The following is a 168,845-nucleotide window of genomic DNA, read 5'->3' on the forward strand; positions in this document are numbered from 1 at the left end:
TTTAACTTCGAAAACAACTTTTTCGAAGAACAGGTCCAAAATCTCTTCAGTGGTGTATTCCAGCGCACGCAGAATAATCGAAGCTGGCAGCTTACGACGACGATCGATACGAACGTATACGATATCCTTAGGATCGAATTCGAAATCCAACCATGAACCACGGTATGGGATCACGCGTGCGTTATATAGCACTTTTCCTGAGGAATGGGTTTTACCCTTATCGCTGTCGAAAAAGACGCCCGGACTACGGTGCAGCTGGGATACGATAACCCTCTCAGTACCATTGATGACAAAGGTACCATTTTCAGTCATGAGCGGAATTTCGCCCATATAGACTTCTTGTTCTTTGATGTCTTTAACGGTACCAGCCGGGGCATCCTTATCAAACATCACCAAGCGCAGTTTGACGCGTAGTGGGGCCGAATAGGTTACGCCGCGAATTTGGCATTCTTTGACATCGAAAACTGGCTCACCGAGACGATAGCTAACGTATTGCAGCTCGGAATTGCCGTTGTAGCTCTGAATTGGAAAGACAGAGCGAAAGGCAGCTTCAAGACCGTATTGCCCTTCTGGATCCTGCTCGATAAAGTTCTTAAAAGATTCAAGCTGGATCGACAGCAAGTATGGCACGTCCAGAACTTGCGGACGCTTACCAAAATCCTTACGGATACGCTTTTTCTCGGTATAAGAGTAAACCATAGGGTTCCTCAGCTCGCTGATAAGTGACCCAAACTGTCCAGTACAAGGGACAGTGACTAAACAACCACCGTTTAGTGTAGGAAAATCAAAGCGCTTGCTTTGATTTTTTTTGCATGGTCAGCAGTGATAAAACGGGGTGAAAATTTCACTACTGCCCTACAGCGCAAAAAGGCCGGTGGCTTTTTAGCCACCAGCCAATGCCTTTTCAGGCTAGGAAATTAAGTATAAATTACTTAACTTCAACAGAAGCACCAGCTTCTTCTAGCTGCGCTTTAAGCGCGTCAGCTTCTTCTTTCTCAACACCTTCTTTCAGAGGTGCTGGTGCGCCGTCAACAAGCGCTTTCGCTTCTTTCAGGCCTAGACCCGTTGCGCCACGTACCGCTTTGATAACGGCTACTTTGTTCGCACCCGCTTCAGTTAGGATAACGTCAAATTCGGTTTGCTCTTCAACCGCTGCGCCTTCAGCCGCACCGCCAGCAACAACGGCTGCTGCCGCTGATACGCCGAATTTTTCTTCCATAGCTTCGATAAGCTCAACAACTTGCATTACAGACATGTCTGCAATTGCGTCTAGGATTTGCTCGTTAGTGATAGACATAACAATTCTCTTTAAAGTCAACAATAAAAGGATTAAGCAACCAAATTAAACGGGCGATTAGGCCGCGTCTTTTTGATCGCGAACAGCGGCGATAGTACGAACCAGCTTGCCGGCAGAAGCTTCTTTCAAGCCCATCATTAGGCGTGCAATTGCTTCGTCGTACGTTGGCAGTGTCGCCAGTACCTCTGGGTCAGTGATCGCGCCTTCGTATGCAGCAGATTTAACCTCAAACTCTTTGTTTTCTTTTGCGAAGTCTTTGAAAAGACGCGCAGCGGCACCTGGGTGCTCGTTAGAAAACGCAATCAGAGTTGGGCCAACAAAAGTGTCTTGCAGACACTCATACTCAGTGCCTTCAACTGCACGGCGAGCCAGAGTGTTACGCACGACTTTCATGTAAACGCCCGCTTCGCGCGCTTGTTTACGTAGAGAAGTCATTGCGTCCACCGCGACACCGCGAGAATCAGCAACTACTGCAGACAGGGCTCCACTGGCAGCTTCGTTGACTTCAGCAACAATTGCTTTTTTGTCTTGAAGGTTTAAAGCCATTTGGATTTGCTCCTGGATTGTTTAACACCACTCTCTACAGCTTTGCAGAGAGAGCTTGTACGGTGCAGATCCAAGAAAGACGAGAAATCTATCATGTTCTGGCACCGTCTACGTAGGAAGATTAAGTTCGTAATGAACGCCTACGGTCTTGGACGAAGTTTGCCGAAGCAAACTCAGCCATAAAATTGTCAAGCGAGAGAGTATAAACGACTCTCTCGCTAGTCGCAATTAGTTAACGCTTGCTTCCAAAGAGTTTTGGTCGAGAGACACGCCAGCACCCATGGTTGTTGAAAGGCTAACTTTCTTGATGTAAGTACCTTTAGCTGAAGTTGGCTTCGCCTTCTTCAGTGCCACCAACAGCGCTTCCAGGTTTTCTTTCAGGCTGTTCGCGTCAAAGTCTACTTTACCGATAGTGGTATGAATGATGCCATTCTTGTCGTTACGATAACGAACCTGACCTGCTTTCGCGTTTTTAACCGCTTCAGCAACGTTAGGGGTTACCGTACCCACTTTCGGGTTTGGCATCAGACCACGTGGGCCTAGGATGGTACCTAGCTGACCAACAACGCGCATTGCGTCTGGTGAAGCGACGACGACGTCAAAGTTCATTTCGCCTTTCTTCACTTGTTCAGCAAGATCTTCCATACCGACGATATCCGCACCGGCTTCTTTCGCCGCGTCAGCGTTCGCACCTTGTGTGAACACAGCAACACGGATGTCACGGCCTGTACCGTTAGGCAGTACGGTCGCGCCACGAACGTTTTGGTCTGATTTACGAGCATCGATGCCAAGGTTGACAGAAACGTCAACACTTTCAACGAAATTTGCAGTCGCCAGTTCCTTCAGTAGAGCAACGGCTTCGTTGATGTCGTACTCTTTGGTCACATCAACTTTTTCGCGGATTACGCGCATGCGCTTAGTCATTTTAGCCATTGTCTTAACCCTCTACGTTCAGGCCCATTGAACGGGCAGTACCCGCAATGGAGCGTTTCATCGCTTCGATGTCCGCACCGGTCATGTCTGCCGCTTTGGTTTCTGCGATCTCTTGGATCTGCGCGTCAGTCACGGTACCCACTTTTTCAGTGTTCGGACGACCTGAACCAGATTTCACGCCTGCCGCTTTCTTAAGAAGAATCGCCGCTGGTGGAGTCTTGGTTACGAAGGTGAAAGAACGGTCACTGTATACAGTGATAACAACAGGAGTTGGTAGACCTTTCTCGATAGATTCGGTCTTCGCGTTAAACGCTTTACAGAACTCCATGATGTTCACACCGTGTTGACCCAGAGCAGGACCAACCGGTGGCGATGGGTTAGCTGCACCCGCTGCAACTTGCAGCTTGATGTAAGCTTCTACTTTCTTTGCCATTATTCAATTACCTTATTTTGGGTACTGACGTCTATCTTGCGATAAACTCCCCGTTTAACAAAAGGGCGCGAAATTATAGTCAAATTTCGCGCCCTTGCCAACCGTTGATGATGCTTTTTTGATCAGGTTTTTTCTACCTGGCCAAACTCAAGCTCAACTGGGGTTGCACGGCCAAAGATTGAGACAGACACCTTAAGGCGGTTCTTGTCATAGTCCACTTGCTCGACAACACCGTTAAAGTCTGCAAACGGTCCTTCTGTGACACGCACCACTTCGCCGGCTTCAAACACGGTTTTGTGAACCGGAGACTCACTCGCTTTTTCGAGGCGATTGAGAATAGAGTCTGCTTCTTTATCAGAAATAGGTGCTGGGCGATCTGAGGTGCCACCAATGAAACCCATCACACGTGGCACACCGCGTACCAAGTGCCAAGATTCATCGTTCATCACCATTTGGACGAGCACATAACCTGGGAAGAATTTACGCTCGCTCTTGCGACGTTGCCCCTGGCGCATTTCAACCACTTCTTCGGTTGGCACCAAGACTTCCCCGAAATAGTCTTCCATTTCGTGCATTTTGATATGTTCGCGCAATGACTGCGCTACACGGCTTTCAAAACCAGAGAAAGCCTGGACCACATACCAACGTTTTTTGGGAGCTTCGCTCATGTACTTTTACCTCACACGCCAGTGATTAGGCGGACTAGACGGACCATGATTCCGTCAACGCCCCACAAGATGAGCGCCATAACGACAGTAACAGCCAGAACGATGAGAGATGTCTGTAAAGTCTCTTGGCGGGTCGGCCAAATCACTTTACGCACTTCCATACGCGATTCGCGTGCAAACGTGATCGCAGCTTTTCCTTTCATCGTGAGTGCAGCAACACCACCGGCAGCGGCAACCAATACCACCACAGCAGCAGCTCGCACTACCACAGACACGTCACTGTACAGGCTATTCCCTATCACGGCTGCGGCCAATAGGACAAAAACAACACCCCATTTAAGGATGTCCATCGAACCGGATTGGGTCTCAGCGTTCGCTTTCATACATTCTACCTGTAACAAGTCTACATAGACGGCAGTGCCTTTCAGCCATCCACAATCAGTGTTTGGCAAAGGCACATGGTGATCATAACGCCTCAATAAAGCTCGATACGATCACTAAACTCTGCGCTTGCTAACAACTACTGGCTAAATTCACACCAGCAGGAGCGTCAAACGCAGAAAAAGGGCATCAAATGATGCCCTTTTTACTAGTGTTTCGTCAAATCATTATTCAATGATGTTAGCAACAACACCAGCGCCTACAGTACGGCCACCTTCACGGATAGCGAAACGTAGACCTTCGTCCATCGCGATAGGTGCGATGAGCGTTACAACCATCTTGATGTTGTCACCAGGCATTACCATCTCAACGCCTTCTGGCAGCTCGATAGTACCGGTTACGTCAGTAGTACGGAAGTAGAACTGTGGACGATAGCCTTTGAAGAACGGCGTATGACGGCCACCTTCGTCTTTGCCCAGCACGTAAACTTCTGACTCGAACTTGGTGTGCGGCGTGATTGAACCCGGCTTCGCCAGTACTTGGCCACGCTCAACTTCGTCACGCTTAGTACCACGCAGAAGAACACCAACGTTCTCACCCGCACGGCCTTCGTCTAGAAGCTTACGGAACATCTCAACACCAGTACAGGTGGTCTTCGCGGTGTCTTTCATGCCCACGATTTCAACGTCGTCACCTACAGTGATGATGCCTTGCTCAACACGACCGGTTACAACCGTACCACGGCCTTGGATTGAGAAGACGTCTTCGATTGGCAGGATGAACGGCTTGTCGATCGCACGCTCTGGCTCTGGGATGTAAGAATCTAGCGCTTCTGCTAGCTCAACAATCTTCTGCTCCCACTGCTCTTCACCGTTCAATGCACCCAGTGCAGAACCTTGAATAACAGGGCAGTCGTCACCTGGGAAGTCATACTCTGAAAGTAGCTCACGAACTTCCATTTCAACCAGCTCAAGCAGCTCTTCGTCATCAACCATGTCACATTTGTTCATGAACACGATGATGTTTGGAATACCAACCTGACGGCCAAGTAGGATGTGCTCACGCGTCTGTGGCATTGGGCCATCAGTTGCCGCAACAACCAGGATACCACCGTCCATCTGCGCCGCACCGGTGATCATGTTTTTCACATAGTCAGCGTGTCCTGGGCAGTCAACGTGTGCGTAGTGGCGAGTCGGTGTATCGTACTCAACGTGAGACGTTGCGATGGTGATACCACGATCACGCTCTTCTGGTGCGTTATCGATTGACGCGAAATCACGCGCTGCACCGCCGTGTACTTTTGCAAGTACCGTACAGATAGCTGCGGTCAGCGTCGTTTTACCATGGTCAACGTGGCCAATAGTACCAACGTTAACGTGCGTTTTCGTACGTTCAAATTTTTCTTTAGACATGACAGTCCCTCTAAGCACGGTATTTCGGTGGCATTACGACCACACAACCAACAATCAGGTTTGTTGAGTATATATCAAACGGCTTGAAGTTACCTTGGAGAGGATGGTGCTGATAGGCAGATTTGAACTGCCGACCTCACCCTTACCAAGGGTGCGCTCTACCGACTGAGCTATATCAGCACTCTAAAAAGAGTGGAGCGGGCAGCGGGAATCGAACCCGCATCATCAGCTTGGAAGGCTGAGGTAATAGCCATTATACGATGCCCGCAATCGTTACTCGTAGAGCTATTCAAACAATTTGAAAATGGTGGTGGAAGAAGGATTCGAACCTTCGAAGGCTGAGCCGTCAGATTTACAGTCTGATCCCTTTGACCGCTCGGGAATTCCACCTAAATTTTGGTGCCGGCTGCCGGAATCGAACTGGCGACCTACTGATTACAAGTCAGTTGCTCTACCAACTGAGCTAAGCCGGCGACAAGTGCTGCGCATTCTATGCCATGGATTTGAGGGGTGCAATAGGGAATTTTAAAAAAATGGGTGATTTTTTCGTCTTTTGCGTATTTTCTCGCGTGATTGTTGCGAAAATAACCAACCGGTTCACTTAACGCCGATCGTCGGCGCTTTTCCTTCCCTGTCGTTTGCGGTATCGTCACCCTCTTTACTGGCTTAAGGCACATGGATCATGAATGCAACGCTAACGCCTTATTTGTCGTTCGAGCGTCAACAATGGGCTGAACTGAGGGATGCAGTGCCCATGACGCTCACAGAAGATGACATTGACCGCTTGCGCGGCCTTAACGAGCATTTGTCGATGGATGAGGTGCGCGATATTTATCTTCCTTTATCCCGGCTGCTTAATCTCTATGTAAAAGCGCGCAAAAGCCGGACGGAAGTGCTAGACGAGTTTTTATCCCAACCGGTATCAAATCATGTGCCTTATGTTATTGGCATCGCGGGCAGCGTCGCCGTGGGGAAAAGTACCACCGCACGCCTTTTAAAAGCCTTGCTGACACGATGGCCTGACCATCCCAAAGTGGCGCTGGTCACTACGGATGGCTTTTTGTATCCAAACGCCGAACTTGAGTCGCGTGGCATCATGCATAAGAAAGGGTTTCCGCAATCTTATGACATGCGCAAACTGGTTGAGTTTGTGGCTGACGTCAAATCAGGAAAAGACTGTGTCACCGCGCCGATTTATTCTCACCTGGTTTACGACATCACCTCTGACGTGCAAAACGTAGAGAAACCCGACATCTTGATCCTCGAAGGGCTCAATGTGCTGCAAAGTGGTATGGATTACCCGCACGACCCCCATCATGTGTTTATTTCCGACTTTCTCGACTTTTCTATCTATGTCGACGCCGAACCAGACTTGCTAAAGCATTGGTATATCGAGCGCTTTATGAAATTCCGCCGAGGTGCCTTTCTCGACCCACAAGCCTACTTTCATCACTACACGCGGTTATCGGTGGACGAAGCCACTCAAAAAGCCGCGACCATCTGGGATGAGATTAACGGGAAAAACTTATCGGAGAACATTCTACCGACCCGTGAGCGCGCCAGCTTAATCTTAGAAAAAGGTGCCAACCACTCCGTTCAACATATCCGTGTGCGCAAATAGTGCTTGCGAGAGCAGGATTAGTCATCGCGTCTTAGAGAGATCTCTCCACCCAAATAAGGCGTGATGTCACCCTCAACGTCAAGCAATAAGGCACCGTGTTCATCGATACCGCGCTCAATACCACGGACTTCTCGATCGCCCATCAGTAGTTTAACAGGGCGGTCGATAAAGTTATCCAACTTAGGCCAGTCGGCCATGATGCTCGATAGCCCATGTTGCTCATAGTCAATCAGTGCGTCTTTTAAACGCGCAATCAAGGTTGCCGCCAATGTATTACGTGATGGCATGGGATGGCAGGCCTCCGCTAAACGCGCCCAAGGCTGGTCAATGTTTTGATTCAAATGTGCCCCCATGCCAATATTTAACCCCATGCCAATCACAAGGTGAGCCGCATCGCCCGTTTGCCCCGTCATTTCCACTAAGATGCCAGCGAGCTTTTTATCCTGAAAATACAGATCGTTGGGCCATTTCACCTTCACACCTGGCGCGCCTAGTTCATGGAGCGCTTTGGTGATCGCCACGCCGACCACCAGGCTCAGCCCCATCGCCGCCGCAGGGCCGGCATCTAAACGCCAATACATCGACAAATACAAGTTACTGCCAAAAGGCGACTCCCACGCGCGACCACGGCGACCCCTTCCTTGCTGCTGATATTCAGCCAGGCAAACGCTGCCTGACGCAAGTTGTCCCACACGTTCCATCAAGTACTGATTGGTCGAATCAATGACCGGGATCGCGGATAAAGCGGGCACGTCGGTATGCTCACGGAGCCAGACGTCATCCAGCAGTTCTATCGGTTGTGATAAGCAATAGCCTTTGCCCTGCACCCGGTAAATATCCAGCCCCCACGATTGCAACACTTTAATGTGTTTGCTGATAGCGGCTCGGCTCATGCCTAGCGCATCGCCTAGCATCTCGCCAGAGTGGAATTCACCATCAGATAAACGGTCTATAAGAGTCAGTCTAGCGTTATGTGCACTGCTCATTGTGCCTCCAAGCTGGTTTCACCCGTGGCACCCATAAAGCGCACCTCATGGTGCAAGGTCACACCAAACCGCGACTTGACGTCGTCGACCACCTGCTTGGCTAATTGAATGACGTCTTGGCTGCTTGCCTGATTAGCGTTCGTCAGCACCAGGGCTTGTTTAGGATGCACACGCGCTCCTCCCACTTGCTTGCCTTTTAAACCACATTGGTCAATCAGCCAGCCTGCGGCGAGCTTCTTTTTTCCCTCTCCGGCAGCGTACATGGGCATCTCGGGATAACGGGCTTGCAAGGCTTGCGCCTGGTGTGCATCAAGCACCGGGTTTTTGAAAAAGCTGCCCGCATTGCCACACTCTCGGGGATCCGGGAGCTTGGCTTGGCGGATCGCACAGACCGCCTCAAAAATGGTTTGCGCTGATACCTGCTCTGGATCGAGATCCGCTAACGCACCATACTTGAGCACGGGCTGCCACGCTTTCGCTAATCGAAACCCCACTTGTGTGATCACCCACCCTGTCATCACGTCGGTTTTAAATATCGAATCGCGATAACCAAATTGACAGGCATCTCGGGTCAGACGACGGGTTTGCTGAGTCAATGGATTGACGATATCGACATACGCGCAGCGCTCGCAAAACTCGACACCATAAGCACCAATGTTTTGAATCGGTGCGGCGCCGACACAGCCAGGAATAAGCGCGAGGTTTTCCAGCCCGGGCAAACCATTATCAATGCTCCAAGCGACTAAGTTATGCCAGGATTCTCCAGCCCCCACGTGCAATATCCAGTGGTCGCTCTCGTCATCGACTGACACACCGTTCAGGCGATTAAGCACCACCACGCCCTGAAAGTCTTGGCAAAAGAGCAGGTTGCTACCTTCTCCCACCACTAACTTAGGAAGCGCTAGGTCGTCAGCGTGCTGCCAAATAGCATATAAATCCTCCACCGTGTGCGCTTCCACGATCGCATGAGCGTGGGCGGGGAGACCAAAGGTGTGATGGGGTGTCAAAGACACATCAGATAACCACTTCATCAATGCATTACGCTGTCAGAAAAAATCATGGATAGGTATACTACCTGTCCTGCTCGTATTGCGCATCTATTAGGCTATGGATCATTACCACATTCACCCACTCGAGCCGTTACGGTTTCCTCTCGTGGCGCGATTTTATAAAACCTACTATCCACCGGGTAAACCGAAAAAGGATGAACATATCTGGGTGGTGGATGGATCCTGCGGTTTATGTGGCGCGGTGCGCTTTCAGCCGCGTCAAGACTACCAACTGCTCACTGGCATGCTGCTGCATCCGCACTTGCGCGGGACCGGGTTAAGCCATCAACTGCTCGACGCCGTCCAGCCCGTATTGGCGCAGCGTCCAAGCTTTTGCTTGGCATTTCGACCATTGACCGCCTTATACGCGCAACACGGTTTCAGCAGTGTGGACACACAAGCCCTGCCAGAGGAATTGGCGGCGCGATACCAGAGCTACTGTCATAGCGGTAAAGACTTAGTCGCGATGAAATACACACCTAAAGCGTGATATTTACAACAAAGCCACGCGCAGTGATCCATGACTTGATCTAATTTCTGGTATAATTCAGGGTTTAGCATCAAACCGCTCGACTCTGGCCGTCGAACAACAAGAGGTAACAATGGATTCAGCGAACGCAAACCGGCAGCTTATCGACCGCCTGCCCACCATTGCGCACCAGCCAGACAATCTCGAAACCTTATTAGATGCCGTCTCGTTTAGAGAGCGCTTGCTCTGTGAAATAAAAAAGGCGAAATCCAGGATTTACCTCGTCGCCTTGTATCTGCAGGATGATGAGGCTGGACGTAGCGTGCTTGATGCGCTTTATGAAGCGAAGCAGGCCAATCCTGATCTTGATATCAAGGTATTAGTCGACTGGCATCGTGCACAACGAGGGCTGATCGGTGCTGAGCAGTCTGATGGCAATGCAGGATTATATCGCGCCTATGCCGAGCGTTACCCGCATAAAATAGAGGTACTCGGCGTACCAGTCAGAAACCGAGAGGTGTTTGGCGTCCTACACCTAAAAGGCTTTGTGTTTGATGATACAGTGCTTTACAGCGGCGCTAGCTTAAACGATGTTTATTTAGCGCAACATAATAGATATCGATACGACCGCTATCATGTGCTCAACAATAAAGCGCTCGCCGACACCATGGCAGACTTTATTGTTAATACCCTGACAGCAGATAGTGCGGTCAACTGCCTCACCTCGCCAGACCGACCCAATAGCAAAGCACTTAAGCCTAGCATTCGTGAGTTTCGCACCCAGCTACAGCGTGCGAGCTATCGCTACGATGATGAGCCTCTCCGCGAGGATCAAGTCGGGCTAACCCCTATGGTCGGACTGGGTAAGCGTAAGAACAAGCTCAACCGCTATATCTGCCACCTAATTGCGAGCGCGCAAAAAGAGTTGGTGATTTGCACTCCTTATTTTAATCCGCCACGCAGTGTCGTCAGAGAAATTCGTCGTGCACTACGCCGAGGCGTGACGGTGAGCATCATTGTTGGCGATAAAACCGCCAATGACTTTTACTCGCCGCCAGAGGCACCGTTTAAGACCATTTCGGCACTCCCCTATCTGTATGAAGTCAACCTGCGCCACTTTGCACGTCGTAACGAAGCGGCGATTGCCAAACGCCAGTTAAACATCCATATTTGGAAACATGATGACAACAGTTTTCACTTAAAGGGAATTTGGGTCGATCGCCAATACATGTTGCTGACAGGTAATAACCTGAATCCACGCGCATGGAAGCTAGACTTAGAAAACGCCATCTTGATTCATGATAAGCATCAGCAACTCGAAGCGCAGAAACAGAAAGAAGTCGACAAGATTCTGGCACACACTCAGTTGGTCGGCAGCTATAAACAGATAGAAAAAATGGAAGACTATCCCGCCCCGGTCAAGCGTCTGCTCAAGCGGATAAAACGGGTTAAGGCCGATCATTTACTCAATCAGATACTCTAGGTGATGATGCAATGAAACAAGCCAAAATTGCCGCGATTGATGTGGATGCGCAATGCACCTTCACGCCGCTTTGTCCTGATGAATTGCCTGTGCCAGAGGGCGACACCATCGGGCCGGCTCTGAACCAGCAGGCGGCGTTGGCTGATTTACGCATACTGACCAAAGATGCACATCCTACTAATGCGGTCTGGGTCGTCGACGACCCCGCGGACATGTTTCAATCGTTGCCACACAAAAACGCTGACCTTACTTGGGTCAAGCATGCTGTGCCCGGCACCAAAGGATTTGAAACTCTCGACGGCTTGCCTCCCGTTACCGATTACGACTATGTGGTTTGGAAAGGCATCGAGCCTGACCTTCACCCCTACGGTGCGTGCTTTCATGATATTGAAGAGAAGCTCAGCACGGGCTTGATTGAATGGCTACACAGCCAAGCCGTAGAAACCGTCATTGTCGGTGGCTTGGCAACCGATTACTGCGTCAAAACCACGGCTATCCAATTGAAAAAGCGCGGCCGTTTTGACGTCATTGTTAACCTCGCAGCATGTCGCGGCATTGACCCCAGCACGGTATCATCTGCTTGTGACGAAATGGTCGCTGTCGGCATTCGGCTCGTGGATAGCCAAATCGCGTTAAGCTGCTTACTTCCGCGTTAATTCGTATCGCAGTGAATCAACGATTTCTACTGCGATCTTACTCGCTATTCTAGCGAAACCTACTGCCTACATACATCAATAAATATGAGTCTTTAGACATAAAAACACTTTGACTCACAAGATTGCTAGGCTTATTGAGCGCTATCCTCTAATGTCCTGTTAACTATTTTCACAGTAAAAAATAAGTTTGGAGGATAGCATGCTCAAACCTACCGCACTGGGTCTCCTGATCGGCGCGTCATTATGTAGCACCGCTTGGGCGATACCTGCTTCGCAGCTTGATGCACTCGGAAACGGGCTCGATGTCCAATACCAAGTGCTTGATAATAAGCAAGATGACTGGCGTTCATTTACTGGTAACGTGGCGTTTACTAACCAAAGTACTCAGACGCTACCTAAAACGGGCTGGACGATTTATTTCAGTCACATCCGCATGATCAACTCGATCGACACCGATCAACTTAAAGTCTCACACGTCAACGGCGATCTCTTCAAACTCGAGCCTACTGACAGCTTTGTTCCGCTCGCCCCCGGTGATCAATTAGTCGTCGGCTTTAATGCCTCTGACTGGCAAGTGGCTAAATCCGATATTATGCCGAATTGGTATTTAGCCTCCGACGATGAAACTGGCACGCATACCGCGTTGATTACCAGCACCAGTAACCACAAAAATGGCCAAGTGCCCACCAAGCCGGATGATGAACTCACCTTTGTCGGTGACTTTGACACGCCCGTAAAGTGGAAGCGCTACGGCGGCGCATTGACTGACCACTATGACCCGTTCACGGCCGAACAGCGTTATGCGCGCAATGCCGATCTTTCCTTGGTCGATACCCAAGGACACGTGCTACCCACGCCGGCCAGTCGCATTGAGAAAAATGGCCATGTCACTCTCGATAGCGAGTGGACCGTGGTCTACGACAACGGCTATCAAGCACAAGCACAATGGCTTGCCGATCAGCTTGGCATTTCAGCCACCGACTGGGCACCCACTAAGCAAAAAGTCATTCATGTGGGATGGGGAAAAGTCACCCTTAATGGAAGCGACCAGTGGCATGAAGCTTATCGCTTAGATGTGCAACCTGAGCCGCAACGTATTGAGATTGACGCCCCTGATGAAGCGGGAGCCCTATACGCCGCGCAAAGCTTGCTGCAACTTAAAACCGGCGACACACTCAAGGCGGTATCGCTAACTGATGCACCCCGCTTTGCTTACCGAGGCCTGTCTGTCGATGCCGCACGAAACTTCCGTAGTAAAGAAGCCATCTTTAAATTACTCGATCAGATGGCCGCACTGAAACTCAACAAACTGCATCTACGCCTCAGTGATGATGAAGCATGGCGCATTGAGATCCCAGCCCTTCCTGAACTGGCGGACGTCGGTAGCAAACGCTGTCATGACTTGTCAGAGACCAACTGCGTGCTGCCCTTCTTAGGCGCAGGGCCTGACGGCACAGAAGCATCAAATGGGTACTACACCACGGACGATTATCAAGCGATCTTGCGTAAGGCAGAGGCACTCAATATCACCGTCATTCCAGAAGTGGATATGCCAGGTCACGCGCACGCGGCCATTAAAGCGATGGAAGCGCGTTATCACAAGTTCATGGCACAAGGCGATGAAGCCAAAGCGAAGGAATATTTGCTCACGGACTTTGAAGACGACACCCAATACCTCTCTGTGCAAATGTTCACCGACAATGCGATGAATGTTTGCATGGAATCCAGTTATCGCTTTGTCGATACGGTGGTTGCCGCGCTCGTCGATGCGCATCGAGACATACAGCCACTCGATACATTCCACTTTGGCGGTGATGAAATTGCCGGTGCTTGGAAAGCGTCGCCCGTCTGTCAGTCCTTTATTGCAGACAACGATGCAGGTGTGAACAGTGTCGACGATCTGAGTCAGTACTTTGTCGAGCGTATTTCGCACATTACCCAACGTCATCAGCTCGATCTCGGTGGTTGGGAAGATGGCCTCATGCACAACAACAACGTCTATCCACGTGCACAACTTGCCAATGAACACGTCTATGGCAACGCGTGGCAAAATATCTGGGAGTGGGGCGTTGCCGATCGCGCCTATAACCTCGCTAACAATGGTTATGGCGTTATCTATAACCAAGCCACACACCTCTATTTTGACCATCCCTATGAGCCAGATCCAAGTGAACGTGGCTATTATTGGGCACCCCGTTTTACCGACACCCGTAAGACGTTTAGCTTTATGCCCGATGACCTCTACGCTAACGCAGATGAAAAACGTAATGGTGCACCTATTACCAAACAAGAGGTATTAGACGCTGCAACCGTGAAAACTCTGACGCGTCCAGAAAATGTGCTCGGTTTACAGGCATCTATTTGGAGTGAAACCATTCGCTCTGATGGCCAATTTGAATCAATGACCTTCCCTCGTCTCTTTGCCATGGCTGAGCGAGCTTGGCACCGTGCCGAGTGGGAAGCAAGCACTCAAACCGGGCAAGAGGCGGATCAAACCAAACGCAAACTGGATTACAACCTCTTTGCTAATCAGCTAGCGAACTACTGGTTCCCCCAACTTGAGCAACAGGGTGTTGGCTTCCGCTTACCGGTTCCGGGTGGGGTGATAGAAAGTGGTACATTGAAAGCGAACTCGCCATTCCCTGGGCTCACCATTGAGTATTCAACCGATAATGGTGCAAGCTGGCAGGCCTATGATGCGGATAACGCCCCTCATGTCAGTGCCCCAGTACAGCTACGTACCATTTCAGGAGAGCGTGTGAGCCGAATCAGTCAAATTCAATAATCGAGCGGTTACACAGCTAAAAAGACAACGCCCCGTCGACAAGACGGGGCTTTTTATTGGATCTTGGGTAGGTAGAAAATGAAATGATATCTACTTGGCAGGCAGTTTAAAGCAAAGCATAAAGGGCCTATTAGCCTTCCAAAGACAAAAAGCCCCGACCATAAGGTCAGGGCTTGGTGTTTTTTATCAAAGTCTTACGCATATCCGCTTTGATAATTAAATTGTTACTAACTAAAGCCTAATACTAAGCTCTAATTAGATTATCTTGTTTGATGCGATGAGGATGTTGAATCGAGACGCGTGATATCTTGGTATAAATAAAAAAAAGCCCCGACCGTCAGGTCAGGGCTTGGTATTTTCTTATCAAAGTCTTACGCATATCTGCTTTGATGATTAAATTGTTACTAACTAAAGCCTAACAGTAAGCTCTAATTAGATAATCAAAGCCTGGCGATGTCCTACTCTCACATGGGGAGACCCCACACTACCATCGGCGCTGCTTCGTTTCACTACTGAGTTCGGCATGGAGTCAGGTGGGTCCAAAGCGCTATGGTCGCCAAGCAAAATTTGGTGTGTCTTCACTTTTCAGTCAAAACACGAATCTAGAAAGCTGTTCGTTCTCGCCACAATCAACTGGCTTATTTTAAGTCCAACCCAAAACCTCTTGGGTGTTGTATGGTTAAGCCTCACGGGCCATTAGTACAGGTTAGCTCAACGCCTCACAGCGCTTACACACCCTGCCTATCAACGTTCTCGTCTAGAACAACCCTTTAGAGAGCTCGAGGCTCTAGGGATGACTCATCTCGGGGCCAGCTTCGCGCTTAGATGCTTTCAGCGCTTATCTGTGCCGAACTTAGCTACCGGGCAATGCGTCTGGCGACACAACCCGAACACCAGCGGTTCGTCCACTCCGGTCCTCTCGTACTAGGAGCAGCTCCCCTCAATCATCCAACGCCCACGGCAGATAGGGACCGAACTGTCTCACGACGTTCTAAACCCAGCTCGCGTACCACTTTAAATGGCGAACAGCCATACCCTTGGGACCGACTTCAGCCCCAGGATGTGATGAGCCGACATCGAGGTGCCAAACACCGCCGTCGATATGAACTCTTGGGCGGTATCAGCCTGTTATCCCCGGAGTACCTTTTATCCGTTGAGCGATGGCCCTTCCATTCAGAACCACCGGATCACTATGACCTACTTTCGTACCTGCTCGAGCCGTCACTCTCGCAGTTAAGCGGGCTTATGCCATTGCACTAACCTCACGATGTCCGACCGTGATTAGCCCACCTTCGTGCTCCTCCGTTACACTTTGGGAGGAGACCGCCCCAGTCAAACTACCCACCAGGCACTGTCCTCACCCCAGATAATGGGGCTAAGTTAGAACATCAAACATACAAGGGTGGTATTTCAAGGATGGCTCCACAGCAACTGGCGTCGCCGCTTCAAAGCCTCCCACCTATCCTACACATGTAGGCTCAATGTTCAGTGCCAAGCTGTAGTAAAGGTTCACGGGGTCTTTCCGTCTAGCCGCGGGTACACAGCATCTTCACTGCGATTTCAATTTCACTGAGTCTCGGGTGGAGACAGCGTGGCCATCATTACGCCATTCGTGCAGGTCGGAACTTACCCGACAAGGAATTTCGCTACCTTAGGACCGTTATAGTTACGGCCGCCGTTTACCGGGGCTTCAATCAATGGCTTCTCTTGCGATAACCACATCAATTAACCTTCCGGCACCGGGCAGGCGTCACACCGTATACGTCATCTTTCGATTTTGCACAGTGCTGTGTTTTTAATAAACAGTTGCAGCCACCTGGTATCTGCGACTGCCCATAGCTCCATCCGCAAGGGACTTCACCGCGGGCAGCGTACCTTCTCCCGAAGTTACGGTACCATTTTGCCTAGTTCCTTCACCCGAGTTCTCTCAAGCGCCTTGGTATTCTCTACCCGACCACCTGTGTCGGTTTGGAGTACGGTTCCTACTTACCTGAAGCTTAGAGGCTTTTCCCGGAAGCATGGCATCAATGACTTCACCACCTTGGTGGCTCGACATCGTGTCTCGGCCTCGATTTCCCGGATTTGCCTAAGAAATCAGCCTACGCACTTGAACCTGGACAACCATCGCCAGGCCCACCTAGCCTTCTCCGTCCCCCCATCGCAGTAAGCAGCAGTACGGGAATATTAACCCGTTTCCCATCGACTACGCCTTTCGGCCTCGCCTTAGGGGCCGACTTACCCTGCCCCGATTAACGTTGGACAGGAACCCTTGGTCTTCCGGCGAGGAGGTTTTTCACCCCCTTTATCGTTACTCATGTCAGCATTCGCACTTGTGATACCTCCAGCATGCCTCTCAGCACACCTTCAACAGCTTACACAACGCTCCCCTACCCAATAGCTGCATCCTTAAAGCCACTATCTTTATTCGCCTCAACCATTGTTGGACGCTTTGACGTTATTAACCACGCGCTTCGCGCATAACGTCAATCCAATAGCTTTAAGTGATGCAGCCATTGCCGCAGCTTCGGTGTATCGCTTAGCCCCGTTACATCTTCCGCGCAGGCCGACTCGACCAGTGAGCTATTACGCTTTCTTTAAATGATGGCTGCTTCTAAGCCAACATCCTGGCTGTCTGAGCCTTCCCACATCGTTTCCCACTTAGCGATAACTTGGGGACCTTAGCTGGCGGTCTGGGTTGTTTCCCTCTCCACGACGGACGTTAGCACCCGCCGTGTGTCTCCCGGATAGCACTTACTGGTATTCGGAGTTTGCAAAGGGTTGGTAAGTCGGGATGACCCCCTAGCCTTAACAGTGCTCTACCCCCAGTAGTGTTCGTCCGAGGCGCTACCTAAATAGCTTTCGGGGAGAACCAGCTATCTCCGAGTTTGATTGGCCTTTCACCCCTAGCCACAGGTCATCTCCTAACTTTTCAACGTTAGTGAGTTCGGTCCTCCAGTTGATGTTACTCAACCTTCAACCTGCCCATGGCTAGATCACTCGGTTTCGGGTCTAATGCAAGCAACTGTCGCCCAGTTAAGACTCGGTTTCCCTACGGCTCCCCTATGCGGTTAACCTAGCTACTTACATTAAGTCGCTGACCCATTATACAAAAGGTACGCGGTCACCCCATCACTAAGTCACCTCTGCTGGATTGGGTGGTTGACCCACGCTTCGCGTGGTTAACCCAATCAACAAAGTGATAGCGTCTCACTAAGATGAAGTGTCTTAGTGATGGGGCTCCCACTGCTTGTACGTAGACGGTTTCAGGTTCTATTTCACTCCCCTCACAGGGGTTCTTTTCGCCTTTCCCTCACGGTACTGGTTCACTATCGGTCAGTCAGGAGTATTTAGCCTTGGAGGATGGTCCCCCCATGTTCAGACAAGATATCACGTGTCCCGTCTTACTCGTTTTCACGCCTAAGGCGCCGTCGGTTACGGGGCTATCACCCTTTATTGCCAGGTTTTCCAACCTGTTCACCTAACGCCTAAGCCGCTTAAGGGCTGCTCCGGGGTCGCTCGCCGCTACTGCCGGAATCTCAATTGATTTCTTTTCCTTCGGGTACTTAGATGTTTCAGTTCCCCGAGTTCGCCTCTTAGCGCTATGTATTCACGCTAAGATACCTGCTTATGCAGGTGGGTTTCCCCATTCGGACATCGATGGCTCAAATGCTTCTTACCAGCTCACCATCGCTTTTCGCAGGTTAGTACGTCCTTCATCGCCTCTGACTGCCAAGGCATCCACCGTCTACGCTTAATCACTTAACCATACAACCCCAAGAGGTTTTATTTACGTCGAGACTGTCTTAAAAAGAAATCTGCGTCGCAAAACCACTGAGTGTTGAATCATCAACCAATTAAGGTTTTGTTTTTGCCGGACTCAAAATAGAGACTTTGCTTATCAAATAAGACAAAGCCCAAGCACACTTGATTGTGTGAGTGACATTATATGTCACTGATTGAGAACTTTACTGTCATTCTTTAAGAATGACTTGTCAGCTTTCCAGATTGTTAAAGAGCATCTCTTTTCAGAGTAACGCCTAAAAGCGTTAACCAATGGCTTACCATTAGTTAGCGCTTTTCAATATGACCGTGCAATCTGTGTGAACACTCGCAACAATAGCGTCAGTAAGGAGGTGATCCAGCCCCAGGTTCCCCTAGGGCTACCTTGTTACGACTTCACCCCAGTCATGAACCACACCGTGGTAAACGCCCTCCCGAAGGTTAAGCTATCTACTTCTGGTGCAGCCCACTCCCATGGTGTGACGGGCGGTGTGTACAAGGCCCGGGAACGTATTCACCGTGGCATTCTGATCCACGATTACTAGCGATTCCGACTTCATGGAGTCGAGTTGCAGACTCCAATCCGGACTACGACAGACTTTAAGGGATTCGCTCTACTTCGCAGCGTCGCTGCCCTCTGTATCTGCCATTGTAGCACGTGTGTAGCCCTACTCGTAAGGGCCATGATGACTTGACGTCGTCCCCACCTTCCTCCGGTTTATCACCGGCAGTCTCCCTGGAGTTCCCACCATTATGTGCTGGCAAACAAGGATAAGGGTTGCGCTCGTTGCGGGACTTAACCCAACATTTCACAACACGAGCTGACGACAGCCATGCAGCACCTGTCTCAGCGCTCCCGAAGGCACTCCTCTATCTCTAAAGGATTCGCTGGATGTCAAGAGTAGGTAAGGTTCTTCGCGTTGCATCGAATTAAACCACATGCTCCACCGCTTGTGCGGGCCCCCGTCAATTCATTTGAGTTTTAACCTTGCGGCCGTACTCCCCAGGCGGTCTACTTAATGCGTTAGCGCCGAAAGCCAAAGTCTTAAACCTCAACCTCCAAGTAGACAGCGTTTACGGCGTGGACTACCAGGGTATCTAATCCTGTTTGCTACCCACGCTTTCGCATCTGAGCGTCAGTCTTTGTCCAGGGGGCCGCCTTCGCCACTGGTATTCCTTCAGATCTCTACGCATTTCACCGCTACACCTGAAATTCTACCCCCCTCTACAAGACTCTAGCCTGCCAGTTTCAAATGCGGTTCCGAGGTTGAGCCCCGGGCTTTCACATCTGACTTAACAAACCGCCTGCATGCGCTTTACGCCCAGTAATTCCGATTAACGCTCGCACCCTCCGTATTACCGCGGCTGCTGGCACGGAGTTAGCCGGTGCTTCTTCTGCAGCTAACGTCAAGCCATGCACTTATTAAGTACACCACCTTCCTCACTGCTGAAAGTGCTTTACAACCCGAAGGCCTTCTTCACACACGCGGCATGGCTGCATCAGGGTCTCCCCCATTGTGCAATATTCCCCACTGCTGCCTCCCGTAGGAGTCTGGGCCGTGTCTCAGTCCCAGTGTGGCTGATCATCCTCTCAAACCAGCTAAGGATCGTCGCCTTGGTAAGCCATTACCTTACCAACTAGCTAATCCTAACTGGGCCCATCCCAACGCGATAGCTTACATGTAGAGGCCACCTTTGGTCCCAGCTCGTAATGAACTAAGACATTATGCGGTATTAGCCGTCGTTTCCAACGGTTATCCCCCGCGTCAGGGCAGGTTCCCAGCCGTTACTCACCCGTCCGCCGCTCGACGTCCAGCAAATCCACCGAAGCTTCAATGCTGCCGTTTCCGCTCGACTTGCATGTGTTAGGCCTGCCGCCAGCGTTCAATCTGAGCCATGATCAAACTCTTCAATTTAAGTTTGGTGTTTCCGTAGAAACTGCTCAATGAATACTGATTACTGTTTATCTCCGAAGAGACAAACGAATTGACTGTGCCGAACAACTATAAAAGTTGTCGTTTGGTCACTCAGTTCATTGAATAAATCTTTTTGTCTATTCTTAACGAGTGCCCACACAGATTGCATAGGTCAAATTGTTAAAGAGCGTTGACTGTGCGAAGCGGCGCTTCGCTCGGTCAGGGCTGCGTATCTTACGCGCCTTACCGTTAAAGTCAAGAAGAAATTTTATCTTTTATTTTCAACCCAACCGGGTGAAACAAAACCTCTTTTTGACCTCCCTAACGCTTAGCGTTAAGTGGACGGCTATCTTAATCTTTTAAAAACTCACGTCAAGCGTTTATTTTTATTTGATTTTTTGCTTCGACATGCTTGCTGAACGCTTGCCCTGCGTGCCGTGTCGATGTGGGGCGTAGTATAGCGACACGGATCACACTGACAAGGGATTTTTACGTTTTTTATTTCGACTGAGCAATAATCCACCTAAAATGATGAATAACCAGCGTTTTGAAACATTCTTGATACGAGACCTTTACCGCAAGGTAACGCTGGCTTGTTTTCTTGGTCTTTTTCACGACATGCATTGCCGGACTGTTGTCATGTCATCACTTTAATTGTTCTATTTAATGACGCTTATGAAATCACCAGTTAATTTTGCTTTAGTCATCTGCATCGCTGTCCTTGGCGCGATTATCGTCAGCCTCATGGACGTCAACTCACCCGCTCTTTCGTTTGCTGTGGGTGCAATACTTAGTGGTCTAGCTTGCCTATATCTTCCTTTACCCAATTTTATTCAGCCAGAGCAAAGGCCATCTACATCAACACCATCAAGCGAAAAAGAAGAAGAGTCTCCGCAAAGCAAAACGCTATACGTCGGAAACTTACCTTATCGTGCGAATGAAAATGATGTGCGCACGCTGTTTAGCGAACATGGAGAAGTGTTTGCCGTTCGTCTTATGAAAGACAAGCGAACCGGCAAGCGACGAGGATTTGGTTTTGTGGTGATGGCCGCCGGGCATGCCGACGACGCTATCAACGCACTCAATAACAATGTTTATGGCGAGCGGACACTTAAAGTCCGTGAAGCGAATGAGCCAAAAAAGCAGGCGAATAGCTGACATCCGTAAAACCTATCGATCGGATAAAGTCCGCCAAAGCATCGGCTTTAATAGGGGTTGCCGTCGCATAAGCATAATGCTTTGACGTCGCAACGGTAGCCCTTTCGTCGCTATATAGACTGACCAGCGAAACCACGCGACGCGCAATCGCATCTCCCGAATCAATTAAACGGACTGAGTCACCCACTACTGATTGGATTTCATCACGCAGTAAAGGAAAGTGAGTGCAACCCAGTACGAGGGTATCGACGGTTCCTTTAAACGGTCGCAATATAGCCGCGAGATCTTGCTGATTCACCGCCTCCCCCCGGAGTTTGCGTTCTGCCATATGCACGAGCGCCGTGGTACCGACTGAGACTACCTGGCAATCTTTGGCAAAGTCCGCCACTAATTGTTCGGTATAAGGGCGGGCGACGGTGGCTGGCGTAGCGAGCAAGCCAATGATTTTTTTCTGACTGATCGCTGCTGCAGGCTTGATCGCAGGCACAACCCCCACGACCGGAAGCGCTAACTGCTGACGGAGCGTCGGTAATACCAACGTCGATGCGGTATTGCATGCAATGACCACGATATCAATATCATGATGCGCACACACAGCGCGCACTTGAGCCGCCACCCGTGTGACCAAGCGCGTGTCCTCTAACTCACCGTATGGAAAAGCTTCGTTATCGAACAAATAGGTGTAGTTAGCGTCAGGTAGCTGCTCTCGCACTGACTGATAAATCGATAAACCACCCACACCAGAGTCAAAGATCAGAATGTTAGGCTGCGCCATGAGTCACCCATACAATAAAAACGCCCTTATCATAACGACAAGGGCGTGAAGAAAGCTAGTATCGCAGAGAAGCTATCACTAGTACTGATAGTCCAACGTCATAAAGTAGGCGCGTTCAGGCGCAGGATAACCACCCGCGGTTTCGTAGTCTTTATCAAATACATTATCGACTTTACCTTTTACGGTCAGATTATCGGTCGCCTGATAGGATGCAGTGACCACCCAAAGACTATAACTACCTAAGCGGTCATTCCAATCAGTTCGCTCGCTTTGATATTGCCACTGTGTGCCCAGCAATACGCGTTCCCATTGGTACGATGTATCCCATTTCGCCACCCGTTTGGCGCGACGCTGGAGCTGCTCACCCGTTTTCTCATTTTCAGGATCTTTGTATTCTAAAGATATGCGGTTGTGTAAAGCGTGCACATCAAAGTTGGCAATAAACTCAACGCCTTCGATCTTAGCCTTGTCCACGTTTTGATTCTGGCCATTGGGGTAACTGCCTGCATACTGAATGAGATTATCAATGCGATTGATATAGCCTGTAAGTGACCAATCAACGTCAGCCGTCACGCCACGAAGAGCAAGCTCGGTGTTGGATGATTCCTCCGGCTTGAGCGTTGCATTACCGCCCCATCCGTAAAGTTCAGTCAGACTTGGGGCCTTAAAAGCGGTGCCGTAGCTGGCGACCAATTGATATCCATCCGCTATCGCAAGGCCCGCGCTTGTCTGCCACGTCGTATGTTGTCCGTATTGTTCGTTATCATCCGAGCGTGCGCTTGCCTCAATAGATAGTGGCTCTACTGGGCTAAATTGCGTTAAAAGGTAAGTGCCAAGGTTATCACGCGGGTTGATTGCAATATCATCGGGGTTGGTAATCAAGCTTCCTTCATTAAAGGTATCTTGTCGATAATCCACACCACCACCAAGCAGCCAATCCTCCGTAGCTTGATACTGGAGTCCCAACGAGGTAGAGACTTGCTCAACATCTGAAGTTTTATTGTTTTTACGGTCACTGCCAGGGCTGTAGTCATAGTTTTCTTGTTGGGAGATTTCTGCGCTGAGTGTTGCACTCCAGACCCCTGAGCGATAATTCAGATTGCCAGCCAGTGCTTGGCTTTCTAACCAGCCATGTTTCAAGCTCCCTGAATAATCGTAATCGTATTCATTCTGGTACCAGCGTCCGGTGATATCGGCCGACCAAGATGCATTCCAACGATGGCTGTATCCAAGTTGTGCATTGCGGCCAGTAAAACCATGCTGATCACCCCGGTTACTTGCCATCGGATGAACATTGTATCCATCATTGGACTCATACCCAGCCATGCCAGAAAAGTGACCCTTATCGCCCAATTTTGTTGCCCAAGCGCCGTTAATCGCATTATGATCCAAACTGCCCATGGTTACGGAAACATTGGCTATCTCTTTATCGGTTTTGGTGATGATATTGATCACACCACCAATCGCACTCGACCCATACAGTGTGGCGCGTGCGCCGCGAATGATCTCAATCCGCTCGATACTGTTTACTGGGATCTGATTAAAATCCACCGAGCCTGTGATGGACGAGGCCATACGCACCCCATCAATCAAGACTAAAGAGTGGTCTGATTCTGTGCCGCGCATAAAAATAGAGGCAATTTGTCCACGGCCTCCGCTTTGAGCAATCTCGATGCTCGGTACCGTGCGCAATACATCGACAAGGCTTCGCGCCTGCAAACGCGCAATGTCTTGACGCGTCAAAATGGTTGCTGATTGCAATACCGAGGCATCGGACTGCGCAAACCGACTGGCGGTCACCACCACCGTTTCGGTGTTTGGCTCGGCCCACGTGCTCACAGGGAAAAATGACGCTGCCACCAGGCTCGCCACTATCTGTTTGTTCATTGGTTGTTCCTTCCTATCGCGAGAATGTGCAGCGACGTGCTGCGTCTGTGGGCTGTATTCGGACTTAAGAGCATGGCTTTCGCCGCCTACTGCTAACGACTTCCCATCGCATACTATTTATCAGCATTGGCGACAGTGTCTGACCTTGGGTCGGGTTAGGGTCGTTCTCTTACACCGCTGCGCGTCAGTTGCGGACTCTCACCGCATTCCTGTGATCCGTCCTATTGGGTATAGACAGAGCACTGACCCACGCAGGGATAGTAGCCGTCTAGATGGATATTGTCCATTGATAACCTTATTGAATAAGGGAGAATCGTGAGCAAGGGTGGACATAGCTGGGGATTTGTCTAAAATCTGCGCTCATTTTCCAATCGCTGAGGCAGCCATCATGACCAAGGCTCACACCGCCGTTGACTACGACACACAGCTTGCTGAGAAAGTCCAACGACTCAATGCACAACTCGCGCCGTTTCACGCACCTGAGCTAGAAGTTTTTCGCTCACCGGAAACCCACTATCGGATGCGCGCAGAGTTTCGGGTATGGCATGAAGGCGACGACCTGTATTACATCATGTTTGATCCTGCGACCAAGCAAAAATATCGCGTCGATACCTTTCCTGCCGCGAGCCGCTTGATCAATGACCTCATGCCTCTATTAATGGAGGCCATCAAGCCCAACGACGCCTTGCGACGTAAACTGTTCCAGGTTGATTTCCTCTCCACCTTAAGCGGTGAGATCTTGGTGTCGTTACTCTATCATCGCCAGCTAGACGAAGAGTGGGACAGCGCCGCGCAAGCGCTTAAACAACGTTTGAACGATGAGGGTTTTAATCTCAACCTGATTGGCCGTGCGCGCAAGCAAAAGAAAGTGCTAGACCGCGACTACGTTTTGGAAAAGCTCAATGCCGATGGTCAGACATTGATCTACCAGCAAATTGAAAACAGCTTTACCCAACCTAACGGGCCGGTGGCGGAAAAAATGCTGGAATGGGCCATTGATTGCACCCGCGATAGCCAAGGCGATTTGCTGGAGCTGTATTGCGGGAACGGCAACTTTTCCCTCGCCTTGGCGAAAAACTTTCGCCGCGTCCTCGCCACCGAGCTGGCGAAACCCTCAGTGCAATCGGCGCAGTACAATATTGCCGCCAACAATATCGACAATGTGCAGATTATTCGCATGTCTGCCGAAGAATTCACCCAAGCAATCAATGGCGAGCGCGAGTTCCGCCGCTTAAAAGATCAAGGGGTGACGCTGAGCGACTATCAGTGCAATACCATTTTTGTCGATCCCCCTCGTGCGGGCATGGATGATGAAACCTGCAAAATGGTGCAAGGTTACGATCGGATTTTATATATCTCCTGTAACCCTGAGACTTTGGCCGAAAACCTAGAACGCCTCAGCCAAACACACCGCATTAGTCGCTGTGCGCTGTTTGATCAATTCCCGTTCACCCACCATACCGAAGCCGGGGTGTGGTTAGAGCGCAAATAGTCACGGCAAGCAAGCGCGGATAAACGTAAAAAGGCGTCTTCTCGACGCCTTTTTTGCGTTTCGCCAACGGCTGTCTTAAAAGCAATTAGACGTCAGAGGCGGTATCGTTTTTCGCTTTGCGGCTGAAAAAGCCCAGTTTATGGCCGACCCAGAACGCCAGTGCCATGGCAACCAAAATCGAGAAGAAGTTGCCGCCCAGCTCTGGCATTTGCATACGGATAAACGCTGAATAGCCAAATGCTCCCACTAAGAAGCAGGCAAACGCAATCAGCGGCGTGCCTTCAGTCAGCGGCTGGCGTTCGTGAAGTTGGTAGCAAGCGTGCACGGCCAGTACAAACGCGAGAATGGGAAAAATAGAAAATGCCACACCACTGACGAACAGTGTCGCGAGAGTTGCACTTCCACAAATGCCGGTAACCAGTGCCAGCAGCAAAAATTTACGTTCTGATTTCACTTGCTCGTGTTCCATGTCTTCACCTGTTTTATGACAGTTTTTCCTGTAAGGCTCGCCGCTCCCGGTCTTTGCGGTACCAGTAAGCTCCCTTGGCTATCATGCGTAATTGTAACACCATGCGCTCGGACAATTCTGCGCGGGCGTGAGGATCGAGATCAAGCGCTTCCGCGCCCATATTAAAGACCAAGATCACACATGCTTCCGACTGATTGTACGCTTCTTCATAGGTGAGCTGCGTGCGAGATTGTAAATACTCGGTCAACTCAGCAACAAAATGTTGGATTTCTCGAGCCACGGCAGCACGGAATGCCGAAGAGGTGCCTGATCGCTCGCGCAAAAGTAGCCGAAACACATTGGGGCTGCTTTCGATAAATTCCATAAAGGTTTCTACCGAGGTGCGTACCACACTGCCTTCCGCGGCGATCCGCTGACGCGCCTGACGCATCAGTTGTCGGAGCAATAGTCCGCCCTCGTCGACCATGGTCAACCCCAGCTCATCCATATCTTTGAAGTGACGATAGAAAGAAGTAGGGGCGATTCCCGCCTCGCGCGCCACTTCGCGTAGACTGAGGCTAGAAAAACTGCGTTCAGCACTGAGCTGGCTGAACGCCGCATCAATGACAGAACGGCGCGTTTTTTCTTTTTGTTGTGCTCGAATACCCATCGCACTCTACTCATGGTCACCATGGTGTCACTATACGCAATTTTAGCGTTTAAATCAGCCAATCTAGGCGGCGCTCCCCATCGCTATCGCGCGGATTGGAACACAGATTTGGCTGCGAAAGTTAACCTTACGGATAATAAGCGTTAAACTGGTCATAAACAGATGTTGCAATAATGAAAATAAGGTCTGAACCCTATGAGCAAGTCAAGCCCTCGCCCGCAAGATCATTTTGACGCTATCGTAATAGGCAGCGGCCCCGGCGGAGAAGGGGCCGCTATGGGCTTATCCAAAGCCGGTAAGCGAGTCGCAGTGATTGAGCGAGAAAGCACCGTTGGCGGTGGTTGTACCCATTGGGGCACCATCCCGTCTAAAGCACTACGCCACACTGTCAGCCGGATCATTGAATTCAATCAAAGCCCTATCTACACCCAAAACAGTAAGAGTATCCACAGTACCTTTTCTCAAATACTCAGCCATGCCGAGTCTGTGATTGGTAAACAAACCCGCATGCGCCAAGGGTTCTATGACCGCAACCAGTGCACCCTGCTCCATGGCAACGCCGAGTTTGTCGATGCGCATACCTTAACCGTGCATCATAGTGATGGCAGCGCTGATACTTACACCGCCGATCACTTTGTGATTGCCACCGGCTCTCGCCCTTATCAGCCTGCCGATGTGGATTTTTCTCACCCACGCATCTACGACAGTGACTCCATTTTGTCGTTAGCCCATGATCCGCGCCATGTGATGATTTATGGGGCAGGCGTGATTGGCAGTGAATATGCGTCTATCTTCCGCGGACTCGGGGTCAAAGTGGATTTAATCAATACCCGTGACCGCTTGCTGTCATTTTTGGACAATGAAATCTCTGATGCTTTGTCTTATCACTTTGGCAGTAGCGGTGTCATGATCCGCAATGATGAGACCTATGAGCGCATTGAGGGCACGGATGATGGCGTGATTGTGCACCTTGAGTCAGGCAAAAAAATGAAAGCAGATTGTCTGCTCTATGCCAATGGCCGCGCAGGCAATACCGATAAACTCAATTTGTCCTCGGTCGGCCTTACACCTAACTCGCGTGGGCAGCTCGACGTTGATAGCGAAAGCTACGCAACAGAAGTGGGGCATATCTATGCCGTCGGTGATGTGATTGGTTATCCTAGCCTTGCCAGTGCCGCTTATGATCAAGGGCGTGTGGTGGCGGAAGCCATTTGCCAAGGCAACGCCAACGTGCGCTTGATTGAACACATCCCCACGGGGATCTATACCATTCCAGAAATCAGCTCAGTGGGTAAAACCGAGCAAGAGCTCACCGCAGAAAAAGTCCCGTATGAAGTTGGCCGATCGCTATTCAAGCACTTAGCACGCGCGCAAATCGCGGGGATGGATGTCGGCAGTTTAAAAATCCTTTTCCACCGCGATACCCGCGAGATATTAGGCATTCACTGCTTTGGTGAACGCGCCTCGGAAATCATTCATATCGGCCAAGCGATTTTTGAGCAAAAAGGCGAAGGGAATACCATCGACTATTTTGTGAATACCACCTTCAACTACCCGACCATGGCCGAAGCTTACCGGGTGGCGGCGCTTAATGGCTTGAATCGCTTGTTCTGAACGGTAATCAAGAAAACGGCACCTGACGGTGCCGTCAATCATTACGATGCCCGCAGTATCGACGACCACGCGAGCGACTCATCCCCTAACACAATAAAGTTAGGGTTCTGTAATGAGTCCCGTTCGTTGTATGACAAGGCCCCTAGCTCGGTGCTCAGAATACGTCCACCCGCTTGCTCGACAATGCACTGTGTCGCCGCCGTGTCCCACTCCCCTGTGGGGCCCAAGCGCAAATAACAATCGACTGCGCCTTCTGCGACCAAGCAGGCTTTGAGTGCCGCCGAACCTAACGGCACCAAATCATAATTAATTTCAGGTGCCAGCTTTTCGGTGACCGCATGAATATCTTGGCGACGGCTAATAGCGATTGAGATTGATGTGAGCGTCTCTTCTCGCTTCATTGTCGAGATGCGATGCATTTCGCCATCTGGGGTTATTTTCCAGGCCCCTTTGTCTTGGCAAGCATAATAGGTCACCCCGGAGACGGGCGCATACACCACGCCCATCACGGGATGGTTGTCCTCCACCAGCGCGATAATAGTGGCAAAGTCACCGCTGCCCGCAATGAACTCTTGGGTACCGTCTAGCGGGTCAATCAACCAATAGCGCTGCCATTGCTGACGGTCGCTTAATGGCACACCACAGTCTTCTTCCGATAACACGGGGATGTCTGGCGTCAACGCGGTGAGCTTTTCCGTGATCAGCTTATGTGCCGCTAAATCAGCACTGGTCACTGGGGTTTGGTCACTTTTGGTGATCGCTTCAAAATCACCGTCTTGGTAAATATCTAAAATAACCTGACCCGCAGAGCGAGCAATCTCAATTACCTCGGGCAACAACTCAGGCAGTGCCATGCCTCACCTCTCAGATTGTAAGTACTTCAGCGCCATCATTAATGCGGTGATACTGCGCGCTTCACAGAAATCACCGTGGGTGAGTAACTCTTCCGCTTGGGCAAGTGGCCAACGAATGATCTCAAGCGGTTCAGGCTCATCCCCTTCTAGGCTTTCTGGATACAAATCACGTGCCAACATAAGCGTCATGCGGCTGGAAAAGTACGACGGTGCCAGAACAACCTCTTTCAGTGGCACTAGCTCACGGGCACCTTGGCCGATTTCCTCTTTCAGTTCCCGCACTGCGGCTTGCTCGGGCGCTTCACCCGGGTCAATCAGTCCTTTGGGAAAGCCCAGCTCATACTGCTCTGTCCCTGCGGCATATTCGCGTACCAGTAAGAGATCGCCCGATTCGGTCACCGGCACCATCATCACGGCATTACGCCCCGACGGTTTCATCCGCTCATAGGTACGCTCGACGCCATTGCTAAAAATCAGCTCTAGCGACTCCACTTTAAACAAGCGAGAAGCGGCGACCACCTGCTTAGACTGAATGTGAGGAAATTTACGCTGCGTCATATCGTGATTTGCCACCCTTTTTGATAAGCCTATCAGGCCTTGTTAGCCGCGAAAAGAAAAGCGATAGCGTCCTTGATTATCCGGTGCGCCTAACCAAGAGAGAGGTGCTTTCATTGGCTCAGGATAGGCTGGCCCCGGCTTCAGCCATCCTGACACAGAGTATCGCCCAGACGGTGTAATTGACAATGAAAACTTATTACTCAACGACGGGGAATCACCTTGCCCCCGCGCCGCGACACCTTGGCCGTCACAGGCGAGAGAAGCACGCAATGGGATATCATTGAGCCGTCCCGAGGGCAGGGTTAGCCCGGCCTGCTGCCACTGAATCCGTCCCGCTAACTGCTGACACCCTGACTCTGCCAACACCGCCTCGCGGACAATCACATCCAGTCGGCCATCAATCGACACACTCGGCGGCAGGGCCACCGAACGAGTCAGCAGGTGCGCCGGGGCAGAGAGCAAGGTTTGAGAAAGCGTTAGCTCGGTGCCATTAAAACCCACCACGCCTTTTCCGCTGAGACCTTGCGGGCCTTTAACCTTGATGGCCGTTTCCAGTGTGGCGCGGGTCAATAACCGATGCCAATGGAGATCCCATTGTACTGGGCCGACAGCCTGGTCTTGCCAACGAACTTGCCTGATTTGGCCCTGCCAGACAGTGCCATGGATACCGCTAAGCTGTAGCTCGGCCGGCAAAGGCGCTAAGCGCAGTAAGGTTGCTGGGGCGTGCACTATCGCACTCACAATAAAAACCAACAGACATCCTACTCCTATCAGTACTTTTTTCCCCATGGTTAGCGCTCCAGCTGCAGTCGGTTGACTTTCACCACACCGGCCGTATCGGTCGCTTCAGTGCTTAAGCGAACGACTTGAATCCCGTGTCGCTGCGCCAGTTGCTCTAGCCACCGTAGTAATTGATTAAACGGTAGAGGTTCGAGACCCAATTGCACACTGTCTTCCCCAGGCTGTAACCGTGTAATGGTCAGATTGAACTCACCCGCACTGGCCGCGATCACTTGGTTAAGCGGTTGGTTTCGACTGGCCACCACTTGGCGACTGTGTCCAGACTGTGAACGCAATTGCATAATATGATTGCGTTTTTGTTGCAGCTCACGGTAAATCTTTCGCTCACTGATCACGGCAGTCCGTGCCTGATCAGCTTGTGTCTGTATCGGCACCACAATACCCCAATAAAGCACACTTAACAGCAACACACCGCCGGCAACCAACAAAAGCCGCTGCTCGCGCACGCTGATCGACTGCCACTGTGCCTGAATACGTGCGATCATGATTGGCTCCTTAAGGTAAATTCACCGCTGACCGTCTCACCACTGCGATTAAGCTGCCCCAAGTCTGTCGCATAATGCTCACTCAAGGCAGCACGTAAGCGTTCAAATTGGGCGAAATCATTGCCGGTTGCCCTCAGTATCAAGGCGTCGCGATTGGCTTGATAACGCAGTGCCTGAAGCTCGATACCGGGCACCTCTGTGAGTAGGGGAGCTAACTGCGCCAACCAAGGTAAAAGCGCCGCATCATGTTGTTGGTTTTCCAACCGCGCGATCTCTGCATCCATTTGCCGCACCATGTATGAGCGCGTCGGGATCCGCTCATACTGCGGCAAGGTTTGACGAAACAGGGCTTCGCTTTGCGTCCGTAGGGCCTGCGCTTGCTGTTGGGTATCACGAATCGACAGCCATTGCTCGACACCAAGCAAACCAGCGATAGCGACCAATAGACACGCGGCAGGTAAAAAGGGTTTCAGTGTCTGCTTGGTTTGACTTTGCGGTCGATAATCTCCGGTTAGTATATTGGCCGTCACCGAGTGGCTGTGCATGGCCAACACGTGCAGCGCCGCCTCTGTATGCCACTCAGATTGAAACGGTAAGGCATGAAAGGGATTGGACGTTTGCCGATCACTTTCACCGTAAGCGTCAATGCTAAGAGTACGAGTCTGCTCAGGCGTGTTACTGTCCGCCTGCGCTTGCTGCTGTCGCCACCAAGTCTGTCCCCAAAAGGTGAGCCAGTCCGCCGAGCCTACCACGCCTTGATTGGCCCCCAAACGGCACAACCACTGTTCACCCAATGCCAACAGTGATAATGACTCGGGTTGCCAAGGTATACACAGCACATCGGGGATCCACTGCCGTGCACTTATCCCGGCTTCGTCCAACGCTTGTTGCCAAGCTTGCATTTGCTGATGCGCCACCACGGCCACCTGTGCCGTGTCTGCCTGGGTGTCAACAATACTCACGTGTACCGCTTCCACCTCTTCCGCCAAGGCTTCCTCGAGTAAGTAAGGCACCACCTTGTCGCGCTGGCGCCGAGATCCAGGGGGCAATGTCACCGAGGTTAATGTTAACCAAGTGCTGTCCACCAACACCACCACGGGTCGTGTTTGTGCTTGCTCGGTTAACGCTGACAGTTGCTGACAACAGCCGCTATCCACCACCTGGTTATCACTGGTACGAACCTGCGCCCAATAAACGGGCTGGCTGGCATCACTGATCCTTATTATCAGTCGCTCGCTCACGCATTCCTCCGAACTGACGGCGTACAATGGAAACCTCGCCCTCGTCTTGATAGTGCAATAGTGCCTGGATGTGACGTTGGGCAGAGGCCACCTGCACATCGGCTTGTAATAAAAAGAACTCGCTGGTCACGCTGAGATAGGACACGACTCGCTCTCGCTCGGCGTCATCAAACTCGGGGAGACTCAAGGTGTCGATAAACGCGGCGACACTTTTCCACCCTGCTTCAGGCCGCTGCGCAATCACCTGCTGCGCTTGTTCCACCGGTAACGCGGAGGTAAATAGTGCAGAAAGCAAAGGCGCTTGTTTCTCGGTTAAGGTATTCACATTGACCTTAAGCTCAGCGCTAGGCAACGCGCAAAGCTGGGGCGAGGCACGCCGAAACACGTCACCATTCACCCCACGCACCGCACGCCACTCACTCACATCGGCCAGCAACGCATCCGCCGTCACATACGCAGGCTGGACGCTTTCATAGTGCGCGTCTTCTGCCCCGAGCGACTGATCCAGCTGATTGTTTTCATCAATAAAATCACGGCTTGCTTGCGCGATGACATCCGCTTGATAACTATCTTCCACATACTGTCCCACCAACGCCCGCAACACAGTGACCTCATAGGGTGTCGCCCCACCCACTTTGACGCCGCGCAACTGTAAACTATTAAGGTTAAAACAGGCGCTCGCATCTTGTAAGTGCCCACTTACTTTCCCGCCATCGAGCGGAAAGGTTCGAGCCGGCTCTGCCCAGGCCTGACTTAAATTCACCGTCTCACTGCCTGCTAAGCTCTCACGCAATACCGATGCCGCCAACCCCTCAACCGCATTGCCAAACCAGTAGGCTTGCTGAAAATGCAGCTGGTTTTCAGCGCGATGATAGTTGGTGTACAACCGCGACGCCATGTTCCCGGCAATCGCGGTCATCAGCGCCATGATCATCATCACCACTAAAAGGGCCGCGCCTCGCTGCCGACTCATTGCGCCTCCCGCTGCAAGGGAGCCGGCAAGGTTTGCCCAGCCACGAGATAAGTGCGTACTAACTGGCCATAGCGTGGATGGGTAAAGCGCACTTGAACCGCTTTCGGTAATGCGTGTTTGGTATCGAAACCGTCCTGCCAACCCTGTTTGACGTAGAAGCGAAAGCTCAAATCATCAATATCACTGAGCAGCGTCGCCACCGCGGGCTCATCGCTCGCCGCTTGGTCAGGGTAACGCCAGCGCAAGCGCTCAAGCTTGCCCTCGCGCTGACGGTACCCGACCGCCACCACTTCACCACGCGGAAAGCGCATTTGTGGATTAATCCAGCCGGTGCGGGTAAAGCGCACGCCCATTGCGTCACTTTGCAACACGTCAGAACCAGCGATTAGCAGCTGCTCTGTTGGCGCTTGTCCTTCGACCCGCTGACGTCTTGCCGCCATTTGCCGAAAGTCACTGTCCATGATCACCAACGCGCGCTGCAGTTGCTGTAAGGTCTCCCCCACCTGCTGAGACTGCTCATCACTGCGCTGCACGGTTTGCAGGACTTGGTAGGCGGTCAAACTAATGCTGGCGAATACCACCAACGCCAACAGCACTTCCAATAAGGTAAATCCTCGTTCAACGCGTGGCGACATAGGTCCTCACGGTCACTAACGGGTTATCGGTCTCTGCGGCGGCAGCCACTGACATATCAACCGCACGCAACTGGCCGGTTTCTGTGGCGACTGGCGCCAACTGCCATTGCCATTGTTGCCCCGCCATCTCAGTCGTGCCTTGCGTGGCTTTATCTGGCACCTTAGCGCTGAGCACCACCTCGGCCAGCTGGTTATCCGCCACCATAGCGGCTAAGGTTTTTTGTTCTAAGCGACTCAGTGAGCGGGTGTGTTGCCCCGTGGCTTTCATCACACTCAGCGCCGCCACGGCAAAGATCGCTACCGCGACTAAGACCTCAAGCAAAGTCATTCCCTGTTGTGAGTTAGCGCGCACTAACATCATCGCCCTCTCCTGCACGCTGCCAGGTAAACTGCGCCAGTTCATTGGCTTTGAGCTGCCAGACCGCACGGCCATCTGTTTCAATCATCAGGGTAAACGGCGTCAGCTCACCATTGGGCAGTAGCCAGATTTGCGGTGGCGCCACCGTCTGCTCATCGTCCTCGTCAAACAAATCCTCAAACAGCGGCTTATCCTCGAACAACCTGTCTTGTTGCTGCCAACCAAAGCCGTCCATGGTTAAGACAAAGCGGCTTTGCTCGGGCAAGCGCCCTTGGGTCGCCCAGCGGTCACTGCTGACTGGTTGCCATTGTTCTTGTCCCAACACTAAAAGTTGATAGCGCTGTTGCTCGATACGCACGCCATAGGTACGCCCTTCCAACCAGCTTTGCTCTGCCCACAGCTTCATCCGCTGATACAGTGCTTGACCTGCTTCTTGGGTACGGGTGTCGGCCGGTTCAGGCCACACCATGATCACGCCCGAGGCGCTCACCGCAACGATGACCACCACCAGCAAGATCTCGAGTAACGTAAAGCCGGCTGCTTGACGCATGTTTATTGCAGCTCGTTGAGGTTCCAGTTACCAATGTCTTGGTTAACCCCTTCCCCGCCTTCTTGACCATCAGCGCCTAGAGAAAAGATATCGACCACCCCGTGCTCGCCTGGGCTGACATAGCGATAATCGTTATTCCATGGGTCTTGCGGTAAACGCTTGATGTAGCCTTGTGCCGGATAATTACGGGGCACCGGCTCACTTTGCGGCTGGGTCACTAGCGCGTCTAAGCCTTGGTCGGTAGTGGGATACTGGTTGTTATCCAGTTTGTACATATCCAGCGCATTTTCGAGCGCGCTGACATCCGCCACCGCTTTTTTCACCGCGGCTTTGTCTTTGTTGCCCAGTAAGTTAGGGGCAACAAAACTGGCGAGTAACCCAATAATCACCACCACCACCATGATCTCGAGCAGGGTGAAACCTTGTTGACGACGCATCGCTTTCTCCTTGTTTAAATTATTCAAATCACAAACCCACCATGTCGTTCATGGCAATGATTGGCATCAAGGTGGCCACCACAATAAAAAGCACTAATCCGGCCATCAGTACAATCATTAACGGGCCAAATATCCCTAAGGCAACATTCACTTGCGCCTCAAAATCTTTGTCTTGGTTGTCAGCTGCGCGTGAGAGCATGGGTTCCAATTCTCCACTGCGCTCGCCGCTAGCAATCATATGCAGCATCATCGGCGGAAACAGCCCAGATTGGTCAAGCGCAACACGCAAGCTGGCCCCCTCACGCACTTTGTCGGCGGCCTCTAATACCCGTTTGCGCACATACTGGTTAGTGATCACTTGCGCGGCAACCTTCATTCCGTCCAACAAGGGGATCGCACTGGCGGTGCAAATCGCTAAGGTACGAGCAAAACGCGATGTATTGAGGCCGCGAGCAACACGGCCAAGAATGGGCAGAGAAAGCTTTTGCTTATCCCAAGCCAAGCGCCTTTGCGTGTCTTTCAATAACCAACGAATACCCATACTGACAAGGGCTAGCCCACTGACTACCCACACGCCCCACTGGGTAATAAAGTCACTGGCGTTTAAGAGAAACTGAGTTGATGCGGGCAGTGATTGCCCGGTTTGGACAAATTGACCGACGATATCAGGCACCACGGTGGCCAACAGGAAGGCGACAATCAACACCGAAAAAAAGGTCAAAATCGCCGGATACAGCATGGCTTGCAGCAAGGTCGCTTGAATGCGTTGACGGTTTTCCACATAGTCAGCCAGCCGCTCAAGCACAGTGCCCAAATGGCCCGCTTTTTCACCCGCCGAAATCATCGCCCGGTAGAGTTCATCGAACACCTGCGGGTAGTCCGCCAAGGCATCGGCGAGTGTATACCCTTCCATCACTCGCGCGCGCACACTGGTCATCATGCTGCCAATTCGCGGTTTCTCGGCCTGCTCTGCCACCGCTTTTAAGCACTCCTCCAGTGGCATCGCCGCCTCAATCAAGGTCGCCAACTGACGGGTGATTAGCGATAGCTCCTGGGTGCTAATACCGCGTCCGCGCTGACGAAAAAGTGGTTGAGAGGCCGTGCTTTTTTGTGTTGCACGCTGACGGGTCGTGGCCTGGACCTCGAGAGGAGTAAAGCCCTTGTCGCGCAATTGCTGTCGCGCTTGACGTGCCGTATCGGCTTCAATCACGCCCTTGCGTTTACGTCCTCGCGCGTCCAGTGCTTGGTAGTCAAAGGCAGCCATTAACTCTCCTTGGTCACTCGCATCACTTCTTCCAGGGTGGTTTCCCCGTTCAGCACCTTGGCCAAGCCGTCATAGCGAATGCTGGGGCTTTGCGCTCGCACGGCTTCCTCGATGGCATGCTCACCGGCATCATGATGAATCAGCGCTTGTACCTTCTCATCCACGGTCAACAGTTCATGGATCCCGGTGCGGCCGCGATAGCCTTTTTGGTGGCAATGCTCACAACCACTGGGTTTATACAAGGTGATGGGATCGCCTTGATCAGCAAGCCCCACATCCACAAACAATTGTTGCTGCGTGTCGTCGGCTTGATAGGGCACACGGCAGTGTTCACACAGCGTACGAACCAAGCGCTGTGCTAATACCCCGAGTAACGATGATGAAAGCAAGAAAGGCTCAATCCCCATATCGCGCAAGCGGGTCACCGCCCCTATCGCGGTGTTGGTATGTAATGTGGACATCACCAAATGGCCGGTCAGGGAGGCTTGAACTGCAATTTGAGCGGTTTCTAAGTCGCGAATTTCCCCCACCATCACCACGTCAGGATCTTGGCGCAACATCGCACGCAGCCCTCTCGCGAAGGTCATATCGACTTTGGGGTTTACCTGAGTTTGCCCGATCCCGGCCAGATCGAACTCGATCGGATCTTCAACGGTGAGAATATTACGATCCTCACTGTTAATGGTTTGTAACCCGGCATATAGGGTGGTGGATTTCCCCGACCCGGTCGGCCCAGTAACCAACAAAATACCATGAGGCTTGCGAATAAGCGCTCGGAACCCTTGGTGAAGGTCAGGCGCCATACCTAGCTGGGCTAAGTCAAGCTGGACCGCATGCTTATCGAGTAAACGCATGACCACTCGCTCGCCATGGGAGGAGGGCATGGTCGACACCCTGACATCCACCGCACGACCACCAATACGGACTGAAATACGGCCATCTTGCGGTACGCGTTTTTCGGCAATATCCAGCTTGGCCATCACTTTCACTCGAGAGACTAACAGCGGTGCCAGTTTGCGACTCGGCGAGAGCACTTCTCGTAACACCCCATCGACGCGGAAGCGAATCGATAACGCATGCTCAAAGGTTTCAATATGGATATCAGACGCGCTTTCTTTGATCGCTTCTCCCATCATTGCGTTGATGAGCTTGATGATCGGCGCATCATCTTCCGATTCCAGCAGGTCTTCGCTTTGTGGCAATTCCTCCGCGAGAGAGAAAAAATCATCACTGTCTGCATCAGCGCCAATATCCGCCATTAACTGTTGGGCATCGGCGCTATCACGTTGATACAAACGGGTGAGGTGTTGGTCAAAGTCACTGTCCGAGACGATTTCAGGTGCTAAGTTACCCCCTAACACCCGTTGTACTTCTGCTAAGGTCTCTGGCGTTACGGAGGACAAGCACAGCAAGCGCGTGCGCTCGCTACCCTCAGTGTCATTGAGTAATATCACCCCATGACGACGGGCAAAGCCAAACGGTAATTGCCAAGCAGCGTTTGGATCTCGGCTGAGCTCTGCCGCGCGATCACTCATCCTGCTAGCTCCGCTTTTAGCACGCGTACCTCGGCTGGCATCACCGCCTCACTATTGTAGTCCGGCAGCACCGGTTTCTCAGCGTCGGGCATCAGCTTCACGCCCTCTTGGGCGCGCTGTAATTGCTCGGCGCGGATATAATTGTATTTACGCTGCGTCACACCATCCGCGGTCAAACCAGTACGAATAATGGTCGGTTTAATAAACAGCATCAGGTTCTTCTTTTCAGTCTGAGTCGAGGTCGACTTAAACAAGTGCCCTAACACGGGAATATCCCCCAGCACAGGCACCTTGGACTCACTCTCTACCGTGCGCTCATCAATCAAACCACTTAGCACAATCATCTGTTGGTCACCCACCATCACAGAGGTGGTCAACTGGCGCTTACCAAAACGCACATCCACTGCGCCACTGGCACCCAATACATTGGACACTTCCTGCTCAATATCCAATAGCACCGCCGAGCCTTCATTGATTTGCGGGGTCACTTTCAGTTTGATGCCCACATCTTTACGCTCAACGGTTTGGAACGGGTTATCGTTATTCGAGCCCGTTTGCGAACCAGTGATGACGGGCACTTCTTCCCCTACCACAAACGAGGCTTCTTGGTTATCCAGCACCGTCAGATTAGGCGAAGACAGAATATTGGATTCATTATTCGACGCCACGGCCGTCACCAAAGCGGTCCAATCGCCCATGACCACGCCAGCCGCCAAGCCATTTAAGCCACCTAAGACTTCATTAAGCGCCGAGTAGTCGCCTGATTCGGTGATAGGAACATTGTACGGTGTGCCATCATCTCGATAGCGCACTTCAGTGCGCGTTGTATCTTCTGCTGCTTTTTGTCCCGTGAGATAGCTTGTTACGCCCACCCCTGCGTTATTAAACTGAATGCCGCCGTTTTCCAGCGAGCCCCACTGTACGCCGAGGTTCGCGCCATCGGATTCCGACATTTCCACAATCAGCGCTTCAATCAACACTTGTGCGCGGCGAATATCGAGCTGGGAAATCACGCTTTCAAGGGTTTTTAAAATATCAGGCGGGGCGGTAATTACCAGCGAGTTGGTCCCTTGATGCGAGGAGATTTGTACTGCTTGATCATTCACGCTCGGCTTGGCGTTTTTCTCTTTTTCTTTCAAAAGATTATCCGAAACGCCCTGTAATACATCTACCACGTCTTCCGCTTTGGCGTAGCGAAGATAAATCACGCGACTATTGCCCGTGGTCGCCATTTCTTGGTCGAGTTGTTTGATAAGTTCAATCACCCGTTCACGGACTTTGGGCTCACCAGAAACCAACACCGCATTCAGGCGCTCATCGGCGACAATGCGTGGTTCTAATAGCTCAGGGCGGGTGTTAGCGTTATCACGCTTATTGAGGGTGTCGACAATCCGCACCATTTCCGCGGCTGACGCGTGATCAAGACGCACGACTTCGACTTTTTTATCACCAGCCTGATCGACGCGCTGAATAATATCGGTTAAGCGATTCACCACCGCGGCACGTCCGGTAATCATGATCACATTGGCCGGATCGTAGTGCACCACATTTCCCGCCCCGGCATTATTGATAAGCTGACGTAACAGCGGCGACAACTCACGCACCGAGACGTTTTTTACCGCCACTACTCGCGTGACCACCTCATCGCCCACCACGTTGTCAGCTTCACCGACCACTGGCACGGGCGAGGTTTTGGCATCTTTGTCACGTACCACCTTGACGACGCCGTTATCCATTTCCACCACCGCAAAGCCATACACTTCTAGGACATTGAGGAAAAACTGATAGTACTGCTCCTCGGTCAGGGTGTTGTAGCTGCGGACGTTGACCGTGCCTCTCACGGAGGGATCGACAATGATGGTCTTTTCTAGGTTACGGCCCACAATTTCAATAAATTCCTGAATGTCAGTGCCTTTAAATGATGCACTGAATTCCGCCGCGCTCGCCGACAGCCCAGAGAAAAGAAAAGTCACAGCGATGAAATAGGGGATCAGTCGTTGCCTTAAATTCACGTCACGCTCCTACTGCCGCGCGCAGCGGTGGTTGTAATTTATAATTGAATCGAGATGTCATGTTGCTGTCCTTGCCGCTCGACCACCAGATCAAGCGTGCCCTGTTGTTGAATGCGACTGAGAATGTCAGGCAGTGCCACCGAACGACTGAGCTTGAGGCCATTAATCGCAATCGCGATGTCTCCTGGTTGCAACCCAGATTGTTCAAACAACACCGGGTTTTTCCCAGGGGTGAGACGAAAGCCTTTCAGCGCCTTGGCATCACCCACTTGCGCGAGCTGCACATAATCAAATAGACGCTGAGGATTTTGATTGAGCTGCTGCGCAAGATTGACCGGCCAGTCAGTGCTGGCTCCCTCATGGGGCGTGGGCTTTGGGGGCGCTACCTCCCCTTTTGACGGTGAAAAGACGGTTTGCGGCGTGCTATCCGCCTCTACGCCTGGCATCAACAATGCCTCTCGCCGTGTTCCCTGGCGTAAGATCACCCGATCTGACAACACCTGGTCAATACTGACTTGGGTGCCGTTTACCTGCTCACCCACCCCATAGGTGGCCTGCTGGCCGCGATTGGCGATCACCGCCAACGCGCGGGATGGTTGGTCACTGGCCACCACCCCTACCAAGGTTAATTGCAAGCGTGTTTCCGGCACCTCGCTCACTGCTTGTCGACGCTGCGCCTTCGAGGCTTGATAACGCCCGAAAAGCTGGGCATTGATCACAGGTGCAAGAGACAGCCTGTTCCCGGGTGATTGAGAGGTGGACGCTTCGTGCACCACAGGCGACTGCGTAGGAGGCGCAGGCTGATAAAAAGCCCACACCAGACGACCTGCCAACCATGCGAGCACGCAGACTAGGCCAATATTGAGCCAAGGGGCAGCGCGACGCAGTGTTTGTGGCGACAAAGAGAAGCGATTATGTTGGCGTCCTGCCTGAGAGATCATGCCTTTTAAACCAATTTGGGTCACCGTTTATCCATTGATGGCTTTTTTTGCCAGCAAGTTCCATCATTAGATTACGAAAAGCTGGGCATGCTAGCAAAAACGCATTGTGATAGTGAGACTTTTTCAGTCATAGACCGGTATTTTATCGAAGTCATCGACTGGACGGGCAGCGAAACCGCGATGCTGTGATACTGCTCTAAAGTAAATTTTGTGCTAATGTCGCCGATCCAGATTGCGCAGGAGTTGGATGATGAAAAACCACACATCAACGCCTTTGACGGCGGTCAGGTTGGACAAGTGGCTGTGGGCCGCCCGCTTTTACAAAACGCGCTCCGTTGCGCGCAACATGATAGATGGCGGCAAAGTGCAGTACAATGGCCAGCGTGCTAAGCCGAGTAAAATGGTAGAGGTTGGGGCAGAAATCCGCCTTCGCCAAGGCCATGATGAAAAAACCGTCACGGTTATGGCACTTTCAGAGCAGCGACAGGGAGCGCCGATCGCGCAAACCCTGTACCAAGAAACCGAGAGCAGCCTCGCCAAGCGCGAGCGCGAGTCAGAAATGCGCCGCTTGAACGCACACAATCCGCGTCCCGATGGGCGACCGGATAAAAAGCAACGCCGAGATATTCGTAAGTTTAAACAAGGCATAGACTAAGGCCGCGAGCGCGCCATTGCCGGAGAGAAATTGCATGTCAAACGATCAACTACACCGTTACCTATTTGAAGATGTGTCTGTGCGTGGTGAGCTGGTTAAGCTCGATGACACCTATCAGCGCATACTGGAAAACCAAGATTTCCCGGCACCGGTCAATGCCTTGCTGGGAGAGATGCTTGCCGCGACTAGCTTATTGACCGCGACACTCAAGTTTAACGGCTCAATCACAGTGCAACTGCAAGGCGATGGCCCTGTCTCTCTCGCGGTGATTAATGGGGATCATCACCAACAGCTGCGTGGTACCGCGCGCGTCAAAGGCGACATCAAAGACGATGCGACCTTGCCGGAGATGATGGGGAAAGGCCAACTCATCATCACCATCGAGCCTGTCGAAGGTGAACGCTATCAAGGTATCGTCGGTCTGGAATCTGACAGCTTACAAGCCTGTCTTGAAGATTACTTCGCCCGTTCAGAGCAACTGATGACCCGCCTTTGGTTGCGTACGGGTGAGCATGAAGGTAAACCGCATGCGGCGGGGATGATGCTACAGGTGCTCCCCGACGGCAAAGGCGACGAGGGCGATTTTGAACACCTTGCTCAGCTTACCGACACCATCAAAAACGAAGAGCTATTTAGCTTGCCTGCTAAAGATGTGCTGCATCGTTTGTACCACCAGGAAAAAGTCACGCTGTATCCCGCACAAGAGGTGGTATTCAAATGCAGCTGCTCACGTGAGCGCAGTGCCAGCGCCATCGCCGCCATTGAGCGCAGCGAAGTGGATAAAATGGTGGCAGAAATGGGAACCATTCATTTGCATTGCGATTATTGTGGTACAGACTACGCTTTCGATAGTGTTGATGTGGCAGCCATTTTCGAGCAAAACGCGGACTCTTCCTCACAAATGCAATAACAGCGTGCTACATATTTAGCGCTCCGAAGCAAATCCAGCTGACGGAGTTCAAAAGCCAGCATTATGCTGGCTTTTTTCTTATACCTACCCGACTTAACTCACATTTTTTCTCGCATTATTTTTGTACAAACAATAATAGGTCTTTGGGTAGCGCAAACGATTAACTAAGCGTTACCATGTCTATGACATGGCACCTGGTGGTCCGTACCCTACAATCAAAATAACCCCAGTGTGCCGTCTTGTATGGAGTCAGTCCCTGAAGTCACATTTTCAGGTTGCTAGCACAAAGACAGTTAACAACATCTTACCCCAAGGAGCACCTATGACTGTCCTGAACGTCGAACCCGAGGTCGCTGACATCGATCTTTCCTGTCATGGTCTGGAAAATGTCAAAGAAGTCATCCGTAACCCCTCTTATGAGCAACTGTTCGAGGAAGAAACCAAACCTGGGCTGGAAGGCTATGAAAAAGGCGTGGTGACCGAGCTCGGCGCGGTGGCGGTAGATACTGGTATTTTTACCGGCCGCTCACCAAAAGATAAATATATCGTCCGCGACGATACCACGCGCGATACCGTCTGGTGGTCTGATCAAGGCAAAAACGACAACAAGCCGATTGACCAAGCAGTATGGAAGGATCTTAAAGCTCTCGTCACTGATCAGTTATCAGGCAAACGCCTGTTTGTGATTGATGGCTATTGCGGTGCCAACCCGAACACTCGTCTGCGTATTCGCGTGATCACCGAGGTAGCCTGGCAAGCGCACTTCGTCAAAAACATGTTTATCCGCCCAACCGAGGAAGAGCTGAAAGACTTTGAGCCCGACTTCGTGGTGATGAACGGTGCCAAATGCGTCAATACCAAATGGCGCGAGCAGGGTCTGAACTCGGAAAACTTTACCGTTTTCAACCTCACCGAACGCATGCAGCTCATCGGCGGCACCTGGTACGGCGGCGAGATGAAAAAAGGCATGTTCGCGATGATGAATTACTTCTTGCCACTGCAAGATATCGCGTCGATGCACTGCTCGGCCAACATGGGTAAAGACGGCGACGTCGCCATCTTCTTTGGTTTATCCGGCACCGGGAAAACCACCCTCTCTACGGATCCCAAACGCCAGCTGATTGGTGATGATGAACACGGCTGGGACGACCATGGTGTGTTTAACTTCGAAGGCGGGTGCTACGCGAAAACCATCAAGCTATCGAAAGAGGCAGAGCCTGATATTTACAACGCCATTCGCCGGGATGCGTTGCTGGAAAACGTCACCGTTCGCGGCAATGGCGCCATCGACTTTGACGATAACACCAAAACAGAAAATACCCGTGTCTCGTATCCGATTTATCACATCGACAATATCGTTAAGCCGGTGTCGAAAGGCGGCCATGCAAACAAGGTGATTTTCTTGTCGGCGGATGCGTTTGGTGTGCTGCCCCCCGTGTCTAAGCTGACCCCAGAGCAAACCAAGTACCACTTCTTGTCGGGGTTTACGGCGAAGCTTGCAGGCACGGAGCGTGGCATTACCGAGCCGACACCTGCGTTTTCTGCCGCCTTTGGTGCCGCCTTCTTGACCTTACATCCCACCAAGTATGCCGAGGTGTTGGTCAAACGTATGGAAGCCGCCGGCGCGGAAGCCTATTTGGTCAACACGGGCTGGAACGGCTCAGGCAAGCGGATCTCCATCAAAGATACGCGGGCGATCATTGACGCGATTTTAGATGGCTCCATCGAAAAAGCGGAGACCAAGTCAATTCCAATCTTTAATTTGGAAGTGCCCACCTCACTCGACGAAGTGAGCGACGGCATTCTTGACCCGCGTGATACCTATGTTGATCCCCTTCAGTGGGAGAGCAAAGCCAACGATCTGGCACAGCGCTTTATCGATAACTTTGAAAAATATACCGATACCCCCGAAGGGGCCGCACTGGTCTCAGCGGGTCCCAAGCTAGACTAACCCCCTGCCCCGTATCGTGCGTGCGATACGGGGCCACCTCCCCCACGGTTATACTGGCTAATAGTTGAAGTTACGGCACTTTTGCGCCAGTCTTATTGCTACTGATTGCCTTGATAGGGTTGGTTCATGCGCATCCTGGCCAAACTGTTCGCCAGCTTTTTCATTCTCTGTGTCACCGCATTATTGGTGTTAGCAGTTCTCTTTCACACGCGTTATAGCACCGCGCTGTTTCATCATGTTGTCTCGCCTTGGCTGCCAGGCGATCTCTCCGCCAAACAGGTGGTCTATCATTGGCGTCAACCACTGAGTTTGACCCTCACCAAGCCTAGCTATCGCGTCGGTCCCCAACATTGGCAAGCCGACCGCCTGCGCGTGCAGCTCGATGCCACGCGATTGCCACGCATTCATTGGCTGCGTATTGATGGTCTGGCTATCGATCTGACTGAGAGCACGCCACCGCCTAGCCTAGAGATGTTGCCTGCGTCTGTGCAAATCGGCCGTGTCTTGTTCAACGACTTAGATCTCATTGGGCAAGGTTGGCAAGCGCGCCACGTGAGTGCCCAGCTTGATGAATGGCAAAAGGGCGACTCACCATGGGGGTCGGTCCGTGGTCGCGCACAATGGGAAGCCAAACATATCGATTGGCACGGCCTCACGCTCTCTCATGCGCTCCTGGATGCCACTCCCTCCCCTAAAGGGTGGCAACTGAATGGGCTCTCATTTCAATGGCAACGTGCGGCCTTTAGCGCCCAAGGGCAATGGCAACCTGGTGTACTCGCCTTGAGCCAATTGACCATTAGCAATGCCATCGTAGACAGTGAGCAAACACAACAGCAGCTTCGCGAGGCCTTGTCACATTGGCCGTCCGACACCCAACTCACCATCGATCGTGCCGACGTTCGTCAACTCAGTGCCGAAACAGATCGGCTATCGGTTAATGCACTGACCTTATCAGCGGAACAATTAATGTTTTCGCCTCAGTCGCCTTGGTGGCATCAGCCTCAGCTACGCGCTTCGTTTAATGCCGACTATATCCGTTGGCAAGGACACACGTGGGAGCAGCCTCTAGGGGAGCTGGAACGTCGCGGTGACAATTGGATAGTCAACCAACTCACTAGCCAGTGGCACGAAGGGTTTATCGCGATTTCCGGCCAATTTTCTCCCCAGGCTTGGCAAATCGATAGACTACGCGCGAATGGCCTCACTCTCAGCCGCGAACGGCTTAGCCCGCTGATAAGCGCATTGCCAGATTGGCCGCACCATATCGTCGTGACCGATCTGTCGCTCAAACACAATGAGTGGTTGGCGTTATCGCCGCAGTTTCCCGTCAAAGTGGATGGCATTGATATTGACGGTCGCGACCTGCGTGTCAGTCGCGACCAACAGTGGCAACTGCGTGATGGCACGCTCACCGCAAGCGCCAGCTATGCCAGCATCAACCAACAATGGCTAGCAGAGCCTTATTTGCGGTTAGAAGCGAACGACGGTCACGTCAACTTACGTCAATTACTATTGGGCTTTCCTGACGGGCAATTGGCGGCCTCTGGCCAGTGGAACTACAACACACCGAGCCTACCGTGGTCATTCCAGGTTGACGGCCTCAACGTCCCCTTATCCCTTTATCAATCATGGTTCAACTGGCCGCTGCCTTTAAGCGGATTTCACGATCTTCAAGGGCAATGGTCTGGGCTAGCGTCTGATACTGAAAGTTTCAACGTAGGCTTAAGTGGCACACTCGCTGCCACCCTATTAGATGGCCACGCGGATGTCATGCCAGATAAAGGCTGGCCAGCGCGAATTTCTGAGTGGTTTCAAAAAACGCCGGCCAAACAGCGTCAGTCGCAGTCGTTCCCATTTGCTCAACTTTCTCTAAAAGCCGATCGTGGCGATATCACGGGCATTCTTCAGGGGGAGACATCCGTATCGATTGATTGGCCGATTTATCAAACCGCCACCCCAAGGGTGCGTTAACGCAGTAGTGCCAACTGAGGCGCAGGCTGTGCGGTGGCGCCATCGTCTGATGGCAGCAATACGTAGGTGCCGGTAAACACGCCGGCCTTATCGTCGCCACTAAAAAACTCTACGTCGAGCGTGACACGCGCGCGGCGACCATTTTCCAGCCTATCCAGCTCACCGCTCAAGTTATCCAGCGAGACACTCGCCCTTGGCCGTTCTGCCACTGGGCTGCGGTAGCGAATATGGCTGTCTGCGAGGACGATATCCGCGCTGAGTTGGCGCTCTTTCATCAACAGCCATACCATCCCCCACCCCGCGAGCGTAGCAAGACTAAAAATACTGCCCGCAAACATGGTATGACGTGGATTCAGGTTGGCATTTAAATTGGCACACACTTCAAAGTGATAGCCGGTGAATTGGCTGATCTGTACCCCCATTTTATCACTGATGGGGATTTGCTCTTGCCAGCGCTGCTGTAGTTCGGTACACCACTCAGGATGACGCACCACATCAGACAAAGGGTCTAAAGGTTTCACCATCTGTTGATGACGGATCGGCCCGCGTTCATCACTGAGATCTCCCTGACGCACAAAGTCGTGTTGTGCATAAAAGCTCACCGCCTCTTCTCGGGCACTACACACAAGACGCTTAGCTCCCTCTTGCCGCGCCAACGACTCCAGCGCCATTAATATGAGCGCCCCGAGGCCACGATTACGAAAATCGGGAGAGACCGCCATATAGCGGATCTGTCCATCATTGTCTGGGGTTAAGTAAAGACGCCCGATGGCGACGGGATCATCGTCACTGTCGACAATCATTCGATGACAGGCATTGCCATCATAGGCATCGCGCTCTGAGCCGCGCGGCGCATGCCAAGGCTCTCGCAACATGCGATAGCGAAAGTCATAATAACGCTCAAGCTCTTGCTCTGTGCGTGGCGTGACGATTTTAAACATGCCTATCTCTCCCTGTTAGGCGCACATTATACCTGAAGCCAGAAAGTCACCGGCCCATCATTGACCAAGCTGACTTTCATATCCGCGGCAAACTGACCGGTTTGCGTCTTCACGCCGGCCTGCTGACAATCGTGACAAAACACCTCATACAGGCGTTCAGCGTCGGCGGGTGATGCGCCTGAAAAACTTGGACGCATTCCTTTTTTCGTGTCAGCCGCGAGGGTGAACTGAGAGACCACCAGTAACTCGCCTCCCGCCTGTGACACATTGAGGTTCATTTTTCCTTCGTCGTCTTCAAAGACACGATAACCGCGCACTTTATGCGCCAGTTTGGCTGCCTGAGTCTCGGTGTCGCCTTTTTCGACCCCTAGCAGCACCACCAAGCCTTTTCCTATACAGCCCAGCGTCGTACCTTCTACGGTCACACTGGCTTCACTCACGCGTTGAATGAGGGCGATCATGGGTTTCCTCTTTTTCCATGGTTAAAGGAACAGATGACGCATCTTGAGCGCGCGACCACCAGCGTTCAGATTCTCTCAGCGTCGCCGTCACTTGGGCACCAAACAATACGATACACCAACTAAAATACACCCAGACAAAGAGAATCGGGATCACTGCCAACGCGCCATAAATCAGTTGATACGACGGAAAATGGGTGACATACAAGGCGAAGACTTTCTTGCTTAATTCAAACAGGATACTCGCCACCGCCGCTCCAACAAAGGCATGACGCAGACGCACGCGCGTATTGGGGACCAAGGTATAAAGCCCCATGAAGGTCAATGTGGTCAGGATAAAGGGCAAAATGCGTAGTAAGGTGGTAAATAAATCGTTGGCAATCCCACTTTGTAATAACGACAGCGAGGTGAGATAGGAGCTCAACGCAATACTGGTGCCAATAAGAATCGGCCCTAAGGTCAGCACCATCCAATAGATGGAAAAGGCGATCATTGTGGGTCGCTTGGTCTGAATCTTAAAGGTGTGGTTCAAGCTCTTATCGATCGCCGAAATAAGCATAATGGCCACCACAAACAAAAAGCTCACCCCCACTGCCGTCATTTTACCGGCATTGGCCACAAACTCATTAAGGTAGCGTGCAACCACCTCGCCAGCCGCCGGCACAAAGTTGTTGATCACAAACTGCTGTAAAGTGTCTCCCACCTCGGAAAAGCCAGGGAAACTCGAAAAGGCGGATAACACCACCGTCACTAACGGCACAAGGGATAGCAGCGTGACATACGCCATATGGCCCGCACTCACCGTGAGCCGATCTTCGCCCATACGCCGCCATAAATGGGCCAGCATCGCCATCAACCAATCACGGTGATGACACCACGTCTTCTCATCCAGGATCCCAATTTTGCGCATCCTTCCACCTTAACCTTGTGTTAGCCTTAAGCGTAATGAGTGTACATGATTTATGATTAAGGAGTTGCCTGTGCGGGTTATCTTTCTGTTTGCTATCGGCTTAACCCTACTCACCGGCTGTCAGTCTGCCTATTACTCAGCCATGGAGCAAGTGGGCATCCATAAACGCGATATCATGGTCGACAGAGTCGAAGACGCGTCTGATGCGCAGCAAGCGGCGCAATCTCAGTTTAAAAATGCACGGCAAGCTTTGAGCCAGCTCACCCAGTTTGACGGTGGGGAGCTACAAGCCGCCTACGACGCAGTGGATAGCCAGTATCAAACAAGCCATGAAGCCGTCACCCGCGTGCGTGAACGCATCGATGCCCTTGAGTCTGTCTCTGAAGCGCTGTTTGATGAGTGGGAAGACGAATTAGACTTGTACACCAATCAACGCCTGCAGCGTGATAGTGAGCAGCGCTTACGCCAGACTCGTGAGGAATACGAGCGACTGCGTGATGCCATGCGTCGTGCCGAACAAACCATGACACCGGTACTGAACACGCTGCAAGATAACCGGCTTTATCTCAAACACAACCTCAATGCCCGCGCAATTGGTGCGTTACAAGGTGAGCTGGATGCCCTTTCGGGCGAGATAGACCGCGCAGTCGCTGACATGCAACGCGCCATCCAAGCGTCAAATCGCTTTATCCAAACCCTCAATTAAACGCTAGCCAATAAAAAAGGCACCCGAGGATGCCCTTTGTCCATATCGCGCGGTGATGCCCGCGTGATTAACCTTTACGACCTGCGCGCTTACGCTCGGTTTCGGTCAATAGCTTCTTACGGATACGAATGCTCTCCGGCGTCGCTTCAACCAGTTCATCATCATCGATAAACTCAAGCGCCTGCTCCAAGGTGTACTTGATCGCTGGGCTTAATACCTGCGCGTCATCGGTCCCTGAGGCACGAACGTTGGTCAGCTGCTTACCTTTCAAGCAGTTAACTGTCAGGTCGTTGGCACGATTATGAATACCAATCACCTGACCTTCGTATACTTCGTCACCGTGCTCGGCAAACAAGCGTCCGCGGTCTTGCAAGTTAAATAGGGCGTAAGTCAGTGCTTTACCCGCTGCGTTTGAGATCAACACACCATTAATGCGCTGGCCTATATCTCCACCTTTGTACTTACCGTAGTGGTCAAAGGTATGATAAATCAGGCCTGAGCCCGAGGTCAGCGTTAAGAACTCTGTTTGGAAACCAATCAGGCCACGAGATGGCATCACAAAGTCCATGCGCACACGGCCTTTGCCGTCTGGTAGCATGTTCGTCAGCTCACCTTTACGCAGGCCGATGCTTTCCATCACGCCACCTTGATGCTCTTCCAGTACGTCAATGGTCACCGTCTCAAACGGTTCGAGTTTCTCGCCGTTTTCTTCTTTGATGATCACTTCTGGGCGCGATACCGCCAGCTCAAAGCCTTCACGGCGCATGTTCTCGATCAAAATCGACAAGTGCAATTCACCACGGCCAGAGACACGGAATTTATCCGGGTTATCTGTCTCTTCCACGCGCAGTGCCACGTTGTGAACCAACTCTTTTTGCAGACGCTCAAGAATGTTACGTGAAGTGACGTATTTACCTTCCAGCCCTGCAAACGGTGAGGTATTGACCTGGAAAGTCATGGTCACAGTGGGCTCATCCACAGTCAGTGCGGGCAGCGCTTCGACATTGCTTGGATCGCAAATCGTGTCTGAGATTTTCAGCTCACCCAAACCGGTAATCGCAATAATGTCGCCGGCAGAGGCTTCATCAACGTCATGACGCTCAAGGCCCATGTAGCCTAAAACACTGCCCACTTTGCCATTACGCTTGCTGCCATCGGCGCTTACAATCGTCACTTGCTGATTCGGCTTAACCGAACCTCGGGTGATACGACCCACGCCAATAACCCCCACATAGGAGTTGTAGTCCAGCTGAGACACCTGCATTTGTAGTGGCGTGGTGATATCAACGTCAGGCGCGTCAACGTTATCAACGATCGCGTTGAACAACGGCTCCATATCCTCGCCTTCTGTGGTTTCTTCTAGACTCGCCCAGCCGTTAAGGGCTGACGCATAAACCACTTGGAAATCCAATTGCTCATCGGATGCACCTAATGTGTCAAACAAATCAAACACTTGATCCATCACCCAATCCGGGCGCGCACCTGGGCGGTCAATCTTGTTGATAACCACAATCGGCTTTAGGCCATGAGAGAAGGCTTTTTGGGTCACAAAACGGGTTTGCGGCATTGGACCGTCTACTGCGTCCACCACCAGCAATACCGAATCAACCATCGACATGATGCGCTCAACTTCACCACCAAAGTCGGCGTGTCCCGGCGTATCAACGATGTTAATGCGGTAGTCATTCCAGTTAATGGCCGTGTTCTTGGCCAAGATGGTAATGCCACGCTCTTTCTCAATGTCGTTTGAGTCCATGACACGCTCTTCCACCTCACCGCGGGAAGCCAGCGTACCGGATTGCTGCAGCAGCTTATCCACTAGCGTGGTTTTACCGTGGTCAACGTGGGCAATAATGGCGATATTTCTTAATTTATCTGTCTGTATGTTGGTCATGGACTCTCTTTTTCACTCGATAGACGGGGCGCGCGCCGAAGTTGGCAAGCTATGCTAACACGACGGCACCGCCACCTGATTAAAAAAACGGCCGTAATGTACCAGATTTTGTCGCAAAACCCACCTTATTATGTGAATTGGCTCACCGTCCCCCGGGTTTCACCCGGGCACAACTGGTTATTTATTGTGCAAATACAAGGATTCATCGTGATTGGGGAAAAAATGAATTTTTAAAGACCGCCCACACTCTTGTCATGTAATGTCTGCTACAAAGAGGGGGGCGACGCATGCACGCATCTCGTGCAAAGCGACGCACCGTCTTTGCCCCTTGCACCAGATGCGATCAAAGGCGCACCATGATGGTGCAAATTGCACGCTTTTGAACAAGGCTGCACACGATTTTATCGCGTTAAACGCCGTTTGGCGCGGCTTAAAATTGTTGGCACGGTTTTCGCTTTGTCATGCAGCAAGGAGCCAACGCGCTATTTACTCAATTTGACACCGGAGGTTATTTCACATGTCAGTAGAAAACGTGCTCGCACTGATCCAAGAAAACGAGGTGAAATTCATCGACCTGCGCTTTACCGATACCAAAGGTAAAGAGCAACATGTTTCTATCCCCTCGCATCAAATTGATGATGACTTCTTTGAAGAAGGCAAAATGTTTGATGGCTCATCGGTCGCGGGCTGGAAAGGCATTAATGAATCAGACATGGTGATGATGCCAGACGCCAGTTCGGCCGTGCTTGACCCCTTTACCGAGGAAAGCACCCTGAATATCCGTTGTGACATTCTCGAGCCCTCAACCATGCAAGGCTACGACCGTGATCCTCGCTCGATTGCTAAACGTGCAGAAGATTACATGCGCGCATCTGGCATCGCCGACACCGTATTGATCGGTCCTGAACCAGAGTTCTTCTTATTCGATGACGTTAAATTTGCCACCGATATGGCCGGCTCGTTCTATAAAATTGACGACGTCGAGGCAAGCTGGAACTCAGGTACCGCCCTCGAAGGGGGAAACAAAGGTCACCGTCCAGGCGTAAAAGGCGGCTACTTCCCGGTTGCCCCCGTTGACTCATCACAAGACATCCGCTCTGCCATGTCATTAGTGATGGAAGAAATGGGCCTAGTAGTTGAAGCGCACCACCACGAGGTGGCGACAGCAGGTCAGAATGAAATTGCTACCCGTTTCAACACCTTGACCACCAAAGCCGACGAAATCCAAATCTATAAATACGTGGTGCATAACGTTGCGCACGCCTTTGGTAAAACGGCAACCTTTATGCCTAAGCCACTGGTTGGTGACAACGGCTCAGGGATGCACGTCCACCAGTCGCTTGCCAAAGATGGGCAAAACCTGTTTGCCGGTGATAAATATGGCGGCTTGTCTGAAACCGCGCTGTATTATATTGGCGGTGTCATCAAACACGCACGTGCGATCAACGCCTTCGCCAACGCCTCAACCAACTCGTATAAGCGTCTGGTCCCAGGCTTTGAAGCACCGGTTATGTTGGCTTACTCGGCACGTAACCGCTCAGCATCAATCCGTATCCCAGTGGTGCCGAGCCCGAAAGCTCGCCGTATTGAGCTGCGCTTTGCCGATCCAACGGCCAACCCTTATCTCTGCTTCGCCGCCATGCTAATGGCTGGCCTCGACGGGATTAAAAACAAGATCCACCCTGGCGATGCCATGGATAAAGACTTGTACGACTTGCCTGCAGAAGAAGCAGCGGAAATCCCAACCGTCGCTGAGTCCCTTAAAGAGGCACTACAGGCCCTTGACGATGACCGCGAGTTCCTAACTGCTGGTGGTGTGTTCTCGGATGACTTCATTGACTCTTACATCGCGCTGAAGGGCGAAGATGTTGAGCGTATCCAAATGACCACCCATCCCGTGGAATTCGAGCTGTACTACTCGGTATAAGCGCGCAAACAACCCAAATTGTAGCCCACCTCGCAGGTGGGCTTTTTTGTGCTTTTTACCCGCGCCATCTCGCTTATCATTGCCAGTATCTGCAGATAAAAAAGGGGAAGCGATGCGCTGGCTAACCATTATCGTGCTCAGCCTCACTGTCACCTGCCAGGCTGGCACGGTTTACCAATGGCAGGATCAAAACGGACAATGGCATATTAGTGATCAGCCTCCCAACGCGCCCCACCAAGTGCGCCATTACGCGCCCTCGCCGGTATCGCCACCGTTAACGCAACCGCCGCAGACACCCCCCACGCCCACACATCAATCAAACGTGACGATCACACTGGTTCACCCCAGTGATGGCGCGACGTTGCGCAGCAACCCCGGCAAGGTTTCCGTAAAAGCCATTCTGGCCCCGGCGGCGTCCCCAAGCGACCACGTGCAGCTGGTGATGGACGGTCAACCCGTTCAGGCTCACCCTGAGCAGACGCGCAGCGCCTCACAGCTCACACTGCAATGGCACCTCGGCCCGGTAGACAGAGGCACCCATCGCTTTAAAGTGCGCGTTTTAGAAAACGGCAAGATAATTGCATCGTCCTCTGAACATCAGGTGTATTTGCATCGCGCCCACGTGAATCAGCCACATCGCGCGCATGATTAACCCATGACAACGCCGATGCATTCACAAACCCAGCAGTGCAAGCTGCATCAAGCAAGGATCTCGATTACACTCAATGCACCAAATCAGTGCAAACAAGGACGCAACACGGATGGCACCCGCTCAACTGTTCGACCACCTCCTCACCGCCATTATTGTGGTGGATAGCCAATGGCGTATTCAGTATGTCAACGCGGCCGCCGAGCAGCTGATGCATCAAAGTGCCAGGCGCTTGCTGACGCGGCCGCTCACCGAGCAAATTCAGCACGCCAGCGTCGACTGGGCACAAATTGCCAACACCACACGGGCGGGGCAGAGCTTGACGGACAGTGATGTGACCTGGGTGGTGGACGGTCAGCCACAAAAGGTGCAACTCAGTGCCAGTCCGCTATTTGATCAAGAGGACGAAGGGCGGCTGCTACTGGAAGTGAATGTGGTCAGCCAACAGCAAAGGATCAGTAAGGAGCTGACCCAAAAAGCACAACAACAAGCGGCAAAAGAGTTGGTACGCGGCTTGGCGCATGAAATAAAAAACCCTCTTGGCGGCTTACGCGGCGCGGCACAGCTGCTAGAAAAGATGCTGCCTGATGCGAGCTTAGCGGAATATACGCAAATTATTATCGAGCAAGCCGACCGATTGCGAAACTTAGTCGACCGTTTACTGGGACCACAGCGTCCTGGGTTGCGCCAACGACAAAATATTCACGTGGTATTGGAAAAAGTCCGCCAATTGATCAGCCTCGATAACCACGAAGGCATCCAGATCATTCGCGATTATGACCCTAGCTTACCTGATTTTGAGATGGATCCTGAGCAGCTGGAGCAAGCGATTCTCAACGTCGCCACCAATGCGGCGGATGCGATAAGTGGTCAGCCAAACGCGCGGCTCACCTTGCGCACGCGCACAGGCTTTCAAACCGTGATCCATGGCGAGCGTCACCGGGTGGTCGCGCAAATTGAAATCATCGACAATGGGCCCGGGATTGCGCCGCATCTGCAAGACACCTTGTTCTACCCCATGGTCACCAGCAAGGCTGACGGCAATGGGCTTGGACTCGCCATCACTCATCATTTAATCGATCAGCATCAAGGGAAAATTGACGTGAATAGCTGGCCAGGCCATACCTGCTTCACCATCCAATTGCCAATCATAGAAAAGGACACGCCACATGAGTAAAGGGACCATTTGGATTGTTGATGATGACAGCTCTATTCGTTGGGTGATGGAGCGCACCCTCAGTGCTGCCGGCCTCACCTGCGATACGTTTAGCAATGCTGAAAATGTACTCAGTGCCCTGCATGAACGTCGCCCTGATGTGTTGGTCTCCGATATTCGCATGCCAGGTAGCGATGGGCTGGCGCTGCTAAAAGCGGTACATGAGCAACATCCTGACTTACCTGTGATCATCATGACCGCGCACTCGGATTTAGATGCCGCGGTCAACGCCTACCAAAAAGGCGCGTTTGAATACCTGCCCAAGCCGTTCGATATTGATGAAGCGCTGGCCCTGGTTGAGCGCGCGCTGGCCCACTATAAAGAGCAGCAAAAGCAACAAACGTCACGACAGCCGCAAACACAGACACCCGAGATCATCGGCGAGGCTCCCGCGATGCAAGAAGTGTTTCGCGCCATTGGCCGGCTGTCACGCTCCTCGATTTCGGTATTAATCAATGGTGAGTCGGGTACAGGTAAGGAGCTGGTCGCCCAAGCGCTACATCGTCATAGTCCGCGGACCAATCAAGCCTTTATCGCGCTGAATATGGCCGCCATTCCCAAAGACTTGATTGAATCTGAGCTGTTTGGTCATGAAAAAGGGGCGTTTACGGGGGCCAACGCGGTCAGGCAAGGACGCTTTGAGCAAGCCAATGGCGGCACCCTCTTTTTGGATGAAATTGGCGATATGCCATTGGATGTGCAAACGCGTTTACTGCGTGTGCTGGCGGATGGTCAATTCTATCGGGTCGGCGGTCACGCGGCGGTCGATGTGGATGTACGCATTATCGCTGCGACCCACCAAGATCTTGAACGCTTGGTGACAGAAGGCAGTTTCCGAGACGACTTGTTTCACCGCTTGAACGTGATCCGCGTTCATCTACCCTCACTCAAAGACAGGCGCCAAGATATTCCCCAGCTGTGTCAGCATTTTCTTGCCCGCGCGGCCAAAGAGCTGGATGTCGAAGCCAAGCAACTCCACCCAGACACAGAAACCATGATGAGCCAGTTACCTTGGCCGGGTAACGTCCGCCAGCTAGAAAACACCTGCCGCTGGCTGACCGTGATGGCCAGCAGTAAGGAGGTGCTGCCCTCCGATCTCCCAAGGGAGCTGCTCAACCAGCCAAGTGCTATGACCGACAATGAAGCCCATGATTGGCAGCAGGCTCTCACGTATTGGGCGCAAGATGCGATAACACAAGGACAACATGGTATTTTGCAACAAGCGCTCCCCAGTGTTGAACGCATCTTGTTACAATCGGCGCTCAAGCACACGCATGGTCACAAACAAGAGGCAGCTAAAATTTTAGGGTGGGGGCGTAATACCCTGACACGTAAACTCAAAGAGCTAAATATTGAGTCGTAACTCATTATTGAAACTGACACTCTTTGAACCTCTGCTAAATTTAAGTAAAGAGATTGAGGTAAAATCTAACAATCATGTTGTTTTTTTTATAAGAGTAAAGTTGCTGTCCTGATGAGAAACTTACGCCCATTGTCGATACGCGCTGCCGTGATGCTCCCCGTGTTTCTCGTCCTAACACTCACGCTGGTCGTGATCATTATTACCATCAACAACCACTATCGCGCCAGCTCGCAATTTGTCGGTAAGTTATTACTCGAGGATTACTCCGTCGGTATCGAGCGAGACTTGCGCCAGTATCTTGTTCATCCATTTAATGCCAATATATTCGTTGCCGACAGCCTTGCCGCTCGGCTGGCCGACACGCCAACGACTGACGCAGGGCTGCGTGATTACCTTCTCAATAGCTACACCTCTCTCTATCAAGCCATGCCTCACATGCAGGCACTCGGTATCGGGGTCGATGCTGAGGGCGAGTATTTTGGCTATCGTAAAAGCCAAGCTGGTCAGTATATTTTGATGGAACAAAGTGACGCGACCCAGGGTGCGCTGCGGATTTTTGATGGCCGCACCCCACACGCCAACGTCATTTATCAAGACAACCACTACGATCCACGCATCCGACCATGGTACATTCCTGCTTTCAATCGTGAGCAGCCACGCTGGACCGACATTTACCGTGATGCCGATGAGGTCGGTGAAGTCTCCTTATCGGCGATTGCCCCGGTAATGGTCGACGATAATGTGTGGGGCGTGGTCGCCAGCGACATCAAGCTCAATGCGTTTAACCGCTTCTTAAGTGAGCGTCAACAAAAACTTGGGGGGGCATTATTTATTGTCGACGATGAGGGTCGGATGATCGCCCACAGTGGCCAAGAGAGCCCCAGCAATATCTTGCATTTTCCCGATATTAGCCATAACCCAGTCCTCGATAATACCATTAGTCAGGTCGCAAACGCGTGGCCGCCCGAACCCGGCCGTTTAGGCAAGCCCTTTAGTTTCAATATTGCCGACAAGGGCCATTTTTATGGCACCATTAAACAAGTGGCGATGCCCGCTCCCTTTCAGCATCAATGGTATGTAGTGGTCGCACTGCCCGATCAGCTACTGTTAAAAAACCTGCTAAGCCAGCAAGAGATCAGCATTTATCTGGTGATGACCATGGCACTGATCGGGCTTGCGGTGGTGTATTTCATTATACGCCAACTGACTCGCCCATTGAGAGACACCGCTGAAGCGGCAGCCAAACTGGCATCGGGCAACTTGACTTACCGCATCAATACGCCCGCAAGCCTGCGGGAAATCTCGATACTCAAAGAAGCATTTAACAATATGTCGGTCAAGTTACAGCAGTCGTTCAATGCACTGCGCCAACAAGTCCGCCAAGATAACCTCACGCAACTCTATACGCGTGAAGGCTTGATTGAACAGGCTGCTGGCTTGCGCTATCACGCCCCCAATACCTTGGTGATTTTGGGGATCAACGGCTTTCGCAACATTAATGATAGCCTTGGACAAGAAGGCGGGGACACGCTTTTATGCGCGATCGCCGATCGACTCAGCGCCCTCTCCGATGGCTCTGGGATGCTACTGGCACGCGTGCGTGGCGATGAGTTCGCCGTTCTCGCCCCCAATACCACTAACCGCACGCAATCAGAGGCATTGGTCGATCAGTTACTGAGTTTGTTTAAGCGCCCTGTCACCATTGGCAACGATGATGTTTTGGTCGACGCGTGTGCGGGGGTCGTCTTTGGCTACACCTTTGGCGATGCCATTTATGAAGGCCTTGATCACGCCGGTCTCGCATTGAGCGAAGCCAAACGCAGTGAAACAGCGATGTATGTGTACTTTGAAGCCAATATGCAGGCACGGATTCAAGAGCAATCAAGGCTCCTCCTCGAGCTTCATCACGCCGTACAGCATCATCAATTTGAGGTGTATTACCAACCCTTTGTCCGCTTGCTTGATGGCCGCTTCTGCGGCGCGGAAGCCTTGGTGCGCTGGCGCCACCCTACGCGTGGCATGGTCTCCCCGGCTGATTTTATTCCCGTCGCCGAGCAAAGTGGCTTGATCAATCAAATCGGCATGCAGGTACTCGAGCAAGCCGCTTATGACACCGTGGCGCAGATTCAAAAAGGCTTGTGGCCAGCCAATTATCAGCTGCACGTGAATTTATCCGCACGTCAGCTACTGTCGGCCGACTTTATCGACAAACTGCAAAGCGTGCTGGATCGTACCCAACTGCCAGCGGAGAATTTAACCTTGGAGATCACTGAGTCACAGCTGATGAGTCATGAGCACTTAGCGACCTCAGGGTTAACCAAAATCCGCGCGCTAGGAATTAAAATTGCTATCGATGACTTTGGCACCGGCTATTCATCGCTGGCATACCTTCACCAAATGGCGTTTGACAGCCTTAAGATTGATCGCAGTTTCGTTCACTCGATGACCGAAAACAGCACTAACCAGCGCATCATTGAAGCCGTGGTTGCCATGACACGCGGTATGGATGTGCACCTGGTGGCCGAGGGCATAGAAACCCAGGAAGAAGCCGAACGGCTGCGTGACATTGGTTGCCACTTTGCACAAGGCTTCTTGTTTGCTAAACCCCTCCCCTTGGCGGAACAACCAACAGAACGGGTAACGGATAAGCTCCCCACGCGATAGCTGTCACGCCATCGACACACTGACTACTGACGATAAGAGAGTCACTCGCTATACTGAGCCCCAACTCACCTGCTGGGAACCGATGATGATAACAAAAGACTTACCCGTGACAGATTTGCACCGTCACTTGGACGGCAATATTCGTATCGACACTATTTTGGCGCTAGGGCAAAAATTTGCGATGCCACTACCCGCTACCGATATCGAGTCACTGCGCCCACATGTGCAGGTGGTCAAGAACGAACCCGATTTAGTGGCGTTCCTGTCTAAGCTCGATTGGGGCGTAGCCGTATTAGGGGATTTAGATGCCGTCCGCCGCGTCGCCTACGAAAACGTAGAAGATGCCTTAAACGCGCAAATTGATTATGCCGAGTTGCGCTTTTCGCCCTACTACATGGCGCTGAAGCATCAGCTCCCCCTCGAAGGGGTGGTAGAAGCCGTGGTCGATGGTGTACAGGCGGGTAGCCGCGACTTTGGCGTGAAAACCAACTTGATTGGCATCATGAGCCGTACCTTCGGCACAAAAGCCTGTATGGCCGAGCTGGATGCACTACTGACACAAAAATCACACTTAGTGGCCATCGATCTGGCCGGTGATGAACTGGGCCAACCGGGCGACCAATTCACCGAGCACTTTGCCAAAGTGCGGGCCAGCGACCTGCAAGTGACCGTGCACGCTGGCGAAGCCGCTGGCGCCGCCAGTATGTGGCAAGCAATCAACGAACTCGGCGCCACCCGAATCGGACACGGGGTGAAAGCAATTGAGGATCCAGCGCTGATGGATTACTTGGCGAAACACCAGATAGGTATCGAAACTTGCCTGACGTCAAACATCCAAACCAGCACCATTGCTGATCTCGCGCAGCACCCGGTGCGTCAATTCCTCGACCATGACATTCTGGCCTCGTTAAATACTGACGATCCAGCCGTGGAAGGGATTGAATTACCCTATGAATATGAAGTCGCTGCCCCTGCCGCGGGCTTAACGCCGGCGCAAATCACCACATTGCAAGAAAATGGCCTTTCGATTGCTTTCTTGTCTGATAGTGAGAAAGCCGCACTGAAAGCCCACGCGGCAACACGCTAGGTCGTCGTCGAGCCACTCCACGCGAGCCTCACGCCGTAAAAAACCGCCATTTGGCGGTTTTTTTAAGGTTAAATCACTCGCGAAAACTGTTGCTGACGCGCTCTATCTCGCAAATAAACATCAAAGCTCATACAGATATTGCGGATCAGCATACGGCCCGTTTTGGTCACTGAAATCGTTTTATCAGTCACCCGGACCAAGTCATCATCGATAAAGCACTGCAGTAACGCCAGATCCTCAGCAAAATACTGATCAAAATCTATCTGGTAACGTGTCGCAATGTCCGCTTTCTCTAGGGTGAAATTACACATCAGCGCTTTAATCACATCACGACGAATGCGGTCATCCGGCTCAAGCATCACGCCTTTGAATAGGGCATGGCGCTCGGCATCCACTTGCTGATAATACGCTTTCATCTCTTTTTGATTCTGCGCGTAACAATCACCAATCATCGAAATCGCCGACACCCCGAGCCCGAGCAGATCACAGTCACCTTGGGTGGTATAGCCTTGGAAGTTGCGATGTAAACGCCCTTCACGCTGCGCCACCGCCAGCTCATCATCAGGCAGAGCAAAATGATCCATGCCGATAAACTGATAGCCAGCCCCCGTCAACGTATTGATGGTGTCTTGCAACATGGTGAGCTTGGCGTCCGGTGAGGGTAAATCCTCTTCTTTGATTTTGCGCTGCGCCGCGAACAAGTTGGGCAAATGCGCGTAATTAAACACTGAGAGTCGACCCGGACGCATGGTAAGGACTTGCTCAAGCGTATTGGCAAACCCCTCTGGCGATTGGCTGGGCAAGCCATAAATCAAATCGAGATTGGTGGAGCGGAAGCCCAGTTCGCGGGCACGTTCAACCAAGGCGTGAATAAAGTCTTCATCTTGCTCTCGGTTCACCAGCTGTTGCACTTTTTTATCAAAGTCCTGCACCCCAATACTGATACGATTGAAGCCTTCATCGCGGAGATGATCGAGCATATCGAGTGGAATTTCGCGCGGATCGACCTCGATGCTGATTTCAGCCTCGTCTTCAAAGTCGAACTCTTGGCGTAGCAAGTGCATTAAGCGAGAAATTTGCGCTTTAGTGAGAAACGTCGGGGTGCCTCCGCCCCAATGCAGTTGCGTCACACGACGTGAGCCAAGTAAAAATGCACGCTGACGGATCTCGTGCTCAAGCGCATCCAGATACTCATCCGCCTTATGCTGGTGCCGTGTCACCACTTTATTGCAGCCACAGTAATAGCAAAGTTTGTGGCAAAACGGGATATGCACATACAACGACAACGGGCGCTCAGGATACTGGCTACACGCCATATCAAATTCCGCGGGCGCAAACGCCTCATGAAATTCGAGTGCCGTCGGGTACGACGTATAACGGGGCCCTGAATAGTTGTACTTATTGATAAGGGCTTGATCCCAAATGATTTGTGGTGATGACATGGCTTACATTCCGCAAAAGCGCTTAGGAAAGGAGTAACAGCGTCTAGTGTGCCACAGCCTTAAGTCAGGTGTTTAGCACTACCCGCACTGATGTTGCGAAAGTGTCGGCGAGATCGATTTTCGCCTAATAATTATAAGGGTATTGGGACAAAATGACAGTGGAAAGCAGCTGTTATCGGCTGCTTTCCAGGCAGTCACACTCAGTGTGTCAGGATATGATCAGGGATGTGGCGACCCCCAGTAAAGGCAAGAATGTCTGAGAGCTCCACTTTTATTGCCTCTTCTAGACGCGCTTCATGTTTGGCTCGGTCTAAGTCGAGTCGCATGCGCTCATTCTTTTTCAGCCCCTTTCTTGCCTCACCACGAGGGGTATCTTTTACCGCCTCATACAATTCAAACAAGGCCGGATAGCGGCTATCAAACTCAACCCGCTTATCGCCTTGTAGGTGATCCATGATCATGTAAAGACGGATCGCGGCCTCCGACAAATCGCATTGATCCTGCAGTGCGGCAAACGCAATCACATCAACGCTCTCAATGATTTTATCATTGCGTTGGTTGATCGCTGCCTCTTTCATCTCGGCTTGCCATTTGGTTTGTCGCTTTAGCTTCGCCAGCAATACGCCTGCGTACACCGACAACGCCAAAATAATCAGCGCCCCAAGTCCTGCCAATATCCAGATCCACTCCTGCACCGGTTACTCCTTGTTAATCATCCTGTTGCTCAAATTTAGCCAGCAGGTCATCGTCATCATTCAACTCATTGTCGTCGGTCAGCAGGCCCAGTTTATCCATCAGCACTTCAATCCGATCCAGCTTTTCATCCACGTAAGCTTGCAAGCCCGCGCCCAACTTCTCACCATTTTCGATGCGATCCAGCAACACGTTCAGTTGTGGGTCTTGCTCAAGCTTTGCAAGCTCTTGCTCTGGCGTGAGTTTGGGTTGCTTCGGTTTTTCTGCATCCGTACCCAATGGGATCGGCTTTTTACTGCCAATGCGCGGGTCTTTTTTACCACCGCTGCGACGCACTTGCTTGTTGTCTTCTTCTGAATGACGCGAGCCGGCTTTCTTGCCCTTACGCTTTTTCTGCTTTTTCAGCATTCGCGCAATGCGGTCTTGCTCGTTCTGGTTTTTATCTACGTATTGCGCCGGGCCTTCCGATCCTACGCGGCGCGTTTTCTTTTTACGCGTCATGTCTGTGGTTTCCTCATTAAAATTACGTCGTTGCCAATAAACGTGAGCGCCAAGCCAGCTTGGTGAGCTAAAAACTGGAACGTATGGCGACTAAAAAAGCTAACGTGAGTCAGATCGTTCTTATAGTGCCAGCGTGAAAAAGCATCTGGATCCTTAACCAGTTTGGTCATAATCCCCAAATAGCCGCCCGGTTTAAGCATTGAGAGCCATTGATGCCACTGCGCCTTCGGCCAATAAAAATGCTCGATCGCCTCCGTACAGGTAATAAAGTCATAGCATTCATCCAGTACGTCGGTTTGTGGCGCATAGAAGGGATCATAGCAGGCCACATCATGCCCTGCGTCTCGCAACATACTCGCCAACACGGGCCCTGGGCCACAGCCAAAGTCTAGCCCGCTCGCAGGCACCGCCAATCGCGCCAGCAAGGGTGTGGCTAAACGCGATAAAAAGCGCTGGTAGCCTTGGTCCTCCGGGTGATTTTGGTGCAAATCATAAATGGCCTTTTCGTCCTCGGGCGCGAGCAGCGTTTGGCGATCAACAAATACCAACGCGCAATCCGTGCATTGAAAGTACGCACGGCGTTTGTCGGTATGATAAAGATGGGTTGTTGTGTGCTCACATAAAGGGCAGTGCTGCATATCATTCATCTATGCCAAAGGCTGGCGCGAATGTAGCAGAAAGTGGGTCAATAAAAAAGCGACAGGCATAAAGCCTGTCGCGTATCGCGCTTGCGATAATAAGCGGATCGTGTCCGTCCTGGTACTGGGTTCATCCCTGATAAATGGCGCTTAGCGCCTTAGTATCAACATCCTGTCATTGTGGGTAGCATGCCTGCCTATCCGTCGCTTCCTGCGTCCTTGTCGCTCGACACCCACTACACATCCTGTGTCACGTCATCCTTGTGCGCCAACCTTGGCAACATCCACATCCTGTGGTTAGACCGTCCTGGTGCTCATCTGCCTTGCTTGGCTCAGTCTCTTGTCCTTAAGGCCAACGTCCTGTTGATAGTGATAGCATATCGCAGTGACCGCGCTTGCCTAGAATGACCGCCAAATAAAATAAGAAGCGAAAATGTACATTGGAGGTAAAGCAATGATTTTAAAGAAGATAAAAATATATCTTTCAAGAAGTGACGTGTTTTTCTTGCTAGCAAATAGCCAATCTCTCACACACGAGGTCGCTGTTATCGCTATCGGCGTGGTGTGATGTCAAAGCGCGGGCCTAGTGAGATGGCCGGGCGAATAAACGGGAGGGATAAAAACGGCGGCGTTTATCACACCACCGTTTTCGCAGAGCGGCTCGGTTATTAGTGTAGCCCGCCTAAGTAGTTAGACAGCGCGTCAATTTCCTTGTCCGTCAGCTTCGCCGCGACCGACCGCATCATTTTGTTCATATCATTATGACGCTCTGCGGCGCGGAACATTTTCAACTGACTGGCTAGGTACTTCGCAGGCTGGCCAGAAATTTTCGGGAAACCAGAAGAAGGGGTGCCGTTCCCGCGAGGACCGTGACAGGCTGTACAGGCTGCAATACCGCGCTCAGGATCACCGGCCATGTAGAGCTGGCGGCCTACCTCGATAGCGCCTTCAGGCGTGGTACCAGGCTTGGGTGTTAAGGTTGCATAATACGCCGCTAAGTCTGCCATGTCCTGCTCAGAAAGCGGCGCGACCATGCCAGCCATTACAGCGTTATATCGTCCTTGCTCACCGCCGCTTTGCGCGCCGAGCTTAAATTCTTTCAGTTGTTTCTCTAGATAGTTGGCGTGCTGACCCGCCAAGTTTGGGTAATCAGGCAAAACACTGTTACCGTCAGCACCGTGACAGGCGACACAGGTATTGGATTTTGCTTTGCCCGCTTCAGCATCTCCTTGGGCCCAGACTGAAGTGCTGGCGAGGAGAGTCAATATTAGCGCTAATTTCTTCATGACATTCCGTTTATAATTATCAAGCTTCCAGTACCACTACTTAGTTACCGTCATGGTACAATTACCGATCAAAAACCGAGCACGGTTATTTTACACAAATTCACACAAAAGTAATCAGTCTACTACACCAAGACGAGACGGAGTTAACAGTGGAGCAATCACTTAATTACCGTAACACCCAGTTTGTTACCAGCGCACCCGACATTCGCCATCTTCCTGATAATACGGGGATAGAGATTGCGTTTGCTGGCCGTTCCAACGCCGGTAAGTCTAGCTCCCTTAACCGTCTTTGTGACCAAAAGAGCCTAGCAAAGACCAGTAAGACACCCGGGCGCACACAATTAATTAACCTCTTTAAGGTGGACGAAGGTTGTCATATTGTCGACCTACCCGGTTATGGTTATGCCCAAGTCCCTTTGGAAATGAAAGAGAAGTGGCAGCGTTCACTGGGAGAATATTTACAAAAACGTGATCAACTTGGCGGATTAGTGGTGTTGATGGATATTCGTCATCCGATGAAAGACTTGGATCAGCAACTGATTTACTGGGCGGTAGAGTCTCACTTGCCAGTGTTGGTACTACTGACCAAAGCCGATAAGTTGAAATCAGGGGCACGTAAGCAGCAACTGATGAAAATCCGTGAAGCGTCACTGGCCTTTTGCGGCGATGTTGAGGTCGAGTTGTACTCATCGCTCAAAGGCATGGGCGTCGATAAATTACGCCGCAAGCTAGACGGCTGGTATCAACAAGATCCCTCTCCCCTCGCCGACGACGCACAACCAACCGATTAACCCGCTTTAACGGGGAAAGCCTGCCTGTCACTGACGTAGATAAAAAAAAGCCGACCCTCAATATGAGGGCCGGCGAATCTTTGTGCTTAAGCGATCTCAATCAGACCCTATAGACACATAAAGAACAAGAAGCTGTGCGCATTATAACCAAGCCCTTAGCCAAAATTAAAGTAATTGCTCTAATTTTTTTGAAAAGAATGGAATAATGCGAGTCAGCAAACGATAAAAAGGCAGTGGCAGGGTGACGCCTCGCGATGACGATTAGCCAATAAAAAAAGCCCCAGTCAGTATCCTGACTGGGGCTGCTGAATCAGCCAAATCCAATAACGTGAAACAAAAGGTCTGAAAGATAGAACATCTTACCTCTGTACCCTACGCTGTTAACTGTATATCAATCACTCAGTGTTGAAAAGTATCTTACGTAATTTTTTTTCATAAAAATAAACCTATTTAGCGTAAAAACGCCACAGATCAGGTGGATAATGAATAAAAAAAAGCCGATAAAAATATCGGCTTTCAGTGTAAAAAGACAGAAAGGTCAATAAAAACCCTGAACTTAGTGGGCTTCTCCCCAGTTATCGCCGAACCCTGCTTCGGCGATCAAAGGCACATCCAAGTCAGCCGCTGACGCCATCAATTTCCGTACTTTGCTTTCAACTTTGGACATTGATGACGTTTTGACTTCCAACACCAGTTCATCGTGCACCTGCATCACCAGGCGAGCCTCATCCGCGGCGTTGGCTTGGATCCATTGATCAACCAGTATCATCGCACGCTTGATAATATCGGCTGCCGTCCCTTGCATCGGCGCATTGATTGCCGCGCGCTCGGCCCCTTTACGACGCATGCCGTTTCGTGATTTTATTTCAGGCAGATAAAGGCGACGACCAAAAATGGTTTCCACGTAGCCTTTTTCCGCCGCTTGCTCACGGGTGCGGTCCATGTAGGCCTTCACGCCTGGATAACGCTCAAAATAAGTATCCATGTAACTTTGTGCTTCATGGCGACCAATCCCTAATTGACGAGATAAGCCGAAGGCACTCATGCCATAAATCAGGCCAAAGTTGATCGCTTTGGCGCGGCGACGCTGTTCACTGGTGACTTCATCGAGGCGGATACCCATCACTTCGGCTGCGGTGGCGGCGTGAATATCTTTGCCCTCTCGGAACGCTTCTAGCAAGGCTTTATCACCAGATAAATGCGCCATAATCCGCAATTCGATTTGCGAGTAATCCACCGCCAAAATGGTGTTATCCGCGTCTGCCGTAAAGGCCTCGCGAATACGACGCCCCTGCTCGTTACGAATGGGGATATTTTGTAAGTTCGGATCGGTGGACGATAAGCGCCCCGTCGCAGTGACGGCTTGATGATACGAGGTATGCACGCGGCCCGTTTGCGCATTAATCATGCGCGGCAATTTGTCCGTGTACGTCGATTTGAGTTTTGCCAGTCCACGGTATTCCAAAATCCGCGCAGGTAGCGGGTAATCGAGTGAGAGCTCTTGCAGCACTTCCTCATTGGTTGAAGGGCTCCCTGATGGGGTTTTCTTCACCACCGGCAGGCCCATTTTCTCAAACAAAATCGCTTGTAGTTGCTTGGGCGAGCTTAAGTTGAACTCTTCGCCGGCAATCTCAAAGGCTTCACGCTCAAGCTCAATCAAACGAGTATGTAGCGCCTCTGATTGGGTCGCCAGCTTGTCTTTGTCGATTAGCACCCCATGACGTTCCATGCGCGACAGCACGCTGACCAGCGGCATCTCGTAGCACTCAAAAATGGTTTTTAGTTTCTCGTCACTGGTGACTTTCCCAATCAGGTATTGGTGCAAACGCAACGTAATGTCCGCATCTTCCGCCGCATAAGGTGCCGCTTGCTCAAGCGGGATTTGGTTAAAAGTCAGTTGTTTCTTGCCTTTCCCGGCAATCTCTTCAAAGCTGATGCAGGTATGCTGCAAGTAGCGCTCAGCGAGGCTATCCATGTCATGACGTCCCGCCACACTGTTATAGACGTACGACTCCAGCATGGTGTCATAGGCGATCCCTTTTAAGGTGATCCCGTGACGCGCAAACACACTGGCATCATATTTCAGATTTTGACCGACTTTCGCCGCTGAAGGATCTTCCAACCAAGGGCGTAATACGTCCAGCACCTGATCCAGCGATAACTGCGCAGGCGCTTCCAGGTAATCATGAGCTACCGGCACATACGCCGCTTCACCCGGCGCGACGGCAAATGAAATCCCAACCAGATTGGCTTCCATATAGTTGAGGCTATCGGTTTCCGTATCCACCGCGACCACCTCAGCCTCACGGATTTTTTCAAGCCAACTATCCAGCGCGTCGCGTGTCAGAACGGTCTGATAACCACTGCGGTCAATCGTGGCCGCTTGCGAGATAGGTTCATCAGACACCGCCTCTTCTGGCGCATCACCTTCATCCAGCTCTTTGAGCCAGCGGCGGAATTGCAAGTCACGATACATGGCCACCAAGGTGTCATTATCAGGCTCTTGCTTGACGAGCTGTTCAGGGGTGAAGTCCAGTTCAACGTCCAATTTTATCGTTGCTAACTGGTGTGACAAATAAGCCGACTCTTTATGCTCTGTCAGTTTCTTCGCCATGCTCTTCGCACCACGGAAACCAAGGTCGGCGATACGCTCAAGGTTGGCGTAAATATCATCCAAGCCGCCCAGATTGGCAATCAACGCGGTCGCGGTTTTATCACCGACCCCAGGTACACCGGGAATGTTATCGACTTTGTCGCCCATCAGAGCAAGGTAATCAATCATATGCTCAGGACCAAAGCCATACTTCTCACGCACCGCCTCAGGATCCATCACCACATTGGTCATGGTGTTGATTAAGGTGACATGCTCATCCACCAGCTGCGCCATATCTTTGTCACCCGTACTGATAAGCACCGGCATCCCCGCTTGTGAGGCTTGCGTGGCGAGCGTGCCAATCACATCATCGGCTTCCACCCCTTCTACCGCGAGTAAAGGCAAACCCATGGCTTTGATAATCTTGTGCAAAGGTTCAATTTGCCCGCGTAGATCATCTGGCATCGGTGGACGGTTGGCTTTGTATTGTTCATACATGTCATCGCGGAACGTCTTCCCTTTGGCATCAAAAATCACCGCCACGTGTGAATGTGGATACTGTCGCAACAAGCTGCGCAGCATATTGACCACCCCAAATACCGCGCCCGTGGGCTCGCCTTGGCTATTAGTGAGATTGGGGGACGCATGGTATGCCCGGTAAAGATACGAAGAGCCATCCACAAGGATTAACGGATTGTCGGGAAGAGTTGCCATATCAGAATCTTGATCGCCAGTTAAACACGTTAGCCGTTAAGCATGCCACGAGTCTCGACCCCTGTTAACCATGGTTTTTCCCACAAGGTCGCCAATCTGTGGATAACTTTGTTGGTAATTATTTTATAGGGTTTTGATTTTGTCTAAACAAACATAAGAAATGGATTTTTTATTAAATAAAAACATTAACTTAGGCAAAATCACAGGATCTAGATCTTGATCGAAAAAGGATCCTGTGGTGTGGAAAAAGAAATCGCTACTGGCGTCAAAGGTTGCAGAGAAAGTCATCACAAACTGCGGAGATAATCACCAATTTCTCTTGCGATCTTGGCTACTATTTCGCATAAGCCCTTGGCCAATGCGACACTGTTAGACGCAATTAAGCGTAGACGACGCTTTAAGCATTGCCCACTCGGATTGCAATATTTTAAATGCCGATACAAGGAGAGCGTGATGAAAAAGGTGGCTGTGATCTTATCTGGCTGCGGCGTGTTTGATGGTGCCGAGATCCAAGAAACTGTGTTATCCCTACTGGCCCTCGAGCAAAACGATGCTCAATGGCAGTGCTTTGCCCCAGATATCGATCAGCACCATGTTATTAACCATCGTACTGGCGAAGCGATGAGCGAAACGCGTAATGTGCTCACTGAAGCCAGCCGCATTGTGCGTGGGGAGATACTTCCGCTAACTGATTTGAACGCCGATGACTTCGACGCCCTACTGGTTCCTGGCGGTTTTGGTGCCGCGAAAAACTTATCGGACTTTGCTTACAATGGCGATCCGGTTCAGGTACACCAAGATATGTTTGCAGTGTGTCAGGCCTTTGCCCGTTCCGAGAAGCCTGCTGGCTATATGTGTATCGCCCCGATCATGATCCCGCAGATCTACCCAAAAGGCGTCAAAGGCACCATTGGTAATGAGCCAGACATCGCCGCCGCCTTTAACCGTATGGGCGGTGAGCATATCGAATGTCCAGTATCGGATTATGTGTTAGACCAACGCCACCATCTGCTATCCACACCGGCCTATATGCTGGCAACATCTGTGTCGGACGCCGCGAGTGGCATCAATCGGATGGTGAAAAAACTGGTTGAGCTGGCCTAAGCACACAATAGGAAGACACAAAGAAAAAAGCGACGCCGAGAGCGGCGTCGCTGTAACAGGTGAGCGCAAAAACAAAGCTGTTTTAATAACAGTTTGCTGGCCCCAATACACTGGAAGCAATGTGAGCAATGTCGTGCCTTCAGCGCTGAGCATGTGGGCTTTGCCCTGAAGACAAGTTAACAATAACCATTCTCATTAGCATTTTCAACAAATAATTTCGATGCTTTTTGATTTGTTGCTCTTGTGCTCAGACTCTCTCGCTGTCATCAAACTGTCATTGCATCCACCGCCATAATGCCAACATCCATCGTTCGAAAAGCCAGCACCCAGAAAAGAAAAAAGCGACACCCCGAAAGGTGTCGCCTAGCAAAAATGGGCTAACTTAATCACTGTCTGATAAGCGCCCCGCTAATACACTGGAAGCAATGTGAGCAATGTCGTGCCTTCAGGGTTAAGCATGTGGGCTTGACCCTGAGTGCGAGTTAATAATAACCATTCTCATTATCGTTTATCAAGAAAAAAATATGCTTATTTTCCACTCACTGTTCATTTATTGATCTGCTTCTCAAAATAAAGTCGATAATCGGCAGGCTGACCTTTTTGCTCCAATGCCACCATCTGATAGCCATGACGCACCAGCATGCACACCATCGCGGTAAAGCGGTTGCGTGATTTGACCGCAAGTGTTTGATAGCCAGAAGCCGCTACCCAAGCTTCTTGAGCCTGTAGCAGCGCTTTCGCTACCCCTTGATCTCGCGCCGCTTTGCTCACCCCGCCCAGCCAGCTATAAAACTGGGTCTCACTGGTGGCATAGCCTATTTTAGCCCCCACAGGCTCACCGTTTTGATACGCGACCAATACCAATGCCGTGCGTCCGGCTAATCGCGCGCGGCATTGCTCCAAGGATACTCCTGCATCCAACTCGGGCACGCTGTTAAGTACCGTTACCGCCTCCTCTAAGTACCCAGCACGAATTTCCATCTCACCTCCTCGTATTGACGTAAAAAAAGAGCCGCGATGCGACTCTTTATTCTGCGACTGACTAGGACGTTTGCTGCACCGTCGCCGACGGCGTCACCTGTGTGATTCGTCGAATAATCAGGTTGAGCAAAACCCCATACAGAGGAATAAACAGTCCCAAGCTAATAATCAACTTAAAGGCATAATCTACCAAGGCGATTTCGACCCAGTGCGCCGCCATAAAAGCATCTTGGCTTTGATAAAACGCAATCGCGAAAAAGGCGAGCGTGTCTGACGCATTACCAAACAAGGTGGAACAACTGGGCGCGACCCACCATTGGCGCTGCTGACGTAACCGATTGAACACATGAATATCTAAGATCTGACCCAGCAAGTAAGCCATGAAGCTGGCAATCGCAATCCGCGCGACGGTGAGATTAAAGCTACCCAGCTGCTCCATGCCTTGATAACTGCCTTGGTAAAACAAGACGGATAACACGTAGGAAATCAGCAGCGAGGGCACCATCACCAGCAAGATAATGCGGCGCGCCAGAGTCGGACCATAGATCCTGACGGTTAAATCAGTGGCCAAAAAAATAAACGGAAAGGTAAAGGCTCCCCAGGTGGTGTGGAAACCCCAAACCGTAAAGGGGATCTGCACCAAGTAATTACTGGAGGCAATAATGATTAGATGGAATAGAACGAGGTAACCCAGCGCTTTACGCTGCTGAGCAAGGGAAAAGTGGCTCATCGTGCACCTTTTTGTTATTGGGGGCGAGGGAACCCAAAAGACTTAGCTACCCGTCTACAGGCAGCGCGAGGTGGCGAATTATACAGCAATCAATCGCCGGTGCCAGTGCAATTTAAAGAGGCGGATGACGCGTCCACCAATGGCGCAAAAAGGCAATTACCTCGTCGCCCTCATTATCCAGCGCTTCTACCCACACGCTCTGGGTATAATGTGCCGCTTTGAGCATCAAGCGCGTGCCTTCAAAATCAATCAGCCAGGTCATCATGTCAGCGTCCTGTTGGCACTCAAGCACAGAGGCCGCGAGGGTGTCTAACAACGGCTGACAGACTTCTTTAGCATTATCCGCATCAAGCTGAGGCTGATAAAACGCCAAGGTGCTGTCGGACGCCATCAGTTGCCAGTTACTCGGTGCCATAACCAAATTCACTTACACTAAGATGATCATCAATTAAGTCCAAAAACGCATCGCCGAATTTTTCCAGTTTGCGTTGCCCGACGCCACTGACCGCTAAGAGTTCCGCTTGCGATGACGGCAGCATCTCAGCCATTTCCATCAAACTGGCATCGTTAAATACCACGTAAGGCGGAATATCTTCTTCGTCAGCAATGGCCTTGCGCAACTTACGCAACTTGGCAAACAATTTTTTATCGTAATGGCGCTGGCTCAGTTTGTTGGCTTTGGTGCGCGGGCTGAGGCCAATACGCGGCACCGCCAGCTCAAGGGCAATCTCGCTGCGCAGTAATGGCCGCGCTTGTTCGGTCAACTGCAGCACTGAGCTGCGGGCAATGTTTTGTACCAAGTAACCGCGGTGGATCAATTGGCGAATAATACTCACCCAGTATTCATGGCTCCACTCTCGCCCGATACCATAGGTAGAGAGCTTGTCGTGACCATGATCTTTAATGCGCTGATTTTGCATCCCGCGCAATACTTCCACCACATACCCGACCCCGAAGCTTTGGTTAACACGGTACACGCACGACAGCGCTTTTTGTGCTTGTTCGGTGCCATCAAAATGGGTGGGTGGGTCGAGACAAATATCACAGTTGCCACAAGGTGTTTGGCGGTTCTCACCAAAGTAGTTAAGGAGCACTAAACGGCGACAGGTTTGCGCTTCGGCAAACGCCCCCATCGCGGTCAGTTTATGGCTTTCGACCTGCTTTTGTGGCCCATCCGGTTTTTCTTCCAAGCAGCGATGGAGCCATCCCATGTCGGAGGGGTCATATAACAACACCGCTTCAGCCGGCAGTCCATCTCGCCCGGCACGGCCGGTTTCTTGGTAGTAAGATTCAATATTGCGCGGCACATCATAGTGCACCACAAAGCGAACATTGGGCTTGTTGATCCCCATCCCAAATGCCACGGTCGCTACCACAATGTTGACATCATCACGTTGGAACGCCTCTTGGACTGATCCGCGCGCCTCAGTGGTCATCCCTGCATGGTAAGCGGCGGCGAGCATATTGTTGTCACACAGTTTTTGAGTGACCTGCTCAACCCGCTTACGGCTATTACAATAGACAATCCCGGATTGGCCGCGTTGACCACTCAGAAACTGCACCAATTGGGCTAAAGGTTTGTGCTTTTCCAGCAAGGTGTAACGAATGTTAGGACGGTCAAAGCTACCCAGATGCACCAGCGGATCATGCAGGGCAAGGCGGGATAAAATATCCTCGCGCGTGGTGGCATCCGCGGTGGCTGTCAGCGCCATCACAGGCACGTCAGGAAAGTGCTGTTTGAGCTGGCCTAAAGAGGCATATTCGCGACGAAAGTCATGGCCCCACTGGGAAATACAGTGCGCTTCGTCGACTGCAATCAACGCCAGTTGCCACTCTGTTAAGCGATGGATAAAGTCGCGCCCCAACGCGCGCTCAGGCGACACATAGAGTAGCTTCACCTCCCCCTGATTTAACGCACGCAAGGTATCCGCTTGCGCCTCAGGCGTCATCGCTGAGTTTAAGCACGCCGCGGCAACCCCATTGGCATTAAGCTGGTCAACCTGATCTTTCATCAATGAAATCAAAGGTGAAATCACCACGGTCAAGCCGGTGCGCACCAACGCGGGGATCTGATAGCACAGAGACTTGCCTCCCCCGGTCGGCATAATGACCAAGGCATCACGCCCCGCAATCGCCGCATCAATCACCGCTTGTTGCCCCTCACGGAACTGGTGATAACCAAACACCGCTTTGAGTACCTGATGGGCAGGGCTCATGGCAGGATCAGCAATGGGGGCGTCGCTAGACGTTGACGCATCGGCATGGGCGGGGGTGGCGGACATAATCAAGCTCGTTATTCAAACTGGCGCTCATTCTACCGACACCCTGTAGGCGATGAAACCCTGAGCACAGAGAAAGGTGCTTGCGCCCATCCTTACAACTTGTTACATCTAGACAACATGCACACGTTGGTGTTCATCCCTGACCGACACTTATAACGAGACTGCGCTGTGATTCCTGATCCCAAACGTACACGCCAAGGCGTGTTATTGGCCCTGGCGGCCTACATTATGTGGGGTATCGCCCCCATGTACTTTAAAACGGTCAACCATATTCCGGCGCCGGAAATTTTAGCGCACCGGGTATTGTGGTCGTTTGTCTTTTTGGCATTGCTGCTTTTTTTCACCCGTCGTTTTTATCAGCTCAAGCCAATTATTCGCGAACCGAAAAAGCTGTTGATGTTAATGCTCACCTCTTGCTTTATTGGCTGTAATTGGCTGATTTTTATCTGGGCGATTGTTAATAACCGCATGCTGGATGCCAGCCTTGGCTACTACATTAATCCACTGGTGAACGTGGCGCTGGGGATGATCTTTCTTGGTGAGCGTTTCCGCCGTCTGCAGTGGCTTGCCGCCGCGCTGGCGTTGGTGGGAGTGTTGGTGCAACTGATCACCTTTGGTTCACTGCCTTGGATTGCGTTGGTGCTGGCCACCAGTTTTGCGATTTACGGCTTACTGCGCAAAAAAATCAATCTTCCTGCGGTGCCGGGTTTGTTTGTGGAAACCTGCACACTCTTACCCATTGCGCTGATTTATCTGTGGCAGTTTGCCGATACATCCAGCGCCAACCTGCTCGAGAATCCCATTAGCCTAAATATGCTACTGGCCGCTGCCGGTTTGATCACGACGGTGCCTTTACTGTGCTTTACCGGCGCCGCCACCCGTTTACCCTTAACGGTATTGGGCTTTTTCCAATATATCGGCCCTAGCTTAATGTTTTTACTCGCCGTCGGCTTGTATGACGAACCCTTTACCCCAGATAAAGCCACCACCTTTGCCTTTATTTGGGCCGCCTTGGCGATATTTAGCTTTGATGCCTATCGAGCGAAGCGCCAGCAAGAGGCCAAGATAGAGACCACGCCTTTGTCAGCAGGAAAATCAGGATGAATGAGTTCGCTATTCTCGCCACGCTGGCGGGGGTACATATGATTGCGCTGCTCAGCCCCGGGCCCGACTTTGCCTTGGTGCTCCAAAATGCGACCCGTTATGGCCGTGCCACTGGCTTGGCGATTGCGCTGGGGTTATCACTCAGTATTTTGGCACACACAATATTGAGCATTACCGGCATCAGTCTATTTGTGCATCAGCACCCGCAACTCTTTATGTGGGTACAGGTGGCAGGGGGCAGTGTGCTGATGTATTTAGGCCTTAGCGCAATCAAAGGCTTGCTCGCCGCCACCACAGAGCCGGCGCAAACCGCCAATGATGCGCCTGCGGTACGCGGCCAAAAACAGGCCTTTTGGAAAGGGGTGCTGACCAACCTTTTTAACCCTAAAGCCTTGGTGTTTTTTATTTCGTTGATGAGTACCTTGGTGCCGGCCAGCATGTCTGCCAGTGGCAAAGCCATGGCCGTGGCGGTGGTGTTCTTACTCTCATTAGGCTGGTTTTCGTCACTCGCCTGGCTGCTGTCGGGCAGTCGCGTACAGCAAGTGCTCACCAAAGTCGCCCCGGTTATCGATGGCCTGTGCGCACTGTTATTTTTGCTGTTAGGTGGCGCGGTCGTTTGGCAAGCCGGCGTGTTCGGCTAACGCCGCGGCAGAAAAAGCAGGCAATGGGATAAAGACCAATACGCCCAGCCGAAGCTGGGCGTGTATGACGTTTTTTCCGTTGAACCGTCGGGCTTAAAGCGCTTCCAGTTTAGCATACTGAGTCACCAACCACTTAATCCCTTCCCCATTAAAGGCAACTTGCACGCGGCTTTGTCCGCCACTGCCTTCAAAGTTGATGATGGTGCCTTCACCAAACTTAGGGTGTTGAACCCGCTGACCCAAACTAAATCCGGTTTGGTTAAAGTTCTCTTGAGTCTGCGTTTTGGAAAAACGACCACCGCTTGCAGCAGGGCGTGAGACATTGGCACGCATGCGCACTTCTTCCAAGCAGGCCTCGGGCAGCTCACGAATAAAGCGCGAGATCTTATGGAACATGTCTTTGCCGTACACACGGCGCATTTCTGCGTAGGTGAGATAGAGTTTTTCCATCGCTCGCGTCATACCGACATAGCAAAGGCGACGCTCTTCTTCTAAGCGACCCGCTTCTTCGGCTGACATCTGACTGGGGAACATGCCCTCTTCTACCCCGACCATAAAGACTAAGGGGAACTCGAGGCCTTTGGCACTGTGCAAGGTCATCAATTGGACCGCATCATCAAACTCGTCCGCTTGGCCTTCACCGGCCTCAAGGGCGGCGTGGGCCAAGAACGCCGACAGCGGTGTCATACCTTCCGCTTCCGCCTCTTCAGGCGGCGTAAATTGGCGCGTGGCCGTCACCAACTCTTCCAAGTTATCGACACGTGCTTGCGCTTTTTCGCCTTTTTCTTGCTCGTACATGGCGCGCAAGCCGGAGTGACGGATCACGGCATCGGTCTGTTGATACAGCGCCATGTCACGGGTGTCATCTTCTAGCGCATTGACCAACTCGATAAACCGGCCCAACGCATTGGCCGCGCGTCCTGCCAACGCTTTTTCTGCCAAAATTTGCTCGGCAGTGTGCCACAAGGTTTGGCCGCGATCGCGCGCCGCGCCACGAAGCGTCTCAAGGGTACGATCACCAATCCCTCGAGTGGGCGTGTTCACTACCCGCTCAAACGCCGCATCGTCATTGCGATTCGCCATCAAACGTAAATACGCCAGCGCATCTTTGATTTCTTGGCGTTCGAAAAAGCGCATGCCGCCGTAGATACGATAAGGCAGGCCGGCTTGAATTAAGGCTTCTTCCAGCACCCGAGATTGGGCGTTGTTGCGGTATAAAATGGCGCTATCAGTGAGTGCGCCGCCTTCGTCTTGCCAGGTTTTGATTTTCCCGACCACAAACCGCGCTTCATCCAGTTCATTAAAACCGGCATACACAGAGATGGGCTCACCCTCTTTGCCCTCGGTCCACAAGCTTTTGCCCATCCGGTCGGCATTGTTTTCAATCAGGGTGTTGGCCGCTTGCAAAATCGTACTGGTTGAGCGGTAGTTTTGCTCCAAACGAATGGTCTGCGGGGTAGTGAAATCGTCCAGAAAACGCTGAATATTCTCGACTTTCGCGCCACGCCAGCCGTAAATAGATTGGTCGTCGTCCCCCACAATCATTACATGCGCCTGTTGGCCAGCCATCATACGCAGCCACGCATATTGGATGTTGTTGGTATCTTGAAACTCATCCACCAAAATGTGCTGGAAACGTGCTTGATAGTGTTCACGGATCACTGCTTTATCGCGCAATAACTCTAAGGTTCGCAGCAAGATCTCGGCAAAATCCACCAAGCCGGCGCGATCACAGGCTTCTTGATACGCCTGATAAATCCGCAGCCAAGTGCTTTCAACCGGATCATGGCGGGTATCAATGTGCTTGGGACGCAAGCCTTCGTCTTTTTTGCCATTGATATACCAACTCGCTTGCTTGGCAGGCCAGTGTTTTTCATCCAAGTTTTGCGCTTTAATTAACCGGCGTAGCAAGCGCTGCTGATCGTCTGAATCAAGAATTTGGAAGTCTTGTGGCAGGTTGGCGTCTAAATAGTGGGCACGGAGAATACGATGGCAAATACCGTGGAAGGTACCACACCACATGCCAGAGGCCGTGCCTTGCATCAATTGCTCAATACGGCCACGCATTTCGGCTGCAGCTTTGTTGGTGAAGGTCACCGCCATCACCGAGAACGGCGACGCCTCTTCCACCCGCATCAGCCAAGCCATACGATGAACCAGCACACGGGTTTTACCACTACCGGCCCCGGCAAGCACTAAATGGTTACCAAGCGGCGCGGCCACGGCGTCACGCTGTTTGTCGTTGAGTCCGTCAAGAAGAGTTGATACGTCCATCGCCACCTGCCATTTTACTGGGTATTTATACACTGGTTGGCGATTATACCAGCTCAGCGCTAAATTGCGCGCCCGATCCCGACGCAACTTTTTTAAGTATAAAATTCAGCATTTTATCCATCACCGCGCAAAAAAAACACTTAAATGGTGAAAGATTGTGCAGTGTTTTCCTATCTTGATTTATAGGCCCACCACGAATCAGAGGGCTGATAACACCAACACGGAACAAGAAGAGGATACATGATGAAAAACACTAACCTAGCTGTTGCCGCTGCTGTCACAGGATTGTTGGCGGTGGGTACCACCACACTCACTAGCGCACCGGCCCATGCGGCAGAAAAAGAAAAATGCTACGGCGTCGTTAAAGCAGGGGAAAACGACTGCGCCACCAGCACCAGCTCCTGTGCGGGCACGTCAACGAAAGATGGCCAAAAAGACGCTTTTGTCATGGTGCCTGAAGGCTTATGCGACCGCTTAGTCGGCGGCAGTACCTCGTCATCCTGATATGGCCGCGCCCGGGCTTGCCCCGGGCTTTGTCACTCGACCACAAGGAGCGACCATGGATGAAGCAACCATTTTGACTGGCGTGGGACTCAGACAACCCCATCTCACCTACTTCGACCACTATCGCCCAAAGCTTGGCTGGTTAGAAATCCACAGTGAAAACTATTTCCGCCCTCACCGTCCGGCTTTTTCGACCTTGATGCGATTACGTGAGGATTACGCCATCAGCTGCCATGGCGTGGGATTATCGCTGGGGAGCGACGAGCCGCTTGATCGGGCCCATTTAGACAAGCTGTGTACACTGGTCAAACACGTCGAGCCACTGTTTGTGTCTGACCATTTAAGTTGGAGCCGGATAGATGGGCAGCACTTTCACGATTTACTCCCCCTCCCATACACCGAGCAGGCATTGCGGGTGTTTTGCGCCAATGTGCAACAGGTTCAAGACGCGCTGCAGCGTCCTCTGCTGATTGAAAACCCATCGAGCTATTTAAGCTTTGCTCAGGGTGACTACCACGAATGGGAATTTCTCGCCGAAGTGCACGCTCGCACGGGCTGCGATTTACTGCTCGATTTAAATAATGTTCATGTCAGCGCGTTTAACCATCATTTTAGCGCCAGCACCTACCTTGACGCGATTCCTGCCCATGCGGTGAAAGAGATCCACCTGGCAGGGTTTACCGTCAAACACACACCCGCAGGAGAGATTTGGATAGACACCCATAACCAGCCAGTTAGCGAGGCGGTGTGGACGCTCTATCAACAGTGGATTGACCGCCACGGCCCACGCCACACCCTCATTGAATGGGATACCGACTTGCCCACGCCCGAGCGATTGTTAGCAGAAGCGGCCAAAGCCCACCACCGACTGGCTCGACACAAGGAGGCAGTATGACGCTAGCCACCCTGCAACAGGCCTTTGCGGCCACATTGCGGGACGACCCTCAGCCGCTGCCGATAAAAGACGGTCGCCTTGCCGCTGACAAGCGAGTGCAGATTTATCGCAACCATTATGTGGTCACCCTGACCGACACCTTAAAATGCGTGTATCCCAAGACCTGTGCGCTACTGGGTGAGGCGTGTTTTGACGCGGTAGCCCGTCATCATGCGATGGTGCATCCCCCGCAAACCGGGGTGGTGGAAGACTATGGCGCACAGTTCGATGCGACCTTGCGCGCCCTACCCAATATTATCGAGCCCGTGCCGTGTTGCGCCGAGCTTGCCCGTTTTGAGTGGGCGCAAGTGGCGCTCACTCTCGCCCCAGCGTCTCCGCCGTTTGAAGGCAGCGCGCTCGCGTCGCTAAGCCCTGAGCAACAAGCGCAGGTTTGTTTACCGCTCAACCATCAAGCTCGTTTGTTTGAAAGTGACTACGCGGTCAGTGACCTGTGGCAAGCGATCGCCACCGAACAGTTCGAGGGCTTGGTGGTCGAGAAGCCGCAAGCTTTGTTGCTGGTTGCTCACCACGACAAGGTGCATTGGTACGCGCTCAATACCCATCATGTCAGCGTGCTAAAAACCTGCCCCCATACACCATTAGGCGCGCTGTCAGAGGCGCAACTGGCGTGTGTGTCTGAGCTCGCGGCCATGAATGCATTTACCACCCCAACGACTGCCTATACTGCTAAGGAGTAAGCCATGTGGCTAACCACAATCAATCACACCTTCACTCGCGCGCTTACCCCACTGCAACCGCTACTTCTGCTGGTAGGCCGCGTCTACGTGGCGTGGATTTTTTTTCAGTCCGGGCTGATCAAATACCAAAATTGGGACAGCACCCTATACCTGTTCGAGTTTGAGTATCAGGTGCCTTTGCTGCCGTGGCAGCTGGCCGCGTATTTAGGGACCGCAGCGGAGCTGATTTTGCCGGTATTTGTTGCTTTGGGCCTGCTCGCGCGTCCCATGACCTTGGCGCTGTTTGTGTTCAACATTGTCGCGGTCGCCTCCTACCCACTGCTATGGGAGCGTGGCTATGATGACCACATTATGTGGGGGGTGATCTTGTTGGTGGTCAGTGTGTGGGGGCCGGGTTGGCTTAACCTCGACAACTGGCTAGCCCGCAAACAAAGCGGCACCGATTAGCGGTGCCACTGCTGAATAAGGGTATCGAGTTCAGATAGATCGTCGATCGCCACATCCGGCAAGGTGCGCCCTTTATGCATCATCGGGGACTGGCGCTCTGGGCGGATCCAACAGGCTTGCATGCCCGCTTGGCGCGCGCCAGCCACATCCGAGCTTAAGTGATCGCCCACATGTAAAATACGCGCCGGGGCGAGGTCCAAGGCCTGCGCGGCCTTATCAAACATCTCGGGGCTCGGCTTGGCCTCTCCGTGTTCACCGGCACGGAAAATATGCTGGAAAAACGGCGTCAGGCCAATCGCATCGGTGTCGACGTTACCGTTAGTGATGGCCACCAATGGCAGTTTCTCGGACCAGGCTTTTAAGTAAGCCAAACTTTGCGCCGGCGGGGTAAAGTCACTGCGATATCCGCAAAAGAAGGTCGTCGCCGCTTGAGCTTGTGCGCGCGCCTTCTCCGCGGTTAAACCAACATGCTCTCCGGCTAAGGTCAGCTGGGCGACCCGCATCGCGGTGACGTCAAAGCGTTGGGCTGGATTCTCATCACGGGCTTGGCGGCGAAATCCCACAAGGGTGGCTTTATCAAGCGCGGCGAGCGGGGGGCAGTGCTCACTCAAATAGTCGCTTAGCGCCGCCTCCGCGCGTGCGATCACCGGCCAGTTATCGTACAAGGTATCATCCAAGTCAAAACTCACCGCATCAAACGCGTTTAAGCGACGATAAAATTTCATATCACGACTCCGAGTTGGTTTTTTTGCCTGCGCCGGGTTTACGAGCCCCTGTACTGCGGGCACGAGGATGCGCCGAGTCATACACTTTGGCCAAGTGTTGAAAGTCCAAGTGGGTATAAATTTGTGTGGTGCTTAAATCGGCATGGCCGAGCAGCTCTTGCACCGCCCGCAAATCCCCAGACGACTCCAGCATATGCGTGGCAAAGCTGTGGCGCAGTTTGTGAGGATTAATATGGCTGTTTACCGCCTGCTTTTGTCCCCACTCCGCCATACGTTTTTGCACGCTACGGTGCGAAATTCGCTGGCCCAGTTTAGAGATAAATAGCGCCTCTTCTGGCCCTTTGAGGAGCTGGTTACGCACTTTCAGCCAGTTCATCACCCAAGTTTTGGCCATGCCGGAAAAAGGCACGATGCGCTCTTTTTCCCCTTTACCGGTGACACGCAAATCCCCTTTACGCACCGAGACATCACGCACGTTGAGATCCACCAACTCGGCTAAACGCAACCCTGCACCATACATCAGCTCCATCATCGCCCGATCCCGTACCGACAGCGGGTCGTCTTGATCCACCTCGAGCAGCTGATTCATTTCATCCACATCGAGGTTTTTCGGCAACTGGCGCCCTTGCTTGGGCGCAGCGACCCCTTTGGCCGGATTAGCCGCGAGCTGCTCGGTGAGAACGAGGTAGTCGAAAAAGCTGCGCAGTGCGGACAGCCGCAACGCAATACTGCCCGGTTTGAGGCCATCGCGTTTGGCTTGGCTCGAAATTTGTCGCACCCAGTCGGCATCTACATCTTGCCAATGAGCGATGCCCCGCGCGGTCAGAAAGTCGACAATCTTATCTAACTGGCGCTGATAATTACGTTGCGTATGGGCACTGAGGCCCCGTTCGCTGAGTTGATATTGATAAAACCGGTCAAGAGGGACCGTCAGTGAACGGGGGGCATTAGCAGCTTGGTCAGACGTTACCGTGGTCACTGACGCTCACCCCTTTTTGCCCATTGGCTACATAAGATGGCTAAATGCGAGGCCAGTTGTTCAATAAAGAGCGTATCCATTTCTGGCTGAAAGTGCCCGCCATCGGCGCTCGCAAAGCTCAACAGTCCCCACTCTTTGCCTTCCCCTTTAATCGGTACCAGCGCAAAAGAGCCGAGCTCCGGTGGCGTTGCCATCACCGCTTCCGCATCCACACGGCGCAAGCGCCCAAGATAACAAGGACGTCCGGCAAAATGATGGCTTTTTAATTGCTCCACCGCCTGACGTGAGATGGTCTGCAGCCCGTCGATAGGCGCATACACCCGTAAGCTAACGCTCAGTTGCAGTTGTTCGCTAAGTGCCGTTAACGCTTTTTGCACCGTCTGCGGTGTGTCGGCACGCAACAGTGCCTGATGCGCCTCAGCAAAAGCACGAAACAGGGCATCGTTTTTCGCCCCTAGGCTCATTAGCTGAGTAATGTCTTCTTCCAGCTCCGCCACCCGCTCACGCAGGCGCTTGAGTTGGATTTCCACCAGCGATACCGCACCTTGCTCACCGTGTGGTACGGTCAGCTGCGTCAGTAAATCACGATGGCGAATAAAAAAGTCTGGATTGTCTTTTAAATACGTCGCCACCGCCTCGTCGCTCAGTGGCATGGTTTCCAGTGTCGAGGCTTCTACCCCATCATTCATAATTGCCATTGTCCATCAAATACATGTGTCGCTGGGCCTGTCATTGATAAAGGGTGACCCGGCCCACGCCAGCGAATGCGTAAATCTCCACCGGGTAAACTTACCGTCACTTGATCATCAAGCACGCCTTGCATGATCCCGACGGCAACGGCGGCACACGCGCCACTGCCACAGGCCTGGGTTTCGCCGGCGCCGCGCTCGTACACTCTAAGCTTAATCGCATTACGCGACAGGATCTGCATAAAGCCAGCATTGACCCGCTCAGGGAAGCGTTCGTGACTTTCAAGTAACGGCCCCAAGGTGTCCACGTCAGCGTGGTCGACATCCTCAACCACAGTCACCACATGCGGGTTCCCCATGCTCACGGCACCAACAAACAAGGTCTGTTCCGCCACCCGCATCAAGTAGGTTTTCTCTTGTGAGTTAGCACGAAACGGAATTTTCCCCGGTGTGAAGACCGGCTCGCCCATGTTCACGCGTACCTGATTGTCGTTTTCAATGTGCAGCAGCATTTTACCCGCTTGGGTGCTCACGCTGATCTGATGCTTATTAGTCAGGCCTTTCATTCGCACAAAGCGCGCAAAGCAGCGCGCACCGTTTCCGCATTGCGAGACTTCCGATGCGTCAGGGTTAAAAATGCGATAGTGGAAATCCGTCTCGGGATCGTAAGGCGGCTCCACGACCAATAGCTGGTCAAACCCGACGCCACGCTGGCGATCAGCCAAACGCCGAATCAGATCCGGCGAAAAAAACGCGTTTTGCGTCACACAGTCAACCACCATGAAGTCGTTGCCCAGTCCGTGCATTTTTGCAAACTGTACCTGCATGCCAATCCTTATTCTGGTAGGCGCTGTTCAAGCTGCCATAACGACGCCAAGCTTTCGCGCTCGCGCACAAGGTGCGCCTGGTCACCATCAACCATCACCTCGGCAGGACGGCAGCGTGAGTTATAGTTTGACGCCATCACAAAGCCATACGCGCCGGCTGAGCGCACTGCCAGTAAATCACCGGCTGCTAGCACCAACGAACGGTTTTTGCCTAAGTAGTCACCGGTTTCACACACTGGGCCAACCAGGTCATAGGTTTGTGGCTCACCGTCGCGCGGTACTACAGGAATGATCTCTTGATAAGCTTGATACAAGGACGGGCGAATTAAATCATTCATCCCCGCATCGATAATGGCAAAGTTTTTGTGCTCACTGTGTTTAAGAAATTCCACCTTGGTGAGCAAGACGCCAGCATTAGCAGCAATGGCGCGGCCCGGCTCAAAAATCAGCTCAAGATGACGATGATTATCCAAACGCGCTAACAGCGCTTTAGCGTATTCCGACGGCTGAGGCGGTGTCTCGTCGCTGTAGGTCACCCCTAAGCCGCCACCCACATCCAGATGGCGAATCGTAATGCCTTCGCCGGCCAAGGTATCAATCAGCGCCAGCAAACGGTCAGTGGATTCAATAAAAGGGGCCAGTTCGGTCAGTTGAGAACCGATGTGGCAATCAATGCCTTCGACCTTAAGGTGTGGCAAGCTGGCCGCATAACGGAAGCTCGTCAGCGCTTGATCAAAGGCAATGCCAAACTTATTGTCTTTCAACCCAGTAGAAATATAAGGGTGAGTATTGGCATCCACATCAGGGTTAATACGCAACGATATCGGCGCTTGCACACCCAATTCGCCCGCCACTTGGTTTAAGCGGTCGAGTTCAGAGTGTGATTCCACGTTGAAGCACTTGATGCCCACTTCCAGCGCGCGACGCATCTCTGCGGCCGTTTTGCCGACGCCAGAAAACACTACTTTCGTGGGATCACCACCGGCGGCAAGCACCCGCTCCAATTCACCTTGAGAGACAATATCAAACCCTGAGCCCAAACGTGCCAACACATTTAATACGCCAATATTAGAATTCGCTTTAACGGCATAACACACCAAATGCGGGTGGTCGCCCACGGCGCGATCAAACGCGTGCCAGTGGCGCTCAAAGGTAGCACGCGAGTAGACGTATAAAGGCGTGCCGTGATCGTGGGCCAGTTGAGTTAAGGGCAGTGATTCCGCCCACAGCTGGCCGTCTTCCTGATAATTGAAATAGTCCAAGGTGCTCTTCCCTGTCGTCGTTGGTTATTGATTTTGTGTCGGTTGTTCGTCCGGATAATACAGGGGCCCTTGTTGGCCACAGCCGGTCAGTGTCATGATGACAGTGAACATCAGTAAAATGACGAGTTTTCGCATAGTGAATGCCAGTGATTATCGAGTCAATGCCCTCTATAATCGCATCACAACCATGAAAAGCAATAGGATGTAACGGGATGAACACAACGGAATATCATCAGTTGGTCGATTTACAAATGCAGGCCATTGAAGAAGGTATCGATGACTCAGGCGCCGACATCGATTATGAGAGCGTTGGCAACGTGATGACGCTGGAATTTGATGATGGCAGCCAGATCATCATTAACCGCCAAGAGCCTATGCAAGAAATTTGGGTGGCGTCAAAAAGCGGTGGGTTCCACTTTGCCCTTAAAGACGGCGAGTGGACCTGCAGCAAAACCGGCTTGATTCTGATGGAGTTGGTTCAGCAAGAGTGTAGCAAGCACGCGGGTGAGCCTGTCTCTTGGTAAGAGGGCACGGGGAAAGCACCCATGAGATCCCGCGCATCGGGATCTCATGTTTACTTAAATGAGGCGACTTGCCCGGTAAACCCGCCTTGAGAAGGCGGACGTGGTGGCTGCCACTGACTATCACATTTAAAGGGTAATGCTTGGGTGTCGCCCCTGTCATCTGTGACAATCTGATAAAACTGCGGCAAATTAAAGTTAATGAAATTGGCGCTGTAGCTGTAACGGTCGTGGGACGAGGTATAAAAACGGTTGACGCCCTGCACCATTTCGGTTTTATCCCCGCTGCACTGGCGATACACTTCCACCCGATTGTTCTCGTCGAGAATATAGAGGTTGTAACCATTGGTACAATCTTCAAAGAAAAACTGCACCAAGCCCTCGCTGGCATAGGCATCCACGACTTCTGGCGGATGCACATCCTGCGGATTATCCACCACCATCACTGGCGTACCGTTGACCTTGTTGGTGGAAATACAGCGATAAAAGTCGACCGAGTTTTCCAACCGCTGGACGGATACGCCACGACGCTCAAAGAATAAACCATGGGTTTGCTTGCCAATCCGTAGCGCCTTAAAGCGGCGACGTTTTTCTTTCTCAACCGGTTTAAGACGCAGCTCAATGCACTCCGCCACCAGTTGGTAAACCAAATTACGGATTAAGCCGCGCATTTTGCTTGAATAACAGAACACATCGACCGACTCTGGCGGCACCGCATCCTGGTGCATTTTCCCCAACATGGTTTTCAATGCTTCCAAAATGGCATCGTCGCCCCGGTAATTGAGCGTGCGCACCTCGTTCCATGAGTTGCGGTAAACGAGGTCAACACTGCCCACCAAGCAGGTTTGTTCCGGGCCATAACTGAATATGTCGCTATTTTTGAAATCAAAGCGCATCGACGGCTTTTTGTACGCTGATGTCGGGTCTTGCTCTAAATTGACAAACAACGCGAGTTGACGGATTTCGCATGGGCTCGACAGCGCATCCAGCGTCGGGCGTGGTGGGTTGAGCGAGAAGGTGTTGCGAATATCGCTCACCAACTGATAGAGAGTATCAAGGTTAACATCGGCATCCCGCACCACAGTATCCAGTCGGGTAGACTCGGTTAGCAGGCCATTAAAAAATGCCCAAGCGACCAGCTTTGAGAGGTAGCTGTTGTGCTCAAGAGGCGCGCGACCGATGATATCGACCGGATCAAGCGAGTGCTTGTACAAATACCATCCCGGCGCATTCGTCCGCCCCTCAGGCACTTGAATAAAAGTGAGATCCGCTTCGTGTAAATCTGGTGAAATTTGCGGGTTAAGCAAGGTCACTTTACCCGGCAACTCTTCAAATGCGGCGTAGAGTTTGCGAGCAAGAATGCTGATGTCTTGCGGACTGATCGCGGATGTAATGTCGTTACGACGCGCAAAGCGGATCAGGTTACGATAGCTTTGCATCAAGGCATCAAGCAATTCATTGTGCGCGTATTGGACTTCTTCGACTTTCCAATGGCGACGGTTGTCGAGGTAAGCCAATGCTTGCTCATCCCAACCCCATTCACGCGCTAACAAGCGCAGCACTTCACGGCGCCAGGCGACCGAGCCAGTCGCTGGGGATTGCGTCAATTTCTCGTGGGTTTTCAGATAAAAACAACGGCGAACCAAATCTAACCGGCGCGTGTCACCAATCGATTCCAAGTAACGGGTGACTTTTTCCAGCATCAGGTAATAGGCGTCAGACTGATACACATCAACCCAACCGGCATAGAAACGACGCTTACCATCGACACTCAACAGCTGGGTGCCGGGGTACTGCCACGAGTACGCCTCGAGCAAAATGGCTTTGAGCACCGACTTATACGGCGAATCAATGCTTTTATACAGCTGCCACAAACTCGAGCCAAAATACTCTTCGGCGGGAATGGTGGGCAAACCACCAAAATCAACCCAATTACGACGGTCAAGGCCATGTTCAGCCACCAGTGTATCGACGTATTCCTCGTAGCAGCCTTCCATTTCTGGTGGGACCATGTACCACAACAGTTTTTGCCCAGCGAGTCGCATCGAAGAGCGATAGAACTCATCAAGCAGCAGGAAGTGCTGACTGGTGCCGCAGTTGTCACTGGTCATTGCCTGGGAGAGGTGATGACGAAAACGCCCCTCACAAACCACAAAAAAGTTGGCTTCGATCCCTTGGCTTAACGCCCATTCAGAGATCGCCATACACTTGGCATCGAGTTTATCGCGCTGAGCAGCCGTCACCGAGGCATCGATGCACACCCAGATATCGAGATCACTGGTGAGACTTTGCCCCATGGACCCGGTACTGCCCATGGTATACATGCCTTTAATCGGATGGCGCTTACGGCCTTCTAAACAGGCAGTTAAAGAGGAGAAACGGGTATCTGAGTGGATCAGGCAGTCAGAGACAAACTCACGCTGTGTCTCATCGAGCGCGTAGTCAGCAATACCGAAAGGCACGCTGTCGCCACAAAACCCGGGTAATGCGGGGTGATTTAGATGTAAAAGCACTGGCAGCACATCAAAGATAGCTTGAGCCTGACGACTCATCGCGGACCGCGCGCGATCCATTCTCACGCGGTTAAACGCTTCTATGCGCTCAGTTTGCTGTTCTACGTATGTTTGCAAGGCAATCATCCAGATTCGTTGACATCCCGGTCAACAGGTCGACGTTACTGTCTTCACCGTATCCGCCCAATTGCAGATAACAAAACGTGATCAATGTAACACTCTCGACAACTCGGGTAAAGCCAATAACCCCGATGCCTGTGTGGTGGTATCAAGGTCGCACTATAGGTGCTTTTTGAGACCAATATCAACTTTTCTGCTCTACTACCTTAGTCGTAACTCAGCCATATTGCCGCGTTAGGATCTCATTATTTGCGTAAATAACACGCTACCGATCACATTTTTTCATCTATATGACCATAACGCCGTCATAAATCGTCAAACCGCATGGCAGAGATTACGAGTCGCCCAGCGCCAATGTTACGATGGACGTTATGAACCAAGAAGGAAAATAAACCATGTACTCAACGCCTGTACGCATTGCCACGCGCAAAAGCCCTTTGGCTCTCTGGCAAGCTGAATTTGTTAAAGACGCATTAGAGCGCTCTCACCCGGGGCTAACGGTTGAACTGGTGCCAATGGTGACGAAAGGTGACGTGATTCTGGACACGCCTCTGGCAAAAATCGGTGGTAAAGGCTTGTTTATTAAAGAGCTTGAACAAGCCATGCTCGACGGTCGCGCCGACATCGCCGTGCACTCAATGAAGGATGTCCCGGTTGAGTTCCCTGAAGGATTAGGGCTGGTCACCATCTGCGAACGTGGCGACCCCCGTGATGCGTTTGTCTCCAATCATTACGACAGTATTGACGACTTACCTGAAGGCGCCGTGGTGGGTACTTCTAGCCTGCGCCGTGAATGTCAATTACGCGAGCGTCGACCTGACCTGGTGATTAATACTCTACGAGGCAACGTGGGGACACGCCTCGGTAAACTCGATGACGGCCAATACGACGCGATCGTCCTCGCGGCCGCCGGCTTAAAACGATTAGGCTTGAATGAACGCATTCGCAGCGAAATTCCCCCTGAAGTGATCTTACCCGCCGTCGGCCAAGGTGCCGTGGGAATTGAGTGCCGATTGGATGATGAACGCATTCGCACCTTACTCGCGCCACTGTCTGATGCCAGCACCACCCAACGCGTATTGTGTGAACGCGCAATGAATAACCGTCTCGAAGGCGGCTGTCAGGTGCCCATCGGCAGCTATTCAGAAATTCAAGGCGATAAAATTTGGCTACGTGCGCTAGTCGGAGAGCCAGACGGTTCGACCATTTTGCGCGCCGAAGTCACGGGCCCGCTTGAAAAAGGCGAACAGCTCGGCACCGATTTAGCCGAGCAACTTCTCGCCCAAGGCGCGCGGCAAATACTGGATAAGCTTTACCAAGACGACGCATGACCATTGTTGTTGTTCGCCCCGAGCCAGACTGCAGTCAGTTAGTCGATCAGCTTGCACAGCAAGGGCTGTCCGCGATCCCCTGTCCACTGTTAAGTTTTGCGCCGGGGCAAGGCTTACCCTCTCTGGCCAACCTGTTCGCCTCACTGCCTACCGATAGCGTCTTGGTCGCCGTGAGCCCACGCGCCGTGGCATTTGCGCATCAAGCCTTGCAACACCAAAGTGGAAGATGGCCCAGTGACTGTCACTACGTCGCCGTTGGGCAACGCACCGCCAACGAATGGCAGGCCGTCTCGGGGCAGCCTATCTTGACCCCCACCCGTGAAGACAGCGAAGGCATGCTTGCACTTGCCCCTTTTAGTGCCGTGACAGGGACGCAAGTGGTGATTCTGCGCGGGGAGAGTGGACGCGATATGATGGGGCAAACGTTACAAGCACAAGGCGCGCAAGTTCACTATTGCGAGACCTATCGGCGACAATGGGCGATTGAGCCTTTAGTATCGCAAGTAGTAAGCTGGCCGCATGACGCTATCGACATAGTGGTTATCACCAGTGGCCAACAATTAGCCTACTTTGATCAACTTATCACACTGAGCGGACAGCACTGGCTGCGCCAATGCCGTATACTGGTGCCCAGTAAAAGGATTCAAGATCAAGCCTCTGCGCTTGGTTTTGACACGATTACGACCGTTGACAGCGTGGCCAATGATGCACTGGTTAACACGCTGCTCAGGTTAAGTAAAACGGGACTTTCGGATGACTGACAACAAAAATACCGACACCAAGCAAAGCAAGGCCACCACGCCATCTTCACCCAAGACCCACGCTACCGATGCGCCGGCACCAGAAAAAGCCAGCAAAACCTCATCGGGGGGACGTGGCGGCATACTACTCGGCGCTATCGCCATCGCCTTGGCCCTCGGCTCCAGTGGCTGGGTATTTTACCATGGCCACCAGCAAGCCACCGTGTTGCAAAACACCGTATCCGCGCAACAATCTCATATCTCACGCCTTGAGCAAGATCTTAACCAACAAAAACAAGCGGCAGAACAGGCGCGAGAACAACTTAAAGCCACCACGCAAACACGTTTGAACCAGCAGGACAGCAGTTTATCTAGCTTGCAAAAAGCCGTGGCGGAAGTGAAAGGCCGACGCCCCAATGACTGGTTACTGGCTGAAGCCGACTATCTGATCCGAATGGCAGGGCGTAAAATTTGGCTCGAACAGGATGCCCAAAGCGCCACCGCCCTGATGGAAGCGGCCGATCACCGCATTGCTCAGCTCAACGACCCGTCCTTGATGCCGATTCGCCAAGCGATGGCTGACGATATCACCGCGTTAAAGGCGGTAAAACGGATCGATAGAGATGGGATTGTACTGCGCTTGACCAGCATGCAGCAGCGAGTCGAAAACCTCCCGCTTGCCAGTGCCGTGATCCCAGAAGCACAAGAAGTAGAAAAACCCGTGGTGTCTGAATCGGTCAATGACTGGAAGCGCAACCTCACCACGTCGGTTACCGATTTTGTCGATAACTTTATCACCTACCGCAAACGTGACGGCAACGTGGTGCCCTTGTTATCGCCCACCCAAAGTTATTACCTGCAAGAAAATCTCAAGAACAAGCTCGATCAAGCGATGCGCGCCGTGTATGAGGGCAATGATACCCTGTATCACCAAGCGCTAGAGATGGGAAAAGACTGGACACTACGCTTTTATAATCAAGATGCGAATGCCACGCGCCGCTTTGTCGAGCAGCTTGATGAGCTAAACCAACAAACCATTGGCGTCGATCTGCCGCAAAAACTGAAAAGCCAGTCGCTAGTCAGTGATGAAATCAATACCCGACTGCGCCGAGACATTGCGCCGCTGACAGGAGGCCAATCATGATTAGATTGCTTTTGCTCGTCCTTGTTCTGGCGGCCGGATTAGTGGTTGGCCCGCAATTAGCCGGACAGCAAGGTTATGTGCTTATTTCCGCTGCCGAGCAGACACTGGAAATGAGTGTCACGACTTTGTTGGTACTGGTTGGCATTTTAATCGCAGTATTATGGGCACTTGAGTGGCTACTGAGAAAGCTTTTATCTATCAGCAGTACCGCAACAGGCTGGTTGTCCGGCCGTAAGCAACGCAAAGCGCGCCAACAAACCCAAACCGGCTTAATCAAGTTACGCGAAGGGGAGTGGAAAAAAGCCGAAAAACTCCTCGCCAAAGCCCGCCCTCACAGCGATGCGCCCATGCATAACTTATTGGCTGCCGCGGAGGCGGCACAGCAGCGACAAAACCTGCAGGCGCGTGACCAATACCTGCAGCAAGCCGCTGATCTTAACGCCAATAGCTTGGCTCTCGCCCTGACTCGTGCGCAACTCCATAGCCAAAGTGGTCAGCACGAAGAAGCCTTAGCCTCGTTGCGTGCGATTAAACGTCAGCATCCTCGCAACCCAGTGATGCTGGCGCTGCTCAAAGATACCTATATTCATCTAGAGGATTGGTCTGCCCTACTCAACCTTCTGCCCACGTTGAAAAAGGCCCAGCTGCTTGATGATGCGCAATTTGATGCCTTGCACGAGCGAGCCGAGCTGGGCGTGATGGCCCATGTCGCCAGTCAACAAGGCACCGAAGGGCTGCTGGCGCATTGGAACCAACTCCCCAAAGCCAAACGCAACCAGCCTTCACTCTTAGCAGGGTTAGTCAAACATCTCGCGGCGCGCAATGCCGACTCAGAAGCCTATATTCTGCTGCGTGAGGCCTTGAAAAAACGCACCGATGATCGCTTGATTGCGCTGATCCCGACACTAGACTTACCAGATAACTACCCCGCGGTGGTGATGCTAGAAGAATTGCTCACACAAGATAGCCGCAACCCTGTGCTTCATAGCGCGCTTGGGCAACTGCTTATGCAGTCGGGAAAATGGCAAGATGCGCGCAGTCACTTTGAAAACGCCCTCGAGTATCGCACGGATGTCAGCGACTATGCGTATTTAGCTGATGTGTTAGATAAGCTTGATCAAGGTAAAGCGGCGAGTGATGTCTCACGTACAGCGTTAAAGTTAGCACTGCCTGAACAGCCCCCCGCGGCATAGCATTTCGGCCAAAAAGCCCGTCAGTTCAGTTCGCCGTCTAATGCGGAAAAGAACGCCCCGCACTGCGGGGCGTTTTATATTGCGGGTAAAGACTACCGTTTTTTACACAGGACATTGAGCGCCGCATCGGCATTACGTGTCACCACTTTGCCACTTCGGGCGTCCACCCCCTTAGCGCCTTGCACCCAGTACGGTAAGCGCATGGGGAGCTGATCCGTCGCTTTTGCCACTTCCACTAATTCCTGTTGGGAAGCCAACATCATGCCTTCGCGTTGGCAACGAGGGGCTGCCTGCGCATAAGGAACGCGCAACCAGCTCATGGATTTTTCCATGTACTGTTTATCTCCGGCCTCAGGCTCCGGTAAACCAAAATGGCTTAAGGTAATCGCCGTTTCCATCGGCGCCGACGTTTCATCCTCCGGGGACGATTGGGTTTGAGACAGCGGCGGTAAGCGGATCACGGCTGGTTGCGACAATGGCTGACGAGTTTGGCGTAACACCGCTTGTTTGGTCGGCCCAAATTGACGCACACGTCTCAGCACCAACTGTGCCACGTCTAGGTTAGGATACGGACCAATCAAGCAACGTCCTCGGCCCTCGCGCACTTGCACTTGAAACGGTAAGTCCGGCAAGCCTTGACGCAGGGACTGATAGAATTGACGCGATGGCACGCCTTGCGTCGCACCGCATTGCACCCAGAACGCGGCACTTTTGGGATCGGGGGCTTGGTTGCCCCACAGACCTTGCCCGATATCACATGTCTCACCAATGATTGGCCAGCCTTGCTGGCGGTCAACAATCGCGCAAGGGCTCTGTTCTGCGCGCACTGGCGCACTGATTGCCCACATTGCTACCATACTGACAGCCAAACCTCGCCACCGCCCCATGAGTCGCTCCCTTGATAATCTAATCTGCTCAGCTTAAGCAAAGTCATACATTGACTCAAGCCACTGATCACCAAGCTGTCAGACAGCCATCAAAAAAATGGCTGCATTCGCAGCCATTTTCCTTACCCTTTGTAGATTTTGGGGTTGAAGACATCCCGCAACCAATCGCCGAGCAAGTTGATCACCAGTACTAGTAAAACCAACACGATGCCAGGAAAAGCAGTGATCCACCACGCCCCTGAGAAAATGTAGTTAAAACCGATGCTGATCAACGACCCCAGTGATGGCTGATCGACAGGCATCCCTAGCCCCAGGAAAGACAGTGCCGCTTCCGACATGATTGCGTTAGCCACCTGCACGGTCGAAATGACCAAAATAGGCGATAAGCAGTTGGGAAGAATATGACGGAACATGATCCGAGGCGAGCGGAAACCCATTACCCGCGCCGCTTCTACATATTCCTTTTTCTTTTCTGCCAGGACAGACGCACGAATGGTCCGCGCATACTGTGGCCACTCGGCAATCCCGATAATCACCACCAGCATTAAAATCGCGTATTGGCTGTAAAACTCACTGCCAAAGCTGGCCTTAAAAATCGCTGAAACAATAATAGCGACCATCATGGTCGAGAAAGACAGCTGGATATCGGCGATACGCATAAAAAAGCTATCAATGCGGCCACCAAAATAGCCGGCACTCAGACCAATCACCGTCCCCAGAATCAACTGTAGGCCGACGGCACACAAACCTATGGTCAAAGAGATCCGCAGACCATAAATAATGGTCGATAAGATATCTCGCCCTTGGTTATCGGTCCCGAGCAAAAAGCGCGGATCGCTCCACTCCATCCAAACGGGGGGGAGCTCAGAGTCCATAATATCAATCGCCATTAAATCATAGGGATTGGTCGGGGACACTAAGGGCGCAAAGACCGCCAGCAATAAGAACACCATGAAAATGGTGAAGCTAGCGATCGCCACTTTATCGCGTTTGAAGTGATAAAAGAAATCCGAGTCTAAGAAGCGCTGCCAGCGACTTGGTGTCGTATTTGTTTGTGTCATCGCTTACGCCTCCTTGCCGGTTAAGTTAACCGTTGGGTTAATCAAGCCATAAAGCAGATCGACAATGGTATTGGTCACCACAAAGATCAGCCCGACGAAAATCACGTAAGCGGTAATCAACGGCGTATCGACACGGTTAATCGCTTCAAGGAACAAAAAGCCCGTCCCGGGCCATTGGAAGACAGTCTCGGTCAAAATGGTATACGCAATCATGGTACCGATTTGCACCCCGCCAACCGTTACAACCGGCAGCATGGTGTTTTTTAACGCGTGTTGATAATAGACCTTGTTTTCGGGTAACCCTTTAGCACGTGCAAATTTCACATACTCGGTGCCTAACGCTTCCAGCATTTCAGAGCGCACCAAGCGGATAAACAAAGGCAACATGATGGACGCCAGCGACACAGAAGGCAGCACCAAGTGTGCTAAGCCATCCAGAGTGAAAAAGCCGGACTCCCAACCGAGCCAATTGGCGGTTTCTCCGCGTCCATAGGAGGGCAACCAACCTAATTCAATCGAGAAAACATACATGAGCATGATCGCGGTTAAGAAGACAGGTATCGAAATACCCACGATACTAAAGCCCATGATTATCTTGGTGAGCATGCTATTGGGGTGAATCGCCGAGTACACGCCGAGTGGTATCGACACCACGACAATGATCAGTGCCGCCCCCGCCACGAGTTCTAGCGTTGCCACCAATTTATCTAAAATGACATCCACGACTGGACGCTTAAAGAAATAAGAATTGCCTAAATCCCCTTGTAGGGCCTTGCCTACAAAGCGGGTATATTTGGTTAAGAAGGGATCGTTAAGCCCCATTTCATCACGCAGCGCATCACGCTCCGCTTCTGATACTGATTGCCCCACCAGCTCCCGCAAGGGGTCGCCGAGGTTGTCTTGGATAGCAAACGCCACCAGACTGATGACAAACATCACAATCAGTGCCTGTACCAGACGTTTGACTAAAAACGTTACCATGTGTGCCTCTAAGCGATTGGATAATCAGGACCCCAGTGGTTGGGGCCCTGTTTTAGTCCATTACTCGACCACTAGATCGCCGAAGTAAGGGAAGTTCATACCGTTAACGATCGGCTCGATGTTAACGTTATTTTTGGCTGCCCATGATGGATCTTGCCAGTGCAAAGGTAAGAAGGCCGCTTCGTCATACAGGATCTTCTCAACCTTTTTCAGCATGGCACTACGCTTTTCCAGATCCGTTTCTGAGTTGGCTTCCATCACCAGCTTGTCCACTTCGCTGTTCGAGTAGTGACCACAGTTGTATTGGCCCTTACCGGTGTCAGCGTCACGGGTCATGGTGAGGAACTCAGTGAAGTTGGCAGAATCTTCTGTATCTGGGTGCCAGCCGATCATCTGCATGCCGGCTTCGCACTTATCGAACTCAGGCCAGTACTGCGCTTTTGGCATGGTCTGCAAGTCAACCTTGATACCAATTTTCGCCATCATTGCCCCCACCGCTTGGGCGATTTTTTCATCGTTCACGTAACGGTTGTTGGGCGCAATCATGGTGACTGAGAAACCATCAGGATAACCGGCCTCTTCCATCAGCTTTTTCGCTTTGGCCAAGTCATAACGCGGCGCTAAATCTGCGTTATAGCCTGCGTAACCAACCGGGCTTTGCTGACTCGCGGGCGTGGCCGCCCCTTTCATGATCTTCTGCGCAATACCTTCATTGTTGACCGCATAAGCCACCGCTTGACGGACACGTGGATCTTTAAACTCATCCACCACGCTCTGGTTCATTTGGAAGGTGATCACGCGCGTCCCTGGCATGGTAACCAGTTGCAGCTCGTCGGCACGTTCGAGACGGCGATAATCGTTAGGAGAAACAGGCGCAATCATATCGACATCACCAGACAGCAGTGCTGCAACACGGGTGGCATCTTCTTTGATCGGACGCAGTGTGATGTTATCCACATTGCCTTCGCTGTCTTTGTCCCAGTAATTCTCATTACGGTCAAACTCGACGACCACGCCTTGTTCACGCTCGTCGACCACATAAGGGCCTGTGCCTGATAGGTGTGTTGATGCATAGGTTGAGCCATTTTTCTTCAGCTCAGCTTTATCACGGCCGTCTTCGGTCTCACCACTGTAGAATTTGCTGTCCATGGGGAATACGTAGGTCATGACGTTTTCTACCAGCGGATAGGTACCGTCCGTGACCACATCTACCGTGTGCTCGTCGACTTTCTTGATGTCAACGATTGGGGTGAAAATCCCTTTAAAATCCGGTGATGACTTCAAACGGTCAAAGGTCCAGACGACATCGTCAGCAGTAAATGCGTTACCGGAGTGGAACGTCACGCCTTCGCGAAGGTTGAAACGCACGGTTTCATTATCGATACGCTCCCAAGACGTGGCGAGACGCGGCTCAAAATCCATCTCTTGGGTAAAACGGACCAAGGGGTCGAAGACCATGTGTGATAGCTGTAGCGTACCACCGGAAAGCTGCTCATGAGGGTCCAGTGAGACCGGATCCGCATCATAAGCGACGGTGATATCCGCTGCCGCGGCACTTACGCTCAGGCCGGCGGCCATAAGCGCCACGGCAATCTTGCTCTTCATTGTTTTCATTGCATAGCTCCTTTATGCGTAGGGGTTGCCCCCTGCTGTGTTTGCATCATGGATGAGGTGCGGCGCAATGCCGCGTCGACATAGCGTGCTATGCCGGTTGCAAACCTTCCGTGCTCATTCCCTTAAACTCTGGCATCAATGAGATAAGCTGACGGCTATATTCGTGTTGTGGGTTAGTAAACAGTTGCTCTGTCGGCGCCACTTCTAACAGCTGACCTTTACGCATCACACCAATGCGGTCACACATTTGTCGAATCACCGGCAGATCGTGACTGATAAACAACATGGTGAGATTGAGCTCGTCCTGCAGATCTTTAAGCAGGTTCAAAATCTGCGCTTGTACCGACACATCCAACGCCGATGTCGGCTCATCACAAATCAGTAAACGCGGACGCGTCGCCAATGCGCGAGCAATCGAAATACGCTGGCGTTGCCCCCCAGAGAACTCGTGCGGATATTTAATCCCTGCGCCGCGGCCTAAACCCACGTGGTCGAGCAAGTCGCCGACGATTTGGCGGATTTGAGACTCGCTTTCGGCCAAACGGTGAAAACGAATGGGCTCAGCGATAATGTCGTAAATCTTCATCCGTGGGTTCATGGATGAATACGGGTTTTGAAACACCATTTGCATTTGGCGACGAATAGGACGTCGGGCGCGTTCGTTTTTAATCGCGGTCAGATCGATATCTTCAAAAATGATTTGCCCCGTGTTGGGCGGATAAAGCCCGGTGATCGCCCGTGCGATGGTCGATTTTCCTGAGCCTGACTCTCCGACAAGACCAAAGGTTTCCCCTTCAACCACGTCAAAGCTCACATGATCAGAGGCTTGAACGTATTCGCGGCGGCTCGCAAAGAGAGAATCCTTGGTAATAAAGCGCAAGGACACATCTTTCACCTGCAGTAGCGGACCACTGTAAGCACGCTGATCTTGGCTTTGCCCCAGCCAGTGATTCTTAACATCAAGCTCAAGGGTCTCACCGGCCTCCTCGATATAATTGACTAGCGGAAAGCGATCTAACTTGATATCAGAGCGTGGCACCGCTGAAATAAGGCTTTGCGTGTAAGGGTGCTGAGGCTCACCTAACACTTGCTGGGTGGTGCCCAGCTCCACCAAATCACCACGATACATCACCGCGACACGGTCGGTCACGTTGGCGACCACGCCCATATCATGGGTGACCAGCATACAACCCACGTTTTTCTTTTGGCATAAATCGCGGATCAGGGTGAGAATCTGATCTTGAATGGACACATCCAATGCCGTGGTCGGCTCGTCGGCAATGATTAAATCCGGCTCCCCGGCCAGTGCAACCGCAATCACCACGCGCTGACGCATCCCGCCGGAAAACTGATGGGGGTATTGTTTGATGCGCAGCTCTGGCTCCGGGATCCCCACCTGCTCCATTAAATTAAGCGCGCGCTGATAGGCCTGTTGCTGGGTGACATTCAAGTTGGTCAAAATGGTTTCGGTCAGCTGTTGTTCGACCGTAAACAGCGGGTTCAGGGAGGTCATCGGGTCTTGAAAGATAAACCCAATTTTATCACCGCGTACTTTGCGCATTTCATTAGGGCTAAGACCGGAGATTTTTTTACCATCAAGGTACACATCGCCACTGGCAATGCGGCCCGGCGGGCTGAGCAAATCAATCACGGCATTACCCACCGTTGACTTACCCGCTCCAGATTCACCCACCACGCCAACAATCTCACCACGCTCAATCGTGAGTGACAATGACGTCACAGCGGCGTGAACGCCGTGGCGAGACGGGTACTCTATTCGTAGGTTATTTACTTCTAGCAGTGACATTTTTCATCCTTGATATCGTCCTCGATGACGATCGACTTCCTGACCAAAACAAGGTGATAGGATCTTGCCTCGGAGATGCGGATTTAATCTGGCAAACATTTCACAAAAAATCAACATCACAGCAGAAAATGCCATAATGACACAGTCGGCTCGAATATTCATTCACTTGGCTACGATTACGCACCCAAGCGTCAAACAAAAAATACACTTCATATCATAAAGATATAAGGTATTACGCTGCTCCCTGTTTTAAAGCTTAAAGCAAATCGCGCATAGAATAAAGCAAAGTTATTTAACAGCGCATAAACAATGGCAGCGATAAACTCCAAAAAAATGGCAGATAACAACTTAAATAATTAGTTAGTTAATTAAAGGTAGGTTTTTAAACCACTCAACAACAGGCATAGCAGTCACATCAAAAGGTGTGGTTTTTATTGCTAATTGGTGACTTTTTATCTATCAGAATCTTGATAGATCTCTAATTTCTGCATTTTATCCTCTCTCAAGGTCGCCGCGTAGGGAAAAGGCTCACCAACACGTACTCGGCAAAGCGATATAAAACCGCCCAACAGCAGTGACAATTTGAGGGGGGAGAGAAATGTCCAGAGGGGGGTGGGTGAAACGAAAAAACCCCAGCCGTTAGGCTAGGGTTTATAATAGTGGTCGGTGAAGAGGGATTCGATGGGGCGGCCTTCCGCGCGACCGGGCTTCCGTTGGGCCGGCTTCCGGCCCCTGACCTTCGATCTCCAACAAACAGGCATAAACAAAAAAACCCCAGCCGTTAGGCTAGGGTTTGTAATAGTGGTCGGTGAAGAGGGATTCGAACCCCCGACCCTCTGGTCCCAAACCAGATGCGCTACCAAACTGCGCTATTCACCGACATATTCGCTGTTAGCGAAAATAATGGGGTGGCTGACGGGACTTGAACCCGCGACAACTGGAATCACAATCCAGGGCTCTACCAACTGAGCTACAGCCACCACTGATTTTTTGCCAATTTCCTTTATCCCCGGAATGGCGCGCCCGACAGGATTTGAACCTGTGACCTTTGGCTTCGGAGGCCAACACTCTATCCAACTGAGCTACGGGCGCTTGCCCCGTTGGCGGTGACGAATATTACGGATATCACCACCAGCCGTCTAGCACTTTTTTTAATTTTTTTACTGACTGGTCTCTTTTTCAACAAATTGCGTAGAAAACGTCAGTAAGGTCTCTACTATAACGGTTTAACGTAACAATCTAAAGCGCTATAATCACCTAATCTTTACACGGAGTTAACCCAGCAACGTTGGCAAATCCGTTAAGACGAGACTGACAGGCCGCAACCGAATCACCCTTGATTGATTCACCCCCTTAGGTTGGCGGCAAATAAGATAAAAAAGGCGTTAAGCCACCAGTAATGTGGGAGTGTCATTGTGAGCGCAAAGGGAAAAAGTCTAGGTCAAATTATGGTTGCCACTGTGGCGGCCCTGTTATTTGCTTCTGCTGCGCAAGCGCTAGAAGTGTCTGAGCAAGAAAAAGCCGCCATCGCCGAACGCATTGCCCCGGTTGGTGATGTGTATATTGACGGCGAAGCGCCAACGCAAACCGCCGCCGCAGAGCCGAGTGGCCCACGCAGCGGCGAGCAGGTCTACAATACCTACTGCACCGCCTGTCATGGCACAGGGGCGGCGGGTGCTCCGAAAATGGGCGATGCTGCTGCATGGGGCCCACGTGTCGATAAAGGCATGGAGACCCTCACCAAACATGCCATCAACGGCTTTAATGGCATGCCGGCTAAAGGGACCTGTATGGATTGTTCGGATGATGAAATAGTGGCAGCCATCGAGCATATGCTCGACGCACTTTAATACCGCGGCGCATTGCCAACGTGACAATAACGCCGCCTTTGCGGCGTTATTTGTTTTTATCCAGCATGGCCTTTAGATTAGCGATCGCCGCTTGCCCTTTTTCCATTCGCTCTTCTTGCGATACCGGTTTTTTTTGCGATTCCCATTCGACATCATCAAATGGCAATTCATCTAAGAAGCGGCTCTGCTGTGGCTTAATCACTTCGCCAAATTGACGCCGCTCTCGACACACTACAAAGGTCAACGCCTTTTGCGCGCGAGTCAGTCCGACATAAGCCAAACGCCGTTCTTCATCGATGTTGTCTTCATCAATGCTCGACTGATGCGGCAATAAGCCTTCTTCCATGCCAATCAGATAGACATAAGGAAACTCGAGCCCTTTGGAGGCATGCAAGGTCATCAACTGAACTTGGTCTGCGTCATCATCGTCTTCGCCCCGCTCCATCATGTCACGTAGGGTAAGGCGCTGAACCACTTCTCTTAGCGTTCGTTCCACCTGATCGGGGTTGTCACCTTCTAAGTCGGCGACAATCCAACTGTAAAGCTGTGAGACGTTTTTCATCCGCATTTCTGCGACTTTGGGGCTTGAAGAGCTTTCGTACAGCCACTCTTCGTAGTGAATGTCACGCAAAAGCGCCCTCACTGCCGCCACGGTATCGCCTCGCTCGGCTTGATCGGATAATTCCACCACCCAGCGGGTAAACGCTTGTAGCGACGCCAAACCACGTCCTGATAAATGTTGGCTGAGCCCGAGCTCAAAGCTTGCCGCAAACAAGCTCTTTCCCCGCTGGTTGGCATAACTACCGAGCTTTTCTAGCGTCACTGGGCCAATTTCACGTCGTGGTGTGTTAACCACCCGCAAGAACGCGTTGTCGTCGTCGGGGTTAGTGAGCAGGCGCAGATAGGCCATGATGTCCTTGATTTCTGCACGTGAGAAAAACGAGGTGCCACCGGAGATCTTGTAAGGAATGCGGTTTTGCATCAGCGCTTTTTCGATCAAGCGTGATTGGTGGTTTCCGCGATAAAGGATGGCGTAGTCTTTGTATTGGGTGCGCCCCAAAAAACGATGACCTATCAGCTCGCCGACCACGCGCTCCGCTTCATGTTCTTCATTGTTAGCGGTCAGTACTTTGAGCATGTCGCCATCAGGCAAAGCAGAAAATAAGGTCTTTTCGAATACATGAGGGTTATTGGCAATCAAGATATTCGCGGCGCGCAGAATGCGGCTGGTTGAGCGGTAGTTTTGCTCCAGTTTCACCACATGCAAACGCGGAAAGTCTTGCTGCAGATACACCAGGTTTTTCGGCTGAGCCCCTCGCCACGAGTAAATCGACTGATCGTCATCCCCGACCACGGTAAAGCGTGCACGCTCACCCACTAGCAGCTTCACTAACTGATATTGACTGGTATTGGTGTCTTGATATTCATCGACCAATAAATAACGAATGCGCGCTTGCCAGCGCTCACGTACGGCTTGGTTTTGGCTAAGCAGCGCGACTGGCATCAAAATGAGATCATCAAAATCCAGCGCGTTATACGCACGCATTTGTTTTTGGTAGCGCGCGTAACAGGCGGCAAACAGTTGATCACGCTCGCCTTGCGCCTGAGCCAGTGCTTCATCCGGCCCCAACATGGCATTTTTCCAGTTGGAAATGGTATGCACTAACTGACGGAGCAAATCTTTATCGTTATCCAACTCTTGTTCGGTCAGGGCTTTTAACAAAGCTAATTGGTCTTGATCATCAAACAGCGAAAAGCCTGCCTTGAGCCCCAAGGTTTTATATTCTCGCCGAATGATATTGAGGCCCAAGGTATGAAAGGTCGACACCATCAAACCACGCGACTCTTGCTTTCCTAAACTTTGTGCTACCCGTTCTTTCATCTCGCGTGCCGCTTTGTTGGTAAAGGTTACCGCAGCGATATGGCGCGCTTTATAGCCACATTGCTGAACCAAATAGGCAATTTTATGGGTAATGACACGTGTTTTGCCCGATCCTGCTCCGGCCAAAACCAGGCAAGGTCCAGAGATATGTCGGACGGCATCGGATTGCGCGGGGTTAAGTTTCATGGTGACAACACCTCATCAGTGGCTGAGTGAGCATTGTAGAGCGAATCCAACTGATGTCTATCTCACCGCAGCAAAGTGCATTTTGCTTGCTACACTTTATGCTTGTCATTTGCGCGAAAAACGCTCTAAAATGAATGAACGTTCATTCATTGCTTGGTGCATTATTCATGGACAAACGTACACAAATCTTTGCCGCGACCGAGCAATTAATCGCGACGGTTGGGCTCGACAAAGTCTCAATGCAACAAGTGGCGATACAAGCACAGGTCGCAACAGGGACCATTTATCGCTATTTCAAAGATAAGGATGACTTGCTTCGCCAACTGTCTTCGCACCTGATGATGCAATGTGCAACCCATATCCAGCAAGGGGTCAAGGATGAACCGACACTCAAACGTCAGTTTGAACGCTTGTGGCGCAATACGTGGACCATGATGCTACAACGCGATCATCTTTTATTGTCTCGTGACCAGTTTGATGCCCTGCCACGCGATGATCAGTCTCATACTCAGCAAGAGCGAGAAGCCTTCTCCGATCTTTATCTGGTCTTTCAAGAAGGTAAGCAACAAGGCGTGCTCAAGCCCCTCGATGATGAGGTGTTAATCACCTTGGGACTCGAACCCGCTTTTTGTTTAGCTCGCAAACAGGTTCGGGGTGTTATAACCCTGGACAGTCATGCTATCGCAGATGCGATCCACGCTTGCTGGGATGCAATTTCTCTTCACTAACGACGTTCGGAGCTTACTTCGATGAAAAAATGGTTTTTCTTTATGGTTATCCTCGCGCTGCTGCTGTTTGGCAGTGTGATTGGCTTTAACCTGTTCAAGCAGCAAAAAGTTGCAGAGTATATGGCAAACATGCCAGAGCCCACCCACCCAGTCACCGCGGTGACGGTTGAGGCTGAGCCTTGGACACCAACGCTTGACGCCATTGGGTTTATTGAGCCTAACCAAGGGATCACCTTAACCACCCAAATTGCCGGTGTCGTCGATGTGATTAATTTTGAGTCTGGCCAAACCGTTGAGCGTGGACAAAACCTGGTCGAGCTCGACTCGAGTGTTGAAAAAGCCAATTTAGCCAGCACCCAAGCGCGTCTACCAGCGGCGGAAGCCAAGTTTAAACGCTACCAAGGCCTGTTTGCTAAAGGCTCTATCTCTAAAGAAGCGCTGGATGAAGCCGAGGCCAATTATCGCTCGCTACAAGCTGACATCAATGCGCTGAAAGCCACCATTGCCCGTCGTAATATCCAAGCTCCCTTCGATGGTGTGATTGGTTTGCGTGATGTTTTCTTAGGTGAATACTTACAACCCGGTACGGACATTGCTCGCCTCGAGGACACCTCGGTGATGAAGCTGCGCTTTACCGTGCCACAAACGGATATTTCCAAAATCCGTTTAAGCCAGCCGTTACGCATTACTGTCGACGCGTATCCTGAAAAGGAATTTATCGGCTCTATCAGTGCCATTGAGCCTGCAGTCAACAGCCAGAGCGGCCTGATTAAAGTGGAAGCCAATATCCCCAACAACGACGGCCAGTTGCGCTCAGGGATGTTTGCCCGCGCCGATATCGTCTTACCGACCATTGAAGAGCAAATCGTGATTGATCAAACCGCGATTAACTTCAATTTGTACGGAGAAAGCGTCTACGTCATCCGCGAAGAGGAAGGAGAAAAACGCGCTTATCAGCAAGTACTCAAGGTCGGTGAACGTCGTGGCCATCAAGCGCGTGTTATCGAAGGTCTGCAACCTGGCGATCAGGTCGTCACCTCCGGCCAAGTGCGGTTAAGCAATGGTTCCAAAGTGAAAATCGTCGAAAACGACGCTCTCACACCACCAGAACAATTACCTCAATTGTAAGACGAGGATGTGATGCGCTTTACTGATATTTTTATCCGGCGCCCCGTGCTAGCCGCGTCAATCAGTATTCTGATTGCGCTGCTCGGCCTGCAATCTTTATTTAAGATGCAAGTCAGGGAATACCCGGAGATGACCAATACCGTGGTCACCATCACAACCAGCTATTATGGCGCCAGTGCCGACTTGATTCAGGGCTTCATCACGACGCCACTCGAACAAGCCGTGGCCCAAGCTGATAATATTGATTTTATGACCTCAGAGTCGGTACTTGGCTCCTCGACCATTACGGTCAACATGAAGCTCAATACCGACCCTAACGCCGCCTTGGCCGATATTCTTGCCAAGGTAAACTCGGTGCGTGCTCAGCTTCCTGCCGAGGCGGAAGATCCATCGGTATCCATGTCGACCGGTTCCACCACCGCTGTCATGTATATTGGCTTTACCTCGCCCGAACTCGACTCCAGTCAGATCACTGACTACCTCGATCGCGTGGTCAAGCCTCAGCTATTTACCGTGGATGGTGTCTCCAAAATCGACCTTTACGGCGGGGTGAAGTATGGCCTTCGCGTGTGGCTCGATCCTGAGAAAATGGCGGCGTTTAAATTAGCGGCCACCGACGTGATGTCCGTGCTCGATGCCAACAACTACCAGTCAGCGACTGGTCAGGCGATTGGTACCTTTATGATCTATAACGGTAGCGCCGACACCCAGGTGTCCACGCCCGAAGAGCTGCGTAATTTGGTGGTGGATACCCAAGATGGCCGCGTCGTACGCCTCGGAGACATCGCTAAGGTCTCACTCGAGAAAAGCCATGATCGGGTACGTGCACTGGCCAATGGCTCTGAAGCGGTTGTCGCCGCGATCAATGCCACCCCGTCGGCTAACCCCATCAATATTGCCGCTGACGTCATGGATATGTTGCCGGAAGTTGAGCGCAACATGCCAAGCAATATCGAGATGAATGTGCTGTATGACTCATCCAATGCAATCAATGAGTCCATCAATGAGGTCATCAAAACCATCATTGAAGCGGCGCTGATCGTATTAGTGGTGATTACCCTGTTCTTGGGCTCATTCCGCGCGGTGATTATCCCCATTATTACCATCCCACTGTCCCTGATTGGTGTGGCGCTGGTGATGGAAATGATTGGCTTCTCGCTCAACTTGATGACCCTGCTGGCGATGGTGCTGGCTATCGGCTTGGTGGTCGACGATGCCATCGTGGTATTGGAAAACATCGACCGCCATATCAAGCTGGGAGAGTCCCCTTTCCGCGCGGCCATTATTGGTACACGGGAAATTGCCGTGCCGGTTATCTCCATGACACTAACATTGGCGGCGGTGTATGCTCCTATCGCCATGATGGGCGGGATCACCGGCTCGCTGTTTAAGGAGTTTGCGTTAACCCTTGCCGGGGCAGTGTTTGTTTCTGGAATTGTGGCGTTGACACTCTCACCAGTAATGTGTTCGACCATGCTGAAAGCCAACGCCAAGCCAAGTCGCTTTGAGCTTGCCGTTCACCGCTTCTTGGATGGCATGACCGACAAATATGCGCGCATCCTCAGTAAGGTGATGCAACGCCGTCCTGTGGTGGTGTCCTTTGCGGTGATCGTCTTTGCTTCTTTGCCTGTGCTATTTAACTTTATCCCCAGTGAGCTGGCGCCATCGGAAGATAAAGGCGTGGTGGTAATGATGGGGACGGCGCCCTCGACGGCTAACCTGGATTACATCCAAAACAGCATGGCGGAAGTGAACCAAAAGCTCGACGAACAACCAGAGGTGGCCTTTTCTCAGGTCTTTTCAGGGGTGCCGAAGTCGAATCAAGCCTTTGGTATCGCCTCACTGGTGCCTTGGAGTGAGCGGGAAGCCAGTCAGTCCGAAGTGGTAAAACGCATGGCTGACGAAGTGAAAGACATTCCGGGTATGAAGGTCACTACCTTTGAAATGCCAGAACTGCCCGGTGCCTCCTCCGGCTTGCCGATCCAGTTTGTGGTGACCACCCCGAATAATTTCGAAAGTCTCTACCAAGTGACCGCCGATATTATGTCCGAGGTACAATCTAGCCCGAATTTCGTTTATTCGGAGCTTAACCTCAACTTTGATTCGGCCACCATGAACATCAGCATTGATAAAGACAAAGCTGGGTCATATGGCGTGACCATGCGTGATATTGGCGCCACCATTGGCACCATGATGGCCGATGGCTACGTCAATCGTATCGACTTTGATGGCCGCTCGTACGAAGTGATCCCGCAAGTGGAGCGTAAGTATCGCCTCAACCCTGAATCGATCGAGAACTACTACGTGCGTGCGGCCAATGGTGATTCCATTCCGCTGGGCTCGCTGATTGACATTGAAGTCACCGCGGAGCCTCGCTCACTGCCGCACTTTAATCAGCTAAACGCTGCTACCATCAGTGCGGTATCTGCGCCGGGTGTCACCATGGGTACCGCAGTGGATTGGTTCGAGAGCAAGGCAGCAGAGTTGCCTAAAGGCTATCAGCACGATTACCTCGGTGAGTCGCGCCAATACGTGACCGAAGGCAGCGCGCTGTATGCCACCTTCTTGTTCGCCTTAGCGATCATTTATCTGGTACTGGCGATTCAGTTTGAATCCTTGCTCGACCCACTGGTGATCTTGGTCTCTGTGCCACTCGCGATTTGTGGGGCTTTGATTGCGCTCGCATGGGGGCTGTCATCCATGAACATCTACTCACAAGTCGGGCTAATAACCTTGATAGGTCTGATTACTAAACACGGTATTCTGATCTGTGAGGTCGCCAAAGAGCAGCAACTGCATCATCAAGCCAGCCGAATGGACGCAGTGAAAGAAGCGGCCAAGATTCGTCTGCGTCCGATCTTGATGACCACTGCCGCGATGATTGCAGGCCTCATCCCGCTAATGTTTGCCACCGGCGCAGGCGCCGAGCAACGCTTTAGCATCGGGATTGTGATCGTAGCAGGTCTCGCTATCGGTACGTTATTCACGCTATTCGTTCTGCCAGTGATTTATACCTATCTGGCCAGCAAGCACAAACCACTGCCTGTGTTTGTCGAAGACGATGAACTTGATAAGCTCGATGAAGACTATCGCGCATCACACTAACCCAAAGGGCCTTCGGGCCCTTTTCTTTTATCATCCTTTCGACAAGCTGTGCGTATTTACATAGAATAAAGACAGTTAATAAAGGAGTATTCCATGTTTGACCCCAAAAAACTTGAGCAAATGGCCAAGCAAATTCACGACGCCATGCCTCAGCCTGTTAAAGAGTTAGGCACGGATATGGAAGGCCGTGTGCGCCAAGCCATCCAAGGCCAGCTGACTAAGCTGGATGTAGTAAGCCGTGAGGAGTTTGATGTACAAACCCAGGTGTTACTGCGCACCCGTCAAAAGCTCACCGAGCTTGAAGCCAAGCTGGAAGCCATGGAAGTAAAAGTGGGTCAGTCGACAGATAACCAAGAATAACCCTCGCAGATATAAAAAAGCCTGACCCTCAGGCCAGGCTTCTCTTCCGCGTTATCTCAAACGATCCGCGTTATTATTTGTCGAGCGCAATTTGCTTCATATCGGTCATATAGCCGCGCAATTCCTCGCCGATATACTCAATCGGGTGGTTGCGGATACGGTCATTGACCTCGATTAAGGTGGCATTGTCAACCTGGTTCGAGGTTTCTCCGAGTCCTTTACCAATCACATCTGCACCCACTGTTGGCATAAAGTGTTCGCGCAACAGCGGTGTCGCCACGTTTGCGAATAAGTAGTTGCCGTACTCAGCCGTATCGGAAATGACCACGTTCATTTCGTACAAGCGCTTACGCGCAATAGTATTGGCAATCAAAGGCAATTCATGCAATGACTCGTAATACGCTGATTCTTCGATAATGCCAGATGACACCATGACTTCAAAAGCAAGCTCGACCCCTGCACGCACCATAGCTACCATCAAAATGCCGTTATCAAAGAATTCCTGCTCACTGATGCTTACATCCGACTCGGGATAGTTTTCAAACGCGGTCTGTGCGGTTTCTTCACGCCATGTGAACAGATCTTTATCGCCGTTTTCCCAATCGGCCATCATGGTCGCGGAGAAATGGCCAGCGATGATGTCATCCATATGTTTGTTATATAGAGGACGCATCAGTTCTTTAAGCGACTCCGACAACTCAAAGGCTTTGATTTTCGCTGGATTGGATAAGCGATCCATCATGTGAGTGATGCCACCGAACTTTAGCGCTTCAGTAATGGTTTCCCAGCCATACTGAATCAATTTACCCGCATAACCTGGATCAACACCTTCTGCGATCATTTTCTCATAGCAAACGACCGAGCCTGCCTGCAGCATGCCACACAGGATGGTTTGTTCGCCCATCAGATCGGATTTCACTTCTGCCACGAATGAAGAGGCAAGTACGCCAGCACGGTGGCCACCGGTTGCAGCTGCCCACGCTTTCGCAATCTCAAAGCCTTCACCTTTAGGATCATTTTCTGGATGGACAGCGATCAGCGTCGGCACACCAAAGCCGCGTTTATATTCTTCACGCACCTCGGTACCCGGACACTTAGGCGCCACCATAACCACAGTAATGTCTTCACGGATACGCTGACCGACTTCGACAATATTAAAACCATGTGAGTAACCGAGCGCGGCGCCCTCTTTCATCAGTGGCATCACGGTTTCGACGACGTTGGAGTGCTGTTTATCTGGTGTAAGGTTAATCACCAAGTCTGCCTGTGGGATCAAATCTTGGTAGCTACCCACTTCAAACCCATGCTCAACCGCGTTCTGATAAGAAGGGCGCTTTTCATCAATGGCAGCCTGTCGCAGTGCATAAGCCACATCAAGACCCGAGTCGCGCATGTTTAAGCCTTGGTTGAGCCCTTGCGCACCACAGCCGACAATCACCACTTTTTTACCTTTGAGAAATTCGGCCTCGATGGCAAATTCGTCACGATCCATAAATCGGCATACGCCTAATTGTTCCAATTGTTGACGCAAATTCAGGGTATTAAAGTAGTTCGCCATGGGGTGCTCCATTGATTCAAATCCGTGATTGGGTGTGTTTTCACCGCGTATTTTTGATACTACCCTAACCACTATATTGCCTAAAGTGATATATTCACAACATAACATTGCAATTACAGCAACAATAAAATCATGAATGCAAAGCAACTCACGGGCTTTCTCCACCTCTGTGACACCAAAAGCTATACCCGGGCCGCACAGGCAATGCACGTCAGCCCTTCTGCGCTGAGCCGAATCATCCAACGTCTTGAAGAAGATATTGGGCAGCCGCTATTTATTCGTACCAATAAAGCGGTCGACCTCACCCCGGCGGGTAAAACGCTGCTGCCCGTTGCACGCGATATTCTGCAGCTTTGGCACACCACCAAAGCCAGTATCAATGAACATGCCTCTTTGCTCGGCGGTAAGCTCACGCTCTTTTGTTCGGTCACTGCAAGCTATAGCCATTTACCTGAGCTCCTCGCGCGGTTTCGTCAGCAATACCCAAACATCGAGCTACAACTGCTGACCGGTGATCCCGCCCAAGCAGAAGAGAAGGTGCAAGACAATAGCGCCGACATTGCCATTGCCGCTAAACCGAAACGCTTGTCATCCAGCTTGGTGTTTCAACCGATTGATACCGTGAGTTTATCGGTTATCGCACCGGCAATGGCCAGTAGTGGCATTGATTTGCAAGCCATTGATTGGCAGCACACACCTTTAATCTTGCCCGAAGCAGGAACAGCGCGCGAACTCGCTGATCAGTGGTTGGTCAGTAAAGGGATCGAGCCAAACGTCTATGCGCAAATAGCAGGCCACGAGGCGATTGTTAGTATGGTGGCATTGGGCTGTGGTATTGGTGTCGCGCCAGATGTAGTGATTGATAACAGCCCAGTAAAAGACAAGGTTGAGCGATTACGCCAAGAAATTGTGCAACCCCTCGAACTGGGCCTTTGTTGTAAAGCCTCCCGCGCTAAAGAGCCTTTACTCAACGCCCTACTCGACGTCATGCGATAAACACAAAAGCCCCAACACAATGATGCTGGGGCTTAAACGCAAAAAACCCCAGCTTTTCAGCTAGGGTTTTTAAGTAGTGGCGGAGTGGACGGGACTCGAACCCGCGACCCCCGGCGTGACAGGCCGGTATTCTAACCAACTGAACTACCACTCCGCACCAATTCTGTCTCATCAAAGTCTTACATATCATTGCTTTGATGATTAAATTGCGTGCTATGCGCAGGGAGTTTTGAAGCGAGACGCACAGTGTATGCCAATACATGAGCATCGCAGCTATCAAAAATCACAAGCAATAGGCGCAATTTATAATCAAAGCCTGGCGATGTCCTACTCTCACATGGGGAGACCCCACACTACCATCGGCGCTGCTTCGTTTCACTACTGAGTTCGGCATGGAGTCAGGTGGGTCCAAAGCGCTATGGTCGCCAAGCAAAATTTGGTGTGTCTTCACTTTTCAGTAAAAACACGAATCTAGAAAGCTGTTCGTTCTCGCCACAATCAACTGGCTTTATTTTAAGTCCAACCCAAAACCGCTTGGGTGTTGTATGGTTAAGCCTCACGGGCCATTAGTACAGGTTAGCTCAACGCCTCACAGCGCTTACACACCCTGCCTATCAACGTTCTCGTCTAGAACAACCCTTTAGAGAGCTCGAGGCTCTAGGGATGACTCATCTCGGGGCCAGCTTCGCGCTTAGATGCTTTCAGCGCTTATCTGTGCCGAACTTAGCTACCGGGCAATGCGTCTGGCGACACAACCCGAACACCAGCGGTTCGTCCACTCCGGTCCTCTCGTACTAGGAGCAGCTCCCCTCAATCATCCAACGCCCACGGCAGATAGGGACCGAACTGTCTCACGACGTTCTAAACCCAGCTCGCGTACCACTTTAAATGGCGAACAGCCATACCCTTGGGACCGACTTCAGCCCCAGGATGTGATGAGCCGACATCGAGGTGCCAAACACCGCCGTCGATATGAACTCTTGGGCGGTATCAGCCTGTTATCCCCGGAGTACCTTTTATCCGTTGAGCGATGGCCCTTCCATTCAGAACCACCGGATCACTATGACCTACTTTCGTACCTGCTCGAGCCGTCACTCTCGCAGTTAAGCGGGCTTATGCCATTGCACTAACCTCACGATGTCCGACCGTGATTAGCCCACCTTCGTGCTCCTCCGTTACACTTTGGGAGGAGACCGCCCCAGTCAAACTACCCACCAGGCACTGTCCTCACCCCGGATAACGGGGCTAAGTTAGAACATCAAACATACAAGGGTGGTATTTCAAGGATGGCTCCACAGCAACTGGCGTCGCCGCTTCAAAGCCTCCCACCTATCCTACACATGTAGGCTCAATGTTCAGTGCCAAGCTGTAGTAAAGGTTCACGGGGTCTTTCCGTCTAGCCGCGGGTACACAGCATCTTCACTGCGATTTCAATTTCACTGAGTCTCGGGTGGAGACAGCGTGGCCATCATTACGCCATTCGTGCAGGTCGGAACTTACCCGACAAGGAATTTCGCTACCTTAGGACCGTTATAGTTACGGCCGCCGTTTACCGGGGCTTCAATCAATGGCTTCTCTTGCGATAACCACATCAATTAACCTTCCGGCACCGGGCAGGCGTCACACCGTATACGTCATCTTTCGATTTTGCACAGTGCTGTGTTTTTAATAAACAGTTGCAGCCACCTGGTATCTGCGACTGCCCATAGCTCCATCCGCAAGGGACTTCACCGCGGGCAGCGTACCTTCTCCCGAAGTTACGGTACCATTTTGCCTAGTTCCTTCACCCGAGTTCTCTCAAGCGCCTTGGTATTCTCTACCCGACCACCTGTGTCGGTTTGGAGTACGGTTGCTACTTACCTGAAGCTTAGAGGCTTTTCCCGGAAGCATGGCATCAATGACTTCACCACCTTGGTGGCTCGACATCGTGTCTCGGCCTTGATTTCCCGGATTTGCCTAAGAAATCAGCCTACGCACTTGAACCTGGACAACCATCGCCAGGCCCACCTAGCCTTCTCCGTCCCCCCATCGCAGTAAGTAGCAGTACGGGAATATTAACCCGTTTCCCATCGACTACGCCTTTCGGCCTCGCCTTAGGGGCCGACTTACCCTGCCCCGATTAACGTTGGACAGGAACCCTTGGTCTTCCGGCGAGGAGGTTTTTCACCCCCTTTATCGTTACTCATGTCAGCATTCGCACTTGTGATACCTCCAGCATGCCTCTCAGCACACCTTCAACAGCTTACACAACGCTCCCCTACCCAATATCCATAAGGACATTGCCGCAGCTTCGGTGTATCGCTTAGCCCCGTTACATCTTCCGCGCAGGCCGACTCGACCAGTGAGCTATTACGCTTTCTTTAAATGATGGCTGCTTCTAAGCCAACATCCTGGCTGTCTGAGCCTTCCCACATCGTTTCCCACTTAGCGATAACTTGGGGACCTTAGCTGGCGGTCTGGGTTGTTTCCCTCTCCACGACGGACGTTAGCACCCGCCGTGTGTCTCCCGGATAGCACTTACTGGTATTCGGAGTTTGCAAAGGGTTGGTAAGTCGGGATGACCCCCTAGCCTTAACAGTGCTCTACCCCCAGTAGTGTTCGTCCGAGGCGCTACCTAAATAGCTTTCGGGGAGAACCAGCTATCTCCGAGTTTGATTGGCCTTTCACCCCTAGCCACAGGTCATCTCCTAACTTTTCAACGTTAGTGAGTTCGGTCCTCCAGTTGATGTTACTCAACCTTCAACCTGCCCATGGCTAGATCACTCGGTTTCGGGTCTAATGCAAGCAACTGTCGCCCAGTTAAGACTCGGTTTCCCTACGGCTCCCCTATGCGGTTAACCTAGCTACTTACATTAAGTCGCTGACCCATTATACAAAAGGTACGCGGTCACCCCATAAAAGAGGCTCCCACTGCTTGTACGTAGACGGTTTCAGGTTCTATTTCACTCCCCTCACAGGGGTTCTTTTCGCCTTTCCCTCACGGTACTGGTTCACTATCGGTCAGTCAGGAGTATTTAGCCTTGGAGGATGGTCCCCCCCTATTCAGACAAGATATCACGTGTCCCGTCTTACTCGTTTTCACGCCTAAGGCGCCGTCGGTTACGGGGCTATCACCCTTTATTGCCAGGTTTTCCAACCTGTTCACCTAACGCCTAAGCCGCTTAAGGGCTGCTCCGGGGTCGCTCGCCGCTACTGCCGGAATCTCAATTGATTTCTTTTCCTTCGGGTACTTAGATGTTTCAGTTCCCCGAGTTCGCCTCTTAGCGCTATGGATTCACGCTAAGATACCTGCTTATGCAGGTGGGTTTCCCCATTCGGACATCGATGGCTCAAATGCTTCTTACCAGCTCACCATCGCTTTTCGCAGGTTAGTACGTCCTTCATCGCCTCTGACTGCCAAGGCATCCACCGTCTACGCTTAATCACTTAACCATACAACCCCAAGAGGTTTTATTTACGTCGAGACTGTCTTAAAAAGAAATCTACGTCGCAAAACCACTGAGTGTTGAATCATCAACCAATTAAGGTTTTGTTTTTGCCGGACTCAAAATAGAGACTTTGCTTATGACTAAGACAAAGCCCAAGCACACTTGATTGTGTGAGTGACATTACATGTCACTGATTGAGAACTTTACTGTCATTCTTAAAGAATGACTTGTCAGCTTTCCAGATTGTTAAAGAGCATGTCGTTTATTGCTAAATAAACCACGTTCTAAAGATTCTTAAGCAAAAACCTTTAAAGCGTGGTGGGCGATACCGGGCTCGAACCAGTGACCCCCTCCTTGTAAGGGAGGTGCTCTCCCAACTGAGCTAATCGCCCACGATAGTGTGGTGGGTTGTACAGGATTCGAACCTGTGACCAATTGATTAAAAGTCAACTGCTCTACCAACTGAGCTAACAACCCAATGGCGTCCCATAGGGGAGTCGAACCCCTGTTACCGCCGTGAAAGGGCGGTGTCCTAGGCCTCTAGACGAATGGGACACGCTGATATGTTTGGGAACATATCCTCTTTAATACTTCAACCTATACAATCTGTGTGAGCACTCGCAACAATAGCGTCAGTAAGGAGGTGATCCAGCCCCAGGTTCCCCTAGGGCTACCTTGTTACGACTTCACCCCAGTCATGAACCACACCGTGGTAAACGCCCTCCCGAAGGTTAAGCTATCTACTTCTGGTGCAGCCCACTCCCATGGTGTGACGGGCGGTGTGTACAAGGCCCGGGAACGTATTCACCGTGGCATTCTGATCCACGATTACTAGCGATTCCGACTTCATGGAGTCGAGTTGCAGACTCCAATCCGGACTACGACAGACTTTAAGGGATTCGCTCCACTTCGCAGCTTCGCTGCCCTCTGTATCTGCCATTGTAGCACGTGTGTAGCCCTACTCGTAAGGGCCATGATGACTTGACGTCGTCCCCACCTTCCTCCGGTTTATCACCGGCAGTCTCCCTGGAGTTCCCACCATTATGTGCTGGCAAACAAGGATAAGGGTTGCGCTCGTTGCGGGACTTAACCCAACATTTCACAACACGAGCTGACGACAGCCATGCAGCACCTGTCTCAGCGCTCCCGAAGGCACGCCTCTATCTCTAAAGGATTCGCTGGATGTCAAGAGTAGGTAAGGTTCTTCGCGTTGCATCGAATTAAACCACATGCTCCACCGCTTGTGCGGGCCCCCGTCAATTCATTTGAGTTTTAACCTTGCGGCCGTACTCCCCAGGCGGTCTACTTAATGCGTTAGCGCCGAAAGCCAAAGTCTAAACCTCAACCTCCAAGTAGACAGCGTTTACGGCGTGGACTACCAGGGTATCTAATCCTGTTTGCTACCCACGCTTTCGCATCTGAGCGTCAGTCTTTGTCCAGGGGGCCGCCTTCGCCACTGGTATTCCTTCAGATCTCTACGCATTTCACCGCTACACCTGAAATTCTACCCCCCTCTACAAGACTCTAGCCTGCCAGTTTCAAATGCGGTTCCGAGGTTGAGCCCCGGGCTTTCACATCTGACTTAACAAACCGCCTGCATGCGCTTTACGCCCAGTAATTCCGATTAACGCTCGCACCCTCCGTATTACCGCGGCTGCTGGCACGGAGTTAGCCGGTGCTTCTTCTGCAGCTAACGTCAAGCCATGCACTTATTAAGTACACCACCTTCCTCACTGCTGAAAGTGCTTTACAACCCGAAGGCCTTCTTCACACACGCGGCATGGCTGCATCAGGGTCTCCCCCATTGTGCAATATTCCCCACTGCTGCCTCCCGTAGGAGTCTGGGCCGTGTCTCAGTCCCAGTGTGGCTGATCATCCTCTCAAACCAGCTAAGGATCGTCGCCTTGGTAAGCCATTACCTTACCAACTAGCTAATCCTAACTGGGCCCATCCCAACGCGATAGCTTACATGTAGAGGCCACCTTTGGTCCGAAGACATTATGCGGTATTAGCCGTCGTTTCCAACGGTTATCCCCCTCGTCAGGGCAGGTTCCCAGCCGTTACTCACCCGTCCGCCGCTCGACGTCCAGCAAATCCACCGAAGCTTCAATGCTGCCGTTTCCGCTCGACTTGCATGTGTTAGGCCTGCCGCCAGCGTTCAATCTGAGCCATGATCAAACTCTTCAATTTAAGTTTGGTGTTTCCGTAGAAACTGCTCAATGAATACTGATTATCTCCGAAGAGACAAACGAATTGACTGTGCCGAACAACTATAAAAGTTGTCGTTTGGTCACTCAGTTCATTGAATAAATCTTTTTGTCTATTCTTAACGAGTGCCCACACAGATTGCATAGGTCAAATTGTTAAAGAGCGTTGACTGTGCGAAGCGGCGCTTCGCTCGGTCAGGGCTGCGTATCTTACGCGCCTTACCGTTAAAGTCAAGAAGAAATTTTATCTTTTATTTTCAACCCAACCGGGTGAAACAAAACCTCTTTTTGACCTCCCTAACGCTTAGCGTTAAGTGGACGGCTATCTTAATCTTTTAAAAACTCACGTCAAGCGTTTATTTTTATTTGATTTTTTCCTCGATATGCTCGCTGAACGCTTGCCCTGCGTGCCGTGTCGATGGAGGCGCATTATAGAGAAGCTGATCAGGTTGGCAAGTCCTTTTTAGGTGTTTTTTAGAAAAAAACTGTCACTCGCTGTTTTTTTTCTCGCTAGGGTGTAAAAATGGTATCAAACTCGCCGCTATTTAGCACTGTTAAGAGAGAAAAGAGGGATTTGTGATGGTAAAACAGCTGCGCGCCTATAAAGGCATGAAGCCTCAGCTTGGCGAACGCGTCTATATTGATGAATCCAGTGTCTTAGCTGGCGATATCACGCTAGGCGATGATGTGAGTATTTGGCCGTTGGTTGCGGCACGTGGTGACGTGAACCATATCCAGATTGGCGCACGGACCAATGTACAAGATGGCTCAGTCCTTCATGTCACCCATAAAAATGCCGAAAACCCACAAGGTTACCCGCTGATCATTGGCGAAGAAGTGACAATCGGCCACAAGGTCATGTTACACGGCTGCCGGATTGGCAACCGAGTCCTCGTGGGAATGGGGACGATTATTCTCGATGACGCTGTGATTGAAGATGAAGTGCTGATTGGCGCTGGCAGTTTAGTCCCGCCCGGAAAACGCTTAGAGAGCGGCTACCTGTATGTTGGCTCACCGGTCAAACAGGTTCGCCCCCTTACCGACAAAGAGCGTGCTTATTTTGCACGCTCAGCGCAAAACTATGTCGACACCAAAGACATCTACCGCTGCGAGCGCTAGATCACCAAGCTGCCATCGGGTTCAAACGCTTCTGATTCGATGGCCGCTTCCATTTGCTCTTCAATATCAAACCAAACCTGTTCGACAATCACCTGCGCATTATCCGAGTCTACCGCACAGCCGGCGAGCGCAGATAAGGTGGTAAAGCGGACAGCGCATGGTAACAATGCACCATTAAGTTGGCCGTAAAAACAAACACGGGCCTTTGCCGTATCGACCTGCGCTTCGTCCGCAGCCAGAATAAGGGATTGGTTCATTGATTGAGTGCCTCTCTTAACTGCTCACGCACACGTTCGGTTTGTGGCCGACAGCCACGCCATAGGGCAAAGCTTTCCGCCGCTTGTTCCACTAGCATACCCAAACCGTCTAAACACCGCCCTGCTCCTTGGCGCTGCGCCCATTGATTGCTGGTTGTGCAGCCAGCTTGATACACCATGTCATAGACAGTGGTCGCTGGGCCAATTGCGCCGTGAGGAACAGGAGGATGGCTTTGATGTAAGCTCGCCGAGGTCGCGTTAATGATCACATCAACGGGCGCCGCCATGGGTTTATCCACGGCATGACGGGTGATCGGTCCGGCCTCACCAAATGCAGCGGCTAGTTGCTGGGCTTTTTGCTCGGTGCGATTCACCATCATCAGCGATGCTGGCGCTTGCTCCAGTAAAGGAAGTAACACACCCCGTGCTGCACCGCCCGCTCCCACAACCATAATACGCTTATCGCGCAGTGCCACATGGTGATAGTGTAAGTCAGTCACCAAGCCGGCCCCATCCGTATTATCACCCAGTAGGGAACCATCGCTTTGCTTAACCAGTGTATTCACGGCACCGGCGCGGCGGGCACGCTCTGTCAGTGTATCGGCCCAATCATACGCTTGCTGTTTAAAAGGCACGGTCACATTGGCGCCACACCCTCCTTGCGCAAAAAACGCCTGCATGGTGGTCACAAAGCCTTCAAGCGGCGCCTCAATGGCTTGATAGTCGATGTCTTGTTGAGTTTGTGTCGCAAATGCGGCGTGGATCTGCGGCGACTTACTGTGGCCAATCGGATGGCCGACCACGCAATAACGATCGGTCATCTGTTACCACTCCCTCGGTTTAAGATAGTCGCGATAGAGTCTCGCTTCCGGCGCGTCTTCATCGGGTGACCAATTATATTCCCAGCGCGCCATCGGCGGCATCGACATCAGGATAGACTCGGTGCGCCCGCCACTTTGTAAGCCAAATAGCGTGCCTCTGTCATACACCAAGTTAAATTCGACATAGCGTCCGCGGCGGTAAAGCTGGAAATCGCGTTCACGCTCACCATAGGGCGTTGCCTTGCGGCGCTGTACAATCGGCAGGTAAGCATCGATAAAACCTTTTCCAACCGCTTGGGTATAGGCAAAGCACTGCTCGAATGGCCATTGGTTCAAATCATCAAAGAAAAGCCCGCCGACGCCACGGGTTTCATCACGATGGGGCAGATAAAAATAGCGATCGCACCATGCTTTGTGATCAGCGTACACGCTATCACCAAAGGGCGCGCACAAAGCTTTGGCGGTCTCATGCCAGTGCTGGCAGTCTTCTTCGAACGGATAGAAAGGCGTAAGGTCAAAGCCGCCGCCAAACCACCACACAGGATCAGCGCCTTCTTTTTCGGCAATGAAAAACCGCACATTCGCGTGTGAGGTCGGCACGTAAGGGTTGTGAGGATGGATCACTAACGACACCCCCATGGCCTCAAAACAGCGACCGGCAAGCTCTGGGCGGTGCGCGGTCGCCGAGGCAGGCATTTGATCGCCAAATACGTGCGAGAAGTTCACTCCCGCTTGCTCAAATACGTGGCCCTGACGCAGGACGCGACTGCGGCCACCACCTCCTTTCTCACGCTCCCACGCATCTTCAATAAAATGCGCTTGACCATCTTCTTGCGCAAGCTGTTGGCAAATATCATCTTGAAGCTGGAGGAAAAAAGCCTTCACGGCTTGCTTATCAATTGTCGACTGACCGTGTGCCACGCTCACATCCTTTGTTACTGAGACTATATGCGTACTTTACCTGATCCACGCACTGGGATCTTGACGGAATTTCATCCCCCACCGCTGACGCAAACGTTTTCCTTGCGATGAAATCTGGGTATAATTCGCGCCACGCTCAGCTTAACCTATTCACGCTTGTCATCAAGAAGGACGTATTATGACTGTCGGTATCATCATGGGCTCGCAATCCGATTGGCCTACCATGACACATGCAGCGGCTATGTTGGATCACTTTGCCATCCCTTACGAAACCCGTATTGTCTCCGCCCATCGCACACCACAGTTACTTGCCGACTACGCCCAACAAGCGGCCGAGCGCGGGATTAAAGTGATTATTGCCGGTGCCGGGGGTGCCGCCCATCTACCTGGGATGACCGCCGCACACACCAGCCTGCCGGTACTCGGCGTACCGGTCCAGTCAAAAGCGTTAAAGGGCATGGACTCATTGCTTTCTATTGCTCAAATGCCTAAAGGCGTGGCAGTGGGTACGCTCGCCATTGGTGACGCAGGCGCCGCGAATGCAGGCCTCCTTGCAGCACAAATTCTCGCCACGGCCGACCCTGATTTGATGACAAAAGTGGATGCGTTTCGCCAAGTGCAAACTGAGGCTGTTCTCGCTCAACCCAACCCACAAGGGTAAAACCATGAATATTCTGGTGTTAGGCGCGGGACAACTGGCCCGGATGATGGCCTTGGCCGGCGCGCCGCTCAATCTTATCGTCAGCGCCTATGATGTGCGTAGTGGCGACATTATTCACCCACTGACGCTGCAACCACTGGGGCACGGCCTCAATACGGCCATCGCCGGCGCAGATATTATCACCGCGGAATTTGAGCATATCCCCGCCGATATCTTGCATCACTGTGAGCAAAGCGGGAAATTACGCCCCAGCGCCCAGGCAATTCTAACCGGTGGCGATCGCCAAATTGAGAAAGCCCTACTGATGCAAGCAGGCGTCGCCAATGCGCCGTACCGTGTGGTGTATACACAGGCGGATTTAGAAAAGGCAGTCGACGCACTGGGCGCGCCCTTGGTCCTCAAAAGTACCTTGGATGGTTATGACGGCAAAGGACAATGGCGCTATCGTGACGGCGATGATCTTCACGCATTATGGGCCGAGCTCGACGCCTTTCTCACCGCGCCCGGACAGCGCGATGGGCAAGCCATCATTGCCGAGGCTATGATCCCTTTTGACCGAGAAGTGTCACTGATTGGTGTGCGTGGCGCGAATGGTGAATTTGCCAGCTATAGCCTGACCCAAAACCACCACCATGATGGGATATTGACCCTGTCTGTGGTGCGCCCGGATGAGGATGCCTTGCAAACACAGGCAGCGGACATGTTGGAAAAGATTGCTAGCGCGCTGAACTATGTGGGTGTGCTCGCAGTGGAATTCTTTGATGTGGACGGCAGCTTGCTGGTGAACGAGATAGCACCTCGGGTGCACAACTCCGGTCACTGGACACAGCAAGGCAGCGCATGTTGCCAGTTTGAAAACCACCTGCGCGCCGTCAGCGGCTTACCCCTCGGCCCGACCGAGTTAATCCAGCCAACGGCGATGATTAATGTCTTAGGCCAAGGCAGTGTTCCGCTTGCGACCTATCGTGATGCCCATGTGCATTGGTATAACAAAACGCCTCGTCCGGGGCGCAAAGTGGGTCATATTAATGTCACGGCCACATCGAACGCAGAGCTTGCCACCAAATTAGCCAGCCTCGCCAGCTACCTCCCCGACAATGCTTTTCACGGTTTAAAATCGGCTGCACTGGCTCTTGCCGCGCAAACCGACTAATCCTCACTCTCCGATTCTGCAGCCGATTCACCTTGAATCGCGCTGCAGGGCTTATCGGCACATTGATGCACCGTCTTGCCGCCTTTCTTACGCTCCACCAGCAGCGCAAAGCCACATTGTTCGCAGGTGCCAGCTATCGGTTGTGCGTTTACTGCAAAATGGCACTTAGGGTACTGGTCACAGGCAAAAAAACGCTTACCGTAACGCGAGGTACGCTCCACCAGCTCACCTTTGTGGCAGGCAGGGCAGGTTAGGGTGGTATGATCGGGTTCGTCCGGTTTTTCGATATGCGTACATTGTGGGAACTGATCGCAGCCAATAAACATACCGAATCGACCTTGACGTAACACCAATTCTCCCTGATGACACGCCGGGCAAGCCACGCCAAGCGCTTTCACTACATGGCCATCGCCATGATGTAACGCCTTGGTATAGTGGCAGTCTGGGTAGGCCGTACAGGCCAAAAACGGGCCTCGTTTGCCCGATTTAAATGCAAGAGCGCTGCCACATTCCGGGCAGCGCTCCTGGGTGTTCGGGGTGTTTTCTTTACTCATTCACACCTTTCACTGTTGTTGAGAAGCGCTAGTGCACGTATCCCTCTTGTGCGTCGTACAGCATGTCTTCCATCTGTGTATACGCACGCTCGTTACCGGGCACGTTAAACAGCACCATCAAAATCACCCATTTTAGGTCATCAAGACCAAATTCTTGGGTCTCGAGTTCCATCACCCGATCGATCACCATTTCACGCGTTTCCGGTGACAGCACCCCAGCCTGCTCTAAGAATAAGAGGAAGCCTCGGCTTTCTTGGTCGATAAAGCGTGTTTCTTGCTCGGTATAGATTCGAATCGAGCTTTGGGCACTGCCTGATAGGTAAGGCTGTTTATCCGCATATTGCAACTGTGCCAGCTTTTCAAGCCAGTTCAGGGCTTTATATATATCGTCTTGATGAAAACCCGCGCGGGACAATTCATCTGCTAATTCGTCCTGATCGATCATCACTTCCACATCGCTATGGATGTAGGTTTCGAACAGGTACATAAGAATGTCCATCATGGCTAGCCCCTCCTCGTTCTGACATAGCCACCGGGTACTGCTGCTACAAGCCCCTGGAGTTCTAAGTCTAACAACTGCATCATGATTTCGTGAACCGGTTGGTTGCAGCGCTCAGCCAGTACGTCGACACACGTCGCGTTAGTCCCTACGTTAGCCAACAGCGCAGAAAATGGCAATCCTTCGTGCGTATCTAACTTGGGTGCATCACTAAATAATTCATGTTGCTGACTCACAGCAAACTGCACCAAGCTATCCACATCACTTATAATATCATCAACACAGTCAACTAACACCGCACCTTGTTTTATCAATTGGTGGCAACCGCGCGATTGGACTTGGTCAATGGGACCGGGAATCGCAAACACACTCCGGTTTTGCTCTAGCGCATAACGCGCCGTGATCAGTGACCCACTTTGCGGTGCGGCCTCTACCACCAATACACCCGCCGACAACCCACTGATCAGTCGATTGCGGCGCGGAAAGTGTTCGGCCCTTGGCGGCGCGTCTGGCCAAAACTCGGAAACCAGAGCCCCTTGCGCTTCAATTCGCTTGGCCAATGCGCGATGTCGCGCGGGATACACATTGGCAAGTCCGCTTCCCAACACCGCCAAAGTCTTACCGCCGCCTTCAAGTGCGCCTTTGTGTGCCCGGCCATCAATGCCAAGCGCAAGCCCACTGGTAATCGCAACACCATGCTCAACCAGTTGTTTAGCAAATTGATACGCTGTCTCTAAACCTTGTGGGGTCGCGTGACGGCTGCCCACCATCGCCAACTGGGGCATCGCCAAGCAAGAGAGATCCCCTTGCACATACAAGACCAAAGGTGGCCGTGAGATTTCTCTGAGTAGTGCCGGGTAGGCAGGATGATCAAAGCCAATAAGGTGGCAATTATCTTGCCTCGCCCACTTAAGGCTGCGTTCAATCATGGCATGGTTGGGGTGGGTGATCGCCTGACATTGCTCAGCGGTTAAGCCAACCGCGGCAAGCTCATAATGCGTTTGGTCACATAACGCATCGATGGGCACTTTGGCCAACAGCGCGCGCCGTTGCGAGACGCGCAACCGCGGCACTTGGGTCAGCGTCAACCATCCTCGCAGCGATTTATCGTCCATAGGCCGGTTGAGGAGAAGGCGGCACCGCATGCATGCCGGCTTTGATAGGCTGACGCGCTTGGGTGATCACCGCCAAACTAACCCAGGGATAGGCCCGAACCACCATGGTTTGTCCCACTGTCACATCAGGCATGGGTGTGATGGCCTGTGTCGTGCTTTCGTTCGCGTTTTGATAGCGATATTCACCGGGGCCATTTAACACGTTGGCGCCAGCTTCAGTGACAGTAAACATTTGCCCGGCGGTTACGCCATCTTTGGCGCCTTTATCGAGCACCACAAGCTGGCCATTCGCCACATACTCACTGCCATAAAGGTGCCCTAATAACGTGGCGTCGATTTGCGCCGCTTGGGGCCAAAACCGAGGAGACGTTTTCTCAGGCAAAGGTAACAAGACATCATTGGGGCGCACTTCCTGCACCACGCTTGTGAGTGTCAGCACACTGCGCCCTTGGCTTTGCGCACGGATACGCCCATCAGCCACATGTTTTAAGCTCACCATAGCGGTAGATTCAGCGCCAGCGCCTGACTTCTCGGTGCGCGAGAAAGTTTTCTCAACCCGAAAAACCTGCCAGTCTTTAGCATTCAGCGCGGCATCCACATATAGGGTATCGTGTAGGGAAAGATATTGACGTCCATCGGTCGAGCCAAGCACGCGAGGCAAGGCGACCAAGCGCGCTTTTTCGACCAACATGTCCTGTCGTAAATAGGGAAGCAGCCTCGAATCAACGCTGGTGAGTGCCGGTGTATCGGACACCTTTCCGTGCGGCGCGATCGCCTCTTGGGGCTGATAGCTGACGGTAGGTTGTCCTGCTTGCCATGTGAGCGTCAGCACATCACCGGGGTAAATTAGGTTGGGATCGTTTATAGCCGGATTCGCGTACCATACCTTGGGCCACTGCCAAGGGTTATCAAAAAAGGTGGCGGCGATGTCCCACAAGGTATCTCCCCGCTCAACCACATAACGCTGACTCTCGGCAGGACCGGCTGCCAGTATTGGTAGCGCGACAACCAATAACCCAGCAGCGGCCAGATTGAATAGCTTTCTTGTCATCAATGTCTTCCTCACCCGACGAATGATGCTGATGCTGTCAATTGGCTGGTAAAATGTCTAGAATTAACCCAATTACCCCGTGCCGCTTTCGGCACAGTTCAATTTTTATGAGACGTTATGGCTTTACTGAACGTATTAACATTCCCAGATGAGCGCCTTCGCACCGTGGCTAAGCCAGTGGATGCTGTCACGCCTGAGATCCAAAAAATGGCTGATGACATGGTTGAAACCATGTACGCCCAAGACGGTATTGGTCTCGCGGCCACGCAAGTAGATTTTCACCAACGCATGGTGGTGATTGATGTGTCTGACACCCGTGATCAACCCATGGTGCTTATCAACCCCGAAATCATCGAAAAGCGTGGTGAAGATGGTATTGAAGAAGGGTGCTTATCTGTGCCCAGCGCACGTGCATTGGTCCCTCGTGCGGCCGAAGTGACAGTAAAAGCGCTGGATCGCGATGGTAACCCTATTCAGTTTGATGCCGACGACCTACTCGCGATTTGTGTTCAGCATGAGCTTGACCATCTAGAAGGTAAGCTTTTTGTTGATTATCTTTCGCCACTGAAGCGACAACGCATCAAGCAGAAGATGGAAAAAATCAAACGCGCTAACCAAAAAGCAAGTTGAGGTCACTTTGAGCACACCGCTGCGTATAGTATTTGCGGGCACGCCGGATTTTGCCGCGCGCCATTTGCAAGCCCTGCTCGACAGTGAGCATGAGGTGATTGCGGCTTATAGCCGTGAAGATAAACCCGCTGGCCGAGGAAAAAAGCTTACCGCCAGCCCGGTGAAACAGCTCGCCCTTGAGCATGACTTACCCGTCTACCAACCCCGCACCTTGCGTGATGAACAAGCGCAAGCCGAGCTGGCTGCCTTGAATGCTGATGTGATGGTGGTTGTCGCTTACGGGCTTATTCTCCCCAAAGCGGTCTTGGATACACCTCGATTAGGCTGTGTGAATGTCCATGGCTCCATCCTGCCTCGCTGGCGTGGCGCGGCCCCTATCGAGCGAGCCGTATGGGCCGGCGACAATGAGACCGGCGTCACCATCATGCAGATGGATGAGGGGCTCGATACCGGCGACATGCTCAAAATTGCCACCTTACCCATTGATGAGAAAGAGACCAGTGGCAGCCTGTATCAGCGACTTGCAGAGCTGGGGCCGCAGGCATTGATCGACTGCCTTAATGACATGGCTAACGGCATTATTCTTGCCGAGCCACAAAACGATGCCAAAGCCAACTACGCTGAAAAGCTGAGTAAGCAAGAAGCGCAAATCGATTGGCAGCGAGATGCCGCCTTTATCGAACGTTGTGTGCGCGCATTTAACCCACGTCCGATCAGCTACTTCACCTTAGGAGAGCAAAACATCAAGGTATGGGACGCTAACGCACTAGATATCGACGTGGACGCGGCACCAGGCACAGTGATCAACACTGACAAACACGGCATTCAGGTCGCGACCGGAAAAGGCGTGATCCAGCTGACCCAACTTCAGCCACCAGGCAAAAAAGCCATGCAAGCACATGAGCTGCTGAATGCTCGCCGTGAATGGTTTGAAACGGGTACCCAACTGTAGGTTAATCGTGCCCTGCATGACGATAAGGCCAGTACGCTGGCCTTTTTTTATCTGGCTAACATCATCGTTTGATGCCAATTTGACCTTTGCATAGGTAAACATATGAATGTAAGAGCCGCGGCTGCCCGCGTTCTGTATCACGTGGTCGATCAGGGCCAATCACTGTCACAGCAGCTTCCTCTTGCTCAACAGCAGATCGCGCCACGCGACGCCGCCTTGTTGCAAGAGATGTGTTACGGCACGTTACGCTGGCTGCCGCGCTTAGAGTATATCGTGCAAGCCCTGATGGACAAGCCACTGAAAGGCAAGCAACGTGTTTTCCATCACTTGCTACTGGTCGGGCTGTATCAGATTAGCTACATGCGGATCCCTGCCCATGCAGCGGTGGCTGAAACTGTCAACGCCACCAAGCCATTGAAGCGCCCACAATTACGTGGATTGATTAACGCCATTTTGCGCAATTATCAACGCGATCAAGCGGCGCTAGACCAAGCGAGTCAAGCACACGAGGCCGGGCTTTATTGTCACCCCAGCTGGTTACTCAAACGCCTTCAGGCCGCCTACCCCTCCAATTGGCAAGACATTGTGGCGGCAAATCATCAAAAGGCGCCGATGTGGCTGCGTGTCAATCGCCAGTACCATTCACGAGAAAGCTACCACTCAGAGCTGCAACAAGCCGGTATTGGTGCCAGTGCTCACCCAGATGCGATGGATGCGCTGAAGCTCGACGCGCCGTGTGATGTGTCTCGCCTACCCGGCTTTGACCAAGGCTGGGTGTCGGTACAAGATGCCGCCGCGCAGCTGGCTGTCGATTATCTCCAACCCGCGTCTGCAGAACATATTCTCGACTGCTGTGCCGCGCCAGGCGGGAAAACCTGTCATATTCTTGAGCATCAACCTGATGCCATAGTGACGGCCATTGATGCCGATGAAAACCGCTTGTCGCGGATCAAAGAGAACCTGTCGCGGTTGGGCCTTAATGCTGAAGTGAAACACGCGGATGCCCGCGAGCCGAGCGCTTGGCATCAAGGGCCGACATTTGATCGTATTTTGCTGGATGCCCCTTGCTCTGCCACCGGCGTGATCCGACGTCATCCCGACATAAAGTGGCTGCGTCGTGACAGTGATATTCACGCCTTGGTCACGTTACAGGCAGAGATTTTAGACGCAATGTGGCAGCAATTAGCACCAGGCGGTACGCTGGTTTACGCCACTTGCTCAGTGTTACCGGATGAAAACAGCGAGCAAATCCGTGCCTTTTTAGCCCGTGAGCCTTCCGCGATACTACGCACCGGCACGCAAACGCAGCCTGGTCGCCAGATTTTACCAGGCGAAGACGACATGGACGGTTTCTATTACGCATGCCTAGAAAAGCCTTTATGCGACTAGGCAGGGAGTGACAGTAGCATGAAAATCATCATCTTGGGTGCAGGCCAAGTCGGCGGCACCTTGGCAGAAAACCTAGTGGGGGAAAACAACGATATCACCATTGTTGACCGCGCCCCGGAACGACTGCGTGAGCTGCAAGACAAATATGACTTACGTGTGGTGCAAGGGTTTGCCAGCCATCCGACCACGCTGCAAGAGGCGGGGGCTCAAGATGCGGATATGCTGGTCGCGGTGACCAACTCAGACGAGACCAATATGATCGCCTGCCAGGTCGCGTATACCCGATTTAATACCCCCAACCGTGTTGCCCGGATCCGCAGCCCTGAATACTTAGCGGTGAAAGAGCAACTGTTTAACAGTGATGCGTGTCCGGTTGACCACCTTATCGCCCCTGAAGAGTTGGTGACTCGTTATATTCGTCGTCTGATTGAATATCCAGGTGCCTTACAGGTGGTCAGTTTTGCTGACAAAAAGGTCGGTCTGGTTGCGGTTAAAGCGTATTACGGTGGTCCTTTAGTCGGAAAGGCCTTGTCGGCGCTGCGTGAACATATGCCGCATGTGGATACGCGTGTCGCCGCTATTTTCCGTCGTGATCGCCCGATTCGCCCGCAAGGTACCACCATCATTGAAGCCGATGACGAAGTATTTTTCGTCGCCGCGAGTAACCATATTCGTTCGGTGATGAGTGAGTTGCAGCGCCTTGAAAAGCCCTACAAACGCATCATGATTGTTGGTGGTGGTAATATCGGGGCAGGCCTCGCGATGGCGTTGGAGCGTCAATACAGTGTGAAGTTGATTGAACGTAACCTGACCCGCGCCGAGCACCTTTCTGAGTTACTGGAAGAAACTACGGTCTTTTGTGGTGACGCCTCCGACCAAGAGCTGCTCAGTGAAGAGCACATTGATCAGATTGATGTATTTATCGCGGTCACCAACGAAGATGAAGCCAACATTATGTCGGCGATGTTGGCGAAACGCCTTGGCGCCAAAAAAGTCATGGTGCTTATCCAGCGCGGCGCTTATGTGGATTTGGTGCAAGGCGGGGTAATTGATATTGCCATCTCCCCTCAACAGGCGACGATATCTGCGCTGCTCACCCATGTTCGCCGCGCAGACATTGTTAATGTCTCGTCACTACGACGCGGTGCCGCCGAGGCCATCGAGGCAATCGCCCATGGGGATGCATCCACCTCGAAAGTGGTCGGGCGCGCCATCGGCGAAATCAAACTGCCACCAGGTACCACGATCGGTGCCGTGGTGCGCGGCGATGAAGTGCTAATTGCGCACGACAAAACCGTGATTCAGCAAGACGACCATGTGGTGTTGTTCTTGGTGAACAAAAAATACATTCCTGACGTTGAGCGCCTGTTCCAGCCCAGTCCTTTCTTCCTTTAATCCTATCCTGCAGGCGTTGTTGCCTGCAGGCTCACGGTTTTTCGCTGTCTACTGCCGTTCCAATCACTTTGGGTATACACTAATAAAAGCTCTCTTGGTATCGACAACGCAGAAAGGAACGCCATGTCGGACGATCAATTTCAGCAATCTACCAGCTTCCTCAAAAAAGCGGTGCCTTTGATGATGAAATATAAGGTGCCGACCACGCCCACCAACTATGCCTTGTGGTACACCTATGTCGCCAATACCGACGCCAAACTTAACGCGGATGTCGATGCCACGGTGGATGAGCACGGTACCTGCAGCCCGCTGCAAAGCGATATGCTCTACCAAAAACACATGGCCGATAAACATAGTCGAGACATCAATGCATTAAAGCAAAGCTTAGAATCGATGATGACCGAAATGACTCACTCGATGTCAGATACGATCCAAGATACTGACGCTTTTCATTCGGTGCTCGATAACACCTTTGAACAGCTGTCACGGGTCGAAAACGAAGGGCTATCCATTGATGAGACCATTGCTGTGGTACGCAACGTGGTCAAAGACTCGCAAGCACTGACCCAGTCGACCCGCTACTTTAAGCACCAGCTTAATGACGCGCAGCAAGAGATTGCGCAATTGAAGCAAAACTTGGCAGAGATGACAGAACAAGCCACTCATGATGGCTTAACCGGTTTGCTTAACCGTGCAGCCTTTGAGCGCGAGCTCACCGCCTACATTGATAGCCCACAAACCTGGCCGTTTTGCTTGATACTCATTGATCTCGACCACTTCAAAAAGCTCAATGATACTTATGGTCATGTGCTCGGTGATATCGCATTAAAGCAGGTCGCTAAGCGGATCCTCGATTACTGTCGGGATGGCGTACAAGCCTTTCGCTATGGGGGCGAGGAGTTTGCGTTATTGGTACCACAAAAAAAGTTGAGTACCGCCAAACGCACCGCCGAAACATTGCGCGCCGCGATTGATCGCATGGTGATCAAAGACCGACGTCGCGGCCGAACCTTGGATCATATTACCGTCTCCATTGGCGTCGCAGAATATGATGAAGAGAAAACGGAGTCGAGTGCCGATCTGATTTACCGTGCCGATCAGCACTTGTATCAAGCTAAAAACTTAGGCCGTAATCGCGTGATGCCGATTAATTAATCACCACCTGAGCGGAAATTGATCCTGGCTAAGTTTCACTTCAGTGTGGTCGGGCAAAATGGCATTTTTTACGTGCCACACTAAGGATGCCCTATGCAATGCCACCGTATCAATGAGCTGCTCGACCTACTCAATCAATCTTGGCAAAAAACCCCTGACTGTTCTCTGATGCAAGTGCTCATCCAGATCGCTGATGAAGCGGGTCATGGTCAGGATATCACCACGTTATCAGACGATACCTTGATCTATCAGCTTAAGATGCGACTAGAAGACACTGATGCCCCCATTCCTGGGCTAGCCAAAGATTGTGAAGGCGATTTTAAAGCCGCGATTTTGCGCGCGCGCGGGATCCCGCCTCAGCAATCGTCGTGAAAGCAGTCTGGCTAATCGTCTGTTATAGCTAGATTTCATTGAGTTTGTGGCTATGTTGCAAACTATGACTCTGGTAGCGTATTCAAGGAATTCGCTGCGCTACAATTACAGGCAACAATGATAATCAGGGCCTGGCAATGCACCATGGACCCATACCCCAAGGAAAGCCAATGTCATGAGCGATAAAAAAATCAACGTCAAAGACGTGACTGCAAAAGAGTACAACCCCAAAACTCACAAAGGGGCTGACGACCGATTCAATCCGAGCAATCGTATTTATGTGCGTGCGGTAAAAGGCTATTACCAGCGTATGCGACGCTATATGGGCTGGTTTTTCATGCTGGTGTTCCTCGCCATTCCATGGCTCCCATACCAAGGACGCCAAGCCATCTTACTCGATATCGGTAATCAGAAGTTTACCTTTTTTGGCACCACACTCTGGCCACAAGACCTTACCTTGCTGGCTGCCTTGTTGATGCTCGCGGCATTTGGCCTTTTCTTCATCACCACCTTTCTTGGCCGCGTGTGGTGTGGGTACTTATGCCCGCAAACGGTATGGACCTTTTTGTTTATTTGGTTTGAGGAAAAACTCGAAGGCGCGGCCAATAAACGCCGCAAGCAAGACTCGTTAAAACTGACGCCTGAGCTAGCCGCGCGCAAAACCGCTAAGCATGCAGCGTGGTGGGCGATCTCCTTGGTGACTGGGATGACCTTCGTCGGCTACTTTGTGCCGATGCGCGAGTTAGCCATCGATTTAGTCACCTTTGATACCAGCTTCTGGGTCGGTTTTTGGGTGATCTTCTTTGCCGCTTGTACCTATGGTAACGCCGGCTGGATGCGCTCGATTATGTGTATCCACATGTGCCCTTACGCGCGCTTCCAGTCAGCCATGTTCGACAAAGACACCTTCATTGTCGGGTATGATGCCAAGCGCGGTGAAAAACGCGGCCCACGTCCTCGTAAAAAAGATCCGAAAGAGTTGGGGCTCGGTGACTGCATTGACTGTAATTTATGTGTGCAAGTCTGCCCAACAGGCATCGATATTCGTGATGGCTTGCAATACGAATGTATCAACTGTGGTGCCTGTATCGATGCCTGCGATGAAACCATGGATCGCATGGGCTATGAGCGTGGACTGATTAGCTACACCACCGAGCACAAACTAGAAGGCAAGAAAACGGCCGTGATGCGACCTAAGCTCCTTGGCTACGGGGTTGTCATGACTATCGTGACTGCCATGTTTATCTATTTGGCGATGTCAGTGATGCCCATGGAGCTGGATGTGATTCGTGACCGTAACCAGCTTTATCGCATCAACAACCAAGGATTAGTCGAAAACACCTATACCTTAAAAATCCTCAATAAAACCCAATCGGATGAGATCTATCAGCTGTCAGTGAATGGGCTAAACGATGTGGAATGGCATGGCCCGCAGACGGTCAATGTCCAAGCCGGAGAAGTGTTCTCATTACCCATCAGCCTCGCGGTTGATACCTATGAGATGGAACAGCGTATCGCTGATATCACTTTTGTGATGGAACGCGAATCGGGTGAGGAGCAAAAAGTGGTCACGGCGGAGAGTCGGTTTATCACTGACCTTTAATCGCCACACCGTATGCAGACGAAAAGGGCGCAGGCAGCGCTCTTTTTATTTGTTACTATGGCGTTTTGCCACACAGACGGAATACTCATGACTGACCATGGCTTTGATTTTCATACACTAACGCCAGATGTTCAGTTAAATGCGATTGAGTCAGTGGGGATCTATCCCCAATCAGGCTTGCTTGCGCTGAACAGCTATGAAAACCGTGTTGCCCAATTTGTCGCTGATGATGGCCAGCGCTATGTGGTGAAGTTTTACCGGCCCGGGCGCTGGTCTAACGCGCAAATTCTTGAAGAGCACGCGTTCTGCCATGAGCTCGCCCAAGCCGATATTCCCGTGGTGGCGCCTATCTACCGCGAGGGAACAAGCCTGTTTACCGCCGAGGGGTTTCGTTTTGCGTTGTTTCCCAGTGTCGGCGGCCGGGGTTTTGAAGTGGATAATTGGGATCAACTTGAGGCGGTCGGCCGTTACCTTGGCCGCCTACACCAAGTGGGCGCGGCGACCCCCTTCCAGGAACGGGCAAAGTTCGATCTCGACAGTCATCTTTATCAGCCTCGTCAGGTATTAAATGAGGCAAGTCTTATCCCAGAAGGCATTCAGGCGACCTTTTTCTCTGATCTTGACCACTTGATCGACGCCATTGCCGCACGCTGGCATACAGACTGGCCGGCTATCCGCTTGCACGGTGACTGCCATCCCAGCAACATTCTGTGGCGCGACGGTCCGCTGTTTGTGGATTTTGATGACACGCGTAACGGCCCTGCGATTCAAGACTTGTGGCTATTTTTAAACGGCAGTCGTGCCGATCAGCTTGCCCAACTCGATACCTTGGCGGAGGGTTATCGCGAATTTCGTGAATTCCCCGCCGACCAATTGCAACTGATCGAGCCATTGCGTGGTCTGAGAATGGTGCACTATATGGCGTGGCTAGCAAAACGCTGGCAAGACCCTGCTTTTCCTCGTGCATTTCCTTGGTTTGCTGATGCAAAATACTGGGAAGGTCAAGTACTGGCGTTTAAAGAACAACTTGCTACCCTACAAGCGCCACCGCTTACGCTGTACCCGTAAGCGCTCAATCGATAACGGAGAGTCATTCAATCATGTTAAAAAAACTGTTTCCTGTCCTACTCATCCTAGGCTTAACCGCCTGCTCTGAGCCTGAAAGCGTGACACAAACGTCATCACAAACCACGCAAACAGCAGAGTCTTCACAAACCCAGTCTGAGCCAGCAGCACCCATTGAGGTGGCTGATGCCAAGCCGGGCCGTTTCAAGGCGGGCGAAGACTACCAAGTGCTGGACACGCCAGCCACGGAGACACCGACCGTCACCGAGTTTTTCTCCTTCTACTGCCCGCACTGTTATCAATTTGAGCCATTGGTTCAACAGCTTAAGCAGCAGGTGCCCGACAACGCCAAAGTGGTGAAAAATCACGTCTCCTTTATGGGCGGTGATATGGGCAGTGTCGTCACCCGTGCATACGCAACCGCCGTGGTACTTAACGCACAAGACACTATCATTCCGGTGATGTTTGATCGCATTCACGCGGCGCAAAACCCACCCAAATCATTGGCCGAGGTGCGCCAAATGTTTGTTGATAACGGCATTGATGGCCAAGAGTTTGATGGTGCTTACAACAGCTTTGCAGCCAACTCAATGGCGAAGCGTTTTGACCAATCATTCGAAAAGGCGGGCCTGCGCGGCGTCCCTGCCGTGGTCGTGAACGGCAAGTATCATGTCACGCCGAAAACAGTGGAAACCCCTGAAGAATACTTTCAGTTGATCAACTTCTTGCTTACCCAAAAGTAATTAGCTGACTTGGGCGTTGAGGTGGCGTAATAAGCCATCCATCGCCCGATACCCCAGCGCCTCAGCAAGGTGAGAGCGCTGGATGGTGTCAACATCGGCCAAATCCGCAATGGTTCTCGCCACTTTTATAATCCGATGATACGCCCGCACAGACAGCCCCAAACGATGCAAGGCTTGCTCTAAAAATGCCGCATCGGTTTGAGCCAGTTGGCAATGTTGTTCCATTTCTCGATTGCTTAGCAACGCATTAACCTTACCTTGACGCGCCACCATCCGCGTGCGCGCCGCTTCAACTCGGGCTTTTACCACCTCCGTTGACTCACCACGGTCTCCACCATTGGAGAGGCTCCCTCTTGGCAGTGCTGGGATGTCAATCGACATATCAAACCTATCTAATAATGGCCCAGACAAACGGGCTAAATAGCGCAAGATTTGCTGTGGGTTTGAACGCGCGAGCTCTCCTTCATGATGGCCTGTGGGGCTAGGGTTTAATGCGCCTATCAACTGAAAGCGCGCGGGAAAGCGGGTTTTGCCATTGGCGCGAGAGATAATAATCTCCCCCGACTCTAGCGGCTCACGCAGGGCATCAAGCACCCGGCGCTCGAACTCTGGCATTTCATCTAAAAACAGCACCCCATGGTGCGACAAAGAGATCTCTCCCGGGCGCGGGACGGTGCCACCCCCGACCAACGCCGCCATCGAGCTTGAGTGGTGGGGACTACGAAACGGGCGCTGACGCCAATTTCCTTCATGCAAGGGTTGCTGGGTTAAAGAAGTCACCGCCGCGGAGGCCAGTGCTTCTTCATCATTCATGGGCGGGAGTAAATCGCACAAACGCGAGGCCAGCATGGTTTTGCCGGTGCCGGGTGGGCCAACAAAAAGGAGATTGTGAGAGCCACTCGCGGCGATTTCGAGCGCCCGCTTGCCTTGCTGTTGGCCGATAATGTCACGCAAACACCGGGTCGGCGGTGGATCGGGGGCCTCAACCTGGTTTGTATTCAAACAAAGGCTTTGTTGGCCTGTCAGGTGCTGACCCACCGCAATCAGATCAGGGGCGGACACATGGCGCTCATTGTCCACCAATGCGACCTGGCTGGCGTTATCATCTGGCACCACCAGTGCGCGCTGCGCTTTTTGACAGGCAAGCGCGGCGGGCAAGGCCCCTTTAACCGGCCGTAGCTGCCCAGACAAAGCCAGCTCCCCCAAAAACTCGAATTCGTTGAGCCGCTTCTCCGGCAGTTGCCCAGACGCCACCAAGATCCCAAGTGCAATCGGTAAATCAAACCGTCCACCTTCTTTGGGTAAGTCAGCCGGTGCAAGGTTAACGGTGATCCGACGTGATGGGAACTCAAAGTTAGAGGTCACAATCGCACTTCTCACCCTGTCTCGGGCTTCTTTCACCGTGGTTTCCGGCAGCCCCACCAGCGCAAAACCAGGTAAACCATTGGATATATGCACTTCTACCGTTACATTTGGTGCTTGCACGCCCACACAGGCTCGACTGTGCACTATCGCTAATGCCATTTTCTCTCCGCGTTGCCCTTGTTAGCCACTATGAAACCCGGCTCTTATAGTGCCGAGCCAATTTATGATTAAGAGTATTTTTTTCTTGTCATGCGAGTGAGGTCTGTGATACCACTACAAATGCACAACAATTAAACACGAGACTCGGCGACAGATCGGGTTCGTGACTGACCTGTAACAAGCAGGCATAAACAAAAAACAAATTAACAAAAAGCTCATAAAATGGGCTAACGACAAGAAAAGACAGACAAATGCTTAACTTCGCTATCGTCCTAATTATTCGCCTCATCGTGGTCATTATGCCGCGAGGGGTTTAGGTACGCGAAATACAGCAGCAACATCGCAACCAAGCCCCCGCAACCAACAGGTTCGGGGGCTTTTTTCATTCATGTGGCGATAGCCACGCGACAACGGAAGCAACAATGATGGAGAGCGCAGAGACCGATCATTCGCCCGCCTGCCCTCCCCGTTCATACGGGGAGGGACGAGGATGACAGGTGCACAATGGGTTGTGGAAGCCTTACATAAGCAAGGCGTTGAAACCGTATTTGGGTATCCAGGCGGTGCCATCATGCCTGTGTATGATGCCCTCTATGATGGTGGGGTTGAACATATTTTATGTCGCCACGAACAAGGCGCGGCGATGGCCGCCATCGGGTATGCCCGCGCCAGTGGCCGCCCTGGCGTCTGCCTGGCGACATCAGGGCCGGGCGCCACTAACTTAGTCACCGGGCTTGCCGATGCAATGATGGACTCGGTGCCCGTGGTCGCGATCACCGGCCAAGTTGCCAGTCCGCTAATTGGAACGGATGCCTTTCAAGAGATTGATGTCCTCGGCTTATCGCTTGCCTGCACCAAACACAGTTTTCTGGTCACTGATCCGGCCGAGCTTACTACCACCTTAGCGCAGGCATTCGAAATAGCACAATCAGGCCGTCCTGGCCCGGTATTGGTCGATATCGCTAAAGATGTGCAACAAGCACTGATCCCACACACGGAAACTCAAGTTCGCACCGCAAACGCTGATCCTGTCGACAACCAAGCGCTCGAAAAGGCCAATGCGCTGATTCGAACCAGTGAGCGCCCTATGGTCTACTTGGGCGGTGGCGTGATACTCGGTAAAGCGACCCAGGCATTACGTGATTACTTGGATCACAGTCAGCTACCTGTCGTGAGCACGCTGAAAGGCTTGGGCACAGTTGAAGCAAACTATCCGTATTACCTCGGGATGCTCGGCATGCATGGCACCAAAGCGGCCAACCTTGCGGTGCAAGCGTCTGATTTGCTGATTGTCATCGGCGCGCGCTTTGATGACCGGGTGACCGGCAAGCTCGATACCTTTGCCCCCCATGCCAATGTGGTGCACCTGGATATCGATGCCGCCGAAATCAATAAACTGCGCCGCGCACAAGCACCGGTTTGCGCCCCACTCAATCAAGTGCTCCCTGCACTCGCCTGCCCTGATACCTCACCGGCATGGCGGGCGCAAATAACCGAATGGCAAACCACTCACGCGTGGCGCTACGACCACCCTGGCGAGGCGATCTATGCCCCCGCCTTACTCAAACACTTATCCGATAGCATGCCTGCAAGCACAGTGGTTGCCACCGATGTGGGTCAACACCAAATGTGGGTCGCGCAACATGTTCGCCCCTCTCAACCCGAGAACCTGCTGACCTCCGCAGGACTAGGGACCATGGGATTTGGCTTGCCTGCCGCGATGGGGGCCAAAGTGGCTCGCCCCGAGGATGAAGTGGTGTTGGTGTCCGGAGATGGTTCATTCATGATGAACGTCCAAGAGCTGGGCACACTGAAGCGTCGCGGGATCGGGGTGAAAATCATCCTGCTGGATAACCAACGCTTGGGCATGGTGCGTCAATGGCAACAGCTGTTTTTCGAGCAACGTTACAGTGAAACTGACCTGTCTGATAACCCGGACTTTCTCACCCTAGCGCGCGCCTTTGATATTCCTGGACACAGTATCCAGCGCAAAGACGAAGTCGAGGACGCGCTCAACACCTTGATGGCACATCAAGGCCCGTATTTGCTGCATGTTGCCATTGATGAGATGGAAAACGTATGGCCGCTGGTACCACCCGGCGCGGCAAACCAACAAATGATGGAGCAAGACTTATGATGCAACACCAGTTTTCAATTCATGCCACCCACAGCCCTGAACTGCTCGAGCGTGTTTTGCGTGTGATCCGTCATCGCGGCTTTACGGTTTGTCAATTCAATATGTCTTTGCCTTCAGAAAGCGGCCAAGTAATTTTTGACGTCACCGTCGAAAGCCAAAGAGCGATCGAGACCTTGCGACCACAACTGACTAAGCTATGGGACGTGGCTGAGGTCATGATGTCCTCATCCCAGCCACACTCCCTACGCGCATAACCAAAAAGGAAGAAAAGAATGTCGACAAATACCGCTGATTACATTTGGTCTAACGGTGAAATGATCGCTTGGCAGGATGCCACCGTGCACGTACTCACGCACGCCATGCACTATGGTACCTCGGTGTTTGAGGGGATCCGCTGCTACGACACGCCGAACGGCCCAGTGGTGTTTCGCCATCGCGAGCACATGCAGCGCTTGAAAGACTCGGCCAAAATATATCGTTTTCCAATCCCCTACAGCGTCGACGCGCTGATGGAAGCGTGTCGTGAAACCTTACGCGTGAACCAACTACGCTCTGCCTACATTCGCCCGCTGGGGTTTGTGGGCAACGTTGGCCTAGGGGTCTGCCCGCCACCTGATACACAAATGGATATCATCATCGCCGCGTTTAGCTGGGGAAGCTACTTAGGGGAAGAAGCGCTCGCCCAAGGGGTGGATGCCATGGTGTCGAGCTGGAACCGAGCGGCCCCCAACACGATTCCGACCGCGGCCAAAGCCGGCGGCAACTATTTATCATCCCTCTTAGTAGGGGGGGAAGCGCGTCGTCACGGCTATGCCGAGGGCATTGCCTTAGATGTACGCGGCTACCTGTCCGAAGGGGCCGGTGAGAACCTCTTTATTGTTAAAAATGGTGTGATCAGCACCCCACCCGCCACCAGTGCCATTTTGCCGGGGCTCACGCGTGATTCCATCATCACCCTAGCGAAAGAAAAAGGGCTCACCATTTGCGAAGAGCCGATTGCACGTGAAGCACTGTATCTAGCCGATGAAGTCTTTATGACCGGCACCGCGGCAGAAATCGTGCCGGTGCGTAGCGTTGATCAGATCACCGTCGGTGAGGGCCAGCGAGGCCCGATCACCGCCTCACTACAACAAGCCTTCTTTGGCTTATTTGATGGCACCACCGAAGACAAATGGGGCTGGCTTGACCCGGTTTACCCAGACCAGAGCGCATAAGGCAAAGGAGTCGTAATATGCCAACCTATCGTTCCAAAACGACTACCCACGGTCGCAACATGGCAGGGGCGCGTGCATTATGGCGCGCCACTGGCGTCAAAGATGATGATTTCGGCAAACCCATTATCGCCGTGGTCAACTCATTTACCCAGTTTGTCCCCGGCCATGTCCATCTCAAAGACATGGGTCAGCTGGTCGCCAAGGAAATCGAGCAAGCAGGCGGTATCGCCAAAGAGTTCAATACCATCGCCGTTGATGATGGCATCGCCATGGGTCATGGCGGCATGCTGTACTCACTGCCTTCCCGTGAGATTATCGCAGACTCGGTCGAGTATATGGTCAATGCACACTGTGCCGATGCCATGGTCTGCATTTCTAACTGTGACAAAATCACCCCGGGCATGTTGATGGCCTCAATGCGACTCAATGTCCCGGTGATCTTTGTTTCCGGTGGCCCCATGGAAGCGGGGAAAACCAAGCTCTCCGATCAGATCCTAAAACTCGATTTGGTCGATGCCATGATGCAAGGGGCCAACCCTGATGTGTCCGATGAGCAAAGCGAGCAGATTGAGCGTTCCGCTTGCCCGACATGCGGGTCGTGCTCCGGCATGTTTACCGCCAACTCGATGAACTGTCTCACCGAAGCGCTGGGGCTCAGCCAACCCGGTAATGGGTCGATGCTCGCCACCCATGCAGACCGTGAGCAACTGTTCATCAACGCCGGCAAACGGATAGTCGGGCTGGCCAAGCGCTATTATGAGCAGGACGATGACAGCATCCTACCGCGCAATATCGCCAACCGCGCCTCGTTTGAAAACGCGATGGCGCTCGATATTGCCATGGGCGGGTCAACCAATACCGTCTTACACCTACTGGCGGCTGCACAAGAAGGCGACGTCCATTTCGATATGGATGATATCGATCGTATGTCACGCCAAGTGCCTCACCTTTGCAAGGTGGCGCCATCGACGCCGCAATATCACATGGAAGATGTGCACCGTGCTGGCGGGGTAATGGGGATCCTCGGTGAGCTTCAGCGCGCCAACCTGCTAAACGTCGAGCAACAAACCGTGCTGGGCATGAGCCTCAAAGAGCAACTGGCGCAATACGACATCGTGCAAACCGATGATGAAGCGATTAAAGCCTTCTATCGCGCCGGGCCAGCGGGCATTCGTACCACCCAAGCTTTCTCGCAAAGCTGTCGCTGGGACACCCTGGATGATGATCGCCAATCAGGCTGTATCCGTGCCCATGAATACGCCTTTAGCCAAGACGGTGGTTTAGCCGTGCTACAAGGCAATATCGCGCTCAATGGCTGTATCGTCAAAACCGCTGGGGTCGATGAAAGTATTCTGACCTTCGAAGGGCCAGCCGTGGTGTTTGAAAGTCAAGACCACGCGGTGGATGCCATCCTCGGGGGGGAAGTGAAAGCCGGTGATGTGGTGGTGATCCGTTACGAAGGGCCGAAAGGGGGGCCAGGCATGCAAGAAATGCTCTATCCCACCACCTACTTAAAATCGATGGGATTGGGCAAATCCTGCGCCCTGCTCACTGATGGGCGCTTCTCTGGTGGCACCTCTGGGCTGTCTATTGGTCATGTCTCTCCCGAGGCAGCGAACGGCGGCACCATTGCGTTAGTGGAAAACGGCGATCGTATTCGTATTGATATCCCCACTCGCGAAATCAGTCTGCTAGTGGACGAAGCGACACTGGCCACCCGCCGCACCGAAGTAAACGCACGCGGCTGGAAGCCCAAAGACCGTCAACGCCAGGTCTCTTACGCGTTAAAAGCCTATGCCAGCCTCGCCACCAGCGCCGATAAAGGTGCGGTGCGCGATCGCAGTAAATTGGAGGAGTAAGCATGCAACAGGCCCAACCCTCAAGGGTACAACCGATGGACGGTGCTGATTACCTTAGAGATATCTTGCGCGCGCCTGTTTATGAAGTGGCGATGACCTCGCCTCTTCAAACCATGAAGCGCTTATCTGAGCGTTTCAATAATCAGGTACAGCTCAAGCGTGAAGATCGCCAACCGGTCCACTCATTTAAACTACGCGGCGCGCACAACATGATGGCGCAACTGACTGAGGCGCAAAAAAAAGCGGGTGTGATTGCGGCATCGGCGGGTAACCACGCTCAGGGCGTCGCTCTATCGGGTAGCCGCCTTGGGGTGAAAGCGACCATCGTGATGCCGCGCACCACGCCAGCCATTAAGGTCGACGCGGTACGCGGCTTCGGCGGCCATGTGGTGCTGCACGGTAATAATTTCGATGAAGCCAAAGGCATGGCACAGCAGCTCGCCGACGAACACGGTTATACCTTTGTGCCCCCTTTTGATCATCCCCAAGTGATTGCTGGACAGGGCACCATTGGCTTAGAGCTGGTGCAACAAAATGGTCACCTCGATTATATTTTTCTGCCCGTTGGAGGCGGGGGCATCGCCGCGGGCGTGGCCGTGCTTATCAAACAACTGATGCCCAACATCAAAGTCATCGGCGTCGAGGCGGAAGACTCTGCCTGTCTACGTGCGGCATTAGATGCTGGCTTCCCAGTGACGCTCGACAGAGTGGGCACCTTTGCCGACGGTGTGGCCGTGAAACGTATCGGCGATGAGTCTTTCCGGCTTTGTCAGCAATACTTAGATGACAGCATCACGGTATCGAGTGATGCGATTTGTGCCGCGGTGCAAGACATCTTTGAGGATACGCGAGCCATCTCCGAGCCCTCTGGCGCCTTGGCATTAGCCGGCCTGAAGCAATACGTGGAAAAGCACCAGCTCAAAGATAAACAGCTGGCGGCCGTGTTGTCTGGTGCCAATACCAATTTCCACTCGCTGCGCTACGTCTCTGAGCGCGCGGAGCTTGGCGAGAAGCGAGAGGGCTTACTGGCTGTCACCATCCCCGAGCAAACCGGCGCCTTTTTTAATTTTTGTCAGATATTGGGCGATCGCGCCGTCACCGAGTTCAATTATCGGTATGGCGATGACCATCTCGCCAATATCTTCGTCGGTGTCAGATTACTCGGCGGACAAGAAGAGTTGGACAATATCCTGCGCGATTTGCGCCAAGCCGGCTATCCGGTCGAAGATTTGTCCGATGATGAAATGGCTAAAGTGCACGTGCGCTATATGATTGGTGGCCGACCATTGGCCAACCTCAGTGAACGGCTTTATAGTTTTGAGTTTCCTGAATACCCAGGAGCATTACTACACTTTTTGCAAACCTTGGGCACCCATTGGAACATCAGCCTGTTCAATTATCGTAACCATGGTTCGGACTATGGTCGCGTACTGTGCGGCTTCGAAATTGGCGACCAGGACTTGCTCGCTTTTACGGCCCATTTGCGGGAGCTTGGGTATGGCTGGAAAGACGAGACGTCGAACCCGGCTTATCGCTTTTTCCTGTCAAAAACCACCGATTAATCCGCAATAAAAAGCCCGACATTAATGTCGGGCTGGGTTTATTCGTTTGGCGGCTCTGGGGTCAGGGTGACCACATATTCGGCAATGGACAACGCGTTATCCATTACTGTCTGTCGTGCCATTTGCGGGAGCTGACTCAGCAAGCTCGTCAATGCGGCGAGATCATCACGGTGAGAGAAGGCGATGTCTCGCTCATCCGTTTCACCATGCACAAACCAGTTGAAGGGTCGGCCGGTAATTTCCGCTATCATGACCAGCGCGAGGATTTTCGGATCCGTTTTCCCCGACTCCATATCCAAATAGGTTTGGCGCGCGACATTCAAACGCTTCGCCATGTCTACTTGGGTTATCTTACTAAATTCCCGTGCTTCACGGATCCGTTGCGCGATGCGCGCCGTCGAAATCACCATGGTTCATGCCTCATTTCTGCAACCCGAGCTGTATTAAACACAGCCCGTCACAACACCACCCCTGCATTATGCATGGCTCGGCAGGCGTATCATGGTGGCGCACACCGATAGTGTGACACTACGCTTTTGATGCCTACCTCAGTAAGCAAGCACTCACCTGCCTATCTAGTCGAGCAGGCAGTCTTTTTATGCGCGCTGGGCCGCCTTTGAATAGTTCACCAAGAACGAAGCCATGTTCACGCTTTGGTTTAAGATCGCAGTACGGGCTTCGTGCGGTAAGCGAGAGAAATGCTCAAGCAGGCGGTTCACATCTTGCTTATACTGAACATCGTGCATTTCGACATCTTCGTCACCGTAGACAAACCATACCAATGGGCGCTCAGTCAGCTCAGCAATGTTGGAAAGCATACGAACACGCGGTTCTGTTTTACCATTTTCGATATCTAAGTAGGTTTGACGGGCCACATTAAGCAGCTTGGCCATTTTTACTTGGGTGATGCCTTTCCACTCACGCGCTTCTTTGATGCGTTTTGCTACTTGGGTTTTAGAGTCAATCATTGCTTCCTCTCTATAACTGGTCGATGTTAGTCGTTATACCCTGAGTATGCACAATGTAGGCCAAGTTATTGGACACCAACAAAAACCAAGATATTCAACAACTTAAAAACCAGAATGGCGTTCTGTTTAATTTTCCAGACGCCATGCCTGAGATTAAATGCAAAATGATTTGCATTTTGCAATAAATCCTATGCAGATCGCATTTTTGTAGAAAGAGGACAGTAATTGATAAAAGATCAACCACGCTCCTGGTCAGAGCGTGGTGATTATTGGGCAGGTTTACTCAACAGTGACGGCTTTAGCAAGGTTACGAGGTTGATCGACGTCCGTGCCTTTAATCAAGGCCACATGATACGACAATTGCTGCATCGGGATGGTGTAAAACACGGGGGCGATGATGTCATCCACGTGTGGCATGGCGATAATTTTCATGCCTTCTTCTGGTGTAAAGCCGGCGTCTTGATCGGCAAACACGTAGAGCTGGCCACCACGGGCGCGCACTTCTTCGATATTGGATTTGAGCTTTTCCAACAGCTCGTTATTGGGGGCAATCACAATCACTGGCATATCGGCATCAATCAGCGCCAATGGGCCGTGTTTTAGTTCACCCGCGGCATAGGCTTCCGCGTGAATGTACGAGATCTCTTTGAGTTTAAGCGCGGCTTCTACGGCAATCGGATAAAACTCGCCACGCCCTAAGAACAGAGAGTGATGCTTGTCGGCAAAATCTTCCGCGAGTTGCTCAATCGCTTTATCAAAGGTCAACGCTTGCTCGATGCTTGAAGGCAGGTGATGCAAAGCATCGACAATCTCACGTTCTTGGTCACGACCAATCGATCCCTGCATTTTACCTAGCGCGGTGACCAGCATCAGCAGCGCAGACAGCTGGGTGGTAAAGGCCTTGGTCGAGGCCACGCCAATTTCTGCGCCCGCGCGCGTCATAAAGGCCAAATCGGATTCACGTACCAACGATGAGCCTGCCACGTTGCAAATGGCCATGGTGGCCATATAGCCACGCTCCTTGGCTAAACGCAGCGCCGCTAGCGTGTCGGCCGTTTCGCCAGACTGCGACAAGGTAATCAGCACGCTATTAGGACGGGTGACAAACTGGCGATAGCGAAACTCCGAGGCAATCTCCACATCACAACTGACGCCTGCCAGCGATTCAAACCAATAACGCGCGACCATGCCCGCATTGTACGAGGTGCCACAGGCGATGATTTGAATATGCTGTGCTTTAGCGAGAATATCGCTGGCCCCATTACCGATGGCATCGACAATCACATGGTCGCTGCCTAACCGGCCTTCCATGGTGTTGGTGAGCGCGGTGGGCTGCTCATAAATCTCTTTTTGCATATAGTGGCGATATTGGCCTTTATCCGCCGCATCGTACTGAGCACTGGCTTCATGCACCTCGCGCTCTACCGGTGTGCCTTCTTGATTATAAATGGTCACCTCGCGGCGAGAGATATCGGCCACATCCCCTTCTTCGAGATAGATAAAGCGACGCGTGACATTGAGCAGCGCCAACTGATCCGAGGCGAGAAAGTTTTCGCCAATCCCCAAACCAATCACTAGTGGGCTACCCGAACGCGCGGCTATCAAGCGCTCTGGCTGATTTTTATCCATCACCACGGTACCGTATGCCCCTTCAAGCTGACTCACCGTGCGTTGGAATGCCTCAAGCAAATCAGAGGATTGCTTAAGCTCCCAATCAACCCAATGCGCAATCACTTCAGTGTCGGTCTGCGAATGGAATTGATAACCCCGCGCTTGTAATTGTTCACGCAGCATTTGGTGGTTTTCAATAATGCCATTGTGTACCACAGCAATGCGCTCGCCAGACATATGTGGATGGGCGTTCGCCTCACTGGGTTCGCCATGGGTGGCCCAACGTGTATGCGCGATGCCGGTACCACCGGTAGGATTGGTCTCGGCCACCGCGTCTGACAATGCAGCCACTTTACCCAGCCGGCGCACACGAGTGAGCTGCCCGGTTGCCGAATCGGTGATCGCGACCCCGGCCGAGTCGTAACCGCGATATTCAAGGCGACGCAGCCCCTCTACTAAAATCTCGGCGACATCACGCTGAGCGACCGCCCCTACAATTCCACACATAGTCTTTCCTTACTGGTCTTATTACTGGTCAGCACAGATCACATCTGTGCCGGTTTGTTCTATGGCGTGTTTAAGATCATCATCCAGCAAACTGTCGGTGATCAGGGTGTCGATGCTCGACCACGCAAGCTCTAGGTTGGGGATCCGACGCCCGATTTTCTCCGACTCAATCATCACCACCACCTCACGCGCGACCTCCGCCATCACCCGCGTCAGACCCGTCATCTCGTTAAAAGTCGTCGTCCCACGTGCCACATCAATGCCATCGGCACCGACAAAAAGCTGGTCAAAGTCGTAGGCACGTAAGGTTTGTTCGGCCACTTGGCCTTGAAACGATTCAGAATGGGTATCCCAAGTGCCGCCGGTCATCAGCAGGGTTGGCTCGTGCTCGAGTTCACGAATGGCATTGGCCACCTGTAGCGAGTTGGTCATCACCACCAAGCCACGTTTCTTATCCAGCAAAGGGATCAAAGCGGCCGTCGTGGTACCACTGTCTACCACAACCCGGTTATGGTCACGAATGCGCGCCGCGGCCGCATCGGCAATACTTTGCTTTTTTTTCGATACCTTGACCGCATGCTCCGACACCATTTCTTGTGGCACGGGTACCGCTCCACCGTAACGGCGCAGCAATAGGCCATTTTTCTCCAGCTCCGCGAGATCTTTGCGAATAGTCACCTCTGAGGTTTCAAAACGTTGCGAGAGCGCGTCGACACTCACTTGGCCTTGCTCGGTGAGCAAAGTAACGATGGTATGGCGCCGTTGCTGAGTATTTCGTTTCGACATATAACAACCAAGTTTCGATTCGAAACTTATGGTAGAGCAAACAAAACAAAGATCAAGATAATGAGGGAAAAAGTGTGGCAAAACAGAGAAGAGGATGATTCAGCGTAGAGCAATAACGAAAAAAGCCCACCAGCGAATGCTGATGGGCTTAATATGGTGCGGAAGGAGAGACTTGAACTCTCACACCTTGCGGCGCCAGAACCTAAATCTGGTGCGTCTACCAATTCCGCCACTTCCGCAAATTTATATGATACACCGGCGGGCGGGCCGAATATCAATTGTCTTGGTGCGGGGGGAGGGACTTGAACCCTCACGTCCTTTCGGACACTAGCACCTGAAGCTAGCGCGTCTACCAATTCCGCCACCGCCGCAAATCGGTGCGATTTACTGCGTTAGCAACAAATCGGAATAATGGTGGCTACGACGGGATTCGAACCTGTGACCCCATCATTATGAGTGATGTGCTCTAACCAACTGAGCTACGTAGCCAACCTAAAGTGGCTGGGGTACCAGGATTCGAACCTGGGAATGACGAGATCAAAACCCGTTGCCTTACCGCTTGGCGATACCCCAATTTTCATGCCGCTTAATGCCACATGTTTTAATAATGGTGCGGAAGGAGAGACTTGAACTCTCACACCTTGCGGCGCCAGAACCTAAATCTGGTGCGTCTACCAATTCCGCCACTTCCGCATTCCAAGTTGTTCATCTGACTTCATGGTAGCTGAAGAAAGATGGCGCGTCCGGGAGGATTCGAACCTCCGACCGCCTGGTTCGTAGCCAGGTACTCTATCCAGCTGAGCTACGGACGCGTTGGCTGGGGTACCAGGATTCGAACCTGGGAATGACGAGATCAAAACCCGTTGCCTTACCGCTTGGCGATACCCCAACTGAGGCGCGCATAATAGGCTGGTTTTTATCGGGAGTCAACACCTGATTTTACCAACCGCACAACTTTTCGCCTTTCAAGCTAAAAAGCGGCTTGTGCGCGCTCAACAGTCAATATTCTACTTTTTTTTCGGCCGTTGCCAAGCCTCAATTGTTCTGGGTTTAGCACGAGTGATGATAAGTTGACCATCAGCGACATCTTTGCTGATGGTACTGCCTGCCCCGACAGTCACCCCTTCGCCAATCACTACCGGCGCTACCAGCTGAGAATCCGAACCAATAAAGGCATTATCTTTAATCACGGTTTTATGTTTATTGGCGCCATCGTAATTACAGGTGATCACGCCGGCACCAATATTCACGCCGCGTCCTACCTCGGTATCACCCAGATATGTCAGATGATTGGCTTTGGAGCCTTCACCTAAGTGAGACTTTTTCATCTCGACAAAGTTGCCCACGTGGGCATCGCGCGCCATCTCGGCGCCGGGACGCAAACGCGTGAACGGACCAACCGTGCAGTCTTCTCCAACACTGGCCCCTTCTATCACGCTGTACGGGCGTACCAATGTATTATCGTCAATCTCGCAATCTACCAGTACACTGCCAGCACCGATAGTCACGTTATCGCCTAAGGTGACACTGCCTTCAATAATCACATTGGCGTCGATGGTCACATCCTGCCCACATTGCAGCTGACCACGCAAGTCAAAACGGGTGGGATCTTTGAGCATCACACCACTGAGCAACAACTGTTCAGCCTGCATTTTTTGGTATTCTCGCTCAAGGCGCGAAAGCTGAAGGCGATTATTCACCCCTTCCACTTCCACCGCACTTACAGGATGGACGGCTTGAATCGAGCGGCCTTGTTGATGTGCCAGCGCGATCACATCGGTGAGATAAAACTCGCCTTGCGCGTTGTTGTTATCAAGTTGCGATAACCAATGGCGCAAGTCACGCCCAGTGGCCACCAGCACACCCGTATTAATTTCAGTGATGGCAAGCTGGCTGTCAGTGGCATCTTTTTGCTCAACAATCGCGACCACTTCCCCGTTATCACGCACAATACGGCCGTAACCAGTCGGATCGTCCTGATGCACAGTTAATAAACCAATCCCGCCTTCAGGCTGCCCTTCAAGCAAACGGGTTAAGGTTTGCTCTGAAATCAAGGGCACATCGCCATACAGCACCAACACTTGCTCATCATCAGCAAAATGCGGCGCGGCTTGTTGCACGGCATGGCCGGTGCCCAATTGATCCGCTTGCAAGCACCAGTTCACCGGTGTGTGAGCTAAAACGCGCTGCATAGTGTCGCCACCATGGCCATAAACCAAATGGATTTGCGAGGCGCCAAGGCCGTGACAGGTATCGATAACGTGCTCAACCATTGGTTTACCCGCTAGGGTATGAAGCACCTTAGGGGTTTGTGAATACATACGCGTGCCCTTACCGGCCGCGAGAATAACTGCACTGTATTGCATAGTCTTTCCGTGATAAAAGAGAGGCTTGTCTATTAAGTTGCCCTTAGTGTAACGCGTTTTAGCTTTCACGCGAATCACAGCCTGCAAGGTGGCCTTTGCAGGCAATAAAAAAGCGACGCCGAAGCGTCGCTTTTATTCTCACCGTAAGTGCCTGATTAACGCTTGTGCTTGGTCAGCTCGATCACTCGAAGCTTCGCAATCGCCTTAGCCAGGTCACTGGCCGCTTGAGCAAAGTCGACGTCTTTATGCTGATTGTGGATTTTATCCTCAGCGCGGCGCTTCGCTTCTTCCGCCTTAGCTTGGTCCAGTTCTTCACCACGAATTGCGGTGTCAGCCAGCACAGTGACTGTGCCAGGCTGCACTTCAAGCGTGCCACCAGAAAGATAAATAATCTCTTCGCTACCGCCTTGTTTGACGATGCGAACCATGCCAGGCGTGATAGCGGTCAGCAGCGGTGTGTGTCCTGCGTGAATACCCAGTTCACCTTCGCTACCGGTCACCTGAATATGCTCAGCACGACCAGAGAACAATTGTCGCTCTGCACTGACCACATCCAGATGGAAGGTTATCGCTGCCATATCGCCTCCTACTCAAGCCTTACAGGTTTTTCGCTTTTTCGAGCACTTCTTCAATGCTACCGCAGTACAGGAATGCCTGCTCTGGGATATCATCGTACTCACCACTTAGCAGGCCTTTGAAGCTTGCAATGGTATCTTTCAGCGAAACATAAACACCTGGCTGGCCGGTGAAGACTTCGGCGACGTGGTAAGGCTGCGTTAAGAAACGCTCAATCTTACGTGCACGTGCAACCGTCATTTTATCTTCTTCAGACAGCTCATCCATACCCAGGATAGCAATGATGTCTTTCAGCTCTTTATAACGCTGAAGGACAGACTGTACGCCACGCGCCACATCATAGTGGTCTTGACCAACAACCAGAGGATCCAACATACGTGATGTAGAGTCCAATGGGTCGATCGCTGGGTACATACCCATAGACGCGATGTTACGTGACAATACTACCGTTGCATCCAAGTGGGCAAAGGTGGTGGCTGGTGACGGGTCAGTCAAGTCATCCGCAGGCACGTAAACCGCCTGTACCGAGGTGATAGATCCAGTACGGGTTGAGGTAATACGCTCTTGCAGTACACCCATCTCTTCCGCCAGCGTTGGCTGATAGCCTACCGCTGATGGCATACGACCCAACAGGGCGGATACTTCGGTACCCGCAAGGGTGTAACGATAGATGTTATCGATGAACAGCAGTACATCACGGCCATCATCACGGAATTTTTCCGCCATGGTCAGGCCGGTCAGTGCAACACGCAGACGGTTACCTGGTGGCTCGTTCATCTGACCATAGACCATGGCCACTTTCGATTCTTCTGGGTTCTCGATGTTTACAACACCGGCTTCCTGCATTTCGTAGTAGAAGTCATTACCCTCACGAGTACGCTCACCGACACCTGCGAAAACAGACAGACCTGAGTGTTGCAATGCGATGTTGTTGATAAGCTCCATCATGTTAACGGTCTTACCAACACCCGCACCACCGAACAGACCGATTTTACCCCCTTTCGCAAACGGGCAAATCAGGTCGATAACCTTCACACCGGTTTCCAAAAGTTCGGTTGCACTTGACTGCTCTTCATAGCTTGGCGCTTCACGGTGGATAGAGTAACGCTCTTTCTCACCCAGATCGCCACGCTCATCAATCGCGTCACCCAACACGTTGACGATACGTCCCAGTGTGGCTTCACCCACAGGGACTTCGATTGCTTTACCTGTATTTTCTACTTCGATTCCACGACGCAGACCATCAGATGAGCCCATTGCGATGGCACGGATGACGCCACCACCAAGCTGCTGCTGAACTTCCAGCACCAGACGCTCGCCTTCACGTTTCACATTCAACGCATCGTATACCTTAGGTACTGCGTCTTGTGGAAACTCTACGTCGACTACCGCACCGATGATCTGAACGATCTTACCTGTAGCCATCGTTATTCCTCTAAACTAGTTCGTTAACCCTTGCCTTTACACCGCACTCGCGCCAGAAACAATTTCTGACAGCTCCTGGGTGATCGCAGCCTGACGGGCTTTGTTGTAGACCAACTGCAGATCATCAATCAGATTCCCCGCATTATCGGTCGCAGCTTTCATTGCCACCATACGTGCCGCTTGCTCACTGGCGAGGTTCTCTACCACACCTTGATACACTTGCGATTCGGCATAGCGAACCAACAAGGTATCGAGCAACGGCTTCGGCTCAGGTTCATAGATATAATCCCAAGCGTGGCTGCGCTGCATCTCCTCGTCGTCTGACTTTGGCAAAGGCAGCAATTGATCGATCACTGGGGTCTGTACCATGGTATTTTCAAATTTGTTGAAAACTAGGTACAAGCGGTCCAGCTCACCTTCATCATATTTTTTCAGCATCACCCCAACGGTACCGATGAGGTCTTCCAGTACTGGGGTGTCACCCAGACCAGCAGTTTGTGCCACTACATTGCCGCCATAACTGTTAAAGAAAGCGGTGGCTTTCGCCCCAATCAGTGCCATATCGATTTCGGCACCTTTTTGGCTCCAACTTTCCATATCGTTGATGACACTTTTGAACAAGTTAATGTTCAAGCCACCACACAGTCCGCGGTCAGTAGAAATGATGATGTAACCAACGCGCTTGGCTTCCCGCTCTTCCAAATACGGATGGCGGTACTCCAAGTTACCCAGTGCAAGATGACCGATCACTTTGCGCATAGTGACAGCGTATGGACGTGACGACTCCATGGCTTCTTGCGTTTTACGCATTTTGGAGGCTGCCACCATTTCCATCGCTTTAGTGATCTTCTGTGTGTTTTTCACACTTCCGATCTTATTACGAATCTCTTTTGCGCCGGCCATAGTTACTCTCCATTAGTGGGCGACCACCGAAGTGGTCACCTACGTGTTACCAAGTCTGGGTCGCTTTGAAGTCATCCAACAGCTTTTTCAGCTGTGCTTCAACGTCATCGTTGTAAGCACCAGACTCTTCAATTTGAGCAGCCAGGTCAGCGTACTGGCTCTTCGCAAAGGCCAGCAGGGAACGTTCAAAGTCACCGATCTTGTTCAGCTCAACATCTTCCAAGTAGCCTTTTTCAGCCGCAAAGATCACCAGTGCCTGCTCGAACACAGACATAGGTGCGTATTGCATCTGCTTCATCAGCTCGGTCACTTTCTGACCGTGATCCAATTGCTTCTTGGTTGCGTCATCCAGATCAGAAGAGAACTGCGCAAACGCGGCAAGCTCACGATACTGTGCTAGAGCTGTACGAATACCGCCTGACAGTTTTTTCATGATCTTGGTTTGTGCAGAGCCACCCACACGCGACACCGAAATACCTGGGTCAACCGCCGGGCGGATACCTGCGTTAAACAGCTCGGTTTGCAGGAAGATCTGACCGTCGGTGATCGAGATAACGTTGGTCGGTACGAACGCCGACACGTCACCGGCTTGCGTTTCAATGATAGGCAGGGCGGTCAACGAACCGGTTTGACCTTTCACTTCACCTTGAGTGAACTCTTCGACATAGTGAGCGTTAACACGTGCCGCACGCTCAAGTAGGCGCGAGTGCAAATAGAAAACATCACCTGGGAAGGCTTCACGACCTGGTGGACGACGCAGCAATAGCGAGATCTGACGGTAAGCAACGGCTTGCTTAGACAAATCATCGTAGACAATCAGTGCATCTTCACCGCGGTCACGGAAGTACTCACCCATTGCACAACCCGCGTAAGGCGCGAGGTACTGTAGGGCAGCCGCTTCAGAGGCCGACGCCACGACCACGATGGTGTTTTTCAGTGCGTCATGCTCTTCTAATTTGCGAACCACGTTGGCAATGGTCGATGCTTTTTGGCCGATCGCAACGTAGATAGAGTAAATACCAGAATCTTTCTGGTTGATGATCGCATCGATAGCCAGTGCGGTTTTACCGGTTTGACGGTCACCGATGATCAGCTCACGCTGGCCTCGGCCGATAGGGATCATCGAGTCGACCGCCTTATAGCCCGTTTGTACAGGCTGATCAACCGATTGACGTGCAATAACACCTGGCGCAATCACTTCGACTGGCGATGTGGTTTTTGCCTCGATAGGCCCTTTACCATCAATCGGCTCACCCAGAGTGTTCACCACGCGGCCCAGCAGTTCAGGGCCAGTAGGTACTTCGAGGATACGACCCGTACCCGTTACCTTCATGCCTTCTTGCAGGTCCGAGTATGGACCCATTACAACCGCACCGACTGAGTCACGCTCAAGGTTCAATGCTAGTGCATAGCGGTTGCCAGGCAGTTCAATCATTTCACCTTGCATCGCATCAGCAAGGCCGTGAATACGAATGATACCGTCGCTGACTGACACGATGGTACCTTCGTTGCGCGCTTCACTCACAACGTCGAATTTCTCGATGCGTTGTTTGATCAAATCGCTAATTTCCGTGGAATTAAGTTGCATGCTCCAATTCCCCAAATCAAGACTGCAATGCATCGCTCAGGCGGCGCATACGGCCACTTACTGAGTTATCGATGACCAAGTCTCCAGCTCGAATAATAACCCCGGCAACCAGGGTTTCGTCTACACTACAGTTCAGCTTTACTTTGCGCTCAAGACGCGCGGCGAGCTTGTCACTGATGGCTTGTTGTTGCTCTTCGGAAAGAGCCGTCGCTGAAATCACTTGAACTTCAACTTCTTTTTCCAGTTCCAAACGCATCGCTAGGAACTGCTCACAAACCTCAGGAAGAGCTTTTAAGCGCTTGTTTTCGGCCATCACCTTAATCAGGTTTTGACCAAAACCATTGAGCTGATCACCGCCAACTGTGATGAACATCTCTGCCAATGTGTCGGCAGAGAAAGAGGCGTCCAACATATGTTGAACACGTTCATCACGGGCAATCTCAGCAGTAAAGGCGAGCATTTCAGCCCATTGAGCTAACTCGCCTTTTTCTACCGCAAAATCAAAGGCTGCTTTCGCGTAGGGGCGAGCGAGTGTTGTCAGTTCAGACATTGCTGCCCCTCCTTGTTACAGTTCTGCAGTGATTTTATCGAGAAGATCTTTATGAGCGTTCTCATCAATAGAGCGCTCAATAATTTTCTCGGCACCAATAACAGCGAGCGATGCAACTTGCTTACGCAGCTCATCGCGAGCACGGTTACGCTCGGCTTCTAGCTCGGCTTTACCCTGATTGAGGATATTGTCGCGCTCAGCAGCCGCTTCAGCACGTGCCTCATCGAGGATCTGTGCTTTGCGCTTATTGGCCTGCTCGATAATGTCAGTTGCGTTGCGCTTCGCTTCTTTCAATTGATCAGAAGCATTCGCCTGGGCCAAATCCAGGTCTTTGGCGGCGCGATCAGCCGCCGCGAGACCGTCAGCGATTTTTTTCTGACGCTCTTCAATCGCTTGCATCAATGGTGGCCATACATATTTCATGCAGAACCACACAAAGATAGTGAACGCGATTGCCTGGCCTAGCAGAGTTGCGTTGATATTCACAACGGCGCCTCCTTAATCATAAGCTAAAGGGTCTGTTCAGCTATTAGCCAGTTTACAGTTGACCTACGAATGGGTTCGCGAACGTGAACAGCAGTGCAATTACGATACCGATCATTGGAACCGCATCGAGAAGACCCGCGATGATGAACATCTTAACTTGCAGCATAGGAGCCATCTCAGGTTGACGTGCTGCACCTTCAAGGAATTTACCACCCAGCAGGGCGAAACCAATCGCAGTACCAAGGGAAGCAAGACCTACAATGATGCCCACGGCAATTGCAGAAAAGCTCAATAAAGTTTCCATCACTATCTCCAGTTTTCGTTGTCGGCTTTGAGCCAATAATGACTAACAAATTGCTTTCTAAAAAATGTCATCAATGATCTGAGTCTTCGTGTGCCTGCGAGAGATACACGATGGTCAACATCATAAAGACAAAGGCTTGAATCGTAATGACTAGAATGTGGAAGATTGCCCACGGCACAGAGCCCAGCCATTGCGCCCACCACGGCAACAAGGCCGCGATAAGAATAAATACCACCTCACCGGCAAACATGTTACCGAACAGACGCATCCCGAGAGAAATAGGCTTCGCCAGCAGCGAGACTATCTCCAACAGGAGGTTGAACGGAATCATGATAGGGTGATTGAACGGGTGTAGCGCCAGCTCTTTGGCAAAGCCACTCACACCTTTGATCTTGATGCTGTAGAAAATCATCAAGAAGAACACGCCCAGCGCCATCGCAAGGGTGATATTTACGTCTGCAGTTGGCACCACTTTCAAGTAAGGAATGCCTAACCAATGTTCCGCCGGATACGGTAGAAAATCGATAGGAATTAAGTCCATCGTATTCATCAAGAATATCCAGACGAAGATAGTCAGGGCCAAAGGTGCGATCAGTGGGTTTCGTCCATGGAAGGTTTCGCGGACGTTGTCATCAACGAACTCAACCAAGATCTCAACGAAGCACTGAAACTTACCCGGGACACCTGTCGATGCTTTCTTTGCCACCGATCGGAAAAGGCCTAGGAAGACAATACCGATGAGGACAGAGAAAAACAGGCTATCAATGTGAACCGCCCAAAACCCCTCACCGCTTGACAAGTGTGTCAGGTGGTGAGTGATATAGCCAGACGGTGTAAGCGCATCACCTGACGCAGCCATAACTCATCCTATTTGTTGTTGTTAATGAATAAAACTGGCGCGAGGATATTAATCCCTAATGCCAGCAAATAGGCCAGTTTGAGGGGAAGCAATTCCACCTCGACATACAGGTAAGCAAGGACAAACAAGACGACAGTCAGTGAAATTTTCAACACTTCACCGCTAAAGAAGGACGCCACCACGAATTTCGCCGCTCTGGCCCCACTAAAAAGGAAAGCACACGCCGCAAACGCAGCATTGGCAACCACAAAGATGCCTCCACCGATCAGCGCGGATTTTCCCCAGTCGACATTGATAGCAAGTGCCATCACGATTGCCGTTGCTAATACGACGCCAGCTTGCAAAAGCACCAATTTTGTCGCGATTTCACGACCCGGCCGCGCGAGCGTCGATACCATGTATTTGTTCCTCGATTCCGTTCCACTTAGCACTGTTGCCGTGCTGGGAAAACAGCAAAAATTATACGTTTCGCCCCAACTAATGCAATCGCATCGATGTAAAAAAGCGGGGAAAATTTTACAACAGAGTAACCTGATCACAGTAAGCGCTTTTATGTAACAAAAAGCGAATGGCATAGGTCACATTTCTTCGTCGAAAATTGCAAGAATTTGCGCTAATTTTTCGGATTCTTCAAAATTAATCACCAATTTCCCACTGCCGTTTTTCTGTTGTGTTAATGCGACGCTGGCCCCTAATTTGTCCCCTAAACGCTGCTGGAGCGCTTCAACCTCAGGTGACGATTTAGGCTTTTCCGTCTCAACAGGCGGCGAAAGCATCTTTTTTACTAGTTTTTCTATCTGGCGAACCGTCATCTTTTTGTTGACGGCGGTCAGCGCCGCATCGATTTGTGCGTCGCCTTCTAACGCCAGCAGGGCACGTGCGTGACCCATCTCGAGTTGTTTGTTAAGCAGCAGCTGCCGCACCCCCGATTCCAACCCATTTAACCTCAGTAGGTTACTAATGGTGGTCCGGGATTTACCGAGTGACTCCGCCAACTGTTGGTGAGTCAGCTCAAATTCGTCAACTAAGCGCGCCAATGCCTGGGCTTCTTCCATCGCATTGAGGTTTTCGCGCTGAATGTTCTCAATCAAGGCCACCGCACTGGCGACCTTATCGCTCATCTCGCGCACCAAGCAGGGCACATTGTTAAGCCCTGCTTGCTTAGCGGCACGCCAGCGACGCTCACCGGCAATGATTTCATAGCGTCCGGCTGCCACTTGACGGACCACCAAAGGCTGAATAATACCTTGCGCGCGGATGGACTCGGTTAATTCTTCCAGTGCCTCTTCAGCCATATCTTGACGTGGCTGATACTGACCGGGATCCAACGCAGTAACGGGCAACTGCTGCAATTCGCTGTTACTCGTATTGGTGGACTCAGGGGAAGCTTGGGTGGATGACTGTGCATGTGCACTGGTCGCCAACAAGGCATCCAGGCCCTTTCCAAGACCGCGTTTCGCTGAATTCATTGTTTTCCTCAGGCATTGACAGCGTCAGGCGAGGAGCGTGCTTGCTCTTCGCGACGCAAGATTTCACCCGCAAGGGCGAGGTAGGCTTTGGCACCGCTCGATAATTTGTCGTAGTACATGGCAGGTCGGCCATGACTTGGCGCTTCCGCAAGCCGCACGTTGCGAGGAATCACCGTACGATACACCTTATCACCGAAGTGTTTTTTGATCTGATCCGATACTTCGGTCGCTAATCGGTTACGCGGATCGTACATGGTGCGCAGCACCCCTTCCACGTGAAGCTCAGCGTTGACCACACTGGCCAGCTTGCTGATGGTATCCATCAATGCGGTTAACCCCTCTAGGGCAAAGTACTCACACTGCATAGGAACCAACACAGAGTTAGCAGCGGTCATTGCGTTAATCGTCAGCAAGTTAAGCGATGGTGGGCAGTCGATAAAAATATAATCATAACGGTCCACCACAGGCTCCAGCATGGTGCGCAGGCGCACTTCGCGAGCGAACACTTCCATCAGCTTAATTTCTGCCGCAGTCACGTCGCCATTGGCGGCGATCAGGTGATAGCTGCCTGCCGTATCGTCCACCACAACTTGCTCAAACGGTGTGTCTTCAATTAAAAGATCGTAGGCGGTGGCATGCACATCGTATTTGTCCACCCCACTGGCCATGGTCGCGTTACCTTGTGGGTCTAAATCAATCAGTAGCACCTTACGATTAGTGGCAGCCAGTGACGCTGCAAGGTTGACACTGGTGGTGGTTTTCCCCACGCCGCCTTTCTGGTTTGCTACCGCGATAACTTTACCCACGTGCTCTCGACCTCTATTCGTTACTCTTTGCTCTCAAGATTACTAGATGACGCGCCCCTTCCAATCCCGGTACCTTCAAAGCTTTGATATCGGTCACAGAACAAGCGGCAGGCAAGGCATCCAGCTCCTGCTGGTCCACTTGCCCTTTCAGCGCGTAAAAATATCCCTCAGCATGAGGAAGATGCTGGCACCAGCTCACCATATCGTTCATCGACGCAAACGCCCGGCTCAATACGCCATCAAAGCCATCATCGGGAGTAAAATCCTCGACACGGCTTTGCACCGGCGTGACATTGTCTATCTCGAGCTCGTGCAACACTTGGCGAATAAAACGAATCCGTTTGCCTAAACTGTCTAGCAAGGTGAAGTGTTTATCCGGATTCGCGATAGCCAGAGGAATACCTGGTAATCCTGGACCTGTCCCTACATCGATAAAATGATCGCCGTCAAGATGGGGCGAAACAACCAAACTATCGAGAATATGTTTCACCACCATGTCTTCCGGACGACGGACCGATGTCAGGTTGTACGCTTTGTTCCATTTGTTTAACAGGCGCACATACGCGAGAAGCTGCGCCTGTTGTTGTGACGACAAAGCCAGGCCTGCCTTGGCAAGCCCTTGCGTTAATTGTGATTCCATTTATGCCCCTTTCTTCAGCATGCCTTGCTTTTTCAAGTGCACGAGCAAAATGGAGATCGCCGCGGGGGTCACGCCAGAAATGCGAGACGCTTTGCCGACGGTTTCCGGGCGTGCATCGGCAAGCTTTCCTTTCACTTCATTAGACAAGCCTTTGATTTGCTCGTAATCAAGGTCAGTGGGCAGTGCCGTGTGTTCATGACGTTGCGACTTGGCGATTTCATCCTGCTGACGGTCGATGTAACCGGCATATTTTACTTGGATTTCAACTTGCTCACTCGCTTGTGCATCATCATGCGCCGGACCAAATGTCGGCAAAGACACAATATCGTGATAACGCAGCTCGGGACGACGCAGCAAATCTTCGCCATTGGCTTCACGCGCTAACGGTGTTTTTAACATGGCGTTAAGTGCAGTGACATCGTCCGAGTGTGGATGGATCCACGTACCACGCAGACGCTGACGCTCTTGTTCCATGTTTTCCATTTTCTGGTTAAAACGTGCCCAGCGAGCGTCGTCGACCAGACCAAGCTCGCGCCCTTTTTCGGTCAAACGCATATCGGCGTTATCTTCACGCAGCAACAAGCGGTACTCCGCGCGAGAAGTGAACATACGGTAAGGCTCTTGGGTACCCATAGTGGAGAGATCGTCGATCAATACACCCATGTAGGCTTGATCGCGGCGCGGACTCCAGCCCTCTTTGCCTTGCGCTTGCAACGCGGCATTACACCCGGCAAGCAAACCTTGTGCACCGGCTTCTTCATAACCGGTGGTGCCGTTAATTTGTCCCGCGAAGAACAAGCCATCGATGAATTTAGTTTCTAGGGTCTGCTTGAGATCGCGTGGATCAAAGAAATCGTACTCGATCGCATAGCCAGGGCGGATCACTTTAGCGTTTTCAAACCCTTTGATCGATTGAATAATGCCCATTTGCACGTCAAACGGTAAGCTGGTGGAGATCCCGTTGGGATACAACTCGTTGCTGGTCAACCCTTCTGGTTCAACAAAGATCTGGTGTTTATCTTTGTCAGCAAACCGCATCACTTTGTCTTCAATTGACGGGCAATAACGTGGACCTATCCCCTCGATAACTCCCGCATACATTGGGCTGCGAGAGAGATTTTCGCGGATAACGTCATGGGTTTTTTCGTTGGTATAGGTGATATAGCACGGGATTTGTTCCGGATGCTGGTGGACATTCCCCATAAATGAAAATACCGGACAAGGGGTATCACCATGTTGGGTTTGCATCACAGAAAAGTCCACTGAACGGGCGTCAATGCGTGGGGGAGTACCGGTTTTCAGTCGGTCTACACGGAAGGGTAACGCACGCAAACGATCAGCCAGTTTATTCGATGGAGGATCGCCCGCACGGCCTCCTGAGTAATTATCCATACCGATATGGATTTTCCCACCCAAAAAGGTTCCGACAGTGAGCACCACTGTGGTCGCGCTGAACTTCAACCCCATTTCTGTTTCTACGCCAGTGACACGATCCTGCTCGACGATCAGATCCACCACGGCTTGCTGGAACAAAGAAAGGTTCGGTGTATTTTCTAAGGTGTGGCGGATCGCCGCTTTGTACAACGCACGATCAGCTTGGGCACGGGTGGCTCGTACGGCCGGGCCTTTAGACGCATTCAATGTTCTAAATTGGATCCCGCCTTTGTCAATGGCTTGTGCCATGGCACCACCCAAGGCATCAATTTCTTTTACCAGGTGTCCTTTCCCGATCCCGCCAATGGCAGGGTTACACGACATCTGTCCCAAGGTGTCGATGTTGTGGGTCAACAATAGTGTTCGTTGATTCATCCGTGCGGCGGCCAGCGCCGCTTCGGTACCAGCATGGCCACCACCCACAACGATGACGTCAAAGTGATCCTGGTAAAACATGATTAAAGCCTCAACCTGGTTAAGTGTTTGCGCATGAACTAAGCAAAAGGGGCGACATTCTAGCGCTTTTTCTGCCAACAGGGAACCAAACCTTGATCCGGATCGTTAAAGCGCATTGGCTTTATATATATAAGATCTTTATATAGATCTTTTATTAGATCTACTATTAGGGAAAGGGATCTTAGTGGATAACTCAAAAAAGATCATTGAGATCAAAGATCTTACAACGATCACTTTTTGTGGGTGGCCTTGGATCCGATCCTGTATCACCTGGGATCAAAATAGGTAGTTATCCACATAGGGGGTAGGGAGTGAAAAGTATTAAATGGATAACTAAAGGAAGATCACTGGGTTATTCCTTAGTTATCCACAGTCTGGTTGGGTGTTTTTTGTTCAGTTAATCGTATGGAGAAGCGGTTCCCAGTCCGCTAACCAACGCTCAGCTTCATCTTCAGGGACCGGATGTGCTTGAATGTCGATATCAATCCGTTCGCCGATTTTGATCGCGCCTAAATCTTGCAGTAGCGCATCGGCCTTCATCCCGGCTTCACAAAAGGTGTCATAACTCGAGTCACCAATCCCCACCACGCCATAGTGAACATCACGCAGCATCGGGCGCTCGGCGAGTAATTGTTCCATCAAAGGAGCGATGCTGTCTGGAAAGTCGCCGGCGCCATGGGTTGAGGTAATAACAAGTAAGGTGCTGGCACTGAGTACATCGTCTATGATCCCTTCATTGATCACGTGAGTCTGGTGGCCTTTGGCTTGTAAAAGATCAGAGAGGTGATCGCCAACGTATTCAGCGCCGCCTAAGGTGCTACCGGTAATAATGGTGATAGTTGCCATACGTTCCTCGTCGTTAAGGTTGTCGTCCCTAGTATTTCGGCCTTATTGCAAGGAGTCAATCACCGCTTAAACCGCTTGGCTAACCGTCATTTGGCTAAGTTGGCAGACACATTGATTGCCCCCTGCTTGCTTCGCCTCCGTCATGGCTTGGCAGGCTTGGTCAATCAAGCTGATCGCTTTAGCGTTCCCGGAAAAGTGTTGAACGATGCCTATCGAGGCGGTGAATGCATGAGCACCGCCATGAAAAGTAAATGGTGTCTCTTCAATGGCGTGATGACATTTAACCGCCCATTTTGGCGCATCGGCGCAATCATTTTCTTTTAGCATGACCAAAAATTGATCGGCGTGAGTGCGGCTCAGTAGCGCATCGTGTGGTAGGTGACGATCCAGTAAGCCAGCAAGGAATTGTAAGCTTTGATCGCCAATATGGTGACCCTGTTGCATATTAAAAGACTGAAAGTGGTCAATATTAATACAAAGGATAGCGATAGGTTTATCGGTTGATGATTGGCATTCTGTGCTCAACCGGCGATAAAACTGGGTGGCATTCCAAGTTTGCGCTAAGGGCTCACGCTGAATGTACTGCCGTGCCTGCCGGTTGAGGGTGTAGAGATCATGGAGATAGAAGTCCATTAATATCACTGACAAGGCAATAAATATCAGAACGATGCTGAGGTAAATCGTTTTGCTATTTAGGCTGGAAAGATTCACCAAGGGGTCGGGCGTGGGTAACACCTGGATGGAAAACATTAAGCCGATGGCCGTCAGTGACAACCCGTAGCGCGCCAAACGCTCATTGGGATCAAACAGCAATAACACGATAGTGGGTGAGACCAGTAACAAGAGTTCGTTTTGGCTTTGCGCCGCAAACACCCAGTAAGACATGATGAACTGCTGGGCAAAAAACATAAAAAAAAGATAGTACCGGGCGATATACCAGCGTCCTGACCACATCAACAGCCAAGTTGCCGCGTACAAAAAGGCGTAACTGACGTTATGCCAAGCCGCGATAGGGAGTTGGAAAGCAAGCCAGTACATGGTGGAGAAAATGAGCGTGCCGACCACGCAAATCACCGTGAGTAGATTGGTCATACGGATCTGATGCCGCATCAGTTGATTATGTTCACTCAGGCCTATCGATAAGATCGGATTAAAACTTGCTAGCATACTACCTCCATCCACACCTGGTTAAAGCGTAGCTGATCATGGTGAAAACTACGTGGATAACTTAGGATCGAACAGTGAGGATAAAGGCGATCAGGCGAGGCATTACAAGGGATCCTTAGTGGAAGGATCCCGTGATCAGGTTGGGGATAATTATTTACCGATACAAAATGATGAAAAGATTTTCCCCAGCAAATCATCGGCACTGAACTCACCGGTGATGGTATTGAGGTGTTGCTGAGTAAGGCGTAATTCTTCTGCCAAAATCTCGCCGGCCATAAACCCCTCAAGCTGAGCCTGGCCTATCTCTAAGTGGTAAGCCGCGTTGGCCAAGGCATCCAAGTGGCGACGACGTGCCATAAAGCCGCCTTCACTGCCCCCTGCGTAGCCCATACAGGCTTTAAGATGCTGACGCAGTGCATCCATCCCTTCACCGGTTTTGGCGCTTAAACGAATGAGTGCCGGATCACTGGTATCGCTGTGCCCCATTGGTTCGTCGGTCATATCCGCTTTATTGCGGATCACTGTCATGCCCATGGCTTCGGGTAAACGGGAGACGAAATCTGGCCAGATCTCTGCAGGGTGGGTCGCGTCAGTAGTGGTGCCATCAACCATAAACAACACGCGGTCAGCTTGCGCGATTTCATCCCACGCCCGCTCGACACCAATCCGTTCGACTTCATCAGCGGTATCGCGCAGTCCGGCGGTATCAATAATGTGCAACGGCATACCGTCAATATGTATGTGCTCACGCAAGACATCCCGCGTGGTTCCGGCGATATCCGTGACAATCGCGCTATCTTTTCCTGACAAGGCGTTTAATAGGCTTGATTTGCCGGCGTTGGGGCGGCCTGCGATCACCACTTTCATTCCCTCACGCATGATTGCCCCTTGATTGGCTTCTTTACGCAGTGTGGCAAGGTGCTTGATAATATGGTTAAGGTCGCTGGCAACCTTGCCATCAGAGAGAAAGTCAATTTCTTCATCGGGAAAGTCGATCGCCGCTTCAACGTAAATACGCAGGTGAATCACTTTTTCCACCAGCGTATTCACCTGACTAGAGAAGGCACCTTGTAGCGATTGTAAGGCCGAGCGGGCGGCTTGCTCGGAGCTGGCATCAATCAAGTCGGCAATGGCTTCAGCTTGGGCTAAATCCAGTTTGTCGTTTAAAAACGCGCGCTCGGAGAACTCACCGGGTCGTGCGGCACGCACCCCAGAAAAGGCACTGATACGCTGAATAAGCATGTCCATGATCACGGGGCCACCATGGCCTTGAAGTTCAAGCACATCCTCGCCTGTGAACGAGTGAGGGCCTTTAAAGAATAAGGCAATGCCCTGATCGATAGGTTGACCTTCCTGATCGAGAAAGGGCAAATAATCCGCACGACGTGGCACTAACTCGCGCCCCGTCATTTTTGTACCAATTTCATGGGCGAGCGGGCCAGACACGCGGACAATCCCCACGCCGCCGCGGCCTGTTGCAGTGGCTTGCGCCACAATTGTGTCGGTTTGAGCCATAATGCACACTCTTTAATTCAATAACAGGCCCGAAGGCCATAAACGACAAAAAGGCGACCGCCGGGTCGCCTTTTCATTATTACGTGACACGGCCTGAGTTACGAGCGTGAATGCAGGCCTTTTTTCTCCAACGACTTGTAAATCAAGGTCTGTTGGATAAGCGTGACCACGTTCGATACCAGCCAGTATAGAACCAGGCCAGATGGGAAGAACAAGAAGAAGAACGTAAAGACCACAGGCATAAAGGTCATGATCTTCTGCTGCATCGGATCGGTGACCGTGGTCGGGCTCATCTTCTGGATCAGGAACATGGATGCGCCCATCAACAGCGGCAGCACATAGTATGGGTCTTGTGCCGACAAGTCTTGAATCCAGCCAAAGAACGGCGCATGACGCAATTCTACCGATTCCATCAACGCCCAGTACAAAGCAATGAAAATCGGCATTTGTAGGACAAGCGGTAAACAGCCCCCAAGTGGATTGACCTTCTCACGCTTATAGAGCTCCATCATCTCTTGGCTCATGCGCTGACGATCGTCACCGATACGCTCTTTCATCTCTTGCAGCTTAGGCTGTAGCATGCGCATCTTGGCCATTGAGGTGTACTGCGCTTTGGTCAGCGGATACATGGCACCACGGACGATGAAGGTCAGCATAATGATAGCCAGACCCCAGTTACTCACAAAGGTTTGGATGGTGGAGAGCAACCAGTGCAGCGGTTTAGCGATAAACCACAGCCAGCCGTAGTCGACCACCAAATCCAAGCTTGGTGCCACCGCGGCCATTTGCTCTTGCAGTTTAGGGCCAACCCATAAGGTGGCTGTCAGCGTCTTGCTGGTGCCAGCGGCAATGGTATCGCGAGTCTTGGTTTGGATATAACCGTATTGCGCCGTGGTACGGGTGCTCAGCACATTATTGTCCGCCCGTGGGATCCACGCGGTAGCAAAGTAGTGCTGGATCATCGCGGCCCAACCTTGGTTAAACGTCACGTTCAGGTTTTTGCTTTGCATATCATCAAAGCTGTACTTCTCGTAACGCTTGTCGTCAGTGGAGTAGGCGCTACCGCGATAGGTTGGCATGGTCAAGCTGCCGCCATCGTCCAGCAAGTTTTGCTTTAGCTGGGTATACATGGTGACACTGGCATTGTTGTCGGTTTGGTTGTTGATAGTGTGTTCAACATCCACCGCATAGCTACCACGCTCAAACACGAAGGTTTTGGTATAGGTAATGCCATCTTTCTCAACCGTCATTGGCACTCGTAAGGTGTCTTGATCGTCTGAGAGCGAGAAGTTGTTTTGCGTCACCTGGTATTGTGCGCGACCCTCAGCCGTATCGATGCCGTCCGCACCAATTAAGCCGCTTTGTGCCACAAAGGTATGATCAGGTTTGCTGTGCAACAGCGTGAAGGCATTGTCAGAATCCAGCTCGGCATCATATTGCGGGAGCTCGGCGTGGACAACATCACCGCCTTGCGTATCAATTTTCAGTGTTAAAACGTCAGTGTTGATGGTGACAAGCTTGTCAGAGACAGGCTGTGCATCAAGAGACGTGGTATCACCGTCATTGCTGCTTGGCACGTCACTGTGAGTGGTTTGCTGCTGCTCAACGCCCTGTCCCTGCGGTTGCGGGGAATCTGGTTTGTTCCATTCCATGTAGAGCATGAAAGAAACGAACAATAGGGCAATCAACAGGATATTGCGTTGGGAATCCATTGTTAATTGTCTCTGTTATGGTGGTCGCAAGGCGGTACAGGATCGTAGCCGCCATCATTCAAAGGGTGGCATTTTAATAGACGTTTGCCTGCCAACCAACACCCTTTTATCACACCATGGGATTGAATCGCCATGATGGCGTAGTGAGAGCAGGTTGGTGTAAACCGGCATCGTGGTCCAATTAATGGACTGATGACCAGTTGGTATCCCCGAATCAGCGCGATGAGCGCTTTTTGCGCGGCGGTCGCGACAAACGTTGCCATAACTTGTCCAATTCGTCTCGTAGCGCTTGATTGCTCAGATTGTTGGCACTTTTTTTCGCGATCACCACAAAGTCTTTCGCCGGCAGTTGATGTTGACGTAAACGAAAGCTTTCGCGGACCACACGTTTAAAGCGGTTGCGATCAACAGCAAGTTTGATTTGCTTTTTCGGTACAGCTTGACCGAGACGTGGATGGCCGAGTGGATTATTTCTGGCGAGTATAGTTAAGTGCGGCGAACCTGCGCGATGCGGTTGCTGGAAGACGGCACTGAAATGTTCGGGAGTTAGCAGACGTAACTCCCGAGGATAAGCGAGCTTATTCACAAATCACTGCGGATTATTTAGAAAGCTGCTTGCGGCCTTTCGCACGGCGAGCGGCAATGACCTTACGGCCGTTCTTAGTCGCCATGCGCGCACGGAAACCGTGAGTGCGCTTACGCTTTAGAACTGAAGGTTGAAAAGTGCGTTTCATGGTTTCTACCTTTATTACTGATCAGTGTTAGGTTTGTTAACCCGACGTGGGAGGGTAGCACTAGGCTTGTCTCCGACGCCTCTCAACAAAGAGGGCGGATTGTAGCCATTGACTAACGATTAGTCAATCACTAACCGACGCCACTCCGGGCGGTGAATTATAAGCGCTTAGGCACAGATCGCAAGGATCGATCCCAAGCGATCGGAGACTAGGGGGTGATCCCGACTTGATTCAAAAACTTATGCAAACGAGGATCGTCGCATTGGTTAAATAACCAATTCGGTGTCCCTTGGGCAATAATGTGGCCGTCGTTCATAAAGACCACCCGATCCGCCACATCGCGAGCAAACTGCATCTCATGGGTGACCACCAGCATGGTTTGGTGGCGAGTCGCGAGCTTTTTCATCAATGCCAAGACTTCGCCAACCCATTCTGGATCCAGGGCAGACGTGGGTTCATCAAACAGCAGCAGCTCAGCCTCCAGCGCCATCGCCCGGCCGATGCCAACCCGTTGCTGTTGTCCACCGGATAAAGAGGCCGGGTAATGATCTCCTTTATCGCCAAGGCCAATATCATCGAGGATTTGCTGGGCACGCTCACGGGCTTTGTATTTCGCCCATCCCTTAACGGTGCGTAGCCCTTCGGCAATGTTGTCACGGGCATTGAGGTGAGCAAATAACGCATAATTTTGGAAAACAAAGCCGGTTTGACGCCGCAACGCCAGAATATCCTGCTTACGGGTGGCCATGTTGCCGCTATCAACGCCTTGTTCCCCGATTTTGATGATCCCTTGCTCGGCGCGCTCGAGAAAGTTAATGCAACGCAACAAGGTGGACTTGCCGGTGCCGCTAGGGCCAATAATGCAAACTATTTCGCCTCGGTCGATAGTGAGATCGATGCCGTCAAGCACCGCTACCCCTTGATAGATTTTTTTGAGCTTCTCTATCTTTATCATCGTTGATACGCCTTATTAAGGTGTGCCTCTGCCCAATACTGAACGCGTGTCAATGCTACGACCACCGCCCAATAGATGAGTGCCACCGCTAAGTAAGCTTCAAAGAACTTGAAGCTGGATGACGCTTCCATTTGCGCCTGTGCCATGATTTCCGCAACCCCTAGGGTAAAGGCGAGTGACGTGGCTTTAATCATATCGATAAAGTAGTTCATCAAGGATGGCAGGGCGATACGCACCGCTTGCGGCAAGATGATACGTTGCATCGCTTGGCGGGTGGTCATGCCCACCGCCAGACTGGCTTCCATCTGACTACGATCCACGCCGGTAATGGCGGCGCGGATTGACTCGGCCATATAGGCAGAAAAGTGCAGGCTGATACCGATGACAGCGGCGGTAAAGGCTTCCATCCCTACCAAGGCGGGGATCACCTGAGGGAGGCCATAATAAAGCAAAAACAGCTGCACCAATAACGGCGTGCCGCGGAAGAAGCTGATAAACACTTGCGCTAAGCCATTGAGTAAAGGAATGCGAAACACGCGGATCAGTGCAATCGCCACGGCGAGGGCGAGCGCGAAGATGAGGCCCAGTACAGCCATCTCCATGGTAATCCCCAAATAACGCAGTAGCGGGGGAAACAAGGAGGCCATGTAATCAAAATCGAACGCCATGATTGACCTTTAAACAAAAAAGCCCGCCAACGCGGGCTTATTAAATGAAAGTAAACACTTACTTTTTAGTGATATCGCCACCAAACCATTTGGTTGAGATATCCGCCAAGGTGCCGTCTTCACGCATCGCGTTTAGCGCAGCATTGACTTCATCACGTAAGCGTTGACCACGCTCTGAGTCGACAAACGGCCATGCATTGGCAATGGTTTCAAAAGGTTGTCCTGCTAATTGTAGGGGCAGACCTGACTCTTTGATCAATTGCAGTGCGGAGAGGCGATCCATAATAAAGGCGTCGGCACGGCCCAGGGCCACATCGTGTTCAATCCCGGTTTCATAGGTTTTGATGTTGATGTCATCAGCGGCTGAATGTTCACGTAGTAGCTGCTCAAAGTTCGAGCCTAAGTTAACGGCCACGGTTTTGCCTTTCAGATCGGCGACCGCGTTAATGGCATCATTGCCTTTACGAACCGTGATTTGTGCGCCGTCCACCACATACGGGTCAGTGAACAGGTACTTCGCCTGGCGCTCATCGGTGATGGTGATTTGGTTTGAAATCGTATCGATACGGCCGGTTTGTAATAGACCAAACAGTCCTGAGAAGTTAGCGGTGACATACTCAACATCGTAGTCGTTGCGCGCGCCAATCTCATCCCACAAATCAACCTCAAAGCCTTGCAGCTGGTCTTGTTTAACAAAGGTAAACGGAAAGTAGCGGCCAGACATGCCCACTTTTACTGTTTCAGAAGCAAAGGCGGGGGCAGTGAGAATCATGCTCACGCTGAGCAAGGCGTTGATGAACCATTTAGTCATGAAAAGCTCCGTAGTAACCACATCGATATTGATAAGGTGCGTAATATAGAGGGTGGCAGCGGCTCGCGAGAAATACCTTCTTGTTATGAGTCATAACTTATGCACCGCATTTTTCGCGTAAAACAGGGGATAACCCCGATATTGCTTAAGATTATGCACAAGGAAAGAACAGGATCATTGGCCAATCTGATCCTGTTCTTGTGAGTAAAACATGGGTTTGTTGTGGCGATCTTGCGTATTTCTGTGGGATCTATGTGAATAACTCGGATCTTATTCACTGATTTCGGGATCGTGTGGGTAGCGATCTGGACGCGACAGGAGTACCATTGAAGCCTTTCTCTTTTCGGTACAACTGCGTGGAGTCAAAC

149 protein-coding genes, 18 tRNA genes, 6 rRNA genes and 1 riboswitch (1 of these 174 running past the window's edge) are annotated in these 168,845 nt (G+C 51.8%); of the genes, 55 read left to right on the forward strand and 118 right to left on the reverse strand.

The genetic code is table 11. The features are described from left to right. The 12 genes from rpoB to FCN78_RS12325 all read right to left on the reverse strand — a co-directional run. A protein-coding gene (gene rpoB, locus FCN78_RS12270; protein WP_069361559.1) for a DNA-directed RNA polymerase subunit beta crosses the window boundary here: on the reverse strand, window positions 1–699 show its 5' portion. 3,327 nt of this gene lie to the left of the window's left edge; the window shows 699 of its 4,026 coding nt (coding positions 1–699); it begins with the start codon at window positions 697–699; its stop codon lies off the left edge, out of view. A gap of 229 nt (window positions 700–928) precedes the next feature. Further along, window positions 929–1,297, reverse strand: coding sequence for a 50S ribosomal protein L7/L12 (gene rplL / locus FCN78_RS12275; protein ID WP_069361560.1), 369 nt, complete (start codon window positions 1,295–1,297; stop codon window positions 929–931). Window positions 1,298–1,354: 57 nt separating this feature from the next. After that, complete coding sequence (gene rplJ, locus FCN78_RS12280; RefSeq protein ID WP_069361561.1) at window positions 1,355–1,843, reverse strand: 50S ribosomal protein L10; 489 nt, start codon at window positions 1,841–1,843, stop codon at window positions 1,355–1,357. Between the two features lie 228 nt (window positions 1,844–2,071). Continuing rightward, window positions 2,072–2,776, reverse strand: a complete 705-nt coding sequence (gene rplA, locus FCN78_RS12285; RefSeq protein ID WP_069361562.1) for a 50S ribosomal protein L1 — start codon at window positions 2,774–2,776, stop codon at window positions 2,072–2,074. Between the two features lie 4 nt (window positions 2,777–2,780). Beyond that, window positions 2,781–3,209 (reverse strand): 50S ribosomal protein L11, encoded by a 429-nt coding sequence (gene rplK, locus FCN78_RS12290; RefSeq protein WP_046074509.1) that lies wholly within the window; start codon window positions 3,207–3,209, stop codon window positions 2,781–2,783. Between the two features lie 122 nt (window positions 3,210–3,331). Continuing rightward, the gene (nusG, locus tag FCN78_RS12295) at window positions 3,332–3,877 is read right to left on the reverse strand and encodes a transcription termination/antitermination protein NusG (protein ID WP_025744447.1); all 546 of its coding nucleotides are present in this window, start codon (window positions 3,875–3,877) and stop codon (window positions 3,332–3,334) included. An 11-nt stretch (window positions 3,878–3,888) separates the two neighbouring features. Further along, on the reverse strand, window positions 3,889–4,260 hold the full coding sequence (gene secE, locus FCN78_RS12300; RefSeq protein WP_025674747.1) for a preprotein translocase subunit SecE: 372 nt from the start codon (window positions 4,258–4,260) through the stop codon (window positions 3,889–3,891). A 225-nt stretch (window positions 4,261–4,485) separates the two neighbouring features. Next, entirely contained in the window at window positions 4,486–5,670 is a 1,185-nt protein-coding gene (gene tuf, locus FCN78_RS12305; RefSeq protein WP_137317907.1) for an elongation factor Tu, read from the reverse strand. A 104-nt stretch (window positions 5,671–5,774) separates the two neighbouring features. After that, window positions 5,775–5,850 (reverse strand) — tRNA-Thr (locus FCN78_RS12310). 13 nt (window positions 5,851–5,863) lie between these two features. Continuing rightward, window positions 5,864–5,938 (reverse strand) — tRNA-Gly (locus FCN78_RS12315). Window positions 5,939–5,975: 37 nt separating this feature from the next. Then, window positions 5,976–6,060: transfer RNA gene (locus tag FCN78_RS12320), tRNA-Tyr, on the reverse strand. 7 nt (window positions 6,061–6,067) lie between these two features. Further along, window positions 6,068–6,143 (reverse strand) — tRNA-Thr (locus FCN78_RS12325). A 209-nt stretch (window positions 6,144–6,352) separates the two neighbouring features. On the opposite strand from FCN78_RS12325, the gene coaA reads away from it, so the two are divergent. Next, the gene (gene coaA, locus FCN78_RS12330; RefSeq protein WP_069362661.1) at window positions 6,353–7,291 is read left to right on the forward strand and encodes a type I pantothenate kinase; all 939 of its coding nucleotides are present in this window, start codon (window positions 6,353–6,355) and stop codon (window positions 7,289–7,291) included. A gap of 17 nt (window positions 7,292–7,308) precedes the next feature. Here the strand turns inward: coaA and birA are convergent, their stop codons facing one another. Both birA and murB read right to left on the reverse strand, forming a co-directional pair. Further along, the gene (gene birA, locus FCN78_RS12335; RefSeq protein ID WP_077650260.1) at window positions 7,309–8,277 is read right to left on the reverse strand and encodes a bifunctional biotin--[acetyl-CoA-carboxylase] ligase/biotin operon repressor BirA; all 969 of its coding nucleotides are present in this window, start codon (window positions 8,275–8,277) and stop codon (window positions 7,309–7,311) included. Beyond that, the gene (gene murB / locus FCN78_RS12340) at window positions 8,274–9,308 is read right to left on the reverse strand and encodes a UDP-N-acetylmuramate dehydrogenase (protein ID WP_069362663.1); all 1,035 of its coding nucleotides are present in this window, start codon (window positions 9,306–9,308) and stop codon (window positions 8,274–8,276) included. Before murB ends, birA begins: the two co-directional genes overlap by 4 nt. Window positions 9,309–9,432: 124 nt before the next feature. On the opposite strand from murB, the gene FCN78_RS12345 reads away from it, so the two are divergent. The 4 genes from FCN78_RS12345 to FCN78_RS12360 all read left to right on the forward strand — a co-directional run bounded on the left by FCN78_RS12345 (window position 9,433) and on the right by FCN78_RS12360 (window position 14,719). After that, complete coding sequence (locus FCN78_RS12345) at window positions 9,433–9,816, forward strand: GNAT family N-acetyltransferase (protein WP_327293501.1); 384 nt, start codon at window positions 9,433–9,435, stop codon at window positions 9,814–9,816. Between the two features lie 112 nt (window positions 9,817–9,928). Next, entirely contained in the window at window positions 9,929–11,278 is a 1,350-nt protein-coding gene (gene pssA / locus FCN78_RS12350; protein ID WP_069362665.1) for a CDP-diacylglycerol--serine O-phosphatidyltransferase, read from the forward strand. 11 nt (window positions 11,279–11,289) lie between these two features. Beyond that, window positions 11,290–11,934 (forward strand): nicotinamidase, encoded by a 645-nt coding sequence (locus FCN78_RS12355; RefSeq protein ID WP_077459613.1) that lies wholly within the window; start codon window positions 11,290–11,292, stop codon window positions 11,932–11,934. Window positions 11,935–12,133: 199 nt separating this feature from the next. Continuing rightward, window positions 12,134–14,719: a family 20 glycosylhydrolase gene (locus FCN78_RS12360; RefSeq protein WP_077659799.1), complete on the forward strand. Its 2,586-nt coding sequence runs from the start codon at window positions 12,134–12,136 to the stop codon at window positions 14,717–14,719. 445 nt (window positions 14,720–15,164) lie between these two features. Here FCN78_RS12360 and rrf (FCN78_RS12365) read toward each other — a convergent pair. The 3 genes from rrf (FCN78_RS12365) to FCN78_RS12375 all read right to left on the reverse strand — a co-directional run bounded on the left by rrf (FCN78_RS12365) (window position 15,165) and on the right by FCN78_RS12375 (window position 20,415). Next, window positions 15,165–15,280 (reverse strand): 5S ribosomal RNA (rrf, locus tag FCN78_RS12365). A 114-nt stretch (window positions 15,281–15,394) separates the two neighbouring features. Then, window positions 15,395–18,484, reverse strand: a 23S ribosomal RNA gene (locus FCN78_RS12370). A 361-nt stretch (window positions 18,485–18,845) separates the two neighbouring features. Then, window positions 18,846–20,415 (reverse strand): 16S ribosomal RNA (locus tag FCN78_RS12375). The 16S, 23S and 5S rRNA genes sit together here, the layout of an rRNA operon. 675 nt (window positions 20,416–21,090) lie before the next feature. On the opposite strand from FCN78_RS12375, the gene FCN78_RS12380 reads away from it, so the two are divergent. Further along, complete coding sequence (locus FCN78_RS12380; protein WP_077486678.1) at window positions 21,091–21,573, forward strand: RNA recognition motif domain-containing protein; 483 nt, start codon at window positions 21,091–21,093, stop codon at window positions 21,571–21,573. On the opposite strand, the gene murI is transcribed toward FCN78_RS12380, so the two are convergent. Both murI and FCN78_RS12390 read right to left on the reverse strand, forming a co-directional pair. Then, window positions 21,527–22,348 (reverse strand): glutamate racemase, encoded by an 822-nt coding sequence (gene murI / locus FCN78_RS12385; protein WP_077659653.1) that lies wholly within the window; start codon window positions 22,346–22,348, stop codon window positions 21,527–21,529. The genes FCN78_RS12380 and murI overlap by 47 nt on opposite strands. A gap of 78 nt (window positions 22,349–22,426) precedes the next feature. Then, window positions 22,427–24,235, reverse strand: coding sequence for a TonB-dependent receptor domain-containing protein (locus tag FCN78_RS12390; protein WP_077659652.1), 1,809 nt, complete (start codon window positions 24,233–24,235; stop codon window positions 22,427–22,429). 33 nt (window positions 24,236–24,268) lie between these two features. Next, window positions 24,269–24,497: riboswitch (cobalamin riboswitch) on the reverse strand. Window positions 24,498–24,623: 126 nt separating this feature from the next. On the opposite strand from FCN78_RS12390, the gene trmA reads away from it, so the two are divergent. Next, a complete protein-coding gene (gene trmA / locus FCN78_RS12395; RefSeq protein ID WP_077659651.1) occupies window positions 24,624–25,727 on the forward strand; it encodes a tRNA (uridine(54)-C5)-methyltransferase TrmA in 1,104 nt (367 codons plus the stop codon). Window positions 25,728–25,812: 85 nt separating this feature from the next. Here trmA and FCN78_RS12400 read toward each other — a convergent pair whose 3' ends face one another. Continuing rightward, entirely contained in the window at window positions 25,813–26,196 is a 384-nt protein-coding gene (locus FCN78_RS12400; RefSeq protein ID WP_046074424.1) for a YijD family membrane protein, read from the reverse strand. A gap of 13 nt (window positions 26,197–26,209) precedes the next feature. Next, a complete protein-coding gene (gene fabR, locus FCN78_RS12405) occupies window positions 26,210–26,845 on the reverse strand; it encodes an HTH-type transcriptional repressor FabR (RefSeq protein ID WP_077659650.1) in 636 nt (211 codons plus the stop codon). 195 nt (window positions 26,846–27,040) lie between these two features. Between fabR and sthA the strand changes: the two genes are divergently transcribed. Further along, complete coding sequence (gene sthA, locus FCN78_RS12410) at window positions 27,041–28,459, forward strand: Si-specific NAD(P)(+) transhydrogenase (RefSeq protein ID WP_077522900.1); 1,419 nt, start codon at window positions 27,041–27,043, stop codon at window positions 28,457–28,459. A 41-nt stretch (window positions 28,460–28,500) separates the two neighbouring features. On the opposite strand, the gene cysQ is transcribed toward sthA, so the two are convergent. The 14 genes from cysQ to gspC are packed head-to-tail and all read right to left on the reverse strand — an operon-like array spanning window position 28,501 to window position 41,127. After that, window positions 28,501–29,313, reverse strand: coding sequence for a 3'(2'),5'-bisphosphate nucleotidase CysQ (gene cysQ / locus FCN78_RS12415; protein WP_069360814.1), 813 nt, complete (start codon window positions 29,311–29,313; stop codon window positions 28,501–28,503). Window positions 29,314–29,316: 3 nt separating this feature from the next. After that, window positions 29,317–29,871 carry an ADP compounds hydrolase NudE gene (gene nudE / locus FCN78_RS12420; protein WP_069360813.1) on the reverse strand — a complete coding sequence of 185 codons (555 nt, stop codon included), beginning with the start codon at window positions 29,869–29,871 and terminating at the stop codon, window positions 29,317–29,319. A 42-nt stretch (window positions 29,872–29,913) separates the two neighbouring features. Then, the gene (locus tag FCN78_RS12425) at window positions 29,914–30,660 is read right to left on the reverse strand and encodes a type II secretion system protein N (protein WP_077659649.1); all 747 of its coding nucleotides are present in this window, start codon (window positions 30,658–30,660) and stop codon (window positions 29,914–29,916) included. A 2-nt stretch (window positions 30,661–30,662) separates the two neighbouring features. Beyond that, a complete protein-coding gene (locus tag FCN78_RS12430; protein ID WP_069360811.1) occupies window positions 30,663–31,157 on the reverse strand; it encodes a type II secretion system protein M in 495 nt (164 codons plus the stop codon). Further along, complete coding sequence (gspL, locus tag FCN78_RS12435) at window positions 31,154–32,398, reverse strand: type II secretion system protein GspL (RefSeq protein ID WP_158014722.1); 1,245 nt, start codon at window positions 32,396–32,398, stop codon at window positions 31,154–31,156. Before gspL ends, FCN78_RS12430 begins: the two co-directional genes overlap by 4 nt. Next, window positions 32,367–33,371, reverse strand: a complete 1,005-nt coding sequence (gene gspK, locus FCN78_RS12440; RefSeq protein WP_077659647.1) for a type II secretion system minor pseudopilin GspK — start codon at window positions 33,369–33,371, stop codon at window positions 32,367–32,369. The genes gspL and gspK overlap by 32 nt, the downstream gene beginning before the upstream one ends. After that, window positions 33,368–34,006, reverse strand: a complete 639-nt coding sequence (gene gspJ, locus FCN78_RS12445) for a type II secretion system minor pseudopilin GspJ (protein ID WP_077659646.1) — start codon at window positions 34,004–34,006, stop codon at window positions 33,368–33,370. The genes gspK and gspJ overlap by 4 nt, the downstream gene beginning before the upstream one ends. Continuing rightward, window positions 33,990–34,367: a type II secretion system minor pseudopilin GspI gene (gene gspI, locus FCN78_RS12450; RefSeq protein WP_235607600.1), complete on the reverse strand. Its 378-nt coding sequence runs from the start codon at window positions 34,365–34,367 to the stop codon at window positions 33,990–33,992. Before gspI ends, gspJ begins: the two co-directional genes overlap by 17 nt. Continuing rightward, window positions 34,348–34,914 (reverse strand): type II secretion system minor pseudopilin GspH, encoded by a 567-nt coding sequence (gene gspH, locus FCN78_RS12455; protein ID WP_069360807.1) that lies wholly within the window; start codon window positions 34,912–34,914, stop codon window positions 34,348–34,350. Before gspH ends, gspI begins: the two co-directional genes overlap by 20 nt. 2 nt (window positions 34,915–34,916) lie before the next feature. Further along, window positions 34,917–35,351, reverse strand: coding sequence for a type II secretion system major pseudopilin GspG (gene gspG / locus FCN78_RS12460; RefSeq protein WP_069360806.1), 435 nt, complete (start codon window positions 35,349–35,351; stop codon window positions 34,917–34,919). Between the two features lie 28 nt (window positions 35,352–35,379). Continuing rightward, window positions 35,380–36,615 (reverse strand): type II secretion system inner membrane protein GspF, encoded by a 1,236-nt coding sequence (gene gspF, locus FCN78_RS12465; protein ID WP_077659645.1) that lies wholly within the window; start codon window positions 36,613–36,615, stop codon window positions 35,380–35,382. After that, window positions 36,615–38,150 (reverse strand): type II secretion system ATPase GspE, encoded by a 1,536-nt coding sequence (gspE, locus tag FCN78_RS12470; protein ID WP_077659644.1) that lies wholly within the window; start codon window positions 38,148–38,150, stop codon window positions 36,615–36,617. The genes gspF and gspE overlap by 1 nt, the downstream gene beginning before the upstream one ends. Next, a complete protein-coding gene (gene gspD / locus FCN78_RS12475; protein ID WP_198534770.1) occupies window positions 38,147–40,144 on the reverse strand; it encodes a type II secretion system secretin GspD in 1,998 nt (665 codons plus the stop codon). Before gspD ends, gspE begins: the two co-directional genes overlap by 4 nt. 56 nt (window positions 40,145–40,200) lie before the next feature. Next, complete coding sequence (gene gspC, locus FCN78_RS12480) at window positions 40,201–41,127, reverse strand: type II secretion system protein GspC (RefSeq protein ID WP_069360803.1); 927 nt, start codon at window positions 41,125–41,127, stop codon at window positions 40,201–40,203. A 226-nt stretch (window positions 41,128–41,353) separates the two neighbouring features. Between gspC and hslR the strand changes: the two genes are divergently transcribed. The 4 genes from hslR to FCN78_RS12500 all read left to right on the forward strand — a co-directional run bounded on the left by hslR (window position 41,354) and on the right by FCN78_RS12500 (window position 46,590). Then, window positions 41,354–41,758, forward strand: a complete 405-nt coding sequence (gene hslR, locus FCN78_RS12485; protein ID WP_106407200.1) for a ribosome-associated heat shock protein Hsp15 — start codon at window positions 41,354–41,356, stop codon at window positions 41,756–41,758. Between the two features lie 34 nt (window positions 41,759–41,792). After that, a complete protein-coding gene (hslO, locus tag FCN78_RS12490) occupies window positions 41,793–42,668 on the forward strand; it encodes an Hsp33 family molecular chaperone HslO (protein ID WP_077659642.1) in 876 nt (291 codons plus the stop codon). Between the two features lie 322 nt (window positions 42,669–42,990). Continuing rightward, complete coding sequence (pckA, locus tag FCN78_RS12495) at window positions 42,991–44,619, forward strand: phosphoenolpyruvate carboxykinase (ATP) (protein ID WP_077457377.1); 1,629 nt, start codon at window positions 42,991–42,993, stop codon at window positions 44,617–44,619. A 126-nt stretch (window positions 44,620–44,745) separates the two neighbouring features. Beyond that, the gene (locus FCN78_RS12500; protein WP_077659641.1) at window positions 44,746–46,590 is read left to right on the forward strand and encodes an AsmA family protein; all 1,845 of its coding nucleotides are present in this window, start codon (window positions 44,746–44,748) and stop codon (window positions 46,588–46,590) included. Here FCN78_RS12500 and FCN78_RS12505 read toward each other — a convergent pair. Genes FCN78_RS12505 through FCN78_RS12515 form a run of 3 tightly spaced genes read right to left on the reverse strand, consistent with a single transcriptional unit; the run spans window position 46,587 to window position 48,899 of the window. Beyond that, the gene (locus tag FCN78_RS12505) at window positions 46,587–47,531 is read right to left on the reverse strand and encodes a bifunctional GNAT family N-acetyltransferase/hotdog fold thioesterase (RefSeq protein WP_077457381.1); all 945 of its coding nucleotides are present in this window, start codon (window positions 47,529–47,531) and stop codon (window positions 46,587–46,589) included. The genes FCN78_RS12500 and FCN78_RS12505 overlap by 4 nt on opposite strands. 26 nt (window positions 47,532–47,557) lie before the next feature. Then, window positions 47,558–47,992 carry a D-aminoacyl-tRNA deacylase gene (gene dtd / locus FCN78_RS12510; protein ID WP_069360797.1) on the reverse strand — a complete coding sequence of 145 codons (435 nt, stop codon included), beginning with the start codon at window positions 47,990–47,992 and terminating at the stop codon, window positions 47,558–47,560. Next, a complete protein-coding gene (locus FCN78_RS12515; RefSeq protein ID WP_077649791.1) occupies window positions 47,964–48,899 on the reverse strand; it encodes a virulence factor BrkB family protein in 936 nt (311 codons plus the stop codon). Before FCN78_RS12515 ends, dtd begins: the two co-directional genes overlap by 29 nt. Before the next feature lie 70 nt (window positions 48,900–48,969). Between FCN78_RS12515 and FCN78_RS12520 the strand changes: the two genes are divergently transcribed. After that, on the forward strand, window positions 48,970–49,605 hold the full coding sequence (locus FCN78_RS12520; protein ID WP_235607599.1) for a DUF2959 domain-containing protein: 636 nt from the start codon (window positions 48,970–48,972) through the stop codon (window positions 49,603–49,605). Between the two features lie 67 nt (window positions 49,606–49,672). Here the strand turns inward: FCN78_RS12520 and typA are convergent, their stop codons facing one another. Beyond that, window positions 49,673–51,499 carry a translational GTPase TypA gene (typA, locus tag FCN78_RS12525; protein WP_069360795.1) on the reverse strand — a complete coding sequence of 609 codons (1,827 nt, stop codon included), beginning with the start codon at window positions 51,497–51,499 and terminating at the stop codon, window positions 49,673–49,675. A gap of 517 nt (window positions 51,500–52,016) precedes the next feature. On the opposite strand from typA, the gene glnA reads away from it, so the two are divergent. The 6 genes from glnA to add all read left to right on the forward strand — a co-directional run bounded on the left by glnA (window position 52,017) and on the right by add (window position 60,405). After that, complete coding sequence (gene glnA / locus FCN78_RS12530) at window positions 52,017–53,426, forward strand: glutamate--ammonia ligase (RefSeq protein WP_069360794.1); 1,410 nt, start codon at window positions 52,017–52,019, stop codon at window positions 53,424–53,426. Between the two features lie 112 nt (window positions 53,427–53,538). Continuing rightward, window positions 53,539–54,078 (forward strand): DUF4124 domain-containing protein, encoded by a 540-nt coding sequence (locus FCN78_RS12535; RefSeq protein WP_077659640.1) that lies wholly within the window; start codon window positions 53,539–53,541, stop codon window positions 54,076–54,078. Between the two features lie 109 nt (window positions 54,079–54,187). Further along, a complete protein-coding gene (gene glnL, locus FCN78_RS12540; protein WP_077457387.1) occupies window positions 54,188–55,252 on the forward strand; it encodes a nitrogen regulation protein NR(II) in 1,065 nt (354 codons plus the stop codon). After that, entirely contained in the window at window positions 55,245–56,654 is a 1,410-nt protein-coding gene (gene glnG / locus FCN78_RS12545) for a nitrogen regulation protein NR(I) (protein ID WP_077522953.1), read from the forward strand. The genes glnL and glnG overlap by 8 nt, the downstream gene beginning before the upstream one ends. 111 nt (window positions 56,655–56,765) lie before the next feature. Further along, entirely contained in the window at window positions 56,766–59,318 is a 2,553-nt protein-coding gene (locus FCN78_RS12550; RefSeq protein WP_077522954.1) for a bifunctional diguanylate cyclase/phosphodiesterase, read from the forward strand. Window positions 59,319–59,403: 85 nt separating this feature from the next. Next, a complete protein-coding gene (add, locus tag FCN78_RS12555) occupies window positions 59,404–60,405 on the forward strand; it encodes an adenosine deaminase (protein WP_069360789.1) in 1,002 nt (333 codons plus the stop codon). 68 nt (window positions 60,406–60,473) lie between these two features. Here add and hemN read toward each other — a convergent pair whose 3' ends face one another. The 5 genes from hemN to FCN78_RS12580 all read right to left on the reverse strand — a co-directional run bounded on the left by hemN (window position 60,474) and on the right by FCN78_RS12580 (window position 64,965). Beyond that, entirely contained in the window at window positions 60,474–61,847 is a 1,374-nt protein-coding gene (gene hemN / locus FCN78_RS12560) for an oxygen-independent coproporphyrinogen III oxidase (protein WP_069360788.1), read from the reverse strand. Between the two features lie 200 nt (window positions 61,848–62,047). After that, a complete protein-coding gene (locus FCN78_RS12565) occupies window positions 62,048–62,542 on the reverse strand; it encodes a DUF2489 domain-containing protein (RefSeq protein WP_077457395.1) in 495 nt (164 codons plus the stop codon). A 13-nt stretch (window positions 62,543–62,555) separates the two neighbouring features. Beyond that, window positions 62,556–63,041 (reverse strand): Der GTPase-activating protein YihI, encoded by a 486-nt coding sequence (yihI, locus tag FCN78_RS12570; RefSeq protein ID WP_069360786.1) that lies wholly within the window; start codon window positions 63,039–63,041, stop codon window positions 62,556–62,558. Then, on the reverse strand, window positions 63,038–63,679 hold the full coding sequence (locus FCN78_RS12575) for a class I SAM-dependent methyltransferase (protein WP_077457397.1): 642 nt from the start codon (window positions 63,677–63,679) through the stop codon (window positions 63,038–63,040). Before FCN78_RS12575 ends, yihI begins: the two co-directional genes overlap by 4 nt. Before the next feature lie 668 nt (window positions 63,680–64,347). Further along, window positions 64,348–64,965, reverse strand: a complete 618-nt coding sequence (locus tag FCN78_RS12580; protein ID WP_069360784.1) for a c-type cytochrome — start codon at window positions 64,963–64,965, stop codon at window positions 64,348–64,350. Between the two features lie 149 nt (window positions 64,966–65,114). Between FCN78_RS12580 and yihA the strand changes: the two genes are divergently transcribed. After that, entirely contained in the window at window positions 65,115–65,756 is a 642-nt protein-coding gene (gene yihA / locus FCN78_RS12585) for a ribosome biogenesis GTP-binding protein YihA/YsxC (RefSeq protein WP_069360783.1), read from the forward strand. A 310-nt stretch (window positions 65,757–66,066) separates the two neighbouring features. Here yihA and spfP read toward each other — a convergent pair whose 3' ends face one another. Next, entirely contained in the window at window positions 66,067–66,114 is a 48-nt protein-coding gene (spfP, locus tag FCN78_RS16180; RefSeq protein WP_438616993.1) for a small protein SpfP, read from the reverse strand. A gap of 198 nt (window positions 66,115–66,312) precedes the next feature. Beyond that, window positions 66,313–69,063: a DNA polymerase I gene (polA, locus tag FCN78_RS12590; protein ID WP_077659639.1), complete on the reverse strand. Its 2,751-nt coding sequence runs from the start codon at window positions 69,061–69,063 to the stop codon at window positions 66,313–66,315. Between the two features lie 453 nt (window positions 69,064–69,516). Here polA and elbB point away from each other — a divergent pair, with 453 nt between their 5' ends. Continuing rightward, complete coding sequence (elbB, locus tag FCN78_RS12595; protein WP_069360781.1) at window positions 69,517–70,167, forward strand: isoprenoid biosynthesis glyoxalase ElbB; 651 nt, start codon at window positions 69,517–69,519, stop codon at window positions 70,165–70,167. A 546-nt stretch (window positions 70,168–70,713) separates the two neighbouring features. On the opposite strand, the gene FCN78_RS12600 is transcribed toward elbB, so the two are convergent. The 4 genes from FCN78_RS12600 to recQ all read right to left on the reverse strand — a co-directional run bounded on the left by FCN78_RS12600 (window position 70,714) and on the right by recQ (window position 74,094). Beyond that, a complete protein-coding gene (locus FCN78_RS12600; RefSeq protein ID WP_077659638.1) occupies window positions 70,714–71,148 on the reverse strand; it encodes a GNAT family N-acetyltransferase in 435 nt (144 codons plus the stop codon). 61 nt (window positions 71,149–71,209) lie between these two features. Continuing rightward, entirely contained in the window at window positions 71,210–71,878 is a 669-nt protein-coding gene (locus tag FCN78_RS12605) for a 7-cyano-7-deazaguanine/7-aminomethyl-7-deazaguanine transporter (protein ID WP_069360779.1), read from the reverse strand. Between the two features lie 112 nt (window positions 71,879–71,990). Continuing rightward, entirely contained in the window at window positions 71,991–72,293 is a 303-nt protein-coding gene (locus FCN78_RS12610; RefSeq protein ID WP_077659637.1) for a DUF3630 family protein, read from the reverse strand. Next, window positions 72,280–74,094: an ATP-dependent DNA helicase RecQ gene (gene recQ, locus FCN78_RS12615; protein ID WP_235607602.1), complete on the reverse strand. Its 1,815-nt coding sequence runs from the start codon at window positions 74,092–74,094 to the stop codon at window positions 72,280–72,282. Before recQ ends, FCN78_RS12610 begins: the two co-directional genes overlap by 14 nt. Before the next feature lie 237 nt (window positions 74,095–74,331). On the opposite strand from recQ, the gene rarD reads away from it, so the two are divergent. Beyond that, window positions 74,332–75,264: an EamA family transporter RarD gene (rarD, locus tag FCN78_RS12620; RefSeq protein ID WP_077522983.1), complete on the forward strand. Its 933-nt coding sequence runs from the start codon at window positions 74,332–74,334 to the stop codon at window positions 75,262–75,264. After that, on the forward strand, window positions 75,261–75,905 hold the full coding sequence (locus tag FCN78_RS12625) for a LysE family translocator (protein ID WP_077659636.1): 645 nt from the start codon (window positions 75,261–75,263) through the stop codon (window positions 75,903–75,905). The genes rarD and FCN78_RS12625 overlap by 4 nt, the downstream gene beginning before the upstream one ends. Before the next feature lie 93 nt (window positions 75,906–75,998). Here the strand turns inward: FCN78_RS12625 and uvrD are convergent, their stop codons facing one another. Next, entirely contained in the window at window positions 75,999–78,179 is a 2,181-nt protein-coding gene (uvrD, locus tag FCN78_RS12630; RefSeq protein WP_077522962.1) for a DNA helicase II, read from the reverse strand. 243 nt (window positions 78,180–78,422) lie between these two features. Here uvrD and FCN78_RS12635 point away from each other — a divergent pair, with 243 nt between their 5' ends. Genes FCN78_RS12635 through FCN78_RS12650 form a run of 4 tightly spaced genes read left to right on the forward strand, consistent with a single transcriptional unit; the run spans window position 78,423 to window position 80,762 of the window. Continuing rightward, the gene (locus FCN78_RS12635; protein ID WP_077522963.1) at window positions 78,423–78,683 is read left to right on the forward strand and encodes a BufA1 family periplasmic bufferin-type metallophore; all 261 of its coding nucleotides are present in this window, start codon (window positions 78,423–78,425) and stop codon (window positions 78,681–78,683) included. 55 nt (window positions 78,684–78,738) lie between these two features. After that, on the forward strand, window positions 78,739–79,578 hold the full coding sequence (bufB, locus tag FCN78_RS12640; RefSeq protein ID WP_077522964.1) for an MNIO family bufferin maturase: 840 nt from the start codon (window positions 78,739–78,741) through the stop codon (window positions 79,576–79,578). Continuing rightward, on the forward strand, window positions 79,575–80,315 hold the full coding sequence (locus FCN78_RS12645; RefSeq protein WP_158014720.1) for an HvfC/BufC N-terminal domain-containing protein: 741 nt from the start codon (window positions 79,575–79,577) through the stop codon (window positions 80,313–80,315). Before bufB ends, FCN78_RS12645 begins: the two co-directional genes overlap by 4 nt. Before the next feature lie 3 nt (window positions 80,316–80,318). Continuing rightward, window positions 80,319–80,762 carry a DoxX family protein gene (locus tag FCN78_RS12650; RefSeq protein WP_077608569.1) on the forward strand — a complete coding sequence of 148 codons (444 nt, stop codon included), beginning with the start codon at window positions 80,319–80,321 and terminating at the stop codon, window positions 80,760–80,762. Here the strand turns inward: FCN78_RS12650 and FCN78_RS12655 are convergent. From FCN78_RS12655 to lptM, 6 genes are read right to left on the reverse strand one after another with little or no spacing between them, the layout of a single operon-like run. After that, a complete protein-coding gene (locus tag FCN78_RS12655) occupies window positions 80,759–81,487 on the reverse strand; it encodes an HAD-IA family hydrolase (RefSeq protein ID WP_158014718.1) in 729 nt (242 codons plus the stop codon). The genes FCN78_RS12650 and FCN78_RS12655 overlap by 4 nt on opposite strands. A 1-nt stretch (window position 81,488) precedes the next feature. After that, window positions 81,489–82,466 (reverse strand): tyrosine recombinase XerC, encoded by a 978-nt coding sequence (xerC, locus tag FCN78_RS12660; protein WP_077659633.1) that lies wholly within the window; start codon window positions 82,464–82,466, stop codon window positions 81,489–81,491. Continuing rightward, window positions 82,463–83,164, reverse strand: a complete 702-nt coding sequence (locus tag FCN78_RS12665) for a DUF484 family protein (RefSeq protein ID WP_235607598.1) — start codon at window positions 83,162–83,164, stop codon at window positions 82,463–82,465. The genes xerC and FCN78_RS12665 overlap by 4 nt, the downstream gene beginning before the upstream one ends. Continuing rightward, window positions 83,152–83,982 carry a diaminopimelate epimerase gene (gene dapF / locus FCN78_RS12670; protein ID WP_077486693.1) on the reverse strand — a complete coding sequence of 277 codons (831 nt, stop codon included), beginning with the start codon at window positions 83,980–83,982 and terminating at the stop codon, window positions 83,152–83,154. Before dapF ends, FCN78_RS12665 begins: the two co-directional genes overlap by 13 nt. Window positions 83,983–83,990: 8 nt before the next feature. Continuing rightward, on the reverse strand, window positions 83,991–85,244 hold the full coding sequence (gene lysA, locus FCN78_RS12675; RefSeq protein WP_077599898.1) for a diaminopimelate decarboxylase: 1,254 nt from the start codon (window positions 85,242–85,244) through the stop codon (window positions 83,991–83,993). A gap of 24 nt (window positions 85,245–85,268) precedes the next feature. After that, complete coding sequence (gene lptM, locus FCN78_RS16035; protein ID WP_219722564.1) at window positions 85,269–85,379, reverse strand: LPS translocon maturation chaperone LptM; 111 nt, start codon at window positions 85,377–85,379, stop codon at window positions 85,269–85,271. Window positions 85,380–85,456: 77 nt separating this feature from the next. Here lptM and cyaY point away from each other — a divergent pair, with 77 nt between their 5' ends. Next, window positions 85,457–85,768: an iron donor protein CyaY gene (gene cyaY / locus FCN78_RS12680; protein ID WP_077457433.1), complete on the forward strand. Its 312-nt coding sequence runs from the start codon at window positions 85,457–85,459 to the stop codon at window positions 85,766–85,768. 50 nt (window positions 85,769–85,818) lie between these two features. Here the strand turns inward: cyaY and FCN78_RS12685 are convergent, their stop codons facing one another. Then, entirely contained in the window at window positions 85,819–88,395 is a 2,577-nt protein-coding gene (locus FCN78_RS12685) for a class I adenylate cyclase (RefSeq protein WP_476748613.1), read from the reverse strand. Window positions 88,396–88,793: 398 nt separating this feature from the next. Between FCN78_RS12685 and hemC the strand changes: the two genes are divergently transcribed. Genes hemC through FCN78_RS12705 form a run of 4 tightly spaced genes read left to right on the forward strand, consistent with a single transcriptional unit; the run spans window position 88,794 to window position 92,806 of the window. Beyond that, window positions 88,794–89,729, forward strand: a complete 936-nt coding sequence (gene hemC / locus FCN78_RS12690; RefSeq protein ID WP_069360764.1) for a hydroxymethylbilane synthase — start codon at window positions 88,794–88,796, stop codon at window positions 89,727–89,729. Next, window positions 89,726–90,490: a uroporphyrinogen-III synthase gene (locus FCN78_RS12695; protein WP_069360763.1), complete on the forward strand. Its 765-nt coding sequence runs from the start codon at window positions 89,726–89,728 to the stop codon at window positions 90,488–90,490. The genes hemC and FCN78_RS12695 overlap by 4 nt, the downstream gene beginning before the upstream one ends. Further along, window positions 90,483–91,613, forward strand: a complete 1,131-nt coding sequence (locus FCN78_RS12700) for a uroporphyrinogen-III C-methyltransferase (protein ID WP_069360762.1) — start codon at window positions 90,483–90,485, stop codon at window positions 91,611–91,613. The genes FCN78_RS12695 and FCN78_RS12700 overlap by 8 nt, the downstream gene beginning before the upstream one ends. Then, a complete protein-coding gene (locus FCN78_RS12705) occupies window positions 91,610–92,806 on the forward strand; it encodes a heme biosynthesis HemY N-terminal domain-containing protein (RefSeq protein WP_069360761.1) in 1,197 nt (398 codons plus the stop codon). Before FCN78_RS12700 ends, FCN78_RS12705 begins: the two co-directional genes overlap by 4 nt. Window positions 92,807–92,898: 92 nt before the next feature. On the opposite strand, the gene FCN78_RS12710 is transcribed toward FCN78_RS12705, so the two are convergent. From FCN78_RS12710 to FCN78_RS12745, 8 genes are all read right to left on the reverse strand, one after another. Continuing rightward, entirely contained in the window at window positions 92,899–93,693 is a 795-nt protein-coding gene (locus tag FCN78_RS12710; RefSeq protein ID WP_077659631.1) for an SPOR domain-containing protein, read from the reverse strand. A 122-nt stretch (window positions 93,694–93,815) separates the two neighbouring features. Beyond that, window positions 93,816–94,754: an ABC transporter permease gene (locus FCN78_RS12715; protein WP_069360759.1), complete on the reverse strand. Its 939-nt coding sequence runs from the start codon at window positions 94,752–94,754 to the stop codon at window positions 93,816–93,818. A gap of 3 nt (window positions 94,755–94,757) precedes the next feature. Further along, on the reverse strand, window positions 94,758–95,735 hold the full coding sequence (locus FCN78_RS12720) for an ABC transporter permease (RefSeq protein ID WP_046074479.1): 978 nt from the start codon (window positions 95,733–95,735) through the stop codon (window positions 94,758–94,760). A gap of 60 nt (window positions 95,736–95,795) precedes the next feature. Further along, window positions 95,796–97,349: an ABC transporter substrate-binding protein gene (locus FCN78_RS12725; RefSeq protein ID WP_077659630.1), complete on the reverse strand. Its 1,554-nt coding sequence runs from the start codon at window positions 97,347–97,349 to the stop codon at window positions 95,796–95,798. Window positions 97,350–97,437: 88 nt separating this feature from the next. Further along, window positions 97,438–99,156 (reverse strand): ABC transporter ATP-binding protein, encoded by a 1,719-nt coding sequence (locus tag FCN78_RS12730; RefSeq protein ID WP_077608560.1) that lies wholly within the window; start codon window positions 99,154–99,156, stop codon window positions 97,438–97,440. Between the two features lie 802 nt (window positions 99,157–99,958). Then, window positions 99,959–100,035: transfer RNA gene (locus tag FCN78_RS12735), tRNA-Pro, on the reverse strand. Window positions 100,036–100,060: 25 nt separating this feature from the next. Further along, a tRNA-His gene (locus FCN78_RS12740) sits at window positions 100,061–100,136 on the reverse strand. Between the two features lie 35 nt (window positions 100,137–100,171). After that, a tRNA-Arg gene (locus FCN78_RS12745) sits at window positions 100,172–100,248 on the reverse strand. 323 nt (window positions 100,249–100,571) lie between these two features. On the opposite strand from FCN78_RS12745, the gene FCN78_RS12750 reads away from it, so the two are divergent. Next, window positions 100,572–101,006: a c-type cytochrome gene (locus FCN78_RS12750; protein WP_069360756.1), complete on the forward strand. Its 435-nt coding sequence runs from the start codon at window positions 100,572–100,574 to the stop codon at window positions 101,004–101,006. A 46-nt stretch (window positions 101,007–101,052) separates the two neighbouring features. Here the strand turns inward: FCN78_RS12750 and rep are convergent, their stop codons facing one another. Then, complete coding sequence (rep, locus tag FCN78_RS12755; RefSeq protein ID WP_077659629.1) at window positions 101,053–103,074, reverse strand: DNA helicase Rep; 2,022 nt, start codon at window positions 103,072–103,074, stop codon at window positions 101,053–101,055. A gap of 167 nt (window positions 103,075–103,241) precedes the next feature. Between rep and FCN78_RS12760 the strand changes: the two genes are divergently transcribed. From FCN78_RS12760 to ubiK, 4 genes are all read left to right on the forward strand, one after another. After that, window positions 103,242–103,802 carry a TetR/AcrR family transcriptional regulator gene (locus tag FCN78_RS12760; RefSeq protein WP_077522978.1) on the forward strand — a complete coding sequence of 187 codons (561 nt, stop codon included), beginning with the start codon at window positions 103,242–103,244 and terminating at the stop codon, window positions 103,800–103,802. A 21-nt stretch (window positions 103,803–103,823) separates the two neighbouring features. Beyond that, window positions 103,824–104,930: an efflux RND transporter periplasmic adaptor subunit gene (locus FCN78_RS12765; protein ID WP_069360753.1), complete on the forward strand. Its 1,107-nt coding sequence runs from the start codon at window positions 103,824–103,826 to the stop codon at window positions 104,928–104,930. A 12-nt stretch (window positions 104,931–104,942) separates the two neighbouring features. Then, window positions 104,943–108,035 carry a multidrug efflux RND transporter permease subunit gene (locus FCN78_RS12770; RefSeq protein WP_069360752.1) on the forward strand — a complete coding sequence of 1,031 codons (3,093 nt, stop codon included), beginning with the start codon at window positions 104,943–104,945 and terminating at the stop codon, window positions 108,033–108,035. A gap of 93 nt (window positions 108,036–108,128) precedes the next feature. Beyond that, window positions 108,129–108,395, forward strand: coding sequence for a ubiquinone biosynthesis accessory factor UbiK (gene ubiK / locus FCN78_RS12775; protein WP_069360751.1), 267 nt, complete (start codon window positions 108,129–108,131; stop codon window positions 108,393–108,395). A 73-nt stretch (window positions 108,396–108,468) separates the two neighbouring features. Here the strand turns inward: ubiK and ilvC are convergent, their stop codons facing one another. Next, the gene (gene ilvC / locus FCN78_RS12780) at window positions 108,469–109,953 is read right to left on the reverse strand and encodes a ketol-acid reductoisomerase (RefSeq protein ID WP_069360750.1); all 1,485 of its coding nucleotides are present in this window, start codon (window positions 109,951–109,953) and stop codon (window positions 108,469–108,471) included. Between the two features lie 132 nt (window positions 109,954–110,085). Between ilvC and ilvY the strand changes: the two genes are divergently transcribed. After that, window positions 110,086–110,949: an HTH-type transcriptional activator IlvY gene (gene ilvY, locus FCN78_RS12785; protein WP_077659628.1), complete on the forward strand. Its 864-nt coding sequence runs from the start codon at window positions 110,086–110,088 to the stop codon at window positions 110,947–110,949. 77 nt (window positions 110,950–111,026) lie between these two features. On the opposite strand, the gene FCN78_RS12790 is transcribed toward ilvY, so the two are convergent. The 7 genes from FCN78_RS12790 to FCN78_RS12820 all read right to left on the reverse strand — a co-directional run bounded on the left by FCN78_RS12790 (window position 111,027) and on the right by FCN78_RS12820 (window position 116,567). Continuing rightward, window positions 111,027–111,103: transfer RNA gene (locus FCN78_RS12790), tRNA-Asp, on the reverse strand. 160 nt (window positions 111,104–111,263) lie between these two features. Continuing rightward, window positions 111,264–111,379: ribosomal RNA gene (rrf, locus tag FCN78_RS12795) — 5S ribosomal RNA — on the reverse strand. 115 nt (window positions 111,380–111,494) lie between these two features. Beyond that, window positions 111,495–114,381, reverse strand: a 23S ribosomal RNA gene (locus tag FCN78_RS12800). Between the two features lie 312 nt (window positions 114,382–114,693). Further along, window positions 114,694–114,769, reverse strand: a tRNA-Val gene (locus FCN78_RS12805). A gap of 9 nt (window positions 114,770–114,778) precedes the next feature. Continuing rightward, window positions 114,779–114,854, reverse strand: a tRNA-Lys gene (locus FCN78_RS12810). Window positions 114,855–114,856: 2 nt separating this feature from the next. After that, window positions 114,857–114,932, reverse strand: a tRNA-Glu gene (locus tag FCN78_RS12815). Between the two features lie 81 nt (window positions 114,933–115,013). Continuing rightward, a 16S ribosomal RNA gene (locus FCN78_RS12820) occupies window positions 115,014–116,567 on the reverse strand. A 596-nt stretch (window positions 116,568–117,163) separates the two neighbouring features. Between FCN78_RS12820 and FCN78_RS12825 the strand changes: the two genes are divergently transcribed. Beyond that, window positions 117,164–117,703, forward strand: coding sequence for a gamma carbonic anhydrase family protein (locus tag FCN78_RS12825; RefSeq protein WP_077650188.1), 540 nt, complete (start codon window positions 117,164–117,166; stop codon window positions 117,701–117,703). Here FCN78_RS12825 and FCN78_RS12830 read toward each other — a convergent pair. Genes FCN78_RS12830 through hemF form a run of 3 tightly spaced genes read right to left on the reverse strand, consistent with a single transcriptional unit; the run spans window position 117,700 to window position 119,702 of the window. Further along, on the reverse strand, window positions 117,700–117,960 hold the full coding sequence (locus FCN78_RS12830; RefSeq protein WP_077650187.1) for a DUF1488 family protein: 261 nt from the start codon (window positions 117,958–117,960) through the stop codon (window positions 117,700–117,702). The genes FCN78_RS12825 and FCN78_RS12830 overlap by 4 nt on opposite strands. Then, window positions 117,957–118,781, reverse strand: coding sequence for a shikimate dehydrogenase (gene aroE / locus FCN78_RS12835; RefSeq protein ID WP_077650186.1), 825 nt, complete (start codon window positions 118,779–118,781; stop codon window positions 117,957–117,959). Before aroE ends, FCN78_RS12830 begins: the two co-directional genes overlap by 4 nt. A 3-nt stretch (window positions 118,782–118,784) precedes the next feature. Next, a complete protein-coding gene (gene hemF / locus FCN78_RS12840) occupies window positions 118,785–119,702 on the reverse strand; it encodes an oxygen-dependent coproporphyrinogen oxidase (protein WP_077650185.1) in 918 nt (305 codons plus the stop codon). Window positions 119,703–119,880: 178 nt separating this feature from the next. Here hemF and purE point away from each other — a divergent pair, with 178 nt between their 5' ends. Both purE and FCN78_RS12850 read left to right on the forward strand, forming a co-directional pair. Next, entirely contained in the window at window positions 119,881–120,363 is a 483-nt protein-coding gene (gene purE, locus FCN78_RS12845; protein ID WP_077458615.1) for a 5-(carboxyamino)imidazole ribonucleotide mutase, read from the forward strand. A 4-nt stretch (window positions 120,364–120,367) separates the two neighbouring features. After that, window positions 120,368–121,516: a 5-(carboxyamino)imidazole ribonucleotide synthase gene (locus tag FCN78_RS12850; protein WP_077659779.1), complete on the forward strand. Its 1,149-nt coding sequence runs from the start codon at window positions 120,368–120,370 to the stop codon at window positions 121,514–121,516. On the opposite strand, the gene FCN78_RS12855 is transcribed toward FCN78_RS12850, so the two are convergent. The 4 genes from FCN78_RS12855 to FCN78_RS12870 are packed head-to-tail and all read right to left on the reverse strand — an operon-like array spanning window position 121,513 to window position 124,735. Beyond that, complete coding sequence (locus FCN78_RS12855) at window positions 121,513–122,070, reverse strand: DNA topoisomerase family protein (RefSeq protein WP_077600249.1); 558 nt, start codon at window positions 122,068–122,070, stop codon at window positions 121,513–121,515. The genes FCN78_RS12850 and FCN78_RS12855 overlap by 4 nt on opposite strands. A gap of 28 nt (window positions 122,071–122,098) precedes the next feature. After that, window positions 122,099–122,572 carry a DUF494 family protein gene (locus FCN78_RS12860; protein ID WP_069362355.1) on the reverse strand — a complete coding sequence of 158 codons (474 nt, stop codon included), beginning with the start codon at window positions 122,570–122,572 and terminating at the stop codon, window positions 122,099–122,101. Window positions 122,573–122,574: 2 nt separating this feature from the next. Further along, window positions 122,575–123,684, reverse strand: a complete 1,110-nt coding sequence (gene dprA, locus FCN78_RS12865) for a DNA-processing protein DprA (protein WP_077458612.1) — start codon at window positions 123,682–123,684, stop codon at window positions 122,575–122,577. Next, window positions 123,674–124,735, reverse strand: a complete 1,062-nt coding sequence (locus tag FCN78_RS12870; protein ID WP_077659780.1) for a LysM peptidoglycan-binding domain-containing protein — start codon at window positions 124,733–124,735, stop codon at window positions 123,674–123,676. The genes dprA and FCN78_RS12870 overlap by 11 nt, the downstream gene beginning before the upstream one ends. Before the next feature lie 117 nt (window positions 124,736–124,852). Between FCN78_RS12870 and def the strand changes: the two genes are divergently transcribed. The 9 genes from def (at window position 124,853) to FCN78_RS12915 (ending at window position 134,039) form a co-directional block, all read left to right on the forward strand. Beyond that, on the forward strand, window positions 124,853–125,365 hold the full coding sequence (def, locus tag FCN78_RS12875; RefSeq protein ID WP_069362352.1) for a peptide deformylase: 513 nt from the start codon (window positions 124,853–124,855) through the stop codon (window positions 125,363–125,365). Between the two features lie 7 nt (window positions 125,366–125,372). Then, complete coding sequence (gene fmt / locus FCN78_RS12880; RefSeq protein WP_069362351.1) at window positions 125,373–126,317, forward strand: methionyl-tRNA formyltransferase; 945 nt, start codon at window positions 125,373–125,375, stop codon at window positions 126,315–126,317. A 102-nt stretch (window positions 126,318–126,419) separates the two neighbouring features. Continuing rightward, a complete protein-coding gene (rsmB, locus tag FCN78_RS12885) occupies window positions 126,420–127,706 on the forward strand; it encodes a 16S rRNA (cytosine(967)-C(5))-methyltransferase RsmB (protein ID WP_077659781.1) in 1,287 nt (428 codons plus the stop codon). 18 nt (window positions 127,707–127,724) lie between these two features. Further along, window positions 127,725–129,101 (forward strand): Trk system potassium transporter TrkA, encoded by a 1,377-nt coding sequence (trkA, locus tag FCN78_RS12890; protein ID WP_077659782.1) that lies wholly within the window; start codon window positions 127,725–127,727, stop codon window positions 129,099–129,101. A 123-nt stretch (window positions 129,102–129,224) separates the two neighbouring features. After that, a complete protein-coding gene (locus FCN78_RS12895; RefSeq protein ID WP_069362348.1) occupies window positions 129,225–130,256 on the forward strand; it encodes a GGDEF domain-containing protein in 1,032 nt (343 codons plus the stop codon). A 93-nt stretch (window positions 130,257–130,349) separates the two neighbouring features. Further along, the gene (locus FCN78_RS12900) at window positions 130,350–130,628 is read left to right on the forward strand and encodes a YihD family protein (protein ID WP_069362347.1); all 279 of its coding nucleotides are present in this window, start codon (window positions 130,350–130,352) and stop codon (window positions 130,626–130,628) included. Between the two features lie 175 nt (window positions 130,629–130,803). Then, window positions 130,804–132,231 carry a cytochrome c oxidase accessory protein CcoG gene (gene ccoG / locus FCN78_RS12905; RefSeq protein ID WP_069362346.1) on the forward strand — a complete coding sequence of 476 codons (1,428 nt, stop codon included), beginning with the start codon at window positions 130,804–130,806 and terminating at the stop codon, window positions 132,229–132,231. A gap of 87 nt (window positions 132,232–132,318) precedes the next feature. Further along, window positions 132,319–133,299 (forward strand): serine/threonine protein kinase, encoded by a 981-nt coding sequence (locus tag FCN78_RS12910; protein ID WP_069362345.1) that lies wholly within the window; start codon window positions 132,319–132,321, stop codon window positions 133,297–133,299. A gap of 32 nt (window positions 133,300–133,331) precedes the next feature. Beyond that, window positions 133,332–134,039 (forward strand): thiol:disulfide interchange protein DsbA/DsbL, encoded by a 708-nt coding sequence (locus FCN78_RS12915; RefSeq protein ID WP_077458606.1) that lies wholly within the window; start codon window positions 133,332–133,334, stop codon window positions 134,037–134,039. Here the strand turns inward: FCN78_RS12915 and FCN78_RS12920 are convergent, their stop codons facing one another. After that, window positions 134,040–135,563, reverse strand: a complete 1,524-nt coding sequence (locus FCN78_RS12920) for a YifB family Mg chelatase-like AAA ATPase (protein ID WP_077659783.1) — start codon at window positions 135,561–135,563, stop codon at window positions 134,040–134,042. A gap of 490 nt (window positions 135,564–136,053) precedes the next feature. Here FCN78_RS12920 and ilvG point away from each other — a divergent pair, with 490 nt between their 5' ends. From ilvG to ilvA, 5 genes are read left to right on the forward strand one after another with little or no spacing between them, the layout of a single operon-like run. Further along, complete coding sequence (gene ilvG / locus FCN78_RS12925; RefSeq protein ID WP_077659784.1) at window positions 136,054–137,700, forward strand: acetolactate synthase 2 catalytic subunit; 1,647 nt, start codon at window positions 136,054–136,056, stop codon at window positions 137,698–137,700. Further along, window positions 137,697–137,954 (forward strand): acetolactate synthase 2 small subunit, encoded by a 258-nt coding sequence (gene ilvM / locus FCN78_RS12930; RefSeq protein ID WP_069362342.1) that lies wholly within the window; start codon window positions 137,697–137,699, stop codon window positions 137,952–137,954. Before ilvG ends, ilvM begins: the two co-directional genes overlap by 4 nt. 18 nt (window positions 137,955–137,972) lie before the next feature. Next, window positions 137,973–138,914: a branched-chain-amino-acid transaminase gene (gene ilvE, locus FCN78_RS12935; RefSeq protein WP_077486775.1), complete on the forward strand. Its 942-nt coding sequence runs from the start codon at window positions 137,973–137,975 to the stop codon at window positions 138,912–138,914. A 17-nt stretch (window positions 138,915–138,931) separates the two neighbouring features. Next, complete coding sequence (gene ilvD / locus FCN78_RS12940; RefSeq protein WP_077486774.1) at window positions 138,932–140,773, forward strand: dihydroxy-acid dehydratase; 1,842 nt, start codon at window positions 138,932–138,934, stop codon at window positions 140,771–140,773. 2 nt (window positions 140,774–140,775) lie between these two features. After that, window positions 140,776–142,335, forward strand: coding sequence for a threonine ammonia-lyase, biosynthetic (ilvA, locus tag FCN78_RS12945; RefSeq protein WP_069362339.1), 1,560 nt, complete (start codon window positions 140,776–140,778; stop codon window positions 142,333–142,335). Window positions 142,336–142,373: 38 nt separating this feature from the next. On the opposite strand, the gene FCN78_RS12950 is transcribed toward ilvA, so the two are convergent. The 35 genes from FCN78_RS12950 to FCN78_RS13120 form a co-directional block, all read right to left on the reverse strand. Then, complete coding sequence (locus FCN78_RS12950; RefSeq protein ID WP_069362338.1) at window positions 142,374–142,745, reverse strand: helix-turn-helix domain-containing protein; 372 nt, start codon at window positions 142,743–142,745, stop codon at window positions 142,374–142,376. 186 nt (window positions 142,746–142,931) lie between these two features. Continuing rightward, window positions 142,932–143,303 carry a helix-turn-helix transcriptional regulator gene (locus FCN78_RS12955; RefSeq protein WP_021022741.1) on the reverse strand — a complete coding sequence of 124 codons (372 nt, stop codon included), beginning with the start codon at window positions 143,301–143,303 and terminating at the stop codon, window positions 142,932–142,934. Window positions 143,304–143,582: 279 nt separating this feature from the next. Continuing rightward, entirely contained in the window at window positions 143,583–145,421 is a 1,839-nt protein-coding gene (gene glmS / locus FCN78_RS12960) for a glutamine--fructose-6-phosphate transaminase (isomerizing) (RefSeq protein ID WP_069362337.1), read from the reverse strand. Window positions 145,422–145,442: 21 nt separating this feature from the next. After that, window positions 145,443–146,207 carry a DeoR/GlpR family DNA-binding transcription regulator gene (locus FCN78_RS12965; RefSeq protein WP_069362336.1) on the reverse strand — a complete coding sequence of 255 codons (765 nt, stop codon included), beginning with the start codon at window positions 146,205–146,207 and terminating at the stop codon, window positions 145,443–145,445. A gap of 154 nt (window positions 146,208–146,361) precedes the next feature. Beyond that, window positions 146,362–146,446 (reverse strand) — tRNA-Leu (locus FCN78_RS12970). A 45-nt stretch (window positions 146,447–146,491) separates the two neighbouring features. Next, window positions 146,492–146,578: transfer RNA gene (locus FCN78_RS12975), tRNA-Leu, on the reverse strand. A gap of 41 nt (window positions 146,579–146,619) precedes the next feature. Then, window positions 146,620–146,696, reverse strand: a tRNA-Met gene (locus FCN78_RS12980). A 9-nt stretch (window positions 146,697–146,705) separates the two neighbouring features. Then, window positions 146,706–146,780: transfer RNA gene (locus FCN78_RS12985), tRNA-Gln, on the reverse strand. Between the two features lie 35 nt (window positions 146,781–146,815). Beyond that, a tRNA-Leu gene (locus tag FCN78_RS12990) sits at window positions 146,816–146,900 on the reverse strand. Window positions 146,901–146,942: 42 nt separating this feature from the next. After that, window positions 146,943–147,019, reverse strand: a tRNA-Arg gene (locus tag FCN78_RS12995). Between the two features lie 2 nt (window positions 147,020–147,021). Continuing rightward, window positions 147,022–147,096, reverse strand: a tRNA-Gln gene (locus FCN78_RS13000). Between the two features lie 118 nt (window positions 147,097–147,214). Then, window positions 147,215–148,573 (reverse strand): bifunctional UDP-N-acetylglucosamine diphosphorylase/glucosamine-1-phosphate N-acetyltransferase GlmU, encoded by a 1,359-nt coding sequence (gene glmU, locus FCN78_RS13005; protein ID WP_077650189.1) that lies wholly within the window; start codon window positions 148,571–148,573, stop codon window positions 147,215–147,217. A 155-nt stretch (window positions 148,574–148,728) separates the two neighbouring features. Continuing rightward, window positions 148,729–149,151, reverse strand: a complete 423-nt coding sequence (locus FCN78_RS13010) for a F0F1 ATP synthase subunit epsilon (protein ID WP_046074864.1) — start codon at window positions 149,149–149,151, stop codon at window positions 148,729–148,731. 19 nt (window positions 149,152–149,170) lie between these two features. After that, entirely contained in the window at window positions 149,171–150,574 is a 1,404-nt protein-coding gene (gene atpD / locus FCN78_RS13015) for a F0F1 ATP synthase subunit beta (protein ID WP_069362334.1), read from the reverse strand. Between the two features lie 36 nt (window positions 150,575–150,610). After that, entirely contained in the window at window positions 150,611–151,477 is an 867-nt protein-coding gene (gene atpG / locus FCN78_RS13020) for a F0F1 ATP synthase subunit gamma (protein WP_077458596.1), read from the reverse strand. Between the two features lie 46 nt (window positions 151,478–151,523). Further along, a complete protein-coding gene (gene atpA, locus FCN78_RS13025) occupies window positions 151,524–153,065 on the reverse strand; it encodes a F0F1 ATP synthase subunit alpha (protein ID WP_069362332.1) in 1,542 nt (513 codons plus the stop codon). A 16-nt stretch (window positions 153,066–153,081) separates the two neighbouring features. Beyond that, complete coding sequence (atpH, locus tag FCN78_RS13030; RefSeq protein ID WP_069362331.1) at window positions 153,082–153,615, reverse strand: F0F1 ATP synthase subunit delta; 534 nt, start codon at window positions 153,613–153,615, stop codon at window positions 153,082–153,084. A 15-nt stretch (window positions 153,616–153,630) separates the two neighbouring features. Then, window positions 153,631–154,101 (reverse strand): F0F1 ATP synthase subunit B, encoded by a 471-nt coding sequence (gene atpF / locus FCN78_RS13035; RefSeq protein WP_046074859.1) that lies wholly within the window; start codon window positions 154,099–154,101, stop codon window positions 153,631–153,633. 52 nt (window positions 154,102–154,153) lie between these two features. Continuing rightward, entirely contained in the window at window positions 154,154–154,405 is a 252-nt protein-coding gene (gene atpE / locus FCN78_RS13040) for a F0F1 ATP synthase subunit C (RefSeq protein WP_025672872.1), read from the reverse strand. A 70-nt stretch (window positions 154,406–154,475) separates the two neighbouring features. Then, window positions 154,476–155,264: a F0F1 ATP synthase subunit A gene (gene atpB, locus FCN78_RS13045; protein WP_046074858.1), complete on the reverse strand. Its 789-nt coding sequence runs from the start codon at window positions 155,262–155,264 to the stop codon at window positions 154,476–154,478. An 8-nt stretch (window positions 155,265–155,272) separates the two neighbouring features. Then, the gene (locus FCN78_RS13050; RefSeq protein WP_069362330.1) at window positions 155,273–155,662 is read right to left on the reverse strand and encodes a F0F1 ATP synthase subunit I; all 390 of its coding nucleotides are present in this window, start codon (window positions 155,660–155,662) and stop codon (window positions 155,273–155,275) included. A 180-nt stretch (window positions 155,663–155,842) separates the two neighbouring features. Further along, a complete protein-coding gene (locus FCN78_RS13055; RefSeq protein WP_069362329.1) occupies window positions 155,843–156,733 on the reverse strand; it encodes a ParB/RepB/Spo0J family partition protein in 891 nt (296 codons plus the stop codon). Window positions 156,734–156,741: 8 nt separating this feature from the next. Beyond that, window positions 156,742–157,539, reverse strand: coding sequence for a ParA family protein (locus tag FCN78_RS13060; protein ID WP_069362328.1), 798 nt, complete (start codon window positions 157,537–157,539; stop codon window positions 156,742–156,744). A gap of 13 nt (window positions 157,540–157,552) precedes the next feature. Beyond that, complete coding sequence (gene rsmG, locus FCN78_RS13065) at window positions 157,553–158,179, reverse strand: 16S rRNA (guanine(527)-N(7))-methyltransferase RsmG (RefSeq protein ID WP_077651038.1); 627 nt, start codon at window positions 158,177–158,179, stop codon at window positions 157,553–157,555. Continuing rightward, entirely contained in the window at window positions 158,180–160,069 is a 1,890-nt protein-coding gene (gene mnmG, locus FCN78_RS13070; RefSeq protein ID WP_069362326.1) for a tRNA uridine-5-carboxymethylaminomethyl(34) synthesis enzyme MnmG, read from the reverse strand. Between the two features lie 393 nt (window positions 160,070–160,462). Next, window positions 160,463–160,915, reverse strand: coding sequence for an FMN-binding protein MioC (gene mioC, locus FCN78_RS13075; protein WP_069362325.1), 453 nt, complete (start codon window positions 160,913–160,915; stop codon window positions 160,463–160,465). A gap of 66 nt (window positions 160,916–160,981) precedes the next feature. Beyond that, complete coding sequence (locus FCN78_RS13080; RefSeq protein WP_077523110.1) at window positions 160,982–162,082, reverse strand: GGDEF domain-containing protein; 1,101 nt, start codon at window positions 162,080–162,082, stop codon at window positions 160,982–160,984. Window positions 162,083–162,232: 150 nt separating this feature from the next. Then, window positions 162,233–163,597: a tRNA uridine-5-carboxymethylaminomethyl(34) synthesis GTPase MnmE gene (gene mnmE / locus FCN78_RS13085; RefSeq protein ID WP_077659778.1), complete on the reverse strand. Its 1,365-nt coding sequence runs from the start codon at window positions 163,595–163,597 to the stop codon at window positions 162,233–162,235. Between the two features lie 98 nt (window positions 163,598–163,695). Beyond that, on the reverse strand, window positions 163,696–165,309 hold the full coding sequence (yidC, locus tag FCN78_RS13090) for a membrane protein insertase YidC (protein WP_069362322.1): 1,614 nt from the start codon (window positions 165,307–165,309) through the stop codon (window positions 163,696–163,698). 2 nt (window positions 165,310–165,311) lie between these two features. After that, window positions 165,312–165,572: a membrane protein insertion efficiency factor YidD gene (gene yidD / locus FCN78_RS13095; protein WP_077456636.1), complete on the reverse strand. Its 261-nt coding sequence runs from the start codon at window positions 165,570–165,572 to the stop codon at window positions 165,312–165,314. Next, window positions 165,524–165,895, reverse strand: coding sequence for a ribonuclease P protein component (gene rnpA / locus FCN78_RS13100; RefSeq protein WP_046074850.1), 372 nt, complete (start codon window positions 165,893–165,895; stop codon window positions 165,524–165,526). The genes yidD and rnpA overlap by 49 nt, the downstream gene beginning before the upstream one ends. 13 nt (window positions 165,896–165,908) lie before the next feature. Continuing rightward, the gene (rpmH, locus tag FCN78_RS13105; protein ID WP_025672864.1) at window positions 165,909–166,043 is read right to left on the reverse strand and encodes a 50S ribosomal protein L34; all 135 of its coding nucleotides are present in this window, start codon (window positions 166,041–166,043) and stop codon (window positions 165,909–165,911) included. Between the two features lie 208 nt (window positions 166,044–166,251). Further along, window positions 166,252–166,998 (reverse strand): amino acid ABC transporter ATP-binding protein, encoded by a 747-nt coding sequence (locus tag FCN78_RS13110; protein WP_077659777.1) that lies wholly within the window; start codon window positions 166,996–166,998, stop codon window positions 166,252–166,254. Beyond that, window positions 166,995–167,666 carry an amino acid ABC transporter permease gene (locus FCN78_RS13115; protein ID WP_077659776.1) on the reverse strand — a complete coding sequence of 224 codons (672 nt, stop codon included), beginning with the start codon at window positions 167,664–167,666 and terminating at the stop codon, window positions 166,995–166,997. The genes FCN78_RS13110 and FCN78_RS13115 overlap by 4 nt, the downstream gene beginning before the upstream one ends. Before the next feature lie 58 nt (window positions 167,667–167,724). After that, window positions 167,725–168,477, reverse strand: coding sequence for an amino acid ABC transporter substrate-binding protein (locus FCN78_RS13120; protein WP_069362319.1), 753 nt, complete (start codon window positions 168,475–168,477; stop codon window positions 167,725–167,727). Window positions 168,478–168,845: the final 368 nt, after the last annotated feature.

This window comes from Salinivibrio kushneri (assembly GCF_005280275.1).
GTDB lineage: Bacteria > Pseudomonadota > Gammaproteobacteria > Enterobacterales > Vibrionaceae > Salinivibrio > Salinivibrio kushneri.

What these genes read in the sequence shown, in the direction of transcription:
- rplL (WP_069361560.1), bottom strand. Translation starts at nt 1,297, where the DNA reads ATGTCTATCACTAACGAGCAAATCCTAGACGCAATTGCAGACATGTCT.
- rplJ (WP_069361561.1), bottom strand. Translation starts at nt 1,843, where the DNA reads ATGGCTTTAAACCTTCAAGACAAAAAAGCAATTGTTGCTGAAGTCAAC.
- rplA (WP_069361562.1), bottom strand. Translation starts at nt 2,776, where the DNA reads ATGGCTAAAATGACTAAGCGCATGCGCGTAATCCGCGAAAAAGTTGAT.
- rplK (WP_046074509.1), bottom strand. Translation starts at nt 3,209, where the DNA reads ATGGCAAAGAAAGTAGAAGCTTACATCAAGCTGCAAGTTGCAGCGGGT.
- nusG (WP_025744447.1), bottom strand. Translation starts at nt 3,877, where the DNA reads ATGAGCGAAGCTCCCAAAAAACGTTGGTATGTGGTCCAGGCTTTCTCT.
- secE (WP_025674747.1), bottom strand. Translation starts at nt 4,260, where the DNA reads ATGAAAGCGAACGCTGAGACCCAATCCGGTTCGATGGACATCCTTAAA.
- tuf (WP_137317907.1), bottom strand. Translation starts at nt 5,670, where the DNA reads ATGTCTAAAGAAAAATTTGAACGTACGAAAACGCACGTTAACGTTGGT.
- coaA (WP_069362661.1), top strand. Translation starts at nt 6,353, where the DNA reads ATGAATGCAACGCTAACGCCTTATTTGTCGTTCGAGCGTCAACAATGG.
- birA (WP_077650260.1), bottom strand. Translation starts at nt 8,277, where the DNA reads ATGAGCAGTGCACATAACGCTAGACTGACTCTTATAGACCGTTTATCT.
- murB (WP_069362663.1), bottom strand. Translation starts at nt 9,308, where the DNA reads ATGAAGTGGTTATCTGATGTGTCTTTGACACCCCATCACACCTTTGGT.
- pssA (WP_069362665.1), top strand. Translation starts at nt 9,929, where the DNA reads ATGGATTCAGCGAACGCAAACCGGCAGCTTATCGACCGCCTGCCCACC.
- FCN78_RS12355 (WP_077459613.1), top strand. Translation starts at nt 11,290, where the DNA reads ATGAAACAAGCCAAAATTGCCGCGATTGATGTGGATGCGCAATGCACC.
- FCN78_RS12360 (WP_077659799.1), top strand. Translation starts at nt 12,134, where the DNA reads ATGCTCAAACCTACCGCACTGGGTCTCCTGATCGGCGCGTCATTATGT.
- FCN78_RS12380 (WP_077486678.1), top strand. Translation starts at nt 21,091, where the DNA reads ATGAAATCACCAGTTAATTTTGCTTTAGTCATCTGCATCGCTGTCCTT.
- murI (WP_077659653.1), bottom strand. Translation starts at nt 22,348, where the DNA reads ATGGCGCAGCCTAACATTCTGATCTTTGACTCTGGTGTGGGTGGTTTA.
- FCN78_RS12390 (WP_077659652.1), bottom strand. Translation starts at nt 24,235, where the DNA reads ATGAACAAACAGATAGTGGCGAGCCTGGTGGCAGCGTCATTTTTCCCT.
- trmA (WP_077659651.1), top strand. Translation starts at nt 24,624, where the DNA reads ATGACCAAGGCTCACACCGCCGTTGACTACGACACACAGCTTGCTGAG.
- FCN78_RS12400 (WP_046074424.1), bottom strand. Translation starts at nt 26,196, where the DNA reads ATGGAACACGAGCAAGTGAAATCAGAACGTAAATTTTTGCTGCTGGCA.
- fabR (WP_077659650.1), bottom strand. Translation starts at nt 26,845, where the DNA reads ATGGGTATTCGAGCACAACAAAAAGAAAAAACGCGCCGTTCTGTCATT.
- sthA (WP_077522900.1), top strand. Translation starts at nt 27,041, where the DNA reads ATGAGCAAGTCAAGCCCTCGCCCGCAAGATCATTTTGACGCTATCGTA.
- cysQ (WP_069360814.1), bottom strand. Translation starts at nt 29,313, where the DNA reads ATGGCACTGCCTGAGTTGTTGCCCGAGGTAATTGAGATTGCTCGCTCT.
- nudE (WP_069360813.1), bottom strand. Translation starts at nt 29,871, where the DNA reads ATGACGCAGCGTAAATTTCCTCACATTCAGTCTAAGCAGGTGGTCGCC.
- FCN78_RS12425 (WP_077659649.1), bottom strand. Translation starts at nt 30,660, where the DNA reads ATGGGGAAAAAAGTACTGATAGGAGTAGGATGTCTGTTGGTTTTTATT.
- FCN78_RS12430 (WP_069360811.1), bottom strand. Translation starts at nt 31,157, where the DNA reads ATGATCGCACGTATTCAGGCACAGTGGCAGTCGATCAGCGTGCGCGAG.
- gspK (WP_077659647.1), bottom strand. Translation starts at nt 33,371, where the DNA reads ATGAGTCGGCAGCGAGGCGCGGCCCTTTTAGTGGTGATGATGATCATG.
- gspJ (WP_077659646.1), bottom strand. Translation starts at nt 34,006, where the DNA reads ATGTCGCCACGCGTTGAACGAGGATTTACCTTATTGGAAGTGCTGTTG.
- gspI (WP_235607600.1), bottom strand. Translation starts at nt 34,367, where the DNA reads ATGATGTTAGTGCGCGCTAACTCACAACAGGGAATGACTTTGCTTGAG.
- gspH (WP_069360807.1), bottom strand. Translation starts at nt 34,914, where the DNA reads ATGCGTCAAGCAGCCGGCTTTACGTTACTCGAGATCTTGCTGGTGGTG.
- gspG (WP_069360806.1), bottom strand. Translation starts at nt 35,351, where the DNA reads ATGCGTCGTCAACAAGGTTTCACCCTGCTCGAGATCATGGTGGTGGTG.
- gspF (WP_077659645.1), bottom strand. Translation starts at nt 36,615, where the DNA reads ATGGCTGCCTTTGACTACCAAGCACTGGACGCGCGAGGACGTAAACGC.
- gspE (WP_077659644.1), bottom strand. Translation starts at nt 38,150, where the DNA reads ATGAGTGATCGCGCGGCAGAGCTCAGCCGAGATCCAAACGCTGCTTGG.
- hslR (WP_106407200.1), top strand. Translation starts at nt 41,354, where the DNA reads ATGAAAAACCACACATCAACGCCTTTGACGGCGGTCAGGTTGGACAAG.
- hslO (WP_077659642.1), top strand. Translation starts at nt 41,793, where the DNA reads ATGTCAAACGATCAACTACACCGTTACCTATTTGAAGATGTGTCTGTG.
- pckA (WP_077457377.1), top strand. Translation starts at nt 42,991, where the DNA reads ATGACTGTCCTGAACGTCGAACCCGAGGTCGCTGACATCGATCTTTCC.
- FCN78_RS12500 (WP_077659641.1), top strand. Translation starts at nt 44,746, where the DNA reads ATGCGCATCCTGGCCAAACTGTTCGCCAGCTTTTTCATTCTCTGTGTC.
- FCN78_RS12505 (WP_077457381.1), bottom strand. Translation starts at nt 47,531, where the DNA reads ATGTTTAAAATCGTCACGCCACGCACAGAGCAAGAGCTTGAGCGTTAT.
- dtd (WP_069360797.1), bottom strand. Translation starts at nt 47,992, where the DNA reads ATGATCGCCCTCATTCAACGCGTGAGTGAAGCCAGTGTGACCGTAGAA.
- FCN78_RS12515 (WP_077649791.1), bottom strand. Translation starts at nt 48,899, where the DNA reads ATGCGCAAAATTGGGATCCTGGATGAGAAGACGTGGTGTCATCACCGT.
- typA (WP_069360795.1), bottom strand. Translation starts at nt 51,499, where the DNA reads ATGACCAACATACAGACAGATAAATTAAGAAATATCGCCATTATTGCC.
- glnA (WP_069360794.1), top strand. Translation starts at nt 52,017, where the DNA reads ATGTCAGTAGAAAACGTGCTCGCACTGATCCAAGAAAACGAGGTGAAA.
- FCN78_RS12535 (WP_077659640.1), top strand. Translation starts at nt 53,539, where the DNA reads ATGCGCTGGCTAACCATTATCGTGCTCAGCCTCACTGTCACCTGCCAG.
- glnL (WP_077457387.1), top strand. Translation starts at nt 54,188, where the DNA reads ATGGCACCCGCTCAACTGTTCGACCACCTCCTCACCGCCATTATTGTG.
- glnG (WP_077522953.1), top strand. Translation starts at nt 55,245, where the DNA reads ATGAGTAAAGGGACCATTTGGATTGTTGATGATGACAGCTCTATTCGT.
- FCN78_RS12550 (WP_077522954.1), top strand. Translation starts at nt 56,766, where the DNA reads ATGAGAAACTTACGCCCATTGTCGATACGCGCTGCCGTGATGCTCCCC.
- add (WP_069360789.1), top strand. Translation starts at nt 59,404, where the DNA reads ATGATAACAAAAGACTTACCCGTGACAGATTTGCACCGTCACTTGGAC.
- hemN (WP_069360788.1), bottom strand. Translation starts at nt 61,847, where the DNA reads ATGTCATCACCACAAATCATTTGGGATCAAGCCCTTATCAATAAGTAC.
- yihI (WP_069360786.1), bottom strand. Translation starts at nt 63,041, where the DNA reads ATGACGCGTAAAAAGAAAACGCGCCGCGTAGGATCGGAAGGCCCGGCG.
- FCN78_RS12575 (WP_077457397.1), bottom strand. Translation starts at nt 63,679, where the DNA reads ATGCAGCACTGCCCTTTATGTGAGCACACAACAACCCATCTTTATCAT.
- FCN78_RS12580 (WP_069360784.1), bottom strand. Translation starts at nt 64,965, where the DNA reads ATGAAGAAATTAGCGCTAATATTGACTCTCCTCGCCAGCACTTCAGTC.
- polA (WP_077659639.1), bottom strand. Translation starts at nt 69,063, where the DNA reads ATGGCAACTCTTCCCGACAATCCGTTAATCCTTGTGGATGGCTCTTCG.
- elbB (WP_069360781.1), top strand. Translation starts at nt 69,517, where the DNA reads ATGAAAAAGGTGGCTGTGATCTTATCTGGCTGCGGCGTGTTTGATGGT.
- FCN78_RS12600 (WP_077659638.1), bottom strand. Translation starts at nt 71,148, where the DNA reads ATGGAAATTCGTGCTGGGTACTTAGAGGAGGCGGTAACGGTACTTAAC.
- FCN78_RS12605 (WP_069360779.1), bottom strand. Translation starts at nt 71,878, where the DNA reads ATGAGCCACTTTTCCCTTGCTCAGCAGCGTAAAGCGCTGGGTTACCTC.
- FCN78_RS12610 (WP_077659637.1), bottom strand. Translation starts at nt 72,293, where the DNA reads ATGGCACCGAGTAACTGGCAACTGATGGCGTCCGACAGCACCTTGGCG.
- recQ (WP_235607602.1), bottom strand. Translation starts at nt 74,094, where the DNA reads ATGAGCCCTGCCCATCAGGTACTCAAAGCGGTGTTTGGTTATCACCAG.
- FCN78_RS12625 (WP_077659636.1), top strand. Translation starts at nt 75,261, where the DNA reads ATGAATGAGTTCGCTATTCTCGCCACGCTGGCGGGGGTACATATGATT.
- uvrD (WP_077522962.1), bottom strand. Translation starts at nt 78,179, where the DNA reads ATGGACGTATCAACTCTTCTTGACGGACTCAACGACAAACAGCGTGAC.
- FCN78_RS12635 (WP_077522963.1), top strand. Translation starts at nt 78,423, where the DNA reads ATGAAAAACACTAACCTAGCTGTTGCCGCTGCTGTCACAGGATTGTTG.
- bufB (WP_077522964.1), top strand. Translation starts at nt 78,739, where the DNA reads ATGGATGAAGCAACCATTTTGACTGGCGTGGGACTCAGACAACCCCAT.
- FCN78_RS12645 (WP_158014720.1), top strand. Translation starts at nt 79,575, where the DNA reads ATGACGCTAGCCACCCTGCAACAGGCCTTTGCGGCCACATTGCGGGAC.
- FCN78_RS12650 (WP_077608569.1), top strand. Translation starts at nt 80,319, where the DNA reads ATGTGGCTAACCACAATCAATCACACCTTCACTCGCGCGCTTACCCCA.
- FCN78_RS12655 (WP_158014718.1), bottom strand. Translation starts at nt 81,487, where the DNA reads ATGAAATTTTATCGTCGCTTAAACGCGTTTGATGCGGTGAGTTTTGAC.
- FCN78_RS12665 (WP_235607598.1), bottom strand. Translation starts at nt 83,164, where the DNA reads ATGGCAATTATGAATGATGGGGTAGAAGCCTCGACACTGGAAACCATG.
- dapF (WP_077486693.1), bottom strand. Translation starts at nt 83,982, where the DNA reads ATGCAGGTACAGTTTGCAAAAATGCACGGACTGGGCAACGACTTCATG.
- lptM (WP_219722564.1), bottom strand. Translation starts at nt 85,379, where the DNA reads ATGCGAAAACTCGTCATTTTACTGATGTTCACTGTCATCATGACACTG.
- cyaY (WP_077457433.1), top strand. Translation starts at nt 85,457, where the DNA reads ATGAACACAACGGAATATCATCAGTTGGTCGATTTACAAATGCAGGCC.
- hemC (WP_069360764.1), top strand. Translation starts at nt 88,794, where the DNA reads ATGTACTCAACGCCTGTACGCATTGCCACGCGCAAAAGCCCTTTGGCT.
- FCN78_RS12695 (WP_069360763.1), top strand. Translation starts at nt 89,726, where the DNA reads ATGACCATTGTTGTTGTTCGCCCCGAGCCAGACTGCAGTCAGTTAGTC.
- FCN78_RS12700 (WP_069360762.1), top strand. Translation starts at nt 90,483, where the DNA reads ATGACTGACAACAAAAATACCGACACCAAGCAAAGCAAGGCCACCACG.
- FCN78_RS12705 (WP_069360761.1), top strand. Translation starts at nt 91,610, where the DNA reads ATGATTAGATTGCTTTTGCTCGTCCTTGTTCTGGCGGCCGGATTAGTG.
- FCN78_RS12710 (WP_077659631.1), bottom strand. Translation starts at nt 93,693, where the DNA reads ATGGGGCGGTGGCGAGGTTTGGCTGTCAGTATGGTAGCAATGTGGGCA.
- FCN78_RS12715 (WP_069360759.1), bottom strand. Translation starts at nt 94,754, where the DNA reads ATGACACAAACAAATACGACACCAAGTCGCTGGCAGCGCTTCTTAGAC.
- FCN78_RS12720 (WP_046074479.1), bottom strand. Translation starts at nt 95,735, where the DNA reads ATGGTAACGTTTTTAGTCAAACGTCTGGTACAGGCACTGATTGTGATG.
- FCN78_RS12725 (WP_077659630.1), bottom strand. Translation starts at nt 97,349, where the DNA reads ATGAAAACAATGAAGAGCAAGATTGCCGTGGCGCTTATGGCCGCCGGC.
- FCN78_RS12730 (WP_077608560.1), bottom strand. Translation starts at nt 99,156, where the DNA reads ATGTCACTGCTAGAAGTAAATAACCTACGAATAGAGTACCCGTCTCGC.
- rep (WP_077659629.1), bottom strand. Translation starts at nt 103,074, where the DNA reads ATGAAACTTAACCCCGCGCAATCCGATGCCGTCCGACATATCTCTGGA.
- FCN78_RS12760 (WP_077522978.1), top strand. Translation starts at nt 103,242, where the DNA reads ATGGACAAACGTACACAAATCTTTGCCGCGACCGAGCAATTAATCGCG.
- FCN78_RS12765 (WP_069360753.1), top strand. Translation starts at nt 103,824, where the DNA reads ATGAAAAAATGGTTTTTCTTTATGGTTATCCTCGCGCTGCTGCTGTTT.
- FCN78_RS12770 (WP_069360752.1), top strand. Translation starts at nt 104,943, where the DNA reads ATGCGCTTTACTGATATTTTTATCCGGCGCCCCGTGCTAGCCGCGTCA.
- ubiK (WP_069360751.1), top strand. Translation starts at nt 108,129, where the DNA reads ATGTTTGACCCCAAAAAACTTGAGCAAATGGCCAAGCAAATTCACGAC.
- ilvC (WP_069360750.1), bottom strand. Translation starts at nt 109,953, where the DNA reads ATGGCGAACTACTTTAATACCCTGAATTTGCGTCAACAATTGGAACAA.
- ilvY (WP_077659628.1), top strand. Translation starts at nt 110,086, where the DNA reads ATGAATGCAAAGCAACTCACGGGCTTTCTCCACCTCTGTGACACCAAA.
- FCN78_RS12825 (WP_077650188.1), top strand. Translation starts at nt 117,164, where the DNA reads ATGGTAAAACAGCTGCGCGCCTATAAAGGCATGAAGCCTCAGCTTGGC.
- FCN78_RS12830 (WP_077650187.1), bottom strand. Translation starts at nt 117,960, where the DNA reads ATGAACCAATCCCTTATTCTGGCTGCGGACGAAGCGCAGGTCGATACG.
- aroE (WP_077650186.1), bottom strand. Translation starts at nt 118,781, where the DNA reads ATGACCGATCGTTATTGCGTGGTCGGCCATCCGATTGGCCACAGTAAG.
- purE (WP_077458615.1), top strand. Translation starts at nt 119,881, where the DNA reads ATGACTGTCGGTATCATCATGGGCTCGCAATCCGATTGGCCTACCATG.
- FCN78_RS12850 (WP_077659779.1), top strand. Translation starts at nt 120,368, where the DNA reads ATGAATATTCTGGTGTTAGGCGCGGGACAACTGGCCCGGATGATGGCC.
- FCN78_RS12855 (WP_077600249.1), bottom strand. Translation starts at nt 122,070, where the DNA reads ATGAGTAAAGAAAACACCCCGAACACCCAGGAGCGCTGCCCGGAATGT.
- FCN78_RS12860 (WP_069362355.1), bottom strand. Translation starts at nt 122,572, where the DNA reads ATGATGGACATTCTTATGTACCTGTTCGAAACCTACATCCATAGCGAT.
- dprA (WP_077458612.1), bottom strand. Translation starts at nt 123,684, where the DNA reads ATGGACGATAAATCGCTGCGAGGATGGTTGACGCTGACCCAAGTGCCG.
- FCN78_RS12870 (WP_077659780.1), bottom strand. Translation starts at nt 124,735, where the DNA reads ATGACAAGAAAGCTATTCAATCTGGCCGCTGCTGGGTTATTGGTTGTC.
- def (WP_069362352.1), top strand. Translation starts at nt 124,853, where the DNA reads ATGGCTTTACTGAACGTATTAACATTCCCAGATGAGCGCCTTCGCACC.
- rsmB (WP_077659781.1), top strand. Translation starts at nt 126,420, where the DNA reads ATGAATGTAAGAGCCGCGGCTGCCCGCGTTCTGTATCACGTGGTCGAT.
- trkA (WP_077659782.1), top strand. Translation starts at nt 127,725, where the DNA reads ATGAAAATCATCATCTTGGGTGCAGGCCAAGTCGGCGGCACCTTGGCA.
- FCN78_RS12895 (WP_069362348.1), top strand. Translation starts at nt 129,225, where the DNA reads ATGTCGGACGATCAATTTCAGCAATCTACCAGCTTCCTCAAAAAAGCG.
- FCN78_RS12900 (WP_069362347.1), top strand. Translation starts at nt 130,350, where the DNA reads ATGCAATGCCACCGTATCAATGAGCTGCTCGACCTACTCAATCAATCT.
- ccoG (WP_069362346.1), top strand. Translation starts at nt 130,804, where the DNA reads ATGAGCGATAAAAAAATCAACGTCAAAGACGTGACTGCAAAAGAGTAC.
- FCN78_RS12910 (WP_069362345.1), top strand. Translation starts at nt 132,319, where the DNA reads ATGACTGACCATGGCTTTGATTTTCATACACTAACGCCAGATGTTCAG.
- FCN78_RS12915 (WP_077458606.1), top strand. Translation starts at nt 133,332, where the DNA reads ATGTTAAAAAAACTGTTTCCTGTCCTACTCATCCTAGGCTTAACCGCC.
- FCN78_RS12920 (WP_077659783.1), bottom strand. Translation starts at nt 135,563, where the DNA reads ATGGCATTAGCGATAGTGCACAGTCGAGCCTGTGTGGGCGTGCAAGCA.
- ilvG (WP_077659784.1), top strand. Translation starts at nt 136,054, where the DNA reads ATGACAGGTGCACAATGGGTTGTGGAAGCCTTACATAAGCAAGGCGTT.
- ilvM (WP_069362342.1), top strand. Translation starts at nt 137,697, where the DNA reads ATGATGCAACACCAGTTTTCAATTCATGCCACCCACAGCCCTGAACTG.
- ilvE (WP_077486775.1), top strand. Translation starts at nt 137,973, where the DNA reads ATGTCGACAAATACCGCTGATTACATTTGGTCTAACGGTGAAATGATC.
- ilvD (WP_077486774.1), top strand. Translation starts at nt 138,932, where the DNA reads ATGCCAACCTATCGTTCCAAAACGACTACCCACGGTCGCAACATGGCA.
- ilvA (WP_069362339.1), top strand. Translation starts at nt 140,776, where the DNA reads ATGCAACAGGCCCAACCCTCAAGGGTACAACCGATGGACGGTGCTGAT.
- FCN78_RS12950 (WP_069362338.1), bottom strand. Translation starts at nt 142,745, where the DNA reads ATGGTGATTTCGACGGCGCGCATCGCGCAACGGATCCGTGAAGCACGG.
- FCN78_RS12955 (WP_021022741.1), bottom strand. Translation starts at nt 143,303, where the DNA reads ATGATTGACTCTAAAACCCAAGTAGCAAAACGCATCAAAGAAGCGCGT.
- glmS (WP_069362337.1), bottom strand. Translation starts at nt 145,421, where the DNA reads ATGTGTGGAATTGTAGGGGCGGTCGCTCAGCGTGATGTCGCCGAGATT.
- FCN78_RS12965 (WP_069362336.1), bottom strand. Translation starts at nt 146,207, where the DNA reads ATGTCGAAACGAAATACTCAGCAACGGCGCCATACCATCGTTACTTTG.
- glmU (WP_077650189.1), bottom strand. Translation starts at nt 148,573, where the DNA reads ATGCAATACAGTGCAGTTATTCTCGCGGCCGGTAAGGGCACGCGTATG.
- FCN78_RS13010 (WP_046074864.1), bottom strand. Translation starts at nt 149,151, where the DNA reads ATGGCAGCGATAACCTTCCATCTGGATGTGGTCAGTGCAGAGCGACAA.
- atpD (WP_069362334.1), bottom strand. Translation starts at nt 150,574, where the DNA reads ATGGCTACAGGTAAGATCGTTCAGATCATCGGTGCGGTAGTCGACGTA.
- atpG (WP_077458596.1), bottom strand. Translation starts at nt 151,477, where the DNA reads ATGGCCGGCGCAAAAGAGATTCGTAATAAGATCGGAAGTGTGAAAAAC.
- atpA (WP_069362332.1), bottom strand. Translation starts at nt 153,065, where the DNA reads ATGCAACTTAATTCCACGGAAATTAGCGATTTGATCAAACAACGCATC.
- atpH (WP_069362331.1), bottom strand. Translation starts at nt 153,615, where the DNA reads ATGTCTGAACTGACAACACTCGCTCGCCCCTACGCGAAAGCAGCCTTT.
- atpE (WP_025672872.1), bottom strand. Translation starts at nt 154,405, where the DNA reads ATGGAAACTTTATTGAGCTTTTCTGCAATTGCCGTGGGCATCATTGTA.
- atpB (WP_046074858.1), bottom strand. Translation starts at nt 155,264, where the DNA reads ATGGCTGCGTCAGGTGATGCGCTTACACCGTCTGGCTATATCACTCAC.
- FCN78_RS13050 (WP_069362330.1), bottom strand. Translation starts at nt 155,662, where the DNA reads ATGGTATCGACGCTCGCGCGGCCGGGTCGTGAAATCGCGACAAAATTG.
- FCN78_RS13055 (WP_069362329.1), bottom strand. Translation starts at nt 156,733, where the DNA reads ATGAATTCAGCGAAACGCGGTCTTGGAAAGGGCCTGGATGCCTTGTTG.
- rsmG (WP_077651038.1), bottom strand. Translation starts at nt 158,179, where the DNA reads ATGGAATCACAATTAACGCAAGGGCTTGCCAAGGCAGGCCTGGCTTTG.
- mnmG (WP_069362326.1), bottom strand. Translation starts at nt 160,069, where the DNA reads ATGTTTTACCAGGATCACTTTGACGTCATCGTTGTGGGTGGTGGCCAT.
- mioC (WP_069362325.1), bottom strand. Translation starts at nt 160,915, where the DNA reads ATGGCAACTATCACCATTATTACCGGTAGCACCTTAGGCGGCGCTGAA.
- FCN78_RS13080 (WP_077523110.1), bottom strand. Translation starts at nt 162,082, where the DNA reads ATGCTAGCAAGTTTTAATCCGATCTTATCGATAGGCCTGAGTGAACAT.
- mnmE (WP_077659778.1), bottom strand. Translation starts at nt 163,597, where the DNA reads ATGGCTCAAACCGACACAATTGTGGCGCAAGCCACTGCAACAGGCCGC.
- yidC (WP_069362322.1), bottom strand. Translation starts at nt 165,309, where the DNA reads ATGGATTCCCAACGCAATATCCTGTTGATTGCCCTATTGTTCGTTTCT.
- yidD (WP_077456636.1), bottom strand. Translation starts at nt 165,572, where the DNA reads ATGGCAACGTTTGTCGCGACCGCCGCGCAAAAAGCGCTCATCGCGCTG.
- rpmH (WP_025672864.1), bottom strand. Translation starts at nt 166,043, where the DNA reads ATGAAACGCACTTTTCAACCTTCAGTTCTAAAGCGTAAGCGCACTCAC.
- FCN78_RS13110 (WP_077659777.1), bottom strand. Translation starts at nt 166,998, where the DNA reads ATGATAAAGATAGAGAAGCTCAAAAAAATCTATCAAGGGGTAGCGGTG.
- FCN78_RS13115 (WP_077659776.1), bottom strand. Translation starts at nt 167,666, where the DNA reads ATGGCGTTCGATTTTGATTACATGGCCTCCTTGTTTCCCCCGCTACTG.
- FCN78_RS13120 (WP_069362319.1), bottom strand. Translation starts at nt 168,477, where the DNA reads ATGACTAAATGGTTCATCAACGCCTTGCTCAGCGTGAGCATGATTCTC.